General features: G+C 56.2%; 221 protein-coding genes, 1 tRNA gene, 4 pseudogenes and 1 other annotated feature (2 of these 227 running past the window's edge). Of the genes and pseudogenes, 123 read left to right on the forward strand and 103 right to left on the reverse strand.

Going from position 1 to position 228621, the window contains the following annotated elements:
* Window positions 1–493: the start of a TonB-dependent receptor domain-containing protein gene (locus ACUTQW_RS02780; RefSeq protein WP_020438855.1), read on the reverse strand. 1343 nt of this gene lie to the left of the window's left edge; only the first 493 of its 1836 coding nucleotides appear in the window; it begins with the start codon at window positions 491–493; its stop codon lies off the left edge, out of view.
* A 350-nt stretch (window positions 494–843) separates the two neighbouring features.
* Here ACUTQW_RS02780 and ACUTQW_RS02785 point away from each other — a divergent pair.
* Window positions 844–939 (forward strand): annotated as a pseudogene (locus ACUTQW_RS02785) (IS1-like element transposase); the annotation flags it as partial.
* 515 nt (window positions 940–1454) lie between these two features.
* Here the strand turns inward: ACUTQW_RS02785 and ACUTQW_RS02790 are convergent.
* Window positions 1455–2195: an alpha/beta fold hydrolase gene (locus ACUTQW_RS02790; RefSeq protein ID WP_020438856.1), complete on the reverse strand. Its 741-nt coding sequence runs from the start codon at window positions 2193–2195 to the stop codon at window positions 1455–1457.
* A 427-nt stretch (window positions 2196–2622) separates the two neighbouring features.
* On the opposite strand from ACUTQW_RS02790, the gene ACUTQW_RS02795 reads away from it, so the two are divergent.
* From ACUTQW_RS02795 to ACUTQW_RS02840, 10 genes are all read left to right on the forward strand, one after another.
* Window positions 2623–2976, forward strand: coding sequence for a hypothetical protein (locus ACUTQW_RS02795; protein WP_006324748.1), 354 nt, complete (start codon window positions 2623–2625; stop codon window positions 2974–2976).
* Between the two features lie 273 nt (window positions 2977–3249).
* Complete coding sequence (locus tag ACUTQW_RS02800) at window positions 3250–3789, forward strand: cysteine hydrolase family protein (protein WP_006324749.1); 540 nt, start codon at window positions 3250–3252, stop codon at window positions 3787–3789.
* 115 nt (window positions 3790–3904) lie between these two features.
* On the forward strand, window positions 3905–4255 hold the full coding sequence (locus ACUTQW_RS02805) for a DUF4377 domain-containing protein (protein ID WP_037432686.1): 351 nt from the start codon (window positions 3905–3907) through the stop codon (window positions 4253–4255).
* A 246-nt stretch (window positions 4256–4501) separates the two neighbouring features.
* A complete protein-coding gene (fabV, locus tag ACUTQW_RS02810) occupies window positions 4502–5701 on the forward strand; it encodes an enoyl-ACP reductase FabV (protein ID WP_004943136.1) in 1200 nt (399 codons plus the stop codon).
* Between the two features lie 156 nt (window positions 5702–5857).
* The gene (locus ACUTQW_RS02815; protein WP_037430751.1) at window positions 5858–6421 is read left to right on the forward strand and encodes a DUF2975 domain-containing protein; all 564 of its coding nucleotides are present in this window, start codon (window positions 5858–5860) and stop codon (window positions 6419–6421) included.
* A gap of 7 nt (window positions 6422–6428) precedes the next feature.
* Window positions 6429–6644, forward strand: a complete 216-nt coding sequence (locus tag ACUTQW_RS02820; protein WP_006316720.1) for a helix-turn-helix domain-containing protein — start codon at window positions 6429–6431, stop codon at window positions 6642–6644.
* A 223-nt stretch (window positions 6645–6867) separates the two neighbouring features.
* Window positions 6868–7086: a hypothetical protein gene (locus tag ACUTQW_RS02825; RefSeq protein WP_020438860.1), complete on the forward strand. Its 219-nt coding sequence runs from the start codon at window positions 6868–6870 to the stop codon at window positions 7084–7086.
* A gap of 179 nt (window positions 7087–7265) precedes the next feature.
* Window positions 7266–7586 carry a hypothetical protein gene (locus ACUTQW_RS02830; protein WP_006324756.1) on the forward strand — a complete coding sequence of 107 codons (321 nt, stop codon included), beginning with the start codon at window positions 7266–7268 and terminating at the stop codon, window positions 7584–7586.
* Window positions 7587–7609: 23 nt separating this feature from the next.
* On the forward strand, window positions 7610–8023 hold the full coding sequence (locus ACUTQW_RS02835; protein ID WP_231106858.1) for a hypothetical protein: 414 nt from the start codon (window positions 7610–7612) through the stop codon (window positions 8021–8023).
* 56 nt (window positions 8024–8079) lie between these two features.
* Window positions 8080–8430, forward strand: a complete 351-nt coding sequence (locus tag ACUTQW_RS02840; RefSeq protein WP_006324758.1) for a hypothetical protein — start codon at window positions 8080–8082, stop codon at window positions 8428–8430.
* On the opposite strand, the gene ACUTQW_RS02845 is transcribed toward ACUTQW_RS02840, so the two are convergent.
* On the reverse strand, window positions 8414–9334 hold the full coding sequence (locus ACUTQW_RS02845; RefSeq protein ID WP_006324759.1) for a LysR substrate-binding domain-containing protein: 921 nt from the start codon (window positions 9332–9334) through the stop codon (window positions 8414–8416). The two genes, ACUTQW_RS02840 and ACUTQW_RS02845, sit on opposite strands and share 17 nt — an antisense overlap.
* Window positions 9335–9465: 131 nt before the next feature.
* On the opposite strand from ACUTQW_RS02845, the gene pcaD reads away from it, so the two are divergent.
* Entirely contained in the window at window positions 9466–10257 is a 792-nt protein-coding gene (gene pcaD, locus ACUTQW_RS02850) for a 3-oxoadipate enol-lactonase (RefSeq protein ID WP_006324760.1), read from the forward strand.
* On the opposite strand, the gene dcuR is transcribed toward pcaD, so the two are convergent.
* The 3 genes from dcuR to ACUTQW_RS02865 all read right to left on the reverse strand — a co-directional run bounded on the left by dcuR (window position 10254) and on the right by ACUTQW_RS02865 (window position 13545).
* Window positions 10254–10973: a two-component system response regulator DcuR gene (gene dcuR / locus ACUTQW_RS02855; RefSeq protein WP_004943147.1), complete on the reverse strand. Its 720-nt coding sequence runs from the start codon at window positions 10971–10973 to the stop codon at window positions 10254–10256. The two genes, pcaD and dcuR, sit on opposite strands and share 4 nt — an antisense overlap.
* Before the next feature lie 4 nt (window positions 10974–10977).
* Window positions 10978–12579 (reverse strand): sensor histidine kinase, encoded by a 1602-nt coding sequence (locus ACUTQW_RS02860; protein ID WP_037432692.1) that lies wholly within the window; start codon window positions 12577–12579, stop codon window positions 10978–10980.
* Between the two features lie 123 nt (window positions 12580–12702).
* Window positions 12703–13545 (reverse strand): class I fructose-bisphosphate aldolase, encoded by an 843-nt coding sequence (locus ACUTQW_RS02865; protein WP_004943153.1) that lies wholly within the window; start codon window positions 13543–13545, stop codon window positions 12703–12705.
* Window positions 13546–14079: 534 nt separating this feature from the next.
* Between ACUTQW_RS02865 and ACUTQW_RS02870 the strand changes: the two genes are divergently transcribed.
* The 4 genes from ACUTQW_RS02870 (at window position 14080) to ACUTQW_RS02885 (ending at window position 18746) form a co-directional block, all read left to right on the forward strand.
* Window positions 14080–15009 (forward strand): sugar ABC transporter substrate-binding protein, encoded by a 930-nt coding sequence (locus tag ACUTQW_RS02870; RefSeq protein WP_004943157.1) that lies wholly within the window; start codon window positions 14080–14082, stop codon window positions 15007–15009.
* 222 nt (window positions 15010–15231) lie between these two features.
* Window positions 15232–16716: a sugar ABC transporter ATP-binding protein gene (locus tag ACUTQW_RS02875; RefSeq protein WP_006324764.1), complete on the forward strand. Its 1485-nt coding sequence runs from the start codon at window positions 15232–15234 to the stop codon at window positions 16714–16716.
* Between the two features lie 17 nt (window positions 16717–16733).
* Complete coding sequence (locus tag ACUTQW_RS02880) at window positions 16734–17762, forward strand: ABC transporter permease (RefSeq protein ID WP_004943164.1); 1029 nt, start codon at window positions 16734–16736, stop codon at window positions 17760–17762.
* A gap of 63 nt (window positions 17763–17825) precedes the next feature.
* Entirely contained in the window at window positions 17826–18746 is a 921-nt protein-coding gene (locus ACUTQW_RS02885) for a sugar ABC transporter substrate-binding protein (protein ID WP_006324765.1), read from the forward strand.
* Window positions 18747–18814: 68 nt separating this feature from the next.
* On the opposite strand, the gene ACUTQW_RS02890 is transcribed toward ACUTQW_RS02885, so the two are convergent.
* A complete protein-coding gene (locus ACUTQW_RS02890; protein ID WP_006324766.1) occupies window positions 18815–19630 on the reverse strand; it encodes a MetQ/NlpA family lipoprotein in 816 nt (271 codons plus the stop codon).
* A gap of 275 nt (window positions 19631–19905) precedes the next feature.
* Here ACUTQW_RS02890 and ACUTQW_RS02895 point away from each other — a divergent pair, with 275 nt between their 5' ends.
* The 9 genes from ACUTQW_RS02895 (at window position 19906) to ACUTQW_RS02935 (ending at window position 26726) form a co-directional block, all read left to right on the forward strand.
* Window positions 19906–20436: a hypothetical protein gene (locus tag ACUTQW_RS02895; RefSeq protein WP_037432694.1), complete on the forward strand. Its 531-nt coding sequence runs from the start codon at window positions 19906–19908 to the stop codon at window positions 20434–20436.
* Window positions 20437–20581: 145 nt separating this feature from the next.
* Complete coding sequence (locus tag ACUTQW_RS02900; RefSeq protein WP_004943174.1) at window positions 20582–21007, forward strand: universal stress protein; 426 nt, start codon at window positions 20582–20584, stop codon at window positions 21005–21007.
* Window positions 21008–21403: 396 nt separating this feature from the next.
* Window positions 21404–22522 (forward strand): PfkB family carbohydrate kinase, encoded by a 1119-nt coding sequence (locus ACUTQW_RS02905; RefSeq protein ID WP_004943176.1) that lies wholly within the window; start codon window positions 21404–21406, stop codon window positions 22520–22522.
* Complete coding sequence (locus tag ACUTQW_RS02910; RefSeq protein WP_006324769.1) at window positions 22519–23457, forward strand: pseudouridine-5'-phosphate glycosidase; 939 nt, start codon at window positions 22519–22521, stop codon at window positions 23455–23457. Before ACUTQW_RS02905 ends, ACUTQW_RS02910 begins: the two co-directional genes overlap by 4 nt.
* 183 nt (window positions 23458–23640) lie before the next feature.
* A complete protein-coding gene (locus tag ACUTQW_RS02915; RefSeq protein ID WP_006324770.1) occupies window positions 23641–24912 on the forward strand; it encodes a NupC/NupG family nucleoside CNT transporter in 1272 nt (423 codons plus the stop codon).
* Window positions 24909–25382, forward strand: a complete 474-nt coding sequence (locus ACUTQW_RS02920) for a DUF1097 domain-containing protein (protein ID WP_006324771.1) — start codon at window positions 24909–24911, stop codon at window positions 25380–25382. The genes ACUTQW_RS02915 and ACUTQW_RS02920 overlap by 4 nt, the downstream gene beginning before the upstream one ends.
* 53 nt (window positions 25383–25435) lie before the next feature.
* Complete coding sequence (locus ACUTQW_RS02925; protein ID WP_006324772.1) at window positions 25436–25750, forward strand: ArsR/SmtB family transcription factor; 315 nt, start codon at window positions 25436–25438, stop codon at window positions 25748–25750.
* Window positions 25747–26091, forward strand: coding sequence for an SRPBCC family protein (locus tag ACUTQW_RS02930; RefSeq protein WP_006324773.1), 345 nt, complete (start codon window positions 25747–25749; stop codon window positions 26089–26091). Before ACUTQW_RS02925 ends, ACUTQW_RS02930 begins: the two co-directional genes overlap by 4 nt.
* A 41-nt stretch (window positions 26092–26132) precedes the next feature.
* Window positions 26133–26726, forward strand: a complete 594-nt coding sequence (locus ACUTQW_RS02935; RefSeq protein WP_037430698.1) for an ATP-dependent Clp protease proteolytic subunit — start codon at window positions 26133–26135, stop codon at window positions 26724–26726.
* 55 nt (window positions 26727–26781) lie between these two features.
* Here ACUTQW_RS02935 and ACUTQW_RS02940 read toward each other — a convergent pair whose 3' ends face one another.
* From ACUTQW_RS02940 to ychF, 4 genes are all read right to left on the reverse strand, one after another.
* On the reverse strand, window positions 26782–28173 hold the full coding sequence (locus ACUTQW_RS02940; protein WP_037430701.1) for a DUF6384 family protein: 1392 nt from the start codon (window positions 28171–28173) through the stop codon (window positions 26782–26784).
* 45 nt (window positions 28174–28218) lie between these two features.
* The gene (locus ACUTQW_RS02945; RefSeq protein WP_006324776.1) at window positions 28219–29625 is read right to left on the reverse strand and encodes a hypothetical protein; all 1407 of its coding nucleotides are present in this window, start codon (window positions 29623–29625) and stop codon (window positions 28219–28221) included.
* A gap of 63 nt (window positions 29626–29688) precedes the next feature.
* On the reverse strand, window positions 29689–30846 hold the full coding sequence (locus ACUTQW_RS02950; protein ID WP_006324777.1) for a hypothetical protein: 1158 nt from the start codon (window positions 30844–30846) through the stop codon (window positions 29689–29691).
* A gap of 187 nt (window positions 30847–31033) precedes the next feature.
* The gene (gene ychF, locus ACUTQW_RS02955) at window positions 31034–32125 is read right to left on the reverse strand and encodes a redox-regulated ATPase YchF (RefSeq protein WP_006324802.1); all 1092 of its coding nucleotides are present in this window, start codon (window positions 32123–32125) and stop codon (window positions 31034–31036) included.
* A 331-nt stretch (window positions 32126–32456) separates the two neighbouring features.
* Between ychF and ACUTQW_RS02960 the strand changes: the two genes are divergently transcribed.
* Window positions 32457–33986: a SulP family inorganic anion transporter gene (locus tag ACUTQW_RS02960; protein ID WP_004943199.1), complete on the forward strand. Its 1530-nt coding sequence runs from the start codon at window positions 32457–32459 to the stop codon at window positions 33984–33986.
* Between the two features lie 39 nt (window positions 33987–34025).
* Here ACUTQW_RS02960 and pth read toward each other — a convergent pair whose 3' ends face one another.
* Window positions 34026–34616 carry an aminoacyl-tRNA hydrolase gene (gene pth / locus ACUTQW_RS02965; protein WP_004943204.1) on the reverse strand — a complete coding sequence of 197 codons (591 nt, stop codon included), beginning with the start codon at window positions 34614–34616 and terminating at the stop codon, window positions 34026–34028.
* Window positions 34617–34929: 313 nt separating this feature from the next.
* On the opposite strand from pth, the gene ychH reads away from it, so the two are divergent.
* Window positions 34930–35208 (forward strand): stress-induced protein YchH, encoded by a 279-nt coding sequence (gene ychH, locus ACUTQW_RS02970; RefSeq protein ID WP_004943205.1) that lies wholly within the window; start codon window positions 34930–34932, stop codon window positions 35206–35208.
* Between the two features lie 183 nt (window positions 35209–35391).
* Here the strand turns inward: ychH and prs are convergent, their stop codons facing one another.
* The 3 genes from prs to lolB form a co-directional block, all read right to left on the reverse strand.
* Entirely contained in the window at window positions 35392–36339 is a 948-nt protein-coding gene (gene prs / locus ACUTQW_RS02975) for a ribose-phosphate diphosphokinase (RefSeq protein ID WP_004943207.1), read from the reverse strand.
* A 173-nt stretch (window positions 36340–36512) separates the two neighbouring features.
* Window positions 36513–37379: a 4-(cytidine 5'-diphospho)-2-C-methyl-D-erythritol kinase gene (gene ispE, locus ACUTQW_RS02980; protein WP_004943212.1), complete on the reverse strand. Its 867-nt coding sequence runs from the start codon at window positions 37377–37379 to the stop codon at window positions 36513–36515.
* Window positions 37376–37999, reverse strand: a complete 624-nt coding sequence (lolB, locus tag ACUTQW_RS02985) for a lipoprotein insertase outer membrane protein LolB (protein WP_004943214.1) — start codon at window positions 37997–37999, stop codon at window positions 37376–37378. The genes ispE and lolB overlap by 4 nt, the downstream gene beginning before the upstream one ends.
* A 486-nt stretch (window positions 38000–38485) precedes the next feature.
* Here lolB and ACUTQW_RS02990 point away from each other — a divergent pair, with 486 nt between their 5' ends.
* The 7 genes from ACUTQW_RS02990 to kdsA all read left to right on the forward strand — a co-directional run bounded on the left by ACUTQW_RS02990 (window position 38486) and on the right by kdsA (window position 44963).
* On the forward strand, window positions 38486–39238 hold the full coding sequence (locus tag ACUTQW_RS02990; protein WP_006324807.1) for a lytic polysaccharide monooxygenase: 753 nt from the start codon (window positions 38486–38488) through the stop codon (window positions 39236–39238).
* 329 nt (window positions 39239–39567) lie between these two features.
* Entirely contained in the window at window positions 39568–40830 is a 1263-nt protein-coding gene (gene hemA, locus ACUTQW_RS02995) for a glutamyl-tRNA reductase (protein ID WP_006324808.1), read from the forward strand.
* A 31-nt stretch (window positions 40831–40861) separates the two neighbouring features.
* Window positions 40862–41947, forward strand: a complete 1086-nt coding sequence (prfA, locus tag ACUTQW_RS03000; RefSeq protein WP_004943225.1) for a peptide chain release factor 1 — start codon at window positions 40862–40864, stop codon at window positions 41945–41947.
* Window positions 41947–42780: a peptide chain release factor N(5)-glutamine methyltransferase gene (gene prmC / locus ACUTQW_RS03005; RefSeq protein ID WP_004943227.1), complete on the forward strand. Its 834-nt coding sequence runs from the start codon at window positions 41947–41949 to the stop codon at window positions 42778–42780. The genes prfA and prmC overlap by 1 nt, the downstream gene beginning before the upstream one ends.
* A gap of 48 nt (window positions 42781–42828) precedes the next feature.
* Window positions 42829–43227 carry a SirB2 family protein gene (locus tag ACUTQW_RS03010; RefSeq protein WP_064798780.1) on the forward strand — a complete coding sequence of 133 codons (399 nt, stop codon included), beginning with the start codon at window positions 42829–42831 and terminating at the stop codon, window positions 43225–43227.
* Window positions 43224–44033, forward strand: coding sequence for an invasion regulator SirB1 (gene sirB1 / locus ACUTQW_RS03015; RefSeq protein ID WP_004943232.1), 810 nt, complete (start codon window positions 43224–43226; stop codon window positions 44031–44033). The genes ACUTQW_RS03010 and sirB1 overlap by 4 nt, the downstream gene beginning before the upstream one ends.
* A gap of 75 nt (window positions 44034–44108) precedes the next feature.
* Entirely contained in the window at window positions 44109–44963 is an 855-nt protein-coding gene (kdsA, locus tag ACUTQW_RS03020; protein ID WP_004943235.1) for a 3-deoxy-8-phosphooctulonate synthase, read from the forward strand.
* A 48-nt stretch (window positions 44964–45011) separates the two neighbouring features.
* Here kdsA and dauA read toward each other — a convergent pair whose 3' ends face one another.
* The 4 genes from dauA to ACUTQW_RS03040 all read right to left on the reverse strand — a co-directional run bounded on the left by dauA (window position 45012) and on the right by ACUTQW_RS03040 (window position 52238).
* Window positions 45012–46700: a C4-dicarboxylic acid transporter DauA gene (gene dauA / locus ACUTQW_RS03025; RefSeq protein ID WP_020438866.1), complete on the reverse strand. Its 1689-nt coding sequence runs from the start codon at window positions 46698–46700 to the stop codon at window positions 45012–45014.
* Between the two features lie 231 nt (window positions 46701–46931).
* Window positions 46932–47417, reverse strand: a complete 486-nt coding sequence (locus tag ACUTQW_RS03030; protein WP_004943239.1) for a heme-degrading domain-containing protein — start codon at window positions 47415–47417, stop codon at window positions 46932–46934.
* Between the two features lie 119 nt (window positions 47418–47536).
* On the reverse strand, window positions 47537–51016 hold the full coding sequence (mfd, locus tag ACUTQW_RS03035) for a transcription-repair coupling factor (protein ID WP_006324813.1): 3480 nt from the start codon (window positions 51014–51016) through the stop codon (window positions 47537–47539).
* Between the two features lie 238 nt (window positions 51017–51254).
* On the reverse strand, window positions 51255–52238 hold the full coding sequence (locus ACUTQW_RS03040; protein ID WP_037432707.1) for a threo-3-hydroxy-L-aspartate ammonia-lyase: 984 nt from the start codon (window positions 52236–52238) through the stop codon (window positions 51255–51257).
* Between the two features lie 86 nt (window positions 52239–52324).
* Here ACUTQW_RS03040 and ACUTQW_RS03045 point away from each other — a divergent pair, with 86 nt between their 5' ends.
* The 7 genes from ACUTQW_RS03045 (at window position 52325) to ACUTQW_RS03075 (ending at window position 58968) form a co-directional block, all read left to right on the forward strand.
* A complete protein-coding gene (locus ACUTQW_RS03045) occupies window positions 52325–52966 on the forward strand; it encodes a helix-turn-helix transcriptional regulator (protein WP_004943247.1) in 642 nt (213 codons plus the stop codon).
* 238 nt (window positions 52967–53204) lie between these two features.
* Window positions 53205–54407, forward strand: coding sequence for a lipoprotein-releasing ABC transporter permease subunit LolC (lolC, locus tag ACUTQW_RS03050; protein WP_004943249.1), 1203 nt, complete (start codon window positions 53205–53207; stop codon window positions 54405–54407).
* Window positions 54400–55104, forward strand: coding sequence for a lipoprotein-releasing ABC transporter ATP-binding protein LolD (gene lolD / locus ACUTQW_RS03055; protein ID WP_006324815.1), 705 nt, complete (start codon window positions 54400–54402; stop codon window positions 55102–55104). Before lolC ends, lolD begins: the two co-directional genes overlap by 8 nt.
* Complete coding sequence (gene lolE / locus ACUTQW_RS03060) at window positions 55104–56351, forward strand: lipoprotein-releasing ABC transporter permease subunit LolE (RefSeq protein ID WP_004943254.1); 1248 nt, start codon at window positions 55104–55106, stop codon at window positions 56349–56351. The genes lolD and lolE overlap by 1 nt, the downstream gene beginning before the upstream one ends.
* A 55-nt stretch (window positions 56352–56406) precedes the next feature.
* Window positions 56407–57324 carry an N-acetylglucosamine kinase gene (gene nagK / locus ACUTQW_RS03065; protein ID WP_006324816.1) on the forward strand — a complete coding sequence of 306 codons (918 nt, stop codon included), beginning with the start codon at window positions 56407–56409 and terminating at the stop codon, window positions 57322–57324.
* An 11-nt stretch (window positions 57325–57335) separates the two neighbouring features.
* Window positions 57336–58172 (forward strand): Sir2 family NAD+-dependent deacetylase, encoded by an 837-nt coding sequence (cobB, locus tag ACUTQW_RS03070; RefSeq protein WP_004943260.1) that lies wholly within the window; start codon window positions 57336–57338, stop codon window positions 58170–58172.
* Window positions 58173–58254: 82 nt separating this feature from the next.
* On the forward strand, window positions 58255–58968 hold the full coding sequence (locus ACUTQW_RS03075) for a MurR/RpiR family transcriptional regulator (RefSeq protein ID WP_004943264.1): 714 nt from the start codon (window positions 58255–58257) through the stop codon (window positions 58966–58968).
* Window positions 58969–58986: 18 nt separating this feature from the next.
* Here the strand turns inward: ACUTQW_RS03075 and ACUTQW_RS03080 are convergent, their stop codons facing one another.
* Together ACUTQW_RS03080 and ACUTQW_RS03085 are read right to left on the reverse strand one after the other, a co-directional pair.
* On the reverse strand, window positions 58987–60372 hold the full coding sequence (locus ACUTQW_RS03080) for a family 4 glycosyl hydrolase (RefSeq protein ID WP_006324818.1): 1386 nt from the start codon (window positions 60370–60372) through the stop codon (window positions 58987–58989).
* A 24-nt stretch (window positions 60373–60396) separates the two neighbouring features.
* A complete protein-coding gene (locus ACUTQW_RS03085; protein ID WP_006324819.1) occupies window positions 60397–61956 on the reverse strand; it encodes a PTS transporter subunit EIIC in 1560 nt (519 codons plus the stop codon).
* Window positions 61957–62317: 361 nt separating this feature from the next.
* On the opposite strand from ACUTQW_RS03085, the gene pepT reads away from it, so the two are divergent.
* Window positions 62318–63553 carry a peptidase T gene (gene pepT, locus ACUTQW_RS03090; protein ID WP_006324820.1) on the forward strand — a complete coding sequence of 412 codons (1236 nt, stop codon included), beginning with the start codon at window positions 62318–62320 and terminating at the stop codon, window positions 63551–63553.
* Between the two features lie 82 nt (window positions 63554–63635).
* A complete protein-coding gene (locus ACUTQW_RS03095; protein ID WP_006324821.1) occupies window positions 63636–64724 on the forward strand; it encodes a malate/lactate/ureidoglycolate dehydrogenase in 1089 nt (362 codons plus the stop codon).
* Window positions 64725–64770: 46 nt separating this feature from the next.
* On the opposite strand, the gene ACUTQW_RS03100 is transcribed toward ACUTQW_RS03095, so the two are convergent.
* Both ACUTQW_RS03100 and ACUTQW_RS03105 read right to left on the reverse strand, forming a co-directional pair.
* Window positions 64771–65610: an MBL fold metallo-hydrolase gene (locus tag ACUTQW_RS03100; protein WP_020438868.1), complete on the reverse strand. Its 840-nt coding sequence runs from the start codon at window positions 65608–65610 to the stop codon at window positions 64771–64773.
* Window positions 65603–66148, reverse strand: a complete 546-nt coding sequence (locus ACUTQW_RS03105) for a sugar ABC transporter (protein WP_445654798.1) — start codon at window positions 66146–66148, stop codon at window positions 65603–65605. The genes ACUTQW_RS03100 and ACUTQW_RS03105 overlap by 8 nt, the downstream gene beginning before the upstream one ends.
* Window positions 66149–66289: 141 nt before the next feature.
* Between ACUTQW_RS03105 and ACUTQW_RS03110 the strand changes: the two genes are divergently transcribed.
* Window positions 66290–67192, forward strand: coding sequence for a LysR substrate-binding domain-containing protein (locus ACUTQW_RS03110; protein ID WP_020438870.1), 903 nt, complete (start codon window positions 66290–66292; stop codon window positions 67190–67192).
* A 180-nt stretch (window positions 67193–67372) separates the two neighbouring features.
* Here the strand turns inward: ACUTQW_RS03110 and ACUTQW_RS03115 are convergent, their stop codons facing one another.
* The 3 genes from ACUTQW_RS03115 to phoP form a co-directional block, all read right to left on the reverse strand.
* The gene (locus tag ACUTQW_RS03115) at window positions 67373–68494 is read right to left on the reverse strand and encodes a ribosomal protein uL16 3-hydroxylase (RefSeq protein ID WP_013812528.1); all 1122 of its coding nucleotides are present in this window, start codon (window positions 68492–68494) and stop codon (window positions 67373–67375) included.
* Window positions 68495–68578: 84 nt separating this feature from the next.
* Entirely contained in the window at window positions 68579–70036 is a 1458-nt protein-coding gene (gene phoQ, locus ACUTQW_RS03120; protein WP_006324826.1) for a two-component system sensor histidine kinase PhoQ, read from the reverse strand.
* Window positions 70037–70041: 5 nt separating this feature from the next.
* Window positions 70042–70713, reverse strand: a complete 672-nt coding sequence (gene phoP, locus ACUTQW_RS03125) for a two-component system response regulator PhoP (RefSeq protein WP_004943295.1) — start codon at window positions 70711–70713, stop codon at window positions 70042–70044.
* A 508-nt stretch (window positions 70714–71221) separates the two neighbouring features.
* On the opposite strand from phoP, the gene pdxR reads away from it, so the two are divergent.
* The 3 genes from pdxR to ACUTQW_RS03140 all read left to right on the forward strand — a co-directional run bounded on the left by pdxR (window position 71222) and on the right by ACUTQW_RS03140 (window position 74040).
* Entirely contained in the window at window positions 71222–72730 is a 1509-nt protein-coding gene (gene pdxR / locus ACUTQW_RS03130) for a MocR-like pyridoxine biosynthesis transcription factor PdxR (protein ID WP_064798781.1), read from the forward strand.
* Between the two features lie 135 nt (window positions 72731–72865).
* On the forward strand, window positions 72866–73318 hold the full coding sequence (locus tag ACUTQW_RS03135) for a GNAT family N-acetyltransferase (RefSeq protein ID WP_006324829.1): 453 nt from the start codon (window positions 72866–72868) through the stop codon (window positions 73316–73318).
* A gap of 20 nt (window positions 73319–73338) precedes the next feature.
* The gene (locus ACUTQW_RS03140; RefSeq protein WP_006324830.1) at window positions 73339–74040 is read left to right on the forward strand and encodes a GNAT family N-acetyltransferase; all 702 of its coding nucleotides are present in this window, start codon (window positions 73339–73341) and stop codon (window positions 74038–74040) included.
* Window positions 74041–74098: 58 nt separating this feature from the next.
* On the opposite strand, the gene purB is transcribed toward ACUTQW_RS03140, so the two are convergent.
* The 5 genes from purB to rluE form a co-directional block, all read right to left on the reverse strand.
* Window positions 74099–75469: an adenylosuccinate lyase gene (gene purB, locus ACUTQW_RS03145; RefSeq protein ID WP_004943305.1), complete on the reverse strand. Its 1371-nt coding sequence runs from the start codon at window positions 75467–75469 to the stop codon at window positions 74099–74101.
* A 22-nt stretch (window positions 75470–75491) separates the two neighbouring features.
* Entirely contained in the window at window positions 75492–76118 is a 627-nt protein-coding gene (hflD, locus tag ACUTQW_RS03150; RefSeq protein ID WP_004943308.1) for a high frequency lysogenization protein HflD, read from the reverse strand.
* A gap of 2 nt (window positions 76119–76120) precedes the next feature.
* Complete coding sequence (gene mnmA / locus ACUTQW_RS03155) at window positions 76121–77224, reverse strand: tRNA 2-thiouridine(34) synthase MnmA (protein ID WP_004943312.1); 1104 nt, start codon at window positions 77222–77224, stop codon at window positions 76121–76123.
* A gap of 94 nt (window positions 77225–77318) precedes the next feature.
* Entirely contained in the window at window positions 77319–77765 is a 447-nt protein-coding gene (locus ACUTQW_RS03160) for an NUDIX hydrolase (RefSeq protein ID WP_006324831.1), read from the reverse strand.
* 73 nt (window positions 77766–77838) lie between these two features.
* Window positions 77839–78465 carry a 23S rRNA pseudouridine(2457) synthase RluE gene (gene rluE / locus ACUTQW_RS03165; protein WP_006324832.1) on the reverse strand — a complete coding sequence of 209 codons (627 nt, stop codon included), beginning with the start codon at window positions 78463–78465 and terminating at the stop codon, window positions 77839–77841.
* 132 nt (window positions 78466–78597) lie between these two features.
* On the opposite strand from rluE, the gene icd reads away from it, so the two are divergent.
* The gene (icd, locus tag ACUTQW_RS03170) at window positions 78598–79851 is read left to right on the forward strand and encodes an NADP-dependent isocitrate dehydrogenase (RefSeq protein WP_004943319.1); all 1254 of its coding nucleotides are present in this window, start codon (window positions 78598–78600) and stop codon (window positions 79849–79851) included.
* Window positions 79852–79963: 112 nt separating this feature from the next.
* On the opposite strand, the pseudogene ACUTQW_RS03175 reads toward icd, so the two are convergent.
* Window positions 79964–80460, reverse strand: a pseudogene (locus tag ACUTQW_RS03175) (tyrosine-type recombinase/integrase); the annotation flags it as partial.
* A gap of 409 nt (window positions 80461–80869) precedes the next feature.
* Here ACUTQW_RS03175 and ACUTQW_RS03180 point away from each other — a divergent pair.
* Window positions 80870–81082 (forward strand): tail fiber assembly protein, encoded by a 213-nt coding sequence (locus tag ACUTQW_RS03180; protein WP_071825601.1) that lies wholly within the window; start codon window positions 80870–80872, stop codon window positions 81080–81082.
* Between the two features lie 53 nt (window positions 81083–81135).
* Here the strand turns inward: ACUTQW_RS03180 and ACUTQW_RS03185 are convergent, their stop codons facing one another.
* The 3 genes from ACUTQW_RS03185 to ACUTQW_RS03195 are packed head-to-tail and all read right to left on the reverse strand — an operon-like array spanning window position 81136 to window position 84507.
* Window positions 81136–83160, reverse strand: coding sequence for a hypothetical protein (locus ACUTQW_RS03185; RefSeq protein WP_037432712.1), 2025 nt, complete (start codon window positions 83158–83160; stop codon window positions 81136–81138).
* Complete coding sequence (locus ACUTQW_RS03190; protein WP_020438874.1) at window positions 83150–84136, reverse strand: glycosyltransferase family 2 protein; 987 nt, start codon at window positions 84134–84136, stop codon at window positions 83150–83152. Before ACUTQW_RS03190 ends, ACUTQW_RS03185 begins: the two co-directional genes overlap by 11 nt.
* Window positions 84133–84507 (reverse strand): GtrA family protein, encoded by a 375-nt coding sequence (locus tag ACUTQW_RS03195; protein WP_390900723.1) that lies wholly within the window; start codon window positions 84505–84507, stop codon window positions 84133–84135. The genes ACUTQW_RS03190 and ACUTQW_RS03195 overlap by 4 nt, the downstream gene beginning before the upstream one ends.
* Before the next feature lie 393 nt (window positions 84508–84900).
* Here ACUTQW_RS03195 and ACUTQW_RS03200 point away from each other — a divergent pair, with 393 nt between their 5' ends.
* Window positions 84901–85083, forward strand: a complete 183-nt coding sequence (locus ACUTQW_RS03200; RefSeq protein WP_257784250.1) for an isocitrate/isopropylmalate family dehydrogenase — start codon at window positions 84901–84903, stop codon at window positions 85081–85083.
* Between the two features lie 102 nt (window positions 85084–85185).
* A complete protein-coding gene (gene tolA, locus ACUTQW_RS03205; protein ID WP_081274816.1) occupies window positions 85186–85734 on the forward strand; it encodes a cell envelope integrity protein TolA in 549 nt (182 codons plus the stop codon).
* A gap of 100 nt (window positions 85735–85834) precedes the next feature.
* On the opposite strand, the gene ACUTQW_RS03210 is transcribed toward tolA, so the two are convergent.
* The 5 genes from ACUTQW_RS03210 to ACUTQW_RS03230 all read right to left on the reverse strand — a co-directional run bounded on the left by ACUTQW_RS03210 (window position 85835) and on the right by ACUTQW_RS03230 (window position 89724).
* Window positions 85835–86014, reverse strand: coding sequence for a hypothetical protein (locus tag ACUTQW_RS03210; protein ID WP_013812544.1), 180 nt, complete (start codon window positions 86012–86014; stop codon window positions 85835–85837).
* A 147-nt stretch (window positions 86015–86161) separates the two neighbouring features.
* The gene (locus tag ACUTQW_RS03215; protein WP_013812545.1) at window positions 86162–86374 is read right to left on the reverse strand and encodes a hypothetical protein; all 213 of its coding nucleotides are present in this window, start codon (window positions 86372–86374) and stop codon (window positions 86162–86164) included.
* A gap of 136 nt (window positions 86375–86510) precedes the next feature.
* Window positions 86511–87623 (reverse strand): AI-2E family transporter, encoded by a 1113-nt coding sequence (locus tag ACUTQW_RS03220; RefSeq protein ID WP_004943322.1) that lies wholly within the window; start codon window positions 87621–87623, stop codon window positions 86511–86513.
* 617 nt (window positions 87624–88240) lie between these two features.
* The gene (locus ACUTQW_RS03225; protein WP_235196155.1) at window positions 88241–88405 is read right to left on the reverse strand and encodes a hypothetical protein; all 165 of its coding nucleotides are present in this window, start codon (window positions 88403–88405) and stop codon (window positions 88241–88243) included.
* 116 nt (window positions 88406–88521) lie between these two features.
* Window positions 88522–89724: an MFS transporter gene (locus ACUTQW_RS03230; protein ID WP_064799352.1), complete on the reverse strand. Its 1203-nt coding sequence runs from the start codon at window positions 89722–89724 to the stop codon at window positions 88522–88524.
* Window positions 89725–89946: 222 nt separating this feature from the next.
* On the opposite strand from ACUTQW_RS03230, the gene ACUTQW_RS03235 reads away from it, so the two are divergent.
* From ACUTQW_RS03235 to ACUTQW_RS03260, 6 genes are all read left to right on the forward strand, one after another.
* Window positions 89947–90984 carry a LacI family DNA-binding transcriptional regulator gene (locus tag ACUTQW_RS03235; RefSeq protein ID WP_037432716.1) on the forward strand — a complete coding sequence of 346 codons (1038 nt, stop codon included), beginning with the start codon at window positions 89947–89949 and terminating at the stop codon, window positions 90982–90984.
* A gap of 202 nt (window positions 90985–91186) precedes the next feature.
* A complete protein-coding gene (locus tag ACUTQW_RS03240; RefSeq protein WP_006324841.1) occupies window positions 91187–92110 on the forward strand; it encodes a TIM barrel protein in 924 nt (307 codons plus the stop codon).
* A gap of 14 nt (window positions 92111–92124) precedes the next feature.
* Window positions 92125–93297 carry a Gfo/Idh/MocA family protein gene (locus ACUTQW_RS03245; RefSeq protein WP_006324842.1) on the forward strand — a complete coding sequence of 391 codons (1173 nt, stop codon included), beginning with the start codon at window positions 92125–92127 and terminating at the stop codon, window positions 93295–93297.
* 202 nt (window positions 93298–93499) lie between these two features.
* Complete coding sequence (locus ACUTQW_RS03250) at window positions 93500–93709, forward strand: hypothetical protein (RefSeq protein WP_006324843.1); 210 nt, start codon at window positions 93500–93502, stop codon at window positions 93707–93709.
* 148 nt (window positions 93710–93857) lie between these two features.
* On the forward strand, window positions 93858–94601 hold the full coding sequence (locus ACUTQW_RS03255; protein WP_445654799.1) for a DUF3658 domain-containing protein: 744 nt from the start codon (window positions 93858–93860) through the stop codon (window positions 94599–94601).
* A 128-nt stretch (window positions 94602–94729) separates the two neighbouring features.
* Window positions 94730–95374 carry a Qnr family pentapeptide repeat protein gene (locus ACUTQW_RS03260; RefSeq protein WP_006324845.1) on the forward strand — a complete coding sequence of 215 codons (645 nt, stop codon included), beginning with the start codon at window positions 94730–94732 and terminating at the stop codon, window positions 95372–95374.
* A gap of 38 nt (window positions 95375–95412) precedes the next feature.
* On the opposite strand, the gene ACUTQW_RS03265 is transcribed toward ACUTQW_RS03260, so the two are convergent.
* Entirely contained in the window at window positions 95413–95742 is a 330-nt protein-coding gene (locus ACUTQW_RS03265; RefSeq protein WP_037432723.1) for a DHCW motif cupin fold protein, read from the reverse strand.
* A 47-nt stretch (window positions 95743–95789) separates the two neighbouring features.
* On the reverse strand, window positions 95790–96410 hold the full coding sequence (locus ACUTQW_RS03270) for a LysE family translocator (protein ID WP_037433941.1): 621 nt from the start codon (window positions 96408–96410) through the stop codon (window positions 95790–95792).
* Between the two features lie 398 nt (window positions 96411–96808).
* Between ACUTQW_RS03270 and cspE the strand changes: the two genes are divergently transcribed.
* Both cspE and ACUTQW_RS03280 read left to right on the forward strand, forming a co-directional pair.
* Window positions 96809–97021: a transcription antiterminator/RNA stability regulator CspE gene (cspE, locus tag ACUTQW_RS03275; protein ID WP_004943356.1), complete on the forward strand. Its 213-nt coding sequence runs from the start codon at window positions 96809–96811 to the stop codon at window positions 97019–97021.
* A gap of 113 nt (window positions 97022–97134) precedes the next feature.
* A tRNA-OTHER gene (locus ACUTQW_RS03280) sits at window positions 97135–97213 on the forward strand.
* Window positions 97214–97424: 211 nt separating this feature from the next.
* Here ACUTQW_RS03280 and ACUTQW_RS03285 read toward each other — a convergent pair.
* Window positions 97425–98102 carry a hydrolase gene (locus ACUTQW_RS03285; protein WP_445654800.1) on the reverse strand — a complete coding sequence of 226 codons (678 nt, stop codon included), beginning with the start codon at window positions 98100–98102 and terminating at the stop codon, window positions 97425–97427.
* Between the two features lie 263 nt (window positions 98103–98365).
* On the opposite strand from ACUTQW_RS03285, the gene ACUTQW_RS03290 reads away from it, so the two are divergent.
* Both ACUTQW_RS03290 and ACUTQW_RS03295 read left to right on the forward strand, forming a co-directional pair.
* Window positions 98366–98794 (forward strand): universal stress protein, encoded by a 429-nt coding sequence (locus ACUTQW_RS03290; RefSeq protein ID WP_004943361.1) that lies wholly within the window; start codon window positions 98366–98368, stop codon window positions 98792–98794.
* 327 nt (window positions 98795–99121) lie between these two features.
* Window positions 99122–99877 carry an SDR family NAD(P)-dependent oxidoreductase gene (locus tag ACUTQW_RS03295; protein WP_004943364.1) on the forward strand — a complete coding sequence of 252 codons (756 nt, stop codon included), beginning with the start codon at window positions 99122–99124 and terminating at the stop codon, window positions 99875–99877.
* Window positions 99878–99916: 39 nt separating this feature from the next.
* On the opposite strand, the gene ACUTQW_RS03300 is transcribed toward ACUTQW_RS03295, so the two are convergent.
* The 4 genes from ACUTQW_RS03300 to puuD are packed head-to-tail and all read right to left on the reverse strand — an operon-like array spanning window position 99917 to window position 104036.
* Window positions 99917–101197 carry an NAD(P)/FAD-dependent oxidoreductase gene (locus ACUTQW_RS03300; RefSeq protein ID WP_004943366.1) on the reverse strand — a complete coding sequence of 427 codons (1281 nt, stop codon included), beginning with the start codon at window positions 101195–101197 and terminating at the stop codon, window positions 99917–99919.
* An 11-nt stretch (window positions 101198–101208) separates the two neighbouring features.
* On the reverse strand, window positions 101209–102705 hold the full coding sequence (gene puuC, locus ACUTQW_RS03305) for an aldehyde dehydrogenase PuuC (RefSeq protein ID WP_020438884.1): 1497 nt from the start codon (window positions 102703–102705) through the stop codon (window positions 101209–101211).
* Window positions 102706–102720: 15 nt separating this feature from the next.
* Entirely contained in the window at window positions 102721–103278 is a 558-nt protein-coding gene (gene puuR, locus ACUTQW_RS03310; protein WP_004943370.1) for an HTH-type transcriptional regulator PuuR, read from the reverse strand.
* Complete coding sequence (gene puuD / locus ACUTQW_RS03315) at window positions 103275–104036, reverse strand: gamma-glutamyl-gamma-aminobutyrate hydrolase (protein WP_004943373.1); 762 nt, start codon at window positions 104034–104036, stop codon at window positions 103275–103277. Before puuD ends, puuR begins: the two co-directional genes overlap by 4 nt.
* A gap of 239 nt (window positions 104037–104275) precedes the next feature.
* On the opposite strand from puuD, the gene ACUTQW_RS03320 reads away from it, so the two are divergent.
* The 5 genes from ACUTQW_RS03320 to ACUTQW_RS03340 all read left to right on the forward strand — a co-directional run bounded on the left by ACUTQW_RS03320 (window position 104276) and on the right by ACUTQW_RS03340 (window position 109967).
* A complete protein-coding gene (locus tag ACUTQW_RS03320) occupies window positions 104276–105694 on the forward strand; it encodes a glutamine synthetase family protein (protein ID WP_004943376.1) in 1419 nt (472 codons plus the stop codon).
* 302 nt (window positions 105695–105996) lie between these two features.
* Window positions 105997–107367, forward strand: coding sequence for an APC family permease (locus tag ACUTQW_RS03325; RefSeq protein ID WP_020438885.1), 1371 nt, complete (start codon window positions 105997–105999; stop codon window positions 107365–107367).
* 91 nt (window positions 107368–107458) lie between these two features.
* The gene (gene yddG, locus ACUTQW_RS03330; RefSeq protein ID WP_020438886.1) at window positions 107459–108352 is read left to right on the forward strand and encodes an aromatic amino acid DMT transporter YddG; all 894 of its coding nucleotides are present in this window, start codon (window positions 107459–107461) and stop codon (window positions 108350–108352) included.
* Between the two features lie 72 nt (window positions 108353–108424).
* Window positions 108425–108697 carry a hypothetical protein gene (locus tag ACUTQW_RS03335; protein WP_020438887.1) on the forward strand — a complete coding sequence of 91 codons (273 nt, stop codon included), beginning with the start codon at window positions 108425–108427 and terminating at the stop codon, window positions 108695–108697.
* A 388-nt stretch (window positions 108698–109085) separates the two neighbouring features.
* Window positions 109086–109967: a nucleoside-specific channel-forming protein Tsx gene (locus tag ACUTQW_RS03340; protein WP_004943389.1), complete on the forward strand. Its 882-nt coding sequence runs from the start codon at window positions 109086–109088 to the stop codon at window positions 109965–109967.
* A 53-nt stretch (window positions 109968–110020) separates the two neighbouring features.
* On the opposite strand, the gene ACUTQW_RS03345 is transcribed toward ACUTQW_RS03340, so the two are convergent.
* Window positions 110021–110200 (reverse strand): hypothetical protein, encoded by a 180-nt coding sequence (locus ACUTQW_RS03345; protein WP_006324851.1) that lies wholly within the window; start codon window positions 110198–110200, stop codon window positions 110021–110023.
* A gap of 468 nt (window positions 110201–110668) precedes the next feature.
* Here ACUTQW_RS03345 and ACUTQW_RS03350 point away from each other — a divergent pair, with 468 nt between their 5' ends.
* Both ACUTQW_RS03350 and ACUTQW_RS03355 read left to right on the forward strand, forming a co-directional pair.
* On the forward strand, window positions 110669–111175 hold the full coding sequence (locus ACUTQW_RS03350; protein ID WP_006324853.1) for an anti-virulence regulator CigR family protein: 507 nt from the start codon (window positions 110669–110671) through the stop codon (window positions 111173–111175).
* A 128-nt stretch (window positions 111176–111303) separates the two neighbouring features.
* The gene (locus ACUTQW_RS03355) at window positions 111304–111834 is read left to right on the forward strand and encodes a chorismate mutase (RefSeq protein ID WP_006324854.1); all 531 of its coding nucleotides are present in this window, start codon (window positions 111304–111306) and stop codon (window positions 111832–111834) included.
* A gap of 9 nt (window positions 111835–111843) precedes the next feature.
* Here ACUTQW_RS03355 and ACUTQW_RS03360 read toward each other — a convergent pair whose 3' ends face one another.
* From ACUTQW_RS03360 to hutC, 4 genes are all read right to left on the reverse strand, one after another.
* Entirely contained in the window at window positions 111844–113379 is a 1536-nt protein-coding gene (locus ACUTQW_RS03360) for a serine hydrolase domain-containing protein (RefSeq protein WP_006324855.1), read from the reverse strand.
* Window positions 113380–113704: 325 nt separating this feature from the next.
* Window positions 113705–114505 carry an N-formylglutamate deformylase gene (gene hutG, locus ACUTQW_RS03365; protein ID WP_006324856.1) on the reverse strand — a complete coding sequence of 267 codons (801 nt, stop codon included), beginning with the start codon at window positions 114503–114505 and terminating at the stop codon, window positions 113705–113707.
* Window positions 114502–115725 carry an imidazolonepropionase gene (hutI, locus tag ACUTQW_RS03370; RefSeq protein WP_004943404.1) on the reverse strand — a complete coding sequence of 408 codons (1224 nt, stop codon included), beginning with the start codon at window positions 115723–115725 and terminating at the stop codon, window positions 114502–114504. Before hutI ends, hutG begins: the two co-directional genes overlap by 4 nt.
* A gap of 160 nt (window positions 115726–115885) precedes the next feature.
* Window positions 115886–116602, reverse strand: a complete 717-nt coding sequence (hutC, locus tag ACUTQW_RS03375; protein WP_208295248.1) for a histidine utilization repressor — start codon at window positions 116600–116602, stop codon at window positions 115886–115888.
* 215 nt (window positions 116603–116817) lie between these two features.
* Here hutC and ACUTQW_RS03380 point away from each other — a divergent pair, with 215 nt between their 5' ends.
* The 9 genes from ACUTQW_RS03380 to ACUTQW_RS03420 all read left to right on the forward strand — a co-directional run bounded on the left by ACUTQW_RS03380 (window position 116818) and on the right by ACUTQW_RS03420 (window position 126175).
* Window positions 116818–118188 carry a formimidoylglutamate deiminase gene (locus tag ACUTQW_RS03380; RefSeq protein WP_037432737.1) on the forward strand — a complete coding sequence of 457 codons (1371 nt, stop codon included), beginning with the start codon at window positions 116818–116820 and terminating at the stop codon, window positions 118186–118188.
* The gene (locus ACUTQW_RS03385) at window positions 118188–118751 is read left to right on the forward strand and encodes a HutD/Ves family protein (protein WP_020438896.1); all 564 of its coding nucleotides are present in this window, start codon (window positions 118188–118190) and stop codon (window positions 118749–118751) included. Before ACUTQW_RS03380 ends, ACUTQW_RS03385 begins: the two co-directional genes overlap by 1 nt.
* A 230-nt stretch (window positions 118752–118981) precedes the next feature.
* Window positions 118982–119968, forward strand: a complete 987-nt coding sequence (locus ACUTQW_RS03390; protein ID WP_020438897.1) for an ABC transporter substrate-binding protein — start codon at window positions 118982–118984, stop codon at window positions 119966–119968.
* An 11-nt stretch (window positions 119969–119979) separates the two neighbouring features.
* Complete coding sequence (locus ACUTQW_RS03395) at window positions 119980–120843, forward strand: ABC transporter permease (RefSeq protein WP_004943418.1); 864 nt, start codon at window positions 119980–119982, stop codon at window positions 120841–120843.
* On the forward strand, window positions 120840–121622 hold the full coding sequence (locus ACUTQW_RS03400) for an ABC transporter ATP-binding protein (RefSeq protein ID WP_004943421.1): 783 nt from the start codon (window positions 120840–120842) through the stop codon (window positions 121620–121622). The genes ACUTQW_RS03395 and ACUTQW_RS03400 overlap by 4 nt, the downstream gene beginning before the upstream one ends.
* Window positions 121623–121711: 89 nt before the next feature.
* On the forward strand, window positions 121712–122854 hold the full coding sequence (gene hisC, locus ACUTQW_RS03405; RefSeq protein ID WP_445654801.1) for a histidinol-phosphate transaminase: 1143 nt from the start codon (window positions 121712–121714) through the stop codon (window positions 122852–122854).
* On the forward strand, window positions 122854–124011 hold the full coding sequence (locus ACUTQW_RS03410) for an alpha-hydroxy acid oxidase (RefSeq protein WP_020438898.1): 1158 nt from the start codon (window positions 122854–122856) through the stop codon (window positions 124009–124011). The genes hisC and ACUTQW_RS03410 overlap by 1 nt, the downstream gene beginning before the upstream one ends.
* A 10-nt stretch (window positions 124012–124021) precedes the next feature.
* Window positions 124022–125116, forward strand: a complete 1095-nt coding sequence (locus ACUTQW_RS03415) for an iron-containing alcohol dehydrogenase (RefSeq protein ID WP_020438899.1) — start codon at window positions 124022–124024, stop codon at window positions 125114–125116.
* A 57-nt stretch (window positions 125117–125173) separates the two neighbouring features.
* Window positions 125174–126175: a LacI family DNA-binding transcriptional regulator gene (locus ACUTQW_RS03420; protein WP_004943432.1), complete on the forward strand. Its 1002-nt coding sequence runs from the start codon at window positions 125174–125176 to the stop codon at window positions 126173–126175.
* A gap of 50 nt (window positions 126176–126225) precedes the next feature.
* Here the strand turns inward: ACUTQW_RS03420 and ACUTQW_RS03425 are convergent, their stop codons facing one another.
* The 11 genes from ACUTQW_RS03425 to ACUTQW_RS03475 all read right to left on the reverse strand — a co-directional run bounded on the left by ACUTQW_RS03425 (window position 126226) and on the right by ACUTQW_RS03475 (window position 138666).
* Entirely contained in the window at window positions 126226–127668 is a 1443-nt protein-coding gene (locus ACUTQW_RS03425; RefSeq protein WP_006324863.1) for a glycoside hydrolase family 32 protein, read from the reverse strand.
* Entirely contained in the window at window positions 127665–128924 is a 1260-nt protein-coding gene (locus ACUTQW_RS03430; protein ID WP_006324864.1) for an MFS transporter, read from the reverse strand. Before ACUTQW_RS03430 ends, ACUTQW_RS03425 begins: the two co-directional genes overlap by 4 nt.
* Window positions 128925–129120: 196 nt before the next feature.
* The gene (locus ACUTQW_RS03435) at window positions 129121–129903 is read right to left on the reverse strand and encodes an SDR family NAD(P)-dependent oxidoreductase (RefSeq protein ID WP_004943439.1); all 783 of its coding nucleotides are present in this window, start codon (window positions 129901–129903) and stop codon (window positions 129121–129123) included.
* Window positions 129904–129912: 9 nt separating this feature from the next.
* Complete coding sequence (locus ACUTQW_RS03440; RefSeq protein WP_004943442.1) at window positions 129913–130902, reverse strand: zinc-dependent alcohol dehydrogenase; 990 nt, start codon at window positions 130900–130902, stop codon at window positions 129913–129915.
* On the reverse strand, window positions 130899–132233 hold the full coding sequence (locus ACUTQW_RS03445) for a hypothetical protein (protein WP_004943446.1): 1335 nt from the start codon (window positions 132231–132233) through the stop codon (window positions 130899–130901). The genes ACUTQW_RS03440 and ACUTQW_RS03445 overlap by 4 nt, the downstream gene beginning before the upstream one ends.
* 18 nt (window positions 132234–132251) lie before the next feature.
* Window positions 132252–133580 (reverse strand): histidinol dehydrogenase, encoded by a 1329-nt coding sequence (gene hisD / locus ACUTQW_RS03450; protein WP_004943449.1) that lies wholly within the window; start codon window positions 133578–133580, stop codon window positions 132252–132254.
* Between the two features lie 10 nt (window positions 133581–133590).
* Window positions 133591–134361, reverse strand: coding sequence for an ABC transporter ATP-binding protein (locus ACUTQW_RS03455; RefSeq protein ID WP_004943452.1), 771 nt, complete (start codon window positions 134359–134361; stop codon window positions 133591–133593).
* On the reverse strand, window positions 134361–135233 hold the full coding sequence (locus ACUTQW_RS03460) for an ABC transporter permease (RefSeq protein ID WP_006324868.1): 873 nt from the start codon (window positions 135231–135233) through the stop codon (window positions 134361–134363). The genes ACUTQW_RS03455 and ACUTQW_RS03460 overlap by 1 nt, the downstream gene beginning before the upstream one ends.
* Window positions 135234–135295: 62 nt before the next feature.
* Entirely contained in the window at window positions 135296–136297 is a 1002-nt protein-coding gene (locus ACUTQW_RS03465; protein WP_006324869.1) for an ABC transporter substrate-binding protein, read from the reverse strand.
* A 267-nt stretch (window positions 136298–136564) separates the two neighbouring features.
* Complete coding sequence (locus tag ACUTQW_RS03470) at window positions 136565–137875, reverse strand: MFS transporter (protein WP_006320367.1); 1311 nt, start codon at window positions 137873–137875, stop codon at window positions 136565–136567.
* 92 nt (window positions 137876–137967) lie between these two features.
* Window positions 137968–138666 (reverse strand): DAPG hydrolase family protein, encoded by a 699-nt coding sequence (locus ACUTQW_RS03475; RefSeq protein ID WP_006320357.1) that lies wholly within the window; start codon window positions 138664–138666, stop codon window positions 137968–137970.
* 93 nt (window positions 138667–138759) lie between these two features.
* Here ACUTQW_RS03475 and ACUTQW_RS03480 point away from each other — a divergent pair, with 93 nt between their 5' ends.
* Window positions 138760–139422 (forward strand): TetR/AcrR family transcriptional regulator, encoded by a 663-nt coding sequence (locus ACUTQW_RS03480; protein WP_006324870.1) that lies wholly within the window; start codon window positions 138760–138762, stop codon window positions 139420–139422.
* A gap of 27 nt (window positions 139423–139449) precedes the next feature.
* On the opposite strand, the gene ACUTQW_RS03485 is transcribed toward ACUTQW_RS03480, so the two are convergent.
* Window positions 139450–140340, reverse strand: a complete 891-nt coding sequence (locus tag ACUTQW_RS03485) for a LysR family transcriptional regulator (RefSeq protein ID WP_004943466.1) — start codon at window positions 140338–140340, stop codon at window positions 139450–139452.
* Between the two features lie 146 nt (window positions 140341–140486).
* On the opposite strand from ACUTQW_RS03485, the gene ACUTQW_RS03490 reads away from it, so the two are divergent.
* Window positions 140487–141884, forward strand: coding sequence for an amidohydrolase family protein (locus ACUTQW_RS03490; protein ID WP_004943469.1), 1398 nt, complete (start codon window positions 140487–140489; stop codon window positions 141882–141884).
* Window positions 141885–142105: 221 nt separating this feature from the next.
* Here ACUTQW_RS03490 and pckA read toward each other — a convergent pair whose 3' ends face one another.
* Entirely contained in the window at window positions 142106–143725 is a 1620-nt protein-coding gene (pckA, locus tag ACUTQW_RS03495) for a phosphoenolpyruvate carboxykinase (ATP) (protein WP_006324872.1), read from the reverse strand.
* Window positions 143726–144216: 491 nt separating this feature from the next.
* On the opposite strand from pckA, the gene ACUTQW_RS03500 reads away from it, so the two are divergent.
* A complete protein-coding gene (locus ACUTQW_RS03500) occupies window positions 144217–145560 on the forward strand; it encodes a 2-hydroxycarboxylate transporter family protein (protein ID WP_006324873.1) in 1344 nt (447 codons plus the stop codon).
* Window positions 145561–145769: 209 nt separating this feature from the next.
* On the opposite strand, the gene ACUTQW_RS03505 is transcribed toward ACUTQW_RS03500, so the two are convergent.
* Window positions 145770–145979: a hypothetical protein gene (locus ACUTQW_RS03505; RefSeq protein WP_004943477.1), complete on the reverse strand. Its 210-nt coding sequence runs from the start codon at window positions 145977–145979 to the stop codon at window positions 145770–145772.
* A 168-nt stretch (window positions 145980–146147) separates the two neighbouring features.
* Here ACUTQW_RS03505 and ACUTQW_RS03510 point away from each other — a divergent pair, with 168 nt between their 5' ends.
* A complete protein-coding gene (locus ACUTQW_RS03510; protein WP_004943479.1) occupies window positions 146148–146312 on the forward strand; it encodes a hypothetical protein in 165 nt (54 codons plus the stop codon).
* Window positions 146313–146337: 25 nt separating this feature from the next.
* Here ACUTQW_RS03510 and yniD read toward each other — a convergent pair whose 3' ends face one another.
* A complete protein-coding gene (yniD, locus tag ACUTQW_RS03515; RefSeq protein ID WP_020438901.1) occupies window positions 146338–146445 on the reverse strand; it encodes a small membrane protein YniD in 108 nt (35 codons plus the stop codon).
* 330 nt (window positions 146446–146775) lie between these two features.
* On the opposite strand from yniD, the gene ACUTQW_RS03520 reads away from it, so the two are divergent.
* Window positions 146776–147168 carry an ASCH domain-containing protein gene (locus tag ACUTQW_RS03520; RefSeq protein ID WP_004943482.1) on the forward strand — a complete coding sequence of 131 codons (393 nt, stop codon included), beginning with the start codon at window positions 146776–146778 and terminating at the stop codon, window positions 147166–147168.
* Between the two features lies 1 nt (window position 147169).
* On the forward strand, window positions 147170–147772 hold the full coding sequence (locus ACUTQW_RS03525) for a C39 family peptidase (RefSeq protein ID WP_006324875.1): 603 nt from the start codon (window positions 147170–147172) through the stop codon (window positions 147770–147772).
* A gap of 53 nt (window positions 147773–147825) precedes the next feature.
* On the opposite strand, the gene ACUTQW_RS03530 is transcribed toward ACUTQW_RS03525, so the two are convergent.
* From ACUTQW_RS03530 to yebS, 10 genes are all read right to left on the reverse strand, one after another.
* Complete coding sequence (locus ACUTQW_RS03530) at window positions 147826–148065, reverse strand: YebV family protein (protein ID WP_004943489.1); 240 nt, start codon at window positions 148063–148065, stop codon at window positions 147826–147828.
* Window positions 148066–148202: 137 nt separating this feature from the next.
* Window positions 148203–149135, reverse strand: coding sequence for a Csu type fimbrial protein (locus ACUTQW_RS03535; RefSeq protein WP_004943492.1), 933 nt, complete (start codon window positions 149133–149135; stop codon window positions 148203–148205).
* 18 nt (window positions 149136–149153) lie between these two features.
* On the reverse strand, window positions 149154–151643 hold the full coding sequence (locus tag ACUTQW_RS03540) for a fimbria/pilus outer membrane usher protein (protein ID WP_407822029.1): 2490 nt from the start codon (window positions 151641–151643) through the stop codon (window positions 149154–149156).
* Window positions 151644–151650: 7 nt separating this feature from the next.
* On the reverse strand, window positions 151651–152415 hold the full coding sequence (locus ACUTQW_RS03545) for a fimbrial biogenesis chaperone (protein ID WP_006324878.1): 765 nt from the start codon (window positions 152413–152415) through the stop codon (window positions 151651–151653).
* A 23-nt stretch (window positions 152416–152438) separates the two neighbouring features.
* On the reverse strand, window positions 152439–152987 hold the full coding sequence (locus tag ACUTQW_RS03550) for a Csu type fimbrial protein (protein WP_004943498.1): 549 nt from the start codon (window positions 152985–152987) through the stop codon (window positions 152439–152441).
* A 5-nt stretch (window positions 152988–152992) separates the two neighbouring features.
* A complete protein-coding gene (locus ACUTQW_RS03555) occupies window positions 152993–153496 on the reverse strand; it encodes a Csu type fimbrial protein (protein WP_006324879.1) in 504 nt (167 codons plus the stop codon).
* A 2-nt stretch (window positions 153497–153498) separates the two neighbouring features.
* Window positions 153499–154038, reverse strand: coding sequence for a Csu type fimbrial protein (locus ACUTQW_RS03560; protein WP_004943503.1), 540 nt, complete (start codon window positions 154036–154038; stop codon window positions 153499–153501).
* A gap of 270 nt (window positions 154039–154308) precedes the next feature.
* Entirely contained in the window at window positions 154309–155745 is a 1437-nt protein-coding gene (gene rsmF, locus ACUTQW_RS03565) for a 16S rRNA (cytosine(1407)-C(5))-methyltransferase RsmF (RefSeq protein WP_445654802.1), read from the reverse strand.
* Window positions 155746–155847: 102 nt separating this feature from the next.
* A complete protein-coding gene (locus tag ACUTQW_RS03570) occupies window positions 155848–158478 on the reverse strand; it encodes a PqiB family protein (protein ID WP_037432753.1) in 2631 nt (876 codons plus the stop codon).
* Complete coding sequence (gene yebS / locus ACUTQW_RS03575) at window positions 158447–159694, reverse strand: membrane integrity lipid transport subunit YebS (RefSeq protein WP_006324882.1); 1248 nt, start codon at window positions 159692–159694, stop codon at window positions 158447–158449. Before yebS ends, ACUTQW_RS03570 begins: the two co-directional genes overlap by 32 nt.
* Before the next feature lie 604 nt (window positions 159695–160298).
* Between yebS and ACUTQW_RS03580 the strand changes: the two genes are divergently transcribed.
* From ACUTQW_RS03580 to htpX, 5 genes are all read left to right on the forward strand, one after another.
* Window positions 160299–160796 carry a GAF domain-containing protein gene (locus ACUTQW_RS03580; protein WP_006324884.1) on the forward strand — a complete coding sequence of 166 codons (498 nt, stop codon included), beginning with the start codon at window positions 160299–160301 and terminating at the stop codon, window positions 160794–160796.
* Between the two features lie 95 nt (window positions 160797–160891).
* Window positions 160892–161602 carry an RNA chaperone ProQ gene (gene proQ, locus ACUTQW_RS03585; RefSeq protein WP_004943519.1) on the forward strand — a complete coding sequence of 237 codons (711 nt, stop codon included), beginning with the start codon at window positions 160892–160894 and terminating at the stop codon, window positions 161600–161602.
* A 19-nt stretch (window positions 161603–161621) separates the two neighbouring features.
* Window positions 161622–163667, forward strand: coding sequence for a carboxy terminal-processing peptidase (gene prc / locus ACUTQW_RS03590; RefSeq protein ID WP_004943522.1), 2046 nt, complete (start codon window positions 161622–161624; stop codon window positions 163665–163667).
* Window positions 163668–163919: 252 nt separating this feature from the next.
* On the forward strand, window positions 163920–164132 hold the full coding sequence (locus ACUTQW_RS03595; protein WP_006324885.1) for a DUF4260 family protein: 213 nt from the start codon (window positions 163920–163922) through the stop codon (window positions 164130–164132).
* 196 nt (window positions 164133–164328) lie between these two features.
* The gene (htpX, locus tag ACUTQW_RS03600) at window positions 164329–165207 is read left to right on the forward strand and encodes a protease HtpX (RefSeq protein ID WP_004943526.1); all 879 of its coding nucleotides are present in this window, start codon (window positions 164329–164331) and stop codon (window positions 165205–165207) included.
* A 47-nt stretch (window positions 165208–165254) separates the two neighbouring features.
* Here the strand turns inward: htpX and ACUTQW_RS03605 are convergent, their stop codons facing one another.
* Window positions 165255–166649, reverse strand: coding sequence for an MFS transporter (locus ACUTQW_RS03605; RefSeq protein ID WP_041417337.1), 1395 nt, complete (start codon window positions 166647–166649; stop codon window positions 165255–165257).
* A 230-nt stretch (window positions 166650–166879) separates the two neighbouring features.
* On the opposite strand from ACUTQW_RS03605, the gene kdgR reads away from it, so the two are divergent.
* The gene (kdgR, locus tag ACUTQW_RS03610) at window positions 166880–167671 is read left to right on the forward strand and encodes a DNA-binding transcriptional regulator KdgR (protein ID WP_004943529.1); all 792 of its coding nucleotides are present in this window, start codon (window positions 166880–166882) and stop codon (window positions 167669–167671) included.
* 127 nt (window positions 167672–167798) lie between these two features.
* Here kdgR and ACUTQW_RS03615 read toward each other — a convergent pair whose 3' ends face one another.
* The 4 genes from ACUTQW_RS03615 to ACUTQW_RS03630 form a co-directional block, all read right to left on the reverse strand.
* Window positions 167799–169190, reverse strand: a complete 1392-nt coding sequence (locus ACUTQW_RS03615; protein ID WP_006324887.1) for an L-cystine transporter — start codon at window positions 169188–169190, stop codon at window positions 167799–167801.
* A 182-nt stretch (window positions 169191–169372) separates the two neighbouring features.
* The gene (locus ACUTQW_RS03620) at window positions 169373–169921 is read right to left on the reverse strand and encodes a metal-dependent hydrolase (RefSeq protein WP_004943534.1); all 549 of its coding nucleotides are present in this window, start codon (window positions 169919–169921) and stop codon (window positions 169373–169375) included.
* A gap of 449 nt (window positions 169922–170370) precedes the next feature.
* Window positions 170371–171036, reverse strand: a complete 666-nt coding sequence (gene hxpB, locus ACUTQW_RS03625; RefSeq protein WP_004943536.1) for a hexitol phosphatase HxpB — start codon at window positions 171034–171036, stop codon at window positions 170371–170373.
* A 63-nt stretch (window positions 171037–171099) separates the two neighbouring features.
* Window positions 171100–172392, reverse strand: coding sequence for an HdeD family acid-resistance protein (locus ACUTQW_RS03630; RefSeq protein WP_004943539.1), 1293 nt, complete (start codon window positions 172390–172392; stop codon window positions 171100–171102).
* A 195-nt stretch (window positions 172393–172587) separates the two neighbouring features.
* Here ACUTQW_RS03630 and ACUTQW_RS03635 point away from each other — a divergent pair, with 195 nt between their 5' ends.
* Complete coding sequence (locus ACUTQW_RS03635; RefSeq protein WP_004943543.1) at window positions 172588–173148, forward strand: YniB family protein; 561 nt, start codon at window positions 172588–172590, stop codon at window positions 173146–173148.
* A gap of 40 nt (window positions 173149–173188) precedes the next feature.
* Here ACUTQW_RS03635 and ACUTQW_RS03640 read toward each other — a convergent pair whose 3' ends face one another.
* Window positions 173189–174058, reverse strand: a complete 870-nt coding sequence (locus ACUTQW_RS03640; protein WP_004943546.1) for a fructosamine kinase family protein — start codon at window positions 174056–174058, stop codon at window positions 173189–173191.
* A 255-nt stretch (window positions 174059–174313) separates the two neighbouring features.
* Between ACUTQW_RS03640 and ACUTQW_RS03645 the strand changes: the two genes are divergently transcribed.
* Window positions 174314–174763 carry a GNAT family N-acetyltransferase gene (locus ACUTQW_RS03645; protein ID WP_004943550.1) on the forward strand — a complete coding sequence of 150 codons (450 nt, stop codon included), beginning with the start codon at window positions 174314–174316 and terminating at the stop codon, window positions 174761–174763.
* Between the two features lie 37 nt (window positions 174764–174800).
* Here the strand turns inward: ACUTQW_RS03645 and ACUTQW_RS03650 are convergent, their stop codons facing one another.
* The 5 genes from ACUTQW_RS03650 to ghoS all read right to left on the reverse strand — a co-directional run bounded on the left by ACUTQW_RS03650 (window position 174801) and on the right by ghoS (window position 178782).
* A complete protein-coding gene (locus ACUTQW_RS03650; protein WP_006324890.1) occupies window positions 174801–175661 on the reverse strand; it encodes a metal ABC transporter permease in 861 nt (286 codons plus the stop codon).
* Entirely contained in the window at window positions 175661–176521 is an 861-nt protein-coding gene (locus ACUTQW_RS03655; RefSeq protein ID WP_006324891.1) for a metal ABC transporter permease, read from the reverse strand. Before ACUTQW_RS03655 ends, ACUTQW_RS03650 begins: the two co-directional genes overlap by 1 nt.
* The gene (locus tag ACUTQW_RS03660) at window positions 176521–177411 is read right to left on the reverse strand and encodes a manganese/iron ABC transporter ATP-binding protein (protein ID WP_013812621.1); all 891 of its coding nucleotides are present in this window, start codon (window positions 177409–177411) and stop codon (window positions 176521–176523) included. The genes ACUTQW_RS03655 and ACUTQW_RS03660 overlap by 1 nt, the downstream gene beginning before the upstream one ends.
* The gene (locus ACUTQW_RS03665; protein ID WP_006324893.1) at window positions 177408–178352 is read right to left on the reverse strand and encodes a metal ABC transporter substrate-binding protein; all 945 of its coding nucleotides are present in this window, start codon (window positions 178350–178352) and stop codon (window positions 177408–177410) included. Before ACUTQW_RS03665 ends, ACUTQW_RS03660 begins: the two co-directional genes overlap by 4 nt.
* A 130-nt stretch (window positions 178353–178482) precedes the next feature.
* Window positions 178483–178782 (reverse strand): type V toxin-antitoxin system endoribonuclease antitoxin GhoS, encoded by a 300-nt coding sequence (ghoS, locus tag ACUTQW_RS03670; protein WP_006324894.1) that lies wholly within the window; start codon window positions 178780–178782, stop codon window positions 178483–178485.
* 109 nt (window positions 178783–178891) lie between these two features.
* Between ghoS and ACUTQW_RS03675 the strand changes: the two genes are divergently transcribed.
* From ACUTQW_RS03675 to ACUTQW_RS03700, 6 genes are all read left to right on the forward strand, one after another.
* The gene (locus tag ACUTQW_RS03675; protein WP_004943568.1) at window positions 178892–179557 is read left to right on the forward strand and encodes a transglycosylase SLT domain-containing protein; all 666 of its coding nucleotides are present in this window, start codon (window positions 178892–178894) and stop codon (window positions 179555–179557) included.
* A gap of 309 nt (window positions 179558–179866) precedes the next feature.
* A complete protein-coding gene (locus ACUTQW_RS03680) occupies window positions 179867–180586 on the forward strand; it encodes a gluconate 2-dehydrogenase subunit 3 family protein (protein WP_006324895.1) in 720 nt (239 codons plus the stop codon).
* A 2-nt stretch (window positions 180587–180588) separates the two neighbouring features.
* Window positions 180589–182370, forward strand: coding sequence for a GMC family oxidoreductase (locus ACUTQW_RS03685; RefSeq protein WP_004943573.1), 1782 nt, complete (start codon window positions 180589–180591; stop codon window positions 182368–182370).
* 12 nt (window positions 182371–182382) lie between these two features.
* Complete coding sequence (locus tag ACUTQW_RS03690; protein ID WP_006324896.1) at window positions 182383–183720, forward strand: c-type cytochrome; 1338 nt, start codon at window positions 182383–182385, stop codon at window positions 183718–183720.
* 255 nt (window positions 183721–183975) lie between these two features.
* Window positions 183976–185259: a hypothetical protein gene (locus tag ACUTQW_RS03695; protein WP_006324897.1), complete on the forward strand. Its 1284-nt coding sequence runs from the start codon at window positions 183976–183978 to the stop codon at window positions 185257–185259.
* A gap of 151 nt (window positions 185260–185410) precedes the next feature.
* Window positions 185411–186544, forward strand: coding sequence for an ABC transporter substrate-binding protein (locus ACUTQW_RS03700; protein ID WP_006324898.1), 1134 nt, complete (start codon window positions 185411–185413; stop codon window positions 186542–186544).
* A 38-nt stretch (window positions 186545–186582) separates the two neighbouring features.
* Here ACUTQW_RS03700 and ACUTQW_RS03705 read toward each other — a convergent pair whose 3' ends face one another.
* The 4 genes and pseudogenes from ACUTQW_RS03705 to ACUTQW_RS03720 form a co-directional block, all read right to left on the reverse strand.
* Window positions 186583–187269 (reverse strand): MarC family NAAT transporter, encoded by a 687-nt coding sequence (locus tag ACUTQW_RS03705; RefSeq protein WP_004943583.1) that lies wholly within the window; start codon window positions 187267–187269, stop codon window positions 186583–186585.
* A gap of 136 nt (window positions 187270–187405) precedes the next feature.
* Complete coding sequence (locus tag ACUTQW_RS03710) at window positions 187406–187630, reverse strand: hypothetical protein (RefSeq protein ID WP_020438906.1); 225 nt, start codon at window positions 187628–187630, stop codon at window positions 187406–187408.
* A 285-nt stretch (window positions 187631–187915) separates the two neighbouring features.
* Window positions 187916–188086, reverse strand: a pseudogene (locus tag ACUTQW_RS03715) (integrase core domain-containing protein); the annotation flags it as partial.
* Window positions 188087–188203 (reverse strand): annotated as a pseudogene (locus tag ACUTQW_RS03720) (transposase); the annotation flags it as partial.
* A gap of 220 nt (window positions 188204–188423) precedes the next feature.
* On the opposite strand from ACUTQW_RS03720, the gene ACUTQW_RS03725 reads away from it, so the two are divergent.
* From ACUTQW_RS03725 to ihfA, 9 genes are all read left to right on the forward strand, one after another.
* Window positions 188424–189383 (forward strand): hypothetical protein, encoded by a 960-nt coding sequence (locus ACUTQW_RS03725; protein WP_006324902.1) that lies wholly within the window; start codon window positions 188424–188426, stop codon window positions 189381–189383.
* 297 nt (window positions 189384–189680) lie between these two features.
* A complete protein-coding gene (thrS, locus tag ACUTQW_RS03730; protein WP_006324903.1) occupies window positions 189681–191609 on the forward strand; it encodes a threonine--tRNA ligase in 1929 nt (642 codons plus the stop codon).
* Between the two features lie 3 nt (window positions 191610–191612).
* Complete coding sequence (gene infC, locus ACUTQW_RS03735) at window positions 191613–192164, forward strand: translation initiation factor IF-3 (protein ID WP_013812633.1); 552 nt, start codon at window positions 191613–191615, stop codon at window positions 192162–192164.
* Between the two features lie 98 nt (window positions 192165–192262).
* Window positions 192263–192460, forward strand: coding sequence for a 50S ribosomal protein L35 (gene rpmI, locus ACUTQW_RS03740; RefSeq protein ID WP_004943591.1), 198 nt, complete (start codon window positions 192263–192265; stop codon window positions 192458–192460).
* Between the two features lie 43 nt (window positions 192461–192503).
* A complete protein-coding gene (gene rplT, locus ACUTQW_RS03745; protein WP_004943595.1) occupies window positions 192504–192860 on the forward strand; it encodes a 50S ribosomal protein L20 in 357 nt (118 codons plus the stop codon).
* Between the two features lie 113 nt (window positions 192861–192973).
* Window positions 192974–193096 (forward strand) — a sequence feature (Phe leader region).
* Window positions 192978–193022 carry a pheST operon leader peptide PheM gene (gene pheM / locus ACUTQW_RS03750; protein WP_120978403.1) on the forward strand — a complete coding sequence of 15 codons (45 nt, stop codon included), beginning with the start codon at window positions 192978–192980 and terminating at the stop codon, window positions 193020–193022. Its footprint overlaps the feature before it by 45 nt.
* A 202-nt stretch (window positions 193097–193298) precedes the next feature.
* Entirely contained in the window at window positions 193299–194282 is a 984-nt protein-coding gene (gene pheS / locus ACUTQW_RS03755) for a phenylalanine--tRNA ligase subunit alpha (protein WP_004943598.1), read from the forward strand.
* A 14-nt stretch (window positions 194283–194296) separates the two neighbouring features.
* A complete protein-coding gene (pheT, locus tag ACUTQW_RS03760) occupies window positions 194297–196684 on the forward strand; it encodes a phenylalanine--tRNA ligase subunit beta (protein WP_020438909.1) in 2388 nt (795 codons plus the stop codon).
* Between the two features lie 4 nt (window positions 196685–196688).
* Window positions 196689–196985: an integration host factor subunit alpha gene (ihfA, locus tag ACUTQW_RS03765; protein WP_004943604.1), complete on the forward strand. Its 297-nt coding sequence runs from the start codon at window positions 196689–196691 to the stop codon at window positions 196983–196985.
* Window positions 196986–197198: 213 nt separating this feature from the next.
* Here ihfA and ACUTQW_RS03770 read toward each other — a convergent pair whose 3' ends face one another.
* A complete protein-coding gene (locus ACUTQW_RS03770; protein ID WP_013812635.1) occupies window positions 197199–197327 on the reverse strand; it encodes a hypothetical protein in 129 nt (42 codons plus the stop codon).
* Between the two features lie 233 nt (window positions 197328–197560).
* On the opposite strand from ACUTQW_RS03770, the gene ACUTQW_RS03775 reads away from it, so the two are divergent.
* The 15 genes from ACUTQW_RS03775 (at window position 197561) to ACUTQW_RS03845 (ending at window position 213058) form a co-directional block, all read left to right on the forward strand.
* Window positions 197561–198037, forward strand: a complete 477-nt coding sequence (locus tag ACUTQW_RS03775; RefSeq protein WP_235196162.1) for a DUF2502 domain-containing protein — start codon at window positions 197561–197563, stop codon at window positions 198035–198037.
* 175 nt (window positions 198038–198212) lie between these two features.
* Window positions 198213–199220 carry a vitamin B12 ABC transporter permease BtuC gene (btuC, locus tag ACUTQW_RS03780; RefSeq protein ID WP_004943610.1) on the forward strand — a complete coding sequence of 336 codons (1008 nt, stop codon included), beginning with the start codon at window positions 198213–198215 and terminating at the stop codon, window positions 199218–199220.
* A gap of 41 nt (window positions 199221–199261) precedes the next feature.
* The gene (locus ACUTQW_RS03785) at window positions 199262–199813 is read left to right on the forward strand and encodes a glutathione peroxidase (protein ID WP_006324908.1); all 552 of its coding nucleotides are present in this window, start codon (window positions 199262–199264) and stop codon (window positions 199811–199813) included.
* A gap of 19 nt (window positions 199814–199832) precedes the next feature.
* Window positions 199833–200588, forward strand: a complete 756-nt coding sequence (gene btuD / locus ACUTQW_RS03790; RefSeq protein ID WP_004943615.1) for a vitamin B12 ABC transporter ATP-binding protein BtuD — start codon at window positions 199833–199835, stop codon at window positions 200586–200588.
* A 390-nt stretch (window positions 200589–200978) separates the two neighbouring features.
* Window positions 200979–202133: a UDP-4-amino-4-deoxy-L-arabinose aminotransferase gene (gene arnB / locus ACUTQW_RS03795; RefSeq protein ID WP_004943617.1), complete on the forward strand. Its 1155-nt coding sequence runs from the start codon at window positions 200979–200981 to the stop codon at window positions 202131–202133.
* A complete protein-coding gene (gene arnC / locus ACUTQW_RS03800) occupies window positions 202120–203100 on the forward strand; it encodes an undecaprenyl-phosphate 4-deoxy-4-formamido-L-arabinose transferase (RefSeq protein WP_006324910.1) in 981 nt (326 codons plus the stop codon). Before arnB ends, arnC begins: the two co-directional genes overlap by 14 nt.
* Complete coding sequence (gene arnA / locus ACUTQW_RS03805) at window positions 203100–205082, forward strand: bifunctional UDP-4-amino-4-deoxy-L-arabinose formyltransferase/UDP-glucuronic acid oxidase ArnA (RefSeq protein ID WP_041417726.1); 1983 nt, start codon at window positions 203100–203102, stop codon at window positions 205080–205082. Before arnC ends, arnA begins: the two co-directional genes overlap by 1 nt.
* Window positions 205079–205984 carry a 4-deoxy-4-formamido-L-arabinose-phosphoundecaprenol deformylase gene (gene arnD / locus ACUTQW_RS03810; protein ID WP_004943624.1) on the forward strand — a complete coding sequence of 302 codons (906 nt, stop codon included), beginning with the start codon at window positions 205079–205081 and terminating at the stop codon, window positions 205982–205984. The genes arnA and arnD overlap by 4 nt, the downstream gene beginning before the upstream one ends.
* The gene (arnT, locus tag ACUTQW_RS03815; protein WP_020438912.1) at window positions 205981–207645 is read left to right on the forward strand and encodes a lipid IV(A) 4-amino-4-deoxy-L-arabinosyltransferase; all 1665 of its coding nucleotides are present in this window, start codon (window positions 205981–205983) and stop codon (window positions 207643–207645) included. The genes arnD and arnT overlap by 4 nt, the downstream gene beginning before the upstream one ends.
* A complete protein-coding gene (arnE, locus tag ACUTQW_RS03820) occupies window positions 207642–207989 on the forward strand; it encodes a 4-amino-4-deoxy-L-arabinose-phosphoundecaprenol flippase subunit ArnE (RefSeq protein ID WP_006324913.1) in 348 nt (115 codons plus the stop codon). The genes arnT and arnE overlap by 4 nt, the downstream gene beginning before the upstream one ends.
* A complete protein-coding gene (arnF, locus tag ACUTQW_RS03825; protein WP_004943631.1) occupies window positions 207986–208378 on the forward strand; it encodes a 4-amino-4-deoxy-L-arabinose-phosphoundecaprenol flippase subunit ArnF in 393 nt (130 codons plus the stop codon). The genes arnE and arnF overlap by 4 nt, the downstream gene beginning before the upstream one ends.
* A 173-nt stretch (window positions 208379–208551) precedes the next feature.
* Window positions 208552–209016: an NlpC/P60 family protein gene (locus ACUTQW_RS03830; RefSeq protein WP_004943635.1), complete on the forward strand. Its 465-nt coding sequence runs from the start codon at window positions 208552–208554 to the stop codon at window positions 209014–209016.
* Between the two features lie 57 nt (window positions 209017–209073).
* Window positions 209074–210087 (forward strand): lipoate--protein ligase A, encoded by a 1014-nt coding sequence (locus tag ACUTQW_RS03835; protein ID WP_037432759.1) that lies wholly within the window; start codon window positions 209074–209076, stop codon window positions 210085–210087.
* A 543-nt stretch (window positions 210088–210630) separates the two neighbouring features.
* A complete protein-coding gene (locus ACUTQW_RS03840) occupies window positions 210631–211371 on the forward strand; it encodes an EAL domain-containing protein (RefSeq protein ID WP_004943640.1) in 741 nt (246 codons plus the stop codon).
* Between the two features lie 244 nt (window positions 211372–211615).
* Window positions 211616–213058: a protein adenylyltransferase SelO gene (locus ACUTQW_RS03845; RefSeq protein ID WP_006324916.1), complete on the forward strand. Its 1443-nt coding sequence runs from the start codon at window positions 211616–211618 to the stop codon at window positions 213056–213058.
* 100 nt (window positions 213059–213158) lie between these two features.
* Here ACUTQW_RS03845 and ACUTQW_RS03850 read toward each other — a convergent pair whose 3' ends face one another.
* From ACUTQW_RS03850 to ppsR, 9 genes are all read right to left on the reverse strand, one after another.
* The gene (locus ACUTQW_RS03850) at window positions 213159–213944 is read right to left on the reverse strand and encodes a heme ABC transporter ATP-binding protein (RefSeq protein WP_020438914.1); all 786 of its coding nucleotides are present in this window, start codon (window positions 213942–213944) and stop codon (window positions 213159–213161) included.
* On the reverse strand, window positions 213937–214941 hold the full coding sequence (locus tag ACUTQW_RS03855; protein ID WP_004943655.1) for a FecCD family ABC transporter permease: 1005 nt from the start codon (window positions 214939–214941) through the stop codon (window positions 213937–213939). Before ACUTQW_RS03855 ends, ACUTQW_RS03850 begins: the two co-directional genes overlap by 8 nt.
* Window positions 214941–215771, reverse strand: a complete 831-nt coding sequence (locus ACUTQW_RS03860; protein ID WP_006324919.1) for a heme/hemin ABC transporter substrate-binding protein — start codon at window positions 215769–215771, stop codon at window positions 214941–214943. Before ACUTQW_RS03860 ends, ACUTQW_RS03855 begins: the two co-directional genes overlap by 1 nt.
* Complete coding sequence (locus ACUTQW_RS03865; protein ID WP_006324920.1) at window positions 215768–216802, reverse strand: hemin-degrading factor; 1035 nt, start codon at window positions 216800–216802, stop codon at window positions 215768–215770. Before ACUTQW_RS03865 ends, ACUTQW_RS03860 begins: the two co-directional genes overlap by 4 nt.
* 63 nt (window positions 216803–216865) lie before the next feature.
* Window positions 216866–218908 (reverse strand): TonB-dependent hemoglobin/transferrin/lactoferrin family receptor, encoded by a 2043-nt coding sequence (locus ACUTQW_RS03870; protein WP_020438915.1) that lies wholly within the window; start codon window positions 218906–218908, stop codon window positions 216866–216868.
* A gap of 93 nt (window positions 218909–219001) precedes the next feature.
* Window positions 219002–219193 carry a hemin uptake protein HemP gene (gene hemP, locus ACUTQW_RS03875; RefSeq protein ID WP_004943668.1) on the reverse strand — a complete coding sequence of 64 codons (192 nt, stop codon included), beginning with the start codon at window positions 219191–219193 and terminating at the stop codon, window positions 219002–219004.
* A gap of 162 nt (window positions 219194–219355) precedes the next feature.
* On the reverse strand, window positions 219356–219841 hold the full coding sequence (locus ACUTQW_RS03880; RefSeq protein WP_004943671.1) for a glutathione peroxidase: 486 nt from the start codon (window positions 219839–219841) through the stop codon (window positions 219356–219358).
* Window positions 219842–219965: 124 nt separating this feature from the next.
* Complete coding sequence (locus ACUTQW_RS03885; RefSeq protein WP_004943674.1) at window positions 219966–221012, reverse strand: 3-deoxy-7-phosphoheptulonate synthase; 1047 nt, start codon at window positions 221010–221012, stop codon at window positions 219966–219968.
* A 235-nt stretch (window positions 221013–221247) separates the two neighbouring features.
* The gene (gene ppsR / locus ACUTQW_RS03890; RefSeq protein WP_004943677.1) at window positions 221248–222069 is read right to left on the reverse strand and encodes a posphoenolpyruvate synthetase regulatory kinase/phosphorylase PpsR; all 822 of its coding nucleotides are present in this window, start codon (window positions 222067–222069) and stop codon (window positions 221248–221250) included.
* Between the two features lie 532 nt (window positions 222070–222601).
* Between ppsR and ppsA the strand changes: the two genes are divergently transcribed.
* On the forward strand, window positions 222602–224980 hold the full coding sequence (gene ppsA, locus ACUTQW_RS03895; RefSeq protein WP_006324926.1) for a phosphoenolpyruvate synthase: 2379 nt from the start codon (window positions 222602–222604) through the stop codon (window positions 224978–224980).
* 469 nt (window positions 224981–225449) lie between these two features.
* Here ppsA and ydiK read toward each other — a convergent pair whose 3' ends face one another.
* Window positions 225450–226550 (reverse strand): AI-2E family transporter YdiK, encoded by a 1101-nt coding sequence (ydiK, locus tag ACUTQW_RS03900; RefSeq protein ID WP_004943684.1) that lies wholly within the window; start codon window positions 226548–226550, stop codon window positions 225450–225452.
* A gap of 311 nt (window positions 226551–226861) precedes the next feature.
* Here ydiK and ydiJ point away from each other — a divergent pair, with 311 nt between their 5' ends.
* Window positions 226862–228621, forward strand: partial view of a D-2-hydroxyglutarate dehydrogenase YdiJ gene (gene ydiJ / locus ACUTQW_RS03905; protein WP_445654803.1) — the 5' portion only. 1297 nt of this gene lie beyond the right edge of the window; 1760 of the gene's 3057 nt are visible here — the first part of the coding sequence; it begins with the start codon at window positions 226862–226864; its stop codon lies off the right edge, out of view.

Genomic DNA, 228621 nt, shown 5'->3' on the forward strand with positions numbered 1-228621 from the left:
CGTCCGACATCAGCGGACCATTGAGATAGAACTGAGTCTGACCGGCATTGCCCTGGTCACTGTGTTGACGCGCAGAGTAATCGTAAGAGAATGAACCGCCCCATTCACGCGATACCTTGCGGGTAATAACGTTGATCACGCCGCCGATAGCATCAGAGCCATACAGTGATGACATTGGGCCGCGAATCACTTCGATACGCTCGATAGCAGCTGCAGGTGGCACAAAGCTCTGCTCATAACCGCTGTTGCCGTTAACGCGTGAATCACGTCCGCTCTGGCGCTTACCATCTACCAGCAGCAGAGTATAGTCGGCCGGCATGCCGCGAATGGAGATATCGGTTTCATTGGCGCTGCCATTGACTACGACACCTTCCACATCACGTACGGCGTCGCCCAGATTCTGGAAAGAGCGTTTACGTAGGTCCTTGCCGTCGATCACGGTGATAGAAGCCGGGGCATCCTCCTGCGTTTGTTCGTAACCGGCTGCCGTCACTACGATTGTCTGTGAGTCTGAGGTATCGGTTGTTTCGTTTGCCCAAGAGCAGGCGGGCAGAAGTAGCGTAAGTTTGATGATGACAGCCAATGGTTGGCGATGAAAATGGGGATGCATGATAAAACGTCTCTTGTGTGATTCATATTAAACGCGAATCATACGCATCCGTATCTGCATAAATTGGACAAAGTGAGACAACTTCCCGGTTGGGCTGACGGCTCTTACTGCAGGCGATTTAGACGGGCGGGTTATGTCTGGCCAAGATAGTTGCGTCTCTATTGATAATACCAACACGGGGGTACAGCTGGACCTTTCCTGCCTGATGGTGCTTACGCACCTGTCAGCCCTGAATGAAAGAGCAAATTGTTGACCTTGCCATGAACAATACCGGTATTCGGAATATTGCACGAGCGCTGCATATCGGCATTAATACCGTTGTGCGCACGTGAAAAGACTCGCTTCCCTTGCCTTGCCACCAAGGGCGCATCGCCAGTCATGCGATATCCCGAAAATAAGTTGATAAAGTTCGCTCTCTGTATATGGATACAGTAATAATGACAAAGGGATCAAAATGACAAATCTGATTATTTATGAGAATAACTGTGTGACGCTAACCCCGGAGCAGGCAAAAGCGCTGGGTATTCTGCTGATGGGTCAGATGCGATTTTGGTATTATGACTCGGGATGTGATGTAAAGTAATGCCGGGATGGATTCCGGCTATTTTCCAAAAATGCCTTTCGTTATCGATCAGTGCTGGCTTCGACTGTATCCGTACCGCGTTTTAGAATACGTGGACGGGTCGTGCGAGTTTGAGGGCGAGCCGGTGATTTGATGACCGGCCGTTAATGTATTTTTATGTCGAATTTTTTCCGAATCGTTCCGAGAATTCTGCCAACCAACTTTACCCCGCAATTGATAGCGGGGTTTAAAGATGGGGTAGAGTAATCTGATAACTATGGCTTATCCTTGACTAGTCACTTCTGTATTTAGTAAGGATAACAATTCGGCTATAAATTTTTGCGGTGCCTCTAGCATTGGGCTATGTCCGCAATTTTTGATTACAGTCATACTAACGTTTTTTAATTGTTGCGATAGCGTAACCCATGGCTCCATGGGAGTTATCATATCATGTTCGCCCCAAATAAAGTGGGTGGGAGTGGCCATTTTATTAAGAGTCTCTGGGACATCATACTTTCTACTGAACGATAACCATCTTACGATGTTTTTATGAATTTGTTCATCGCTGAAAAGATGAGAAATTTCATCTATTCCACGTTGTGGCACTTTGCTTTTATCAAAATAAACATTGCTCATCAAAGAACGAGCATATTTGGTATCGCCCGTACGCAGTTCACTTAACGATACGCCGGCATCCGCTTCAATCTGGCCTGGCGCTCCACTCATAAAAAGGCCTTTAACCTGAGAGGGCGCGAGGGATGCGTAATGTAAAGCAATTAATGCACCCAATGAGTTGCCTACTAAATAAGGTGCTTCATTACAAGAGGCGATCACCTGATCCAGCGAGTCTTTCGCCTTTTTATAGCCGCTACCAAAAGTTACAGGTATTGATTCATTGAATACTATAGGACTATATCCATGATCAACCATGCTCTCAATAACTGAGTTCCATATCCAACCCCCGGCAAATAATCCAGGCAGAAAAATAATGGGGTGGCCAGAACCAGTCTTGGTATATAACATGATAATTATTTCCTTTTGCGATTTTTTGAGGTTTTTTTCCTAAGCGTGAAGGTGCCTACTACCGGTTAATAAAAGGTAACAATTATGATGATCTTGGCTTTCTATTTGACTCACTGATCTGTTTTTGATGATACATCGATATTAATAATCATACAATGTTACTTGGCAAAAAATATTACTCTGCAATAGATATGATTAATGCGATAACTGTATTTTTGATTTAATGTTTTTTCTGGGGATTTTTTCTGATTGTGATTAATAGCTTGGTTTGTTTATTATTTAGGCCTTATTAAGCTATCAATATTCATGATCTTTTGAATTAGATGTATCACCAAGGGCACATCGCCAGTCATGCGATATCCCGTAAATAAGTTGATAAAGTCCGTTCGCTGTATATGGATACAGTAATAATGACAAAGGAACCAAAATGACAAATTTGATTATTGATGAGAATAATTGTGTGACGCTAACCCCGGAGCAGGCAAAAGCGTTAACCAAGGTAGTGGTAGGGGGTGAGTTCGAAGGTGCCGTCCTTTTAAACAAATACCTCGGGCGTTTACCGTTGCCGATTGATCCGGCGATTGTGTACGACGAAGTACTGCATTCCGCCGCAGCCTACTACTTGGCTATCTCCCTGGAGGGGCGTTGCTTCTCTGGCGTGGGTGTGCCGGTTGTTGATCAAGATGGCGACAGTTGGGCATTTAAATACTCGTTTGATATGGAGGAAAGTTATGGTGAACAAATAACGACCCAACACCTGACGGTAACCTCTCCAAGCTAAGTACTCAAAAAAGCCCTGGCAAATTTGCCAGGGCTTTCTCGTTGCACTGGGTAATATCTGCCCTCTATGAACCTCATTGACTCCTCCGCCGACCTTAAGCATTATCGAGTGATGAAATATACCTTGCTCACCTCTACCACAACCACGACAACCGCCTTTTTCTGGCGGGCCGTGAGGGTGTGCGTGAGCTAAAAGCGCAGTTCCCCAAAGCCCCGCCAGCAGTGGCCGGGGTGTCTTTATGCTCCGTCCTGGTTGGTAACGACGGAGATTCACATGCAACAACATCATCACCGTACCGCACTTTTGATCATTGATATGCAGCTCGGCATGTACGAGGGCCCGGAGCCGCCTTATGAAGGCGAACGCGTTCTGGCTAATATCAACGCGCTGATTGGTAGGGCGCGCGATGCGGGCTGCCCCATATTCTTTGTGCGCCATGCCGGGCCAGAAGGGTCAGCGATCGCAGCAGGCAGTCATTTTTGGCAACTGCACCCGCGTCTGGCAATCGATGCGGCAGTGGACAGGGTTATAGATAAAAACCGGCCCAGCTGTTTCTATCAAACGGGGTTGGCCGAGCAGTTGAACGAAGGGGGCATAACCCGGTTAGCGATAACAGGAATGAAAACGCAATATTGCGTGGATACCGCCTGCCGGCAGGCTGGTGAGCTGGGATTTCAAACGCTACTGGTCGCTGATGCGCACACTTGCAGCGATACGCAGGCGCTGAGTGCCGAGGCGATAATCAGGCATCATAATCTGACTCTCTCGGGTCCTTTTGCCCAGTTGATACAAACTGCGGACGTGCAGTTCTGAAAAAACGGCGGGCCGGGGATTTCGGTTCGCCGATCAATTCGGAACACGCCGCTGGCCCCGGTAGCCGTAGCTTTGGTACTATCCCTCCCTCCCAAACAGTCAATGGTGCATTACATTGAAAATCCAAGCGTTATTATTTGTTGCCGCCGCCGGTTTGGCTGGCTGCAGCCAAGAGGGAACCTCAGTGAATCAACCCAAGAAAAACAAGGGTGACCATACGGAAGTGTTACTGGTTAACAGTGCGCTGGTGGATTGCATGGGCGTCTCCCCAATGAAATGCATGCAGGTGCGTCATTCAATACAAGGGCAGTGGGAAATGTTTTATAGCCAGATTGAAGGCTTCAACTTTGAACCGGGTTACCGCTATCGCCTGAAGGTTAAGGTGACCCAGGCTGAAAACGTACCGGCCGATGCGTCCTCATTGCGCTATACGCTGGTTGAACAGTTGGAAAAGAAGAAGGTCTGATTACGCCCCGGCAGGTCAGGGCCGAAAATCCTGACCTGATGGCCGTGTACCCAACTGGCAAGGTACTTTTCGACGTAAACTCCCCAGGCCATCACGCGTTATGATTTCCCTCTGCGGCCGAAGTTTACCGGGCGAGACTGGTCTGCTCACTGGGCTTGTTGCGATTCTGCAATGCGCCTGTCTTAAGTATATTGTGAAAATCAGGTATATTGTCCTTCGGTTTTTAGCTACCAAGACAAAATTACTATGATTATCAAACCTAAAATTCGTGGTTTTATCTGCACCACCGCTCATCCGGCAGGCTGTGAAGCCAACGTCCGCGAGCAAATTGCTTACGTTAAATCCCGTGGCGAACTGAAAAACGGGCCTAAAAAGGTGCTGGTGATTGGTGCCTCTACCGGTTACGGCCTGGCGTCACGTATCAATGCTGCGTTCGGCAGCGGTGCGGCCACCATCGGCGTATTTTTTGAAAAGCCGGGCAGCGAAGGCAAAACCGGTTCTGCCGGTTGGTACAACTCTGCCGGTTTTGATAAGGCAGCTAAAGAAGAAGGCCTGTATGCGAAAAGCATTAACGGCGACGCTTTCTCCAACGAATGCCGTCAGACCGTTATTGACCTGATCAAACAGGACCTGGGTCAGATCGACATGGTGGTTTACTCGCTGGCTTCCCCGGTGCGTAAAATGCCGGAAACCGGTGAAGTGGTGCGCTCGGCGCTGAAACCTATCGGCGAACCGTACAAATCCGTGGCGCTCGACACCAACAAAGACGTGCTGGTAGAAGCCGTGGTTGAACCTGCCAACGAGCAAGAAATTGCCGATACCGTCAAAGTGATGGGGGGCCAGGACTGGCAGCTGTGGATGGACGCGCTGGAAGAAGCCGGCGTGCTGGCAGACAACGTACAGGCTGTAGCTTATTCCTACATCGGTACCGATCTGACCTGGCCAATCTACTGGCACGGTACGCTGGGCAAAGCAAAAGAAGATCTGGATCGCGCGGCTCAGGCCATCGATCAGAAGCTGAAGGCCAAAGGCGGCGCGGCTTACGTTGCGGTGCTGAAGTCGGTAGTGACTCAGGCTTCCTCGGCCATTCCGGTAATGCCGTTGTACATCGCCATCGTCTTCAAAATCATGAAGGCTCAGGGGATCCACGAAGGTTGCATCGAGCAAATCCAGCGTCTGTTCGCCACCAAACTGTACAGCGGTACCGCACCGGACACCGACGAGAAGCATCGTCTGCGTCTGGACGACTGGGAACTGCGTGACGACGTGCAGAACACCTGCCGTGAAATTTGGGCACAGATCAACGACAACAACATCAATGAGCTGACCGATTATCAGGGCTACAAGGCCGAGTTCCTGCGTCTGTTCGGTTTTGGTCTGCAGGGTGTTGATTACGAAGCGGATCTCAGCGGTGAAGCGAAGTTCGACGTGATCGAACTGGTCTAAACCTATCGAGTATTCGTAAAAAAGCCGGGTTATCCCGGCTTTTTTACGCCCATACCTGCCTGTTCCCGTCGCTACTCATCAGTCCACTTGATCGTTGACAGCAATAAGTTATCGTTTTACGATAACTTATTGCTGTTTTCCAAGGATGAACTTGTTATGGCTGCCGTGCCACGGATCCACCTTCCACTTTACGTACGTTGCTTGTGTTTGTTGATCATGGCGATGCTGATTATCAGCACCGGCGTGGAGATGTTTATGATTATCCAGGGTTGGGTGCAGGGCGAAGCGTTCGACAGCATTGTGGCCGCCTATCGCGACTACTACCCGGAGCTGAATACCTACGCTATCCCGCAGCAGCGCTGGGCGATTTTCACCACCCTGTTGCTGGATATGTTCGCCTACGTGCCTTATTACAGCGCGCTGCTGTGCGGTGCCGGGCTGTTTTATCAGTTTTATCGCGGCAATGTCTGGCACCGCAACAATATGCTGTTGCTGCAGATCATCGGCATTTTACTGATTGTCGATGTACTGTTCCCTTCATTGGCCGGCATGTTGCAGGTGATGATACTGACCGCCAGTGAAAAAATGCTGTTAATAATTTATTATGGCGTCAACAGCGAGTCGGTACGCTCGTTGATCGTAGGCTGCGCAATCCTGGTGTTTAGCCGGGTATTCCTGGAAGCGTTGCGGCTGAATGAAGAACAGCTTTCTTTCGTGTGAGAATAGAGTGGCGATAATAGTAAGTCTTGATGTCATGTTAGCCAAAAGGAAGATGCGATCGAAGGAGCTTGCGGAGCAGGTGGGGATCACGGAGCAAAATTTATCGTTGCTGAAGAACGGTAAGGTGAAAGGCGTCAGGTTGGAGACGTTAGACAAAATCTGCCGTATTCTCGATTGCCAACCGGGCGATCTGCTGGCCTGGGAACCTGATAGCGAAGGTTGACGCGGCGGCGCATTTTGTGCGCCGCTCTCTCTTTGCTGAGTGTCATTGCCGCTGCGCTGGGCCGATTTATTTGTTTGTTTTAAGTTAAATCACTCGCCACATTATTTAACAGTAATGCGTTTTGCCTTGGCATGGCCGCTGGGCACATTCTGATTAATAAACTAAAAAAAGTGATTTTTTTATTTACCGTCACCGGCGGTTAAGTCTATTTTAAGGAGAATATATGGCATTGCGTCATGGGATCCCCGCGCTGATAATATTGCTGAGTGGCTGTAGCGCTATTCATGCAGATTCATCTTATTCGTCCTGGGAGCCGCCCGTGCGGGCAACGCGGGAACAAAAACAACGCATTGGCAGCGGTGAATCGGCCTATTCCGTATTGAACGAAGGCTCGCCCAGCATCGGCGGAACCCTGGACTGGTCCCGGTTATGGGATCGCTAATCAGCATAAATATATTATGCCTGCGAATTATAAGCCTCAATACTGACCATTTAATTAAGGTTTATTATTGTTCGGTTAATGTGTTTTCTCTCGGTCAACGTTTATTTTAATGGCAAATAATGCCTCTTTTGATTTTATGGAAATGAGCGCCTGCATCGGGCTTATTACAGGAGTTTATTGTGGAAAAAGGCATTCCCGTTATTTTTATATTCTTATTGTTTCCCTGGAGCTACCCGGCCACCGCCGCCCGTTATGATCGGGAGCATGAAGGGGTCTCGCCTGTGTTGTTTCGCAAGAAACTGAAAGAAGTAGCCCACGGCCTGTGGGACGAAATGGGTAATGAAAAACAGCGGTCGCTGATGGCGACGCCAAGCGAAGACAATATGCTGGCCCTGCGTAAAGGCTGCAAGGCCCAGGGAAAAACTGCTTCCGCCACGGGTGAACCGCATCCGTCGGCCTTGCCACGCGAAGAACAGCCGTTGCTTATCGACGGCTGCTAGCCCCAACGGCATTAATGGAGTTTATGCTTTTGAAATTGACCTCTGTGATTGCGGCGGCGTTCACCTTGCTGGCGTCTTGCTGTTGCTATTCATTTGTCGACCGGCACGCTCAGCACGCAGCCTCTGATGCGAAAGACGATGCCGTTGACTATCGGCAGCGGTTTAACGGGCTGTTGCAACATCTCTGGTACGTAGAGCAAATCCGTTCGGAACAGGCGCGGCTTGCCGATTTGCGGGCGCAGCGAAAAGCGCTGGAGGCCACCATCCATCGATTGGAATCCGAGTTACCCACGGTGGAGCACCGCCAGCGCAAAGAACGTCTGTGCGGCTCGGCCTCTGTGGCGAATCCTTGCCTGCTGGTCAGGCGGTTGCCAATTCCAGTGATGGGGGCGCATCGCTTGTATGTCGGTACTTTTTGTCGCGCAAGGTTCAACTAAAGGCAGGTACTGAGCCGTGGGTGGAGCAGGATAAATTTAATGTTGGGAGTGCATCGATGAAACGGATTTTTTTGGCCTGCGTGGCGCAGTGTTGTTCTTTCTCTTCACAAGCGCTGGTTGATTTGCAATACCATGCCGCACAACCGCTGGATAACAAAATTTCTGAGGATTACCGGCAAAAGCGCAGCGGGCTACAGCATAAGATATGGAGCGCCGAAGGGGTGGCGTTGGCCAATGAAAAGGCGCTTGAACGGGAACGGCAACGGGGATCGACCGAAGAGGCGAACCGGCGGCGCAACAGCACGATGTTCGGTGAACGTCGTTGCGGCAATAAATCCCAGCAGGACGGAACTTGCCGGCTACCGGGCCGCGATAAGGCTTTCCCGAATCTCAAGCGCCGTCATTGATCCCCAGTAACATCGCCGGCATCCGGTCCAATAAGGTGTCGATAGCTGCGCGGGTTTTGGCCGGAAGATAACGAGTCTGTGGCCACACGGCATGAATATCGCTGGGCAGCAGGTGAATATCGCCGAGCACTGGCACCAGTTCGCCGCAGCGGAGATAGCGCGCCAGCAGCCAGTTTGGCAGCCATACCAACCCGGCGCCGGCAACGGCGGCATCGGCCAGCGAATGCAGATCGTCGAGGCGTAGGCGGATATCGATGTTCAGTTTACTCGCAGCGGCATCGGCCTGGAGTTGGCGCCAACCGACGTCCTCACCAAACCGATGATAGGCGATGCCGCTGTGGCCATCGAGCGCGGCAACGCTTTGCGGGTTACCATGCGCAGCCAGATAAGCAGGCGCTGCACACAGTGCAAGGTGTTGGCCGCCCAGTCGACGGGCGATGATGTTCGCGCTGTCATTCAGCGGGCCGATACGTATTGCCAGATCAAAACCTTCCTCTGCCAAATCCGCCACCCGATCATTGAAGGCGATATCGACCTGCAGATTAGGGTAGCGACCGACCAACGCCATCAGCACCGGGGTGATACAGTGGCGGCCCAGCAGTTTCGGTGCGCTGACCCGCAAAGTGCCTTGCGGTTCTCGCCGCCCGCTGTCCAGTTCGGCGTCGGCGGCATCCAGTTCGCTTAGCGCGCGCAGGCAGCGATCGTAATAGGCCTGGCCCTCGTGGGTCAGGCTCAGACCGCGGGCGTTGCGGTGGAACAGCAAAACCCCGAGGCGCTGCTCAAGCCGGGCGATACTTTTACCCACGGCAGAGCGGGTCAGGTGCAGGCGTTCGGCGGCCAGCGAAAAATTGCCGGCTTCGACCACCCGTACGAAGGTCGTAATGCCGGTGAGACGATCGTTCATGGTCAAAATGGGGGTTCCCGTCAGGCTACACAGCCGGTCATTTAAGGCGCTCGTCAGCCTTCTTTAATCCTATAGCATAGTGGATATCGGGCGTCGGGATCCTCCCGCGCTCAAGGGCTCTTGGGGTGACCATGAACAGCTTGTCTTTTATTACCGCCGGTGACGGTTGCAAGATTGCCTACAGGTTTGACGGCGCGGCCGATAAACCGGTTTTGGTGTTATCCAACTCGATTGGCACCGCAATGGCGATGTGGGACGATCACATTGCGGCGTTATCCGCGCACTTTAGCCTGCTGCGCTACGACGGCAGAGGGCATGGCGCGTCAGACGCCCCGGCGGGAGCCTATTCGGTCGCCAGGCTGGGGCGCGACGTGCTTGAACTGCTGGATGCGTTGCAGCTCGAGAAAGTGTTCTTCTGCGGCCTGTCGCTGGGGGGCATGGTCGGGCAGTGGCTTGGCGTACATGCGCCTGAGAGGATCGAAAAGCTGGTTCTGGCCAACACCTCGTCTTATTTGGGGCCGGCAGGGCAATGGGACGAGCGGATTGCCGAACTGCGGCAGGCTGACATGCACGACGTTGCAGAAGGGTTTCTGGCCAACTGGTTTTCGACAGCATACCGGCAGCAACATGCGGCGACGGTGGCCCGATTTCGCACTATGCTGCTGGCCACCCCCATGCAGGGATTGGCCGGGTGTTTTGCCGCCGTTCGCGAGCTGGATATGCGCCGTACGGCGGCATTGATCCTGGCACCGACGCTGGTGATCGCCGGCAGGGATGACACCGTTACCACGCTGCCGCAGGGTGAATTGCTGGCCCGTACGGTGCCGGGCGCAGAGTTACTGGTGTTGCCGGTGGTGCACCTGTCTAACGTCGAGTTGCCCGATGATTTTTTGGCGGCGCTGTTGGATTTTCTGACCGGTTAGGCCGGCCGGCAATACTCTTTCAGCATGGCAAGGGCGTCCGGCTTCAGTTGGTAAAGATAGACCGGCCTGCCGGTAGTACCGTACAGAATACGGGTGCCAAGGATGCCGCTTTCTGCCAGATAGATCAGATATTTACGGCAGGAAACGCGCGAGATGCCGATGGCGTTGGCCAGATTGTCGGTGGAGAACTCGCCGTCATGCTGCTGCTCAATCCATTCGCACACCGTACTCAGCGTGATGGTGGTCAGCCCCTTCGGCAGCTTCTTGCCTTCGCTGCTGCTGGGCTGGCGGCGCAGCAGGCTGTCGACGTCGCTCTGCGAAAACTCGCGTTGCGCCAGGATCTGCGACTGCTGTTGGTAGTTGTTCAACGCCTCTTTGAAACGGGTGAATTGGAAAGGCTTGATCAGATAATCCACCACGCCGTAGTGCAGCGCGCGTTGCACCGTGTCCACGTCGCTGGCGGAAGAAATGATGATGACGTCGGTTTTTTCGCCCAGTTCGCGCAGGCCGGGCAGCAGATCCAGCCCGTTTTCCTGCTGCATATAAATGTCCAGCAGCACCAGATCGACCGGGACGTTGGCGTCGGCCAGCAATGCGCGCGCCTGCGCCAGCGTGGCGACCGTTGCCTGGCAGTGAAAACCGCTGACCTGGCTCAAATAGTATTTATTGAGCTCCGCTACCATAGGATCGTCATCGATAATCAATACGTTAATCATGGGTTCAGTCCTTGGCCCGATAGGGGATATGCACAAAAAATTGGGTTAGCTCACCCGGTTCAGAGTCGAAATCAATGCTGCCGCCCAACTTCTCCAGGCTGCTGCGGATCAGCGCCAGCCCAATACCGCGCCCCGGCCCTTTAGTGGAAAACCCTTGCTCAAAAATACGCGCGCCGATAGCCGGATCGATACCGGGGCCGTCATCACTGACAATACAGTGTAAGCGATCCTCATTGTGATGGAAGCTCAGGTTGATCTCATGCCCTTCAACGCCGTCGATGGCGTCGATAGCGTTTTCAATCAGATTGCCCAGCACGCTGATCAGCACATGGGTGGTTTCCGCATCGTCGGTTTCCGGCAGCAGGCTGGCCTCATCAATGGTCAGCTCAATGCCTGCCTCATGGGCGCGGCTGATCTTGCCGATAAAGAAGCCCGCGACCTCCGGCGACTGGATCTTGCGCAGCAGCGCGCCGATTTCTTCCTGATAGTTGCTGGCAGTGTTGATGATGTAGTTTTCCAACTGCTGGTAAGCCTTCATATGCAACATACCGAGGATCACATGCAGCTTGTTCATAAACTCATGCGACTGCACGCGCAGCGCGTCGGCGTAGTGCGCCATGCCGCTCAGGCGCTGCACCAACTGGCTGACCTCGGTTTTATCGCGGAAGGTGGCGATGGCGCCGATAACCTGGCCTTTGACGATCACCGGCACGGTATTGGTTAACAGCTCGCTGCCGTTAAAATTAATCTGCCGGTCGCGCAGCGGCTTGCCACTGGCCAGCACCTCCGCCAGATGCAACAGGGCCGGCCAATGCTTGCTGGCAGATTCCAGCAGCAAATTCTCAAGTGGCCCGCATTGACGCAGCAGCCGTTTGGCTTCATCGTTGACGATGGTGATGCGCGATTGATTATCGACCGCAATCACGCCTTCTTTAATGGACTGCAGCATGGCGTTGCGTTGTTCGAACAGGTTGGATATTTCGTAGGGTTCAAAGCCGAGCATGATGCGCTTCAGCGCTCTCACCAGGAAGAAGGTGCCGAGCGTGCCGACCAGCGCGGCGAAGGCGATGGTCCAGTAAATAATCCAGCGGCTTTCGCCCACCACTCGGCGGACGGTATCCAGTGCGATGCCGAGCGACACCACGCCGATCTGCTGCCGCTGCGCGTCATAGACCGGGACAAAAACCCGTAATGATGGCCCCAGCGAACCGCGAGTGATGGCGCTGTTGGTTTTGCCGTGCAGCGCCGGCTCCAGATCCTCGCCGATAAAATGCTGGCCGATGCGCCAGGGTTTGGGGTGCGAGTAACGGATGCCTTTCATATCGACCACCACCACGAACAACAGCTCGTTCTGCTTACGCACCTGCTCGGCAAAGCGCTGGATTTCGCCGCTGCGATCCTGACGCTCAAGACCCTCGACCACGGTGGAAGAGAGCGCCAGCGTATTGGCAATCGCCATGGCTTTTTGCTGTAACTGATCTTGCCCCTCTTGGTTCATCTGCACAAAAAACAGCGCAAACACCACCAGCAGCACCGAAGCAATAATGGCGGACACCATCAGCGTGAGCGTGGTGCTAAGCTTCAGTGGGATCCGTTGTTTGGGCATGGCGGTTCTCCGAATGGCGATATCAACGATTCTTGCGGGGAATAGGCTGCAGGGCAGTGACCGGCAGCAGGTTATAACATGCCGCCGCCGGGTGAGGGATTATTTTAGTTACAAAAGCCGCCTTCAGGGCTGATGGTAGATTTCCAGCGCCTGCTGGCCGCTGGCGCCCTGGTGGATGATCGCCATTAGCGCACTGACCACTTTTGACGGATTGCTGTGCTGATAAACGTTACGGCCATACACCATGCCGGATGCGCCTTGCGCCATCAGTGCGGCGGACTTCTCCAGCACCGCGCCCAGTTCGCCTTTGCCGCCGCCGCGCACCAGCGTCGGGCAGCGTGCCGCTTCCACGATGCGGTGAAAATCGTCCACCCGCTCGGTCGGATCGGCCTTGATAATGTCGGCGCCCAGTTCACGTGCCAGCCGTACCAGAGGCACCATTTTTTCCACATCGCCCAGCGAGCCGTAAGCGGCGCCCTGGCCGGGCGGGGCCATCACCAGCGGTTCGATCATCAGCGGCATGGCGTAGCGATCGCAGGCATGGCGCAGCCGGCCGATGTTTTCCACGCACTGGCGGAAAATGCCCGGCTCATCGGGGATCAGGTACAGGTTAACCACCACCGCTGCGGCATCCATTTGCAGCGCGGCGAGGATCGGTGCGTCCGGGTTATGCAGCACCGCCCACATTTCGCGGTGGCGAGCGGCGTTATAGGCATTGCCGACGTCGGTGCGCATCACCAGCGCCGGTTTGTCGCGCTGCGGCGAGCGTTGCAGCAAATCCGCCTGGCCGTAATTAACCTGAATGGCATCCGGCCGGGCGGCGATCAAGCTGCCCATGACCCGTTCGATATCCTCCAGGCCGATCAAAAAATCCGGTTCATTGGCGATGCCGTGGTCGATCGCCACATCGAGGCATTTGCCGTTATTAAACAGCCGGTTCATCCGTACCTTACTGCTGAGCTGCATGTCAGATCCTCCTGAAAATAGGGATATATCCAGTATCGCTGAGTAAGCATGAGCATGAAATGGGGAAACCGCAAACTGCGCGCTCGCTCGCACATTTACTGAGAAACCCGCGCGCCATTTTCTATTGCTGCGGGCGTTAACTGCGGCTGAGCGCAGCAAAGCCGACACAGGGTTGATGGCTTTTGCGCCATTTGTTAGATCCGTGTCATGTTTTTGTTACTTGGTCATTCCAAAACGCATGTTTCGCTTGTTTGAGTTAAAAAGTTTCAATAATCTCAATTATGAAATAAACATTTGATAATGGCGTGATGACCTGAATTTACCGCCAAGGTGTATATTTCAATCTGTTGTTTTTATTCTATTTTGAGATATAGATCAAAATTTTACACACCGCCCGAATACGCAGAAAAAGCGGTAAATCTGCCGTATCAAAGGGATAACACCGACCGGATTGTTGTTTGAATGTAAAAAATATTTTTCATTAGCTGTCAAATCAACAGGCATCTTCATTCTAACGATTAAAGGGTACAGAACATGAAGCTGAAGAAACTGATCGTCACCTCGGTACTGATGTGCATGTTGCCGGCCAGCGTGTTGGCGAAAGACATCAAGATCGGCGTTTCAATGGCTTATTTCGATGATAACTTCCTCACCATCCTGCGCCAGTCAATGCAGAACAAAATGAAGGCGGACGGCAACGTCAGCGGTCAGTTTGAAGATGCCAAAGGGGATATTGCCCAGCAAATTCAACAGGTCGAAAACTTTGTCAGTCAGGGCGTCGACGCCATCATTCTCAACCCGGTCGATACCCAGGGCGTGAAGCCGATGATCAAACTGGCGGAAAACGCCAAGATCCCATTGGTGTTCGTCAACCGTCGTCCGGAAGTCACGCTGCCGGCGGGCATGGCTTATGTGGGCTCAGACTCCAAACTGGCCGGTAAGCTGCAAATGGAAGAGTTGGCCAAGCAGATGAACGGCAAGGGCAACGTGATGATCCTGATGGGCGAGCTGTCCAATGAAGCGACCCGCGACCGTACTCGCGGTGTGGAAGAGGTGGCGGCCAAGTACCCCGGCATCAAAATCCTCGATAAACAAACCGCCAAGTGGGGCCGTAAAGAAGCCGTCGACATTACCACCGACTGGGTGCTGACCGGTCAGCAGATTGATGCCATCGCCTCCAATAACGACGAAATGGCCATCGGCGCTATCCTGGCGCTGAAGCAGGCGAAGAAAAGCGGCGTGCTGGTGGCCGGCGTTGACGGCACTCCGGACGCGCTGGAGTTCATCAAGAAGGGCGATCTGGCGCTGAGCGTATTCCAGGACGCCAAAGGCCAGGGTGAGGGCGCGGTGCAAACCGCTATTCAACTGGTGAAAGGCGAGAAAGTGGAAAGCAATGTGCTGATCCCTTACCAACTGATCACCAAGGCCAATTATCAGGAATTTGCCGACAAGAACAGAAAATAAGCGTTAAAGCAGCGCGGCTATACCCTATGAATTTCATGCTGCAGCTAGGCGCCCAGCTTGCTAATCCCCAGGCGCTTACTTTAGTAAGTAACTGGGGTAAGCAAGAGCAGGTAACAACGCTGCAGTTTGAAAGGCGACGGGTATATATCCCTTGCCGTATTTACCCGGCACACGGCGGTAAATACGGCAGGGATGCATTGACGAACGGCGGAGGTTATCAGTATGTATCCTTATGTTCTTGAGGCTGAAGGCATCAGTAAGCAGTTCCCCGGCGTGAAGGCGCTGGACAAGGTCTCAATTAAAATCAAACCAGGCAGCGTACACGCGTTAATGGGGGAGAACGGCGCGGGTAAATCGACGCTGATGAAATGTTTAATCGGCATTTATCACCCCGATGAAGGCACCATTAAAATAAAAGGCGAGCCGGTGATCTTCAGCGATACGCTGCAGGCGCTGCATTCGGGTATTTCCATGATTCACCAGGAGCTTAACCTGGTGCCTTATATGACGGTGGCGGAAAACATCTGGCTGGGGCGTGAACCGGTGCGGCTTGGCTTCGTCAATCATGACGAGCTGAACAGGAAAACCCGCGATCTGCTGTCGCGGCTGAACATCAAGTTAAAACCGGAGACCCTGGTCGGCGAACTTAGCATCGCCAGCCAGCAAATGGTGGAGATCGCCAAGGCGGTTTCCTATAACGCAGACGTCCTGATTATGGACGAACCCACCTCGGCGCTGACCGAAAGCGAGGTCGGGCACCTGTTCGCCATCATTCGCGAGCTGCGTGAACAGGGCAAAGGCATTATTTATATCAGCCACAAGATGGATGAGATTTTTGCCATCACCGATGAAGTGAGTATTTTCCGCGACGGCACCTTTATCGCCTGCGATAAAACCGAAAACCTGACCAAGCAGTCGCTGATCACCATGATGGTGGGACGCGAACTGACCCAAATGTTCCCCAAGTTCAACAACAATATCGGCGAGGAAGTGCTGCGGGTCGAAGGGTTGCGGCGTTCGGACTGGTTCCACGATGTCTCGTTCAGCGTTAAACGTGGCGAGATCCTCGGCGTCGCCGGGCTGGTGGGCGCAGGCCGCAGCGAGGTGATGGAAAGTTTGTTCGGCATGCACCCGGCGGACGGTGGCAGCATCTTTATCGAGGGTAAGGCGGCAACGGTTGATTCTCCCTCAAAGGCCATCGAGCTGGGGCTGGCTTTTCTTACCGAAGATCGCAAAAAGTCCGGGTTGTTTCTGGTGCTGTCGGTGGTCGAGAACATGAGTATCGTCAACCTGTCGGAATACATCGGCAAGAACGGGTTTGTCAGCCATGTGCAAATGGCCAAAGACTGCATGGAGCAGATCAAAAAGCTCAACATCAAAACCCCGACCATGGATCAAATCATCAATAACCTGAGCGGCGGCAATCAGCAGAAGGTGCTTATCGCCCGCTGGCTGCTGGCGCAGCCGAAAATATTGATTCTCGACGAGCCCACGCGCGGTATCGACGTGGGGGCGAAAGCGGAAATCTATCGCCTGATCAGCGAGCTGGCGAACCGTGGCGTCGCCATTATTTTGGTGTCCTCGGAATTGCCGGAAATCCTCGGCATGAGCGACCGGGTGATGGTCATGCACGGCGGCCGTATTACCGGCATTTTGGATAAAGAAGAAGCGGATCAGGAAAAAATCCTGGCGCTGGCCTCTGAATAACGCAAAGGTGAACCACCATGAGTAATGTAAAAATCGAGAAGCCGCTTGCGGGTAAAGCGCCACTGTTCTCTGGCCTGAGCGGCAAAATGCCGAAAGACACCGGCATCTTTATCGTGATGATCGGCATCGCGCTGATATTCGAAATTCTCGGCTGGTATATTCGCGATCAGTCATTCCTGATGAACCCCAACCGACTGTTGTTGATCGTGCTGCAGGTGGCGATTATCGGCATCATTGCCGTTGGCGTTACCCAGGTCATTATCACCACCGGCATCGATCTTTCATCCGGCTCGCTGATTGCGCTGACGGCGGTGGTGGCGGCCAGCCTGGCGCAAACCTCCGACAGCATTTCACCGATGTACCCGGCACTGCTCGATTTACCGGCGGCGATCCCGATCGGCGCGGGGATAGGGGTGGGCATCGTTTGCGGTTTCATCAACGGTTTCCTGATTACCCGCACCGGCATTCCGCCTTTTATCGCCACTCTGGGCATGATGGTGTCGGCGCGCGGCCTGGCGCAGTATTACACCCAGGGTAACCCGGTCAGCTTCCTGTCCGACGGGTTTACCTCGATCGGCCAGGGCGCGATGCCGGTGATCATCTTCCTGGTGATTGCGGTGATCTTCCATATTGCGCTGAAACATACCCGCTACGGCAAATATATCTACGCCATCGGCGGCAACATGACCTCGGCCCGGGTATCCGGCATCAACGTCAATAAATACCTGGTGACGGTGTATACCATCGCCGGTGGTCTGGCGGGGTTGGCGGGGGTGGTGCTGGCGGCGCGCGTCAGTAGCGGCCAGTCGAGCATGGGGATGTCTTATGAACTGGACGCCATCGCCGCGGCGGTGATCGGCGGCAGCAGCCTGATGGGCGGCGTCGGGCGCATTACCGGCACGCTGATCGGCGCGGTGATCCTCGGGCTGATTAAAAGCGGCTTCACCTTTATCGGCGTGGACTCCTACATTCAGGACATTATCAAAGGCGTGATTATCGTCGCCGCCGTGTCGATCGACATGCACCGTAACCGCAAAAAACACTGATTGCCGTGAATTTCCGCCGGAGCAACCTGGCCGGCGGTATTTTTTTACCTCTGGGGAATCACCATGAAATACTTAAAAAAAATCGTGCTGGTGGCGGCGCTCAGCTGTTCCACCTCGGCGCTGGCGGAAACCATCGGCGTGTCGATGGCCTATTTTGACCAGAACTTCCTGACCATTATCCGCCACTCGATAGACAAAGAGGCCAAGGCGCGCGGTATCACCGTGCAGTTCGAAGACGCACGTGGCGACGTTGGCCGCCAGACCGATCAGGTGCAGAGCTTTATCAGTGCCGGCGTGGACGCGATTATTGTCGATCCGGTTAATTCGGCGGGTACGCCGGCCATTACCAAACTGGTGACGAAGGCGGGGATTCCGTTGGTGTACGTGAACCGCACGCCGGGCGACAGCAAGTTGCCTTCCGGCGTGGTGTTTGTCGGTTCCGACGAGAAAGAGTCCGGCACCCTGCAAATGGAAGAGTTGGCGCGTCTGGCGAACTACAAGGGCAATGTCGCGATCATGATCGGTAATCTGACCGATGCCGGTGCGCTGCAACGCACCAAAGACGTTGAGCAGGTGGTAGCGAAGTACCCGAACATGAAGGTAGTGCAAAAGCAAAGTGCCAACTACTCGCGCAGCGAAGGCATGGATTTGATGATGAACTGGGTCACTAACGGCGAACCTATCGATATTGTCGCCGCCAACAACGACGAGATGGCGATTGGCGCGATCATGGCATTGCAGCAGGCCGGCAAGCGTGACAGTAAAGTGCTGATCGGCGGCATCGACGCCACCCCGGACGGCCTGAAGGCGCTGTCTTCCGGCAAGATGCAGGTGACGGTATTCCAGGACGCCGTTGGCCAGGGCAAAGCCTCGGTCGACGTAGCGCAGCGGATGATCAAAGGCGAAAAGCTGGAGCCGTATTATTGGATCCCGTTTGAACTGGTGACGCCGGCCACTATGCAAAAGTTCGTGACGAAGCAGTGACTCCGGCTGGTTGAGGTTAGGGCGCTGCTAATGCAGCGCCCTGGTTGGCACTGGCGTTATAAAGGGCGTTACCAGCCCTTCACCGCGTCGCCCTTGTAGATGTCGGCTGCGCTGGCGGCCACTTCATCGGTCTGGTAGGCCTTGACCAAATCCTTCACGTTTTCGTTGTCTTTGTTATCGATGCGGGTGGCGAAGATATTGACGTAAGGCGAGTTTTTATCTTCGACAAACAGACCGTCCCTGGCCGGTGACAGGCCGATCTGGCTGGCGTAGTTGGTATTGATAATCGCCAGCGCTACCTGTTTATCGTCCAGCGCGCGCGGCAACTGTGGCGCTTCGATCTCGACGATTTTCAATTTCTTCGGGTTACCGACGATGTCCAACGCGGTGGGCAGCAAGCCGACGCCGTCTTTCAGAACGATCAGACCCTGTTTTTGCAACAGCAGCAGCGAGCGGCCGAGGTTGGTGGGATCGTTCGGCACGGCGATCTGCGCGCCGTCCGGCAGTTGGCTGAGCGAGGTGATTTTTTTCGAATAACCGGCTATCGGGTAAACGAAGGTGTTGCCCACCGCGACCAGCTTGTAGCCGCGTTCCTGAATTTGCTTGTCCAGGTAAGGCCGGTGCTGGAAGGCATTAATATCCAGATCGCCGTTGTTCAATGCCTCGTTGGGCAGTACGTAGTCATTGAACGTCACCACTTCCACATCCAGGTTGTACTTCTGTTTGGCGACCTTCTGTACCACTGCCCACATCGATTGATCGATGCCGGAGCTGATGCCGACCTTAATATGATGGCTGTCTTGATCCGCTGGCCCGCAGGCGGTGAGCAGCAGGGTGCCGGCTACCGCCAAGGTTGCGGCGAGTTTTTTTAGCGTAAATGTCATTTTCCCAGAGTCCTTTTCAAAATAGCCTGCTGGTTATTGCAGGATAAGCAGTGACGATGACTCTAAGTAAACGTCAGGATAAAACAAAAGACGGATTCACTATGATTAATAGCGATTTGCTATGAGCAAGCTCAGGCGTCGCCGATCGTGAAATAACGGGAATCGGATTGCTCTGTTTGTGCCTCTGTTCTCCGGTTTGTTTTGACTGCGGATCCACCGGGTTATTATGATGTTCGCAGGCCCGGCAGGGGTAGAATTCACGAAAGGAAAATACAATGCGATTTAACATCTGGAGCAAGGCGCTGCTGCCGTTGGTGGTGTTGGCCTGCGTATCGACGGCGCAGGTGCAGGCGGCGGATCAGAGCCGGCAGGCGGCAGTTGAGCCCATCCCCAAAACATTGTTGGGTAACTGGCATGTCAGCAAAATTTTGCCGACGCAAACCGTGGGCTGCTGGGACGAACAGCAGGCAAAAAACCTGGTCGGCGGCAAAATCAGTTATAAGGCCGATGGCTTCAACTGGAACGGCACCGCATTGAAAAATCAGGGAGCGACCCTCAGCACGGTTGAGGCGCAGGAGTTTGTCGAGGACAATTCCGGCAGCAGTTCCTACATTGACTTCCCGATGCTGGGCATCAGCACGCCTTCGGTTGAGCGGGTGACAATCCAGCACGCCGACACCGAGATTAAAGGCATTACCGATCAAGGCACCGAAGGCGTACCCGGCGACAACGTGCTGGTGAAAGACGCCAACACGCTGATTTTGTCGGTTTGCAATGTGTGGTTTGAAGTGCAGCGAGTGCGCTGATCCCCTCAGGCCCCGGCAGCGGGGCCATTCCCGCCAATATCCCCGTCCGATCGCTGCGTTTCTGAACTAAAATTAACCATAACGATATCGCCCTGATGGGATATCGGAGCCTCGGCTCTCTACCGAGTCAATGACAGGAGGCGCTATGTGTTATCAACATATTTTAATTACCACAGATCTGAGCGATGACGGCAAACGGCTGGTTGAAAAAGGCGCGTTGCTGGCCGCTGCGCTGAAGGCCAAACTCTCCCTGATCTACGTGGACGTTCATTACGATACCTATCACGCGGCGATTGGCTTTTCGGAGAGAAGCTACGACGGCGTATCTTTCGACGATAAGATCAAGAAAGAGATGGAACCGATGACCCAAAATGTGAATTACCCGATCCACGAGGTGATTATCGGGCGCGGGGATTTTATTGAACAATTGCAGAACGCGGTAGTGGATAAAGGGATAGATCTGGCGATCTTCGGCCATCATCACGACCTGTGGAACAACCTGTTTTCATCGACCCGCCATGCCATCAATCAGCTGAACGTCGACGTGCTGGTGATCCCGATTAAACAGTAACGCATCAACAAACCGCGCCGCTGCGCGGTTTGTCGCCTTCAGGCTACCAAACCCCTCAAGATAAACGCGCGAAAGGTCTCTTTCTGCCGGCAAGCGGAACAGAGGGCGTTCGTCTCAAAAACGACAAAAATCAGGTAACCCAACAAAAGTTAGCTTTTGAGAGGAATGCGGTTACCCGTTTGTTTTTACGAGATTATTGTAAGAATAAAATGCTTCATCATGCCTAATGGTTATTTTTGACTGCGTTAAGCGGCAATCGCAGATTTTATGATGTGACGTGGATCACAAAAAACACGCTGAAACCTTATACATCGGTATTACGATCGCCTTCCCAAATTCGATGGGAATATATAAAAGCCGCTTTACTGGGTGTTAAGCCCGTTATAAAACAAACGCATGTTTAAAAACAAACAAGTGTCCAATATGACCAGCAGAGAAAAACAGATATTGCAGCTTCTGAGACGCGATCCTTTGATCCCACAGCAGGAAATTGCCGATGTTTTAGGTATTAGCCGCTCTGGTGTTGCAGGACATATTATGAATTTAATGAATAAAGGATATATAAAAGGAAAGGGCTACATATTATCGGAACACAGCTACGTGGTTACCGTAGGTTCAACCAATATGGATGTCTGCGGTTATTCCTCGTCAAAATTAGTGTATGAAGACTCTAACCCAGGAAAAATAAAATGTACTCCCGGCGGCGTCGGCAGAAATATTGCGCAGAATGTCGCTTTGCTAGGCCGTGAATGCCACCTTATTTCCGTCGTCGGCGACGATTTTTATGGTGAAACGCTCTTGGAGCAGGCAAAGCTGGCGGGGGTGCATATCGGCAGCTTCCACAAGCTGCATGGTGAAAATACGTCGACCTATATCTCGTTGCTCGATGCCGGCGGTGAAATGTTGGTGGCCATTAATGATATGCGGATCCTGGAGAAGCTGACGCCGGCATTATTAGCGACGTCCAAAGACCTTATTCAGCATGCGGGCGTGTTGGTGGTTGACTGCAACCTCACCGAGGAGGCTCTGGCCTGGTTATTCGGCCATTGCGGCAACGTACCGATCTTTGTCGATACCGTCTCGGCGTTTAAAGCGCCAAAAATCCGCAGTTGGCTCTCGCATATTCATACTTTAAAACCGAATCGCCTCGAGGCCGAAATCCTCAGCGGCATGACGATTAGTGGGCCGCAGGATGCGCAACCGGTTGCCCACTGGTTCCATCAGCAGGGCGTACAGCGGCTGGCGCTCAGCATGGGGGCTGAAGGTGTTTATTACAGCGAGATTGACGGGCAAAACGGCTGGTCACGGCCGCTGATGGTCGACGTGGTTAATGTGACCGGTGCCGGCGATGCCATGATGGCGGGGCTGGCCCACTGTTGGCTGGAGGACATGACGCTGGCGGACAGCATCCGCTTCGCCCAAGGCTGCTCTGCGTTAACGCTTTTATCTGAATTTACCAATAACCCTAATCTGTCGAATGGCAGTGTCCAAAAACTGTTGGAGCTTCAATCATGAAAACGACCCTTATCACCCATGACTACCTGGATATTTCAGCGGAAGTGGCCGAAGCCCTGGCCAATAAGCGCCCGGTTGTCGCTCTGGAATCCACCATTATCTCCCATGGCATGCCGTATCCGCAGAACGCGCAAACCGCGTTGGAGGTTGAGCAAAAAATCCGCGATAACGGCGCAGTACCCGCCACTATCGCCATTATAAATGGCCGCATGAAAGCGGGATTAACGCGTGCTGAAATTGAGCTGCTGGGCAAAGAAGGCCATAACGTGGCGAAGGTGAGCCGCCGCGATCTGCCGTTTATCGTCGCCGCCGGCAAGCACGGCGCCACGACCGTGGCCTCTACCATGATTATCGCCGAGATGGCGGGGATCCACGTATTTGCCACCGGCGGTATCGGCGGGGTTCACCGCGGCGCCGAACAGACCTTTGATATCTCCGCGGATCTGCAGGAACTGGCGCGAACCAATGTCGCGGTGATCTGCGCCGGCGCCAAGTCCATTTTGGATTTAGGGCTGACTACCGAATATCTCGAGACGCACGGTGTGCCGCTGATTGGCTACCGGACGCAAACGCTGCCGGCATTCTTTTGCCGCACCAGCCCTTTCTCGGTGAGCATCCGGTTGGATGAACCTGCGGAAATCGCGCGAGCAATGGCGACCAAATGGCAGGCTGGCCTGGGCGGCGGCATGGTTATCGCCAACCCTATTCCGGCGCAGTATGCGGTGCCGGAAGACAAAATTAATGCCGCCATTGAGCAGGCGGTGCAAGAATCCGTTGAGCAGGGCGTACATGGCAAAGACAGCACGCCATTTTTACTGGCGCGCGTAGCCGAGTTGACCGGCGGCGATAGCCTGAACGCCAATATTCAATTGGTGTTCAATAACGCCAAACTGGCGGCGCAGATCGCCTGCTGCTACCAGCAGGCTGCGGCATAAGAGTTCGCCGTTTCTTAAGTTTTATCCGGTAAAAAATCAATAAAAAAGCCAGCCTGAAAGGTGGCGGGGCACGCTTTGTCTCGCACGCCTTTCAGGTATCGACCTATCTATATCCTTTGACGTTCAAGTTGCCGCCAATAACGCTGCAGCTTGAATGATAAGGGGTAAATTAAGGATGGATTTATGGACTTATTACGCAGCTTATTGGGTATCTGTATTCTTCTCCTTATCGCTTTTGTTTTTTCCAACAACCGAAAGAAAATAAGTTTAAGAACGGTGGGTGCGGCGTTATTTCTGCAGATAGTGCTTGGCGCCATTATGCTTTATATCCCGGCGGGGAAATGGCTGGTTAATGCGATAGCCGGCGGTGTTAATAAAGTGATCTCTTATAGCGATGCAGGCAGTACTTTTATTTTTGGCGGATTGGTGGGGCCAAAAATGAACGTTTTATTTGATGGCGCCGGGTTTGTTTTCGCCTTCCATGTGCTTCCTGCCATCATATTCATTACCTCGCTGATCTCGATTCTCTATTACCTCGGCGTGATGGGGTGGGTGATCAACCTATTGGGCTATGTTTTTCAGAAAATGCTGCGGGTCAGCAAGGTGGAGGCTTTTGCCGCCGTAACCACCATCTTTCTGGGGCAAAACGAACTGCCGGCGGTGTTAAAGCCTTTCATCAACAAGATGAACCGCAACGAGCTATTCACGGTAATTTGCAGCGGAATGGCATCGATAGCCGGTTCGATGTTGGTCGGCTATGCCGGGCTGGGCGTACCCATTGAATATTTGCTGGCGGCTTCGCTGATGGCGATCCCCGGCGGGATATTGTTTGCGCGCATGCTGAGCCCGGCCACCGAAGCTTCGCAGGTGGCGTTTAGCCAGATGTCGTTCAGTGACAAACGCCCGGCGAGCATTATTGAAGCGGCGGCGAGCGGTGCCATGCTGGGGCTGAAAATTGCGATCGGCGTTGCCACCGTGGTGATGGCGTTTGTGGCGTTGATCGCCCTGATCAATGGCCTTATCGGCGGCGTGGGCGGTTTGTTGGGTTGGCAGAGCCTGAGCCTGGAAAGCCTGTTCGGCTATCTGTTCTCGCCGCTGGCTTACATTATGGGCGTGAACTGGGATAACTCGGGATTGGTCGGCGGGTTGATTGGCCAAAAATTGGCGATCAACGAGTTTGTCGCTTACCTGAACTTCTCGGCGCACCTCAAGGGGACGGCGGCAGCGCTGGATCCCAAAACCATCGCCGTGATTTCCTTTGCCCTGTGCGGGTTCGCCAACTTTGGTTCGATTGCCGTAGTGGTGGGGGCATTCAGCGCAGTTGCGCCGGAGCGCGCTTCGGATATCGCCCGTTTAGGGATGCGCGCCTTGCTGGCGGCGACGCTGTCCAACCTGATGAGCGCCACCATCGCCGGGTTGTTCATCGGCCTGGGCGCGTTGACGATAGCGTCATGACCAATACCAGACTCTTGCTCTGCCTGGCGCTAAGCACCGGGGTTTTATCAGGTTGCTGGGGCTGGCTGGCCGGGCAACTTCAGCTTGCGGGCTGGATAGGCTTTTTAGGCTGCACTACCTATTTCGCCATCCCGCATAAAGGCCCGGCCGGTTTGCTGCGTGGCATGGCGGCCAACATCAGCGGCGTGCTATGGGCTGCCGGCGCCATCCTGTTAACGGCCTCGGCGGGCGCAGTGTACGGCGGCATTCTGACCGGCCTGATTTCGTTTGCCCTGTGCGCGCAATCCCGCTTGCCGCTGCTGGGTTTTGTGCCAGGCAGTTTTATAGGCGCTTGCGCCATGTTTGGGGCGTCGGCCGACGGGCTGGCGGTGATTGAAGCGTTATGCCTGGGCGGTGTGATGGGGTATTTGATGCAAGCGGGCGGCCTGTGGCTGGCAAACTTTCGCCGGCCTTCGAAGGCGCGTCGATAAGAATTTCGTGCCGTAAACTTGCGCATTAGATAAGTGAGCACTAATGTGTAGTCATGAATGAAAATGAGATCTTCAAAGCGCTGGCGGATCCCACCCGTCGTGCCATCTTCGAAAAGCTGGCTATTGGCAGCATGAATGCCAGTGCGCTGCGCGAAGGCATGCAAATCAGCCAATCGGCCATGTCCCAACACCTGGCGGTGCTGCGCCATGCCGGGCTGGTGTGCGAAGAACGGCAGGGCCGCTTCGTCAATTACGAAGTCGATCCCCAGGGCCTGGCGCTGCTCGCCCGTTGGCTGGATAAGTACCGTGCCTTCTGGCCTGCGCAGATAGACAAGTTGAACATTTTGCTCAAGGACATGGACCAATGAACGACATCGGCAGCGAAACACGGGGCGAGCCTTTGGTTCTCGAATACCGGCTCGAGGCACCGCCGGAGAAAGTCTGGCGGGCGCTCGTCATCCCTGAGTTGCGTGAACAATGGTTGCCACAACAGGTATTGGCCGATGCCGAGCCGGTCGTTTCGATACCGGGTGAAGAAATCCGCTATCGGATGCGCGATGACGAACCGCCATTCCTCGAAAGCACGGTGACGTTGCAAATCCGGCCCGGCGCCGATGGTGGCAGCCTGTTGCGCATTATCCATCTATTGGACGACGCACGCCTGACGGCGGCCAACGACAGCGGCCAACCCCTTATGCGGGCCGCCTGACCCTTCATTCATCAACTGTATCTGCAAAACGGAGTTCACCTATGCGTGAAGCGATGTTGCTCGTCCCGACGGTGGTAGAACAATCCAGCCAGGGGGAAAGATCCTTTGATATTTACTCGCGGTTGTTGCGCGATCGCATCATCTTTCTGAATGGCGAAGTCAACGACGCCATCGCCGAACTGGTCTGTGCTCAGTTGCTGTTTCTCGAGGCGGAGAACCCGGAAAAACCCATTCACCTCTACATCAACTCACCCGGCGGCGCCATTACCAGCGGCTTCGCCATTTATGACACCATGCGATTCATCAATGCGCAGGTGCATACGCTGTGCATGGGAACCGCCCGCTCGATGGGGTCGTTTCTGCTGATGGCGGGGGAGCCGGGCCACCGTGCGGCATTACCCAATGCCAGCCTGCATGTTCATCAGCCGTTGGGCGGCTTTCAGGGCCAGGCATCGGATATTTTTATTCATGCCGAAGAGATGCGGCGCACCAAAAAGCGGGTGATCCGGCTGTATGCCGAACATTGCGGCCACAGCGAAGAAGAGGTTGAACAGGTGCTGGATCGCGACCGCTTTATGACGGCCGATGAGGCGGTCGAGTGGGGGCTGGTGGATCGGGTGCTGGTGCGGCGGTAGGGGATAAAGCCGCGTGGCTGCGCGGCTTTGGGGGGAGAGGATCCGAGTTAAATGTTTACCACTCTGTAATCACGTTGCCCTGCACTGGGCGGGAATAGGTAAAACTCAGTTGACCAGCAGGTTTCTTGCCGACGAGAACATTATCTATGTGACCGTCATCCAGCTTGTCTTTCTTTAATTTCTCATACTCTTTTTGCGAAACTCGGATACCGAATTGACTCACTCGTTTTAGCTGACTGGTTTCACTGTCTTTCACCCACATAGGGAAAAGCGAATGTCCTGGCGTTTGTGGTTCTACAATTAAATACCAGCTTTTACCGCCAGAATTATCATAGGTGCGTTCTACCCCCGATTTCTCGCCCACTCGATCGACAATGGTCAGAACCAGTGGCTGCATGATCAGGTCGTAGGTATCGTCCAGCCTCGCCAAAGCCTGCAGCCAAAGGGGAGGGATAACCCGATCATTGAGGTCTGCACGGGTGATGAAATCACGCGCATAGCTAATATCATTATTGACCTTTTCCCGGTCTTGATGAGAGAGCTTGAGATTGCGAAACTTCTGCGTCCTTCGGTCCAGTGTGTAATATAAACCGTCACGCAGACGCTCACGGTCATAAGTCTTGAATGCCACCTCGACCTTGGTCTGTGTGTCGATGGCGTTGTTTGACAGAGCTAAAGTGGCTTCATCGATTTTCTCCGCCAGATCGGGCGCCCATTTGATATAAGACTGCAATTGCGGATCTTTAACTATCTCGCTGAGGGTGTTGTCCCATTTTTGCAGCAGCGGCCAACTGAGCATTAACGTCTTTGCCTGGTTGATCAACGCCAAACTTTGCTGATTCGCCATGCGGAGAGTATTCAGCCGCTGTTGCGTGTTTTCAACTGATGCGAGAGGCTCAGGATGCCTGGTCTGAAAATCGGTCAACAGGTTTTCGGTGTTCGTGATTATCTGGTTGGCTGGCACTTGTGCATAGGTGAAATGCTCCAGCTTCATCTGACTTAGTTGATCAGATAACGCCTGCGCCTGCTTGACCATTTGTTTACTTTGGGTAGTTTGGGCCGTAATGTCTTTTCCCAGAGCGATAAGTTGGCGCTGGGTCATGTAAATATTTAAATTCCAGACCAGGACCAATGCAATAATGATAATGACAAGACCCGCCAGCCATTGCTTACTGGTCATATACAAAAATGCGGCAATGCGTTGGGCCAGGCTCATTTTATTTGCTTGGTAGCGCAAACGTTGAGCAAACCAATTTTTGGTTCCCTGTTCAATCAGTTTATCGTCGATTGTGGTTCCGGTGGACTGATAGTAATCGCGGATTCGTTGTGCCATTTGCTGACGTAATTTGGGCAGGTCCAAATGTTCGTCCAGCGCAATCTGCTGTGCATAAAGTGAATCAATGATAGCCATGGCGCCTAGTTGGTCGCTCAGTTTAAATTCACTCATAGAACACACTGCCGAAGATTTTTTTCAGTGCAATGACATTATTCATCAGAAACTATCCGTTGTGCGGAACCCGCTGCCGCCGGTTGAAGAGGAAGTGCTGAATCCACCACCGCCGGATGGAGAAGACGAGGACGATGAAGACGAGGAACCGAATCCACCGTTAGATGATCGGTTACGCGAGTACGAATTACCCCAAGAACCGGACGAGGCGCTGGCAGGAGTCGGTGGCGGCGGCAGTCGGCGGGTGATCATATCCAACTTGTGCAATACTGTTTTTAGGCTGATGGCGCCGGCCAGATAGTTTTCAAAAATCTCCTCCGGTTTATCTGACCATCCCCATTGGTATTCATAAATCGGGTTGTCATATCCCTGTACCGAAAATTGATTTTCCAGTTCGTTGGCTGCGGCAACGCGCTTCTGGGCTAATTTAGCCTCGAGATCATACTGGTATCGGTTTTCTTCAACCAGGTTTTCTTCACGCTTGAGTTTCCTCAGTTCTTCCAAAAGGTGGTCGTCATCTGGTGTCGCAGTTTTTGCCACCAGTAAGTCCAGTTTATCTAGAGGCAATAAGGCCATTTGCGCCGATAGCTGTGTCGCAATGTGGGTGTAGGTTTCACCTTCACCCTGTGCATATTCCCGCAGTTTATTTTGCTGGTTGCGGATCTTTTGCTGCATGGCAGCCAGCCCTTTTTCTGCTGCGCTGAGCTTCAAATACAGTTGGGGCAGTTTTAACTTATCTTCAACGACCTGTACATGCTGCTGATATTTTTTGGTTAATTGTTCGGCTTGGGTTTTTGATTGCAGCAGGCGACGGCTGGACTCTTCTTGCAGCGCCAGGAGCATTCGGTAATTGGCAGCGTTGTTCAAGTAGTTAGTATGGCGAGCCAGCCAACTGTCGAGGTTGCGCAGTAACGGCCAGGTTACGTAGTCGGGTTGCCCATAATTTTTCTTCAGCAAGAACGTGAACAGGGGGTGCTGACGGTACTCCGTCAGCTTGGAGGCTGTTTCGACCATTAATTCGTTATGATGGTTTTCCTGTAGGTCGGTATCGTTACCGCTTTTAACCATCATCTGCATGGCTGACTGAACATCAGTGCTTTGCTGAAGTTGTCGATTCCGCTCATTTTCCAACAGATTTATTTCTTCATGCAGTCCTTGCAACTCAAAGCGCTGGCTTTCGATTTCTGTTTCACCACGCTGAACAGCCTGTCGAGATTGAGAAATCTCCTGCTGAAGTTTATCCAGGAATGTCTGCACATTTGCCATGTCGCTGATGTGAGGAGATTCTTTCAATAACATGCTGGCCATCTGTTGATAGAGAATGGCTATTTGTTGTTTTAACACCAATTGCAGACGGCGAACCTCTGCCTGAGTGGATTCAACTCCGGAAAGGTTCGATCTGGCCTGCTCTGACAGGGCTTCCAATTTTCGGCCAAGTTCGTAGGCGTGCATGAATAACTCCGTGTTTAATCCCTATCACTCTGGTTGGAAGAGATAGGGGGATTCCTTGTAAACTTAGCGGAATGTTTCAGCCTTGGTAATGACATCGGCGAAACGACGTTTCCCATCTTCAACGACGGATGCGAGCTCATTGGTGTTCTGTGTCGCTTCGGTTCGCAACTCTTCGATCATTCGGTAGCTGGATTCTTGGAATGAGACAATGGCATTAACCAAAGAGCGTACGGAATCGGCCTTGATGGTTGTGCCATAGCCAGCTCGCAGCCCTTCCTCAAGTTGTTTGTTACCCTGTGTCGCGATAGTACTTAGACCATCGTTGATGCCAGCTTTCATCGCCTCCAGCGTTTCGGTGCTTTCGGTCAACCCCTGTAACGAAGTCATAGAGGCGGAAAGGGCAGTAAAGACAATCTCGTTAGTACTGAAGAAGGTGACGCTTTGACGGTATACCCGCTCTTTAATGGCATTGGTCTGCTGGAGACGAGCAAAGACGGCTTCGGCTGCGTTATAGGCGATAATCAGGTTATCCGCCAGGTCCTTGACGATCTGATAACGTTCATCTTCTTTTTGCATGGCTCTTAGCGCTTCATCGCGTGCGAGCTCTAGGCGGGCAAGGGCTACGTTGTCGCCACTTGGCTGTTGTTCTGTGGCCGTTTGAGTTTCCTGCAACGACTGGCGACTTTGTCGTAAATTATCCTGCGCTACGACCAGCAAAGTTTGAGCATCCACATAAGCTTGCTTCAGACCAAATCGAAAGTCTTGATAGGCTTCCAAAATGGCCTTTTCACGGCTGATTTGTTCCTCTGAGGCTCTGGCGACCTCCAGATAGGATTGCTTGATATCGTTGAAACGGTCAGGGATCGATCCACGGCGTAGCGTCATCCAACCTGATTTAATGCGTTCAATAACGTCGAGTTTGCCGTCTTCCAGCCAACCGACCATCTGGGTGGCATCTTTACGGATTGAGTCAAACGCGGCAACAATTTTTGCCTGACGATTGGCTACGTCCATGTTGCTGATGTTATCGCGAACTACGGCGTTAAATGCACTTTGCTGCTGCAGGGTGCGGCCAATGGCGGTTACGCGGTTATTATCCAGATCGGCAACTGCATCCAGTAAGGTCAGGATCGGGGAGTCATTGTCAGGTGAAAAGATAATTCCCAGTTTTTGCAGCCTCTGAATGGCTTTGGTTGTGTACGAGGCTAGCACGTTATTCATGATTAATTCCTTATCGGGACATATCCTACCATTGAATGTAAAGGCATTATAACGCTAGCGGGTACATCTGCAATTGGCGGGTTGATCGCCTGGCGCCTTCCTGATGTTCCACAAGAATTTTGAGCAATCATTAAAACAAAAACCCACGCAATTGCGTGGGTTTTTGAGTTCGCAGCGAAACTGAAGCTTAGACGTTAAACAAGAAGTTCATCACGTCGCCATCTTTGACGATGTAGTCCTTGCCTTCCGAACGCATCTTGCCGGCTTCTTTGGCGCCTTGCTCACCCTTGTAGGTGATGAAGTCCTCAAACGCGATGGTTTGCGCGCGGATAAAGCCTTTCTCGAAGTCGGTGTGGATCTTGCCGGCTGCTTGTGGGGCGGTAGCGCCCACCGGGATGGTCCAGGCGCGTACTTCTTTTACGCCGGCGGTGAAGTAGGTTTGCAGGTTCAGCAACTCGTAACCGGCGCGGATCACGCGGTTCAGGCCCGGCTCTTCCAGGCCCAGCTCGGCCATGAACTCGGCGCGGTCTTCGTCTTCCAGCTCGGCGATGTCGGATTCCACGGCGGCGCACACGGCAACCACTACGGAGCCTTCGGCTGCGGCGATTTCACGCACTTTGTCCAGGTACGGGTTGTTCTCGTAACCGTCTTCGTTGACGTTGGCGATGTACATGGTCGGTTTCAGCGTCAGGAAGCTCAAGTAGCGGATAGCCGCTTTATCTTCTTCGGTCAGGTCCAACGCGCGCAACATACCGGCGTTTTCCAACTGCGGCAGGCATTTTTCCAGCGCCGCCAGTTCGGCTTTCGCGTCTTTATCGCCGCCTTTGGCTTTCTTCTGCACGCGGTGAATGGCGCGTTCGCAGGTGTCGAGATCCGACAGCGCCAGCTCGGTGTTGATGACTTCGATATCGTCAGCCGGATCAACCTTGTTGTTCACATGGATGATGTTGTCGTTCTCGAAGCAGCGCACCACGTGGCCGATAGCTTCGGTTTCACGGATGTTGGTCAGGAACTGGTTGCCCAGGCCTTCGCCTTTGGATGCGCCCTTGACCAGGCCGGCGATGTCGACGAATTCCATGGTGGTTGGCAGGATGCGCTGAGGCTTGACGATCTCGGCCAGCTTGTCCAGACGCGGATCGGGCATCGGCACCACACCGGTATTAGGTTCAATGGTACAGAACGGGAAGTTGGCTGCTTCGATACCCGCTTTGGTCAACGCGTTGAACAGGGTGGATTTGCCTACGTTAGGCAGGCCGACGATACCGCATTTGAATCCCATGTTGTTATCACCTTAAATATCTTAACTATCAGCTTGTTAGGGTTAACCCGCTGCATAAATGGCAAAATAATGCCGCCATTATACACGTAATGGGCGTTTTTCTCGATCTGGCTGTGTACGGTGGGAAAATGCGGCGGCGGGGCCGCTTTGCATTGAGATTTGGATCACATTTACACATACTGCGCTTCGGATTCACCTACAGGAAACGCGCCGGATGTCCTTCTTGCCCAGTTCACCCTGAGTTGCCTCTCTGCCGCGGTTTGCCGCGCCATGTGGCCCTGGTTCCCGTTCTGCGGGGATGTATTTTTTATTTGTCAGAAGTGAAAAACTCATGTTTAACCTGAGCAATATCAGGCTGTCGGACGTCAAGAACGAGGTTCTGGCGGGCTTTGTGGTGGCGGTATCGATGATCCCGGAAGCGGTCGGCTTTTCGCTGGTCGCCGGGCTTTCCCCGATCGTCGGGCTACACACCGCTTTTATTATCGGCCTGGTGACGGCGCTGTTCGGCGGCAAGCCGGGTATGGTGTCGGGTGCTGCCGGTTCGATCGTGGTGGTACTGATGAGCCTCGCGGCGCAGCACGGCATGGGATACGTGCTGTGGGCGACGATTTTCGCGGGCGCTATCCAAATCCTGATCGGCGTGTTCCGGTTGGGCAAATTTATTCGGCTGGTGCCGCTGCCCGCCATACACGGTTTTGTTAACGGCCTGGCGATTGTCATCATGCTGGCGCAACTGCATATGATTGCCGGGCAGGGGCCGCTGATGTACGGGCTGGTGGCGCTGGCGATCCTGGTGGTGGTGTTCTTCCCCCGGCTGACGCGCGTGATCCCGGCTTCGCTGGCGGCGCTGATCGTAGTTTCCGCATTGGCGATCGGGTTCAATCTGCATACGCTGCGGGTCGGCGATCTGGCGGATATTTCCGGTGCCTTGCCGCATTTCAGCTTGCCGATGGCGCCGTTCAGCCTGGAAATGCTGAAAGTGGTGCTGCCGTACGCGTTGGTGATCGCCCTGGTCGGCCTGATTGAATCGCTGTTGACCATGACGGTGCTCGACGAAATGGGCGGCAAGAAGGGCAACGGCAACCGCGAGAGCATCGCTCAGGGCGCAGGCAACACGATTTGCGGCCTGTTTGGCTGTTTTGCCGGCTGCGCGATGATTGGGCAGTCGATCATCAACTTCACCTCCGGCGGCCGCGGGCGTATTTCCGGCGTAGTGGGTGCATTGCTATTAATCTTGTTTGTGGTCAGCCTGTCGGGCTATATCGGCCTGCTGCCGGTGGCGGCGCTGGCCGGGGTCATGCTGGTGGTCTGTTACAACACCTTTGAATGGAGTTCGCTGCGCCGTCTGCGCCGCATGCCGAAGATGGATGCGCTGGTGATGTTGCTGGTTACCCTGATCACCATCTTTACCGATCTGGCGGTGGCGGTAATCAGCGGGGTGATTATCTCGGCGCTGGTATTTGCCTGGCAGCAGGCGCGCATCCGCGTTCGTCAGCGCCAGGTGGAGGGCGATGTGGCGGTGTATCAACTCGACGGTCCGCTGTTCTTTGGTTCCACGGCGGCGTTTGCCGACCTGTTTGAACCGAAAAACGATCCGGAAAACGTGGTGCTGGATTTTGCCGGCACCCGGGTGATGGATTCCAGTGGGGTGGAGGCGATCGACAAGCTGACGGCGCGTTATCTGGCGGCGGGGAAATCCATCCGCCTGCGTCATCTGAGCGGCGATTGCGTGCGGCTGCTGAAACGGGCCGGCCCGTTTTGCAGCCATGAGCTGGATGACCCGCAATATTATGTGGCAGAAGAAGGGTATCAGACCGATGACAGTAACGTCGGCGAAGAAACCTTTAAGGTGCGGACGTAACGCCGCTAGCAGCGGGCGGTATGCCCGCTGCGGCAACCATCAGGCCTGCGCCTTGAAGCTGTGCAGGCGGCGAACGGTTTTCTCCAGCCCGTCAGTCATCAGAACTTCGGTACAGCGGGCGGCTTCATCTATCGCTTCATCAATCATTTTTTGCTCGCTGGCCGGTGGCTTGCCGAGCACAAATCCCACGACCTTGTTTTTATCGCCCGGATGGCCAATGCCAATGCGCAAACGGTAGAAGTTCGGGTTATTGCCGAACTTGTTCTGAATATCCTTCAGCCCGTTGTGGCCGCCGTTACCGCCGCCGAGTTTGATTTTGGCGACACCCGGCGGGATATCCAGCTCGTCATGCGCCACCAGGATTTCGTCCGGCTCAATGCGGTAGAAACTGGCCATCGCCAGCACCGCTTTGCCGCTCAGGTTCATAAAGGTGGTCGGTACCAGCAGGCGCACATCGTTACCCGCCAGGTTCAGCCGTGCGGTATAGCCGAAGAACTTGCTCTCTTCCTTCAACTGCTGGTTATGGCGCTGGGCCAGCAAATCTACGTACCAGGCGCCGGCGTTGTGCCGCGTCTGGGCATATTCAGCGCCCGGATTCGCCAGGCCGACTATCAATTTAATACTGCTCACTGGGAAATTCGCTATGATCGAGATAATGGAAAGGGCATTAGTCTACCTGCCGCCGCCGCGAATGACAAAATCCTGATGCCCAGCCCCGAGTATTGATTCAGCGATAGACTGAAAATTGAATAATTCATTAGAAAAACAATTCAATTTGTCGGCTAACAAGCAGGATAAGGTAAAGATTTGTCACGTTTTCTTTACCATTTGTGATCGTCTCCGCAAACCCCTTGTCGGACCAGGGGCTATACTTAATTTATCAAAGTGGGTTAACCCTTTGCTGAGTTATCCCGGTTGGCATAAAGCGCAATGGAGGTGACAAATGAAACGTAGAAACGCGTGCAGAATGGGCAACTTTTTTATGGGGCTGGGGCTGGTCGTGATGATCGGCGGCGTCGGATACAACATTCTTGCTGAAGTATCGCAGCTCGATTTACCGCAACTTTTCGCCCATGGCGCCATCATGAGTATTTTCGTGGGTGCGTTGTTGTGGCTGGTCGGTGCCCGTCTCGGCGGTCGCGAGCAGGTTGCCGATCGTTACTGGTGGGTAAAACACTTCGATAAACGCTGCCGCAACGATCAGCATCGTTCGTCGCATTGATTAAAAAAACGAAAGGGAGCGGCATTACGGCAAAGGAGATCTGCCGCGCACTCAGGTCTAAGGTCATGTTTGACTACGAGTAGAAAACCCGTTGCTGCTTGCGCACCAACGGGTTTTTCTTTTTCTGCTGCCGGGCAATAGGCTCTTCCGGTACGGCAGGACACCGCACCGAAAGGGAACGAATTAATGCTCGAACATTGCAGAGATTGACTCTTCATTGCTGATACGGCGGATGGCTTCAGCCAGCATGCCTGACAGCGTCAGAGTACGTACGTTTTTCAGTGCCTTGATTTCTGCAGACAACGGAATGGTGTCGCAGACGATCACTTCATCAATCACCGAGTTCCTGATGTTTTCAACGGCGTTACCGGAGAAGATCGGGTGCGTCGCGTAGGCAAATACGCGCTTGGCACCGCGTTCTTTCAACGCTTCAGCCGCTTTACATAAGGTACCGCCGGTGTCGATCATGTCGTCAACCAGCACGCAGTCACGGCCTGCTACGTCACCAATGATGTGCATTACCTGAGAAACGTTCGCACGCGGGCGGCGTTTATCGATGATAGCCATATCGGTATCGTTGAGCAGTTTGGCGATAGCGCGGGCGCGCACTACGCCGCCGATGTCCGGGGAAACCACGATTGGGTTCACCAGATTCTGTTGCAGCATGTCTTCCAGCAGGATCGGGCTACCGAACACGTTATCTACCGGAACATCGAAGAAGCCTTGAATCTGTTCAGCATGCAGATCCACCGTCAATACGCGGTCAACCCCTACGCTGGAGAGGAAATCGGCGACAACCTTGGCCGTGATTGGCACACGCGCAGAACGCACGCGGCGATCCTGGCGGGCATAACCGAAATAAGGGATAACAGCAGTAATACGACCTGCGGAGGCGCGACGCAGGGCATCTACCATAACAACCAGTTCCATCAGGTTGTCGTTGGTAGGGGCACAGGTGGACTGGATGATGAAAATATCACCGCCGCGTACATTTTCGTTGATTTGCACGCTCACTTCGCCGTCGCTAAAACGACCTACAGCGGCGTCACCAAGGCTGGTGTACAAACGGTTGGCAATACGTTGTGCTAGTTCCGGGGTGGCGTTACCAGCAAAAAGCTTCATATCAGGCACGAGAAGAACCTCAGGCATGCGTCCAGAGAAGATATTGTCGTACGGCCTTCGATAAGGGGCAGTTAACGATGCCGGCGCAATATCATACGGGTGTGTAAAAAACTAACTTGAAACCGCAGCGGCGCAGGGATTACAGGGCCAGGTGTGCATGACCCTGCGCAGCGAAACGAGAACTACGGTTCAATCTGCCCGGAACGGATGCGATGTAGTGGAGAGACGTTAACGCCACGCGCTACAAAACCACACAACCACTCCGGAGCTTGATTTAACACCTGACGGGCGGCGATTTCTGTGTCGAATTCAGCAAACACACATGCACCTGTGCCAGTCAGGCGTGACGGCGCGTATTCTAACAGCCAAGAAAGAAGCTGTTCAACCTCGCGAAAACGTTTTCTTGCTATTGGTTCGCAATCATTTGCGTAAGTTGCCTGCAACAGCACATTTAACGGGCGAACCGGGGTGTCTCTTTTTAATTCCGCGTCGCCAAAAATAACCGGGGTAGGGATGCTGACGCCCGGATGCGCCACCAAATACCACTTTTCCGCCGGATTTGCCGGCTGCAACCGTTCGCCGATGCCTTCGGCAAACGCCGCATGGCCGCGCACAAAGACCGGAACGTCGGCACCCAGCGTCAATCCCAGCTCCGCCAACTGATCGTCGCTCAGCCCGCAGTGCCACAGCTCATTCAGCGCCACCAGCACGGTGGCGGCGTTGGACGAGCCGCCTCCCAGCCCTCCGCCCATCGGCAGGCGCTTATCGATACTGATATCGGCGCCGCGCGGGAGCGTTTTGAGCCCGTGGCTATCGCAATGCTGTTGCAACAAGCGGGCGGCGCGGACAATCAGGTTTTGCTCGTCCGGCACGCCATCGACCGGCGTCAGCAGGCGGATGCGGTCATCCTGCCGCACGTCGAGGGTCAGCGTATCGCCGTAATCCAGAAACTGGAACAGCGTCTGCAGCAGGTGGTAGCCGTCTTCGCGCCGGCCGGTAATGTACAAAAACAAATTAAGTTTAGCGGGAGATGGCCACTGGCGGATCATTTGAGGGTCCAGTTATCCATTTTCAGTTTAATGCGTTGATCGCCCTGTTTCAGTTCCAGGCGGCTTGGCAGCTGCGGCTTGAGATCGCTGTTGTAATCCTGGTAATCCACGGTCCAGGTCTGGCCGCCTTGCCGATAAGTCAGTTTGCTCAGGCGGTACTGATCATCCAGCGTGAAATCATTGGCCTCGCCCGGCAGGCCGAGCATCCACTGACGCAGGTTATCCAGCGGGATCGCCATGCCGGTCAGTTTGCGGATCATTTCTTCGGCGTTGTCGCTGACATAGCGTTTGCCCTGGTTGTCCGTCAACTGCACCACGTTTTGCTGTACGTTCAGGTCAAGTTCGGTGCTGCCAAGCGGGTTGGTCAGCAGCAGGCGGTAACGTTCCGGCGAATATTGCTGCCAGAAGAAGCGCGCATAGACTTTTTTCTGGTCTGACAGATAGGCGAAAGAGCCACGGGTCTGATATTGCCCGAGCTGTTGCACCGCTTGCTCGTGAGCGCGCCACTGCGGTGAGGTTGGGCTGGTCGCCGGGCCGCTTGGCTTGGTGGTGGTACAGGCGGCCAGCACCAGGCTGGCCAGCGGGATCAGACGTAGCAAACTAACTTTGCGGATTGGCATAACTTTCTCTTGTCCTTTTGTCCTTGCGGGCATGCGCAGCGAAATCTTTTTTCAGCGTTCACGCTAGCGGGGGAACGCGATAGCGTCAACACGCCCCGTTCTGAATATCACCGTCTTTTTACGGCGATAACAGGCGCTTTGACGGCCGGGCGGCTGAGCTTTGGGTTGCCATAAGATTAACACAATCGCCCGGTCGTGCTGCGCTGGCCGCGAGAATATCTTCGGTTGCAGCCCATGACGGCGTTGTGCCAAAACAGCATATGTTAGCAATTAAATTAATGTTTAATGAATGATATTGGCGTATTTAGGCGTGTTTCATTCGATGTTTAGCGCAAATTGATTAATTTTATTTATGCAATTTGCTGAGGGGATGTCTATGCTGGTAAAGCCAAATGGATAGCAGGGCTATCCTGCTGCGCATCATCTGCGTCACGCAGGCGATGCGGGCATCTCAACCCCTATACATAATGAAATAAGGTATTTCGTATGAAAAAGCGTTTTTCTCTGTTGGCAGGAATGCTGTTTGCATTAACGATGCCGGCGCATGCCGCCGAGAATATCGAAGCGAAAGCGATCGGGCCAAAGCATGGCGCTACCTTGATTCCCAAGGCGCGTCAGGTGATTTGTGAACAGGACGGCGGTTACAACCACCCGGATGATGGCTCGAACATACCTAATGCGGCCTGCAGAAATGCCTTTTTGTACAAAGCGGAGACTATTCCTATTTGGGAACGCCGCCAGATGTTTACCGAATGGCCCGCCTACTCGCAAAACCTGCAAGGTACCCAGCATCCGTCAGACAAGGTCCCCGATGGCCAGCTTTGCTCGGCGGGCATCGCCAAGTTTGAAGGCATCGACCAGCCGCATGCCGACTGGTATGTGAGCAGCGTCTCGGTAAAAGACGGCCAGGCTACGCTGTACTTCGACGCTACCCAGGTGCATGAGCCGAGCAAGTGGACGGTGTCGCTTGCCAAGCCGAGTTTCAATGCCGCCACGGATAAGTTGAAATGGAGCGATCTGACACCGCTTGAGGTGACTAAAGTGACAGTTCCGCCGCCGGCCAAAGGCAACCATGTCAAATATGCCGGCGTCTACCAGATTGAGGTTAAGATCCCGGCCGATCGTGCTGACGGGAAGCAAACCCTGTTGTATGTGCAGTGGGAACGGCAGGACCCAGCGAGAGAAACCTTTTTCAGCTGTAGCGACGTAAGGTTCAACGGGGAATCTGCAGCCAAATAAGCCGCGGCAGCCTTAAGGTGCCGGCGCAGCATGCCGGCGCCCTAACCGGCGACGAAGAGAGCTCTGCTTACTATTTGGGCGACCATAAGCGTTCAATCAGGATAACTTATTGATGAATACTGTGCGGATCGTCGCGTTTCAAACTAAAATTTAGTGTGCTTATTGATCTGGATATAATTTAACTTTTTGAATTTATTATTATTCATTGATTGGTTTAGGCTATATCAGTGATTGAACGGAAGATGCGGTTGTTACTTTTATTGATCCCGCGCATCAAGTAGAATGCCGTTCAACGAGAACCCGTACCAACAGAAGTATTACTCGAAGCAATGACCCTGCTGGCGTTAGGTATAAATCACAAAACCGCTCCGGTTTCTCTGCGTGAAAGGGTGACCTTCTCCCCAGAGTCTATCGATCAGGCGCTGACCAGCTTGCTCCAACAACCGTTGGTGCAGGGCGGTGTGGTGTTGTCTACGTGTAACCGCACCGAGCTTTATCTCAGCGTGGAGCAACAGGAACACCTTCACGAACAGCTGGTAGCCTGGCTGTGTGAATACCATCACCTGCGCCCGGAAGAAGTGAGCAAAAGCCTGTATTGGCACCACGGCAACGACGCCGTGAGCCATCTGATGCGCGTAGCCAGCGGGCTGGATTCGTTGGTATTGGGCGAACCGCAAATCCTCGGGCAGGTGAAAAAAGCCTTCGCCGAGTCGCAACGCGGCCAGTCGCTTTCCGGCGAGCTTGAACGTCTGTTCCAAAAATCCTTCTCCGTCGCCAAACGCGTGCGCACCGAAACTGAAATCGGCGCCAGCGCAGTTTCCGTGGCCTTCGCCGCCTGTACGCTGGCGCGCCAAATCTTCGAATCGCTGGCCGATCTGAACGTGCTGCTGGTCGGCGCCGGCGAAACCATTGAACTGGTGGCGCGTCATCTGCGCGAGCATAAAGTGCGGCATATGATTATCGCCAACCGTACCCGCGAACGCGCCCAGTTGCTGGCAGACGAAGTCGGCGCTGAAGTGATCACGTTGCCGGAAATCGACGAACGTCTGGCGGATGCCGACATCATCATCAGTTCTACCGCCAGCCCGCTGCCGATCATCGGCAAAGGGATGGTGGAGCGTGCCCTGAAAGCACGTCGCAACCAGCCGATGCTGCTGGTGGATATCGCCGTGCCGCGCGATATCGAGCCGGAAGTGGGTAAGCTGGCGAATGCTTATCTTTATAGCGTGGACGATCTGCACGCCATCATTCAAAGCAACCTGGCGCAGCGCAAAGCCGCGGCGGTGCAGGCGGAAACGATCGTTCAGCAGGAAAGCACCAATTTTATGGCCTGGCTGCGCTCTCAGGGCGCGGTGGAAACCATTCGCGACTATCGCTCGCAGGCCGACCAGATCCGCGCCGAAATGGAAGCCAAAGCGCTGGCAGCCATCGCGCAAGGCGCTGACGTGGAACAGGTTATTCACGAACTGGCCCACCGGCTGACCAACCGCCTTATTCATGCCCCTACCAAATCCCTCCAGCAGGCCGCCGGCGATGGCGACGTGGAGCGGTTGCAATTATTACGCGACAGCCTCGGGCTGGATCAGCATTAGTTTTCTCTTTTAACAGGGTTTAATACCACGCATGAAGCCTTCTATTGTTGCCAAACTGGAAGCGTTACAAGAGCGCCATGAAGAAGTGCAGGCGCTGCTCGGCGATGCCGGCGTTATCGCCGAGCAGGATCGGTTCCGCGCCCTGTCGCGCGAATACTCGCAACTGACCGATGTCAGCCGTTGTTTCCTGGAATGGCGTCAGGTGCAAGAGGATCTGGCTACCGCAGAAATGATGCTGGACGATCCTGAAATGCGCGAGATGGCGCAAGAAGAGATGAAGCAGGCCAAGGCGGCGACGGAAGAACTTGAACAGCAGTTGCAAGTGCTGCTGCTGCCGAAAGACCCGGACGACGAACGCGGTATCTTCCTGGAAGTGCGCGCCGGTACCGGCGGTGACGAAGCGGCGATCTTCGCCGGCGACCTGTTCCGCATGTACAGCCGCTATGCTGAAACGCGCCGCTGGCGTGTCGAGATCATGAGCGCCAACGAAGGCGAACATGGCGGTTATAAAGAAGTGATTGCCAAGGTCTCCGGCGACGGCGTCTACGGCCAACTGAAATTTGAATCCGGCGGCCACCGCGTGCAGCGCGTACCCGAAACCGAGTCGCAGGGGCGTATTCATACTTCCGCCTGCACCGTGGCGGTGATGCCGGAAGTGCCGGAAGCCGAATTGCCGGAGATCAATGCGGGCGATTTAAAAATCGATACCTTCCGCTCCTCCGGTGCCGGCGGCCAGCACGTCAACACCACAGATTCGGCGATCCGTATCACCCACTTGCCGACCGGCATTGTGGTGGAGTGCCAGGATGAGCGTTCGCAGCACAAGAACAAAGCCAAGGCGATGTCGGTGCTGGGCGCACGCATCCGTGCTGCCGAAATGGCCAAGCGCCAGCAGGAAGAGGCGTCAACCCGCCGCAACCTGTTGGGCAGCGGCGATCGTTCTGACCGTAACCGTACCTACAACTTCCCGCAGGGCAGGGTGACCGATCACCGCATCAACCTGACGATTTACCGTCTGGACGAGGTGATGGAAGGCAAGCTGGACATGCTGATTCAACCGATCGTGCAGGAATATCAGGCCGATCAGCTCGCTGCGCTGTCCGCAGAGCTTGAGTAATGGATTATCAATCCTGGCTGAAGGCGGCAAGTGCGCGGCTGACGCAGAGCGAAAGCGCCCGACGTGATGCCGAGATCCTGCTGGGCTTCGTGACCGGCAGGGCCAGGACCTTCCTGATGGCGTTTGGTGAAACCGTTTTGACGCCGCAGGAACAAGAACAGTTGGAAAGGCTGCTGGCGCGCCGCGAACGCGGCGAACCTGTGGCTTATTTGATTGGCGAGCGCGAATTTTGGTCGCTGCCGCTGTCGGTATCTCCCGCAACCCTGATCCCGCGTCCGGACACCGAATGCCTGGTGGAACTGGCGCTGGAGCGCTTGCCGCCTTCTCCCTGCACTATCCTCGATCTGGGCACCGGCACCGGCGCCATTGCATTGGCGCTGGCCAGCGAACGCCCGGATTGCGCGGTGACCGGCGTTGATTTACAGCCGGAAGCGGTGGCGCTGGCGCAGCATAACGCGCAGAAACTGGCAATAGGTAACGCGCAGTTCTTGCAAGGCAGTTGGTTCGAACCACTGGCCGGCCAAACTTTCGTCCTGATCGCCAGTAATCCGCCTTATATCGACGCCGCTGACCCGCATCTGGCGCAAGGGGATGTGCGTTTCGAGCCAAGCAGCGCGCTGGTGGCTCAACAGCACGGGTTGGCGGATTTGGCCGCCATTGTGCAGCAAGCACCGCATTATCTGCAGCCACAGGGTTGGCTGTTGCTTGAACATGGCTGGCAGCAGGGGGAAAGCGTACGCGCGCTGCTGCAGGCTGCCGGTTTTATTTCGGTCGCTACCCGCCGTGACTACGGCGATAACGATCGCGTGACGTTTGGCCAATGGCCGCAGTAACTGAAAACCAACAATAACGAAGCACACAGCGAATAAAAAGGAAGCGATATGGCAGTCTACACGGCGTTAAAAAATCTGCATTTGTTGACGGTCGCCCTCAGTATTGCCTTGTTTGTCTTGCGTTTTTTCTGGAAGTGGCGCAATTCGGCCATGCTGAACAAGCGCTGGGTGAAGATAACGCCGCACGTTAATGATACGGTGTTGTTCGCCAGCGGCATTGCGCTGGTGGTGATGTTCAAGCTTTATCCGCTGCTGGGCATGGACTCATGGCTGACCGAGAAGCTGTTTGGCGTTATTATCTATATCCTGCTTGGTTACGTCGCATTGGGCAAGAAGACCAAAAGCCAGAACCTGCGCACCTTGGCGTTTGTGCTGGCGCTGGGCTGTCTGTACCTGATAATTAAACTTGCCACGACGAAATTACCCTTTCTGATGGGATACTTATGAGTAGCATTGCTGATTTTGAATTTAACACCTCGCTGCTGAGCGAGGGCGTAATCCTGGTATCGCAGTCGGTGCGGCGTGATTTCCCCGTCGCCGAAGTCGAACGCAAGCTGCAACAGCTGGTCGACGACGCGCGCGCGGCCATGCCGCAGGATCTCAACCAGGAACAGCAACTCGACGCACTCATTGAGCTGTTCTTCAAAACCTGGGGTTTTGGCGGTGCAGGCGGCGTGTATCGCCTGTCCGACGCTATCTGGCTCGACAAGGTGCTGGAGGGGCGTCAGGGTACGCCGGTCTCGCTCGGCACCATTTTCCTGCATATCGCCCATCATCTCGATTTGCCGCTGTTGCCGGTTATTTTCCCCACCCAACTGATCCTGCGTGCAGACTGGCTGGATGAAGAAATGTGGCTGATCAACCCGCTGAACGGCGAAACGCTGAATGAGCATCAGTTGGAAGTGTGGATCAAAGGCAACCTGGGTCTGGGCGCTGAGCTGGAAGACGACGATCTCGATGAATCAGAAAACGTCATGGTGGTGCGTAAAATGCTGGATACGCTGAAAGCCTCCCTGATGGAAGAAAAACAGATGGAATTGGCCCTGCGCGCCAGCGAAACGGTGCTGTGCTTCGATCCGGACGATCCTTACGAGATCCGCGACCGCGGGCTGATCTACGCCCAGTTGGAATGCAACCATATCGCTATTTCCGATCTCAACTATTTTGTCGAACAGTGTCCTGAAGATCCGGTCAGCGAAGTGATCAAAGTGCAGATCCACTCGATTGAACCTAAACAGGTTACGCTGCATTAATTCATTTAAAATACCCGGTGAATTTCAAGCCGAGGCCTGGAAGGCTACGGGTATAACATCAACAAAGGCGAAAGCATGAAACAGAAAGTAGTTAGCATTGGCGACATCAACGTAGCGAACGATCTGCCGTTTGTGCTGTTTGGCGGGATGAACGTGCTGGAATCGCGCGATTTGGCGATGAGCATCTGCGAGCACTACGTCACCGTGACGCAAAAACTGGGCATTCCTTACGTTTTCAAAGCCTCTTTTGATAAAGCCAACCGTTCTTCCATTCACTCGTACCGTGGTCCGGGTCTGGAAGAGGGGATGAGAATCTTCGAAGAAATCAAAAAAACCTTCGGCGTGAAAATCATCACCGACGTGCACGAAGCGTCACAGGCGCAGCCGGTATCCGAAGTGGTTGATGTTATCCAACTGCCGGCTTTCCTGGCGCGTCAGACCGATCTGGTTGAAGCTATGGCGAAAACCGGCGCGGTGATCAACGTCAAGAAGCCACAGTTCGTCAGCCCAGGGCAAATGGGCAACATCGTCGACAAGTTCAAGGAAGGCGGTAACGATCAGGTGATCCTGTGCGATCGCGGCAGCAACTTTGGCTACGATAACCTGGTGGTCGACATGCTTGGCATCAACGTGATGAAGAACGTGACCGGTGGCCATCCGGTGATCTTCGACGTTACCCACGCCCTGCAGACCCGTGATCCGTTTGGCGCCGCTTCCGGCGGTCGTCGTGCGCAGGTTGCCGAACTGGCGCGCGCCGGTATGGCGGTAGGTCTGGCCGGTCTGTTCATCGAAGCGCACCCGGAGCCGAACAGTGCCAAGTGCGACGGCCCATCCGCGTTGCCGCTGGACAAGCTGGAGCCGTTCCTGGTGCAGATGAAAGCCATCGACGATCTGGTGAAGAGCTTCCCAGAGCTGGATACCAGCAACTAAGCCGGTTTCCGCGTCTAAAAAAGCCCGACTTGTCGGGCTTTTGCTTTTTTAAGCGTCCAGCGCCGCCAGCGCTTCCGGCAGCGTTGAATAGAAATGCAATTTTCCCTCGATCGGTTGCACCCGCGCCCGCGCCAGCGTTTTCAACGGCTGGAACGGAATATCGGTGATCGCCAACTGCTTGCCTGCGGGCAAGGCCTCAATAAAACGTTGCAGGGCGGTTAAGCCCCCGGCGTCCAGCACCGGCACCGCGTCCCATTGCAGCACAATCACGTCATAGTTTTCACTGCGCGCCAGCAATTCATTAAAAATGCGCTCGGCGGCGGCGAAGAACAGCGGGCCGTTCACTCTCAGCACCAGGCGGCCGTTTTCGGCACTCAGTTCGCTCAGCCGGGTCATGCGCGCAATGCGGCGCATAAACAGCAGCGAGGCCAGCACTATGCCCACGGTAATGGCGATCACCATATCGAACAGCACCGTCAGCGACATACACAGCAACATCACCAGAATGTCGTCCTTCGGCGCTCGGCGCAGCAGATAAACCACCTTGTGCGCTTCGCTCATGTTCCAGGCCACCATCAGCAACAGCGCCGCCATCGCCGACAACGGCAACCAGGACAGCCACGGCGCCAGCACCAGCAACGCCAGCAGCACCAGCAGCGCATGGATGATGGCGGCCACCGGCGAGGTAGCGCCGGCGCGCACGTTGGCTGCCGAACGGGCGATGGCGGCGGTGGCGGTAATGCCGCCAAAAAACGGCGCGATGAGATTGCCCGCGCCCTGGCCGATAAGTTCGGTGTTGGAGTTGTGTTTTTTGCCGGTCATTCCGTCCAGCACCACCGCGCACAGCAGCGATTCAATCGCGCCCAGCATCGCCATGGAAAACGCCGCCGGCAGCAGGGCGGAGAGGGTCTGCCAGCTCAGCGGCATCGGCTTGCCGTCAGCGGCAGGCAGATCCCACGGCAGCATCAGTTGCGGCAAGATCGGCGGGATGCCGTGCCCGCGGCTGCCATCGGCCAGCAGGTAACTGAAGCGGGAACCGATGGTCGCCACCTGATGGTCAAACAGCGCCAAAATGCCCATGACCGCCATCCCCGCCAGCAGCGCGGGCAGGTGACCGGGCACCCGCACGCCGAGCTTCGGCCAGAGCACCAGTATCAGCAGCGTGACCGCGCCGATCAAGGTATCGCCGATATCCAGCGTCGGCAGCGCCTGCAACAGGGCGTAAACCTTGCCGACATAATTTTCCGGCATCGCCGCCAGTTGCAGACCGAAGAAATCCTTCACTTGCAGGGTGGCGATGGTGATGGCGATCCCGGAGGTAAAGCCCAGCGTGACGGACAGGGGAATATATTCAATCAGCCGGCCGAAGCGAGCCAAGCCCATAATCACCAGAAACACGCCGGAAAGCAGGGTAGCGATCAGCAGGCCGGACAGGCCGAACTGCTGCGATACCGGGTAGAGGATCACCACAAAGGCGGCGGTGGGGCCGGAGACGCTGTAGCGCGAACCGCCGCAGATGGCGATCACTATTCCGGCGACTGCCGAAGTGTAAAGTCCGTACTGGGGGGGCACGCCGCTGGCGATCGCCAGCGCCATCGCCAGCGGGATGGCGATAATGCCGACGGTGACGCCGGCGATGGCGTCTTTAAGCAGGCTTTGCAGGGAATAGGGTTCTCGCCAGCAGGCGTCAATCAGCGCGCTGAACGGCCGGATGCCGTTAATTTCATGCGTTTTCATCTAAGGTGCGGACCAAGTCTATAAAAGAGAACGGAATGGCGGGCCAGGTAAGGTCCGTCTCGAATAGCTGATAGACAGACTACGCCAGTTGCGGCGGCGATTCCTAGATATACATCAAACGGACGCAGAAAATCGGAGTTACGCTATTTTGGTCGGGTGGGGTAAGCGGGAAAACCAGACCGGCCGCGGGTAAGGTGGCCGGTCTGGTAAATATAAAGAGACTTTTACCGCTTAATGCACCGAGGGCAGGGATAAACCGAGAAAATGCGCCAGCGTGCCGACCAGCAGGTTATGGTCCTCCAACTGCGGTGAACCGGAGATACTCAGGGTGCCGATGCAGCCTATGCCCGCCAGATTGATGGGAAAAGCGCCGCCGTGCACCGAGTAGTCACGCACGCTCAGGCCATAGCGCTCCTCCAGCGTCGCCTGCCGCTGTTGCAAGCGCAGGCCGATAGCGTAAGAGCTTTTGTGAAAGTGATTCACCACGTTGCGTTTGCGCCGCACCCAGTCGGCGATGTCCGGCGTGGTGCCAGGCATCGCGTAATAGAACAGCGTTTGCCCGGCCAACTGGATTTCGATGGCGATACTCAAACGCCGCTGCTCTGCGGCGGTCTTCAGCGCCGTGCCCAGCTCCCAGGCGGTTGCATGGTCAAAATGGCTAAAGGTCAGCGTGGCTTCCTGTTCGCTGAGCGCACGCAACTCATCATCAGTATTCATGGCTACCCCCGTTAATCTTGGCTGCGGACAGAGTATCCCGAACTGAAAAAACGGGATAGACAGCTTGGCGATAACTTAGAACCGCAGCCGGGCAATATAGCTGCCGCCGGGGCCGACAGTCAGGCCGCCAACGTATGCTCGCGGAATGCGGCCAAGAGCTCCTCGGTGAACTTCAGGCGCTTTTGACGATCGGTCAGGTCCAGCATGAACTTCAGCTTGGTCGGCCCATCCAGGCGATAAATTTGCGGATTGCTCTGCAGCAGGCCAATCAGGTAACCCGGATCGACCCGATTCTTCTCGCCAAACTCGATAAAACCACCGCGCTCGTTCCCTTCGATACGCTTAATCCCCAGTTTCTGCGCATGTTGGCGCAGCGCCGCGCTTTGCAACAGGTTGCGCGCCGGATCGGGCAGCAGGCCGAAGCGGTCAATCAGCTCCACCTTCAGTTCTTCCAGTTCGCCGTCGTTTTTCGCGCTGGCGATGCGTTTATAGAACGACAGACGGGTGTTCACGTCCGGGATAAAATCGTCCGGCAGCAGGGCCGGCATGCGCAGCTCCACTTCGGTTTGGTTGCTGGTGAGATCTTCCAGCGACGGCTCGCGCCCGTTTTTCAATGCGTCGACCGCGCTTTCCAGCAGCTCCATGTACAGCGAGAAGCCGACGGTGGTCATCTGGCCGCTTTGATCTTCACCCAGCAGCTCGCCCGCGCCGCGGATTTCCAGGTCATGGGTCGCCAAAGCGAAGCCTGCGCCGAGATCTTCGAGCGAAGCGATGGCTTCCAACCGTTTGTGCGCATCGGTGCTCATGGCCTTCGGATTCGGCGTCAGCAGATAGGCGTAGGCCTGATGGTGCGAACGGCCTACGCGACCACGCAACTGATGCAACTGCGCCAGCCCGAAGCGATCGGCGCGCTCGATGATAATGGTATTGGCGCTGGGAATATCGATGCCGGTTTCGATAATGGTGGTACAGACCAGCACGTTAAAACGCTGGTGGTGGAAATCGTTCATCACCCGTTCCAGATCGCGCTCGCGCATCTGGCCGTGGCCGATGGCGATACGCGCTTCCGGCACCAGCTCAGCCAGTTTCTCCGCGGCTTTCTCGATGTTCTCCACGTCGTTGTACAGATAGTAAACCTGGCCACCGCGCAGCACTTCACGCAGGATCGCCTCGCGAACCACCAGGCTGTCGTACTCGCGCACGAAGGTTTTCACCGCCAGGCGGCGGGCCGGCGGGGTCGCGATAATCGACAGGTCGCGCATGCCGCTCATCGCCATATTCAGCGTACGCGGGATCGGCGTGGCGGTTAGCGTCAGGATATCCACATCGGCGCGCATCGCCTTGATGCGTTCTTTATGGCGCACGCCGAAACGGTGTTCTTCATCGACGATCAGCAGCCCCAGATCTTTCCAGCGCAGATCGCTCTGCAACAGTTTGTGGGTGCCGATAATAATGTCCACTTTGCCGTCGACGGCGTCGTCCATGATCTGTTGCTGCTCTTTGGCGCTGCGGAAACGCGACATCATCTCGATGCGAATCGGCCAGGTGGCGAAGCGATCGCGGAAGTTGTCGAAGTGCTGCTGCGCCAACAGCGTAGTGGGCACCAGCACTGCCACCTGCTTGCCGTTTTCCACCGCCAGGAAGGCCGCGCGCATCGCCACTTCGGTTTTGCCGAAGCCGACGTCGCCGCACACCAGCCTGTCCATCGCCAGCGGCTGGCACATGTCGCTCAGCACGGCGTTGATTGCCTGTTCCTGGTCTGGGGTGGTTTCAAACGGGAAGCTTTGACAGAACAGCTGATACTGTTCGCGGTTGTGTTTGAAGGCGAAGCCGGATTTGGCGGCGCGCTGGGCGTAAATATCCAGCAGCTCGGCCGCCACGTCCCGCACCCGTTCCGCGGCTTTCTGCCGCGCGCGTGTCCAGGCGTCACCGCCCAGCTTGTGCAGCGGCGCGTTTTCATCTGCGCCACCGGCATAGCGGCTGATCAGGTGCAGCGAAGAAACAGGCACATAGAGTTTGTCTTCACCGGAGTAGGACAGGATCAGGTATTCGGCCTTGATGCCGCCGGCTTCCAGCGTCGTCAGGCCAACGTAACGCCCGACGCCGTGTTCCAGATGCACCACCGGCTGGCCGGGATGCAGCTCCGCCAGGTTGCGGATCAGGGTATCGGTATTGATGGTGCGGCGATTGTCCTGTCGGCGGCGGCTGACGCGTTCGCCGAGCAGATCGCTTTCGCAGATCAGCGCCCGGTTGCGCATGCCGTCGAGGAAACCGCGTTCCGAGGCGCCGACCATCATATAGCGGCCGGCCGGTTCGGCTTGATCGAGATGTTGAATCAATGACGTGCCGAGTTTGATACGGCCGAGCAGGTCTTGCAGCGTTTCGCGGCGGCCCTCGCTTTCGACCGAGAAAATCACGCTGCCGTCAAAGCTTTCTGTAAAGCGGCGCAACTGGTCCAGCGGCGCTTTATTTTGGGCTTGCACCGCCAGATCCGGCAGCGCGCGATAGTCCAGGTTGGTGTTGCCGGCTTTGGCAGGCAGCGCTTCGGTTTTGAGTGCCATGCGAGGCCAGGCTTTCAATTCGCCAAACAGCGCGTCAACCCGCAGCCACAGGTTGTCCGGTGCCAGCAGCGGGCGCATCGGATCGACGCGGCGGCTTTCGTAACGCTGGTTAACGTCCAGCCAGAAGCGCTCGGCGGCGCTCTCCAGGTTGCCGGTATTGACGATCAGCGTGTTGGCCGGCAGGTAGCTGAACAGCGACGGCAGCGGCTGGCTGAAGAACAGCGGTTGCCAGTATTCGATGCCGGCCGGCCAGGTGCCTTTGCTCACCTGCTGGTAAATATGTTCGGCGTCGCGGCGCACCTCAAACTGCTCGCGCCACTGGCTGCGAAACAGCTCGATGGCGGTTTTGTCGGTCGGGAATTCATGGGCCGGCAGCAGGTTGATGGCCTCGACTTCGCTCAGCGTGCGCTGGGTGTCGACGTCGAAGATGCGCAGGCTGTCGATTTCATCGTCGAAGAAATCGATGCGGTAAGGTTCTTCGCTGCCCATCGGGTACAGATCGAGCAGCGCGCCGCGGGTGGCGAACTCGCCGTGCTCCATCACCTGATCGACGCTGCGGTAACCGGCTTGCTCCAGCTGGGCGCGCAGTTTTTCGCGCGACAGGCGCTGGCCCTTTTTCATCACCAGCGCGTGGCCATGCAGGAATTCGTGCGGACAGACGCGCTGCATCAGGGTATTTACCGGCAGAATGATGACGCCGCGCACCATGGTCGGCAGGTGGTACAGGCTCGACAGACGGGCTGAGATAATTTCCTGGTGCGGCGAGAAACTGTCGTAGGGCAGGGTTTCCCAGTCGGGCAGCGTGGTCACCATTTGATCGGTAAACTGCTGGATTTCGTCGCGCAGCCGCAGGGCGTTCTGCATGTCCGGGGCGATCAGCATCACCGGCCCGTTATGACGTTCGACGATCTCGGCGCACTCCACGGCGCAGGCCGCGCCGGTTAGTTGCCCCAACTGGCGCAAATCGCCTGCGCGATCGGGCAGGGAATAACGGGAGGATGACGATGCAGAACGGTTACGGTTATCGGAGGTGCTCATTAAGGTATCTTTAATCAATGTGTTAAATTTCGCCCTGGCACAAATAACAAAGCGCCTTTACCCGGTAATACTAGCCCACTGGCCAGCAAACTGACATAGGTAAAAGCGCCATATCCGTCGTCTTTCAAGTTGCAGCGCCGCCGGCGGCATTTATGGCCAATGCGAGCGCAGCATGGCGTGCGCCCTCTCGGGTTTGGGCGAACGGGGCGCCTAGGGGAGCGTTAACCCACTGAAGGTATTATTCTTGCGCGCCCATCGCGAGGTATTGCGCGATTTTATCCACATCGACATTGCCACCGCTGACAATCACCCCGACTTTTTTATCGCGCAAATCCAGCAGCGAATTCATGGCCGCCGCTGCGGCCAGGCACCCTGTGGGTTCGACCACCATTTTCATCCGTTCCATAAAGAAGCGCATTTGCCGGCACAGCTGCGCGTCGGTGACCGTCAGAATATCCTCTACGTACTGCTGGATGATCGGGAAGGTGAGTGTGCCCACCTGCTGGGTTTGCGCGCCATCGGCGATGGTTTTCGGCACCGGAATGCGCACAGGTTGTCCGCTGCGAAAAGCCTGCTGCACGTCGTTGCCTGCCTGCGGCTCTACGCCGTACACCCTGCAGCCCGGCGACCAGTGGCGGGCCGCTATCGCACTGCCGGAAAGCAGGCCGCCGCCGCCGGTAGACACCAACAACACGTCCAGCGGGCCGACTTCTTCTATCAGCTCTTTGGTGGCGGTGCCTTGGCCGGCAATCACCTGCGGGTAATCATAGGGGGGGACGATCGCCAGGCCATGCTCTGCGGCCAGGCGCTGGGTAATCTCTTCGCGGTTCTCGCTGTGGCGTTGGTAAATCACCACGTTGGCCCCGTAGCCGCGTGTCGCCGCCAGCTTGGTTTCCGGCGCGTCGTTCGGCATGACTATGGTGACGTTGACGCCCAGCTCCCGCGCCGCCAGCGCCATTGCCTGCGCGTGGTTACCGGAGGAAAAGGCAATCACTCCGGCCTTGCGCTGCGCCTCGCTCAGTTGCGCGATCGCGTTGTACGCCCCGCGGAACTTAAAGGCCCCGACGCGCTGGAAGTTCTCGCATTTGAAGAACAGTTGTGCGCCTGTGAGGTTGTCGGCCTGATGCGAAGTCATGACCGGCGTGCGGAGGGCATGTCCGGCCAGAATTTCTGCGGCGGCAGAGATATCGGCGGCGGTGATACAGTGGGGCGTTGAACTCATGGCGACCTCGCATGGATGAAGGGGGGATTGATTGCCCGGGATTTTTAATTTACTCTTTGTAAAGTTTTTGTCAAACGGTTAAGTCAATGAGCGATCTCAGGCAGGAAAATGCGCTATTGCTGCGCGAAGCGGAAAAAATTGTCCAGGCGCTGGGCATGATGTTTGCCCCCAGTTGCGAAGTGGTATTGCACGATCTGACACAGCCGGAGCACGCTATCGTCGCCATCGCCAATAATCTGTCGAACCGCAGCATTGGTGACGCCGCCAGTGAAATGGGGCTGGAGCGCATTGCCTCGCCGGACTTTCCGGACGTGGTACAAAATTACGCCAATGCCTTCCCGGACGGGCGCCCGGCCAAGAGCACGTCGATCGGTCTGCGCAACAGTGAAGGCGTCTATGTGGCGGCCATCTGCCTCAATCTGGACGTCTCAATCTTCAACAGCGTCAACGCCATTCTGCAACAACTGACCGCGGTAGTGCAGAGTGCGCCGCAGCCGGCGGCGGAGGGGGCCCGTTCGCTGTCGGATATCGCCGCCGTGATCAACAACTTTGCGGCGTCGCACGCTACCCAGCCGCGTGCGCTCTCTTCAGAGCAACGTTATCAAGTGATCCAGTTATTGAAGCAGCAGGGCTATCTGCAACTGCGCGGGGCCGCCACCATGGCGGCGGAGGCGTTGGGCATTTCACGGGTGTCGGTTTATAACCTGTTAAAACGGGATGCCGGTTAACGACCTGCCGTCTGTCAGGCTGCAGCGTTCAACGCTGTTCCTGACAGAGCCCGCGGGAGGAGCGAATACATGCGCTCCGATTGAAACGGGTACAACACTTACGCAAAGCTCTGGGGCAGATGCTGCGGCGCAATGCGCAATAGGCGGAATAAAAGGCGTCTGGGTGGTTCCCTAAACGAGGTATAGCCTTTATTATCCTTGATCACTTTGCTTAAGCTACGGCAACAAAACGGATTTCATGTATCAACCTGTCGCGTTATTCATTGGCCTGCGCTACATGCGCGGGCGAGCCTCAGACCGCTTCGGGCGGTTTGTCTCCTGGCTGTCCACCATCGGCATTACGCTGGGGGTCATGGCGTTGGTCACCGTTTTGTCGGTGATGAACGGTTTTGAAAAAGATCTGGAAAACAACATCCTTGGCCTGATGCCGCAGGCGTTGATCACCAGCCCGCAGGGGTCGATCAATCCCCAGCAGATCCCGGCCTCGATGGCGCAGGGATTGCAGGGCGTCAGCCGCGTTGCGCCGCTGACTACCGGCGACGTGGTGCTGCAAAGCGCCCGCAGCGTGGCGGTCGGCGTGATGCTCGGGGTGAACCCGGACGAAGCCGATCCGCTGACGCAGTATCTGGTTAACGTCAAACAGCAACAGTTGCAGCCGGGCCAGTACAATATCATCATCGGTGAACAGCTTGCCGGGCAATTAGGCGTCAAACGCGGCGACCAGTTGCGGGTGATGGTGCCGAGCGCCAGCCAGTTCACGCCGATGGGGCGCATTCCCAGCCAGCGCCTGTTTACTATTATCGGCACCTTCCACGCCAACAGTGAAGTGGACGGCACCCAGATGCTGGTCAATCAACAAGACGCTTCTCGCCTGATGCGCTACCCGGCCGGCAATATCACCGGCTGGCGTCTGTTCCTGCAACAGCCGCTGACGGTCGATACCCTCAGCCAGCAGAAATTGCCGCAAGGGGCGCAATGGAAAGACTGGCGTGAACGCAAGGGCGAGCTGTTCCAGGCGGTACGCATGGAGAAAAACATGATGGGGCTGCTGCTCAGCCTGATCGTGGCGGTGGCGGCGTTTAACATCATTACTTCGCTCGGCCTGCTGGTGATGGAGAAGCAGGGCGAAGTCGCCATTCTGCAAACCCAGGGCCTGACCCGCCGGCAGATCATGTCGGTGTTTATGGTGCAGGGCGCCAGTGCCGGCATTATCGGGTCGCTGCTCGGCACGCTGCTGGGCGTGCTGCTGGCCACCAACCTGAATAACCTGATGCCGATCCTCGGCGCATTGATTGACGGCGCGTCGTTGCCGGTGGCGGTCGATCCGCTGCAGGTGACGATTATCGCCGTAGCGGCGATGGCGGTATCCCTGTTGTCCACGCTTTACCCTTCATGGCGCGCTGCCGCCGTACAACCCGCTGAGGCTTTACGTTATGAGTAACCATCTTTTGCTGCAGTGCGAAAACCTGTGCAAGACCTATCAGGAAGGCAATCTGCATACCGACGTACTGCGTAATGTCAGCTTTGCCATGCAGCCGGGTGAGATGATGGCGATTGTCGGCAGCTCGGGTTCCGGTAAAAGCACCCTGTTGCACCTGCTGGGCGGTCTGGATTCGCCAACCTCCGGCGAAGTGATCTACAAAGGCCAGTCGCTGAATACCCTGTCGTCGGCGGCCAAGGCTGAGCTGCGCAACCGTCAGTTGGGCTTTATCTATCAGTTCCATCACCTGTTGCCGGATTTCACCGCGTTGGAAAACGCCGCCATGCCGCTGTTGATCGGCGGCATGAAACCGGCTCAGGCGCAGGACAAGGCGCTGGAAATGCTGACGGCGGTCGGGCTGGAAAAACGCAGCAAACACCGGCCTTCGGAGCTGTCCGGCGGCGAGCGTCAACGCGTGGCGATCGCCCGTGCGTTGGTGAATAACCCGTCGCTGGTACTGGCGGACGAACCGACCGGTAATCTCGACAAGCGCACCGCCGACAGCATCTTTGATCTGCTCGGTGAGCTGAACGTGCGTCAGGGCACCGCCTTCCTGGTGGTGACCCATGACTTGCAACTGGCCAAGCGCCTCAGCCGCCAGTTGGAAATGGCCGACGGCCACCTGCAGGCTCAACTGACCCTGATGGGAGCCGAGTAATGGCGGGTGCGTCACTTTCCTTTTTGACGGCGCTGCGCTTTAGCCGGGGCCGCAAGCGCGGCGGTATGGTGTCGCTGATTTCGGTGATCTCTACCATTGGTATTGCGCTGGGCGTGGCGGTGTTGATCGTCGGGCTGAGTGCGATGAACGGCTTCGAACGCGAGCTGAAAAACCGTATTTTGGCGGTAGTGCCTCACGGCGAGATTGAACCGGTGAAACAGCCGTTCAAAGACTGGTCGTCAATCTTGCAGCGGGTGGAAAAGGTGCCGGGTATCCTGGCTGCCGCCCCCTATATCAACTTTACCGGCCTGATGGAAAACGGTGCGCAGCTGCGGGCGGTGGGCGTTAAAGGGGTCGATCCGCAGCAGGAAAGCCAGCTCAGCGCACTGCCGAAATACGTGCAGGGCGATGCCTGGGCCAATTTCAAAAGCGGTGAGCAGCAGGTGATCCTCGGCAAGGGCGTGGCCGATGCGTTGGGCGTGAAGCAAGGCTCCTACGTCACGGTAATGATCCCCAACAGCGATCCGCAAATGAAGCTGTTGCAGCCCAAACGCATCCGTCTGCATGTGACCGGCATTCTGCAACTGAGCGGCCAACTGGACCACAGCCTGGCGATGGTACCGCTGGCCGATGCCCAGCAGTATCTGGATATGGGCGACAGCGTGACCGGTATCGCGATTAAAGTTAATGACGTGTTTGCCGCCAACAAACTGGTGCGCGACGCGGGCGAAGTCACCAATTCATACGTCTACATCAAGAGCTGGATCGGCACCTACGGCTACATGTACCGCGATATCCAGATGATCCGCGCCATTATGTATCTGGCGATGGTGCTGGTGATTGGCGTTGCCTGCTTCAACATTGTCTCTACGCTGGTGATGGCGGTGAAGGACAAGAGCGGCGATATCGCCGTGCTGCGCACTTTGGGCGCCAAAGACGGTTTTATCCGCGCGATATTTATCTGGTACGGCCTGCTGGCCGGGCTGGTGGGCAGCGTCAGCGGCGTGGTGGTCGGGGTGATCGCCTCGCTGCAGTTGACCAACATCATCAAAGGGTTGGAAAAACTGATGGGGCACTCGTTCCTGTCGGGAGATATCTACTTCATCGACTTCCTGCCTTCCGAGCTGCACTGGCTGGACGTGGTGATTGTATTGGCGACCGCATTGGTGCTCAGCCTGTTGGCCAGTTGGTATCCGGCCAGGCGCGCCAGCCGTATCGATCCGGCGCGCGTGTTGAGCGGACAATAACGAAAATCAGGGGTAGCGGAAACGCCGCCCCCTTTTTTTAGCCTGAGGGTGGGTTATGTACTACGGTTTCGATATGGGCGGCACCAAAATTGAGCTGGGCGTGTTTGATGCGGATCTGAACCGCATCTGGCAAAAACGGGTGCCGACGCCGCGTGACGATTACCGGCAATTGCTGACCACGCTGCGTGACCTGACCCTTGAGGCGGATGAGTTCTGCGGCCAGCGGGGCAAAGTGGGTATCGGCATTCCGGGGTTGCCCAATGATGACGGGACGTTGTTCACCTCCAACGTCCCGGCGGCGATGGGGCAGCCGCTGCCGCGCGATTTAGCTGAGCTGATTGGCCGCGACGTGCGCGTCGACAACGACGCCAACTGTTTTGCGCTGTCGGAAGCCTGGGACGAAGAGTTCCGCCGTTATCCGACCGTGCTGGGCATTATTCTGGGCACCGGCGTGGGCGGCGGGCTGATCGTGGAGGGCAAAGTGGTGTCCGGGCGCAATTACATCGCCGGCGAATTTGGCCACTTCCGCCTGCCGGTCGATGCGCTCGAGGTACTGGGGCGTGATATACCTCGCGTTGCCTGCGGTTGCGGTCATCAGGGTTGCATCGAAAATTACATATCGGGCCGCGGTTTTGAGTGGATGTACGCTCACTTTTATCAGCAGCACTTGCCTGCGCAGCAGATCATTGCGCATTATCAGACAGGCGAGCCGCAGGCGGTGGCTCACGTTGAGCGTTTTATGGACGTCCTGGCAATATGTCTGGGGAATCTGTTGACCATTATCGATCCGCATCTGGTGGTGATCGGTGGCGGGTTGTCGAATTTTGAAGCGATCTACCAGGCGTTGCCACAGCGATTACCGGCGCACTTGTTGCGCGTGGCCAAGCTGCCGCGGATCGAGAAAGCGCGCTATGGCGATGCCGGCGGCGTGCGCGGGGCGGCGTTCCTCAATTTGGAAAACAGGGAAAGGTAAGGAGAGAGTTAATGCACACTCGCCATCGGTTGTGTCAGTTTCGTAAGAGCAAGCATGTGCTGCATCAGCGCTTTCGTTCTCGTATTTTCCATCGCGACACCATGGCGGCGGCCGAGCTGAAAAAGCCGTTTGTGGTGGTGTTGACCGGGGCCGGTATTTCGGCGGAATCGGGTATCCGCACCTTCCGCGCTGCGGATGGGCTGTGGGAAGAACACCAGGTGGAGGATGTCGCTACGCCGGAAGGCTATAAGCGCGATCCGCAACTGGTGCAGGCGTTTTACAATGCGCGCCGCCAACAACTGCAAATGCCGGAAATCGCGCCTAACGCCGCGCACCGCGCGCTGGCGGATTTGGAAGCCTGGCTGGGGGATAACTTCCTGCTGGTGACGCAGAATATCGATAACCTGCATGAACGCGCCGGCAGCAAACGGGTGCTGCATATGCACGGCGAATTGCTGAAAGTGCGTTGCACCAGCTCCGGGCAAGTATTTGATTGGCCGGAAGATCTCAGCGTGGACGATCGCTGCCATTGCTGCCAGTTCCCGGCACCGCTGCGCCCGCACGTGGTGTGGTTCGGCGAAATGCCGCTGGGCATGGACGAAATCTATCAGGCGCTGGCCAAGGCCGACTTTTTTGTCGCCATCGGCACCTCGGGCCATGTTTACCCGGCGGCCGGTTTTGTGCACGAGGCCCGATTGGGCGGGGCGCATACCATGGAACTGAATCTGGAACCCAGCCAGGTGGAAAGTCAGTTTGATGAAAAACACTATGGCCAGGCCAGTGAAGTGGTGCCGCGTTTTGTGCACAAATTCCTGGTAGGGAAAGTCGAACGGGCCGATCGGCCCTAATCTGCAGTTCAGAGCGCACCCGCTGCGCTCTGGTCTTGCCTGCCGAGCGGCCGCTATTTTTACTTAATGGGCAGGGGGCGCGGTGAATTTCAAACAGGTATTCAGCCAGGCGGATCTGAGCAAAACGGATCTCACCATCCTCAACGCTATTTTCGACAACCCGGATGCTTGCATCGATGACGGCATCCGGGCGGTTTCCGTCCGCTGCCACAGCTCGCCTTCAACGCTGGTGCGGCTGGCAAAGAAACTCGGTTTTCGCGGTTATCTGGAACTGGTGTATTTCATCAAGTTCAACCTGGTGATGGCACCGGCGTTGCAGGGGGAACCGCAACAGGTCGCTCCGGCCGATGAAAAGCAGCAGGCGCAGTTTCTCGATATGCTCGACAGCGGCAAGATCCTGATCCACGGCAGCGGCTTCTCGCAACTGGTGGCGCAGTACATGTACAACAAATTTATGACGTTGGGCATCGATAGCTATCTGTCGCTGTGGCCGGATTTCGAGATCCTCGATCAGAAGATGCGTTTCCGTTTTGACATGGTGATTGTGATTTCAAAGTCGGGCAACAGCAATTCGGCGCTGAGCTGGAGTGAGGCGGTGAAGCGCAACAACATCCGGCTGGCGGCGTTTTGCGGCGACGGCGACAGCCCGCTGGCGCGGCAGGCAGACATGACCTTTCTTTATGAAGACCGGCAGAAATACGACCACGATATTTACTACCCCAATCCGTTTTTCGGCCATTGTCTGCTGGGGTTTGAGAACCTGGTCAAGGCCTGGTTTGAACGGCGCATCCCCTGAAGGCATGCGCCGCGTCGCTTAACGCCAGTGCTCGGCATATTGGTGATGGGCCTGAAGATATTCCTCGACCAGGGTTTTCGCCAGCGAATAAGAATTCACCAGCGGGTGCACCATCAGCGCCTTGATGGCCTTCTGGCGATTGCCCTCCAGGATGGCCGCGACCGCCAGGCGTTCATACTCTTTGACCTGCGCGATCAGGTTCTTCTGGGTATCGGGGATATCGCGCATTTTCACCGGATGAATGCCCGCGTTGCTCAGTTCGCAGCTGATTTCGATCACGTCCTCCGGGTGCAGGAAATCGAGCGTGTCATTGTTTTGCATCGACACCACCACGCGTTTTTGCTGACCGTTATTCACCGCTTCCAGAATGTCTATCGCCACCCCGGCGTAACCGCCGCTGTCTGGCTGTTCGATAAACTGTTGCAGCGTCAGCATCTCCCGCTCTTTCACTTTGCCCTGGCTCGATTCGCGCTGCATATAAGAGTTTTCACGCGTCAGATAGTGGCTGAAATACAGGCTGAAGGCCTGATCCAACTGGTGGGGGATGTTCAGTTTGGCAAGATCCGCCAGCATTTGCCGGTTAATCTGCGCAATCTGTTCGCCACGGGTTTCGCCGGCACCGACGATGGCGGCGATCGCCTGTTCGCGGTAGTAGTAGTAATACAGGTACTCGTTGAGCATCAGGTTGTCGGACAGCGCCACCAGCTCCGGCGAGAAGTATTTCATGCAGGTATCGCGGTAAAGACGCGGATCGGCCAGCAATTGCCCGGTGACGTCCTGGCCGTTGACCCGTACGTTGCGAAACCACGACAGGTGGTTCAGCCCGAAACAGTCGACGCTCAACTCGGCCTCGCGGCAACCCAGCAGCTCCGCCAGTTCACGGATAAACTCGCTGGGCGCGTCGCAAATGCCGTACACCTTGCGCTTGAAGCCGGATTTGATGATCGCCTCGGTCACCATGCCCGAAGGGTTGGTGAAGTTGAACAGTACCGCGTCCGGCGATGCCACCTGTTCGATCAGGCGGCAGTAATCGATGATGGCCGGAATGGAGCGCATAGCCATGGCGAAACCGCCCGCGCCGGTGGTTTCCTGCCCCAATACCTGATGGTTGAGCGCGATGCGCTCGTCATGAATGCGGCCTTCTTCGCCACCGATGCGCAACGTGGTGATGATGTAATCGGCACCGCTCAGTGCCTGGCGGGCATCGTTGCTCAGGCTGAAGGCGATGTCGCTGCGGATGCGTTCGAACACCCCCTGTGCGATAGCGCCGTAAACGGCGAGTTTTTGCCGGTCGGTATCCATAAACACTACTTCGGTCACGCCGATGCGGTGCGCGTTATAGGCGATGGATTTGGCCAGGAACGGCGAACGTACGCCGCCGCCGCCCAGAACGGTTAATTTCATGACAAGTCTCCCTAGGAATAAACGTTATAATGCCGCTAAATATTTTTCGACCTGATTCTTTACCTTGCCGACGGTGACGCCATAGATCACCTGGACTTCATTGCGATTTTTCACCACGCCTTTGGCGCCGGTGCTTTTTAATGCGGGTTCGTCAATAAGCTGCATATCCTTTAACTCTACTCGCAACCGGGTAAAACAGTTATCGACGGAAATAATATTGCTCTTGCCGCCGAGGGCGCGAATAATAATGCCGCTTAATTCGTTCGGCTGGTTTTTGCTATTTTGGTAGTCCTGTTTTGAATAGAGTTTGACCTCATCGTCATCCTCACGCCCCGGGGTTTTTAAGTTGAGTTTCAACACCAGGGTTTTGAACACCAGGTAATACACGGCGAACTGCACCAGACCAATCACCACATACAGCGGCCAGCGCGTGAGAGCGACCGGCAGCGGCAGGTTATACACCAAAAACTCGATCAGGCCGCTGGCGCCCCAAGGGCGTACTTCGAACAGATTGCACGCCACCTGCGACAGCGCGGTCAGCACCGCGTGGATCACCCACAGCAGCGGTGAAATGAACAGGAAAGTGAACTCTATCGGTTCGGTAATGCCCACCAGAATAGAGGTGGTGATGGCCGGAATCAGTATGGCTTTGGCCAGCATTTTCTTCTCGGGCCGGGCGGTGTGGTAGAAGGCCAGCGCCGCGCCGGACAGGCCGAAGATGGTCACCATGCCCTGTTGCGAAAAGCGCAACGCTTCGTTCATCAGCGGAGAGATGCCGGGGTCGCGCATATAGGCGAGGAAAATCGCCTGTGAACCGGACACCGTGTGGCCGTCCTGAACTATCGATCCCCCGATGCTGGTGAGCTGAAACGGCGACCAGATAAAGTGATGCAGCCCGGTGGGGATCAGGAATTTCTCGAAGAAACCGTAGACGAACACGCCGAGCGAACCGGAGCTTTTCATAAAGCCGGTCAGGGCGATCAGGCCGTGCGAAATGGCCGGCCACAGGTAGCTGAAGCCGACGGCGTAGAGCATAATCACCGGCGTCATGGCGATCAGCACCAGTTTGGAACCGCCGTAGACCGAGAACACGCCGTTCAACTCCACGTTGCACAGTTTGTTGTGCACCCAGGCGATGGTGATGCCGAGGATCAAACCGAGGAAAATGCCCATATCCACCACGGTAAAGCCCAGCAGCTCGGTTTGCCCGGTGCCGTAATATTCCCCGTTAATTTTCTGCGCGACGTGGCCGCTCAACTGTAAATAGGAAGAGTTGGCACCGAGGAACATAATAAAGCACATCACGGCAACCAGCGCCGCTTCGCTTTTTTTATCCTTTGCCAGCCCGTAGGTGATGCCAATACAAAAAATGAGCCCGAGGTTGCCGAACAACGGCCAAAAGGTATCCCCGATCATTTTGCCAATATGAAATACGCCGGAGTTTTCATTCACCAGTGTGGCGTTGGTAAGAATAGAACTTAATGCCAGAATCAAGCCAATCACCGGCAGAAAAAATATCGGCCCCATCATGGCTTTTGAGAAAGTCTGCAGCTTGCTTAAGATATTATCAATAATACCTTTCATGGCAGTTCCTTTTTTATTTTTTAGTGGATAACGACGTTGCTGATAAAGCTCCCCGGTGTGGCGAAAATAAAAGCATAAGAACGCGGTAATCTTTGCCTTGAATTAGTTATAGGTGGAATGATTTGGCGTTGCAATCGGTTGCCCGAAAAAGGTACCTGTGGTCAGCGGCTGACAACAGGTACCAGGCGTGAAGGGGATCACATCAGTGCGCCCGCGGCCTCCAGGCTGGAGATAGCCGGTGAGATTGCACACATCTCGGGAATTAATGATTTCCGTTAATTCTGGTTAAAAATGACCTGTCTCAATATTTGATCCGGATCGGTTCCGCATAATGAAATGCGATATTCTGAGGACGGATGCCATGAATAAACTACTTGATCGCTTTTTTAACTACGTCTCTTTCGACACGCAATCTAAAGCGAACGTCAAACATGTGCCGAGTACCGACGGGCAACTGAAGCTGGCGCGTGCGTTGCAACAGGAAATGATTGAACTGGGGTTTGAACGGGTGTCGCTCAGCGAACACGGCTGCGTGATGGGGACCTTGCCAGGCAACGTTGCCTGGCCGGTGCCGGCCATTGGATTTATTTCTCATCTGGATACTTCACCGGACTTTACCGGCAAGCACGTTAATCCGCAGATTGTCGAAAATTACCGCGGCGGCGATATCGCCCTGGGTATCGGCGATGAAGTGCTGTCGCCGGTGATGTTCCCGATCCTGCACCAAATGCTGGGGCAGACGCTGATCACCGCGGAGGGCAAAACGCTGCTCGGCGCCGATGACAAAGCGGGCATTGCCGAAATCCTGACCGCCATGGTGCGTTTGCAACAGGGCAACATTCCGCACGGCGATATTCGCGTGGCCTTTACCCCGGACGAAGAAGTGGGCAAAGGGGCGCAGCTGTTCGACGTAGAAGAGTTCAACGCCGAGTGGGCTTATACCGTCGACGGTGGCGGCGTCGGTGAGCTGGAATGCGAAAATTTCAATGCGGCCTCGGTGACCATTAAAATTGTCGGCAACAACGTTCATCCCGGCAGCGCCAAAGGCGTGATGGTTAACGCGTTGTCGCTGGCGACCCGCATTCAGCAGGCGTTACCGGCGGATGAAACCCCGGAAACCACTGCCGGCTATCAGGGGTTCTACCACCTCAGCAGCATCAAGGGGAGCGTTGAGCGTGCCGAAATGCACTATATCCTGCGTGATTTCGAGCGCGAAGGTTTTGAAGCGCGCAAACGCCGGATGATTGAAGTGGCGCGTCAGGTGGGCAAAGGCCTACCGCGCGATTGCTACATCGAAGTGGCGATCGAAGACAGTTATTACAACATGCGCGAGCACGTGGCTGAGCATCCGCATGTGATTGCGCTGGCGCAGCAGGCGATGCGTGATTGCGATATCGAACCGGTAATGAAGCCGATTCGCGGCGGTACCGACGGGGCGCAACTGTCGTTTCGCGGCCTGCCATGCCCGAACCTGTTTACCGGCGGCTATAACTTTCACGGCAAGCACGAGTTCATCTCGCTGGAGGGCATGGAACAGGCGGTAGCGGTCATCATGCGTATCGCGGCGCTGACGGCCGAGCGCGCCAGAGAGCGTTGATTGCCGTTGTCATAATGGCTTGCCGCAACAACGATTTGCTCCTAGTGTTTGTGAACATCTTTTCAGCGCAAGGACCTGCATTATGAGCACCGAACACCGTATCGACAGCCAAAGCCTTGAACAATTTGTACAGGCCATTTGGCGCCACGCCGGCAGCACGGATCGGGAGGCCGCGCTGGTGGCGGAGCATTTGGTGCAGGCCAATCTGGCCGGGCATGATTCGCATGGCGTCGGCATGATCCCAAGCTATATGGCTTCGTTGGCGGAAGGGCAGTTGCAGCTTAACGTTCATGCCCAGGTGGTGCGTGATGCCGGCGCGGTGCTGACGATTGACGGCGGCCAGGGATTCGGCCAGGTGGTGGCCAGTGAAGCGATGGACAAGGGGATCGAACGCGCCCGGCAGTTGGGGTTGGCGGCGGTGGCTTTGCATAACTCTCACCATATCGGCCGCATCGGCCACTGGGCCGAGCAGTGCGCGCGCGCCGGTTTTATCTCCATTCATTTCGTCAATGTCGTGGGCGACCCGATGGTGGCGCCGTTCGGCGGCAGCGATCGCCGCTTCGGCACCAACCCGTTTTGCGTGATTTTCCCGCGTGAGGGTAAAAAACCGCTACTGCTGGACTTCGCCACCAGCGGCATCGCCTACGGCAAAACGCGCGTGGCCTACAACAAAGGCCTGAGCGTGGCGCCGGGCTACCTGATTGATCAACAAGGCCGGCCGACCACGGAACCCAGCGTGATGCACGAACAACCTTTCGGATCGCTGCTGCCGTTCGGCGCCCATAAAGGCTATGCGTTGGCTACCCTGTGCGAAATTCTCGGTGGCGCGCTCTCCGGCGGTCGCACGACTCATGACGCCACGCTGAAATCCGACAGCAGCGCCATTTTCAACTGCATGACCACCATTATTCTCAACCCGGAAGCCTTTGAAGCGCCCGAGATGCAGACCGAGGCCGAGGCCTTTATCGACTGGGTCAAGGCTTCGCCGCCAAGCGACGGCAAGCCGATTGAGGTACCGGGCGAATGGGAAGACGCTAACCGTGAGGCGCGGTTGCTGCGGGGGATCCCGATAGACGACAACACCTGGCGGCAGATTTGCGCGGCAGCGAAACAGGTCGGCATGCCGGAAAACGAGCTGGACGGCTACCGGGCGCGGGCGTTGCCGGTATAAAAATGGCCCGCGCCCGTTCGCATGCGGGCAGAGGAAGGGATGACGCTCAAGACTCGTAAGCTATTTTGTAGCTCTTGCCTGCCCGCTCGATACGTGCAAAACCGAGTTCCCCTAGGTGCATGCCGGCGATAAGCGTTTTGTCCGAGCTGACGATATCCAACAGTTTTGATCGTGTCTCGGCGGAAACCAGCGGATCCTGGTCAAACGCAATGGATACGTCGGGGCGAGCAATCTGGATATGGGGAAAATGAACGATATCCCCCCAAATCAACAGACTGCCACTATCGGATTCGAGGCGATAACCGGAATGCCCGGCGGTATGCCCCGGAAGGGGGAGCGCACTGATGCCAGGGAGAACTTCATTATCCGTAAACCTGCGGATCCTCTGCCGATACTTATCGAACACCTTGCGCGCAAACAGAAAATTTCCGCGAGCGCGCTCGCTCGCCCGGCTGAGATTGCCGTCGTCCTCCCAGAAAGAAACCTCATGCTGGTGGACCACTAACTCTGCATCGGGAAAGGCGGCTTCCCCTGACGATTCCACCAGCCCCCCGATATGATCGGGATGTGCATGAGTCAGAAGGATAGTGTCAATGTCGCAGGGGCGTACGCCGGCAAGTGCAAGATTCGCTTTCAGTTTGCCGCCCCATTGTTTAAATCCCCCGGCACCTGCGTCAATCAAGATAGTGCGGCCACGGCCCCGAACCAAGTAACAATTGACATGAATAGAAGAGGGATCCTTCACCCCCGCGTTTTGCTGCAACGTTGACGCATCCATTGGATCGATATTGGAGAGCGAATCGAGACCCGTGGAAAGGTATCCGTCACTGATGGCCGTGATCGAAAATGCCCCAATCTGCCGGGTTGGAAATGCCATGTCATTCATCACCGTATTCCTCACTGATACTGTTTTTTGTCAGTTGACCTGCCATTGGCACATAGAGGTGCGCGCCCTTCGGAAGCGGTTCCAGGCTCAGGTCAATGGTGCAGTCCAGCTTCGCCAGCCACCGAATTTCAGGGAATTTCTCCAGGGCGACAGCCTGCATCCGATAAGGCGTGAGGCCCATTTCGATGAGCGGTTCCGGGCCGACTGCACTCGTCACCAGATGTTCGTGTTCACCGATGGCCGGGGCACGATCAAGGCCAGCATAAAGATTGCGGTGCCAGTCGGTGATGTGCTGCTGCCAGCGTGCGAAATTGCCACCGCCTTTCTGACGATACTCATCTCCCTGGAGCACATCGAGACTGTCGATCGAATGCATGGCGAGGTAGACAGGGCAACCGGCGCTCAACGCCTTGAAACGTTGCGAGGTATGGAACCCGCTCACCGAAATGAGCGCGGGCAGTTTTTCCAGACTATAAAAATCATTCCACTCTGCCTCACTGGCGGGATCGGCAAAGCCGCATTCGACTGTATAAATCATTAGATCACTCTCGACGGGATACCTTGTTGACGTTAAGTCATGGTAGAGCGCTAAAGGCAGCGAACAAATCGATTTTTCGGTATGCTTCAGTGACAAAAAATCAAGATGGGCCAGCCGCCGGGGCCCCAATCAGGAACGCTTATGCGCCGGAAGATCCCTAGCAACACTTCATTGATGGCATTCGAGGCTGCTGCTCGTCATGGCAGCTTCGCGCGCGCGGCGAACGAACTGTCTCTAACCGAAGGTGCTATCAGCCGTCAGATTGGTCGCCTGGAAGCCTTCCTTGGCGTCACGCTGTTCGAGCGAATCGGCAATCGCGTCCGGCTCCTGCCGAACGGGGCACGCTATGCGACCCAAATCCGTGAGTTGCTTGACCGTCTGGATCGGGACAGCCAGTACCTGACAGGACAGCCGAGCGATGGCGCAAGCCTGGACATTGCTATCATCCCGACTTTCGCGATGCGATGGCTCATTCCTCGCTTGTCACACTTTCGGCAGAAGCATCCGAACATCACTGTGCATCTCTCCGAATGCATGGAACCCTTTGTCCTGACCGGGAGCGGGTTCGATGCTGCAATCCATTTCGAGCACCCGGCCTGGACGGGAATGCGGACTTACCCCCTGTTGGATGAGGTGCTGGTGCCGGTTTGTCATCCTGACATACTGACGGGAGGCGAAGGGACAAGCGTACTGGATAACCTGCCGCGCCTGCACCGCCGGCAGAACCCTGAGGCCTGGCAACGCTACTCTCAGGAGACGGGGATCCCTCTGACTCATCCTGCGATGGGGGCACGCTACGATCTTCATGCCATGTTGATCGAAGCGGCATTGGCCGGTCTCGGTGTTGCGTTGGTGCCGCGCCTTTACGTTGATACCGAACTTGCATGCGGAAGGCTGGTCGCGCCGTGGCCTGAGGGGAAAACAATCGCCAAAACCTTCTGTCTCGTTCTCCCTGAGTCGATCGGATTAAGCAGTGAGCCGATACAAGCGTTTGCTCAATGGATACTGGACGAAGCCAAGAAAGGAACGAGGGTTGAGTCGTAGGAAATGCCGTTCCTCTCTTTTTTATTCGCTCGAGTTCAGGCAAGCGTCGGCATAGGCCTTACTCTATTAATGTTTTGATAATTATTGAATGTTTTCCCTTGGCGCAGTTCGGTACCGGGGGCATGATGAAAAAAAAAGCCACCTGCCGAAGCGGGTGGCTCTATCCGACAGTTATCGGGTTTAGTCGTTGAAGTACCAGTAACCGCTGTTGATCAGCGCGGTGAGGGTGGCCAGGAACGACGGATCGTCGATGGCTTCGCCCAACATGGCGGCGTTAACGCTGAAATGCTGGCACAGCGCGTCGGCGGCTTGCAGATGTTCGGTATCAATCAGCTCGCCATTCACAAAGCACCGGTCGCCAACGCGCAGCACGCGCAGGCCGCCCAGACGTTGCAAGGGTTCACCCTGTTGCAGCAGCTCGTAGATTTCTCCGGCCTGATACGGCGGTTCCGGCGGCGCTGCGTCCAGCTCGTGGCGAGTCTGAGAAATGAACTCACCGAACCAGTGCTGGAAATGTTCCGGTTGCTGAACCAGATCCAACATCATCTGGCGCAGGGCGTCGACTTCCTGCGGCAAGATCTGCGCCGGTTGGTCGCGCAACTGAATGTCCGGATCGCTGTAACGTTGGCTGCCCAGCTCGCGCGCCAGCACGTAATCGGCAAAGCCGCTGATCAACTCGCGGCCGTTCGGTGCGCGGAAGCCCACCGAGTAATTCAGCGCATTTTCCAGCGCGTAGCCTTCATGCGGGAAGCCCGGCGGGATATACAGAATGTCGCCCGGCTCCATTTCTTCGTCGATAATGGCGTCGAAAGGCTCAACCTGCAGCAGATCCGGATGCGGGCAGTGCTGCTTCATCGGCACCTTCTCGCCTACGCGCCAGCGGCGACGGCCGGTGCCCTGAATGATAAAGACGTCGTACTGATCGAGGTGCGGGCCAACGCCGCCGCCCGGGACCGAGAACGAAATCATCAGGTCGTCCATTCGCCAGTCCGGCAGTTGGCGGAAAGGGCGCATCAGCGCGCTGGAAGGCTCATGCCAGTGGTCCACCGCCTGTACCAGCAGCGACCAGTTGTTCTCGCTCAGGTGGTCAAAGCTCTCGAAGGGACCGTGCGCAACCTGCCAGCGGCCGTCCTGGTGGCTGACCAGACGGCTATCCACTTCGTTTTCCATCGCCAGCCCGGCCAGCTCATCCGGGGAGATTGGATCGATAAAGTTTTTGAAGCCGCGCTTCAGAATTACCGGACGCTTTTGCCAGTAACGTTGCAAAAAGTCGTTCCAGTCGAGATCTAATTGATAATCCATGTTCTATTCCAGCAGAAAGGAGTGAGCCTGAGTGCGATTATAACGGAAGTTTGGCCCCGTGGATCGGGGCCGGAACGACAGAATTTATTCGTGATGATGGGAATCGTGTTGACGGGCGAAGGTGACCTGCATGCGCGCACCACCAAGCGGGCTGTCGCTGATGGTGATGGTGCCGTCATACTGCTCGATAATCTCCGCCGCAACGGATAACCCCAACCCCTGGCCGGGGCGCAGGGTGTCTACGCGCTGACCACGTTGGAAGATCAACTCGCGTTTGCTTTCCGGAATGCCCGGCCCGTCGTCGTCGATCACGATGGTGAGGTTTTTATCGGAGTGGAGTGAGGTGATTTCAACGAACTCCAGGCAGTATTTGCAGGCGTTTTCCAACACGTTGCCCATCACTTCCATAAAGTCGTTCTTTTCGCCCATAAAGGTCACTTCCGGCGAAATATCCAGCGTGATCACCACGCCTTTACGCTGATACACCTTGTTGAGCGCCACGGTGAGGCTGTCCAACAGCGCGGGCACGGAGTGGATCTCACGGGTCAGTACCGTTTGCCCCGAACTGATGCTGGCGCGATGCAGGTAGTAACCAATCTGCTGCGAGATGCGGCTGATTTGGTCCAGCATGATCGGTTCGACCTCTTCGATGGTGGTCTGCTTGCCGGTGCGCAGCGAACGCAGCGTGGTTTGCAGCACCGCCAGCGGCGTTTTCAGGCTGTGGGTCAGGTCGGACAGCGTGGTGCGGTATTTGGTGTAACGCTGGCGCTCATTGCGCAGCAAAATATTCAGATTGCGCACCAGCCCGCGCAGTTCGCTGGGGGGATTTTCGTCGAGCTGCTCGCGTTCACCGTTCTCCAGCTCGCCCACCTGATTCACCAGCGCCTTGATCGGTCGCAGGCTCCAGTAAGCCGCCAACCACAACAGCGGTACCACCAGCAGCAGGTTGGCCAGCAGCACATAGCTGAACCATTCCCAGACCACGTCCGAACGCTGCAGTTCCTGCGGAATGGTGTCGACCACCACTATGGTCAGCGCGGGCAGCCGCGAGGTTGCCGCGTAGGTGTTGACCGCCACTGAGTGGGTCAGTGCGTTTTGGTCGTTGTCGTCATAGTTTTTCAGCTGATCCTGGGCTTTGGGGTTGTTGCCCAGCACTTCGCTACTGATGCGGGTATCGGTATCGATTTCGTAGAAGTCGGATTTTTCCAGCCACTCTTTGTTGATGCGCTTTTCCAGCTCCGGCAACTGGCGCTGGCTCCACAGCAGATTGCCCTTGTCGTCGTAAATAAACACCAGGGTAGGGAAGTTGAGATCGAGGTCGGGTGGAATGGCGATAGTGAGCTTGTTGTCTTTCCATTGCGCCAGGCTGAAGAACAGGTTGCTTTCACCCCGCAGCAGGCGGAAGGCGGTCTTGTCGAAGCTGACGATATAACCGACTACCGCGACCATGCCGTAGGACAGCGACAGCGCCAGGATCACCCCGGCGGTCGCCATCAAAAAGCGTGCACGGAGTGAAAACGGTTTTTTATTTTTGTTGAACATCATGTTCACTTCGCATCAAAACGATAGCCCTGGCCACGAACCGTGGTGATCACTTCCTGTGGATATTCAGCCTGCAGTTTTTTGCGCAGGCGGCCCATCAGCACGTCGATGGTGTGGCTCTCGCGCAGTTCCGCATCCGGATAGAGTTGCAGCATCAGAGAATCTTTACTGACTACTTTGCCGGCGTTGCGGATCAAGGTTTCGATGATGGTGTATTCAAACGCGGTCAGTTTGATTTGCTGTTCCCCGACGCTCAGCTCGCGGCGCGACAGGTCGATCTGGAACGGCGGCAAGACGATCACCTGGGAAGCCAGGCCGCTGTTGCGGCGCATCAACGCCTGCATGCGGGCAATCACTTCTTCCAGGTGAAACGGCTTGGTGACATAGTCGTCGGCGCCGGCTTCCAGCACCGCCACTTTGTCCTGCCAGCTTTCGCGCGCGGTCAGCACCAAAATGGGCAGCTTCATCTGGTGAGCGCGCCAGCGGCGGATCAGGCTCAGGCCATCTTCGCCCGGCAGGCCCAGATCGACAATTGCGATGTCCGGCGCATGTTCTTGCAGGAAATAGTCGGCTTCCTTGGCATCTTCTGCAGCATCCACCTGATGACCCATTTCACGCATCTGCACGGAAAGGTGGTGGCGCAGCAAACCGTTATCTTCAACAACCAATACTCGCATGGCGGACTCCTGTGACTATGCGGGTGAACATCCTGTCACCCCGCTATAAAAGTAACACGCTCTTCAGCGCGTGAGGGATAGCGCGGCTACTTACCCATCTGATCGTTAATCTTGACGCTATGGTAGGTAGAACCCGCTGTTACCGCAAGAGATGCAGAGCGTTGGCGGGAAATAAGCGCTATCGATTTTATGTTCGCCGTCATTATCGGCAACGGCTAATAAACGCCGGATAAACAATGGCGGAGCAAAGTTAAACCAAACTTAAACCGTCGGGTGTTGAAGGATTGGGCTAAAGCCCGGAACCAACGGGCGTTTTGCGTACGTCAATGCATGAGATACCGAGCTGAAGGAGGGGCAGTGCGGGGGAAAGGATTGGGGAAGAAAAAAGTCGTTTAAAAACGCCGTATTCGCAATCTGGCGGGTTCAGGTCAATGCCCTGGCATGACCGCGAAGGGACTGAAATAAGGTAAAGTAGGGCGTAAACGGCCCTCCCTCTGACCGGAGCACCATGAAACACAGCAGCCCACCCACTTCCCCGGATGCCCTACAGGCAAGCTTTGCCCGGCATTTGCAACAGGGCATGACGCGCAAAGCGGCGCTGCATCTGGCCATCAAACAGCAGGTGACGGCGGGGGATCTGCCATATCTGGCGAAACTTCCGCCCAGCCGGGTGCTGGCTGCACGGTTGGGCGTTTCTCGCGATACCGTCGAGGTGACCTACGCCCAACTGGAAGCCGAAGGCTACATTGCCCGCGCGGTGGGGCGCGGCAGCTTTGTCAGTTATCAGCGAAGCACCCTGATTGGCCGCGAGTTGTTGGCGGCGGATGACGCCGAAAGCGCACTGCTGACGGAGCGGGAACTGAGCGCGCATGGTCGCTCGTTGCTGGTGGCCGCCCATGCGCCGCATACCAGCCGCGCCAGTTCGCTCACGCCGTCACTGCCTGACCTGCGGCTGTTCCCGATAGATAGCTGGTTGCAACTGGAAAGGCTGGCGGTTCGGCAGTACGGCGAACGTCTGTTGGGCTATGCCGATCCCCAGGGCGTGGTGGAGCTGAGGGGAGAAATCATTGAGTATCTGCGGCGCGAAAGGGGCGTTAAGGCCAGTGTGGAGCAGGTGATCGTGGTGACCAGCTCCCAACAGGCGCTGTCGCTGTGTACCCAGGTGTTGTTCAATCCTGGCGACAGGGTCTTTGTCGAAGAGCCGGGTTATCAGGGGGCGAAAAAGCTGGTGCAGTCTGCGGGGATCATCGCCCAGCCTGTCACGGTCGATCATGACGGAATGGATATTGACGCATTAATTGATGCGCGCCATCGTGGGCGTGGCGTGTATGTCACGCCATCTCATCATTATCCGCTGGGGCATTCGCTCAGCATCGACAGAAGATTAAAATTGCTGGAATGGGCGCAGCGGCACAAGGCCTGGATTATTGAAGATGATTACGATTCCGAATTCAATTATGACGGGTTGACCAGGGCTTCGCTGCAGGGGTTGGATAAATACCAACGCACGTTGTATATCGGCACCTTCAGCAAAACCCTGTTCCCGGGGCTGCGCATCGGTTTTATCATCGTTCCGCCACAGTTAATCAAGCCTATGGTGGCTGCCAAGCAATTCCAGGATGGTTATACCTCCGCGTTGCCGCAAATGACCCTGTTCCGCTTTTTAAATGGCGATTTTTATGCCGAGCACTTAAGGAATATGCGCAAGCTGTATAAGGCCAGGCTCGATATTTTGCATGCGGCGGTCCATCAGTATCTTGCTGCCTGGACCCGGCCGCCGCTGCCGCAGGGTGGGTTGCAATTGGTATGCTCGCTGGCGGATGCGGCTACCGAGCGGCGTTTGATTCAGGCCGCCGCCGCGCAGGGAATGAAGGTCTATGGGCTGGCGGATTTTTACACCGGCCAGCCTCGGGAAGGGGCGCTGGTATTTGGCTTCTCGGCCTACACGCCGGATGAAATCGTAAAATTCATCAAAAAACTATCCGCCATTTTCAGCGCGCTACCGCAGGCCGATTAATGGTGTTTATGCCGTCAAAATTGGTCTGCTCACTGTTGTGAATTGGTCTGTATTCAGCCTGCGATCGCCGGTGTACCCTGTTGGCATTAGGTTATTTCTCCTGTGGAAATAATATCTTAAAACCAGAGAGGCACTATGCACCCAGTAAACAATGGCGTTGTGGTACGCAAAATACAAAACGGCGATAAATCGCAGTGGTTGGATCTGTGGCAGGGATATCTTCATTTTTATCGTGCGGAAATAGCCGCACAGGTTACCGAGCACACGTTTGAACGCTTATGCTCGGATCAGCAGGTTTATGGGCTGGTGGCGGAAGACGCAAATGGCAATCTTCTGGGGTTGATGAACCTGATTTTCCACCCTTCAACCTGGAGCTCCGCCGGCTATTGCTACATTGAAGATCTCTATGTTTCCCCGGTGGCGCGCGGCAAGAAGGTGTCCGAGAAGTTATTTGAGCAGGCTTATCAGCTTGCCAATGAAAGGGGCAGCGACCGGGTTTACTGGATGACGCAGGAATACAACGCCCCGGCGCGTTCGCTGTACGACAAAATAGGCAGAAGAAGCTCGTTTATCATCTATACCCGTTAATTACAGGCTGCGAGGGGCTTATGGCGTTCAATCAATTCGGGCAGCCGGTAGGCGAGCCATTAACCGATTGGCGGGCACCGCAACGGCCTGCCGGAGAGCCGCTTGACGGGCGATTTTGTTTCATGAAGTCGCTTGATCCGCAGCGGGATCACGCGGCCCTGTTCAGCGCATTCCAATTGGCCCCGGATGGCCGGGACTGGACCTATTTACCCGCCGAACGGCCGGACAGCCCGGCGGCGATGTTGCAACACCTGACCCAGCTTCAGGCCAACCCCGCGTTGGTGAACCTGACGGTGTTCGATAGCGCAAGCCACGCACCGGTCGGCACCGTAGCTTATATGCGCATCGATGAAGGCAACGGCGTGCTGGAGATTGGCCACGTCAGTTGGTCGCCGGCGATGAAGCAACGCTCCAGCGCAACGGAGGCCATCTATCTTATGCTGCGGCACCTGTTCGATGATTTGGGTTATCGCCGTTGTGAATGGAAGTGCGACAGTCACAACGCGCCGTCCAGACAGGCGGCGGCAAGGTTCGGCTTCAATTACGAGGGCCGGTTCAGGTATGCGGTGATCACCAAGGGCCGCAGCCGCGATACCGACTGGTTCGCCATCACCTCGGATCGCTGGCCGGCCATTAAAGCTGCCTTCGAGCAGTGGTTAAGCCCAGGCAACTTCAACGCGCAGGGGCAGCAGAAACAGCGCCTGCAGGCATTTATGCGCTGAGGCTCTAAAATACGAAAGGCGGCCATTTGGCCGCCTTTTTGCTTTCTGACCAGACCGATTATTTCAGCTCGTCAACCATAGTGGCGGCGCGGCCAATGTAGTTAGCCGGGGTCATGGCTTTCAGGCGGGTTTTCTCTTCTTCCGGCAGCGCCAGACCGTCGATGAACGCCTGCATGCCGGCGGCATCCACGCGCTTGCCACGGGTCAGCTCTTTCAGCTTCTCGTACGGCTTTTCGATGCCGTAACGGCGCATTACGGTCTGGATCGGCTCGGCCAGCACTTCCCAGTTGTGATCAAGCTCGTCCAGCAGGTGCGCCTGGTTCACTTCCAGCTTGCTGATGCCTTTCATGGTCGCCTGATAGGCGATCAGCGCATAGCCCAGGCCCACGCCCAGATTACGCAGCACGGTGGAGTCGGTCAGGTCGCGCTGCCAGCGGGAAACCGGCAGTTTGCTGGCCAGATGGCTCAGCACCGCGTTGGACAAGCCCAGGTTGCCTTCGGAGTTTTCGAAGTCGATCGGGTTGACCTTGTGCGGCATGGTGGAAGAACCGATTTCACCGGCGATGGTCTTCTGCTTGAAGTGATTCAGGGCGATGTAACCCCAGATATCGCGGTCGAAGTCGATCAGGATGGTGTTGAAGCGCGCCACGCAGTCGAACAGTTCGGCAATGTAGTCGTGCGGCTCGATCTGAGTGGTGTACGGATTCCAGGTGATGCCCAGCGAGGTGACGAAGGTTTCGCTGAACTGGTGCCAGTCCACTTCCGGGTAAGCGACGATGTGGGCGTTGTAGTTGCCGACCGCACCGTTGATTTTACCCATGATCTCAACGCGTTCCAGCTGACGGAACTGGCGTTCCATCCGGTAGGCCACGTTGGCGAATTCTTTACCTACGGTCGACGGGGTCGCCGGCTGGCCGTGGGTGCGGGACAGCAAAGGAATATCGCGATATTCCAGCGCCAGGCCCTTGATCGAATCGATGATTTTGCGCCAGTACGGCAGCACCACGTCCTGACGTGCGGTTTGCAGCATCAGCGCGTGGGACAGGTTGTTGATATCTTCTGAGGTACAGGCAAAGTGGATAAACTCGGAGACCGCCTGCAGGGCAGGGACAGCTTCCACTTTTTCCTTCAGGAAATACTCAACCGCTTTCACGTCGTGGTTGGTAGTGCGTTCGATAGTCTTGATGCGCTGCGCGTCTTCTTCGCTGAATTCTGCGACGATTTTGTCGAGGAAAGCGTTTGCGTCGGCGTCAAAAGCGGGAACTTCCTTGATTTCTGCGCAGGCGGCCAGTTTTTGCAGCCAACGTACTTCAACCTGCACGCGGAATTTCAGCAGACCGTATTCGCTGAAAATGGTGCGCAGTGCGCTGACTTTATCACCGTAGCGTCCATCAACGGGTGAAACGGCGGTCAGTGAGGATAATTCCATCGGTAGCAACTCCTGGGATCGATTAACAATGAGCAACGATATTTTGCGCCTGTTTGAACAGACGATTACGAGAAAACATTAATTGCAGGCGGCTGCCGCCAACCTGTTGCCACAGCACGGCGGCACGGATGCCGGCCAGCAGTGTGGCGCGAACCTTGGCCTGCACCTGCGTGTTCTGCAGGATTGCCGGCGAACCTATCACCTGGATGCGCGGTCCGAGCGGGCTGACCACGTCGACATAAATGCCGGCCAGCGCGCTGATAATGGTGTCTGATTCCAAATCATAATGCGCCAACTGGCGCTCCAGCTGGCCGAGGCGTTCGCCAAGCTGGTTCATCGCCTGCTTGTTGGCGTTGAGCTTGCGCTCCAGCACCATCAGGCTGATGGTGTAGCGGGTCAGTTCGGCGCCCGGCCCCTTGTTATTGGCATTGAGCACGCCCATCAGCGTCTCGAGGCCCATTTTCAGGTTGCGCTCTTCGCCGCCGAACACTGCCAGCGTGGAAGGCGGGTCCATTTGCAGCAGGCTGCTCAACGAGACATGCAAGGCTTCTTTATCGCATATCCCCTCGTGGGCCAGTTGCTGGACCAGACGCGCTGACTGGCTGATTCCAGCCATCGCCAGCGTAATGTCATAATAATTCTTCGCCACGGTTACTCCTGTAAACGCTGTTCGATAATGCCGCCACCGAGGCAGATTTCGTCCTGATAAAACACGGCTGACTGGCCTGGGGTGACGGCGGCGACCGGCTCGTCGAAACGCACTTCGATACGCTGGTCATCCAGTGGCGTAACGGTGCACGGGATATCCTGCTGGCGATAACGGGTTTTCACCGTACAGCGCAATGGCCCGCTCAGCGGCAGGCGATCGACCCAATGCAATTGTTGCGCGATCAGGCCGGTAGACATCAGGCGCGGATGATCATGCCCCTGAGCGACCACCAGCACGTTGTTGGCGACGTCTTTGTCTACCACGTACCACGGATCTTCACTGCTGTCTTTCATGCCGCCGATGCCCAGCCCTTTGCGCTGGCCGAGGGTGTGATACATCAGCCCCTGGTGCTCACCGACGGTCTGGCCATCGACGTTGACGATAGGGCCTGGCTGCGCCGGCAGGTAGCGACCGAGGAAATCACGGAATTTGCGCTCGCCGATAAAGCAGATGCCGGTAGAGTCTTTTTTCTTGGCGGTAACCAGTTCCAACTGCTCGGCGATGCGGCGCACCTCAGGTTTTTCCAGTTCACCGACCGGGAACAGGCTTTGCGCGACCTGCTCGTGGCTCAGGGTATACAGGAAGTAGCTCTGGTCTTTGTTGCCGTCGACGCCGCGCAGCAGGCGGCTTTTGCCGTCCACGTCCTGGCGGCGCACGTAGTGCCCGGTGGCGATAAAGTCAGCCCCCAGATCTTCTGCGGCGAATTCCAGGAAGGCTTTGAATTTGATTTCTTTATTGCACAGGATGTCCGGGTTCGGCGTGCGACCGGCCTTGTACTCTTCAAGGAACAGCTCAAAAACGTTGTCCCAGTACTCTGCCGCGAAGTTTACCGTATGTAGCTCGATACCGAGTTTGTCGCATACCGCTTGCGCATCGGCCAAATCGGTCGCTGCGGAACAATATTCTTCGTCATCGTCCTCTTCCCAGTTCTTCATAAACAGCCCAGCGACCTGATAGCCCTGTTGCTGTAACAGATAGGCAGTAACGGAAGAGTCGACGCCGCCGGACATACCGACGATTACTTTTTTCTGGCTGTTGTCTGACATGGGAGTCTCACGAACTTGAACACGAACCGTGCGATAAAAAACAAGCGCAGGATTTTACCACGTTGGCCGCGCCGGCGCACGGCACTTATTCATCTCAGAACGGCCAATCATAGCTGCCGACCAAGGAGAGCGGATAGCGCTCCGGCTGCTGGTAACAACGGAGGCTTTCCGCAACCAGCCCGGAACGCAGGTTGGGCGCCTGCAAAATCTCTTCGGCGCTCAGCCACAGGCAGCGATCGATATCGCTGTCTTGCGGCTCGGTGGGCAGGGGGTGCTCCAGCTCAATGACAAAACAAAAGCGCAAAAACGGCGTGTTGTCCGGGGCGATCCACTGGTGCAGCTTGAGGAACGACTGCGGCGTGGCGCGGATGCCGGTTTCTTCCCACAGTTCGCGTTCGGCGGCTTGCACCAGTGTTTCATCGGCTTCCAGGTGGCCGGCCGGCTGATTCCATAACGCTTTGTTGTTGATGGTTTCTTCGACGATCAGAAATTTCCCGGCGGCGTGAACCACGCAGGCAACGGTGACGTGCGGTTTAAACATAACGGCCCCTTACAGCGGCTGGTTGAAGTGCTGGCATACCCTTGGTTTTTCACTCGGCCGCTTTGTTGGCCGGCTACAGCGAATCAAGGGTTTTCCATTCGCCAGGTTGTAATGCACCCAGGGAAAGCTCGCCCATACTGTAGCGAATCAGGCGCAGGGTAGGGAACCCGATATGCGCCGTCATGCGACGCACCTGGCGATTTCGGCCCTCGAACAGGGTGATTTTCAGCCAGGCGGTGGGGATCGCCTTGCGTTCGCGGATCGGTGGGTTGCGCGGCCACAGCCATTCCGGCTCGCTCACCAACTCCACGCCGGCCGGCAGAGTGGGGCCATCTTTGAGCGTAACGCCGCTGCGCAGCGGCGCCAGATCGGCTTCTTGCGGCGCGCCTTCCACTTGGGCGTAATACACTTTGCCGGTGCGTTTGCCCGGCTGGGTAAGCTGCGCTTGCAGCTTGCCGTCATTGGTCAGCACCAATAACCCTTCGCTGTCGCGATCCAGTCGCCCGGCGGCGTATACATCGGGAAAAGGAATGTATTCTTTCAGCGTGGCGCGGCCGGCTTCATCGGTAAATTGGGGGAGCACATCGAAGGGTTTATTGAATAACACCACGCGGCGCGGCCCCTGCGCTACAGCGGGTTTGGCGGCGTTCGGCTTGCTGAATCGTTTAACGTTGTGATTTTTAACAGGGAATTTTTTCATAACAGTTGAGATTACGGATGATAGGCGCATTATAACCGAATCCGTTTCGGATTGGCGCGGACTGAATATTCGAGTAGTATCTACACGCATCTTACAAAGCATTAACAAAAATTGCGCTTGAAGGAGAGGTTGATGGAAAGCAAAGTAGTTGTTCCGGCAGAAGGTAAACAGATTACGGTCGATGCCCAGGGTAAACTGGTTGTTCCGAATAACCCGATCATCCCGTTCATCGAAGGCGACGGCATTGGCGTTGACGTTACCCCTGCTATGATTCACGTGGTTGATGCGGCTGTGAAAAAGGCCTACCACGGCGAACGTAAAATCTCCTGGATGGAAATCTACACCGGTGAAAAATCCACTCACGTTTACGGGAAAGACGTGTGGCTGCCGGAAGAAACCCTGGATCTGATCCGTGACTACCGCGTTGCCATCAAAGGCCCGCTGACTACCCCGGTCGGTGGCGGTATTCGCTCCCTGAACGTGGCTCTGCGCCAGCAACTGGACCTGTACGTGTGTCTGCGTCCGGTGCGTTACTACCAGGGCACCCCTAGCCCGGTTAAACAGCCAGAGCTGACCGACATGGTGATCTTCCGCGAAAACGCCGAAGACATCTATGCGGGTATCGAATGGAAAGCCGGTTCTGCCGAAGCGGACAAAGTGATCAAGTTCCTGCGCGACGAAATGGGCGTGAAGAAAATCCGCTTCCCGGAACAATGCGGTATCGGCGTCAAGCCATGTTCCGAAGAAGGGACCAAACGTCTGGTGCGTGCGGCGATTGAATACGCCATCACCAACGACCGTGACTCTGTGACCCTGGTTCACAAAGGCAACATCATGAAGTTCACCGAAGGTGCCTTCAAGGATTGGGGCTACGAACTGGCGCGCGAAGAGTTCGGCGGCGAACTGATCGACGGCGGCCCGTGGCTGAAAATCAAGAACCCGAACACCGGTAAAGAGATCGTGGTTAAAGACGTGATCGCCGACGCCTTCCTGCAGCAAATCCTGCTGCGCCCGGCGGAATACGACGTGATCGCCTGTATGAACCTGAACGGTGACTACATCTCCGACGCCCTGGCCGCACAGGTTGGCGGTATCGGTATCGCACCTGGCGCCAACATCGGTTCCGATTGCGCGCTGTTCGAAGCGACCCACGGCACCGCACCTAAGTATGCCGGCCAGGACAAAGTGAACCCAGGTTCCATCATCCTGTCCGCAGAAATGATGCTGCGTCACATGGGCTGGTTCGAAGCGGCTGACCTGATCGTTAAGGGCATGGAAGGCGCAATCGCTGCCAAGACCGTGACCTATGACTTCGAACGCCTGATGGAAGGCGCTAAGCTGCTGAAATGTTCAGAGTTTGGCGACGCTATCGTTAAACACATGTAATTTTCAGCATTGCTGAAAATGTCAACGGGGGCTTCGGCCTCCGTAGTTTTTCCCTCCTCAAAAAAATTCTTCTGCAAAACTCCTGCAAAACCGCTTAAAAATTGACCTAATTTCATATGCCTACAACTTTCCATTTTTTACCTCGAGCATCATTGTAGCGGTCAGTTTGACGCTGGCTTTTATGTCCTAATAAATCCTTGGTATTAACTTTTTGCTCTCTGTATACGCGTTCCGAAAGCGACCGAATTTCATGAAAAGTAGGGGGCGATTCTTTGTCCCATGACAACCCCGATAGCTCCCGAATTTTTTAAAGCTGGTACTGATCGTGTTGGCTTTAACTATACCACCACGCCTGGCCATTGCCGTATTGTGCGTGTAGTGGACGAGATAAGGGCTGACTATATGATCTCGACACTGTGCGATTACCTGCTCCAGAGTCATGCCAATGTCATCACAGCGAAGGGAAAGTGGTATTGCGACCTTAGCCCCGGTCTTAATCTGCTCAACGTGTAAGTGTCCATCCCAGACGTCAGTAAACTGCATTTTGCTGATATCACCCTCCCGCTGGGCTGTAACGAGTGCTAGCAGCATTGCATTCTTCATGTATTCGAACGGCGGTGGCGTGACGCTAACAGGGTTTGGCGTCGCACCTATATTTTTATCGACTTTTAATGGTGCTCCAAATGTGTGGTTTAATGGTGCATCTAATAGTGGCGCTAATCTATATAATGCTAACAGCTCACCTGTTAATGTTAACGTTTTGGCTATTTGGTGATGAAATGAAAAACGAAAATGTTTATGACAAAATAGTTCTGAACAGGAACCTTATGAGATTCGTTTTTTTATCACTACGGATAAAAGTAGCTACGTTGATGGCATGATGATTGCTTTTACTCAGGAGGATGCAGATAATTACCTCGATCAAAGTTTGATAGAACTAACCGCGAGTGTTTTTTAATCAATTGGTCAAGACTCGCAATATATTAACTCCAAAGTTGTACAGGAGCATCCACGCTCAGTGCCGTTAACACAAGAGGGGGCGAGAGCGATTCTTTCATCTAAGATGGCAGCGGCAACTGCTAGAATACAGACGCTTCAGGATGCAATTGATTTTGGCGAAGTGACGGGGGCGGAAAAAGAATCCATTATAGAATGGAAAAAATATCGAATAGCATTAAGTAGGATCGATGTGTCAGTTGCACCAAATTTTTACTGGCCAAGTGAACCATAAAATATAACTGTCGTGAACTGACATGAAGCCCCCTTATTTCGAGGGCGTTATGTTTATTTTGCGGTTATTTTGATAGAATCACACGCAAAGTTTTCGTGCTTGTAAATTGCAATGGTGGACTCTGCACCTAAATATTTTTCAACACCAATGCTCACAGTGTTGCCGTTTTTAATATATATACTACTGGTTTCACCTTTGTTGTTGCTGATTTTTATGTCAACACCATCAGCATTATTGCAAGTCGTGTTGTAAGAGTCAAAAACTAGCGTGTTAATTCCAGTTAGTATCCATTTTGCTGTGGTTGGGGTGTTTTCTCCTGGATGAGCATCTATATTACCGTCGTCGGAGATCGTAAATTTACCCCAAATATCACCATCAACTACATTTGCCGAAAGAAATGAATAATAAAGTCCTTGCCCATAATTTTCTTTCCAGTGAGGGTAATGCTCGAAGAAAAGTGAGAAAAAGTTTTTAATCTCTTTATCTGTATAAGGACGAATTCGTTCATAAATGTATGCGGTTACTCCATCTGATAGTTTAAACCCAGTACCTTTTTTCCTAAAAGCGGAACCAATTCCGTCACCTGAAAGAATTTCATTTGCTGGTATGGTGATCACTCTTTGTCCATCCGGCGACAGGTGTGTTTGTACCGGATCTGCAACAACGAAATATTTTGAAAGTAAAGATTCGACATTAATACCATCTCTGAGATCAACCTGAGAGGCGTAAGCTATTTTTCCAGTTAATTTTCGGTGGGATAGAGTGTTTATCATATCGTCATTAAGTACAGAGCTTGAGCTAAGTATCGTGACTTTATCTTTTCCTTGCGTGAGCGTTTCAATATTTTTGACGAGCTCAACATAGTTATTGAAATTATCAACATGCATAGGCAGAGACTTGATGGGTAAGAATTTACCAAATGGTTGATATTGATTTGCACTGAAGAGGGATGCGTAATTAATGAACACGCATGAAACAGTGACAATGCCGAACACTGAGCATTGATAAGCCTTGTTATTTGTGAGCTGCAATAATATTTTTAACCCAAAGGCGGCGATTATTAAGGCCCAAAGTGCAAATGGAAGGCAATGCTGTACTCCGGGACTTTGCGTTCTCGTAAATAAAAAGAAGCTGAAGATTAAGTTGAAGGCGGAAAATATGACAAGGAGCTTACCATTTCTGTCCTTCCCCACAAAAATAGACAGTAATCCAATTATAATGAAGGGTAATAGATACAAGCCTATGTTGTTGTAAAGAGTCTCAATTGAATAAGCCAAAGAAGACTGATAAGCAGAATATATGGTAGAGTAGTCAGTCTCGATTATTCTTCTAATCAATGCCCCTTGAAATATCAAAGTGAGTAATACGGAGAAGGTCCCTGCCGCGAAAAAACTCTTTATAGTGATTATCACACGTCCAAAGCTATGCTTTGCATTATTGTAAATGAAATAATTAAACACAGGCAGTGATAAATATAATGATACAACCGTATATGCGTACCATCTTCTCAATAAGAATGGAGACCACAAAAGTAACCCGGTCACAAGAGCTTTTTTGATTCTAACCTTATCACCGAGATCATTGTTTGAAACATATAAGAGTGCTGCAATTATGGGAATTAACCCTGATATATCAGGGTACCCTTTCATGGTAGGCGCCCAAAAAGCTACAAAGGTTAAAGGTAAGATGCAAGTGAGTAACAACCACCCGATGGCACGGTTGTCAGAAAAACGTTTACACAGTAAGTGGAAGAGTATTACTGTGGGGAAAAGATACATGACAGCCAATGAAATTATATAAGACAGCCGAGATGGTAAATCGAAAATATAGAGCCATGATGTGAGTGCGACAGGCAGTGAGTTATAGTCATCATGTCTGACAGAATGAAATACCGTCCGTATTGAGTTGATAGGCTCATTAGGGAATGTGACGCAAAACTCTTCCCACATTCTCCAATATCCGTTGAAGTCCCAATAGTAAATATTTTGTTCATGAGCTATAAATACGCTGGTCTGGATAATTATCGCCAACAAAATCATTGACAATAAAATAAAAGATGGAATCTTTTTATATTTCATTTTTACTACCTATTTTCTCTTCGATAAAGAATTTTGGCCTGTTTTTACTTTCCATATAAATTTTACCAATGTACTCACCAATAATACCCAGGGAAAGCATCTGGACACCACCAAGGAAGAAAATGGCAATCATGACAGAAGTCCATCCTGCAACAGTGTCCCCCTGTAATTTCTCAATGACTGCATAGACGGCTGCAATTGAAGATATTAAACATGTAACAATTCCAGCCATAGCGATCATACGCAATGGGGTAATCGTAAGCGATGTTATTCCTTCCAGCGCTAGTGCGACCATCTTTTTTAAAGGGTACTTCGATTCACCCGCGACCCTTTCGTCCCTACTGTAATAAACATTAGTGGACTTATAGCCAAGTAAGGGGATAAGCCCTCTCAAATAAACATTTTGCTCTTTAAAGTTATTTAAGGCCGTAAGCGCGGTGCGCCCCAAAAGCCTGAAATCCGCATGATTGGGAACCTGATTAACACCTAGCCAGCTCATTAATGAATAGAATTTATTTGCTGTTGTTCTTTTGAAGGCTGAATCACTGTCTCTGTTATCACGTACTCCATAAACAATTTCAAACCCTTCACTGTATTTGTCGATCATTTTCTCAATGCAACTTATATCATCTTGCAGGTCTGCATCAATACTTACAGTTACGTCTGTATCCGCATTTGATAAACCAGCCATCAGGGCTGTCTGGTGGCCTCGGTTTCTTGATAGTTTCAGACCGCGAACGAAGTGGCTTTTTAGTGAAGCAGATTTAATTTTCCCCCAAGTATCGTCTTTACTTCCATCATCTACAAAAAGAATATAACTATTATCGCTAATCTTTCCTTTTGAAATGAGAGAGGATAACACTGTAGTTAGTCCATCTAGGCAATAGGGAAATGCGTCATCTTCATTGTAACACGGTACTACAATTGCTAGTGATGGTATCTTGGATATCCTAATGTCCATATTAATCTCGTTCATTTCATTGTCCAGTATTTATTAAAAGCAAAGCCAATTGCTGTGTAAAAAAACATGCCTATAAATTGCGCAGTATAAATATTTTCAGGCATGAATATTAAAAATACCTTCATTGCCATTAGGTTGAAAATGTAACAAATAGCGCAAACTGATATGAATTTTATTAATCTCATTAAACTCAACGAAGTTGAGAACGTGAACTTTACATTCATAATGAAACTAAAAATAATACCCGCGACGTAACCAGAGGCATTGGAAGGGTATACGCCAACGCCGAACTGCATCAGGCTAAAGATCACCGTAGCCGTCAAAGCCGTGTTCGCCAGACCTACGAAGACATACTTAACAGCTTGTAGTTTAGTATTGTTTAGCACCAATGACTCCCTTCAACCAATTGAAACTTAATGATTTTGTTATGGCATTTTTGAATGCCTTATGCAAACCATCAAAATCCATAGGAAATATCCTTAAAATTTAGAGTGATATCATACCATTTGGAGCAAGATCAAGAAAGACCATAAAATGAACAGTGTCTTTCCCTACCTTCTATCTAAGGTCAAGGCGTGCTGAGAGATACGGCGGCCTTGGTCGAATGAAATTAATGATGACTGGTCATCTGAATGTGTTGGGTGGTTGCTTCGATGCCGGGGCTGTTCGTTCAGCAAAACTCAACTGAAACCACCATGAATAAAGGTGCGTTAGGCACGATTTACTTGATATAACAAAATCTAAAAATGTGTTATTTATTAATGTAATTCAGTGGGTTAATCTTTATATGGTATATGCTGTTACGTCACATGGGCTGGTTCGAAGCGGCTGACCTGATCGTTAAAGGCATGGAAGGCGCAATCGCTGCCAAGACCGTGACCTATGACTTCGAACGCCTGATGGAAGGCGCTAAGCTGCTGAAATGTTCAGAGTTTGGCGACGCTATCGTTAAACACATGTAATTGTGTTTAAGCGTTAGAATAAGAACGGGAGCCTTAGGGATCCCGTTTTTTTATGCCAGGTGTAATGGTGAACATAATCTAGTCGCCATTCAGCAATGGGGGATGCGCTTTCTTAATGTGAGTTTGCAAGATATTGACCTAAACCTGCTTAAATTTGCCCGTGTTGGTTTATTATTCTTTCCTGTGGATATTCTATTAAAGAAGGGAATCATGAAGAGAGTTCATTTGCGGTTTGGGATTTGCGCGCCGGCATTATCGCTTGTTATCGCCGCGTTGTTGGTGACGGGGTGTGCGAAGACGAGTTCTGCGATTAAACCTGTGCCGTCTGATGAAGGTGTCGATGAGATGTTTGCCGCCTTCGAAGGCAAAACAGCGCCTCAACCTGGGGCGGAGGTCAACCAGTATGCTATGCAGATACGATCCGCTATTCAAAGCCATTTTCAAGACGTAGGCTCATATGCCGGTAAACGATGCGCTTTAAGAATTATGCTGGCGCCGGATGGCATGCTTATAAATGTGCGAGCCGAAGAAGGTGACCCTGATCTTTGTCGTGCCGCAATAAAGGCGGCCACAAAGGCCCGTTTTCCCAAACCGCCTTCACCAGCCGTTTATAATGCCTTGAAAAATCCTGTATTGGAATTCCGTCCCTGAGCACCTGAATGAGAGGGGAAACGTGTCAACGCTCGTTAGGCCGGGTCAATTTGAATAAAAACGGGAGCCTCTGGGCTCCCATTCTTTATGATCAAGGACCTTATTTCATTTCTTTCAGTTTGGCGCGTGCAGCCCAAGCAATGGCGACCATGATGATAGCGCCGACAAATTTGGGCCACTGGGCACAGGCGAAGAATTGTTCACTTATTTCTTTGCTGAGGGCAATGCAGGTGTAAACGGTGGCGAAGGTAAACCACGCTTTGATCCAGGCGGCGCTCATGGGACATCCTTTTCGAGAGATAAGGATGAAAATATCCCCCCTTTTGCATTAACAATCAAGCCGCTCTCAGCCGCTTTCCGGGGCTGCTGCGCGATGATGTTAACCCTATCCCCTAAACGGCGTTTCTACTCTGATGCTGACTGCCGGCTAATAAAGTTTTATGTCCACTTCCTGCTGTTTCAGGTAGGTACTGACGTAACCATAGGCGCAGTAAAAGGCCAGCAACGACAAGATGAGCACCGCGAAGGATGCCTTGAATTTGACGTCACCGTCTTTCGACATTTGGTAGGCGCAATAGATGAAAGACAGCAGAAACAGCAGAGTAAAGATTATGGCTAATGTGGCATATAAGATAAGCATGGCTCAACACGGTCTTCCCTGTGAGTGTTACAAAGCAGGCTCAAGGATAGCATAAGGGGGGCGGCGTAACGCGATGGTCAACGTCGGGGGCCTGTGCAGGCCCCCGGAATTAGCACAATCTCTGCTTCAACGCCGCTTAACCGGCATCAGGGTGATTCTTGCCTTCTTCGATAAAGGCCTCATCAATCTCATCGGTGGTCTCCTCGCTGTCGCGGCCGGAAAGGATATTCCAGCAAGCGATGAACAACGCGGCGATCAACGGGCCGATAACGAAACCATTGATGCCGTAAATCTCCATGCCGCCCAAGGTGGATATCAGGATGAGGTAATCCGGCATCTTGGTGTCTTTGCCGACCAGCAGCGGGCGCAGAATGTTGTCAACCAGCCCGATAATCACCACGAAGAACCCGACCAGGAATGCCCCTTGCCACAGCATGCCGGTGGCGAAGAAATAGATGGCTGCCGGCACCCAGATAATGGCGGAACCGACGGCGGGGATGATGGAGAGGAAGGCCATCAGCGCGCCCCACAGCAAACTGCCATCGATGCCGGTGATGTAAAATGCCAGGCCGCCGAGGGCGCCTTGCACAATCGCCACCACCACGGTGCCTTTCACCGTAGCGCGGGACACGGCGGCGAACTTCACGAACAGGTGGTGTTTGACATGCTCGGACAGCGGCAGCGCTTCAAGCGCCAGGGTCACCAGATAGGGGCCGTCTTTCAGCAGGAAGAACAGCAGATAGAGCATGATGCCAAAGCCGACGGCAAAGTTGAATGTGCCTTTGCCGATCAAGAACACGCTGCCCGCCAGGAATTGCCCGCCCTTGAGCGCCACGTCGGAAAGCTGCTTTTGTATTTCCGCGGCGCTGTCGAGGTTATGCTCCGCCAGAAAATGCCGTGCCCAGCCGGGTAAATGCTGCATCACTTCGGCCAGCATCGCAGGCAACTGGGTATTGTTGTTCTGCAGTTTTTCGTAGAGAACGTTGAATTCAAGCGCCAGCGACGATGCGATGATCGCCAACGGGGTGAACACAATCAGGCAGATCACCAGCAATGTTAACAATGAGACCAGGCCGTTGCGGTCGCCAAGATATTGTTTAAGCTTGTTTTTCAACGGGTGGAAAATCACGGCCAATATGATGGCCCATAGCACCGACGAATAGTAGGGACCCAATACGTCCAGAAAAGCGGCGGTTACGATGAAAAGGATCAGAATAAAGAATCCCTTTGAAATACCTTTAGACATCATAGCAGTCCCTCTGATGATAGATTTTATCGGTGAGCCTTAGCGCTTACCGACATTGACGAGCAGTGAAAAACAAACCATAGCATCACAATGACTTAACAGTTAGCGGATTGTTGGTGAGCGGAGGTTCTCTAGCCTGTAAGCCGGAGTGCTCATGGATTTTTGTGTAAATTATCAATAAATCTTATTGGTTGTGTTTCATTTTGTGAGTTTGCCTTGATGAGAAGGGGTGGGGTATCTACGTTTTAGGTGAACGTATTTTCACCTGAAACGCAGAGGTAGGCGAATGACTGAGCATAAACGACTTAGATTCATTGAGATGATGGTTGCGATCGCTTTTGGCGGTTTGGTGATTTACCTGATAGCCACGGGGACTTTGTCATTATCAGGGGTGGAGCACCATTGGCCATATCCATCAAGATAACTGTAGTTATTTGCCAGGGTATGCTGAACTCGGCGGATAAAAATAAAATTACGCTATTCAGACATTGCGTTCGGGCGAGGAAAGTACGGCGGAGATCCATAAGCTTAAACGCCGGCCGCTGAATCTCCCGCTAAGATCGGATGTCTTTCATCACGCCTGACCCTTCAGGCGCTTCATCATATAAATGCTCAGCGGATCAGGCGGGTAATAAAGCGCAGGTTTCTGACGACGTCATTTCCTCAACCGACACCGAATAGCATGAAGCGGCGGGATAAAGTGGTTGCTGGTAGTCGTCCAGCGCCGTCACCAGCGCAGCAAAACCGGTATCGGTCACCGCGGTTTCTTCAATAGATACAGCCATACTCGCTCTCGTATAACAGGGGCATCCAGATAACCACAGTATCACAGCGCACCTTGGCTGCGCTGCGACATTGTTACCTTATCCGGCGCGCCGTAAAACCCTGTCTTGTCAGGGGGTCAATACCGGGTTGACAGTAGCAATGTCAATGCTATGCCCAACGCGGCGGCGGCCAGTACCATTGCGGCGGGGGCGGACCAGCCGGCATTGGCGACGATGCTGCTTATCGCGATGGGGGCGATCACCTGGCCCAGATAATTGCCTTGCATTACCAACCCCAGACACAGTGGGATGAGGGTCGGTTCCGGTGACGACATCGGCGTGGCGGCGAGAATGGTGGACGGCAACATACCGCTGATGGCGGAAAACAAAAAACACAGCGGTATCAGCATGTTCATCGGCGTTACCGAGAAGAAGATACCGCTGCCGGTCAGCCCCATGGCGATAAAGGTGCCGGTGAGCAGCGCTTTGGTGCTGATCCCACGCGACAGCAGTAAACCGGCGGAGAGATTGCCAATCATATTGACGGCTATAATCGCGGCACTGATGCTGCCCGTGTTGGCGAGCGACAGCCCTACGTGCTGCATCAAAAATAGAGGCAAAAAAGCCATTACCGCAAAGAACAGCAGGTTGTAGCTGGTGAATATCAGCGCCAGCAGCCCAGGTTGTCGTGCGCGCAACAGGCGAGACAACGCCTGGCGCAGGCCGATGTGTAAAGTCGCCGCAGAGCCGGTAGCCTCCCGGCGGGTCGTCAGCGGCAGCAACAACGCCGCTAACAGCGTCAGAGCGGCGCTCGCCAGCCAGCTCTGTTGCCAGCCGCCGAGCAACGGGCCGAAAAACATCGAGAGGGCGATGCCCGCCGGCATAAAGGTGCTCCAGATGCCAAACACCAGATTACGTTTTTGCGGCTGAACCACGCGATTGAGAACCGCCGGGGCGGCGACCACGACGATGACGAAACCCAGGCCCTCAATAAACCGCGTGGCGATAAGTCCATTGAAGTTATGCAGACCGGCGCCGACAAAGCTGGCGGCGCTGATGATCATCAGCCCAAGGCAAAGCAAGCGGCGATCGCCCCAGCGACGGACCAAAATGCCGACGAGGATGCCGCTGAACACGCCCACGAAAGGGAAGGCCGAGATTACCCAGCTTAACGATTCCAGAGAGCGGCCGAACTCGCGTTGCAACTCCGGTAATGCAATCGTCGCTTTACCCACCTGCAGGGCTGCCGCAATACCGGCGAACACTATGTTCAGGATCGCCGGCCACTGGGTGGCATTGGGTGCCGCATACTCGATGGCGTCGGATTTTGTCGATGTCATGATTCGCTCCGGGGGACAAAATCAGACTATGCGTTATGGCGAAAACAGCAGCAGTTCAATAATTGCTTCACCTGCCCGAAAAACGTTCATTTCGAGCTTTTTACCGCTCTCTGCAACGACTCAAATCGCGATTAACGCCCCCGATCACACAAAACCCCTGGCCGGGTTTCCTCCGTCATCGACACCATGATAGTTTTTATCAAAATCATGATGAGGAAGAGTATGGCAGGCAAGAAAACCACCCTGGCGGCTATTGCCAGAGAGGCGCATGTCGGTATCGCCACGGTTGATCGGGTAATAAACCAACGTGCTGCGGTACGGCCGGAAACGGAGCGCAAAGTTATCGCTGCGGCGAAAAAACTGGGTTTTGCCCTCGAAAAGTCCCACCGGTTGTTTGAGGCGGCCGGGCAGTCGCCTGTGCGGCTCAAAATGGGCTTTATCCTGCTGCGCCGCGAACATTCTTTCTATGCGCAGTTAGCGGAAAGCCTGCTGGAACAGGCCGCGCCGTACTGCGATCCGGCTCATCCGCCTCAGTTCATTTTTCATGACATCAGCGCGGTAGGCGATACCGCCGCGGCCATTACGCAACTGAGCCAGAGCGTGGATGTGATGGGGGTGCTGGCGCTGGATAACCCGATGATCCGTTATGCGGTCGAAGAAGCCAGCCGCCAGGGCGTTAAGGTGTTTACGCTGCTGTCGGATCTGTCGGTGCACAGCAGGGCCGGTTATGTTGGCCTGGATAATCAGCAGGCCGGTCGCACCGCGGCCTGGGCGGTAGAGCGTATGTGTCGAAAGCAGGGGGAAATCGGGGTTATCATCGGCGATAATCGCTTCCTGTGCCAGGAAGCCTGCGAAATCAGTTTTCGCTCTTACCTGCGCGAACACCTGAGTGGCCACCGGGTGCTGGAGCCGCTACGCAGCTATGAACGGGCCGAAAATGCCAGACAGGTCACCTTGAGCATATTGGCGCAGCACCCTGAATTGGTGGCGTTGTACGCGCCCTGCGGCGGCGTGGAAGGGATTATCGCCGCGTTGCGAGAGAGCGGCAGGCAGCACGACGTGATGCTGGTTTGTCATGGCCCGGTGGAAAACGCGGAGATGGCGTTGATCGACGGCACGCTGGATCTGATGTTGACGCACCGCATTCATGAATTCGCCGCGTCGATCATCAAGACCTTTGTCGCCGCCGCCGGCGATGAACACCCGGGTTTTATGCAGATCATTAACCGTTTTGATCTGATCACCAAAGAAAATATCTGATCGCCGGCCCCGCTGTGGGCTGTTTCCCCTGAGTTGCCGTCGATGTCTTGCAGGTTACGGCTTGTCTGTGCTTGATAAAAAGCTATCATTTTAACTATCAAATTTAACGCGATCCCCATCAAAAAATGAAAGTTTCATCATTGATGGTGTCGAAATATTTGTTTGATACTGGCGCCACACTCCCCTCGAAACGGAATGAAAAATGACCTTGCCTATCGCCAATGCTCCCTGCAGTTGGGGAGTGGATGATCCCAAAAATCCTTATCTTCCTCCTTACGCCCAAGTGCTACAGGAGGCGAACGCCGCAGGCTATCACAGCATTGAGCTGGGGCCGTGGGGCTACCTGCCAATCGAGGCCGCAACCCTGACCGCAGAGTTGCACCACCACCAGTTGTCGCTGGTAGCCGGCACCATTTTTGACGATCTGGTCAGCGAGCAGAACTTCGCGCCCATCCTGACGCTGACCCATAACATTTGTCGCAATTTGTCGCAGGCGCCCAAAGCACATCCCATTTGCGAAGGCCATTTCTCGCCGCCTTACCTGGTGATAATCGACTTCGGCAATCCACAGCGGGCCCGGTTCGCCGGGCAGTCATCGCAGGCACCGCGGCTGGCGCCAGACGACTGGAACCGGATGATCGGCCACATCAAAACGGTCAGCGAGATTGCCTGGCAAGAATATGGCGTCAGGCCGGTGATCCATCCGCATGCCGGTGGCTGCATCGAGTTCGCCGATGAGATCGAGCTGTTGGTCAGCCAAATTCCGCACCAAACTGCCGGATTATGCCTGGACACCGGGCACCTGTATTACTCCGGCATGGATCCGGTCATCTGGCTCGAACGCTATTTCTCCCGGATTGATTACCTGCATTTCAAGGATGTTAATCCGCAGGTGTTCAATGAGGTGCTGAAACGTGGGCTGGATTTCTTTACCGCTTGCGCACAAGGGGTGATGTGCCCACTGGGGCAGGGTGCAATTGATTATCCAGCCGTGCGCGAATTATTGGCGGCGCGCGGTTATCAGGGCTGGATCACCATTGAGCAGGAACGGGATCCGCGTCAGGTGCAGGGTAGCCTGCGCGACGTGACGGAAAGCCTCAATTATTTGCGAACAGTCGGTTTTTAATCGGGAGAAACGTGATGATCAACGGCATTAAACCTCTGGAACGATCCCTGCGCTGGGGTATGGTCGGCGGCGGCGGCACCAGCCAAATCGGTTATATCCACCGTTCTGCGGCACTGCGCGACGGCACCTTCACTCTGTTGGCCGGCGCGTTCGATATCGACGTGTCGCGCGGGCGCAGTTTTGGGCAAAGCCTGGGAGTGGCAGCGGACCGCTGTTACCCGGATTACGCCACGCTGTTTCGGGAAGAAGCCGCGAGATCGGACGGTATCGAGGCGGTTTCCATCGCCACGCCAAACAACACCCACTTTGCTATTTGCCAGGCGGCGTTGGAAGCGGGTCTGCACGTAGTGTGCGAAAAACCGTTGTGCTTTACCGCCGAAGAGGCGCAAACGCTGGTCGAGCTGAGCGAAAAACGGCAAAAAATTATCGGCGTCACCTACGGTTATTCCGGCCACCAGTTGATTTTGCAGGCCCGCCAGATGATCGCTGACGGCCTGTTGGGCGAGATCCGTATCATCAACATGCAATTCTCCCACGGGTTCCACGCCGCGCCGGTAGAGCAAGAGAACCCCAGCACGCGCTGGCGGGTAGACCCGCGTTTTGTCGGCCCGAGCTATGTGCTGGGCGATCTGGCCACGCATCCGCTGTTCCTGGCGGAAACCATGGTGCCGCAATTGAAGATCAAACGCCTGATGTGCAGCCGCCAGAGTTTTGTCAAAACCCGTGCGCCGCTGGAAGACAATGCCTACGTGTTGATGGAGTACGACAACGGCGCGGTAGGTTCAATGTGGTGTTCGGCGATCAACAGCGGCTCGATGCACGGCCAGAAGGTGCGCATCGTCGGCGAGAAGGCCAGCCTGGAATGGTGGGACGAACAGCCTAACCAATTGCGTTTTGAAGTGCAGGGCGAGCCGGTGCGCATTCTGGAGCGCGGCATGCCTTACCTGGATCACGCCGCGTTGGCGGACGACAGGATTGGCGGCGGTCATCCCGAGGGGCTGTTTGAAGCCTGGTCAAATCTGTACCGACGTTTTGCGCTGGCGATGGACGCCACCGACCGGCGGGACGAGGCTTTCCTGGCCGATTTCTGGTACCCCGACGTGCATGCCGGGGCGATGGGCGTGCGTTGGGTCGAAAACTGCGTACGTTCCGCCGATGCCGGCGCCAGCTGGGTCGAGTTTCGCTAAAGCCCCAAAAGCGAGGCGGGGCCCGGCGACATGATTATTGGCATTGCAGATAGACTACCTGCTGAAAACGTCGGTTTGGCCCATTTTCAGTTCACTTTTTCGCCACCCAGGCGCCAGGGGGGCGATACAGTGATCTGCCTCATTAGAGAAAGGGGGGAAAGGCTGATAGGGTAGGGGTTGGCCCAATCACAAGGAGAGAACGATGTTAGAGCAATACTACCCGGCGACGATGAGCTCCAAACCCGTCACGGACGAACAGCATAAAAGGCTAGTGGCCGTGCAGGCGGCGCTGGAGCTGATCAAGGCCACTTTGTCCGATACCAACGACGGTAACGGCGTGGATTTTCAACTGAAAGCCGCCGAAAAGCACATTAGCCCCATGGCCGACGCCATACAGGAAGCCTTGAAGTAAGCTCCTGCCGCCGATCATCAACCGCCCCCTCTGGGCGGTTTTTTGCTTTTTGTCCGGCAGATTCGGATTGTTTGTCATAGAGCAAAACGGGAAAAGTTGTAAAATCGACCTCAGGATTATCTTAAGAAAGAGCGTGAGGAGAGCGTTGATGAAGGATGTGCATATCGCACTGTCGGGCAGCTGTGTGCGGTTGGCTTACCCGGGGGAAGACGTGCTGGATTTTCCCGACCGCCTGTCATTCGGGCCGCTGTATGCGCTCGACGACGATGGCGCGTTGCAGGCCAGAACCCGCTGGTTGCACGATTTATACCGATCCGTTCACGCGCCTGAGTGGGATACCTCCGAAGAGAGTCAGGCGGGGATGACGGCGTTAAAAGCGCAACTTGCCGCCGTTACCGGGCAAGTGACCCTGTGGGTCGGCGATAACGCCGATGAACAGCTGATGCTGCGTGCATTGCTGCCGCTGCTTGGCGAACGCCCGATCTTTGTCGTCAACGTAACTGAACACACCGGGCGGCCGAGCACCCACTGGTGTGCGGCGGAAATGCTGGAACCCTTGTGGATCCGGCGGCGTGAACTGACGTCGGCAGACAAAACCGCGCTCACTACCGACTGGCATCGTCTGTTGTTGGAGAATGCCCCGGTGCGGATCTTTGCGGAAAACGCGGTTCGCGGCCAGGCGGAGGATTTTCATGACCGTCAACTGCTTGACGCCTGCCCTGGCGATTACACCCAGGGGTCGCGGGTGGTGGGCGAGGCGATGGTGAATTCACCTTATCCGGTGGGGGATACCTTTTTGAATTTCCGTCTGTACGCCTTGATTGCACAGGGTGCATTACAAGCTCAGACCGCCGGCATGAACATGAACCGCATCAAGGTCAAACAGGCATAAATTCCCTCATGCCACATGCGGTTTTTTTTGTGCCTTCCGACGGAGAAAATAGGCCAAAGCGGTTTTCCCGGCCGTACGGATCGGCTTATAATGCGTCATTGACTGTATAAATAAACAGGGTGGTTGCAATGACGTTGGCTTTGGATGGTGAAAAAATTGGCCGTAACCGGTTTACCGGCGAGAAGATTGAAAACGGCACCTTCCGCAACTGTGATTTCTCGGGTGCGGATCTGACCGGCACCGAGTTCATCGGCTGTCAGTTTTATGATCGCGAGAGCCAGCAAGGCGGCAATTTCAGCCGCGCATTGTTGAAAGACGCCAGCTTCAAAAACTGCGATTTATCGATGGCGGATTTCAGAAATGCCAATGCGCTGGGCATTGAAATTCTCGAGTGCCGTGCACAGGGTGCCGACTTTCGCGGTGCCAGTTTTATGAACATGATCACTACGCGTACCTGGTTCTGCAGCGCTTACATCACCAAAACCAACCTCAGCTACGCCAATTTTTCGAAAGTGGTATTGGAGAAGTGCGAGCTGTGGGAAAACCGCTGGAATGGGGCGCAGATCCTCGGCGCGACCTTTAGCGGCTCCGATCTCTCAGGCGGCGAATTTTCTTCATTCGACTGGCGTGCCGCCAACTTTACCCATTGCGACCTGACCAATTCTGAATTGGGTGAGCTGGACGTGCGCGGCGTCGATTTGCAGGGGGTAAAACTGGACAGTTATCAGGCGTTCCAGATCATGGAACGGTTGGGCATCGCGATTATCGGTTAAGGCCTAAGGCAGGCAACGCCGGCAATCTGGCGCAGGCATTAATCGACGATAAACAACTGCGCACCGCCTTGCGTTGACGAGCGGTGCGGTTCGGCGTCGTCCGCCACCTGGTAGCTCATGCCCGGCAGCAGAACAAAGCGTCGGCCATCGGCCAACTCGGTATGCAATTCACCGCTCAGGCACAGAAGAATATGGCCTTTGGTACACCAGTGGTCCGCGAGGTAGTCGGCCGTGTACTCAACCATTCTGACGCGCAGGTCGCCGAACCGGCGAGTTCGCCAATAGGCCATGCCGGTAATGCCTGGGTGCTCCGTTGCGGCGATGTCTTGCCAGTCCGTGATACCGAAGGGAAGGTCGGTTATTTTCATGGTTTTTCCTGGTAAACAGCCTGATAAATTGGGTATATCGTCCATCGTCAACGCAGTAACTGCCGTATTCCCAGCCCGACGATCAACGCGCCGCAAACCCGATCGATATGGGCTTTGCTGCGGCGATAGGCGCTGGCAATCGGGGCGTGCGACAGCACCAGGACGACCAGCCCGTACCAACAACCTGCAATCACCGCCACTTCCGCCAGCATGGCGACGAAGGTCGCCACTGAGACATGCGCCGGTGCCGCTGACGAGAATACCGCCGCGTAGAAGGCGACAGATTTAGGATTGGCAATATTGGTTGCGATACCCTGCACAAAAGCGACACGTGATCCGCTTTTTTCACGGGCGCTGGCGCTTATCAAACCCGAGACAGGTTTTGCCTTGGCGAACAGGCGGCAGCCAAACCAAATAAGATAGCCGGCACCGGCGATTTTGACCGCCATCGCCAGCCAGGGGAACAGGGCAAAAACCAGGCCGATGCCGAGAATCGCGCCGCTGGCCCAGAACAGATTGACCAGCACGATACCGGCTACCAGAGCGAAGGCTTCCGCCCGGCGCGCAGATACGGCTTTATGCGCTACGGCGACAAAGTTGGGGCCAGGCACCACTACGCCGACCACATACAGGGTGAAAACGGCGATTACCGCGGACATATCGATCATCATGCTGTAGCCGATCAGAAAGGAACATGTCAGCTGTTTTATAATGAATCGCGGCCATAATCCATCCTGATATCCGTGCAGAGCGGAAAATTTTTCCTCCGGCTTTATGCTGCTTTCTCAGCGGCGAGTTTTCATCGTGTTGAACGTAATAAATTCATAGGGTGTATAAATATAATTATAAATATTCCTTGCTTAAATAATCTGGCTGTGTGTAAATAGCGTCATCGGTTTGTAGTACAGACCTTATGAAAGCAGTTTTAGTAAAGCAGTTCTCAGTATTAGTGATATCCCATAGATACCTCTTCTCCCGCGAATTACCTTCTCTAGTGCCCAATAAGTTTCCAACAAAAACAGACCTCTATCGCCGTATGGCGTCTCAAAATATAAAGGAAATATCTATGTCTACTAAAATGACTGGTTTGGTAAAATGGTTTGATGCAGGTAAAGGTTTTGGTTTCATCTCTCCGGCAGACGGCAGCAAAGACGTGTTCGTGCACTTCTCTGCCATTCAGAGCAATGATTTCAAAACTCTTGATGAAGGCCAGCGCGTTGAGTTCACCATCGAAAGTGGTGCAAAAGGCCCTTCAGCAGGCAACGTAGTGGTTTTATAATTTTTAGGTAATGTTTTATTTCTTGCGATAGCGATGATGGCTTAAGCCGGAGCGGATGAGAAATAAAAGCGTTGTCTGAATAAACTCCGGGTTCGCCCGGAGTATTAATGAATACGTCATTAGCTCAGCAGGAAGAGCGGCGGTGAATTTATTTACTGGCGGACTGGGGTTCGATTCCTCGATGACGTTCCAATAATTTATTATTGGCAACAGCAAAACAGATTGACGCATAAATAATAAAGCGGCGTCTCAGTCTTTTTTTCTGTTGTGAAAAGGTTGTGCTTAGGCTGCGTAACGTTGGAGTGTTCGATGGACGCTTACGCCATAACATGACGGTCGGGAAAGTAACCGGCACATATTTGATAGCCCCGGCTCTGTGCCGGGGCTTTTTTATGCCTGCGGATCAGCGCTGGGAGTCCAGCTGTTCATGGTGGGTCACCACGTCCTGGGCTTTGAGATAGCTTTCGATCAGCAACTGATAGGCCGGGAAGATTTTGGTATAGACTTCCGCCCATTGCTGCGCGTCTTCGCGGTTCCAGCTACCCTGCAGCTCGGAGGCCACGCTGGCTGTGTCGATCGGCACGACGCCCGCCTGCACGACGCGTGCCAGGGTGATTTCCTGTGCCATTTTCGAATAGGTGCCGGAGGCGTCGATCACCGCGAACACCTTATAGCCTTCGGCCACCGCGCTGATGGACGGGAAGGCCATGCATACGCTGGTGATGGTGCCGGCGACGATCAGGGTTTTGCGGCCGGTGGCCTTCACCGCCGCCACGAAGTCCGGGTTGTCCCAGGCGTTGATTTCCCCTCGGCGGGCGACGTACTGCGCATGCGGTGCGTTCTGGTGGATTTCCGGGATCAGCGGGCCGTTGGGGCCCTGTGGCACCGAGGCGGTAGTGATCACCGGCAGGTTGCTCAGCGTGGCGATGCTGGCCAATGCGCCGGCGCGGGCGCGTAGCTCGGTCATTGGCATATCGGCGACGGTCTGGAACAGGCCGCTCTGGTGGTCAATCAACAGCATTACGGCATCATTGGCATCAATAACAGGACACTGACCGTTGAAGTTTGCTGGGGCGCTCATGGTTTTTTCCTCTGTAGTCGGATCGTGAGATAACAATTAATGGCGAATAACCCAGGATGAACCTCATCACTTGCCCTTAGTTTAGGTGCACGGTTGAATTGTACTAGAGGGTAAAGGCGGAATGCATCGTTCCATAAATGGAACGATGTCGCGACAGGCGATCATGTCAACGCTGAACTAAACTTAAACTGCACAAGAAACATGCGGGAAGCCGGGCAGGGAGCGCCATCCTGTTCACCAGCTCTATGCGGAGGGCTGCCATCATGGCTTATCAACATATCGTTGTCGCCACGGATCTCAGCGAAGACGCCGAGTTCCTGCTGGGCAAGGGCGCCAGGCTGGCCGCCGCGCTCAACGCCAAACTGTCTCTGATCTATATCGATATCCACCGCACCGGTTATTACGCCGAGCTTGGGGTGGGTGAATACAACTACACTGACCGCACTTTCTCGGAGCGGGTCAAGAACATGCTCAATGCGATCCGCGGCCAATCGTCTTACCCGGTGGAAGAGGTGATCGTCAGCCGCGGTGAGCTGACGCAAGAGTTGAACCGGGCGGCGAAGGACAAGGGTTTTGATCTGGTTATCTTCGGCCATCACCACGATGTCTGGAGCCGGTTGGTGTCTTCGGCGCGTCAGGCGATCAACGATCTGAACGTCGATCTGCTGGTGATCCCCATCGATAAAAAATAGCCATCGCCATCGCCGCCGCGCCGGGCGGCGATGGCTTTTCAATGACCCTTGCTTAAGGGGATTGCGTTTATCCCCGGCCTGTCGCCGCAGGGAGCAGGCTGATAATCCCATTCCGGAATAGTCACTCAGGTAAATTTTATTATATCCATCAATGAGTTGGCCTAATTCTGATAAAGGTTGGGTCAGCGCATTGAAATGACAATGAATACCTCTTTTGGGTTAATAAACCGCACGTTTTGACTGGCCCTTGCCCTCCATGAGTTTTATCCTCGGATCTCAGCAGGATTTGTATGATTTATAGAAATATATTCACATGGAGGAGGTTTCATGCGTTTCGACAATAAAGTGGTAGTGATCACCGGCGCAGGCAATGGGATGGGGGAAGCGGCGGCACGCCGATTTTCCGCCGAGGGCGCCGTGGTGGTGCTGGCGGACTGGGCGAAGGACGCGGTAGATGCCGTTGCCGCCTCGCTGCCGAAAGGCAGGGCGCTGGCGGTACACATCGACGTTTCCGACCCGGTTGCGGTTGAAAAAATGATGAACGAGGTGGCGGCAAAACTGGGCCGCATCGACGTGTTGCTGAACAATGCCGGCGTGCACGTGGCGGGTACAGTGCTGGAAACCAGCGTGGCCGACTGGCGGCGCATCGCTGGGGTGGATATCGACGGCGTAGTGTTCTGTTCCAAATTCGCCATGCCTTATCTGCTGAAAACCAAGGGCTGTATCGTTAACACCGCCTCGGTATCCGGCCTGGGTGGCGACTGGGGCGCGGCATATTACTGCGCGGCGAAAGGGGCGGTGGTCAACCTGACGCGCGCCATGGCGCTGGATCACGGCGGTGACGGCGTGCGCGTGAACTCGGTGTGCCCGAGTCTGGTGAAAACCAATATGACCAATGGTTGGCCGCAGGAGATCCGCGACAAGTTCAACGAGCGCATTGCGTTGGGGCGTGCGGCAGAGCCGGAAGAAGTGGCGGCGGTAATGGCGTTTCTGGCCAGCGACGACGCCAGCTTTATCAACGGCGCCAACATCCCGGTTGACGGCGGCGCGACCGCATCAGACGGTCAACCGAAAATCGTTTGATCCTTGGCATAAAGGGCCCAGCATGCTGGGCCCCTTGCATCACACCCCCATCCGATCCCGCAGCGTATAGTAAGCGGCGCCAATCGCGGTGAACGGAATTTGCAGGTTGCGGCCACCGAAGAACGGCAGGTGCGGCAGCTTGGCAAAGGCATCGAAACGCTCCGCATCGCCGCGCATCAGCTCGGCAATCAGCTTGCCCGCCAGATGGGTACAGGTCACGCCGTGACCGCTGTAGCCCTGCATATAATACACATTGTTCTCCAGCCGGCCGAATTGCGGCATGCGCGACAGCGTGAGCAGGAAGTTGCCGGTCCAGCGGTAGTCGATGCGAACGCCTTTCAACTGCGGGAAGGTTTTCAACAGTTTTGGCCGGATCAGATTATCGATATCGTCCGGATCGCGTGCGCCATACACCACGCCGCCGCCGTACAGCAGGCGGTTATCGCCGGTAATGCGGTAATAATCCAGCAGGTAGTTGCAATCTTCCACGCAGTAATTTTGCGGGATCAGCGACTGCGCCACTTCCGGCGCCAGCGGTTCGGTGGCTACCACCTGCGTGCCGCACGGCATGCTGCGTTTCGCCAACCGGGGTTCCAGCTTGTCGCCCAGATAAGCATTACCGGCCACAATCACATAGCGAGCCTTCACCTGGCCGCCGGCGGTGCTGACCAGCGCCGGTTCGCCGTGGCGAATATGGGTCACCGCCGACTGCTCGAAGATGCGCCCGCCCTGCAGGCGAATCGCCTCGGCTTCGCCGAGCGCCAGATTCAGCGGATGAATATGGCCGCCGCTGTGATCCAGCAGTGCGCCGACGTAGCGTTCGCTGTTCACTTCTTCACGGATCCGCTCTGCGTCCAGCAACTCCAGTTGGGTATTGCCGTAGCGCTCCCAATTTTGTTTCTGCTCGATCAGCGCATGATATTGCCGGTTGTTCAGCGCGGCGAAGATGCCGCCGGGGCGATAGTCGCATTCGATGGCGTATCGCTTGATACGGCTGCGAATGATCTCTGCGCCTTCGAACATCATGCTGCCGAGCATCCGAGCGCTTTCTGCGCCATAGCGTTCTTCGATGACGTCAATGTCGCGGCTGTAGGAATTCACCAACTGGCCGCCGTTACGGCCGCTGGCGCCGAAGCCGATGCGGGCGGATTCCAGCAGCACCACGTTGTAGCCTGCCTCTACCAGGAACAGCGCAGAAGACAGACCTGTGTAGCCACCGCCGACGATACAAACGTCGCATTCAATAGATTCATTCAGTTGCGGGTAGGGCTGATGGCTGTTGGCCGAAGCCGCATAATAGCTTTTTACGTGTTCAGTCATGATGGGGGCCCTTATTCCAGCGAAATCCAGGTGGTTTTCAGTTCGGTGAATTTATCCAGCGCGTGCAGCGATTTGTCGCGGCCATTGCCGCTTTGCTTGTAGCCGCCGAACGGCACGGTCATGTCTCCGTCGTTGTAGTTATTGACGAACACCGAACCGGCTTTTAACTGCCGAGCCATGCGGTGGGCGCGGGACAGGTCACGCGTCCAGACGGCGGCTCCCAGGCCGTATTCGCTGTCGTTGGCTAATTGCAATGCCTGCTGTTCGCCGTTAAAGGACGTCACCGCCAGTACCGGGCCGAAAATCTCATCGCGCGCCACGCTCATGGCGTTATCCACCTGGGTGAGAATGGTTGGGCCGAGATAACCGGCATGGCCGCTGCGCGGGTGCTCGCGACCGTCAAGGAACAGCGCTGCGCCCTGGCTCAACCCTTGTTCGATATAACCCGCCACTTTTTCACAGTGGGCCTGATCGATCAGCGTGCCCATCACCGTGGTCGGATCGAGCGGATCGCCCGGCACAAAGGCTGCCGCATGCTTGCGCAAGGCTTGCAAGAATTCCTGCTGAATGCTCTCTTCCACCAGCAGCCGGGTGCCGGCGATACACACTTGCCCCTGGTTGTAGAAGATACCCGCTGCCGCGCCCTGTGCCGCTTTATCCAGATCCGGGCAGTCGGCAAAAATGATATTGGCGCTTTTGCCGCCGGCTTCCAGCCACACCCGTTTCATATTGGATTGCCCGGCGTAGATCATCAGCTGTTTGGCGACCTGGGTTGAACCGGTGAAGGTGAGCGCGTCGACGTCGTTATGCAGCGCCAGCGCCTTGCCCGCATCCTGGCCGTAGCCGGGGAGGATGTTCAGCACGCCGTCCGGCAACCCGGCCTGTTTCGCCAGCTTGCCCAGATAGATCGCGCTCAGCGGGGATTTCTCCGAAGGTTTGAGGATCACGCTGTTGCCGCTGGCCAACGCCGGGCCGAGCTTCCAGCAGGCCAGCAGCAGCGGGAAGTTCCAGGGTACGATCGCGCCAACCACGCCGATCGGCTCGCGTTCGATCAACGCCAGTGCATCGCCGCCGGTAGGGGCGATTTCGCCGTACACCTTGTCGACAGCTTCGGCATACCAGCGCAGACAGCGGATAGCGCCGGGCACGTCGTCGCGCAGGCTGTGGAGGATCGGCTTGCCGGTATCCAGCGTTTCCAGCAGCGCCAGCTCCTCGTGGTGCTGCTCCATCAATGCCGCCAGTTGCAGCAAGGTCGCCTTGCGTTGCGCCGGTGCGGCCCGTGACCAGTCGCCGCGCTCAAAGACCTCGCGCGCTGCGCTGACCGCCAGATCGATATCGGCGCTGCTTGCCCGCGCCACCTGCGTCAATTCGCGCTGCGCGGCAGGATCCTCCAGGGTAAAGGTTTCGCCTTCAGCGGCCTGTTGATAACGGCCATTAATAAACAGTCGGTTCTCAATGTTCAGGGCTTGCGCCCGGTGTTGCCAATACTGCAGGTGATGGAAGTCCATGCCTTGCTCCGTTGATCAGAATGTCGTCGGGGTATGGGCGCTGATAATCCGGCAAATCCGCGCCGACGTGTTGCTGAAACTGTGGGGAATGCCGGTGTTGATGGCGTAGCTCTGGCCGGCCTGCAGGTGATAGTTCTGCCCGTTGACCTGCAACAACACTTCGCCTTCCAGCAGGGTGCCTATTTCTTCCCCCTGATGTTTGATGCGTTCGCCGGTAGTGGTGCCCGGCTCGTAGGTTTCGATCATCATCGCCAGCGTGCGGTTGGGGTCGCCGTTGTGGATCAGTTTCATCGACACCCCCTGGCTGCCAATCTCGATCAGGTCTTCATGATCGATGACAATCCGCGGCTCATCCGGTTTTTCCGGCTCGGCGAAAAACGCCGATAGCGACAATCCATACACCGTCAGCAGTTTTTGCAGCGTGCTGATGGCCGGGCTGACTTTGTCCTGTTCGATAGTGCTGATGGCGCTGTGGGTTAATCCAGACAGTTCGGCGGCGCGGCGCTGTGACAACCCTAATTGTTGGCGGATCTGCGACAGACGTTTCCCCGGTGCCAAGCTGACATCGCTCATAGGCGTTTTTCCTTTTGGTAGTGCCGGCACGCGGTAATGAAGCCGTCAAACAACAGGCGCGACAGGGCGTACTCCTCACTGTTCCATTCCGGATGCCATTGCACGCCCAGCGCGAAGGGCTGGTCACGCAGGCTGATCGCCTCCACCAGCCCATCGGCGGCGTGGGCCTCGATGCGAACGTTGGGGCCGAGGGTTTTTGAGCCTTGCCCATGCAGTGAGTTGACCCAGAACCTGTTGCAATCCGGTATCAGTTGCGAGAGCAGCCCGCCATCCTGAACGATGACTTCGTGGGCGGGGGCGTATTGTTGATCCAGCGGCAGTTCGTGATCTTCACGGTGTTCGAGCAGTTCGGGCAGCTCAAACAAACGACGATGCAACGTGCCTTGGGTGGCAACCACCATTTCCTGCATGCCGCGGCAAATGGCGAAAAGGGGAATGTGCCTGTCGAGCGCATGGCGGATCAGCGCCAGGCTCAATTCATCTCGCCCGGGATCGGCGTCAGGCTCATCGCCGTTTTCACCATAAAGGTGCGGCTGCACGTTACTGGGGCTGCCGGGCAGCAAAATGCCATCGAGGTGCGGCAGCAATTCCTCCAGCAGTGTGGGCTCCGCCAGCGCGTGCGGCAGGGCGATCGGCAACCCTCCGGCGGTGATTACTGCATTCAGGTACTTTTCTTGCAAGGTCTGAGTGAGATGCTCGTTTAACCTATACCTGCACATCACTACGCCGACCATTGGTCTGTTAAATATATTGCCCATGTTATCCCCTTGGGTTGTTCGAAATTATGAACGATAAACTTCTTTAGTGCCGTTTTCGTTCAATATTTTATAAATCTAGCAGTCAAATGGGCAATATTCAAACTCAAATTAACACTTGCAAAACAATTTTGTTGCAACTATGTTTCACTGGTGGGCATTATATTGAACGCGATGGTCAAAAAACATCGACGGCAATAAGTGTGAGAACCACTGACAAAAACATAAATGGCGGGTGAATCATGCAGACCAACTTAGTAGAAGTGGAAAACTTTGTTCAGCACAACGAAGAAAGGCGAAGTAGCGCGTTCCAGCGTGAAGTGAAGAAGTACCTGGAACGTTATCCATTGACTCAGCACGTTGACGTTCTGCTGACCGATCTCAACGGCAGCTTCCGCGGCAAACGCATACCTGTCGGTGGCCTGAGCAAGCTGGAGAAGGGCTGTTACTTCCCGGCGTCGGTGTTCGCGATGGATATTCTCGGTAACGTAGTAGAAGAAGCCGGGCTGGGGCAGGAACTGGGTGAGCCGGATCATATCTGTGTCCCGGTGCCGGGCACGCTGATGCCGTCGGCGGCGGATCCGCAATATATCGGCCAGGTACTGCTCACCATGCTGGATGAAGATGGTACTCCCTTTGACGTTGAACCGCGTAATGTGCTGAACCGAGTGTGGCAGCGTTTGCGTCAGCGCGGGCTTTCCCCCGTAGTAGCGGTAGAGTTGGAGTTCTATCTCATCGATCGCCAGCGCGACGCAGAAGGCTATCTTCAGCCGCCCTGTGCGCCGGGCACTCAGGAGCGCAATACCCAGAGCCAGGTGTATTCCGTCGACAACCTTAATCACTTCGCCGACGTGCTGAGCGACATCGACGAGCTGGCACGCTTGCAAGGCATCCCGGCGGACGGCGCGGTGGCGGAAGCCTCACCCGGCCAGTTTGAGGTAAACCTGCATCATACCGACAACGTTCTGCAGGCCTGCGACCATGCGCTGGCTTTAAAGCGCCTGATCCGCATGGTGGCGGAAAACCACAACATGCACGCCACCTTTATGGCCAAGCCGTATGAAGAACACGCCGGCAGCGGCATGCATGTGCATATCAGCATGCTCGACAAGCAGGGCAACAACGTATTAGCCGATGACGACGGCGAAGATTCCGCGCTGCTGAAGCAGGCGCTGGCGGGGATGATCACCCTGATGCCTTCTTCTATTGCGCTGCTGGCACCCAACGTTAACGCCTATCGCCGCTTCCAGCCGGGCATGTACGTACCGACCCAGGCTTCCTGGGGTCATAACAACCGCACCGTGGCGCTGCGTATCCCCTGCGGCGATCGCGACAATCACCGCGTGGAGTACCGCGTGGCCGGCGCCGATGCCAACCCTTATCTGGTGATGGCGACCATTCTGGCGGGGATTGTTTACGGGCTGGAAACGCCGCTGCCGCTGCAAGAGCCGGTGACCGGCAATGGATTGGAGCAGGAAGGGCTGGCGTTCCCCATCCGCCAGAGCGATGCGCTGTACGAATTCGAGCATCAACCGGTGCTGAATGCGCTGCTCGGCGAAAGGTTCAGCCATGTTTATCTGGCCTGTAAAACGGATGAGATGGTGCAGTTCGAGCGCCTGATCACCGAAACCGAAATCGAGTGGATGCTGAAAAACGCCTGACCCCGCTCCCGAACTTACCGCGCGCGTCTGGCGCATTCCGCCGGCTATCCTGTGGCCTGCGAAGCTGCGCGCAGCGGTACAGCATTTCTTCCATCTGGGCGTACAGGACGCCGGCGAGGAAATAATCATGACAGCCATTACCCTTCCGTCAGTCAGCGCGGGCGCGTGTCCGTGCCGCAGTGAATACGGGCCATCCGCAGGCCTTAGCTATCGCTTTTCCCACCGCCCGAGCAGCAGTTTCCCCGCGGCCTCTCTGAATGACGTTAAACGGTTACCGGCAGAGGACAACGAGGGGAAGCGCTATGACGATTAATGCCACTGACTGTAACCCGGCGGCCAAGCCGCAGCTGCGCAAGACCCTTAAACTGTGGCAAGTGGTGATGATGGGCCTGGCGTATCTGACGCCGATGACTGTGTTCGATACCTTCGGCATCGTGTCCGGCGTCACCGACGGCCATGTGCCTTCCGCTTACCTGTTTGCGCTGGCCGGGGTGCTGTTTACCGCCATCAGCTACGGTAAGCTGGTTCGCCAGTTTCCGACCGCCGGTTCTGCCTACACCTACGCGCAGAAAGCGATCAACCCGCACGTCGGTTTTCTGGTCGGCTGGTCCTCGCTGTTGGATTACCTGTTCCTGCCGATGATCAACACGCTGTTGGCGAAGATTTACCTGACTGCGCTGTTCCCCGAAGTCCCTCCCTGGATTTGGGTAGTGGGATTTGTGATTATCATGACGGCCATTAACCTGAAAAGCGTCAATCTGGTGGCCAACTTCAATACGTTGTTCGTACTGGCCCAGGTAGCGATTATTCTGGTGTTTATCTACCTGGTGGTGCACGGCCTGCGCAACGGCGAAGGGGTAGGAAAGGTATGGAGTTTGCAGCCGTTCATCAGCGAGAATGCGCATCTTTTGCCGATTATCACCGGTGCCACCATTCTGTGCTTCTCGTTCCTCGGTTTTGACGCGGTCACCACCCTGTGTGAAGAAACGCCCAATGCCGCCAAGGTGATCCCGCGTGCCATTTTCCTGACCGCGCTTTACGGCGGGGTGATCTTTATCAGCGTGTCGTTCTTTATCCAGCTGTTTTTCCCTTCCATTCAGCGTTTTCATCAACCGGATGCGGCGCTGCCGGAAATCGCGCTGTACGTGGGCGGCAAGCTGTTTCAAGCCATCTTCCTGTGCACCACCTTCATCAACACGCTGGCTTCAGGCCTGGCCTCGCACGCCAGCGTTTCGCGGCTGCTGTACGTGATGGGGCGCGATAACGTGTTCCCGGAAAAATTCTTCGGCTACATCCACCCGAAATGGCGCACGCCGACATTGAACGTGCTGATGGTCGGGCTGGTGGCACTGTCCGCGCTGTCTTTTGATCTGGTCACCGCCACGGCGCTGATCAACTTCGGCGCGTTGGTGGCCTTCACCTTCGTTAATCTGTCGGTTATCAGCCATTTCTTTATTCGCGAGGGGCGCAACAAAAGCTGGAAGGACCGTTTCAACTATCTGATCCTGCCGCTGATTGGCGCGTTGACGGTGGCGGTGCTGTGGTTGAACCTGGAAAAAAGTTCGCTGACCATGGGGCTGATCTGGGCGGCGCTGGGCTTTGCGTATCTGGTGTACCTCACCCGGCGTTTTCGCCAGCCACCGCCGCAGTTTGAGCGGCAGCCACAGCAATAACGAAATCAGGCGGGTTTTCCCGCCTTTCTTTTTCTGCTGCCCGGCAGTAGAGTGAAAATCCCGATAAAAAATAACCTATTGGATCGTCTTCATGTTTTCTTTATCCGCCCGGCATAAAGCCACGTTGTTCGGTTTATTGGCGATCCTGCTGTGGAGCAGCGTCGTTGGTCTGATCCGCAGCGTCAGCGAAGGGCTGGGGCCGATTGGCGGTGCGGCGATGATCTACAGCGTCAGCGCAGCGTTTTTGCTGCTGGTGCTGCGTTTGCCGAATTTGCGCCATTTTCCCCGTCTTTATCTGATCCTCGGCAGCCTGCTGTTTGTCAGCTATGAGATCTGCCTGTCGCTGTCGCTGGGGTATGCCAATACCCGGTTGCAGGCGATAGAAGTGGGGATGATCAACTATCTCTGGCCCTGTTTTACCGTGCTGATGGCGCTGGTGTTTAACGGGCAAAAAGCCAAATGGTGGTTGTTGCCCGGCTTGCTGTTGTCGCTGTTCGGCATCGGCTGGATCATGAGCGGCGAGGGCGGATGGTCGCCGGCGCAGATGCTGGAGAATGTGCGCAGTAACCCGCTGAGTTATTCGCTGGCTTTCAGCGGTGCAGTGATTTGGGCGCTGTATTGCAACCTGACCAAAAAAATTGCGCAGGGCAGCAACGGCGTGGTGCTGTTTATTACGCTGACCGCCGTGGCGCTGTGGCTGAAATATGCCTTCAGCACCGAAAGCGGTATGCAGTTCACCTGGCCGGTAACCCTGACGTTGCTGTGTGCCGGCGCGGCGATGGGTGCCGGTTACGCGGCGTGGAACGTCGGCATTTTGCACGGCAACATGACACTGCTGGCGACGGTATCCTATTTTACGCCGGTGCTGTCGGCGGTGTTTGCCGCGCTGGTGCTCGATACTTCGCTGAGGGCCAGTTTCTGGCAGGGCGTGGTGATGGTCACGCTCGGCTCGCTGATCTGCTGGCAGGCAACCCGAGGAAAGTAACGGAAATTTTCAGTCGGCCCTGGGATAGTGGGCTAGAATTTAACTATCGATTGTGCCTGAAGGAACATAAAAATGAGAGACGATATCCAATTCATTCAGCAGCCAGTGATTGACGATGAAAACTATATGCGCGGTGATACGGTGCGTCTGACCACCGCTAATTTGCGTCATGAATACCAGCTTGATGTCAGCATTCTGCGTCGGGAAGGCAAGTTGATTTTCGGCTCCGTGGTTGCCGCTGCGCCGAAGGTGGACATTCCCCCTAAAGAGTGGGAGGTGGCTCCGGGGCAGGAAGTGGTTTTCCGTCAGGAAAATATTGCCAAAGCGGTGCCGAGCGTGCGTTGAGTTTTCAACGGCCATCAGACCCGCTTTCCACTCATCTCTTTCTGCAGCCGGCCATCTTGAGCCGGCTTTTTTTTGGCCTGAAAATGTCATCCGCACTCATTTTGGGTGTTGTGCACAATTGGCACAAAAACTGCTTTATAAATCACCGAGCATGACAAAAATCACATCGATCGTGAATTTGCATGAAACATAATTTGACAAATGTGAACGCAATCGATTACCTATTCGCGAAATGCATAACTGGATCACAGATTATTACACTCAGTGATTTCTATAATGCGCGCGTCGCCCGAGAAGTTTGTCAGCGGGGCAACGCCAGGTGTCGTCAGACTCATTGTCATCTTTTCTAACGGGCAGGAAATGGCCCTTTAAGCATGTGGTAATAAAAATGAAAAAAATAGCTCTAGCAGCAGGTGTATTGCTCGCCGCGTCGTACAGTGCATCTTCAATGGCTGATAGCAAAGATAGCGAATTCGTCTCGGATTGGTGGCACCAGAGCGTTAACGTAGTGGGTAGCTACCACACCCGTTTCGGACCTCAGCTGAACAACGATCTGTATCTTGAATATGAAGCCTTCGCCAAAAAAGATTGGTTCGATTTCTATGGCTACGTCGACGTGCCTAAATTCTTCGGTGTCGGCAACACGCCGGACCGCGGGGTTTGGGACAAGGGCTCACCGATGTTTATGGAGATCGAGCCGCGCTTCTCCATCGACAAGCTGACCGGCACAGATTTGAGCTTTGGGCCGTTCAAAGAATGGTACTTCGCCAACAACTACATCTATGATCTGGGCCACAACGCCGATGGCCGCCAGAATACCTGGTACATGGGTCTGGGCACGGACATCGATACCGGCCTGCCGATGAGCCTGTCGATGAACATCTATGCCAAATACCAGTGGGAAAACTACCAGGCTGCCAATGAGAACAGCTGGGATGGTTATCGCTTCAAGGTGAAATATTTTGTGCCGTTGACACAGGTGTGGGGCGGCAACCTGAGCTACATCGGTTTCACCAACTTTGACTTCGGTTCCGATCTGGGCAAAGACAGCAACTGGACCGACGGCACCGGCAAACAGGTTCGCACCAGCAACTCGATCGCTTCCAGCCACATTCTGGCGCTGAACTACGATCACTGGCACTACTCGTTCGTGGCCCGTTACTTCCATAACGGTGGCCAGTGGCAAGATGGCTCGGAGATCGGTACGCCGCAGGGGCCAATTAAATCTACAGGCTGGGCCTATTACCTCGTGGCCGGTTATAACTTCTGATTTTCCGTGGTATCAGAAACAGAAAACCCCGCTTTGCGGGGTTTTTTTTGTCATCACTGCGCTTGTTCACCGGGTAAATGTCTCACCGGCATAAATAATCGTCCTTTGATTACATGGCATTCATTATCAATCCAATGGATGATTTGTTCACGGCTCACGCCTTCGGATTGCGCGTAGCGGTGAAGATCGCCATTAAAGTGCTGAGTGATGTATTCCATGAGTGTCATTTGCATGTCTTTTGCTCCTGAACGCCCACCCGTTGCCAACTGGCCACCGCGGGAGGTTAAGGTTTCTCAGACGCTGAATTTAAAGTATTGGCTACCAAATCTCAACATAAAGCACCGGGTTGGTGCGACAGGCGTCAAATTTAGCAGAAAAAAGAATCCCGCACGGAGAGGCGGGAAGCATTCAGTTTATCATTCTGGACGATAAAATAAGATTTGAGGTGCGACGAAAAAGAGCAGACTAACTCTTTTTGTTACCTTTCCAAGGTACTGGAAGACTTATTTTGCCGCAAGAAAAATCTTGTCGCCAAATTCGGTTTTTTCGAATAGTTTTGCGCAGGAATAACCTTTCATCACTTTCCTTACTTTTGCCGGCTCGCCCGCCTTGTCATGATCCCTATCTCGGATTTTTCCTTATCCTTTATGGGGGGAATTAACGCTATAGTTAATGTAATACCCCAAGCAGGAAGTCATAACATGAACAAAAGTCGTACTACGCTCACGGCACTGGCGCTGATTGTCTCGCTGGGTCTGTCTTCTGCGCCGGCGTTCGCCGATAAAGGCGGCAATGGCAATGGCAACGGCGGTGGGCACGGCAATAGTCAAGGCAACGGTAATGGTCACGGCAACAGCGGCAAAGGCAATAGCGGCGACCACGTCAAGGGCAATAAAGACCACGGCTACAAAGCCAAAGGTGACGAACGCGATCTGGTGTCGGTCAATATCTCTCACGACCGGGTGCGTTCGCTGGCGCTGAATTACGGCCTGACCGGGTATCGTTCTCTGCCGCCGGGCATCGCCAAGAACCTGGCACGCGGCAAACCTTTGCCTCCAGGCATCGCCAAGAAAATGGTGCCGTCTTCAATGCTGCGCGATCTGCCGTCCTATCCGGGTTACGAATGGCGCATTGCCGGTAACGATCTGGTGCTGGTGGCGCTGAGCACCGCCATTGTGGCCTCGGTGATTAACGGCGTGTTTGACTAATGCCGGCCTCTTCGGCTCAAAGCCTCGCTTCGGCGGGGCTTTTTTCTTTCCGGGAGAGAGTTGCCTGAGCGGCGGCGATTGTGATGAACTCTGTTTTCTTTATTTGGGCAAACAAAAAGGAAAGGGTTATGTTCAGAGCGTTATTGTTCGCCTGCTGTCTGGCCAGTTTTTCGGCGCTGGCAGGCGAGGGGGCGACGCTTGGCGAATTGGTCAACCAGCGTCTGGCCTATATGAAAGACGTCGCCGGTTACAAAGCGCAGCAGCATTTGCCGATCGAGGATTTGGCGCAGGAAGCCAAGGTGCTGGCGAGCACAGAGGCGGAAGCGGGCAGATTAGGGTTAGCGCCGCGCTCGGTGCGGCCGTTTATTGTGGCGCAGATGGACGCCGCCAAGGCGATTCAGTACCGCTATCGCGCAGACTGGCTGGCAACGCCGGAAAGCGGTTGGCAACCGCGCCCGCTGGACAGCGTACGGCCGCAGATTGCCGAGCTGAGCAACCGCATTCTGCAACGGCTGGCGCAGCAATTAAAGGCCGGGCCGTTGACGGAACAGGCTCGCGGCGCTTTTGTCAGCGCCATTCGTCAGCCTAATCTCAGCGATGCCGACAAGCAGCGGTTGTTCACCGCCTTGCTGGCAGTCAGGGCCGACAAGGCGGGGTGAGCGGCGTAGCTAATCTCGGCCGGCATTGCTGCGCTGAAAGGTCAGCACCCGGCTGCGGTTGGCGATCAAATCCACGCTGTAGCCGCGAAAGTATAAACAAAAGCGTTTTAACCACGGGCCGTCGTGGCTTTCCACCAGCATGCGGCCGTTGCCGAGTGAGCTGACAGTGCCTGTCTGCGCCGCCGGACCCACGCCGATGTGTACCTGATCGCCGCAAATCTCGAAGGCGGTGCGGTACTGCGGGTGATACCAGAAACCCTGAACGTGTTTCAGGCAGTCGCCGTTGGGGATGACCGGCAGAAAGCTGCGCGTCACGTGTCCCACTTCGCCTTCAACCGCTTCACCGGTCCATTTCAGCCGCATTGGCATATGGGCGGAAAGCGACACCGCGTAGCCGTCGTCGGCCTGATAAAGCGGCTCGCCGGTCCCCAAATAGGTCACATTGCCGTCCTCCACCTCCAGCCAGTAAGGCTCGGCCACCGTAGCGTAAATGCCGTCGGGAATGGCGGTGCTGCGCTGCGGCAGCGCCTCATCGAGCAGGGCGGCCATCACCTGTAGCGCCATGCCAAAACTGTCGCAATCCTCGCGGTTGGCCACCAGCGCTACCCCAGCCTGCCGATCGGGTGCCAGCAGGAAATAGCTTTTGTAACCGGCGTGTGAGCCGCCGTGGCCCAGCAACCTATAGGTCCCGAGCGGGGTTTGCGCCAGCCCCAGACCGTAAGCGCTGAGCTGGCCCTGATTGAGCCGCCGTGGGGCGCTGAGCTGCGCCAACACGCCGTGGCCCGGGCCTTCATCCGCCAGCAGTGTTTGCAGCCAGCAAGTGAGGGCATTGGCGCTGCCGGTCAGGCTGCCGGAGGCGGACAGATGCAGGCCGGCGCTGGCCAGTTGCCAACCTTGCGCGGAACGCCAGTAGCCGGGCGCCAGCCCAGGCACCACGTCAAACCAGCTTTCCGGCGCACGCAACTGAACCTGCAGCGGTTGGGCAATATGCTGTTGCACCAGTTGATTGAAATCGTAGCCTTTGGCTTTCAGCGCCGCCTCAACCAGCCGGTATCCGGTATTGGTGTAGGCGACTTCGCTGCCGGCCGGATAATTGAGTTCACGCAACCCCTGCAGGAACTGCATCACCGGTTGTGCATCGCTGCGGGTATGCACCGAGATGCCGAGCAGCCCCAGGGTTTCACGTACGTCGGGCAGTCCGCTGGTCATGTCCAGCGCCTGGCCGACGGTCACATCCGCCAGCGGAACATGCAGCTCAGGCAGCAAATCGCCGAGGCGATCGCGCAGATTGAGGGCGTTGCCGGTGGCGTTCAGCGCCAGCGCGGCGAAAATATGCTTGGTGATTGAGGCATAGCGCACCACGCTGTCGGCGGTAAAAGGGGTGTTTTGCGCCAGATCGGCCAGGCCGGCGCTGGCGGTCGCCCGTATCTGCCCGGCGTCGAACAGGGTGATTGCCCCGCCGGGTTCGCCATCGGTGCGCCAATTCGCCAACAGCCGATCGGCAACGGCCTGTGCGGCACGCCAGTTTAACGGGGTTTCAGACATGGTAGCCTCCAGAGTAGGTCATCAATTTGGGCCTTGCGCCGCGCACCCGGATCCCGTAGCCGCCTGGGGCGCCGGGGGAGAGGTTTACGGGAGTTTATACCCAGGCAATCGCCGGGCTTTTCGGCAGATTGTGGCGTACCGCGCGATCTCTATGCCGCTGTTTTGTGCGTTGTCCGACCAGATACAAAGGTTTTCACTGAAACTGCGATGCAGTGCGCAAATTGAAGCCGGGGAAGGAAAGGAGGCATGATTTATGCCGAAAAATCAGGAGGCAAGGTGACGCCGGGGCAAGATAGGCAGGCCCCGGCTTGGCATAGGCTGTGGGTTAACGCGGTTGCCCGCAGGCCAGCAGGCTGCCGATCATTTGCTTCAGCAGGCGTTGCAAAGCGGCCGCACGCTGCGGCTCGAAGGCAAAGGGATACTGTTCGGACATATAGTTCACCTGCGCCAGCTCCAGTTGAATCGCATGTTGCTGTTGCTGCGGCTGACCATAAGCACGGGTGATGTACCCGCCTTTAAAGCGGCCGTTAAGCACATGCGTGAACTGCTGTTGCTGTTCGCAGCAGGCCACCAGGCGATCGCTCAGCGCCGGGGCGCAGCTTTCGCCGCCGTTGGTGCCCAGATTGAGATCCGGCAGCTTACCGTCGAACAATCGTGGGATCACCGAGGCGATGGAGTGCGCATCGAACAGCAGCGCGTAGCCGTGCTTGGTTTTCAGTCGCGCCAGTTCATCCTGCAATTGCTGGTGGTAGGGTTGCCAGATTTGCTGTAAATAGCCAGCACGCTCTTCGTCCGACGGCGCTTTACCCGGCAAAAAGCTCGGGCGGCCGTCAAACAGCACGTCAGGGTACAGGCCGGTGGTGGCGGTGGTATACAGCGGCTTATCGTCCGCCGGGCGGTTCAGATCGATGACAAAACGCGAGTAGTTGCCGATCAACACGCTGGCACCCATCGTGCGGGCAAACTCATACAGCCGCGGAATATGCCAGTCGGTATCGGGCAGTGGCCGCGCCTCTTCGGTCAAACCGGCTTCGACCGCCGGCGTCAAGCGGGTGCCGGCATGGGGAATGCTGATCAGCAGCGGCAGGCTGCCGGCCTGGAAATCATAGGGATCGCGAATGGTCATTGACGTACTTCTCCTCGGAAAATCACCGTACAGGGCAGTTGTCCGCCCAACCAGTAAGCCAGTTCAGCCGGCCGGGAAAGCGGCCAGTGCACAAAATCCGCCACCTTGCCGGTTTCCAGCGTGCCGTGGCTGTCCTGCAGGCCCAGCGCTTTGGCCGCGTGAACCGTGACGCCCGCCAGCGCTTCTTCCGGCGTAAGGCGGAACAGCGTGCAGGCCATGTTGATCATCAGGCGCAGCGACAGCGCCGGGGAGGTGCCCGGGTTGGCGTCGCTGGCGATCGCCATTGCCACCCGGTGCTTGCGGAACAGATCCACCGGCGGGCACTGGGTTTCGCGCAGCAGGTAATAAGCGCCAGGCAGCAACACCGCAACGGTGCCGGCATCGCCCATCGCCCGGGCATCTTGCTCGGTGGCATATTCCAGGTGATCGGCGGAGAGCGCATGGTGATGCGCCGCCAACTCGCTGCCGCCGAGGGCGGAAAGCTGTTCGGCGTGCAGCTTCACCGGCAGGCCGGCGGCCTCGGCGGCGGCGAACACCCGCTCAACCTGCGCCGGTGAGAACGCCAGATGTTCGCAGAAGGCGTCGACCGCATCCGCCAGCCCGGCGGCGGCGGCCTGAGGAATAATGGTGTTGCACACCAGATCGATATAATCGTCGGCGCGATTGGCGTATTCCGGCGGCAGCGCGTGGGCCGCCAGGCAGGTGGTTTTCACCTCTACCGGCAGCATGTCGCCAAGTCGGCGCGCCACGCGCAGCATTTTCAGTTCGCTTTCCGGCGTCAGCCCGTAACCGGACTTGATCTCCACGCAGGTCACGCCTTCCGCCAATAGCGGCCGCAAACGGAACAGCGCTTGCTCGAGCAGCGCTTCTTCGTCGGCGTCGCGGGTGGCTTTGACCGTGGAAATGATGCCGCCGCCTTGGGCGGCGATCTCGGCATAACTCACGCCGTTCAGGCGCTGTTCGAATTCGCCGCTGCGGTTGCCGCCGAACACCAGATGGGTATGACAGTCGACAAAGCCCGGCGTGATGATGCCGCCGTCGAATTTCACCCTTTCATCGGCGATCAGCCCCGCAGGCAGCGCGGCATATTCGCCCACCCAGACGATTTTGCCGGCACGCACGGCGATCGCGCCATCGCTGAGGGTGTGATACTTGCCGTCGCGCATGGTGACGATGTCGGCCCCGTGCCACAGGCTGTCGCAGTGAATCTCAGACGTCATTGCTTTCCTCCGCCGGAGCCTTGGCTCCCACATGGTTGTATATACAATCAAAAACAACCTAGCGCATTCACCGGTTTGTCACAAGAGGCGGGGTAAAAATTTGTTATCGGGATGTGACCGCGGAGGGAGGACGGGTGCAAAGGCTGCACCCGCGGGGGAATTAAACGTCGCTGGTGAAACGGCCGAACAGTTGATAGCGGCTGCCGGGATACAGCAGGCGCGCCGAGGTGACCACGTTTTTGCCGGACCAGGTGCGGCGGTGGATCAACAGACCCGGTTCGTGATCTTCCAGTTGCAGCAGGTCGCGCTCCTGGCGGGTCGGCACTACCGCTTCCACGATGTGCTCGCCGGCGGTCAGCGGGGCGGCCTGCGTCAGGTAGATATACGGCGTCACGCGGTCGAAATCCTGCTTCATGTAATCGGGTGCGACCACCGGATTGACGCAGCGGTCTTCAACCTGCACCGGCAGGTCGTTTTCGTAATGCACGATCTGCGAATAGAACAGCTGCTGGCCGGGTTGAATACCCAGCGCGAGCGCTTCTTCTTCACTGGCCGGGCGCGCCTTCAACTGCAGGATCTTGCTGCTGTGGCGATGGCCGCGGGCGGCGATTTCGTCGGCGATGTTATGCACTTCCAGCAGCGCGGTATGCGCTTTGGCCTCGGCGACGAAGGTGCCGACGCCTTGCATGCGGATCAGGAAGCCTTCGCTGGTCAGCTCGCGCAGCGCGCGGTTGATGGTCATGCGGCTGACGCCCAGTTCCGCCACCAGTTCACTTTCAGAGGGCACGCGCTGGTGCGGCAGCCAGTGGCCCGCACGGATTTGGTTTACGATCGCCTGCTTGACCCGTTGGTAGATCGGGGCGGGGGTATCGCTCATTGCAGCAGCCAGTTGTAACAGGGTCTGTTGATCCACCACGACGTTAACCTCGTCAAATAAAAAAATAATAACACCAGTTTACTGTTGATGTCGGCGTATGTATATGTATATACAACTAGGGGCCGGTTCGCCACAGCAATGCGATGGGCCTGTGCATTTTCGGATGCGTGATTCTCGCGCGTTATTAGCCGTTACATTAACAGTGGAATACTGCCATGCCTGCTTATTTTGCCTCACGCGCTCTGCTCCCTGAGGGGTGGGCGCATAACGTCCGTCTGGACGTCGATGCGCACGGTCACCTGGCTCAGGTGATTGCCGATTCAGATCCCGAAGGCTGCATTCGCCTGCACGGCGATGTGGTGCCGGGCATGCCGAACCTGCATTCCCACGCCTTCCAGCGTGCGATGGCCGGGCTGGCAGAGGTCGCGGGCAACCCGCAGGACAGTTTCTGGACCTGGCGCGATCTGATGTATCGCCTGGTACAGCGGCTGACTCCGGAGCAGGTGGAAGTTATCGCCCGACAACTGTATATCGAAATGCTCAAGGGGGGATATACCCAGGTTGCCGAGTTCCACTATCTGCATCATGGCGCCGACGGTAATCCTTACGCCGATCGCGGCGAAATGACCGGTCGGCTCAGCCAGGCGGCGCAACAGGCCGGGATCGGCATGACCTTGCTGCCGGTGCTGTACAGCTACGCCGGTTTTGGCGCCCAGCCCGCCCAGCCGGGGCAGAAACGTTTTATTCAGGATGCGGACAGCTACCTGCAACAGCAGCAGGTGATTGCCCGCCAAGTGGCGGACCAACCGCTGCAAAATCAAGGCCTGTGCTTCCATTCCCTGCGCGCGGTGGAACTGAGCCAGATGCAGCAAATCCTGGCGGCGTCGGACAGCGCCTTGCCGGTGCATATTCATATCGCCGAGCAGCAAAAAGAGGTCAACGATTGCCTGGCCTGGAGCGGTCAACGCCCCGTGGCCTGGCTGTATGAGCATATGCCGGTGGACTCGCGTTGGTGCCTGGTGCACGCCACCCATCTCGATCGCGCAGAGCTGGAGCAACTGGCGCGCAGCCAGGCGGTGGCCGGCCTGTGCCTGACCACCGAGGCCAACCTGGGCGATGGCATTTTCCCCGGTGACGCCTATCTGCACCATCAGGGGCGTTGGGGCATAGGTTCCGACAGCCACGTGTCGCTCAACGTAGTGGAAGAACTGCGCTGGTTCGAATACGGCCAACGGCTGCGCGATCAGCGCCGTAACCGCCTGACTACGCCACAACAACCGGCGGTGGCGGACGTGCTGTACCAGCAGGCATTGCAGGGCGGTGCGCAGGCCTGCGGCGCGCCAATCGGCCGTTTGCAGAGCGGCTACCGTGCCGACTGGCTGGTCCTGGATGGCGACGATCCTTATCTGGCCGCAGCGCCCGATGCCTCGATCCTCAACCGCTGGCTGTTCGCCGGCGGCAAAGAGCAAATCCGCGACGTTTTCGTCGGCGGCCGTCAGGTGATCGAGCAGGGGCGTCACGCGTTGCAACAGCAAAGCAGCGCGGAATTCCTGCAAGTACTGAAAACTTTCCAGCAGGAGGCGTGATGAGCCTGACCCGTTTTGATTTCGATTCCCTGCCGGTGACGCCCTGGCGCAACGGCGGCGGCGAAACCCGTGAGATCGCCTGCTGGCCGGCGGGGGCGCAAGACTTTGACTGGCGCGCCAGCATCGCCACCATCGCGCAGGACGGCCCATTTTCGGCATTTGACGGCATCGACCGCTCGATTACCCTGCTGGAGGGCGACGGCGTGCATTTGTTCAGCGCCGGGCACATCGATCACCGACTGTCGCAGATTGGCGAGCCGTTCGCCTTTTCCGGCGACGTGGCGTTGAATGCCACGCTGCTGGGCGGCGCCAGCCAGGATTTCAACATCATGACCCGGCGCGGGCGCTGGGCGGCCAACGTGCAGCGCATTACCGCCGGCGTGGCATTGCCGGCAGGCCACGCCGGTGTGCTGTATGTATTGCAAGGAACCTGGTCACTGGCGGGCGGCGTCGCGCTGGCTGCACGCGAGGGCGGCTGGTGGCCGGCCGAACATCACGGCGGGCAGTTGACGCCGCTGGCGAAAGAGAGCCTGGCCCTGTGGGCCGATATTCACCCGGTTTAATCCGCTCATCCGGCAGGCGGCGCCCTTGCTCCAATTAGGTGCGCCGCCTGCGCCATCATGATTCACCCGCACCCGGCATCGCCTTCCTGAAACCCGTTTCTCCGCCTCCCACGCTGCTTGCGCGTTTGGCACAGTCTTTGCTCCTGTCACTTCGCTTGTATAGACAAGACTATACAGAGCCTTTCTGGCGCCCGCGGTAGGGCGTTTTATCGGCAAGACAGGAGCACAGCATGAGCAAGGGTTTTTCCGTGAAAACGGCAATGGGAACACTTTCGATCCTGGCAGCAGCGACAGGATTTTGCGGTTTGACGGCAACGGCGGCGCGGGCGGCCGATACGCCGGTGGCGATTGGCATCTCCGGCTGGACCGGCTTCGCCCCGTTAACGCTGGCGGACAAGGCTGGGATTTTCAAAAAGCATGGCCTGGATGTCGATCTGAAAATGATCCCGCAAAAAGACCGCCATTTGGCGATCGCTTCCGGTGCGGTGCAGTGCGCCGCCACCACGGTGGAAACCTACGTCGCCTGGAACGCCAACGGCGTGCCGATCACGCAAATCGTGCAGTTGGACAAATCCTACGGGGCCGACGGGCTGGCGGTGCGCAACGGCATCAGCAGCGTGGCGCAGTTGAAGGGCAAGACGGTGGGCGTCGATGCGCCCGGCACCTCCTCCTATTTTGCGCTGGCGTGGATCCTGGACAAAAACCACATGACGCTGAAAGACGTCAAGCTGGCCACCTTGTCACCGCAGGCGGCGGCGCAGGCTTTCAATGCCGGGCAGAACGACGCGGCGATGACCTACGAACCTTACCTGTCGACGGTCCGCGACAACCCCAAACAAGGCAAAATCCTGGCTACCACGCTGGATTACCCGATGGTGATGGATACGCTGGGCTGCACGCCGGACTGGTTGAAGAAAAATCCGCAGGCGGCGAAAGCGCTGGTGGAGAGCTATTTCGACGCGCTGGACATGATCAAGGCTCAGCCGGATAAATCCTACGAAATCATGGGAGCGGCGGTGAAGTCCAGCGGCAAGCAGTTTGCCGAGTCCGCCGGCTACCTGCGTTGGCAGGATCGCGAGCAGAACCGCAAGTTCTTCAGCGGCGAAATCGCCGATTTCAGCAAAGAGGCCGCGGCGCTGCTGCTGGAAATGCGCGTGATCCGCAAACTGCCGGACATCGGCACTCTGTATGACGCCAGCTACGTAAACCAGCCATGAAGGAGTCCGAAATGAATTCACCCCTCAGTCCAGTGGCGGAACTGGAACGGGAACCTGCGGCGCTGCCGCCCGCTAAACCGCACTGGCATAACCCGATGATGGTGCCGTTGCGGCCGGTTGCCGGGCGGTTGCGCTGGTTTCTCGGCCTGGCTTTCTTCGTGCTGTTTGTGGCGCTGTGGGGGCTGGCGACCTTCACCGGGCTGGTGTCGCCGACGTTTTTGGCCGATCCGCTCACCATGCTGCGCGAAGGCGTACTGCTGTTCACCGAGTACGATTTCTCGCTGGATATCGGCATGACGGTGTTCCGGGTGCTGAGCGGCTTCTTGCTGGCGGCGGCCATTGCGGTGCCGCTCGGTATCATGATGGGTTCGTACAAGCTGGTGGAGGCGTTTCTCGAACCCTTCGTCTCGTTTTGCCGCTATTTGCCGGCATCGGCGTTTGTGCCGCTGTTGATCCTGTGGGCCGGCATCGGCGAAATGCAAAAAATTCTGGTGATCTTTATCGGGTCGTTCTTCCAGATAGTGCTGATGGTGGCGGTGACCGTCGGTGCCGCTCGGCGCGATCTGGTGGAGGCGGCCTATACCCTGGGGGCTTCCAACCGCAGCGTGGTGCGAAGGGTGCTGATCCCCGGTGCGGCCCCGGAGATTGCCGAACTGCTGCGTCTGGTGCTCGGTTGGGCCTGGACCTACGTGATTGTCGCCGAACTGATCGGCTCTTCCAGCGGCATCGGCCACATGATCGTCGACAGCCAGGCGCTGTTGAACACCGGGCAGATTATCTTCGGCATTATCGTCATCGGCTGTATCGGTCTGCTGTCCGATCTGCTGTTCAAGGCGGCTAACAAACGCCTGTTTATCTGGAGTTCTCTGCGATGAAAGCCGACAAACTCAACGTAAGAAACGTATCGCGGATCTTTACCGGGCCGCATGGCGAGCAGACGCAGGCGCTGCTGCCGGTCGATTACCAGGTGCAGGAGAATGATTTCATCACCATTCTCGGGCCTTCCGGCTGCGGCAAATCGACGCTGCTGCGCATCATTGCCGGGCTGGACAGCCCGACGCAGGGGGAAGTGTGGCTGGATGGTCAGCGGGTAGAGGGGCCGGGCGCCGATCGCGGCATGGTATTCCAGAGCTATACGCTGTTCCCGTGGCTCACGGTGGAGCAGAACATCCGTTTTGGCCTGCAGGAACGCGGTATAGGCGCGGCACAGCAGAAAGAGCGCAGCGACTATTTCATCAACAAGGTCGGGTTGCGCGGTTTTGAACGGCATTTCCCGCGCCAGCTTTCCGGCGGCATGCAGCAGCGCACCGCCATCGCCCGCGCGCTGGCCAACGATCCGAAAATCCTGCTGATGGACGAACCTTTCGGCGCGCTGGATAACCAGACGCGGGTGATGATGCAAGAGCTGTTGCTGAATATCTGGGAGGCCTCGCGCAAGACGGTGCTGTTTGTCACGCACGACATCGATGAGGCGATTTTCATGGCCAACAAGGTGGCGATTTTCAGCGCGCGGCCGGGGCGGATCAAAACCGAAGTGCCGGTCAACTTCCCGCATCCGCGCGATTACACCCTGAAAACGTCGCCGGAGTTTATGGCCATCAAGGCGCAGGTCACCGAAGAGATCCGCAGCGAAACGCTGCAAAGCCTGCACTGAGTTTCCGCCAGGCCATAGACCTTCCTGCCGACCTGGAAGGGGGGTCATGCGCTTTTTGACTTTATTGATACTCAACCCGCGAGGTGAGGATGCAAGCCATTTCTTCCGCAGCACAGGCGGTGCGCCGCCTGGCGCGCCAACAGGCGAGTTCGCTGGGCGCCTATAACGCCGGATTATCCAGCGAGGCGGTGCGCAATCGTTACGGCGTCACTGAAATTGCCCGTCTGGCGAGCAACGAAAACCCGCTTGGCGCCAGCCCTTTGGTGCAACAGGCGCTGAGCGATTTGGCTCAGCATAGCGGCATTTACCCAGACCCAAACAGCCAGGCGCTGCGGGCGGAAATCGCCGCGCTGACCGGCATTGCGCCGCAGCAGGTAGTGATTGGCAACGGGTCTGAAAACATTCTGGAAATGCTGTGTCTGGCGTTTATTAATCCGGGCGATCGGGTGGTGACCCAGCTGCCGTCGTTTGGGTTGCATGAAATCTACCCGCGCATGATGGGGGCGGAGGTGACGCTGGTGGCGGTCAATCAGGCGCTGGAGTTCGATCTGGCCGCCTGGCGGCTGGCATTGCAACGGCCGGCCAAGATGGTGGTATTCAGCAACCCGTCTAACCCGGTCGGCTGCATGCTCGGACGCGATGACTTTTTGCAATTGATCGCCGCAGTGCCGCAAGACTGCCTGCTGGTGATCGACGAGGCGTATTACGAATACTGCGCCAACCAGGCGGATTACCCGGACAGCCTGGCGCTGTTGCCGTTACAGGACCGCCCGTGGATTGTGCTGCGCACCTGCTCCAAAGCTTATGGGCTGGCCGGGCTGCGCGTCGGTTACGGTCTGGCCTGCGATGCCGAGTTGGTGGCGCTGCTGGACCGGGTGCGTACGCCGTTCAACATTAACCGGGCGGCGCAGAATGCGGCGTTGGCGGCATTGCGCGATCGGCAACATGTGGCCGACAGCGTCGCCTGGGTCAGTGAAGCGCGTGCGGCGATGGCGGCGGCGTTGCGTGCGCTGGGGTTGCAGGTGGCGCCCTCCAGCGCCAACTTCCTGTTCTTTGATTGCGGCTACCCGAGCGTGCAGATCGCCGAAGCATTGCTGGCGCACGGCATCATCGTCAAACCCTGGCGCGAAGCCGGTTATCAACGGTTCATCCGGGTTTCGATCGGCAGCGCGGCGGATAACCGGCGTTTCCTCCATGCGTTGCGACAGGTGCTGGCGGAGGCGGCGCGCTGATGAGCGGGGCGATACTTAACGTGGCGGATTTACAGCGTGCGGCGCGGTGTTATCTGCCGCGTTTCGCTTACCGTTACCTGGCGGGCGGCGCGGAAGACGAACATACGCTGCGCGGTAACCGGGTGGCGTTCGGCCAATGGCAGTTTGTGCCGCCGGTACTGCGTGACGCCAGCCGCCGTACGCTCAACATTCGGCTTTGGCAGCAGGAATTGGCGGCGCCGCTGCTGATTGCGCCCACCGGCTACAACGGCATGCTGCGCTATCAGGCGGATCTGATGCTGGCGCGCAGCGCCCGGGCGTTCGGCATTCCCTATATTCAGAGCACGGTCTCGACCGCCTCGTTGGAGGAGATTGCCGCCGACGGTCAGGGGCAGCACTGGTTCCAGCTGTATGTACTGCGCGATCGACAGGTTACCGCCGGGCTGTTGCAACGCGCTCTGGCCGCGGGCTGCAACACCCTGGTGCTGTCGGTGGATGCGGTGCATTTCGGCAACCGCGAGCGCGATCGGCGCAGTTACCGGCGGCCAATGAAACTCTCCCTCGCCAGCCTGTGCGACGTGGCGCTGCACCCTCGCTGGTTGTGGCATACCTTGCGCCCGGCGGGCATGCCCGGTTTCGGCAATCTGCAACCCTATTTGCCGGCGGAGCGGCAGCGGGGCCTGAGCGGGGCCGCTTATTTCGCCCGCGAGATGGACGCCGCGCTGAACTGGCAAACGCTGGATTGGGTACGGCAATGCTGGCCGGGCAAGCTGCTGGTGAAGGGCATTTTGCACCCTCAGGATGCCCGTCAGGCGCTCGATGCCGGGGCGGATGGCATCGTGCTGTCCAACCACGGCGGCCGCCAGCTCGACGGCAGCGTGGCCCCCATCAGCCTGTTGCCGGCGGTGCGTGCTGCCTGTGGGCCGACGGCGACGATCCTGATCGACAGCGGCTTTCGGCGCGGCACCGACGTGGTGAAAGCGCTGGCGCTGGGTGCCAATGCCGTGTTGCTCGGCCGCCCGTTGTTGTACGGCGTGGCGCTGGCTGGGCAGGCTGGCGCGACTCAGGCACTGCGGATTTTCAGCGAGGAAATTGACCGCACGCTGGCGCAACTGGGCTGTAGCAGCGTGCAGGAATTGGGGCCGCATCTGCTGCGGCCGGTGAATGAACGAGGATAAGGAGCCTGAGATGTCTTTAGCGCAAATCGCTTTCCCGGCGCGCGTGATACGCGGCGCCGGAGCATTGGAGGAGATCGGTACGCTGTGCGCCGGCTACGGTTCAAGGGCGATGCTGATTGGCGGCGCGCGTGGGCTGGCGGTTACCGAAGCGCGCATAGGCAACTGCCTGCGTGCCGCGGCGGTGGAGCGGGTTGGCTGCGAGCAGTATGGCGGCGAATGCAGTGAAACGCAGATTGCGCGGCTGGGCGCCGTGGCGCATTCAGCGGCGGCGCAGATGCTGATCGTGGCGGGCGGGGGCAAGGCCATTGATACCGGCAAGGCGGTGGGAGCGGCTTGCGGATTGCCAGTCATCACCGTGCCGACCATTGCCGCCACTTGCGCTGCCGTTACGCCGTTGACCATCCGCTATCATGACGACGGCCACTTTCGCGACATGCTGCACCTGCCGCATGCCCCGGCGGCGGTGGTGATTGACAGCCAGCTGTTGGCCGCGGCACCCGCCCGCTGGTTGGCGGCCGGGTTGGGGGATACGCTGGCGAAATGGTATGAGTATCGCGCCATCGGCCACCCGCCGGCACTGAACGGCATGGCGCTGGCGGCGCAGGCTAACAGCCGCATCTGTTACCAACTGATTGAAGAGTTCGGGGCTGCGGCCTGTCAGGCGGCGGAGCTATGCCAGGCCGACGCTGCGCTGGAGCAAGCGCTGGATGCCATCTTCCTGTTCGCCGGGCTGACGTCGGTCATGGGCAGCGGGGCACATGCCGCAGCGGCCCATGCGCTGTTTGAAGGCTTCACCGTCTGCGACAAGACGCGCAATTTTGGTCATGGTCTGTTGGTCGGTTACGGTAACCTGTGCCTGCTGGCGCTGGAACAGCGCAGCGAAGAGGAACTGCTGGCTGCGTTGCGGTTGGCGCAGGCCTGCCGGATACCGCTGCATTTGGCGGATATCGCCGACGATCTGGACAATCAAGCCATCAACGCCATTATGGCGGCGGCGGTTGAAGCGCCGGATATGGCCAACATGCCGCACCCTGTCACCGTTACCCAGCTGGCGCAAGCCATGCAGCGGGTACATGAACTGGCCGACAGAATGTGCAAAGGGTAGAGTCCGGCGTTAAGTTGTGGGATTATTTGGTTTTCCATCCTACACAGAGAAGGGCGCATGGCCTCGCTGAAAGACGTTGCAAAACTTGCCGGGGTGTCGCTGATGACAGTTTCCCGTGCCATCAACGAGCCAGGCAAACTGCGGCCAGACACCTACCAGCGCGTCAAGCTGGCGATCGACCAACTGGATTACGTGCCCGATCTCTCGGCCCGGCGCATTCGCGGCGACAGCAGCCGGGTACAGACGCTCGGCGTGCTGGCGCTGGACACCGCCACCACGCCGTTCTCGGTGGAAATGATCCTGTCGATCGAAAAGACCGCGCGCGAACACGGTTGGAACAGCTTTGTCGTCAACCTGTTCGCCGACGACAGCGCCGAACACACCATAGATTTGCTGCTGGCGCACCGGCCGGATGGGGTGATTTTCACCACCATGGGGCTGCGACAGGTCACTGTGCCGCCCAAGTTACTGGATAAAAAGCTGGTGCTGGCCAACTGCGTCAGCCAGGGAAACCGCGTTGCCAGCTACATTCCGGATGACGAACAGGGCCAGTACGACGCCATACGTGCGTTGATCGCCAAAGGCTACCGGGCGCCGCTGTGCATTCATCTGCCGGAAAACACGCTGGCGGCCGGGCTGCGCCGTCGTGGGTTGGAGCGCGCCTGGCGTGACGCGGGCGGTGACGTAGACCAACTCAAGCAATATCACCTTGATTTGAGCGACGGCGATGAGCGCTATCGCGATTGCGTGGCCTTGCTGGAACGGCATTTCGCACCGGGGCGGCGCGATTGCGATGTGGTGGTGTGCGGCAACGATCGGGTGGCGTTTATGGTGTATCAGGTGCTGTTGGCGCAGGGCTGGCAGATCCCGCAGCAGGTGGGGGTGTTGGGCTATGACAACATGGTCGGCATCGGTCAACTGTTCCTGCCGCCGTTGACCACGGTGCAACTGCCGCATTACGAACTGGGCCGTCAGGCGGCGCTGCATCTGATTAACCAGTTGGATCACTGCGAGACGGTGAAGGTGGCCTGCCCGTTGTTGCTGCGCGAATCGATGTGAACGAAACAGGGCACGACAAGCGTGCCCTGCCAGTCAGGCGCCGAGGATTATCAGGCCCAGATGCTCGCCAGTTCCCACCCCTGTAACGCTTCAAACTGTGCCTGGCCGCTTTCGGCAAACAGGCTCACGCCGCGCTGGCCATCGGTCGGGTAGATGCGGCTGGTCAGGCAGGCAACGCCCTGATTGACGAACACTTCCAGCGATGAACGGTCGATAAACAGGTTCAGCGACAGCGTGTCGCCCGCCGGCAGCGGCACGCTGCGGCAACCGCACAGACCCGGCTCCTCGCTGAAACGCTCCAACACCAGCCTGTGGGCCTGGTTGTCCACGTACAGCCGGGCGGCGTCGCCAATGGCGATACCGTAGCGTTCGGCATCGCTGGCGGCCAGATCCAACGACAGCGTCAGCTCTTGCAGGTTTTCCGCCAGAAGCTGGCGTTGGTTGCGCAGTTGCGCTGCGGCAAACCTCTGCGGCAGGCCGCGCAGCGCCGCCAACTCCCGCGCCGGGTTCATCAGCACATCGCCTTCGGCATTCAGCGTCAGTTCGCGGGGCAGGGTGAGCGCACCGGCCCAACCGTGCGCCTTGCTCGGCATCGGCGATTCCCACATGTCCATCCAGGCGAACAGCAGGCGGCGGCCGTCGGCGGCGGTGAAAGTTTGCGGCGCATAGAAATCATGCCCGGCGTCCAGCTCGCAGAAAGGTTGAGTGACGTTGAAATCGGCGCCCGGCTGCCAGTGACCGAGCAAATAGCCGCTCTGGAAGCGGTTACGGTGGCGGTACCCCTGCGCCGCCAGCCCCTGCGGCGAGAACAGCAGCACCTGTTTTTCGCCGAGCGGGAAGAAATCCGGGCACTCCCACATATAGCCCTGATGCAACGTCTGCGCGCCGTCCAGCACGCGGTCAAACTGCCAGTCACGCAGATCTTTTGAACGATAAAGCCGTGCCTGCCCGAGTCCGTTTTGTTTGGCGCCGACCACCATCCACCAGCCGTCATTCTCGCGCCAGACCTTGGGATCGCGGAAATGCTGAATCCCTTCCGGCGGTGCCAGCACCGGTCCGTGTTTGACGAAATGTACGCCGTCCTCGCTGGTGGCCAGGCACTGAACCTCGCGCACCTGATCGTCATCGCCCACTTTGTCCAACCAGACGTGGCCGGTGTAGATCAGCGTCAGCACGCCGTTATCGTCCACTGCGCAGCCGGAGAAACAGCCGTCTTTGTCGTAGTCGTCGCCGGGCGCCAGGGCTATCGGCTGGTGCTGCCAGTGCGCCAGATCCCGGCTGATGGCATGGCCCCAGTGCATCGGCCCCCAGTTTTCGTCGTAGGGGTGATGCTGATAGAACGCATGATAAACGCCGTTAATGTACACCAGCCCATTGGGATCGTTGATCCAGCCGGCGGCAGGCGCCAGATGAAACCGCGGGTAGTAATCGTCCTGACGCTGTGCGCGCAGGGTTTCGACCGCATGGTCGGCTTGAGCTAAGGCATTGTTCATTGGATTGGCTCACTTGATTTTATCGTGGATTGAAATTGAGGTGCGCGGGCGGGAGTCTCGCCGCGCAGCAGGAAGCAGGAAACCAGCGTAGTACCGGCGACGGCGCAGCCCATCAGCAAATAGGTGTCGGCAAAGCCGATGCGGTCGTAGCCGAGACCGGCCAGCGGCGCCAGAATGCCGGCGACGATCTGGCTGATAAACTGGAAGCCCACCAGATACAGCGTGGAGGACAGGCGGCTGTCGAAGCGGGTGGTGATGTATTTGAACATGGCTACCAGCAGAATCGGCAGTTCCACGGCATGCAGCAGTTTCATGGCGGAAATCATCAGCGCGCCATTGGCGAAACCAGAGCCGAACATGCGAAACGCCATCACGCTGCTGGCCAGCAGCAGGCTTTGCTTGATACCGATACGGTTGACCAGCAGCGGCGCCAGGAACATGCCACCGGCCTCCAGAAACACTTGCAGCGAGTTAAGGAAGCCGTACATGCGGTTGCCTTCCTCATGGGTCGCGAACTGCGAAGCGAAGTACACCGGGAACTGCTGGTCGAAGACGCCGTAGATGCTGGTGCCGAGCACGAACACCACCAGCGCCCAGAACCCCGGCAGGCGCAGCAACGCCAGGGCGTCCTGCAACTTCAGGTTTTCCGGTTTGCCGTATTCCAACCCGGCCATGGCGTTGGGTTTCAGCTCTCGCACCTGCCACAGCAACAGCAGGAATACCGCCGCCGAGGCCGAGGCAATCCAAAAGTTGATGTTCGGGTTGATGTTATAGATAAAGCCGGCAAAGAAGGTGGCGCTGGCCCAGCCCAGCGAGCCCCACATGCGCGCCCGGCCGAACTCGAAGCCGACGATGCGGCTGACGCGTTCGGTATAGGATTCCAGCGCGCCGATGCCGGCGTTGAACGCCAGGCTGACGAACAGGCCGCCAACCAGTGCGCCGGCCACCAGATTGGTTTGCAGCAGCGGGGCGTAAACATAGATAAAGAACGGCCCGGTGAGCAACAACAGCACGCCGACGAACAGCAGCAGATGCTTACGCAACCCGAGTTTGTCCTGAACAAACCCGTACAGCGGCTGCACGCACAGCGCCATGATCGACATGGCCGAGAAGATCAGGCCGGTTTCGGTGCCTTTCAGGCCGATTTTCTGGTTTAGCCAGATGGAGATCAGTGAAAAGCTGGCCGACCAGGTAAAAAAGAAGAAAAACAACAGGCCGCTTAGAAGCACATAATATTTTTTTGTTTCGCGGTTCATGTGAGATGCCCTGATGGATGATGTCAGCCTTATTGTTAACGTTAACCTTTGGCCAAATAAAGCCACCAACATCAGGGATTGCGATGTTAATCACAAAAGTTAACGTTAACATATTTGCGTTGTGATCGTCATCACTGGATGGATGCAAGGCGCCGGAGAGGGCGGGGTCAGGATATCGCCCCGCGCCTGCGTTTATTCAGATACTGGCCAGATAGCCGCCGTCGACATACAGGATCTGGCCGGTGATGTAGGCTGCCGCCGGGCCTGCGAGGAAAATGGCCGCACCGGTAAGGTCGCTCAGCTTGCCAAAGCGGCCTAGCGGGATTTTATTCTGCATGGACTCGCGCCAACCGTTGTCCTGGTAAAACACCTCGGTCATCGCGGTCTGAAAATAGCCTGGCCCGATGCCGTTGACCCGGATCCCGTGGGTAGCCCATTCGCTGGCCAGCGCACGCGTCATGCCTGCCAGCCCGGATTTTGACGCGCCGTAGGCGGTAGCCCCCGGCACGCCGACTTCGCTGGTCAATGAGCACAGGTTGATGATGCTGCCGCTACCCTGTTTGACCATCAGGCGCGCCGCCGCCTGCGCGCAGAAGAAAGCGCCTTTCAGGTTGGTGCCGACGATGCTGTCCCACAGCGTTTCATCCACCTCCAGCGACGGGCACAGGCGTTCGATACCGGCGTTGTTGATCAGGATATCCAGCGGTTTGCCCGCCAGCGTGGTGAAGGCGGTTTCAATCGACGCCGGGTCCTGGACATCCAACAGCAGCATTTCCGGGTGTTCTCCCCAGTTATTCAGCTGTTGCACCACCTCTTGCAGCGCGGCGCGTTGTCGTCCGGCGACGATCACTTGCGCACCGGCCTGCGCCAGCCCGATCGCCAGCGCCTGCCCAATCCCCCGCGTAGCGCCGGTGATCAGGGCACGCTTGCCGAGCAGTGAAAAGGGGGCCAGGCCCGGCGGTAAATAGGTGTTTTGCATAAATTCTCCTCAGGGAACCACCAGGGTTTTCAGCGCTCCGACGCGCCCCGCCAACAATTGCCGATAGGTATCCGGCAGGGCGTCGAGAGGGATCGGCCGGGATATCCAGTGCGCCAGTTCGCCGGCCAACTGCGGCAACAGGCTGATGGCGCTGCGTTGCTCATCGGCGAACACGCTGCAACCGATTAGCGAAATCTCGCGCTCCACCAGCCTATTGGCATCGATTGCCGCCTGCCCATGAAACAGACCGACCATGGCAATGCGGCCGCCTGGGGTGACGAGGTTAATCAGTTGATTCAATACTCCGGTAACGCCGGTGGCCTCCACCGCGTAGGCTGCCGCCAGCGGTAAGTCGTGATCCAGCTCCACCGCCTGTAGCGGCAGCACCTGGCTGAGCACTGTCAGCCGCAGCGGGTTGGACTCCGCCACCAGCAACGGGCAGCCGCGCAGATGGTGCAATAACAAGGCGACCAACCCGCCTATGGTGCCGCCACCGGCGATCAACACCGGTTCTCCGGGGGGCGGGTTCAACTGATTCACCACCCGCAGTGCCACGCCAAGCGGCTCGCTCAGGGCGGCAATCGCCGCCGGCAGGGTATCCGGTACCCGCAGCAGCCGTGAGGCCGGCAACTGCACTTGTTCGGCAAAGCCGCCGTCGCAGACTTCGCCGACAAAACCCAGCGAACGGCACAGGTTGTGACGCCCGCTTTGGCAGGCGGCACAGTGGCCGCAACCGACGCGTGAGTCGGCCACCACCCGGTCGCCAACGGCAAAGCGGCTTACTGCGCTGCCGATCGCCAACACTTCACCGCAGAACTCATGACCGGGGGTGACCGGCAGAGGACCGATCCATTGCCCGGTGCGGAAGTTATGCAGGTCGGAACCGCAAATACCGGCGGCCAGCACCCGCACGCGTACCGCATCGTCGGGCAGGGCGGACGGCGGGGCGATGTCTTCGATGCGCAGGTCGCCTACGCCATAAAAACGTGCGGCTTTCATACTTCACCGCCGAACTGCGGATCGATGGCGGTGAACCAGCGGCTGGCCACGTCCTTGCCGTCGACGGGTTCGCTGCCCAGCATCATGGCGATGGCGAAACCCAGCGCCGAGCTTTCCGGCGTATGGCCGCTGCCGCCGCCGGCGCGCAGATCGAGCACCAGCGTCGGGCAGCAGAACAGCGCCAGCCGCATCAACCGCCGCCAGTTATGCGGCAACCAGCCGCGCGTCGTCAGTTCGCTGAGCAATGGCCGCCAGTACAGCGCACCTTTGTCCTGCAGGAAGGCGGCGCGCAATGGCGTCAATTGCCAGTCATGCTCGACGATCAGCCGTTGCCCCTCCAGCCGGGCCGCCACCCGGTAATGCGTCGCGCAGCGCTGCGGTTCGTACAACCAGAACGGGTGAGCGAAAATATTGTGGAAAGTCGCTTTGATCTCCGCCAGCAGCGCCGGGATATTGCGCCCGGCGAAGGCCGGATCGAAGCTGACCAACTGCGGCGGCGGGCGATCGGTTTCGTACCATACGTTGGCGTTGTGCGCGTCGCCGTGGGCGATCACCACGCCGTGCTGCGCCAGTTCGGCCGGGGCCAACAGTTCACCGGCCTGCAACAGCAGTTCACCCAGCGTATGGCGATAGCGCACGCCGTTGATTTCCCACTGGAGGTCTTGCAATTGCGCCCAACTCAACGCTTGCTGCGCCAGTTGGAAGGTTTTGCCTACGTAGAACTGCGCCACCCGGCCGCCCAATCCCGGTGTGGCACCGGGGCTGACCAACCGGTGATGAAACAGCTGGTGGATCGGCTCGCGCGCCACCGCTGCAGGCTGGCCGATTTTCAGCGTCGGCAGCGTCATCCGCAGGATCTCCGCATCGGCACGGTGCTGGGCATCGACCACCGGGGCCATCTGCGGCCAGCTCTGTTGCAGTTCGATCTCGCGGCACACGTCGGCCAGCCGCCGGTCGTGGCGCAACCGGTACAGCAGGATCTGCCGGCCCGGCTCGCCGCAGGCATACAGCGGTACATCGACGCGGAAACCGTTGTTGCGCAGCAGCTCAGCGTTGTAATACTCCTCGATGGTGTGGTCTTCGCCTTCCTCGTGGTGATATTTAAAGAACAGACCGCGGCCGTCGGCCAATTGCAACTGGCCGTTCAGCGAGTTCAGGCTGTACTGATCGCGGTTGATGCTCAACTCGCCCACCGCCACTCCGGTGATCTCCAGCACCAGTTGGCGCAGTTTGTCCGCCGCCTGCTGCCATTCGCCGGCGTGGGTCAGCGCTCTGGCCTGCGCCGCCAAGGGTTCACCTCGGGCGGTGCGGGGAATAGGATTATCGGTCATCGTAACCTCACTGCCTGTTCAGGACTGACGATCGAGCAGGGTTTTACGCAGCGGTGACACCGCCAGCGCGTGTGCGGGGAAGCCTTCATACAGGGCAAACCCGTGCGCCTTTTCCGCCAACGCGTCGTAGCCGCTGCGGGTGACATAACCCACGGAAATACGCTTCATGTAGTCGAATACCGACAGCGGCCCGGCCACTTTGGCGGCGGCATTGGTCGGCAGCACCGCATTGGGGCCGAGCACAAAGTTGCCTAACGTCACCGGGGTGTAATTGCCCAGCAGGATTTCACCGGCGTTGCGAATTTGGCCCATCACCGCCAGCGGCTCTTCCGCCAGGATCTCCAGGTGTTCCGGTGCGTAGCCGTTAACAAACTCTACTGCGGCGGCGAAGTCCTGCGTCAGCACCACACCGCCGTGGGCACCGCACAGCACGCTTTGCGAGAAGCCGGCGCGTTTCTCGTCCAACTGCGCCCAGTAACCCGGCAGCGCGGCGATCGCCTGTTCGGCTACCCGTCGGCTGGAGGTCACCAACCAGGCGGAGGAGTCCGGGCCATGTTCCGATTCAATGATCAAGTCCAACGCCGCCAGTGCACCGTTGGCGCTGTCATCGGCCAAAATAATGCTTTCGCTGGGGCCGGCCGGCACGCCGGGATCGATCAACTGCGCCAATTGGCGTTTGGCGGCCACTACCCAGGGGCTGCCGGGGCCGACGATCTTCAGGCATTTTGGCACCGTCTCAGTGCCATAAGCCACTGCCGCTACCCCTTGCGCGCCGCCGCACTTGTAAATTTCGCGGATGCCGACCAACTGCGCCGCCACCAGCGTGGCATCGTCGACTCTGCCATCCGGGCCGGGCGGGGTGATCACCACCGGCCGGGGGACGCCGGCCACCAGCGCCGGGATCGCCGTCATCAGCAGCACGCTGGGGAACGAACCTTTGCCGCGCGGCACATAGCAGGCCACGGAATCGATCGGCAGGTGGCGATCGCCGGCAAAAGCGCCGGGCTGCATCTCTTTCAACCACATTTCTTCCGGTTTCTGCGCTTCATGAAACGCGCGGATATTGCCGGCGGCATAGGCGATAGCGGCGGTGACGGCGGGATCCAGCCGCGCCATGGCGTCGTCGAACTCGCTTTGTTCGACGCGAATCGACATGCGTTCGGCCTGCACGCCATCGAATTCCCGTGCGAAGCGCTGTAGCGCGGCATCGCCTTCACTGCGTACCGCCGCGATAATCGGCTGCACCCGTTCGATAAAGAACGACAAGTCGGCTTCGGTGCGTTGGAACAGGGCTTCCGGCAATTGCCGGCTGTGGCTGAGATCGTGAAAGGTCACTGTGTGCGACATGGGGATGCTCCTAAGCTAATTCGTGTTGGGAAGCCTGTTCCCGGATAGATTTCAGAACCTGACGTTGCAGATCGATATAGCGCGCGTCACCGCTCACTTCTTCGCTGCGCGGGCGCGGCAGATCGACCTGAAAGGTGGTATTGATTTTGCCCGGCCCCATCACCACGATGCGGTCCGACAGGTACACTGCCTCTTCGATATCGTGGGTGACAAACATCACCGTCAGGCGATGGGTTTCCCAGATGCGCGTCAGCAACAGCTGCATCTGGTGGCGCGTCATGGCGTCGAGCGCGCCGAAGGGTTCATCCATCAGCAGGATTTTCGGCCGGTAGGACAGCGCGCGGGCAATCGCCACCCGCTGTTTCATGCCGCCGGACAGTTCGTTGGGATAGGCATCGGCGAATTCGGTCAGCTTGACCAGCGCCAGGTGGTCGCCGGCGATGTCACGGCATTCGCCGCGGCCATAGCCCGCCGCCTTCAGGGCGAATTCAATATTCTGGCGGGCGGTCAGCCACGGTAGCAGGGTATAAGACTGAAACACCACGCCGCGATCGATGCCCGGCCCGCGAATGTCCACGCCGTCAACGCGCACGCTGCCGCTGTCGAAATCCTCCAGCCCGGCGGCGATCGACAGTAGGGTGCTTTTGCCGCAGCCGGAACTGCCGACCACAGAGACAAACTCGTTGTCGTGCAGCGTCAGATCGATGTCATGCAATACCTGACGCGATCGCTTACCGACCTGAAAGCTTTTGTTCAGACCGTTTAGGGTTAGGGTCGCCATTATTTACGCCTCGCGTTGTAGCGGAACAACACGCGCTCGGCGGCGCGCATCAGTTGATCGGTGATCAGCCCAAGCAGCCCCAGCAGCAGGATGTAGCCGATAATGGTGTCGGTCTGGAAAAAGCGCTGCGACACCACGATGCGGTAGCCCAGCCCTGAGGTGGAGGCCACCAGCTCCGCCAGCACCAGCCAGGTCCAGGCCCAACCGAGGCTGATGCGCAACGCATCCCAGATGCCCGGCAGCGCGCTGGGCAGCACGATCTTGAACAGGATATTGCGGTCCGGCATACCGAGCGTGCGCCCCAGGCCGACAAAATCCCCCGGCACGCGCTTTACGGTGTCGATCACCATCAGCACCTGTTGAAAGAAGGTGCCGATCCAGATGATCAGGAATTTCTGCACGTCATCGGTGCCGGTCCACAAAATGGTCAGCGGCACAAAGGCCACCACCGGCATATAGCGGACAAAATCCACCAGCGGTTCGGTGACCGCTTTGAAAAAACCGTAACAGCCGGCCAATACGCCGATGACAATGGACATCACCGACGAAATCAGGAAGGCCACCGAGATGCGGTACAGGCTGCTGCGAATATCGCTCCACAGCGTGCCGTCCTGCGTCAGGCTGACCATGCGGCGCCATACGCCGTCCAGCGTGGGCATAAAAATCGCCGGTACCGCGCCGCTGCGGGTCGCCAGCCACCAGCTCAGCAGCAGCAGCGCGAACACGGCCACGGCGATGGCGACGAACAGCCCGCGCGATGGCGTTTTGCCGATCACCATCAGCCCAAGCGGCTTGCGCCTGCGCCGCCCAGGCGGTGGGGCGTTGTTCAGATGCGTGCGCGCGTTAGGCGCATCCAGTTTTATCGAGCTCATCGGGTCTTTCCTCTGATGGGGCGTTGCGCCGGTCATAAACCGTCGGCCGGCGCTAATCCGGCTTACAGACCGTTAACGAATCGCGCGTCGATGAGGTTTTCCGGCGTGACCGGTTTGCTCACCAGCTTGGCTTCTGTGGCCGCTTTCAGCACGTGGGCGAAGGTGTGTTTGGCGAAGTGCTCGCTCAGGACCTGCTTGTTTTCCGCCAGCGAGTAGTACTTCACGCCGTCAAACGCGCTGGCCAGATCGGCCGGGCTGGCGCCAACCTGTTTGGCGATGATTGCCCGGTCCGCCGCGGTGTTGTGCTGATAATGCCGTAACGCGGCATCCCAGCTTTTAATCATGGCGGCGACCTGGCCCGGCCTGGACTTGATCACCTCGTCGCGTACTACCAGCACGTCGCTGATCAGGCCCGGATCGGACTCGCCGCTGTACAGCATTTTTACGTCGGCGTCCTGTTTCTTCGCCATGCTCAGGTAAGGTTCGTAGGTGACGGCGGCGCTGACGCGTTTGGCGATCAGCGCACTGCCTGCGGCGTCGGCAGGCATCGGCACTGGCACTATGTCACTCCATTTCATTCCGGCGGAGGCGAGGGCGCTGTGCAGCAGGATGTCGCTGGTGGTGCCTTCTTCGTATGCCACCTGTTTGCCTTTCAGATCGCTCAGCGTTTTGATGCCAGGGCCGACAATCAGCGCGTCGGCAGTTTGGCTTTGATCAAGCAGCAGCACGATTTTGACCGGCAGACCGGCGGACACCATGCCCATGGCGGTGTGGGTGGCGATATTGGCGGCATCGATCTGGCCGCTGGCCAGTGCGGCGTTGATGTCTTTATCTTCGGCGAAGTTGATGATATCCACCTTGTCCAGCCCCTGTTGTTTGAACAGCTCAAGGCTATTGGCTACGTGCCACTGGCCGTAGCCCAACCAGGGTTCAATGCCCATTTTGAAGGTGCCGGCCTCTGGCTTGGTCAGAGGTGTCTCGGCGGCGAATGCCGGGGCGGCAAGCATGCTGAGGCAGCAGGCGGTGGCGAGCACTTTTTGCAGCGTTTTTATGGGTTGCTTCATGGGGGAACCTCGTCTTTCGCACTGGTGAGTAATAGTGATGTCCGTGTCGGTAATGTCCGTCCATGTATATACAAGGTGGAGCAAGTTAAGGGCCAACTGCGAATAGTGGCGGGAATTATTTTTCAACTTATTAATAACTATAAATAATCAGTCATTTTGCTGACAGGGCGAGAGGGGCGTTGAAACGGTGACTGGGGGGATGCACTAGAACGGCGCACAAAAATTGCGCAGCGGTTCGAACTTGGGGCGCTATGCGCCCCTTCAGGATTAACGCGCGTTCAGCGAGCGCAGATGATCGTCGCGCCGCAGAGTCATCAGTGCGAACAGGCTGACCACCGAGGTGGCGACCACGTAGTAAGCCGGGATATCGAGGTTGCCGGTTTGCTTGATCAAACCGGTGATGATTAACCCCGCTGAACCGGAAAATACCGCGTTGGAGAGCGAATAGGCCAGCCCCAGACCGGTGTAGCGCACTTTGGTCGGGAACATCTCTGCCAGCATCGCCGGGCCGGGGCCGGCCAGCATCCCGACCACCGCGCCGGCGATCAATACCGCGATGCCTTTGGTCAGCAGCGAGCTTTGCGGGTCTTGCAGCAGGTGCAGCAGCGGGAAGGTGAACAGGATCACCGCGATGACCGCCGCCAGCATCACCGTTTTGCGCCCCAGCTTATCGCTGAGAATGCCGGCGGGCAGAATGGTCAGGGCGAAGCCGACGTTGGCCAGCACCGTGGCCACCAGCGCCTGCTGGAAGGTGGCGTGCAGCGAGGTTTGCAGGTAGGACGGCATCACCACCAGGAAGGTGTAACCGGCGGCGGACCAGCCCATCATGCGGCCAATGCCGATCAGAATGGTTTTCAGCATGCCGCCCAGTTTCACCTCCGGCACTTGCGCCGTTTCGCCGCCGTCTTGTTGCGCCTGTTTAAAGGTCGGCGTTTCCTGCAGTTTCAGCCGCAGCCACAGCGCCACCGCACCCATCGGCAACGCCAACAGGAAGGGAATGCGCCAGCCCCAGTCATGTAACTGTTCCGGCGTCAGCAGCGCGGCCAGCAATGCCACCAGACCTGCACCGGCCAACAGCCCGAATGCCACGGTCAGCGATTGCCAGGCGCCGTACAGCCCACGCTTTCCCTTGGGCGCGAACTCGGTCATCAGCGATACCGCACCGCCGAACTCGCCACCGGCGAACAACCCCTGAAACATGCGCAACAGCGTCAGCAGCAGCGGGGCGGCGACGCCGATAGCGGCGTAGGTCGGCATCACGCCGATCAGGGCGGTGGCCAGGGTCATCAGCAGCAATACCGCAATCAGCGTCGGGCGGCGGCCGATCCGGTCGCCGATACGGCCGAAAATCACCGCGCCGATCGGGCGGCAGAAAAATGCCAGCGCGAAGGCGGCGTAGGTGAGGATCAGACTGGTGATTTCACTTTCACCCTGCAGAGTGAAAAAATTGGCGGCAATGACGGTGGCGAGAAAACCGTAAACGCCAAATTCATACCATTCGATAAAGTTGCCGACCGAACCGGCCAGCAATGCCTGGCGTGACTGGCGTGCGTCAATAACCGTCGTTTGTACGTCCATTCCCGTTCCCGTGCGTTTGAATTGTTGTCATCCAGTTCTAAATTCATATGACAAAACAATCAATTATTTTCAACGGGAAGTGTGAAGGGGGTTCACCAGGGTAACGGCGCCGCCTCATGACCATTTTCGGCGTAATACAACGATGGCAGGAACTGCGCCAGATAGCTGAATTCGTTGTAGCAGTGGCGCATCAGATTGAAGCCAATCTCGTCCGGCATCTCGTCATTCGCGTTCGCGCAGGATTTACCCAGCAGAAAACGGCTGCGCAGCACGCAGCCGTAGGGCGTGTCGCGCACCAGATGCAGCATTTCACCGTCGCGAGGGTCGCCATTGTCGTCCAGCGCCACCTGCTCGCCGAAGCCGATGCGGGCGCAAATGGCGGCAGATAGCGCCTGAGTGTCGCGCGCCTGTTGCAGCGGTTGCGTGGCAAAAAAATCTTCGGCGGCGTGAAATTTGAGCCGGGCCGGCACCGGCGGCAACTCCGCCAGCCATTCGACCGCGTCGATGCTGGCGCCAATGTAGCTCTCGCCTTTTTTCCACTGCCGGTCCCAGCCGCGGTGCTCAACGTGATCGTGCGGATGCCACCAGCGAATGTGCTGGGTGGTCTCAAAAAAGGTAAACCACCAGTCCAGCATGCGGCCCTTGCAGCCGTGCAGATCGGTGCGGATCGCCACGGTCAGCAAACCGTCGGTGCTGCGCGTCAGCCCCATCTCCAGCAGCAGCGGTTCCGGTTTAAGCAACGCGTTGATATCATTAACGCCCCAAGGGAGCATCAGCGATTGATGTGTCATAGCGGTCATCCTTACAAATTAGGAAACGATGTTTGTTTCCAAATTAAGGCTATGCCGGTATGCTGTCTCTGTCAACGATTTCGAGGAACCATCATGGCAAATGAAAGGGATACCGAACCGCGCTCGCGCGGAAGGCCTTCGGCCCCGGAAGCGGAACTGCGCGCGGCGGCGGTTGAGGCCACACTGGCGCTGTTGCTGACGCAGGGCTATGCCGCCACTACCGTGGACGCGGTGGCGAAGCGGGCCGGTATGGCCAAGAAGACCCTGTACCGTTTTGCCGAAAATCGAGATGCGTTGGTGATGCAGGCGATAGCCAGTTGGACCGACGCTTTTCAGCCGGCGTTTGAACAGGATGCGCAGCGGGTGGCAGAGGTGCAGCCGCTGCTTGAGCAGGGTCTGCGCGCCATTGCGCAACAGGTGCTGAGCGAGCAGGCGGTGGGGGTATTTCGTCTGTTGCAGAACGAGTTTCCTGGGCGGGAGGCGATGCTGGCAGCTTATCAGCGTAACGGTATTGAACGCGGTCGGGCCATTGTGGCGGACTGGCTGCAACGCCAACAGCGGCACGGCTGGTTGCGTGAGTTGGACTGTGCGCAGACCAGCGATCTGCTGCTGGCGATGGTGATGGCCGAACCCTTGCGCCAGATGGCGCTTGGACTGTTGCCGCCGGGCAGCGACATCGACACTCGCATTACGGCGGCGTTGACGCTGGTGCTGCCGGGGTTGGTAGGGGATGCCACGGCTTTGCGGAATCGATAAATGCACCGGTCCGCTCACGTTGACCGATCAACCTTTAATAAGTCCGGTTATCCAGTCAGCGAATGCGCGCACGGCCGGCGAGAGAAAACGCTGATGCGGATAGAGTAAGGTAACCGGCACGGAGGCGGGCTGCCAGTCCGCCATAACTTCGATCAGCCGGCCTTCCTGCAGATGTTCTGCTACCACTCTCTCGGCAAGCTGCGCCAGCCCGAATCCTTCAAGACACATTTTTATGTAGAGTCCTGTCTCATTGACGGCGGCAACGCCGTTGACCGGTACCGATATTTTTTCAGTGCCGCTGAAGAAGCACATTTCACCCGCTCGCCTGGCGTGTCCTGAAAAATAATGGATGGCCCGGTGGTGAGACAAGTCTTCCGGGGTCTGCGGAATACCGTTTTCTCTGAGATAGGCCGGAGCAGCACAGGTCACCCAGCGAAACTGGCCGAGCGGGCGAGCGACGAGCGTTGAGTCATTCAGGTTCCCCGTTCGAATGACGCAATCTACGCCCTCCTGAACGAGATCTACTTGCCGATCGTTGACGCCTATCATCAGGTAGATATCCGGGTAGCGTCGGTAAAAGTCTTTCAGATTCGGCATGACGACAAAATGTGCAATGCCACCAGGCATATCAACCCGCAAACGTCCCTGCGGCCGTTTTACGGAGTCAGTCAGGCTGGACTCCGTATGCTCAATCAGCTCGAGTATTTCCCGACATTGCGCCAGATACTGTGCGCCTTCGGTCGTCAGGCTGACCCGCCGGGTTGTTCTGTTCAGCAGGCGTACCTGCAGATATTTTTCAAGATTTTTAATCGTGCTGCTCACCGTTGAGGCCGGTAAGGAAAGCGTTTCCGCCGCGAGAATAAAGCTCCCGGCCTCTGCCACCCGGACGAAAATCTGCATTGCCTGGATACGGTCCATATTCTTTTTCCATAAACCACAACAGAAGCAACCGGGCGAACATTATTGTTCGTGATTGCTGAATAATGAAAACAGTTTAACCCTCTTTTTCGGAAGTATCACTTTCCTTACCTTTGCTTCACAACATTCAAAAAAGTGAACTGAAGATGACTGATTATATCCGGAATATAGTACAGAACGCTGACTTGCCGGCCGCCCGGACGCTTATCCGGGGAGCCACGGTTCTCAGCATGGACGGTGATACAGGCAATTTGGTCAGCGGCGATATCCTTATCGAAGGCAACACCATCACGGCCATAAGTAAAAGCATTGATGCCGGCGACGCCGTCGTTATCGACGCGTCCGGCATGATAGCCATGCCGGGCATGGTCGATACGCATCGCCACTCGTGGGAGGGGCAGCTGCGCCGGCTTAACCCGAATGCCGCAACGCTTGAAGACTACTGCAACGCAACGCACTATTCTTTTGCCAAATACTATCGCCCGGCTGACATGTATATCGGCAACCTGCTTACCGCACTGGGTTGCATCGACGCCGGCATCACCACCGTTGTCGATAACTCGCACAACAGCCGTACCGGCGCACACTCCGATGCCGCCGTCGAGGCGTTGCTTGACGCAGGTATCCGGTCCGTACATGCCTCCGGCGCGCCCGTGTCCGGAGAATGGGACAAGGCCCACTGGCCCGGTAATCTGGAGCGCCTGCAGGAAAAATATTTCAAGAAAGGAGACAACAGCCTGGTCTCGCTGGCCGTGATGGCGCAATTGGAACCTGAACTGTGGGCTGAAGCCCGGCGGCTGGGCCTGCCGATCATCACCGAGTTTTTCGGGGGCGCAATGGCGGCGGAGCTGGAAGGGCTACACCGGAAAGGGCTGCTGGGCTCTGATAACATCTTTAACCACTGCACCGCACTGCCGGACGCCGGATGGCAAATTCTGCGCGAGGCCGGCGTACGGGTCAACGTATGCCCGCGCTCAGATGCGCACTACGGCATCGAGGATGGAATGTTCGCCTTGCAGTCAGCCCTGCGTCACGGGATCAACCCGGGGTTGAGCGTGGATAACGAGACGTCCTACAGCGGCGACATGTTTATGGAGATGCGGGTGGCATTTTACCTGCAGCGCGTCATGGGTATGCACCAGCGGCAGTGCTGCGGATCAGATCATCCTCCGGTGACCCTGCAGGCTCATAGCCTGCTGAAAGCCGCCACGGCTGACGGCGCCGCCTGTGCAGGGTTGCAGGACAAAATCGGCAGCCTGGCACCGGGAAAACAGGCCGACCTGATCCTTATCCGTACCGAGGACATAAACCTTTACCCGTCAGGCAACGCATTCGGCACGGTGGTGCATGCGGCCGAACGCAGCAATATTGATACTGTCATGATTGGCGGACGCGTCGTCAAGCGCAACGGCAAGGTACTGGGAGTGGACAGCGAGCGGCTCCGTGCGGCGATCGACGAGTCCCGTCAGCATCTTTTTGCCGCCGCAGGCTACCAGCCCGACATTTTTGCCGAGACGTTTCTGCCGCTTGAGTCGGCCCGGTAAGGAGGAGCGAGAGGAGCGCAGTCTATTCTCTGCCGGCCATCGCCCTGTGCGGCGACAGAGGGTCAACGTTGTTCTCCGGCTGACTGCAAATATGTGCTGCTGATGGGACTGATATCCTGTCTGTGATACGACATCCGGGCTAGCGGTTGTTTCACCCATTCAAAACGGGTCAATGGAAATAAAAAGGGCGCCTTCAGGCGCCCGGATAAAACAGGGAGTGTTTACAGCTTGGGTCCGGCGTTCACCAGCTTTTCGCCGGCCGGAGTCACGGTGTATTTGGCGAAGTTATCGATAAAGCGCTGTGCCAAATCCTGTGCTTTTTCCTGCCATAGCGATTCATCGGCGTAGGTTTTGCGCGGGTCGAGGATTGAAGGATCAACGCCCGGTAGCGCCGTCGGGACCGCCAGGCCAAAGATCGGCAGGGTGAAGGTCTCGGCGTGCTCAATCTCACCGTTCAAAATCGAGTCGATAATGCCGCGCGTGTCCTTGATGGAGATGCGCTTGCCGCTGCCGTTCCAGCCGGTATTCACCAGATAGGCCTGGGCACCGGCCGCTTCCATGCGTTTCACCAGCACTTCGGCGTACTGCGTCGGGTGCAGCGTCAGGAACGCGGCGCCGAAACAGGCGGAGAAGGTGGGGGTTGGCGTGGTGATGCCGCGTTCGGTACCGGCCAGCTTGGCGGTAAAGCCGGACAGGAAGTGATACTGGGTTTGTTGCGGCGTCAGGCGAGAAACCGGCGGCAACACCCCGAAGGCATCCGCCGTCAGGAAGATGATCTTCCTGGCATGGCCGGCCTTGGACACCGGTTTGACGATGTTTTCGATGTGGTCGATCGGGTAGGACACGCGGGTATTCTCGGTCTTGCCGGCGTCATCGAAGTCAATGCTGCCGTCTGCCAGCACCTGCACGTTTTCCAGCAGCGCATCGCGACGAATTGCCTGATAAATTTCCGGCTCGGCCTGCTGCGAGAGCTTGATGGTCTTCGCATAACAGCCGCCTTCAAAGTTGAACACGCCGTCGTCGTCCCAGCCATGTTCGTCGTCACCGATCAACTGGCGCTTGGGATCGGTGGAGAGGGTGGTTTTGCCGGTGCCGGACAGGCCAAAGAATATCGCCACGTCACCCTGTTCGCCGACGTTGGCCGAGCAGTGCATGGAGGCTATGCCTTGCAGCGGCAGCAGGTAGTTCATGATGGAGAACAGACCCTTTTTCATTTCGCCGCCGTACCAGGTGCCGCCGATCAACTGAATGCGTTCGGTCAGGTTGAAGGCGACGAAGTTCTCTGAATGCAGCCCCTGCTGTTGCCAGTCCGGGTTGGTGCATTTGGCGCCGTTCATCACCACGAAGTCCGGTTCGAAATCGACCAGTTCGGCTTCGCTCGGGCGGATAAACATGTTCTTGACGAAGTGCGCCTGCCAGGCCACTTCGGTAATGAAACGCACCTTCAGGCGGGTATCGGCATTGGCGCCGCAGAATGCATCCACCACGAACAGGCGTTTGCCGGAGAGCTGATTGCCCACCAGGGTTTTCAGGTGCTGCCAGACTTCCGGCGACAGCGGTTGGTTGTCGTTTTTGCCGGTGCCGTTATCGGACCACCAGACGGTATCGCGGGTGGTGTCGTCACGGACGATGTATTTGTCTTTCGGCGAGCGGCCGGTGAATTCGCCGGTATCGACGTTAACTGCGCCAAGCCGGGTCAGCGTACCGCGTTCCAGTGCCGGCAGGTCGGCGCGGGTTTCCTCGATAAACAGTTGTTCGTAACTTGGGTTATAGACGATCTCGGTAGCCTGATGGATACCGTAGCGGGCCAGCGTTTGTGGGGTAACAGCGATTGAAGACATATCTACTTCCTTATCGGTTCTATGCCCGTAGCCTTTCAAGCCGTGGAGTCGTTGGCAAAAACGAAAGCCATAGGGCATATATTATGTGCCTCACTCCTGCACGGTGCCGCGTGCAGAGAAGAGGCTCGGGTACAGCTGACCGGATTCAGCTAATTCCTGCTCCGGTTCTCATTAATAAGCGCACGGATTTTTACTTCCATCTATAGCATAGCAGCGAATTTTAACCTGATTAATTTAATTACAAAACGCTGACGATAATTAATTAAAACCAACATTGGTTGGGGCTCACAATATTGAATTAACGCGACGCAATTTAGTTTTGTATTTTTATTTTTTATCATATTGTCTGAGCTGTCCACTGTTTTTTCCATTATTAAAAAACGAAAATACGCAATAAAATTTATGATAAACAGTTGTTTTTGTTTGATAACGTTCTTCGCTTGTGGTCAGGCGAACCGTTCCGCACCGAACACTTGTCAGCAGGGTGAATAATGAAACAGATAAATGCAGAAGTTGCCTGTGAAAAAAATACGCCATTACCTGATTCATCAGGATTAATTAATCAAATTAGACAAATGGATATCGGCGCGGTTCCGGTCGCGTTGTTTATCACTATTTGCGCCATTGTTACCGTATCGGCCTACGCCAACTTCTTGCCGAAAAATATGATCGGCGGCCTGGCGGTGATTATGACGCTGGGTTTTGCGCTGGCGCATTTAGGCAAAAGTATTCCCGTGTTGCGGGATATCGGCGGCCCGGCCATTTTATGCCTGATGGTGCCTTCGGTTCTGGTTTACTTTAACGTCTTCCAGCCTAACGTGATGGGCACTGTCCATCTGCTGATGAAAGAAGCCAACCTGCTGTACTTCGTTATTGCCAGTCTGGTGGTGGGCAGCATACTCGGCATGAACCGGGTGATCCTGATCCAGGGCATGATCCGCATGTTCGTGCCTTTGGTGGTCGGCACGGTCACGGCGATCGTCACCGGGTTGCTGGTGGGCAAGCTGTTTGGTTTTACCTTCTATCACACCTTCTTCTTTATCATCGTGCCAATCATCGGTGGCGGCATAGGTGAAGGTATCTTGCCGCTGTCGCTGGCGTATTCCGCCATTTTGGGATCGACGCCGGACGTTTACGTGGCGCAACTGGCACCGGCGGCGGTGTTGGGCAATATCTTCGCTATCGTTGCGGCTGGGGTATTGGCGCGTATCGGCCTGCAGCGCAAAGCGCTGAGCGGGGAAGGCATGCTGATCCGCTCGGCGCAGGAAAACGCGGTGTTCGCCATCAAGGAAACCAACGGCAATGTCGATTTCCAACTGATGGGCGGTGGGCTGCTGGTGATCTGCGCCTTCTTTATCGTCGGCGGCCTGTTTGAACACATTGTGCATATTCCCGGCCCGGTGCTGATGATTCTGTTTGCCGTGCTGTGCAAATATTGCCGGGTGATCCCGGTCTCGATGGAAACCGGCGCGCACAGTTTTTACAAGTTCGTTTCTACCGCCCTGGTGTGGCCGCTGATGATTGGCCTGGGCATGCTGTATGTGCCGCTGGAAAGCGTGGTGGCGGTGTTTTCGGTGGGCTATGTGGTGGTCTGCGGTTCGGTGGTGTTGTCGATGGGCGTGGTGAGCTTCCTGATTGCGCCTTACCTGAAAATGTACCCGATTGAAGCGGCGATCGTCACTTGCTGCCACAGCGGGTTGGGCGGTACCGGCGACGTGGCGATCCTCTCCGCGTCCAACCGTATGGGGTTGATGCCGTTCGCGCAAATTGCCACGCGCATTGGCGGTGCTTCGACGGTGATTGGGGCGACCTTATTGCTGGGTTGGTTAATCTGAGCCCAACATTCATGATGGATAGCCGGAGGGGATTCCTCCGGTTTTTTATTTTGCTGTTGATAGGCCAAGGCAACAAAAACAGTAATTTTTGGCAAAAACGCGATAATTCCTATTAATTTCATCGGGTCAGCCTGACATAGTAGCGCTCAGAAGGCCGGGCTTGCATACCTCGGGCTTCTGCCGAATCGCCAACCATTCCGGTTGGCGATTCACTTTCCATCTTTCAGCATGTTGATCGCCGCACCGATCAGGATCCGGCGTTCGATATCGTTGCTTTCAGCCAACTGCCGCGCCAGGTGCTTCGCCAGCGTTTCTACCGATAACACCTCGCCGCGATGGCGCAGTTGCATCACGCTGTCACCGATCAAACGGGCGACTTCATCCCACACGGGTTTTATCTCCTGCTCCGAGAACATCATCGTTTACCTCGGCTGGGTGATTTTTGGTCAATGTAGCAGTTGGGCCCAGGGTTCGCCACTGCACCGGTCGCACAACGCTAAAACCGGAAGCATAAAAAATAAGGCATCAGTGTTTCTTCTGGTTTTTTCGCCCAATACTTAGCTTGTCGAATATCTGGAGGGTGCGTGATGAAACTGGTCGATCAACTGGCGGAATACTATCGCCTGAGCCGGCGGGCAGAAGTGCAAAATCGGTTGTGCCGTCTGTGGTTGCCGCAGGGGGAGGCGCGAATAGCCTATCTGCGAGAGCTGCTGGAGCCGGTGGCTAAAACGCCGGGCGAACGGCGTAACTGAAAATAGCGTCGACGTCCGGTTGGCGTTAACCGAAAACCATTGCCGCCCAGCGCAATAACAATAGGGCTACGCAGATTAACAACAAAATCAAAAACATCTTCCAGTGCTTGGTGCGCATGCGTTTGGTTGCCAAGGTGATCTCCTGTTCTATTGATCAGCTGAAATACCAGCCGCCGATAACAAAGAGAGCAATCACGACCAGCGCAATGACTTTTAATAAGTCACTGAAGGTGTCATCGGGGTCTTTGTCGTCATTTTTCATGTTACCGCCTGGCCGTAAGCCATGGTGTGAATATCGTCCACAGTATGCCTGTTGTCCCGGCGCAGGCACAGAGATTTACCGTAAAAAGCCTGTAAAGGGTATGGGTTTGCGCCGCCGTGCGGTGAATTCGGCAGGTGCAGGCGGCGGGGAATACGTTGTACTATTCTCTCTGCACAATGATTCATTTGATAAGGTAAGGCAATGGCAGAGGCAATTCCGAAGAAATATGAGAACACCGAGCGTTGGGCGTTCGGCAACACCGAGCAGCAGGCCGATGATGTGGTCAAGCTGATCCTCAATGGCACCAAGACCGCCACCTGTTCCAATCTCGACGGGGAAGGTATCCCGCTGGCCGGCGATGTGTTTGTGGTCGTTGACGGTAAAAATGTTCCGGTCTGTGCGGTAGAGCTGACCTCGGTAGAGATGAAAACCTACGATCAGGTTGATGAAGCGCATGCCTATGCCGAAGGGGAAGGCGATCGTTCATTGGCGTACTGGCGTAAAGAGCTGCAGAGTTTCTTTGAAGAGTACGAGCTGTTCTCGCCGGATATGACGCTGGTGCTGATGAATTTCAAAGTGATTGAGACTTTCTGATTTGACGACGGCGGTCCCCTACGTTTGCCAATGGGCAACACCTGAACTGGCGGCCGATCTGATTGCCGGGCGTGCGACCTTGGCAGATGATGCCAACTGGGCGCGCAGCGGGGCGCGCGATCGAGCGGAATATATCGAATGGGCCAATCACGTTTGCGGTATGGCCTGCCTGAAAATGGTCCTGAGCCACCGTGACGGCGATGCGCCGCCGGTGTTGGAGCTGGCGCGCCGCAGCTTGCCGTACGGTGCCTATGTGCGTGAAGGCGAACGTATCAAAGGGCTGATCTACGCGCCCTTTGTCGACTATGTGCGTGAGCAGTTTGCGTTGGACGCCGAGGTGCGGGTCGGCCTCGACGTGGAGGCGCTGCCGCAATTGCTGGCGCAGCAACGCTATTTTATGGCTTCGGTGCACCCAGGCATTCGCCAGCCCGAGCTGCCCCCGCCGCAGCGGGGCGGTCATCTGGTGCTGGTCACCGCCGTTGAGGCCGAGAACGTGACCTTTCACAATCCTTCCGGCGACAGCCAAGCCACGCGCCAACAGGTGACGCTGCCGCTGAGCCGCTTTGGCCGTTTCTTCGCCGGTCGCGGTATCGCCATCACATAAAAAACGCGCCGTGTTCCTTGCGGTACACGGCGCGTTTTTCAGTTCATCGTTGTTCATGCCAGCCGCATCACCCAGGCATCGGATTGCCGATCGTAATGCTGCTTAAACAGCAGCGAATGCTTGCCATCCAGCGTCGCCGGAATGCTGGTGTGCTCATCCCAACCGTCTAACTGCATGCACAAGTCGGGATCCGACTTGCAGGGAATGGTCAGCGTGCTGGCCTGCTCGGACGAGGAGGACAAATGTGCATCATCAACCTCAAAACTGCCTATTTTTACCACGGTTTTGCCCATTGGAACTCCTTGCTCGATCTGCTGGTATGAGGTATGACCAGTTAAGGCCATCTCTTTGAGCATAGCTAAATGAGCAAAAAATGCCACATAAAAAATACAAGCTGGCAACAATCGCCGTCAGCGACTAGCGCATAAGGCTAATATTCCACGACAAAGCTGAGATTGTCCTGATAGGCGCCGACCGGCTTTTCGGTTTGCGCGGCGTTAATCACCGCCAGATAGGGAATGCTCTGCGCCAGGCCGGTACCGGCCCCGCTTTGTTTGTTGGTGCTGTCCCAGACGGTGGTGGTATTGGGCAGGTAAATTTGATACTGCATGAAATTGCTGGTGCCGTTTTTCATCTGCCGCCAGCCGGTGACCGGGTTATTGCCGTTGGTGAAATAGGTGTTGTAACCCTCGGTTTTGGTGCAGGTAAGGGTGATGCTCTGGTTCACCGGGTTAAACTGGCCCACCAGCGCCATGCTGCCAAAATTGACGTTCTGCGCGGTGCCAATCAGGCAGTCTTTGGTGATCACGGCGGTAATGGTCATGGTACTGAGCTTGTCGACGCCGTCCCACCAGATACACAGACCGAGCACGCCCAGGCCACAGATGTGGTAGTTCCAGGTCAGATTGACGGTATCGGTATAGGTGCCGGAACGCACGTTAGCGCCGGCGGTGGTCCTGACATACATCGGGAAATTGACGTTGGAGGAGATGAGGATCAGCGACAGCAGGTTCAATGAGCTGTAATCGATGGTTTGCCCGACGCTATACGCGTATTGGTAGTTCGAATCGGGGTAAATCAGGTAAGGAATTTGATCGCCGGAACCGTCGGTGTTGGCTATCGCCATATTGTGGGTGGTCGAGGTGATTTTCACCGTTACGGTGTTTTGCGACAGCAACGACAGACCGAGGCCGGTGCAGTTCAGCCCGGCGGTGCCCTGGGCGCTGATCTGGCCGTTGTAGACGGTAAAAGAGCTGCCGCCAGGCAGCGTCACGCTGCCATTGGTGGTGGCGCAGTCGGCCAACGCCCGCTGGCTTGCCAGCAGCATCAGCGTCAGTAATATCGCTTTGAATCCCCGAATCATATCTTTCTCCATAATGGGTTACTGGCAAACGATCGGCCCGATGCTCTGGATGCCCTGCGTTTTTGTCAGGCTGAACTGCGCCTGACAAGGTGCGCCGCCGTCTGCGGGGATGACGCTCAACCGGTTGTGCTGCTGCACCGGATCCAGATAGGCCATGCCGTCCCAACCGACATAGCTGCGTTGACTGCCGCCGATAACCGCAACCTCACTGCCGTTGGCCAGCGGTTTGCCTTGCGCATCGACCAGTTTGACGTCGGCGGCGGAGATCGGCTGGACCGGAAAATCGACCAGGAAACCGCTGTGATCGCGGATCGCCACGGTTTTCTCGACGGTAGGAATGGCAACGTCCGCAGGCAAATTGAGCGGGTCGATCTGGAATTTGGCGTGGTAATACGAGGTCACGGTCGGCACCAGCAGATAGCCTTTGGCGTTGGTCACGCCGATCAACTGATTTTCATAGCGCACCGGAATGTCCGGATAGCCCTGGGTCGAGACCAGCGCGAAGGCGTCGTTGATGGTGTTGGTGGCGTAGAGATCGCCTTTCATCATGACCAGCGAACCGCTCACTTCTCCCCAGCGGGTATAGTCGTCGCTGTTGCCGTACATCCCGGCGCGGGCCTCGAGCAAGCGGGTACGCCAGGTCATGTCGGCCTGACGGTAGCTGTTGCTGTCTTGTCCGTCCGCGTAGGCCAGGTTCCAGCCCAGGCCGCCGTCGGTCGGTGCGGCGCGGCTGTAGCTGACGCGTTCGCTCCACCGATTGTTGTTGTCGCGGGAAGCGCTGACGCTGGCGGTGCCCCAACTGTCGAAGGGAATGGAGAGCTGTAGTTGGGTGCTGTAACCGCTGCTGCCGATCTCCCGGTTGACCGAGGCATACAGGCTCATGTTGCGCCATAACGACAGGCTGTAGGAGAAGTTGACCAGCCGGGTGCGCGTGCCGATAGCGTCACGCACGTCGAAATAGCCGGCGCCAATGCTGCCGGCGCGGCCAAGGCCGAGGCTGCCGGTGAGTTGATCGGTACGGCGGCTCAGGCGGTAGTCGCTCTTATAAACCGAAATATCGCCAAAGCCGGCACTGCGCAGGACGCGCTGGGCATTGAGGCTGAAATACCGGTTGCTGTAGGTGTAGCCGATGCTGCTTTGATCGCCCCGGTTACGGGTGTATTGGTAGACCGGCTGTTGATCGGGCTGCGGCAGCGATTTGCCGGTCAGCGGGTCGTAATAGTTCATCTGCCGCGAAGGGTGATAATCGTTAAACGCGCTGTCGCCGGCCTGGCTGTAGCTGTACGACGCGTTGAGCACGCCCCACTGGCCGAGGCGGATATCGGCACCTGCACCGCCCACCGCCAGTTCCGCCGCCGCTTCGGCGCGGCCTTCCATCGTCAACCAATCCGTGACGCCGTAACGCCCACTGCCGCTGGTCACCCATTGGCTGTAATCGGCTGAATTCAGGCCATAATTTCGGCGCAGGGCGCCGGCGGAAACGCTGAAATCGCTCATGCCGGCCTGCAACAGGTTGCTGGCGACATAAAACGGCACCAGGGTGCTGACCTGGCGGCCCAGCGCGTCGGTGGTGACCACCCTGGCCTCGCCCGCACCGTTGATGTAGGGCACCGTATCCAGGGTGAAAGGGCCAGGATTGACGCTGGTGGTGCTGTTTTTATAGCTGTTGATATACAGATCGACGCTGCTGGGTACCGCCGCCTGGCCGGAAAACTGCGGCAGCGGATAGGTGATCAGATCTGGGCGGGCGGTAAAATTACGCGCCAGTTGGATACCGCCAATACGCACGGAGCTGCTCCAGGGCAGTGAGCCGGTGGTGAGATCGCCGGCGGTATAGCTGAGCAGACGCTCATCATCCGTGTATCGCCACTGGCTGTCGTAGCGAATATAACGGCTCTCCTGGCTATCGCCGGCGGAGCGGTTAACGCTGCCACGGAAAATGCCGGTGTTAGCCACCACGCCAAAACCGTCAAACAGCCGCTGTTCGCTCCAGGCGGAAAGGTAGCCCGGCTGGCCGTTGGCGTTGCTTTGGCTGGCGTAAACGTCGTAATTGAACAGCAGGCCGAGGCTGCTTTGCGCCGGCAGGCGATCCAGCGGATTCTGCGCGTTGAATTTTTGTTTGGGAAGCCAGTCGTTGGGGACGTTGATCAGCAATTGCTGGGTTTCGCCGCCGTAAGTGACATCCACCTGCTTCAACAGATCGACCGCAATTTCTTTTGCCTGCTTGTCCGCCACCGGCAGACCGGCGTCGATCAATTGCTGCGGCGTGAGGTAATAGTGGCCGCCACGGTAGTTCACCGGCACCACTTTGCCGGTCTGGCGGCCATTGACCACCGGCTCCAGATACAGGGTGGTATCCGGCATGCTGATGGCGCTGGGCGGCGGCGGCAAATCATCGGCGTGCGCCAGCGGCGCCCACGGTGTGGCCACTGCGCACAGTATGGCGAATGCCAACGGCTTCAGCCCGAATCCGTTGCTCCTGAGTGACGGCGTCCCTGTTAACCGCATGTGAAACTCAGTAAGACGGGAAGGTTATCGGTTGTTTATTGTCATTGACCGTGGCCTGCAGGTTACCGCTGCTGAAACTGCCTGAAGGCGGTACGGCAAAGCGCATTTGCGAACCGGGCAACACGTAACCCATCAGCCCGGCATTGAGCGTTTTTCCCTGTATCGTCACTTTGGAGATACGCGCGTGCACGATGCCCTGATTACGCACCTCCAGCCAACGTTGGCTGCTTTGCTGCAATAGCCGGTAGCTGAGTTGCGGTTGGTTGGCGGTGGCGTAGTCGCGCGGTTTTTCAGAATCCGGCTTGGTCCATACACCCTGGCCGCTGACAAACAGCGGCACGGAATAACGCATCTGGAATTTCAACCCCATCTGGGCGCCGGCGGGCGTGGATGAACTGTCGTTTTCTTTTACCGGCACCTCATCAATCAGAATGCGGTAGGCGCGTTCCTGGCCGGCGGGCGGCGGGGTCTGCTTAATCAGCCGGATCAGTTGGCGCTTGCCCGGCGCTATCGAAGCGACCGGCGGGCTGGCGATCACCTCGCTCTGGTTACTGTAATCGTCTTTACCGTCGATTTGCCTCCAGCCAAGCACCCGTACCTGCATATAGACCGGTTTAGTGTCGCGGTTTTCCAACCACAGCGCCGTGGCGGGCTGTTGATCTTCAATCACCGGGTCGATGGGCCAAATCAGAATCGACGCTGCGGCCAATGCCTGTTGCTGGCCGACAAGCAGCAGCGCTGCCGTCAACGGCAGACGGAAGGGGATACGCATAGCTAAATCCTTATTCAAAATACTTAATAAGTTACCGTCAGTAAGACCGTATCGTTGTAAGTGCCACTGGTGGGCAAGGTACTGGCCGAAAACAAACGGGCATAAACTTTTATTTCCTGAGTACTGCCGGTGGCGGCGATCACTTGCGCAGTGCCGCCGTTGCCGCCATCACCCCACGGCGTGGAGTAGTTGTTGTCCTGGTAGAGTTGATAAAGCAGCGTCTCCGTGGTCAGGGTATTTTTTAGTTTGCGCCCTGCGGAGATGGAACCGGTGATGTTGTTGCCGACGCCAAGCGCCAGCGTGACGCTCAGGCCCGGGTTGCAACGTAGCAGCACTGAACCAGCCCCGGCGCTGGAAACGATGCTGACATTGCTGGCCAACGAAGAGATCTGACCAAAGCTGAGGGTGCCGAAGGTGGTGACATCGCTGTTGCCGCTGCCCAAGACGCAACCTTTCACTACCGTCGCATTGACGGTAAACGGCGTGCTCTTTTGCAAGTCGTTGACGCCGGTGTCACCGATTACCGGGGCCGCCGTCATCCCGAGCAGCAGCCCGCAGGCTGAAATGCGCATTGCCTTTACCAATTGATGGTCACCTGTACGGTATCGGTATAGCTGCCGACCGGTGGGGTGGATTGCACCGGGATCATGCCATACACCGGCAACCAGTTATCCTGGCCGTTAGCGGTTTGCGACACCCCGTTCAGGTTATCCCAAATGACGCTGTGGGTGCTGTTGGTGTACAGGTTGTAGTTTACCCGTTGGTTGGCGGCGCTCTGCAGGTAGCGGGCTGCGGTGTTGCCGCTTTGCCCGCCGCCGAGCAGCACGTTGTAGCTGGTGCCGTTGTTGCATTTCACGCGGATGGCACCGGCATTTTGTTGCCCGGCTACGCTGACGGCGGTAGTGAGAAAATACACCGTGCCAAAGTTCAGCGAGCCGAAGCTGACGTTGCCCCCCGAGCTGCTGCCGGCTTCGCACGCATTCAGCAGAGTGGCGCTGACGCCAATATTGGCGGTTTTGCTATCGGCATAAACCGCCAGACTTAACGCCAGTAATCCGCAACCGAAAACCGCCTGCCGCACCCTTACCAGGTTACCGTCATCGTCACGGTATCGTTATAGGTATCGGCCGCCGGAGTGCTGCCCGCTGCCGGGACACGGCCGTAGACAATCAGAGGAACTGCCGCGCCGGTACCGGTGCCGGTTCGGGCGTTGGCGCCGCTGCCCCAGGCGGTAGCGCGGGCTTGATCCTGGTAGAGGTTGTAATTGATAAAGGCGCCGGCGGCGCTGGCCATGCGGCGCTGAGTGCCGGAGGTCACGTGCAGTCCGTTGTCCAGCGCTACGGTATAGTCGGTCCCGCTGGTACAGGTCAGCGACAGCGTGCCTGCGCCGCCGGAACCGGTTGCGCTGGCGTCGATAATATTCGCAAGCGAGGAGTAGGTGCCGAAGCTGATGGAGCCAAAATCATTGACTGAGCCGCTGCTGTTTCCGCCACCCACTACGCAACCTGCGCCGATGGTTAACGTCACCCCCAGGTTGCCCTGAATGGTGCCTGCTGCGTGGGCTGCGCCGTTTGCGCACAGCAGGGTTGCTACCGAGGCCAATGCCACCAGAGTTTTTTTCATTTTTTATTCCTTGCTGTGCCAGAGAGATCCGCAAAGCGCCATCCGGAAAGGCTGAACGCATTAATTTCTTTATAGGTTAATTAATAGAATAGGAATTCAGAATTGTCTTGGCGGGGGGGCGAAAAATTTTCTTTATTTTGAAAGGTATCGATATTGCGCAGTCTGGGAAGCGCAATGTCGTAAATGTAGAATTATTAGAAGGGTAATACTTACCTTTAGGAATATTATTAACGGTATTAATTGGCCGGGGTTTCCCGGCCAACTAATACATTATTGATGGAAATCCAAAGCGCCGTCGCGGACCAGTTCGCGCGGCAAATTGTTTTTAATCCGGCTGCCGATGCGTTTGGCGATACCCAGCGGCTGCTGTTGGTAGGTCACTATGCATTCATCGCTCTGCGGCGGTGTTTCCGGATACAGATCGCGGCCGTGATACCACTCTTGCGCCAGCGCGGCGTCCAGCTCGAAACGCTGTTTGCCGTCGGCGGTGGCCAGCGCGATGACGGCTTCATGCTGCCAGCGATACCCTTTAGGGAAAGACTCTGCCAGCTTCACCGCAATACGCGAGAAGCGCACTTTGCTGATCAGCGCCTCCAGTTCGGCAGGGAACAGCCAGATCTCTTTATCGCGCGCCCACAATCGGCTGGTTTCATCCCAGGCGAGGCCAGAGGCCGCAGCGGCCTGGCTAACCACGGCCGAATCCTTGCCGGAAAGCGGGGTGAACGGGAATTTGCCCAACTTGTAACTCGGTTTCGGCAACGGGGCAACGGAGTGGTTCTTGCGCAGGCGTGCCACGAAGAATCCCTCGCTGTCGTAGATCTGCGGGAAAACATGCAGGAAGCCTTCGGCGGTTAGCGCCTTTTCCGCGCCGGGGAACAGTTCGCCCAGCGGTTCAATGCTCACCGCATCGCCATACGCCGCCAGCAGGCCGTTGACGATTTGCTGATTTTCCTGCGCGTTGAGCGTGCAGGTGGAGTAGACCATGACGCCGCTTGGGGCCAGTGCATGGAAAGCGCTGTCGATCAGTTCGCGTTGGGTTGCCGCAATAGCGGTAACGCTTTCCGGCGACCAGTTGCTCATGGCGTCCGGATCTTTGCGCACCACGCCTTCGCCGGAGCAGGGGGCGTCCAGCAAAATGGCATCAAAGCTTTCCGGCAGCGCCGCGCCGAACACCCGGCCGTCAAAGTGGGTCAGCGCGACGTTTTTTACGCCGCAGCGGCTGATGTTGGCGTGAAGGACTTTAACCCGGCTGGCGGAGTATTCGTTGGCCACGATACCGCCCTGATTGTTCATCAGCGCGGCAATCTGGGTGGTCTTGGAGCCCGGAGCGGCGGCGACGTCCAGCACCCGACGCGGTTTTTCCCGATCGGCGAACAGGGCGCTGACGGGCAGCATTGAACTGGCTTCCTGAATGTAAAACAGGCCGCTCAGATGCTCTGCCGCGCTGCCAAGCCGCAACTCTTCATCCTCACGCTCGATCCAAAAGCCTTCCGCACACCAGGGAATGGGCTCCAGCCGCCAGTCATAATCTTGTACCAACGCCTGAAAATCGGCGACGCTGATCTTCAACGTATTGACCCTCAGGCTGCGGCGCAGCGGGCGTTGGCAAGCGGCTATAAAATCGTCCATCGACAGTTCGGCGGGCATAATGGCGCGCGTCGCGTCGAGAAACGCGGGAGGCAAAAAAACGGAGGCAGGTTTGGCCACGGGGCGAGCTCTCTGGCAGCAATCGAAATAAGGGCGGGATTCTAGCATAAAAACGGGCCGACAGGGGGAGTGGGTGCCCCCTGCCGGCATTGGGTTACGCGCTTAATCCCGCGGGATTGCGGTGCCCCATTCTTTCCAGTCTTTCGGCTCTTCCGCATTCAGCATGAAGTGTTTGTTCGGCGTCGATTTAGGCGCCAGCGGAATGGTTGGCGGGGTGGCGAAGGCAATGCCGCCGCGGATGAACTGCTGGAAGGTGCCGCTCTTGATCACGCCGCCGGTCAGGCCAAACTGCAAGTTGTAGCCGGAGGCCAGCCAGAACACGCTGTTGTTGCGCACCAGGTGCTGATATTTCTTGCTGATGCGCAGCGCAACGTGAACGCGATCGGACATGGCGCCGAGATAGAAACCGGTGATGGTACCCACTTCCATGCCACGGAACAGCACCGGCGTGCCGACTTGCAGCGAGCCGGTTTCCGCTGCGTCGAGGATCACGCTCAAGCCGTCCAGATAGCGTGAGTCGGTGATGCTGGCTTCCTGCAGTTCGAAGCTGCGCAGTTCGCGGCCGCGGCCTGGTTCAACGTTGATATACGGCTGCAGCAGCGTATCGAGATTGCTGACCCCCGCGGCGGAAATTTCCGGCGACACTACGGAGAAACGGCTGCCCAGACGTGCGAAGGTCTGCACGTATTCCGGATACAGCACCGCCTTGGCCAGCACTTCATTGCGCTCCGGCGCCAGTTTGAGCGAATCCACCTGGCCAATATCGATGCCGAGATAACGCAGCGGCATGCCGGGCGACAGCTTGCTGGCATCGTAAGTCCTCAGGACAATCTGGCTGCCTACCGCACGGGCGGCGGTTTCATTGGCATAGAGTACGCGTTTGGCGCCTTTATCCAGCGTCACGCCCTGCAGATTGTCGAAGCTGATGGCGCCTTTCAACGCCCGGTTGAGCGGCGAAGCCTGCACCGACAGGCCGCTGCCGTTCAGTTGCACCTTGGCGCCGCCTTCGGCCCAAAAGATGCTTTCGCTGGTCAGCAGTTTGCGGTATTCCGGGCTGATATAGACGTCCACCTCAAACTCGTTGGCTTTCGGGCGAACGTTAACGATCTCGCCCACCTGGAATTTACGGTACAGCACCACCGAACCGGTCTGCACGTCCGGCAGGCTGACGGCGTTCAGCGTAAGGGTTGGCGTTGGGCTGTTGCCGATAATGCCGGCATCGGCCTTCTCGGCGTTGGCATACAGCGGATACTGGCCGACCGGTTCGCCCTTGCTGCCGGGGATGATGCGCACGCCGCCGTCCAGCCACTCTTGCGCGCTGGCGCCCAGCACTTCCATGCCGTCGATCCCCAGCTTGACGTCGACGCGGCTGTTGACCACGAATTTGCTGTCTTTATGCAGCAGGCGACGGTATTGGGCTTCGACGGCGGCGGTGAAGACCACGCCGCTGTCGGTCAGTGCGCGGCTCATCACCTGGCCGACTTTAACCCCATGCACAATCAGCGGCTGGCCTACGTCGATGCCGTAGCTTTGCGGGGCGTTGAGCGTCACGGTCAGCACGCCCGGCTGTTGCAACAGGGTTTCGCTGCTGTCGAGTACGTTGAAATGCTGCTGCGGTTCACCGTCGCCCGGCACCAGTTCCAGGGTATTGCCGGTCAGCAGTTGGCTGATTTTGGCGTCGTTAAGGCTGAGGCGCGGGCTGCGCATCACAATACGCGTTCCGCTGCGCATCAGATCCACCACCGAGGGATCGACGGTCAGCTCGCCGGTGACCTTGCTGTCCTGCTGGAGCGTCAGTTTGGTCAGGGTGCCCACCTGCAGCCCCTGGTAAATCAGTGGGGTGCGGTTCTCGCTGAGGTTATTGCCGCTCGGCAGATCAAGCGTAATGTTCACGCCGCGTTGACTGTGCGCCAGATCAGGGTACAGATCATAGCTTTGGTCGGCCTTGGCTTGCTGGCCGTCCGGCGGCGAGTCAAAGGCGATTGCGCCGTTGACCAGCGCCGCCAGGCTCTCAACTTGCACCGAGGCGCCCGCCAGGCTGAAATCGCCCTTAAAGCCTGAAACATTCCAGAAGCGGCTGTTACCTTTCACCAGATTGGCGAAGCGGCGGTCGATCAGCACGTCGACAGTGACGCCCTTATTACCTTCGGCGATGGTGTAGTCGTAGACTTTGCCGACCGGAATTTTACGGTAATACACCAGCGAACCGGTATTGAGCGAACCGAGGTCGTCGGCATGCAGGTGAATCATCAGTTCACCGGTATTCAGACGGTATTTGGGCTGGGTATCGAGTGCGGTGAAATGGGTTTGCTCTTTGCCGCTGCCCGGCATCATACCGATGTAGTTACCGCCGACCAGCGCGTCCAGGCCGGATATCCCGGCCAGTGAAGCCTTTGGCGTAACCAGCCAGAATTGGGTACCTTCGCGCAGCGAGTCTTCCAGATCGCTCTTGATGCTGGCTTCAACCACAATGCTGCGCAGATCCTTGCTCAGGCTGATGGACTGCACTGTGCCGACTTCCACCCCCTGATAGCGCACAGGAGTACGGCCCGCGACGATGCCCGCCGCAGACTGGAAATCGATGGTGACCGTGCTGCCGCGTTCCTGAAAGTTGGTATAAACCAACCACCCCGCGATCAGCAGGGCGATAAACGGCAGTAACCAGAATGGCGAAATGCGGCGCTTGTTTTTGACCCGCGCTTCAGTCGGTGTATTCGGCGTTTCCTGTTGCATGTGCATCCCAAATCAATCGGCTATCCAGCCACTCTACGGCAAGAATAGTTAAAATGACCGCAGAACCAAAGTAAAAGGCTGCCGGCCCCATAGTAAAAGATAACAGTTGGTCGCGATTCACCAGCGACATCATTAAGGCGATAACGAACAGATCGAGCATGGACCAGCGACCGATCCAGGTGACCAGCCGTAGCAGACGAATGCGTGTCTTCAGGCTGTGCGAGGTCTTGAAGTGTATGCTGAACAGCAGGGTGATCAGCACTATGACTTTGGTGAAGGGGACCAGCACGCTGGCGATAAAAACGATAGCGGCGATCGGCGCGTTGCCGGAGGTCGCCAGCGACACTACCCCGGAGAAAATGGTGTCTTCCAACCGTGCGCCGTTGGCGTAGACGATTGAAATCGGCAGCAGGTTGGCCGGGATCAGCAAGATCATCGCCGCAATCAACGCCGCCCAGGTTTTTTGCAGGCTATAGGGCTGGCGATGACACATGGGAATATGGCAGCGCGGGCAGCGTCCCCGCTCGTCCGGATAACCGGTGAAATGGCACGACAGGCACACATGCAGCGCCGCCGGCGGGCCTTCCGGTTGTTCCTGCGGGTAATAACGTTCCCACAGTTGTTCCAGATTGACGTGGATCAGGGTCAGGATGCTGAGCAGAGTGAGCGACAGGTAGGCGATCAGCGCGCTGCCGGCCTGGATATCGGCATACTCTTTGACTTTGATCGCCGCCACCGCCATGCCGATCAGGTAAATATCGAGCATCACCCATTCTTTCAACCGTTCCAGCATCAATAATACCGGACGCAAATTCATGCCGAACGCGTGCCCGAAACGCAGATAAAGCAGCGACAGCGCCAACGTCAGCGGAGCACCCAGGGTACAGAAAGCGACCATGCTGGCGGTAAGGGGATCGCCCTGGCGGCTCATCTGCCAGATGCCTTCCAGCAGGCTGGCGTCGATGCGGGTGCCCAACAGGCGGATGCTGATCAAAGGTTCGCTGAAGGCGAAAGGCATCAGCAGCAGCATGGCGACCGCCATGGCGGTCAGGCGGGTCATCGACCAGTCGCGGCCATGCACCACTTTAGCATTGCAGCGCGGGCAATAAGCGGCCTGATTGCCGTTCAGCGGCGGCAACACGAACAGCAGGTCGCATTCGCAACAGCGCTGGTGGCGTGCTTTGGAAAGAGGGCCGGTGATCGCGTGTATTTTCATCATGACAAAGCTGCTCTAAAGCCCGCCGGAGGGATAGCGTGGCTGAAAAATAAACCTGCTGTAACCCGCTTCGGGTAAAGCGCGGCGCGGTAAACAGGGTTTCTGCGAGGCAAACATACCTTGCCCGGCAGGGGTTTGTGAAGCAACAGATGAATAACCCGATGGCTATACGCATTTTTTGTAGGAAGGACAATGCGGGCCGGCGATCGTCGCTGCATTTTCTGGGGTGGTCTTTCTGGACATGGCTTCATTATAGCCACGGCGGCCATTTGCGGGCTGCCGGCGGGGCAATGGAGGGCCGACATTGAGCGTCGTTGAACGTCATAACTACCAATTCATTGATATTAAAAGAATAAAGTTCATGGCGGTTGACCCGTCGTTCCTTGCGCTAACTCCCTGTTTCAAAACGTCTCATGATTGCTTTGGACAACGCGACGCAATAGCAATTATGCTGGGGGCAAGCCGACAGGAAAATGGCAAGACAGCGAAACTACCTGCATGATATACAATAGAAAATCAAATCTATTGCCGCTTGCATACATTATGACTGGTTCCTGTGTTTCTCTCTTTATTCGGCACGGGAACGGATAACCATGGTTAACTAATGACAAAAGAAGAATTCTACGCGGAATTAAAACGCGATTTGAGTGCGCTGCTCGACGGGGAAACCAACTTCATTGCCGCACTGTCCAACGCCAGCGCGTTGATTAATGAGCGTCTCGACGACGTCAATTGGGCCGGCTTTTACCTGATGGACGGCAACCAACTGGTGCTCGGTCCGTTCCAGGGGAAAATCGCCTGCGTGCGCATTCCGGTGGGCAAGGGTGTCTGTGGAACCGCAGTGGCGGAAAATCGCGTGCAGCGCGTTGGCGACGTCCACGCGTTCCCTGGCCACATCGCCTGCGACGCGGCCAGTAATGCGGAAATCGTACTGCCGCTGCGGGTTAGAGGTCAGATCATCGGCGTTCTTGATATCGACAGCACAGTTTATCAACGTTTCGACGAACAGGACCAACAGGGCCTGGAAGCAGTGGTGGCGGGGCTTTGCGTGCAACTGGAACACTGTGATAGTGCGAAATACATCACTGTGACGGCAAGTTGATCTACGGTTAACGTGGCATTTACCGATGACGTCATTATAATGACGCCTGTTCATGCCTGTGGCTTGTTGGCGACCCGTTGTAATCAGGAAATTTCATGGAAAATCAACCTAAGTTGAACTCTAGTAAAGAAGTCATTGCTTTTCTTGCCGAGCGTTTTCCGCTCTGCTTTAGCGCCGAGGGCGAAGCTCGCCCGTTGAAAATCGGTATTTTTCAAGATCTGGTAGAGCGTGTTCAGGGGGAAGAAAGCTTAAGCAAAACGCAATTACGTTCTGCACTGCGCCTGTACACCTCAAGCTGGCGTTATCTGTACGGTGTCAAAGTTGGCGCGCAGCGCGTCGATCTGGACGGTAATCCGTGCGGTGAGCTGGAACAGCAGCATGTCGATCATGCCCGCCAACAGCTTGAAGAAGCCAAAGCGCGCGTTCAGGCACAGCGTGCCGAACAAAATGCCAAAAAACGTGAAGCTGCCGGTGAATCAGCCGATGCCGAGCCACGCCGTCCACGTCCAGCCGGTAAAAAACCTGCTGCGCGTCGCGAAGGCGGAGCCGCACCGGAGAACCGCAAGCCGCGCCCACAAACTCGTCCACAGCAAGCTCGTCAACCTCGTGCAGCAAAAGAGGAAAGCCAGCAGCGTCATGTGCCAGTCACGGATATCTCTAAACTGCAAATTGGCCAAGAAATCAAAGTCAGAGCAGGCCAGAGCGCGATGGATGCAACCGTACTTGAAATCGCTAAAGATGGCGTACGTGTGCAGCTCTCTTCCGGTCTGGCGATGATTGTGCGCGCAGAACACTTGCAGTTCTGATACGGAGGCCAACCAAGGCATGAACAAATTTGTCAGATTAACAGCAGTCGCGGGTCTGTTGTGGGCGGGTGTCAGTTACGGAGCGGATACAGCCAACATCCGCATCGACCAACTGCCTCAGCTTCATCAGGAACCGCAGCATGCTACTGTGAGTGAGCGCGTAACCTCGCGCTTCACTCGCTCTCATTACCGTCAGTTTGCCCTCGATGCGGATTTTTCAGGCAAGATCTTCGATCGCTACCTGAATATGCTGGACTACAACCATAACGTGTTGCTGGCCTCCGACGTGGCGCAGTTCGCCGACAAGCGCAATCAACTGGGCGAAGAACTGAAAAGCGGTAAGCTGGATACGCCATACGCGCTGTACAATCTGGCTCAGAAACGCCGTTTTGAGCGTTACACCTATGCGTTGTCGTTGCTCGAAAAGCCGATGAACTTTACCGGCAACGACACTATCGATCTCGACCGCAGCAAAACGCCGTGGCCGAAAGACAAGGCCGAACTGGACAGCCTGTGGGATGCGAAAGTCAAATATGACGAGCTGAACCTCAAGCTGACCGGCAAAACCGACAAAGAAATCCGCGAAACGCTGACCAAGCGCTATCAGTTCGCCATTAAGCGCCTGACGCAAAGCAACAGCGAAGACGTGTTCCAACTGGCGATGAATGCCTTTGCGCATGAGATCGACCCGCACACCAACTATCTCTCCCCGCGCAACACCGAACAGTTCAACACCGAGATGAGTCTGTCATTGGAAGGCATTGGTGCGGTGCTGCAGATGGATGACGATTACACGTTGATCAACTCCATGGTACCGGGCGGCCCGGCCGCCAAGAGCAAGGCGATCACCGTGGGCGACCGCATTGTCGGCGTCGGTCAGACGGGTAAACCTGTGGTCGATGTTATCGGCTGGCGTCTGGACGACGTGGTTTCCCTGATCAAAGGGCCGAAGGGCAGTAAAGTCCGCCTGGAAATCCTGCCTGCCGGCAAGGGCACCAAAACCCGCGTTGTTACGCTGACCCGCGAACGTATCCGCCTGGAAGACCGTGCGGTGAAAATGACCATCAAGACTGTCGGCAAAGAGAAAGTCGCGGTGATGGACATTCCTGGCTTCTACGTGGGCCTGACCGATGACGTGAAAGTGCAACTGCAGAAGATGGCCAAGCAGAACGTCAAGAGCCTGATTATCGATCTGCGGACCAACGGCGGCGGCGCGCTGACCGAAGCGGTCTCGCTCTCCGGCTTGTTCATTCCGAGCGGCCCGGTGGTGCAGGTGCGTGATAACAACGGCAAAGTGCGTGAAGACGCGGATACCGACGGCATTGTTTATTACAAAGGCCCATTGGTGGTGCTGGTTGACCGTTTCAGCGCCTCGGCTTCCGAGATCTTTGCCGCAGCGATGCAGGACTACGGCCGTGCGCTGATCGTCGGTGAACCGACCTTCGGTAAAGGTACCGTGCAACAGTATCGCTCGCTGAACCGCATTTACGATCAAATGCTGCGGCCGGAATGGCCGGCGCTGGGCTCGGTGCAATACACCATCCAGAAGTTCTATCGCGTTAACGGCGGCAGCACCCAGCGTAAGGGCGTAACGCCGGATATCCTGATGCCTACCGGCGTCGATCCAGCGGAAACCGGCGAGGCGTTTGAAGACAACGCCATGCCTTGGGACAGCATCAATGCGGCTACTTACAGCAAAACCGGCGATCTGACCGCGTTCGATCCTGAACTGCTGAAGGACCATGAGCAGCGTATCGCCAAGGATCCGGAGTTCCAGTACATCGCGCAGGACATCGCCCATTACAAGGCGTTGAAAGACAAGCGTAACATCGTCTCACTCAATCTTGCTCAGCGCGAGAAAGAGAACCACGATGATGACGCTACCCGTTTGCAGCGCATCAACGATCGTCTGCAGCGTGCCGGCAAGAAACCGTTGAAGGCGTTGGAAGATTTGCCGAAGGATTACCAGGAGCCGGACCCATACCTGGATGAAAGCGTGCATATCGCGCTGGATCTGGCTCACCTTGAACAGGCGCAGCCAACCCAGCAGCCGGCGGCGAAGTAACGCAACCGGGTAAATAAAAAACGCACCTTCGGGTGCGTTTTTTGTTAAGCGCCGCTGAAGGCGCATTTAGGCGTCAAACATCCTGTGAGGCAATGATGAGCGAACTAACGCCCCCGATGCGCGTTACTCTGCGGCTCGAGTCGCTGCTGGTTTTGTTGGTGTCCGTAGCGCTGTATCAGCACCGGGAATACAGCTGGTGGCTGTTTCCTGATACCGGACATTTCGTTCCTGGGCTATGCGTTTGGCAAAAAGGTGGGGGCGATCGGTTATAACCTTGCTCATTCCTATATCGGCCCGGCGCTGTGCGCCTTACTGTTCGTCCTTTTCCCGCAGCCGTTCTGGCTGATGACGGCGCTGATTTGGTGTGCCCATATCGGCTTCGACCGCACCTTGGGCTACGGGTTGAAATATGCTCAAGGTTTCGCCTATACCCACCTTGGGCGTTTGAACGACAAACACCGCTGATTTGCCGCAGAAAAACCACCGCATTACGCAACAATCGTTTACAATTTGAAAAGCCATGCTGGAACGCCGATTTTGTAAAGTTTCGTATTTTTAGTAGGTTAATGGCGTGCAACTCTTGAAACTGTGACGAATGCCCATACGATCTAGGGTATCCGAGACAGCGTTTTGTTAACATTTATGAGGAAGTAAACATTTTATGATGCGTATAGCTCTGTTCCTGCTCACCAACCTGGCGGTGATGTTGGTTTTCGGGCTGGTGCTCAGCCTGACAGGAATCCAATCCAGTAGCGTTCAGGGTCTGATGATTATGGCCGGTCTGTTTGGTTTCGGCGGTTCGTTTGTCTCCTTGCTGATGTCCAAATGGATGGCGCTGCGCTCCGTAGGCGGGGAAGTGATTGAACAGCCGCGTAACGAAACCGAAAACTGGTTGCTGGAAACGGTGCGCCGTCAGTCGCAGCAGGCGGGCATTGCCATGCCGCAGGTCGCTATTTATCACGCACCGGACATTAACGCTTTCGCTACCGGCGCACGCCGTGATGCTTCGCTGGTTGCCGTCAGTACCGGCCTGTTGCAGAGCATGAGTCGGGATGAAGCGGAAGCGGTTATCGCGCACGAAATCAGCCACGTCGCCAACGGAGACATGGTCACCATGACGCTGATTCAGGGCATCGTGAACACCTTCGTGATCTTTATCTCGCGCCTGATTGCGCAAGTGGCCGCCGGTTTCCTCGGCAACCGCGACGGTGAAGGTGAAAGCAACGGCAACCCGATGATTTACTTCGGTGTGTCGATGGTGCTGGAATTGGTGTTCGGCATTTTGGCCAGCATCATCACCATGTGGTTCTCACGCCACCGTGAGTTCTACGCCGACGCAGGCTCCGCCAAACTGGTGGGCCGCGAGAAGATGATTGCTGCGCTGCAGCGTCTGAAAACCAGCTACGAGCCGCAGGAAGCGGGCAGCATGATGGCGTTTTGCATCAACGGCAAATCCAAGTCGTTCAGCGAACTGTTCATGTCGCACCCACCGCTCGACAAGCGTATCGAAGCGCTGCGTTCAGGTCAGTACCTGAAGTAACGCTGAGAAGATAAAAAACCCCGGCTTGCCGGGGTTTTTTATGTCTGCTATTTGGCTTGCGGGCTGTGTTCCACCGGCTCCGCGCGCGGTTGGGTGATTCGCAAGCTGCTGACCGCTGCCGCTAGCGTGGCGAAGCTGCCGGCGAGGATCAGCGAGGCGTGCGTACCGGAGGTGGGAAACAGATTGAACATCAGCGCCACCAGCGCGGCACCGGAGGTTTGTCCCAACAGGCGGGCGGTGCCGAGCATGCCGCTGGCGCCGCCGCTGCGGTTACGGGGTGCGGCAGAAATAATGGTGTGGTTATTGGGTGACTGGAACAGCCCGAATCCGGCACCGCACAGCACCATACGCCAGATGATATCCAGGTCCGACGGGTTATGCGGCAGCATCGCCAGCAGGAACAGCCCTAGCGCAAACACTCCCAACCCGATACAGCCCAACAGCCCGGCGTGAACGCGCTCCACCAGCCGCCCGGCGATCGGCGCCATAACGATAATCGCCAGCGGCCAGGGTGTCAGCAACAGCCCGGTAGCCACCTCATCGCGGCCCAACGTACTTTGCAGAAAGAACGGCAGTGAAACCATCGCCAGCATTTGCGCAGCGAAGGAACAGATCGAGGTGCCCATCGACAGGGCGAAAATCGGGATGCGCAGCAGGTCGACCGGCAGCAGCGGAAACTCTTGCCGCAGTTGGCGGCGGACGAAGAAGAAGCCGATCACCATCAGTACGGCGATTTCGCTGAATATCAGCGTCAGGCTCTGACCCTGGGCAAAGCCGCTGATGGCAGTGATCAGCAGCCCGAAGGTCAGGGCGTTCATCACGGCGCTGGTCGGGTCAAAACGCTGATTGCTGCTTTTCTGGCTGTTGGCGGGCAGGTACTTCATCCCCAGCGCCAGCGCCACAATGCCAATCGGCAGATTAATGGCGAACAGCCATTGCCAGGATGCCACGGACAGTATCGCCGCCGCTACCGTGGGGCCCGCCGCCGAGGAAAAAGCGACAATCAGTGAGTTGATGCCCATGCCGCGCCCGAGAAAGCGCTGAGGATAGATAATGCGGATAAGCGCGGTGTTGACGCTCATGATGGCGGCGGCGCCAAACCCCTGCAGCACACGGGCTATGGTCAATGTCACCAGCGAATCGGACAGCGCGCAAAACAGCGAGGTAATGCTGAAGACCAACAAGCCGGCTTGATAGATACGGCGATAACCAATCAGGTCACCGAGCGAGGCCAGCGACAGCAGTGAAATGGTGATGGCCAACTGATAGGCGTTAACCACCCAGACCGAACTGGCCGGGCTGGCGTTCAGATCGCGGGCGATGGTAGGCAGCGCCACATTGGCGATCGCACCGTCAAGCACGGAAACGGTAATGCCCAGGGCGATGGCGAGGATGGCCCCATAGCGTTGTGGGACGGGGAGGCCGTCAGTACAAGAACGCATGTTGATCTCGAAGGTATTAATACGGGGGAGTATTAACATGCTAATCATATTCGACGGTAATTGCACCTTCAGTGGCCAGCTCAATTGTAATAACCGATGAGAGTTATGGCCTAATGCATTCATCTTCAAGCATTTTTTCTTGGTTTCATTGCAGGGTGTCAGGGCTTGCGCGTATACTGAAACCCGTGTTCAAATTTCTTAAAACAGAAAAGCTGAGTAGGGCATTTAGTATGGCTAACGCAGATTTAGATAAACAACCGGATTCTGTTTCATCAGTGCTGAAAGTGTTTGGTATCTTGCAAGCGCTGGGCGATGAGCGCGAGATCGGCATTACTGAGCTTTCTCAACGGGTGATGATGTCCAAAAGCACCGTCTATCGTTTTCTGCAGACCATGAAGTCGCTGGGCTATGTGTCGCAGGAAGGGGAATCGGAAAAATATGCGCTTACTCTCAAGCTGTTTGAACTCGGTGCCAAGTCGCTGCAGAACGTCGATCTGATCCGCAGCGCCGATATTCAGATGCGCGAGTTGTCGAATCACACCCGTGAAACCATTCACCTCGGGGCGCTGGATGAAGACAGTATTGTCTACATCCATAAAATCGACTCGATGTACAACCTGCAGATGTATTCGCGCATCGGTCGCCGTAATCCGCTGCACAGCACCGCCATCGGTAAAGTGCTGCTGGCCTGGCGCGAGCGTGCGGAGGTGGAAAAAATCCTGTCGCAGATTGAGCTTACCCGCAGTACCCCGCACACCCTCACCAGCCCCGCTGCGCTGCTGTCGCTATTGGAGCAGGTACGCGAGCACGGGGTGGGCGAAGACATTGAAGAGCAGGAAGAAGGGCTGCGCTGCATTGCGGTGCCGGTATTCGATCGCTTTGGCGTGGTGATCGCCGGGCTTAGCATTTCGTTCCCCACTATCCGCTTCTCCGAGAAGGCCAAGGCGGATTACGTTAAACGCCTGCATGCTGCCGCACGTAACATTTCCGATCAAATGGGCTACCACGATTATCCCTTTTGATCCTGCCGGTGGTTGATGCCTAAAGGTGTGCCGTTCACGGGAGCGCCTTTATCCTTTAAATGAACCGCTATCGCAGACATAAAAAAACCGGAGCATCGCAGCTCCGGTTTTTTATTGCGGACGACATTTACTGGTGAGCCAGTTCCACTTCGTCTTCGCTGTCCATGATGTTTTTGTCCGTCTGCTTCATCAACTGGCTGGTGATGGTGCCGGCAGTCATTGAGCCGCTGACGTTCAGTGCGGTACGCCCCATGTCGATCAAGGGTTCGACCGAAATCAGCAGGGCAACCAGCGTGACCGGCAGGCCCAGCGCAGGCAGTACAATCAGCGCAGCGAAGGTGGCACCGCCACCCACACCGGCAACGCCGGCAGAGCTGATGGTGACGATACCCACCAACGTGGCGATCCACACCGGATCAAGCGGGTTGATGCCAACGGTTGGGGCAACCATAACCGCCAACATCGCCGGATACAGGCCTGCACACCCGTTCTGGCCGATGGTAGCGCCGAACGAAGCGGAGAAGCTGGCGATGGATTCCGGCACGCCCAGGCGGCGAGTCTGCGCTTCAACATTCAGCGGAATGCTGGCGGCGCTGGAGCGGCTGGTGAAGGCGAAGGTGATGACCGGCCAGACCTTGCGGAAGAATTTCGCCGGGTTAACGCCGGTGAAGGCCAGCAGCAGGGCGTGTACCCCAAACATGATTGCCAGACCGAGGTAAGATGCCACCACGAAGCTGCCGAGTTTGACGATGTCGTGGATGTTGGAACCGGCCACCACTTTGGTCATTAACGCCAGTACGCCGTACGGAGTCAGTTTCATCACCAGGCGCACCAGCTTCATCACCCAGGATTGCAGGGTGTCGATAGCCACCAGCACGCGCTGGCCTTTCTCTTTATCGTCTTTCAGCAACTGCAGCGAAGCCACACCCAGGAAGGCGGCGAAGATCACTACGCTGATGATCGAGGTTGGGCTGGCACCGGTCAGATCGGCGAACGGGTTTTTCGGCACGAACGACAGCACCAGTTGCGGTACGGTCAGGTCCGCCACTTTACCGACGTAGTTGCTCTGGATAGCCGCCATGCGCGCGCTTTCCTGCGTACCCTGGACCAGGCCTTCTGCGGTCAGGCCAAACAGGTTGGTCACCAGCACACCCACCAGCGCGGCGATAAGCGTGGTGAACAGCAGGGTGCCGATGGTCAGAAAACTGATCTTGCCCAGTGAAGAGGCATTGTGCAGCTTGGCTACCGCGCTCAGGATTGAGGCAAATACCAGCGGCATTACGATCATTTGCAGCAACTGCACATAGCCGTTACCGACAATGTTGAACCAGCTGATGGATTCTTTCAGTACCGGGTTTTCCGAGCCGTATACCAGTTGCAGACCCAGGCCGAACATTACGCCCATCACCAGGCCGACCAGTACTTTTTTCGCCAGGCTCCATTGCTTATGGCGGGTTTGCGCCAACAACAAAAGGAGGGCGACAAAAACCACCACGTTAATTACCAGCGGAAAATTCATCCCCAATGTCTCCAATCATTTTTCTTATATAAAAACGGCTACGCACCAAGGTGTAGCGAATCAAATATCGTAACAGTTTGCGCAACGGCTCACTTATATCCAAATGGAATTTGATATAACTTTGAATATGGATTTGTTTAATTAATATACTTTATGAATGGTTAGTGGCCGATTTTTTGTGATCACAGTCGGATATTTTTGATTTGCTCAAAATAGGACTGCACAGGAATGGTGCACCCTCCTTGCCAATAGATAGCGAAGGCCACCAGGCAGAGGCAAAGGGCTCGCTCCAACTGGTTGCCTTTCTGGGAATTAAGCACCGGCAGGCGAAAGCGCCAGCGGCAGGGCCAGAGCAAGGGGACGCCGGCAGGGGTGAGCATATCGGCCAACAGGTGGCTGAAATAGCCAATAATCATCGCATGCAGCACGTCGGGCGGGATAGGCCAACTGCGCGGCACATCTAACTGGAACAGCGCCATACCGCCGGCGATCGCCAGCAGGCTGTGGGTGAAACCGCGGTGCCCGAAGGCTCGGGAGATGGGAATGGCAATCCAGCGCAGGCGTTGGCCCAGGACCGATTTGGGGTGATCGATATCGGGCAGCAGTGAGGTTAGCAGTGCGGCAGGGATAATGTGCCACCAGTCGCCGGTGGCCAGCTCCGGTGTCACCTCGGCCTTCTTGGCGAAAATCGCGCAAGCGACAGAGAAAATAAGATGTCCTTCCGCGGTCATGCTGTTGTTGTTCCGGCTGATAAACTGTTAATTTATCCAGTATATGGGAAAATTAACAGTTGCGGAAGCGGTTACCCTGTAACTAATTGTTTGTTTTGTCCGGTTTTACAACGAGTTGTTACGTAAAAGGTTAAGCATTGACCGTTGTGGATGCCGCGGATGATCGTAAGGAATGCGTTGACTACCTCCCACGAATACATCTCGACTGCAGGCATGCGGGAGAAAGCGCCGAGCGGCAGAGTTGCGCTGCGTGGCAGTGACAGCGCTTACCGGCTACCCGGCGCTTTCTTGATGTCCCAGCATAGATATTCCGGCATGTTAATTCAATAAAAATGAAATAATGTTTTATTTATTTTCAGGCCTAAGGCATGGTTTTGAAAATTAGCGGGAGGAACCAGGAGATAAAAGAGAGAGGCAGGGCGGCAGCGGGATAACGCCGCCGCGAAAGATTACGCCAGATGGCCGGGAGTGAGCTGTTCGAGGGTATCGAGTTTATGGTCCGCCAGTGCCCAGCGCGTGTCGTGGCGATACTCTTGCGCCGGGATGACGATTGAACGCATTCTCGCGGCCTTGGTGGCAATCATGCCGTTGAACGAGTCTTCCAGCGTGATGCAGCGCAACGGATCGCTGCCGAGACGTTCGGCGGCGATAAGGTAAACCTCCGGGTGCGGTTTGCTGTAAGGCAGATATTCGGCGGACACCAGTTGATCGAAATACCCCGCCAGATCGAACATCTTCAACACCTGTTGTTGCATGTGCAGCGGCGATGCGGAGGCCAGGCCAATCTTCAGATCCAGACTGCGGCACAGTTCCAACGCCTGTTGCACGCCCGGCAGCAACGGCCGTTTTTCATGTACCAGCTCAATGGCGCGTTCAATAATCCGCGCGGAGACCTCCTCCAGCGAAACGCCTTGCCACGGCATGGCCTGAAACCACATTTTCACCACCAGATCGATGCGTAGCCCGAGGGTGTCCGGCAGTTTATGGCGGTCAGACAGATCCAGCCCCAGCGCGCCAAAGATATCCAGTTCCGCCTGTAGCCACAGCGGTTCTGAGTCGATCAACAAACCGTCCATATCAAAAATAGCGGTTTCAATGCGTTGCGAATAGGCCATTAGCGATGAGCTCCTGCCGGCGTCGGTGAATGTGCCACCACTTTAACATCGCCGGGAACCAGACTAAAATTTTTGCCTGCCGGATTGCGCCGCATTCGCTCCGGGCGCCTTGCCGAAACGCAGGATACGCCACAGATCGCGCAGTTTTGACCACCAGCGCTGGTGCTGCCGCTCGGTAACCTGCTGCAGCATGCGGGCATAGTCCAGCACCAACCCCGGCGTCCAGGTCATGGTCTCTCCGCGGCTACGCAACACCGCCAGCATCCACAGGTTGGGGTCGAGGATCAAAAACAGAAAACGCCGCCACAGAGGTTTGTCGCCCAATACGCCTTCCAGCGCACTGTCCAGCGCCAGGATCACCGTGGTGGAACAGTTACGGCGCGTCAGGTTGTAGGTTGTGTCCTGACGATACCCTTGCCAGAAGGCGTGCAAGGCAGCTGGGTTATAACGGCGGAACTGGATTTTCTTGTCGGGTGCGCACCAGGCCGCTACCTCTTGCTGCAAGCCGGGCAGAAAGCGACCCTCGACGTTGTTTTGTTCGCCGGAGTGCAGTAACTGACGGAAATCCTGCACTGAATGGCTGATGTCATTCAGCGGATAATGGCTGATGTACAAATCCGGGGCCAGCTCCAGAGCGGCATGCCCGGTGGAGATATGGCCGCCGCCATCCACTGCGGCGATATAGCGGTCAACAATGTAGCGCCGGCGCGCATCTTTCGCCGCCGCCACCGGAGTCCAGACATAGACCGTCAAGGGGGCAGCCTGAACCGTTAGCGCAGCAGCAGGTTGCTGTCGGTTCAGGGAGAAGCTCTCCAGCCGCTGTGCAATGCGCAGTAACGCCCAGCCCGACAGCAAAAGCATGACGCCGACGCAAAAGGGGACCGTCATGCGGTGCGGTACCGGCCAGCCGGTAAAAATAAATAGCGACAGCAAGATTTCGAACCCCCCCGCCAACGCGACCAGTTTCCAGCGGCTGTGCTGGATCAGGGTAGAAGAGGCGATACGCACTGAACCGTCCAGCAGCAACGCGCTGCCGAACACCAGCGTGGCGACAATATTGTCGTCTGCGGGGACGTCCAGCACCAAAAACGCCATCACCAGAAACCCCAGCCCCTTTAGCAATACCGGTCGGCTGGCGGTGGAGCCAATCACCAGTGCGGCGGAGATCGCCACCAGCCCCTCGAGTGCCAGTACCACCGCCAGTGCGTCCAGCGCCAACACCGAGCGGCCATCTTCTAGCACGTCAACTAACATCAGCAGACCGACGGCGATCCATGCCCAGCCAAACAGCAGCAGCGCACGCCGCTGGCCGCGCAGCGCCTGTGGACCCAATAACAAGATGATAAGGCGAACCATGGCGCCCCCTTTCAGAACGGATTGAATTAACTATATAGCCATTTAACGAGAATGCGTTGTCACCGTTAAGTTGTTGAAAACGGATAATCCCGGCTACGCTTGTAGCACAGCAAGGCTAAAGAAAACGGTGGGCGAGTTTCAGTAACTACAGGTAGACTTAGCCAATTACGGTTACGTCGCTTACAAGGGGAACACATGACGTATCAACAGGCTGGGCGCATCGCCATTGTGAAACGTATTCTTGGTTGGGTAGTTTTCATCCCCGCGTTGCTGTCAACGCTGATCTCGCTGCTGCTGTTTTTCTATCAGCACAGTGAGAAGACCAAGGGCATTAATGCGGTGATGCTGGATTTTGTCCACGTCATGGTGGATATGGTGCGTTTCAATACGCCGTTCCTGAATATCTTCTGGTATAACTCGCCGGTGCCGGACGTAGCGAAAAGCCTGTTCAGCGGCGCCAATCTGATGTTTATCGTTATCTATTTTTTGATTTTTGTCGGGCTGGCGTTGCAAGCCTCGGGCGCGCGCATGTCGCGCCAGGTGAAGTTTATCCGTGAAGGCCTGGAGGACCAGATGATCCTCGAGCAGGCCAAGGGCAGTGAAGGGCATACGCGTGTGCAACTGGAAGAACGCATTACGCTGCCACGCCACACCATTTTTCTGCAGTACTTCCCGTTGTACATTCTGCCGGTAGTGATCGCGGTCATTGCCTGGTTCGTCATCAAGTTACTCGGCCAACTGGCCGGCGCCGCTTAAGACTGGACGAGGCCAAGGCGCTGGATTCAGCGCCTTGATACTATCGCGCTTGAGGGTGCAGCAACGCGTCTACTGCACGCTGCGCCTTGACCAGATGTTGGCCGCCGAACAGATTGCTGTGGTTAAGCAGGTAATACAGCTGATACAGCGGCTGGCGTTCAATAAAGCCATGTTCCAACGGCCAGACACTCTGATACCCGTCATAAATCTGCGGCGGTAGCTCAGGGTGCAACGGCAGCATCGCCAGATCGCACTCGCGATCGCCCCAGTAGCTGGCAGGATCGAACAGGATCGGACCGTCGGCGGTCATGCCGCAGTTTCCCGGCCACAGGTTGCCGTGCAACAGTGAAGGTTGCGGCTGATGGTGTTGCAGGCGTAGATACACTACGTCGATAATTTCATCAATATCACCAAAGGTCATGCCTTTCTCCGCCGCTAACTGCAACTGCCAGCCGATGCGTTGCTCGGCAAAGAATTCCGACCAGCGGCGCTGCCAGGCATTGGGTTGCGGAGTGGTGGTCAAATCGTTATCGAAGTCGAGGCCGAACTGCGGCTGTTCACTCCATTTATGCAGATGAGCCAGCTGTTGGCCGAGGCAATGAGCGCCGTGGGCATCGAAGGGTTTCAGCGGCTGGTATTCCAGCAGCAGGAAGCTGTAGTCACGATCGCTGCCGACGCCATAAACCTGCGGCACCCGCACGGTTTTACTGCGTGCCAGCAGGGCCAGTTGATCGGCTTCGGCGGTAAAGATCGGTAGCATTTCGCGGGCATCACATTTGACAAATACCTCGTTGTCACCGTAACTCACGCGCCACGCCGGGTGGATCTCTCCCCCGGGCAGTTCAGTCCTTTCGCGGATTTCTGCGCTGCCAAGATGTTCACTTAACAGACGGCTAACGGCTTGCCACATGGTACACCCCCTCTGTGTTGCCTGCGAATTCATTAGGTTAGCCTCTTTACCGTTCCGAAAACACGACCTGGCGCACAGCTGGCACCGACGGCAGGCGATTTTTTCGCCAGTCGCGTTTGCTCAAAGTATATACGCTATTGATTCATTTAAGCACGCGGCCTATTGCAACTTCGTGGCACCGGAGCGATGTTTATCAGGTTGGCGGCAACAGGGTACGTATAGAATGATTTTTATAATCAGTAAGATGAGGGAGTTATGGAGCAGAACCGGCAGTGGCGTCGCGACGAATACCTGATAGATACGGATAAAAGTGAATTAAATTTGGCGTTCACTCACGCATTTTTGACCACCTCGAGTTGGGCGTCAGGCATTTCGCAGGAGACTGTGCAACTTTCCATCGACAACAGCCTGTGTTTTGGCCTCTATCATCACCGGCAACAGATAGGTTTTGCGCGTCTGGTGACGGATTACGCCACCTTCGGTTATCTGTGCGATGTGTTTGTCGCACCGGATTATCAGGGGCGTGGGCTGGCCCGCTGGCTGATGGACTGCACGCTGGAACATCCACTGCTGCAGCGGTTGCGGCGCGTTATGCTGGTGACCGGCACCGCGCCGTGGCTGTATCAAAAAGTGGGATATGAAGCGCTGAATCGTCAGGACTATGTCTGGCATATCGTTCGGCCAGATATCTACCGGCAGCGGTAAGGATAAGCGGCGATGAGGGGGCTCACCGCCGCAAGCGTTAAGGTTTCTCGTTGCGCAACGCCTCTTCGTGACGTTGTAACGGCCTGAGTTTGCTGTAGAGCAGGGCGATAATAAACGCAATCGCCTGAACGATCACAATACAGGGGCCGGTCGCGCCGTCGATGTGAAAGCTGATCAGGGTACCGAGCACGCAGGAGAATACCGACACCAGCGTCGCGATGACCAGCATGCGATCGAAACTGCGGCACAGCATAAAGGCAATGATGCCCGGGGCTATCAGCATCGCAATCACCAGTATCACCCCGACTGCCTGCAGAGAAGCGACAATCGTCAGCGCCAGCAGGCACAGCAGCCCATAATGCAGCAGTTTTACCGGCAGACCTATGACCCTCGCATGGTTCGGGTCGAAACAGTAGAGCATCAGATCTTTGCGCTTGAGCAATACCACCACCAGCGTAATGCCGGCAATCAGCAGCGTTTGTTTCAGCTCGGCGTCGGTAATCCCCAGCATATTGCCGAACAGGATGTGGCTCAGATGCTGATCGGTATCGACGCGGGAAAACAGCACCAGCCCGAAGGCGAACATGCCGGAGAAAACGATGCCCATCACCGTATCCTCTTTCACCCGGCTGTTCTCTTTCAGGTAGCCGGTGGCTACCGCACAGAAAATGCCGGAGAAAAACGCGCCGATAACCACCGGGATGCCAAGTACGAACGCCACGACAATGCCGGGCAGAACAGCGTGCGAGATAGCATCGCCCATCAGCGACCAGCCTTTGAGCACCAGATAGCACGACAGCACCGCACACACCACGCCGGTCACGATAGCGGCCAGGATCGCCCGCTGCATAAACGGGTAGGCGAAGGGTTCACTGAGCAGTTGATACAGGGTTTCCATCAGTGGCCTCCGGTCTGTTCACGGGCGACGCGGCGCCGGGACGCCAGCAGGCCGTGTTTGGGGGCGAAGAAAAACGCCGCCAGGAACACCAGCGTCTGCAGGGTCACGATCACGCCGCCGGTAGCGCCGTCAAGGAAGAAGCTCAGGTAGGCACCGACACCGCTGGTCAGTGCGCCGATGACGATGGCGATGATCACCAAACGGCTAAAGCGGTCGGTCAGCAGATAGGCGGTGGCGCCTGGCGTAATCACCATGGCGATCACCAAAATCGCCCCGACGGTTTGTAGCGCCGCGACGGTGCAGGCGCTGAGCAGGGTGAAGAACAGGATTTTCATCCGCAGCGGCGACAGACCAATCGACACCGCGTGGCTTTCGTCAAAGAACACCGCCAGCAGGTCTTTCCACACCAGGCACAGAATCAGCAGCGAAACGCCGATGATAATCTCGACCTGCAGCACGTCTTCGTCGGCGATGCCGAGAATATTGCCGAAGATAATCGACTGCACGTTAATCGACGTAGGATTGAGTGAAATGATCAGCAGCCCAACGGCGAAGAAGGTCGAAAAAATAAAGCCGATGATGGCGTCTTCGCGCAGGCGGGTGACGTGGCGTACCAGCGTCATGGCCAGCGCGGCCAGCATGCCGGTGAAGAAGGCCCCGGCGGCGTACGGCAGACCAAGGGCATAGGCCCCGGCGACGCCAGGCACCACCGAGTGCGACAGCGCATCGCCCATCAGCGACCAGCCTTTCAGCATCAGGTAGGCCGACAGGAACGCGCAGGCGGCGCCGACGATGGCGCTGACCCAGATCGCTTTGACCATGTAGTTGTAATGGAAGGGTTGCAGCAAAATGTCCAGCATCAGAGTTGCTTCTCCTTTGGCTGGCTTTGCGCCGGAGGGTCGCTCTTGGTATGGCCGTAGAACACCGCCGGGCGTTCGTCATCGGTCAATACCGTCACGGTGCGCGGATCGTTATCGTCGTGCAGATCCGGGCCGGACAGGTTGATATGGCGCAACACGCCGCCGAACGCCTGTTCCAGGTTGCTTTGGGTGAAGGTGGTTTCGGTTGGGCCGGCGGCCAGCACCGTGCGGTTAATCAGGATCACCCGGTCGCAGAATTCCGGCACGCTGCCCAGGTTATGGGTGGAAACCAGGATCAGGTGACCCTCGTCACGCAACGCGCGCAGCAGATCGATAATTGCGTTCTCGGTTTTGACGTCCACGCCGGTGAAGGGTTCATCCAACAGCAGCACGGAACCTTGTTGCGCCAGCGCCCGCGCCAGGAACACCCGTTTTTTCTGCCCGCCGGAAAGCTCGCCGATCTGGCGAGTACGCAGTTCGCTCAGGCCAACGCGCTCCAGCGCTTTGTCGACGCGCAGTCGGTCTTCCCGGGAGGGAATGCGCAGAAAATTCATCTTGCCGTAGCGGCCCATCATCACTACGTCTTCCACCAGAACCGGGAAGTTCCAGTCGACGTCTTCGGTTTGCGGGACGTAGGCAATAATATTTTTTTTCAGCGCTTGCGCCACCGGTTTGTCGTTCAACTGCACACGGCCGGTGGTGGGTTTGACCAGCCCCATGATACTTTTGAACAGCGTCGACTTGCCGCTGCCATTGACGCCGACCAACGCGCAAATGGCGCCGCCGCTCAGGTTAAAACTGGCGTTGTGGATCGCGGTATGGCCGTTGTTATAGGTAACGGTAACGTCATCCACGATCAGCTCAGGGCGGACAAAAACCTCGGTGGTCATTGATCAAATCCTTTGGCGATGGTTTGTACGGTGACGTTCAGCAGGTCTATATACGTCGGTACCGGGCCGCCCTGGGTGGACAGCGAATCGACATACAGCACGCCGCCGTACTTCGCCCCGGTTTCTTTCGCCACCTGCCTGGCCGGCTTGTCGGAGATGGTGCTTTCGCTGAAGACCACAGGAATGCGGTTGGCGCGAACGGCGTCGATGACCCGGCGAACTTGCTGCGGCGAACCTTGCTCGTCGGCGTTAATTGGCCACAGATAGACTTCTTTCAACTGATAGTCTTTCGCCAGATAGCTGAATGCGCCTTCGCTGGTAACCAACCAACGTTGGGCTGCGGGAATACGCGACAGGCGCTCGCGCAGCGGGGCATCCAGCGCGCTGATTTTGGCGGCATAGGCTTTGGCGTTGCGGTTATAGGTTTCTGCGTTGGCCGGGTCGTGCTGCACCAGGGCTTTACGGATATTTTCTATATAGATAAGCGCATTGCTGGCAGACATCCAGGCATGCGGATTCGGGTTGCCGTTATACGGCCCTTCGCGGATTGGCAGCGGGGTGATGCCTTCGGTCACCACGGCGGCGGGAACCTGTTTGATGTTTTCGAAGAAGCGTTGGAACCAACGTTCGAGGTTCATGCCGTTCCACAGGATCAAATCGGCGTGCTGCGCTTTAACGATATCGCGTGGCGTTGGTTGATAATCGTGGATCTCCGCTCCCGGCTTGGTAATAGATTCAACCACCGCGGCGTCGCCGGCCACGTTTTGAGCGATGTCCTGAATGATGGTGAAGGTCGTCACCACGCGCAGTTTCTTTTCCGCTAAAGCGGGATTGCCGGCGAGGCCCGCGACGAGCAGCAGACACAGCAGAGCAAAAGGGCGGTAAAACGCCGCAACCTGAATGAGTGGCAGGCGGGGAAAAGCGCGTTGTTTCAAAAGCATGGTGACATCTCCTGGCTCAAATGAAAATGATTATCAATATCATTTATGGCAAAGTCAAGCGTCACCTTCAGGCTGACGGCAGGTTACTAATCCATTGCAAAAATAATACCGTCAGGTGAGTTATAGCATTTTATGTATCAGTATGTAACCGCTTAACGTACTCCTCATAGCGGACTATGTCGACCTCCGGCGTTTTCCCCAGGGCAACCTCCCCGAGCTTTTGCGCCAACTGTTGTACATCCTGTTGATCCAGTGGGGTTATAAACGCAAAACTGTTGCTGCTCAACGGATGCGGAATGCCCTGTTCGTCTGTCACCGAAGTGACAAATCCATCGCGGGTTAATTGTCCGGTAAGCTTGGCCAAATCAGCCAATCCTTCTTCCTGATAGCGGAAAGTCACCACAAAACACGTCGTCGCAGATTGACTCATAAATCACCTCTTGGTATATGAATAGCTTGAGATTAGACCAAAAAAATTATGCAGGCGTCCTTACAAGTTGTATATGCTACGCAACCCATTGAAAGGAGTGAGGGATTCTGTGAAAACAAAAATCGGTTGCCTGACGGCAATCTTGCTTTTGTCGGGGTGCGCCAAAGACCCGCAAACGACAAGTACTATTTCGGGCAGTGGCACATCGCGCGGCGGTTGGTTAAAGACCCCCCCGCAGGCTCCGGTTAACCGTACAGGGACGCCGATAGCCTATAACGATTACATTCGTCAGGCCGCCAGCAGTTATGGCGTTGACGAAACGCTGATTAAAGCGATCATTCAGGTGGAGTCCGGGTTTAACCCGAACGTGGTCAGCACCTCGAACGCCGTGGGATTAATGCAGCTGAAACCGTCAACCGCCGGGCGTGACGCCTATCGTTTGAAAGGCAGAAGCGGGCAGCCCAGCTCGCGTGAGTTGAAGGATCCGGCGGTTAATATTGATCTGGGAACGGCCTATATCAATATTCTTCAAAGCCAGCAGCTAGCCGGGATCAACAACCCACAGACCTTGCGTTATGCCACCATCGTTTCTTATGTCAATGGGGCCGGCGCCATGTTGCGCACGTTCTCATCGGACAAGCGCGTGGCGGTAAACCGCATTAATCAGATGAGCCCGGATGAGTTTTACCAGCACATCCAGAAAAAGCACCCGGCCCCGCAAGCGCCGCGCTATTTATGGAAGGTCACGACGGCCTATCAGGCCATGTCGCAGTAAGCTTTATTTCTCACTAAAACCGGTCGCTCGCAGCGGCCGGTTTTTCTTTATCGACGCGGCAACATCGCGACGTATCTCTCATTTTTCGTTATTTCCCATCCTGTTACCTCAAAAACCGCACAAATAGTTAATTTTACATTCACGGTCATTTCTTTACGTTCATTCAATAAGTTACCGGTAACATTTTGGCTTGAGTTCACAAAGTAACCTTCAAAAAATAGACAAATACGTAACAAATTATTTTTAAATCCCGCAATGTTCACAAGGTTGAGGTTAAATAGTTGTGATTATCTTTGGATGGAATGTGACATGTCGGACGATAAAACTAACAACTCACGGCGCGATTTCCTGCTGAAATCGATGACTTTAATTCCCGCAGCGGTGATTGGCGGCAGTGGCGTCAGCGCCCTGACGGCACCCATGCCTGCTGTCGCGGCTACAGACACCCCAACGGACTACCAGCCCACGTTTTTCACCCCGGAAGAATGGGCATTTATCAAGGCCGCTGCGGCGCGCCTGATCCCGGCTGACGATCGCGGCCCTGGTGCCCTGGAAGCCGGCGTGCCGGAGTTTATCGATCGCCAGATGAATACCCCGTATGCCACAGGTTCAATCTGGTACATGCAAGGGCCATTCAACCCGGATGTGCCGAAAGAGATGGGTTACCAGCTACCGCTGGTGCCGAAGCAGATTTATAACCTGGGCATCAGTGACGCCGATGCCTACTGCAAGAAAACCGCCGGCAAGCCCTTTGCCGAGCTGGACGCTGCACAGCAGGATGCGCTGCTGCAGAAGTTTGAATCAGGTGAGGCGGAATTCTCGCAGTTACCGGCCAAACTGTTCTTTTCCTACCTGCTGCAAAACACCCGCGAAGGTTTCTTCAGCGATCCCATCCATGGCGGCAACAAAGACATGGTTGGCTGGAAGCTGATTAATTTTCCGGGCGCGCGCGCCGACTTTATGGACTGGGTTGAGCGAGGGGAACGTTATCCCTTCCCACCGGTATCAATTCGTGGGGAGAGGGGGTAACCATGGCAACGGTAATGAAAAAAGTGGACGCGGTGATCGTCGGCTTCGGCTGGGTCGGCGCGATTATGGCCAAAGAACTGACCGAGGCGGGTCTGAACGTGGTGGCGCTGGAGCGCGGCCCGATGCGCGATACCTATCCGGACGGCTCCTACCCGCAGGTGATTGACGAGCTGACCTATAATATCCGTCGAAAATTGTTCCAGGACCTGTCGAAAAGCACCGTGACCATTCGGCATAACACCAGCCAAACCGCAGTGCCTTATCGCCAACTGGCGGCCTTCCTGCCGGGCACCGGCGTAGGTGGCGCGGGCCTGCACTGGTCCGGCGTGCATTTTCGCGTTGACCCGATCGAGTTGCGCATGCGCAGCCACTACGAAGAGCGCTACGGCAAGAGTTTTATCCCGAAAGACATGACCATTCAGGACTTCGGCGTGACTTACGACGAGCTGGAGCCGTTCTTCGATAAAGCCGAAAAAGTGTTTGGCACTTCCGGCACCGCCTGGACCATCAAGGGCCAGAAAGTGGCGCAGAAGGGCGGCAACCGCTTTGCGGCCGATCGCTCCAGCGATTTCCCGTTGCCGGCCCAGAAGAATACCTTCTCCGCCCAACTGTTCGAGAAGGCGGCGCTGGAGGTGGGTTATCATCCGTATAATCTGCCTTCCGCCAACACGTCGGACTCCTATACCAACCCCTACGGCGCGCAGATGGGGCCGTGCAACTTCTGCGGTTTCTGCAGTGGTTACGCCTGCTACATGTATTCCAAGGCATCGCCGAACGTCAATATTTTGCCGGCGTTGCGCATGGAGAAGCGCTTTGAGCTGCGTACCAACGCCAACGTGCTGAAAGTGAACCTGAGCGCCGACAAATCCCGCGCCACCGGCGTGAATTACGTCGATGCGCAGGGCCGCGAAATCGAACAGCCGGCGGAGCTGGTGATCCTGGGCGCCTTCCAGTTCCACAACGTGCACCTGATGCTGCTGTCCGGCATCGGCAAGCCTTACGATCCGGTGACCGGCGAGGGCGTGGTCGGGCGTAATTTCGCCTACCAGAACATGACCACCATTAAAGCGTTTTTCGACAAGGACGTGTTCACCAACCCGTTCATCGGTGCCGGCGGCAACGGCGTCGGGGTGGACGATTTCAACGCCGATAACTTCGACCATGCCAAAGAAGGCTTCGTCGGCGGTTCGCCATTCTGGGTCAACCAGGCGGGCACCAAGCCGATTTCCGGTTTGCCGACGCCTCCGGGCACCCCTGCCTGGGGCAGCAAGTGGAAAGCGGCAGTGGCGGATGCCTACACCCATCACGTGTCGATGGACGCCCACGGTGCGCATCAGTCGTACCGCAGCAACTATCTGGACCTGGATCCCACCTACAAGAACGTGTTTGGTCAGCCGCTGCTGCGCATGACGTTCGACTGGCAGGAAAACGACGTCAAGATGGCGCAATTCATGTACGACAAAATGGCGCCGATCGCCAAAGCGATGAACCCGAAATTGATCGCCGGCAGCCCGAAAAACGCCAACAGCCATTTTGACACCACCAGTTACCAGACCACGCACATGAACGGCGGCGCGGTAATGGGCGAAGATCCGAAGACCAGCGCGGTAAACCGCTATCTGCAAAGCTGGGACGTGCACAACGTGTTTTCCATCGGCGCGTCGGCCTTCCCGCAAGGGCTGGGTTACAACCCGACCGGCACTGTGGCCGCGTTGGCTTACTGGTCTGCCCGCGCGATTCGCGAGCAGTATCTGAAAAACCCAGGCCCTCTGGTGCAGGCATAAGGACGGCGACCGATGAAAGCATTTGTTCCCGCACTGGTTCTCAGTGCACTGAGTTTTTCCGTTTGGGCGCAGGACGCCACGGTCAGCAGCGAGTTGATCAAACGCGGCGAGTACCTGGCGCGCGCCGGTGACTGCGTGGCCTGCCACACCAACGGTAAAAGCGGTAAAGAGTTTGCCGGTGGTTTGGCGATGGAAACGCCGATCGGCACTATTTACTCCACCAATATCTCGCCGGATAAAAAGACCGGTATCGGTGATTACAGCTTTGAAGACTTCGATAACGCGGTGCGCAAGGGCGTAGCCAAAAACGGCAGCACCCTGTACCCGGCGATGCCTTATCCGTCGTTCGCGCTGGTGAAAGAGGACGACATGCGCGCCATGTACGCCTATTTCATGCACGGCGTGCAGCCGGTGGAGCAGGCTAATAAGGATTCCGATATCCCCTGGCCGCTGTCAATGCGCTGGCCGTTGAGTATTTGGCGTGGCATGTTTGCGCCGACGCCGGCGGATTTTGTCGCTGACGCCAAAGCCGATCCGGTGGTCGAACGCGGTCGTTATCTGGTGGAAGGGTTGGGGCACTGCGGCGCCTGCCACACGCCGCGCAGTATCACCATGCAGGAAAAATCGCTGAGCAATAACGACGGCGACAACTACCTGTCCGGCAGCAACGCGCCGATCGACGGTTGGGTAGCCTCCAGTCTGCGCGGAGACACTAAGGACGGATTGGGGACCTGGAGCGAAGCCGAACTGACCGAGTTCCTGAAAACCGGTCGCAACGACAAATCCATCGTGTTCGGCGGCATGAGCGACGTGGTTGAACACAGCCTGCAGTATCTCAGCGATGAAGACCTGACGGCGATCTCACGCTACCTGAAAACGCTGCCGCCGAAAGATGGCAAGCAGCAGGCGGCTCCGGTCGAGGATAGCGTTGCCAAGGATCTGTGGCGCGGTAACGACAGCAAGCCAGGTGCGGCGTTGTACGTCGATAACTGCGCGGCCTGTCACCGTACCGACGGCGTGGGTTACAAACGTGCCTTCCCGGCACTGAAGGGCAACCCGGTGGTGCAAACCGACGATGCGACCTCGCTGATCCACATCGTGCTGACCGGCAATACCACGCCGGCGGTGAAAGGGGCGGTGTCCAACCTCACCATGCCGCCGTTCGGCTGGCGCCTGAACGACCAGCAGGTGGCGGATGTGGTCAACTTTATCCGTTCCAGTTGGGGCAACAGCGCCAAGCCAATCGATGCCTCGGACGTGGCCGACGTGCGTAAAGACCGCACGATGATCCGCAATGAGAAGGAGATGGGTAGCGCCGAAGTGCCGGATCATCCGGACGCCAACAAGTAAACCGCCAGGGGCCTCCAGAGGCCCCTGTTTTTTGCCTCTAGCCATCTATTCCCGCACTGAAAATCGTTCATGAAGCGCGCAGTTAGCCGCCAAGAGATAGACCCGAGCAGCGTTTTTAATTATCCTTTGCCATCCTTTTATCAAGCACAAGAATGAAATACTGCATTAATCCCTTGATTAATGTTAAAAAATTCGCGGAGAAGGATATCCCATTGAGCGCAATCGTTGTCGCTGAAGAGTAAGGTGAGCTTTCCTATGAGTACGATTTCTCCCGATTCAGGTACGCAGGCCGCTACCCAAGCGGCCAAATGGAACAAAACCGATACGGTGTGGATGTTTGGTCTCTATGCCACCGCTGTCGGCGCAGGCACGCTGTTCCTGCCGATCAATGCCGGTTTGAACGGCCCTCTGGTGCTGTTGTTGATGGCACTGTTTGCTTTTCCTCTGACCTATTTACCGCATCGCGCACTGAGCCGCTTTGTGCTTTCCGGTTCCAGCCGCGACGGCAATATCCATGATGTGGTGGTCGAACACTTTGGCGTGCTGGCGGGTAAAATCATCATGGTGTTGTACCTGATGGCGTTTTTCCCGATCGTGCTGGTATACAGCATTTCGATTACCAACGCCCTGGACAGCTTCCTGATCCATCAGTTTCACCTGACGCCGCTGCCGCGTATCTGGTTGAGCCTGGCGGTGGTGGTGGTGTTGAATCTGGTGCTGCTGCGCGGTAAAGACGCTATTGTCGCGGCGATGGGCATGCTGGTGTTCCCGTTACTGGTGTTCCTGATGGGGATTTCGCTGTACCTGGTGCCGACTTGGCAGACGGCGAACTTCGTCAGCGGCCTGGCCAATACCCAGTTCAGCAGCCCGGATTTGTGGCATTCGTTGTGGCTGGCGGTGCCGGTGATGGTGTTTTCCTTCAGCCATGCGCCGATTATTTCGTCCTTCGCCTCGACCCAGAAAAGCCTGTATGGCGACAAGGCCGAACGCCGCTGCGCACGCATTATGCGTTACAGTTACGTGCTGATTTGCGTCACCGTGCTGTTCTTTGTCTTTAGCTGCGTGTTAAGCCTGTCGCATGCGGACATGCAGCAGGCGAAAGATCAGAACATCACCGTGTTGACCACGCTGGCGAACAAATTCTCCAACCCGTTGATTGCCTATCTTGGCCCGGTGATGGCGATACTGGCGATGTCCAAGTCCTACCTCGGCACTTCGCTTGGCGTTACCGAAGGGGCGACCAGCCTGATTGACGGTTTGACGCGAGCGGTCGGTAAGCCGTTAAGTTCGCGCATCACGCATCGCCTCTCCGCCGTGCTGCTGTTCCTGCTCACCTGGGCGGCCACGGTCTGGAATCCTAGCGCGTTGCATATTATCGAAACCATCAGCGGCCCGTTGATTGCGGTAATCCTGTTTATTTTGCCGATGTACGCGGTGCGTGCGGTGCCCGCGATGCACCGCTACCGTGCGCCGAGCAACGTCTTCGTGCTGGTGATGGGCCTGATTGCGCTTTCTGCGCTGATTTACGGCCTGGTTTAACCTCTGTGGCGCGCCGAAACCGGCGCGCCACGCTTCCTTCTGATTCACATCCATTTTCAATTAAATCGTCATCTGCTTAGCGTTGTCTTTGATAATAGAAGCCATTCTCATTATTATTTACCGAGAATTTTTCTACGCTAAGGAGCTTTACGTGCATCGTCGAATCACCCTGCTGGCATTGGCCTGCGCCTGCGTTTTATCTACTCAGGCGATGGCGACCACCTATCCGTTGACCCTGACCGACACTTCCGGCGCAAGCGTGACGATTAAACAAGAGCCGAAACGCGTTGTGGTGCAGGACGGACGCGATATTTTGACGCTGGCTTTGCTTGATCGCGCCGATCCCTTCACCCGGCTGGTGGCGTGGAACAACCTGCTGAAGAAAAGCGACGGTGAAACCTGGAAAATCCTCGAGAGCAAATGGCCTGAGGCGAAGAACATTATCGATATGGGCTTCAGCGACAAGGGCGAGATTAATCTGGAAAGCGTGATAGCGAAACACCCCGATCTGATGGTGGCGCAGTTGCGTTCCAAACCCTCGTTGAGCCAGACCGGCGTACTGGACAAGCTGAAAGCGTTGAACATTCCGGTGCTGTTTATCGACACCATGCTGAAGCCGGTGGAAAACACCCCGAAAAGTATCCAACTGTTGGGGGAGACACTGAACCGCGAGAGCGAAGCGAAGCAATACACCGATTTCTACCAGCAGCATTATCAGAGCATCCTCGATAAAACCAAAGCGGTGGAGCCAAAGCCGCTGGTATTTATCGAAGCGAAAGCCGGTTTGAACGGGCTGGAGTCTTGCTGCTTCACCCATTCGCACGTCGGCTGGGGTGGGATGGTCGAAGCCGTGGGCGCCCGCAACCTGGGTTCCGAACTGCTGCCCGGCGCCACCGGCGACGTCTCGCTTGAAAAAGTGATCAGCATGAAGCCGGATGCCTATATCGTTTCCGGCTCCCAGTGGGCCAGCAAAACCAATGCCGCGGTGCCCTTTGGCTATGGCGTTACCCAGCAGCAGGTTGACGAGGCTTTCAACCGCATGAAACAGCGTCCGGGTTTCGCCCAACTCTCGGCGGTGAAAGAGGGCCGTTTCTACGGCATTTACCACAACTTCTATAATCACCCGTACAACATCGTTGGGTTGGAGTATCTGGCGAAGTTTATCTACCCGAATCAGTTCACAGAGTTGGATCCGGCGAAAACCTACAGCGAGATCCTCAGCCGCTTTACCGAAGTGCCGGAAGGAAAGGGGATTCTGGGTGCTCAGGCACCGGTAGGGAAGTAAATATAGCGGGCGCGTTTCACCGATTCGCGCCCGTTTTATCAGGCCGCAGGCGTATAGGTGGAGATAATCTCCAGCACGCCGTTGATAATGAACTGCACGCCCATACACACCAACAGGAACCCCATCAGACGCGAGATCGCCTCGATCCCGCTCTTGCCCACCAGACGCATAATGGCACCGGAGCTTCTCAGGCAACCCCAGAGTATTACCGCCACCGACAGGAAAATCGCTACCGGCGCCACCAACAGCACCCAGTGCTCGAATCCCAGCGTGTTAGCTTTAATGCTCGACGCCGAACTGATGATCATGGCGATGGTGCCGGGGCCGGCGGTGCTTGGCATCGCCAGTGGCACGAAGGCGATGTTGACCGAGGTCTTCTTGCGCAACTCGTTTGACTTGGTTTCCACCTCCGGCGCATCTTCTGCACTTTGCTGCGGAAAAAGCATGCGAAAACCGATAAACGCCACAATCAGCCCGCCGGCGATGCGCAGGCCGGGAATGGAGATGCCGAAGGTGTTCATGACCAACTGACCGGCGTAGAACGCTACCGTCATGATGAGGAACACGTAGACCGACGCCATCAGCGACTGCTGATTGCGCTCTTCACGTGTCATATTGCCCGACAGGCCGAGCAACAACGCCACGGTGGTAAGCGGGTTGGCAAGCGGCAGTAGCAGCACCAGACCCAATCCGATGGCCTGGAATAACTGCATGATACTCGACATAAAGCAGACCTCTGTTTTCAGTTAACGCCGTAATACGGCGCAAAATAGTAGAGTAGCCTGCCGGGAGATCGCCAGCAATGGCGAAAGGGGGAGAACATTTGAAAATTCACAATGTTGACACGGAATTGATACCCGATCAGCCCTGCGTATTGGGTGGCGTCAATTCGGGCGCAGGGTCTGCAGAAGTGTCATCGTCGTCGTTCACGCAGTCATTGGCAATGTCCGGGGTATCTTCGCATTCCATCGGCGGTTCGTTGACCGCAATGGCTCGTGGGTGGCGATCGGTGCCGAGGTGAAGCAGAGTGAAACTCGCCACCAGCACCACGCAGACGCCGACGAGTAACTTAAATAACCGGTTCATGATGCGGGGGAATGTCTCAATTCAGCCGTTAGTGGCAACAGGATAGCGGTAGCGGACAAGGTTCGCCACAGCTGATTTGTGCAATGTTATTACTTGCTCATTGCGGATGAAATTTCCTGCAGGGAACGCAGCCACCTCAAGAGGGCATGTCTTGATGCTTATCAAAATCTGCTCTTTCCGACAACGTAGAAATGCAATCATCAATGCCTCGTTATTCCCCTAGTGGCACCCTGGCTAACCAATGCAGAACCTAGGGCTGCCTTTGTAAGCCTATCCGTTTTAGTTTCACACACTTTTTGAGATTTCCGGTTTTTCAGCCATCAGCCGGTATTCTTCCGGTGTCAGGCTATTCAGGGATTCATGAGGCCGCCCGCTGTTGTATTCAGCCAGCCAGCGCGCCGTGATCTCCTGTGCTTCATTCAGCGTTCTGAACAGGTAAAAATCCAGTATTCCTGTCCAAAATCTGACTTTAGAGATAGCGGCCTCACGGCAAACCTCTTTGACCGTACGCCCGGCTTCGACAGACTTTAGAACGGCGATGATCTGGTGTTGTGTGAATCGGGCTTTACGCATGGCGTTCTCCTCAGGGGATATAATCCGTATGTCGGAAGATCGCTAAAAATGAATGGTTCGGTTAAGCGGGACACTTATACCTTGTTTACTCCTCTATTGCACAACAGGAATGAAGAGATCGTATGGGCTACAAGTGAGAAATTGAGTCGTTGGAGATTATATCAGTCCACCTGTGTTCATATTTATATCAATATTTACCAGTAAGTTAAAAGGAGTGAAAATGATGATGAGGATTTTATTTATTTTGTGTCTAGGCCTCGCTACAGGTTCTGCGTCGGCTGCTGGACCGAATGTGAATATAAAGTATTATGGTTATGATTGGCTCGACTTTTATGAAAATGCTTCCCCCTCTTATAATGCAACCGCAGCCTTAAATGCGATTTCTGACGTTGGGTTCAGTACGACAAACCTTAATGTCGTGCATTCCATTAAAAGTTTGAGTTTGCCGATTTGTGCCCAAGGGCAATGTGTGCTGAATGTGCAAGCTGGATCCGGCTCCGTTGCAGGTTCGCCGTTCGTGGACATTTGTCCAGGAGCAACAAATGACAGTAGCTGTCAGGCTGTAGGTTCATGGGCCAATATTTGGCGTATTGTGCAGGAAATCAGTAAGGCTACATATCGTCCAGGCGCTATTTATTTTATTGATGAGCCGTTCGATGTTCCCGCTTTGCAAACTGGCGATAAATATGTTCCATATCAATATTCCAGTTATCTATGTACTCTCCGACAGGCCATGAAAAATTACGGGTTAACTGTCCCTGTTTATACTGTTTTGAGTTACAGACACACCCATATACCAGAATATGTCAATGAAATACAAAAGGGTGCACCGACAACTGCCTGCCCTGGAGATGTGAATAGTAAGCCTGACTGGATAGGGGTCGATAATTACAATTGGTCCGTATCTGACATGTGGGAAACCTACAACCGTCTGGCACCGACCAATAATAGTCAAAAATGGGTTTTGGTTCCGCCATCTAGTGCGTCCCTTGGCCTGAATGACGAACAGCTTCATACGCAAATTCAATTGTATTGGGATTTTATTAACCAATATCCCAAAGCGCCGGTGGTTTACATCATGAACTGGCGGTTTGACAGAAGTGTTACGGAAAATCGCGATGTGTATAAGACATCAACTGCGCTGTTATCTTTTATGGCGAACACTATTCTCGCCAATTAGGAATAAATAGCGAACGTCTTGTCCTCGCCGTCAACCGGCGAGGATAGGTTTTTTCCGTACTGGTGGCGGGCAATCCTGTTTGACAAACTCTCCGGTAGATGGCGCGCTAATCATAGTGTTACACTGCCCGTTCCGTTATGGCGTCGCACCATGGCACACCGTAAATTGTGTGCTTATGAGGGTACATATTTGGCAGAGTGAAGCTGAATAGCGTTCATAACAACATGTAGTTAAACGATATTGTATTTCTTCATGTGATCTGTCGTGTGGGTCACCACTGTAGATAAGGAATCATTAATGCCTGTTATTACTCTTCCTGACGGAAGTCAGCGTCATTTCGACCGCGCCGTTTCCCCCCTGGATGTTGCCCTTGATATCGGCCCTGGTTTGGCCAAAGCCTGTATTGCCGGCCGTGTAAACGGTGAACTGGTGGATGCCGGCGATCTGATCGAATCCGATGCGCAACTGGCGATTATCACCATCAAGGACGCCGAAGGCCTGGAAATCATGCGCCACTCCTGCGCGCACCTGTTGGGCCATGCTATCAAGCAGCTGTGGCCGGACACCAAAATGGCCATCGGCCCGGTGATCGACAACGGTTTCTACTATGACGTTGATATTGACCGCACCCTGACGCAGGAAGACCTGGATCTGCTGGAAAAGCGGATGCATGAGTTGGCCGATAAAGATTATGACGTCATCAAGAAAAAGGTCAGCTGGCAAGAAGCCCGCGACACCTTTGCCGCGCGTGGTGAAAACTACAAAGTGGCGATTCTGGATGAGAACATCAGCCATGACGACCGTCCTGGCCTGTATCACCATGAAGAATATGTCGACATGTGCCGCGGTCCGCACGTGCCGAACATGCGTTTCTGCCATCACTTCAAACTGCAGAAAACCTCGGGCGCCTACTGGCGTGGCGACAGCAAGAACAAAATGCTGCAGCGTATCTACGGTACTGCCTGGGCAGACAAGAAACAGCTGAATGCCTACCTGCAGCGTCTGGAAGAAGCCGCCAAGCGTGACCACCGCAAGATCGGCAAGCAACTCGACCTGTATCATATGCAGGAAGAAGCGCCGGGTATGGTGTTCTGGCACAACGACGGCTGGACGATTTTCCGCGAGCTGGAAGCCTTTGTGCGCATGAAGCTCAAAGAGTACCAGTATCAGGAAGTGAAAGGGCCATTTATGATGGACCGTGTGCTGTGGGAAAAAACCGGCCACTGGGAAAACTATAAAGACGCCATGTTCACGACCTCGTCGGAAAACCGCGAGTACTGCATCAAGCCGATGAACTGCCCGGGACACGTGCAGATCTTCAACCAGGGCCTGAAGTCTTACCGTGATTTGCCGCTGCGCATGGGCGAGTTCGGCAGTTGCCACCGCAACGAGCCTTCGGGTTCTCTGCATGGCCTGATGCGCGTGCGTGGTTTCACTCAGGATGACGCCCATATCTTCTGTACGGAAGAGCAGGTGCGTGCCGAAGTGAACGAATGCATCAGAATGGTCTATGATGTTTACGGCACCTTTGGCTTCGAAAAGATCGCAGTTAAACTCTCCACCCGCCCTGAGAAGCGCATCGGCACTGACGATATGTGGACTCGTGCGGAAGAGGATCTGGCAGCGGCGCTGACCGAAAACGGGATTCCGTTTGAATATCAGCCGGGTGAGGGCGCCTTCTACGGACCAAAAATTGAATTTACTCTGCATGATTGTTTGGATCGTGCATGGCAATGTGGTACCGTGCAGCTCGATTTCTTCTTACCGGGCCGTTTAGGCGCGTCGTATGTTGGCGAAAACAACGATCGCGTGGTACCGGTAATGATTCACCGTGCTATTTTGGGCTCCATGGAGCGTTTCATCGGTATCCTTACCGAAGAGTACGCAGGGTTTTACCCGACCTGGATTGCTCCGGTGCAGGTGGTGGTGATGAATATCACCGATAGCCAGTCTGATTATGTCCAGCAATTGACCAAAAAACTGCAAGAGGCAGGGATTCGTGTTAAAGCGGACTTGAGAAATGAGAAGATTGGCTTTAAAATTCGCGAACATACTTTACGTCGGGTTCCTTACATGTTGGTGTGCGGTGATAAAGAGGTCGAATCAGGCAAAGTTGCCGTTCGTACCCGCCGTGGCAAAGACCTGGGAAGCCTCGACGTAAACGAAGTCGTAGACAAGCTGCTGAAAGAGATTCGCAGCCGTAGTCTTCATCAACTGGAGGAATAAAGTATTAAAGGCGGAAAACGAGTTCAACCGGCGCGTCCTAATCGCATTAACAGAGAAATTCGCGCGCAAGAAGTTCGCCTAACCGGCGTCGATGGCGAGCAGATTGGTATTGTCAGTCTGAATGAAGCTCTTGAAAAAGCTGAGGAAGCGGGCGTTGATTTAGTAGAAATCAGCCCAAATGCCGAACCGCCAGTTTGCCGAATCATGGATTACGGCAAATTCCTCTACGAGAAGAGCAAGTCGACCAAAGAACAGAAGAAGAAGCAAAAAGTCATTCAGGTCAAGGAAATCAAATTCCGTCCTGGTACCGATGATGGCGACTATCAGGTCAAACTACGCAACCTGATTCGCTTTCTGGAAGATGGCGATAAAGCCAAAATCACCCTGCGTTTCCGCGGACGTGAGATGGCGCACCAACAGATCGGTATGGAAGTGCTTAATCGCGTCCGTAAAGACCTGTGTGAAGATTCTGATTTGGCCATTGTCGAATCCTTCCCTACGAGGATCGAAGGCCGTCAGATGATCATGGTGCTCGCACCGAAAAAGAGACAGTAAAGGCTTCCAAGTAATCGAACCCGCGCAGCGCTTGCGTTGTGTGGGTTTTATTCGCCTTACTGATCGTTGTTTAACAATGCGAAGTGGATTTAATTAAAATGCCAAAGATTAAAACTGTACGTGGTGCAGCCAAACGCTTCAAAAAAACCGGCAGCGGTGGTTTTAAGCGCAAGCATGCTAACCTGCGTCATATTCTGACCAAAAAAGCAACCAAGCGTAAACGTCACCTGCGTCCGAAAGGCATGGTGTCTAAAAACGATATGGTCCTGGTTGTTGCGTGCCTTCCGTACGCATAAGCCATTTTTTTTGAATCCAGAATAAGACTTTAGGAGAGAGCATATGGCTCGCGTAAAACGTGGTGTAATTGCACGCGCACGTCACAAGAAAATTTTAAAACAAGCGAAAGGTTACTACGGTGCCCGTTCGCGCGTTTATCGTGTTGCCTTCCAGGCAGTAATCAAAGCAGGCCAGTATGCTTACCGTGACCGTCGTCAACGTAAGCGTCAGTTCCGTCAGCTGTGGATTGCACGTATCAACGCAGCAGCTCGTGTGAACGGCCTGTCTTACAGCAAATTCATTAACGGCCTGAAAAAAGCCTCTATTGAAATTGACCGTAAGATCCTGGCTGACATCGCAGTCTTCGACAAAGTGGCCTTCGGCGCACTGGTTGAGAAAGCGAAAGCAGCACTGGCGTAAGTCAGTAAAAGAGGGAGCTTGCTCCCTCTTTTATCTTTGTTTTTCAGTACGAATATTGACTTTTATTGACCGCCGCTATATCACTGGTGGGCAATCAATCGACAAGGTTAAGCAATCATGCACGTTGTTATTTTTCGTTTCTTTTTTTACTTTAGCGCCTGATCTCAGGAGGCTTTGCGCGTAAGAAAAGAAACGAAAAGTAGCGCCTAAGCCTCCCCTGTGGAGGCTTTTTTGTTTTTGGCCATACCCTTTGCCTTTCAAACTACAGCGGCGTTGGCCGCGTGTGTTCACCCCGGTCACTTAGTTATCTAAGCTCCCGGGGATTCACCCACTTGCCGCCTGGCTGTAGCTTGAAATTCTGTGGGTATGAGTCAGGCCAGATAACATAAATTATCAGTCATTACTTAGGGCCATACCGGCCAGAGGAAGAGGAAAGCAATGCCACATCTCGCAGAGCTGGTTGCCAATGCTAAAGCAGCCGTAGAAGATGCCCAGGATGTTGCCGCGTTGGATTTGGTACGCGTCGAATATTTAGGCAAGAAAGGCCATTTTACCTTGCAGATGCAATCGCTGCGTGACGTGCCGGCGGAAGAACGCCCGGCGGCCGGGGCGGTGATCAACCAGGCAAAACAGGCGGTGCAGGATGCGCTGAACGCGCGTAAAAACACGCTGGAATCCGCTGCGCTGAACGAGCGTCTGGCTGCAGAGACTATTGACGTTTCCCTGCCAGGCCGTCGTATGGAAAACGGCGGGCTGCATCCAGTGACCCGCACCATCGATCGTATCGAAGCCTTCTTTGGCGAACTGGGCTTTTCAGTCGAGACCGGGCCGGAAATTGAAGACGATTATCATAACTTCGACGCGCTGAACATTCCAGGGCACCACCCGGCGCGCGCCGATCACGACACCTTCTGGTTCGATGCCACGCGCCTGCTGCGCACTCAGACTTCCGGCGTGCAGATCCGTACCATGAAGAACCAGCAGCCGCCAATTCGCATTATTGCGCCGGGTCGTGTTTACCGTAACGATTACGACCAAACGCACACCCCGATGTTCCATCAGATGGAAGGCCTGATTGTCGACAAAGACATCAGCTTCACCAACCTGAAGGGCACGCTGCATGATTTCCTGAATAACTTCTTTGAAGAGGATTTGCAGGTTCGTTTCCGTCCGTCGTACTTCCCGTTTACCGAACCGTCCGCTGAAGTGGACGTCATGGGCAAAAACGGCAAGTGGCTGGAAGTTCTGGGCTGCGGCATGGTGCATCCGAACGTTCTGCGCAACGTGGGCATCGACCCGGAAATCTATTCCGGTTTTGCTTTCGGCATGGGCATGGAGCGTCTGACGATGTTGCGTTATGGCGTCACCGACCTGCGCGCGTTCTTCGAAAACGATCTGCGTTTCCTCAAACAGTTTAAGTAAGGCGGGAATATCACATGAAATTCAGTGAACTCTGGTTGCGCGAGTGGGTAAACCCGGCCATCAGCAGCGAAGCATTATCCGATCAAATCACCATGGCCGGCCTGGAAGTGGACGGCGTGGAGCCGGTAGCCGGCGTCTTCAACGGCGTGGTGGTCGGCCACGTGGTTGAATGTGGTCAGCATCCCAATGCGGACAAACTGCGGGTGACCAAGGTTAACGTGGGCGGCGACCGCCTGTTGGATATCGTCTGCGGCGCGCCGAACTGCCGGACTGGCCTGAAGGTGGCCGTTGCCACCGTGGGCGCAGTGCTGCCGGGCGATTTCAAAATCAAAGCCGCCAAATTACGCGGCGAGCCTTCTGAAGGCATGCTCTGCTCGTTCTCCGAATTGGGCATTTCCGACGATCACGACGGTATTATCGAACTGCCGGAAGATGCGCCGATTGGCACCGACATCCGCGAATACCTGAAGCTGAACGACAACACGATCGAAATCAGCGTGACGCCTAACCGCGCCGACTGTCTGGGTATCATCGGCGTAGCGCGTGATGTTGGCGTGCTGAATCAGGTGGCACTCACCGAACCGGACATGAGCCCGGTTGCCGCCACGATCAATGATACGTTGCCGATCCGCGTTGACGCACCGCAGGCGTGCCCGCGTTACCTCGGTCGCGTAGTCAAAGGCATCAACGTCAAGGCCGCCAGCCCGTTGTGGATGCGTGAGAAACTGCGTCGTTGCGGTATCCGCTCCATTGACGCGGTGGTTGACGTTACCAACTACGTGCTGCTGGAACTGGGGCAGCCAATGCACGCCTTCGACCTGAGCCGCATTGAAGGCGGTATCGTGGTGCGTATGGCCGAAGAAGGGGAAACCCTGACGCTGCTGGACGGCAGCGAAGCCAAACTGAATGCAGACACCCTGGTGATTGCCGATCACCAAAAAGCGCTGGCGATGGGCGGCATCTTTGGTGGCGAACATTCAGGGGTGAATGACGAGACCCAGGACGTGCTGTTGGAGTGCGCCTTCTTTAGCCCGCTGTCGATTACCGGCCGCGCGCGTCGTCAGGGCCTGCACACCGACGCTTCACATCGTTATGAGCGTGGCGTTGACCCTGCGCTGCAGTACAAGGCGATGGAGCGCGCTACCCGCCTGCTGGTCGATATCTGCGGCGGCCAGGCAGGCCCGGTTATTGATGTTACCACCGAAAGCGAACTGCCGAAGCGCGCCACTATTACGTTGCGCCGTGAAAAACTGGATCGTTTGATTGGTCATGTGGTACCAAGCGAGCAGGTGAGCGATATTTTGCGTCGTCTGGGTTGTCAGGTGACAGAGCAGGGCGATAACTGGCTGGCGGTGGCGCCGAGCTGGCGTTTCGATATGGAAATCGAAGAAGACCTGGTTGAAGAAGTCGCGCGCGTTTATGGCTACAACAATATTCCTGACGTGCCGGTCCGTGCCGATCTGGTCATGACCAAGCACCGCGAAGCCGATCTGACGCTGAAACGCGTGAAAACTCTGCTGGTCGATCACGGTTTCCAGGAAGCGATCACCTACAGCTTCGTTGATCCTAAAGTGCAGGCCTTGCTGCACCCGGGCGAAGAGGCGTTGATCCTGCCAAGCCCAATCTCGGTAGAGATGTCGGCTATGCGTCTGTCATTGTGGACCGGCCTGCTGTCTGCGGTGGTGTATAACCAGAATCGCCAGCAAAGCCGCCTGCGCCTGTTTGAAAGCGGGTTGCGCTTTGTACCTGATACTGCGGCAAATCTGGGCATCCGTCAGGATGTCATGCTGGCAGGGGTGATTGCGGGCCATACGCATGAAGAACACTGGGATCTGGCGCGTAAGCCGGTCGACTTCTATGATTTAAAAGGCGATCTGGAGTCGGTACTCGAGCTGACCGGTAAATTATCCGAAATTCAGTTCAAAGCCGAGGCCAATCCGGCATTGCATCCTGGGCAAAGCGCGGCGATTTATTTACAGGGCGAACGCGTAGGTTTCATCGGTGTGGTTCATCCGGAACTTGAACGTAAACTGGATCTTAACGGTCGTACAGTGGTGTTCGAACTGGAGTGGAACAAGGTCGCAAGCCGCGCCGTGCCTCAGGCGCGGGAGATTTCTCGCTTCCCGGCAAACCGTCGCGATATCGCCGTTGTGGTGGCTGAAAATGTCGCCGCAGAAGATATTTTGGCAGAGTGTAAGAAAGTTGGCGCAAATCAGGTAGTTGGCGTAAACTTGTTTGATGTGTACCGTGGCAAGGGCGTAGCGGAGGGTGATAAGAGCCTGGCTATCAGTCTGGTATTGCAGGATACCGCTCGTACACTGGAAGAAGAGGAGATAGCCGCTACCGTTGCAAGATGCGTAGAGGCTCTAAAACAGCGATTCCAAGCATCCTTGAGGGATTGAACCTATGGCGCTTACTAAAGCTGAAATGTCAGAACACCTGTTTGAAAAGCTTGGGCTTAGCAAACGGGATGCCAAAGACCTGGTAGAACTGTTTTTCGAAGAGGTGCGTCGTGCTCTCGAGAACGGTGAGCAGGTTAAACTGTCAGGTTTTGGCAATTTTGATTTGCGTGACAAGAACCAACGTCCTGGGCGTAACCCGAAGACCGGCGAGGACATTCCGATTACGGCGCGCCGCGTGGTCACTTTCCGTCCGGGACAAAAGCTGAAAAGTCGGGTAGAGAACGCCAGCCCGAAAGAGTAAGTCGCATGAAACCAAAAAGGCCGCTTTGCGGCCTTTTTCTTTTTCCGAGTTAAATTAGGTTTATTCTTAATTTATGCCGCCACGAGATTTTTCAGGTGGTGATATTAATCCCTCTCGTTCAAGCTAAAATAATATTCTCGTTGCGGATTATTCTTATGGCTATTTGGTATTAATTGTTTTTTTGAATAAAAAAGGGGCCGAGGCCCCTGACGGTTAATAATGATTATAGTAGTGACCCGGCCCGCCGCCACGGTGCCCGCCGCCGTGCGGGCCGAAGCAGCAGGCGCTGAGCGCTGAAGCCAGTACGGCAACGGTCAATAGCATTCCAATGCGCTTAATCATAATAATGTCTCTCCGGTGGTTGTTGGCTTAATTATAAATAGCCTGGTGGCGATACGTACGTCAGTTATTCGTTAAAGGTTGTCAGCAATTATATTAATTAAGCGGCAGGGCCGGAGTGTATGGATTTCGTAAGGGAGATGAAAACGATCTGAAAAATAGGCATTGGTGAGATAGGCGCTAAATAAATGCGCTGATATAACCACTCAAGCGAGAAAATAAAGTGAGAACATAAAATGAAAAAGTTCCTGTTGCTGGTTTGTTTACCCTTGCTGCTGCCGGTGGCTGCGCAGGCGGATGTCTCTATTGATATCAACGTGCCGGGCGTTTCGGTACATCTGGGCGATCAGGACCGTCGGGGCTATTATTGGGATGGTTACGACTGGCGCCCGCCGCAGTGGTGGCATGCTCATCAGGGCCGCGGTATGGGCGAGCGGAATAACCATGGCATGTACTGGGATGGAGGCCGCTGGCAACCGAAGCCACCGCCTGGCTATGAGCACCGCGGCCCGGATCGCGACGGCAATCCGTTCCGTGGCGAACGCGATAATCATGATAACGGCAACCGTCATGACAATGGCGGCCGTGACAATGGGCGCGGTAACGATCAGGGCCGCAGTAACGATCAAGGCCGTGGCAATGATAATGGCCGCGGTAACGGTCACGGCAATGGCGAACCTTATCCGCCGAACGGCAACGGCCAGCGCCCTTAATTAATTTTACGGCGGCTGCCTTTGCCATCACCTGCGGGTGACGGGCATGCGCAGCCGCCGTTTTCCTGCCATTGTGCTTAGGCAATGCTTCCCCTTCTGGCGCTAACCCCCTAATATTTGACTCAGACGTCAATTATTCGGCCGTAAATACGGCCTGCAGGGAATCGCCGCGCCAATGCTGACCAGCCAAACCTTTTCTTTATTGCTCCAAAACCAACGCACTCGCGACAAGCGCCATCTGTGGTTGTTGATGCTGGGCGTTGCGGTGGCTTTTGTTTTCAGCCTCAGTGCCGGCGACATTTGGCTCTGGCCCTCACAGTGGCTGAGCGAGCCTGCGCAGCTGTTCGTCTGGCAGTTGCGGCTGCCGCGCGCGCTGGCGGTGATGCTGGTAGGCGCCAGCCTGGCGGTGGCTGGGGCGGTTATGCAGGCGTTGTTCGAAAACCCCTTGGCCGAGCCGGGCCTGTTGGGCGTCGCGAACGGCGCCGGCGTGGCGCTGGTGCTGACGGTGTTGCTGGGCAACGGTTTGCTGCCGGTGGCGCTGATGAGCCTGAGCGCCATCGTCGGCGCGTTAATCATGACTTTTCTGCTGCTCAGTTTTGCCCGCCGCCGGCGGTTAACCAATGCGCGCTTGCTGTTGGTGGGGGTTGCGCTGGGCATCGTTTGCAGCGCGGTGATGACCTGGGCGGTGTACTTCAGTTCCAGCCTGGATCTGCGCCAACTGATGTATTGGATGATGGGTGGGTTTGGCGGTGTTGACTGGCGGCAAAAGTGGTTGGTGCTGGCCCTGTTGCCGGTGCTGCTTTGGTTGTGTTGCCAAGGCAAGGCGCTGAACTTTATGGCCCTGGGGGAGATTCAGGCGCGTCAACTCGGGCTCTCCTTGCATCTGTGGCGCAACCTGCTGGTGTTGGCGATTGGCTGGCTGGTGGGCGTCAGTGTGGCGCTGGCCGGGGTGATTGGTTTTGTCGGGCTGGTGATCCCGCATATGCTGCGCCTCAGCGGTCTGACCAACCAGCGTTACCTGCTGCCCGGATGCGCGCTGGCCGGTGGCGGCGTGTTGCTGGCGGCTGATGTGGTGGCGCGCATCACCCTGTTGTCGGCAGAATTGCCCATTGGGGTGGTGACGGCCACCCTCGGAGCACCGCTATTTATCTGGTTACTGACCCGGGTAAAAAGCGTAAGGTAGTTTCTTCTGTTCACCTGCAAACAAAACAAGAGGATAAAGCTATGTCTCAACCTATCTATGACATTCCGGTAAACACTATCGAAAATCAATCCACCACCCTGGGCGAATATGAAGGCAAAGCGCTGTTGGTGGTTAACGTGGCGTCTGAATGTGGCTTGACCAAGCAATATGAAGGGCTGGAAGCGTTATACGAAACCTATCGCGCACAGGGGTTTGAGGTGCTGGGCTTCCCGTCCAATGAGTTCCTGGGGCAAGAACCCGGCAGCAATGAAGAGATCCTGGCGTTTTGCCGCGGGACCTTCGGCGTACAGTTCCCGATGTTCGCCAAAATTGAAGTGAACAGCGACGACCGCCATCCGTTGTATCAGGCGCTGATTGCCGCAAAACCGCAGGCGGTCGCGCCAGAGGGCAGCGAGTTTCTGGCGCGTATGAGCAGCAAAGGCCGCGCACCGAAGCAAACCGGCGATATCCTGTGGAACTTTGAAAAGTTCCTGATTGGGCGCGATGGCCAAGTGATCGAGCGTTTCTCGCCGGACACGACGCCGGAAGATCCGGCGCTGGTTGCCGCTGTCAAACAGGCGTTGGCCGGATAACAAGGAGCGGTAATCCATCATGCTGCAGCTCAGTCAGGTTGGGGTAGAAGGGCGTTTGGCCCCGTTTTCAGCGCAGGTTGATGCTGGGTTGCAGTATCACCTCATCGGCCCGAACGGCGCCGGTAAAAGCACGCTGCTGGCTCGGCTGGCGGGCATGCTGCCCGGTTCAGGGGAACTCTTGCTGGCGGGCCAACCGCTGGCTGGCTATCAGGGAAGTGAACTGGCGCTGCGCCGTGCTTACTTAAGCCAGCAGCAGCCGCCTGTCGCGTTGATGCCCGTGTTCCAATACCTGGCGTTACACCAACCGGCGGGCGCCGCTGACGCTGCGGTGGAGAGCACCATCCTCTATCTTTGCCAACGTTTAAAGCTGATGGATAAGTTGCCACGCATGCTGACTCAGCTTTCCGGCGGTGAATGGCAACGGGTGCGGCTGGCAGCGGTGTTGCTTCAGGTGTGGCCGACGGTTAACCCCTACAGCCAACTGCTGCTGCTGGACGAACCGACCAATAGTCTGGACGTGGCGCAGAAGGTGGCACTGGATCGCCTGCTGCGCGAGTTTTGCCAGAGCGGTCGCAGTGCTTTGGTTTGCGCGCACGATCTCAACCATACTTTGCAGCAGGCCGATCGGGTTTGGCTGTTGCACGCCGGCCGGCTGGTCGCGCAGGGCGTTACGCGAGAAGTGATGGAGCCGGTAGTGCTTTCACAGATTTATGATGTGGATTTTCATCTGCAGGCGGTCGGCGATCAGCGCTGGATCATGACCAAGACGGCGTAGCGAGAAAACCTGCTTAAACGTAAATTAAACGGACCCGATATAAATAGGCGGCTAACCTTAGGCCGTTATTTCTTTTTCTCTTTTAAATTAACTCTCCCGCCTTGAAAGCCGTCGCTGACGTGCTACGCTGATTTAGTTCAAATAGAATAGATAAATAATTATTCATAATCACAATTTACTGATTTTTATGCGATATTTGTTTTTCTTGTTGATAATTTACTCAAGCCTGATAGCCAACTGATAATTAATCTTACCTTAAGGTTTAGTTAAGCTTGTGGCCGTACATTGGCAGCTAATCCACCAGGAACGATTCTCTCTGGCGTTTAATATTCGTTAAATGAAAGAGATCTACAGTGTCATTAAAGAAATTTGATGAGTTTGGGGTTAACTATGGATGAATTTTTACCTTTTTCTCGCCCGGCCATTGGCGATGAAGAGATCGCAGCGGTAGAAAAGGTATTGCGCTCCGGCTGGATCACCACCGGCCCGCAGAATCAGCAATTGGAAAACGAATTCTGCTCCACCTTCGGATGTAAACACGCCATAGCCGTTTGTTCCGCCACTGCGGGCATGCACATCACTCTGATGGCGCTGGGCATTGGCCCGGGTGATGAGGTTATCACGCCCTCGCAAACCTGGGTTTCCACCCTCAATATGATTGAATTACTTGGCGCGACGCCGGTGATGATTGATGTTGATCGCGATACGCTGATGGTCAGTGCCGCCGATGTCGAAGCGGCGATTACGGCTAAAACCAAAGCCATTGTCCCGGTGCATTACGCCGGTGCGCCGCTGCAGATGGACGCTTTGCGCGATGTGGCAACGCGCCACAACCTCCCCCTGATCGAAGATGCTGCCCATGCGGTGGGTACCCGTTACAACGGCGAGTGGGTCGGCGCACGCGGCACGGCAATTTTTTCCTTCCATGCGATTAAAAACCTGACCTGTGCCGAGGGAGGCCTGATTGCCACCGACGACGATGCGCTGGCCGATCGCGTACGTTGCCTGAAGTTCCACGGACTGGCGGTTGACGCCTTCGATCGCCAACAACTGGGGCGCAAGCCGCAGGCAGAGGTGGTGGAACCGGGCTACAAATACAACCTTTCGGATATTCACGCGGCCATAGCGGTCGTGCAGTTAGCTCGTCTGCCGCAGTTGAACGCCCGTCGCAAAGCGTTGGCCCAGCGTTATTTGGCCGCGCTGGAAGGTTCGCCTTTCCAGCCGCTGGGGCTGCCTGATTACCCGCATGATCACGCCTGGCATCTGTTTATGGTGCGCGTTGATGCCGAACGTTGCGGCATCGATCGCGACCAACTGATGGAGCGCCTGAAAGCGTTGGGCATCGGCACCGGCCTGCATTTCCGCGCTGCCCATACCCAGAAATTCTACCGCGAACGTTATCCGCAGCTGTCGTTGCCGAACACCGAATGGAACTCGGCGCGTCTGTGCACCTTACCGTTATTCCCTGATATGACCGACGGCGATGTTGATCGCGTGGTCAATGCCTTATCTTCTGTTGTGGAGTCGTTACGTGTCTCGCGTTGAACCGATAAAAAAAGTTTCGGTGGTGATCCCGGTATACAACGAGCAGGAAAGTTTGCCTGCCTTGCTTGAGCGTACTACCGCCGCCTGTAAACAACTGACTCAACCTTATGAAATTATCCTGGTCGATGACGGCAGCAGCGACAACTCAGCCGATATGCTGACCGCCGCGGCAGAGCAGCCGGGCAGCTGCGTGATTGCCGTTTTGCTGAACCGTAATTACGGCCAACACTCGGCGATCATGGCCGGCTTCAATCAGGTGAGCGGCGATCTGGTGATTACGCTGGACGCCGATTTGCAAAATCCGCCGGAAGAGATCCCGCGCCTGGTACGGGTCGCAGAAGAGGGCTATGACGTGGTGGGCACCGTGCGTGCCAACCGCCAGGACTCCTGGTTCCGCAAAAGCGCCTCACGCATTATCAATATGATGATCCAACGTGCCACCGGCAAATCGATGGGCGATTACGGCTGCATGTTGCGCGCCTACCGCCGCCATATTATCGAAGCCATGCTGAACTGCCACGAACGCAGCACCTTTATCCCGATCCTGGCGAACACCTTCGCCCGGCGGACCACCGAAATCGACGTGCTGCACGCCGAACGCGAGTTTGGCGATTCCAAATACAGCCTGATGAAGTTGATTAACCTGATGTACGACTTGCTCACCTGCCTGACGACGACACCGCTGCGTTTGCTCAGCGTTGTAGGCAGCGTGGTGGCGCTCTCGGGTTTTGTGCTGGCGGTAGTGCTGATCGCCCTGCGTTTGATTATGGGGCCCGAATGGTCGGGCGGTGGGGTGTTCACGCTGTTTGCGGTGCTGTTTACCTTTATCGGTGCTCAATTTGTCGGCATGGGTCTGTTGGGCGAGTACATAGGTCGTATCTATACCGACGTACGCGCTCGCCCTCGTTATTTTGTTCAGAAAGTGGTCGGTGAACAGCCGGTTCACAATACTCAGGAAGAAGAATGATGAAAGCTATTGTATTTGCTTACCATGATATTGGCTGCGCGGGTTTGAAAGCGCTGACTGACGCAGGCTATGACGTTCAGGCGGTATTCACGCATACCGACGATCCTGGTGAGAACAACTTCTTCTCCTCTGTAGCCCGTTTAGGCGCTGAATTGGAGTTGCCGGTCTATGCGCCGGAAGACGTTAACCACCCGTTGTGGATCGAGCGCATCCGTCAGATGCAACCGGACGTTATTTTCTCATTCTATTACCGCAACCTGTTAAGCGATGAGATCCTGTCGCTGGCACCGCTTGGCGGGTTCAATCTGCACGGTTCGTTACTGCCGCGCTACCGTGGCCGTGCACCGGTGAACTGGGCGCTGGTCAATGGCGAAACCGAAACCGGCGCCACGCTGCACAAAATGGTCAAACGCCCGGATGCCGGGGATATCGTTGGTCAGCGTAAAGTGGCGATCGCCGCTGAGGATACGGCGCTGACGTTACACAAAAAAGTGCTGGAAGCGGCACAGGCGCTGCTGAAAGACGAGCTGCCTAAACTGAAAAACGGCACCGCCTCATTCACTGCGCAAAATGAAGCCGACGCCAGCTATTTTGGCCGCCGCACAGCCGCAGACGGTGAAATTTTGTGGCATAAATCCGCGCAGGAAATCAACAACCTGATCCGTGCGGTCACCGAGCCTTACCCTGGCGCATTCAGCTACCTCGGCCAACGTAAGCTGATCGTCTGGCGTGCCCGCGTGCTGGATGCCCAGCATGATAAACAACCGGGCACAGTGCTTAGCACCTCGCCGCTGATCATCGCTTGCGGTGACGGCGCGCTGGAAATCGTTGCCGGGCAAAACGAGTCCGGTCTGTACGTGCAGGGCAGCCGCCTGGCGCAGGAAATGGGCATCGTGACCGATGTGCGCCTGGCCGCCAAGCCGAATGCAGTCATGAAGCGCAGAACTCGCGTGTTGATCCTGGGCGTTAACGGTTTTATCGGCAATCACCTGACCGAACGTCTGCTGCGTGACGATCGTTACGACATTTACGGTCTGGATATCGGCTCTGATGCCATCAGCCGTTTCCTGGATAACCCGCGCTTCCACTTTGTGGAAGGGGATATCAGCATCCACTCCGAGTGGATCGAGTATCACATCAAGAAATGCGACGTGGTGCTGCCGCTGGTGGCCATTGCGACGCCTATCGAATACACCCGCAACCCACTGCGCGTATTCGAGTTGGATTTCGAAGAAAACCTGAAAATCGTCCGCGACTGCGTGAAATACAATAAGCGCATTATCTTCCCGTCCACCTCCGAGGTGTACGGCATGTGCGATGACAAAGAATTTGATGAAGACCATTCGCGTCTGATCGTCGGGCCGATCAACAAACAGCGCTGGATTTACTCGGTGTCCAAGCAGTTGCTGGACCGGGTGATCTGGGCATACGGCGCCAAGGAAGGATTGAAGTTCACGCTGTTCCGTCCGTTTAACTGGATGGGGCCGCGCCTGGACAATCTGGATGCGGCGCGTATCGGTTCATCACGCGCTATCACCCAGTTAATCCTCAATCTGGTGGAAGGTTCGCCGATCAAACTGATGGACGGCGGGGCGCAAAAACGCTGCTTTACCGACATCAACGACGGTATCGAAGCGCTGTTCCGCATTATCGAAAACCGCGACGGTTTGTGTGACGGTCAGATCGTCAATATCGGTAACCCGACCAATGAAGCCAGCATCCGTGAACTGGCGGAAATGCTGCTCGAGAGTTTCAACAATCACCCGTTGCGCGACAGCTTCCCGCCGTTTGCCGGTTTCAAGGATGTAGAAAGCAGCAGCTATTACGGCAAAGGGTATCAGGACGTCGAGCACCGTACGCCGAGCATCAAGAATGCCCGTCGCCTGCTGGGTTGGCAGCCGACCATTGCGATGCAGCAGACCGTTGCAGACACGTTGGATTACTTCCTGCGCACTACCGTTCAGGAAGGTAAAGGTGAATGAAGAAAGTCGGTCTGCGAGTTGATGTAGATACCTTCAGCGGTACCCGGGAAGGGGTGCCGCAGTTGCTGGAGCTGTTCGACAAGTACGGTATTCAGGCCAGTTTCTTCTTCAGCGTAGGACCGGACAATATGGGGCGCCATCTGTGGCGCCTTTTACGTCCGAAATTCCTGTGGAAAATGCTGCGTTCGAACGCCGCGTCACTGTACGGTTGGGATATCCTGCTGGCCGGTACCGCCTGGCCGGGGCGCAATATTTCCCGCACTCTGGGGCCGTTGATGAAACGTACCGCCGAGGCCGGGCATGAAGTAGGGCTGCACGCGTGGGATCATCAGGGCTGGCAGGCGAACGTCGGCCGCTGGTCTGAGGCGCAACTGACGCAGCAGGTTCAACGGGGCGTGGATGCGCTAACCGCCAGTACCGGCCAGCCGGTAAAATGCTCGGCGGTCGCCGGCTGGCGTGCGGATACGCGGGTACTGGAGGTGAAGCAGCGTTTCGGTTTTCACTACAACAGCGACTGTCGCGGCACCCACCCATTCCGCCCGCAGTTAAGCGATGGCCGTCTCGGCACCGTGCAGATCCCGGTTACGTTACCTACCTTTGACGAGGTGATTGGCAGTGAAGTCAGTATGGCCGACTTCAACGATTACATTCTGCAAGCCATTGAAAATGACCAGGGCGTGCCGGTGTATACCATTCATACCGAAGTGGAAGGGATGTCGCAGGCCGCGATGTTCGAACAGTTACTGCAGCGCGCGCAACGACAGGGCATAGCATTCTGTCCGTTGAGCGAACTGCTGCCGCACGATTTGGCTTCATTGCCATTGGGCCGCATCAAGCGCGCTCCTTTCCCCGGCCGCGAAGGTTGGCTGGGTTGTCAAACCGATGTGAAGGACGATTCATGAAGGCGCTAAAAGGATCATGGGCCATCTTGCTGGCCATTTTTTTTGCTCTGGTTTACCTGATTCCCCTCAATGGGCGCCTGCTGTGGCAGCCTGATGAAACCCGCTATGCCGAAATCAGCCGCGAGATGCTGCAGCGAGGCGATTGGGTAGTGCCCAATCTGCTTGGCCTGCGTTATTTTGAAAAACCGGTAGCCGGTTACTGGTTTAACAACATCAGCCAATGGCTGTTTGGCGAGACCAACTTTGCGGTGCGTTTCGGCTCGGTATTCAGCACCGGCATGACTGCGCTGTTGGTCTTTGCGCTGGCGATGCTGATGTGGCGCAATGCGCGCCGCGCCAGCCTGGCGGTCCTGATTTTCCTGTCGATGGTTCTGGTGTTCAGCATCGGTACCTACAGCGTACTGGATCCGATGATCTCACTGTGGCTGGCCGCGGCGATGGTCAGTTATTACCTGACGTTGAAAGCCACCACGGTCAAAGGCAAGCTGGGCGGTTACGCGCTGCTGGGGTTGGCCTGCGGCATGGGCTTTATGACCAAGGGGTTCCTGGCGCTGGCGGTGCCGGTGATTGCGGTGATCCCGATTGTCATTCAGCAACGGCGGATTAAAGATCTTCTTATTTACGGCCCGGTGGCGATAGTGGTGGCGGTGTTGCTCAGCCTGCCTTGGGCGCTGGCCATTGCCCAGCGAGAACCGGACTTCTGGAACTACTTCTTCTGGGTGGAGCATATTCAGCGCTTCGCCGAGGACAATGCGCAGCATAAGGCACCGTTCTGGTACTACATTCCGATTCTGTTTGCCGGGGTGCTGCCGTGGGCGGCGCTGCTGCCAGGGGCGCTGATCAAGGGCTGGCGTGAACGCATCAATCGCCCGGAGCTGTTCTTCCTGCTCAGTTGGGTAGTGATGCCACTGATCTTCTTCAGCATTGCCAAGGGTAAGCTGCCGACCTATATTCTGCCGTGCATGGCGCCGCTGGCGCTGTTGATGGCGGCTTATGCCGAGGATTATGCGGCGGCACTGCGCAACAAGGCATTCAAAGTCAATGCGCTGCTGAACGGGTTGTTTGGCGCGATCGGCGTATTGGCGCTATTGATTATCGGTACTGGCCTGTTGCCCAAGGTGCATTTGTTTAGCGCCCAGGAATGGCCGAAGATAGTGATCGGCATTATCGCCTTTGCCGGGTGGTTACTGTTCGCCGTGGTGTCGGTGCGTGATAATGCACGCCGTTGGCACTGGGCTGCCGCCTGTCCGTTGCTGCTGTGCCTGCTGATTGGCTATGCGATTCCGCAACAGGTGACCGATTCCAAGTTGCCGCAAAACTTTGCACGGGTGAACATGGCAGAATTAAGCCATAGCCGCTATGTGCTGACAGACAGCGTGGGGGTCGCCGCCGGCCTGGCCTGGGAACTGAAGCGCAGCGACGTGCTGATGTTCAGCGAAAAGGGCGAAGTGTCTTATGGTCTGGACTACCCGGATGCCCGCAGCCATTTCATCAGCGATGAAGATTTCCCTCAGTGGTTGGCACAGGCGCGCAAGCAGGGCGATGTCTCGCTGGTATTGCAATTGTCGAGAGGGGATCACGTGCCGAAAAACTTACCGACCGCAGACAAGATTGTTGAGATGAACCGCCTGGCGCTGGTTTGGTATCAACAGCAACCATGATGATCGGTTACCTGTTGGTGATTGTGGTCAGCCTGCTCACCTGCGGTGGGCAGCTGTGCCAGAAACAGGCTGCTGTGTGCTGGCAATTGCCGCCGGACGTCAGACGAGGGCCGACGTTACGTTGGTTGGCGCTGGCGGTGTTGCTGCTGGGGGCCGGCATGGCGGTGTGGCTCAACGTGTTGCAACGTTTGCCGCTCAGCCTGGCGTACCCGATGCTCAGCCTGAATTTTGTGCTGGTGACGCTGGCGGCCCGCTGGCTGTTTCAGGAACCGACCACTTTGCGCCATTGGTGTGGCGTAGCGTCCATTATGCTGGGGATCCTGTTGATGAGTGTACACCCATGAGGGGCTATGCCTGGGGCGCTGCCAGCGTATTGTTGGTGACGTTGGCGCAACTGTTGATGAAGTGGGGCATGGCGCAGATCCCGCTGATGTCGTTCGCCGACGTGACATTGGCGCTGCTCATGCATTACTGGTTGCCGCTGCTGGCTGTGGGTTGCGGTATCTTTGGCTATGCGTTGTCGATGCTGTGCTGGTTCTTTGCGCTGCATCACTTGCCGCTCAATCGCGCTTATCCGCTGTTGAGCGTCAGCTATGCGCTGGTGTATCTGGCTGCGGTGATCCTGCCCTGGTTTAATGAATCCGCTACCCTGCTGAAAACGCTGGGAACGCTGTTTATCCTGTTTGGGGTGTGGCTGATTAACAGCAAGGCTGGGGTAAAAACGGCCCAATAGCGCAAAAATTGGCGTCAACGCGATTATCTCCTTCACAGTGCTTGCCTTTTTCCCCATGCGGGAGATAAATTAGCGCCAAATAGCTCTCTCCTAACGTGGTGCCGACTTTGCCTCGCTGGCGGTGTGGTTGACCGGGCGGCATGATGCGGCAACGGGTTCAATGAAGGGATATTATGCGGATGCGTGTTTGGTTTTTATTAGCCAGTTTAATTCTTGCCGGTTGCAGCAGCCATGCGCCGCCGCCAAGCGGCCGGTTGGCCGACTCGATCGTGGTGGTGGCTCAATTGAACGAGCAACTGCGGCAATGGTACGGCACGCCATATCGTTATGGCGGGATGGATCGCGGCGGCGTCGACTGCTCAGGATTTGTCTATCGCACCTTCCGTGACCGTTTCGATATGCAATTGCCGCGCTCTACCGAAGAGCAAACCGAGCTCGGCACCAAAGTCTCGCGTGATGAATTGATGCCGGGCGATCTGGTGTTTTTCAAAACCGGCGCGGGTGAAAATGGTTTACACGTGGGTATCTACGATACCAACGATCAATTTATCCATGCCTCAACCAGCCGCGGCGTCATTCGTTCCTCGCTGGACAACGTCTATTGGAAGCGAGCCTATTGGCAGGCGCGGCGCATTTAACCTTAACCCTTTGATTCGGTGTATCATGGCGGCATCACATCCTTAACGGTGACCGCCATGAATAGCCTACGTTTACTGATTTCCGACTCCTACGATCCCTGGTTCAATCTGGCCGTGGAAGAGTGCATCTTCCGCGAGATGACCACGCAGAAAATCCTGTTCTTATGGCGCAACGCCGAAACCGTGGTCATTGGCCAGTCGCAGAACCCGTGGAAAGAGTGCAACACCCGACGGATGGAGCAAGATGGGATCCGGCTGGCGCGGCGCAGCAGCGGGGGCGGAGCGGTATTTCACGACCTGGGCAATACCTGTTTTACCTTTATGGCAGGTAAACCCGGCTACGATAAAAACGTGTCCACCGGCATTATTCTGGCGGCACTGGCTCAACTGGGGATCTCCGCCACGGCGTCAGGGCGCAATGATCTGGTGATCGACACCGCAGAGGGCGTGCGTAAAATATCCGGCTCGGCCTACCGTGAAACTCAGGATCGCGGGTTTCACCATGGCACGTTATTACTGAACGCCGATCTAAACCGTCTGGCGGACTACCTCAACCCGGACCCCAAGAAATTGCAGGCCAAGGGCATCACCTCAGTACGTTCTCGCGTCGCCAACCTGGCGGAGTTCCGGCCCGATATCAACCACCAACAGATATGCGATGCCGTGACTCAGGCATTCTTTGACCATTATGGCGATACCGCCAGGGCGGAAATCATCTCTCCGGATGTGTATCCGGATCTGCCGGATTTTGCCGCCCAGTTCGCCAGACAAAGCAGCTGGGAATGGAATTTCGGCAAAGCGCCTGCATTTAGCCATTTGCTGAATGAGCGCTTTGCCTGGGGCGGGGTGGATATCTTCTTTGATGTGGAAAAGGGGGCCATTGACCGGGCGCAGATTTTTACCGATAGCCTTAACCCTGCGCCGTTGCAACAGTTGGCGCAGAGGCTGGTGGGATGCGCCTACCGCAGTGAGGCTGTGGCAAGTTGTTGCGATAGTTTGCTAGCGCAGTTTCCCGATCATGCCGCCGAGTTGGCTGAACTGCGGCAATGGTTGGCCGAGACGATTAAATAACATTCAGGCTGCGACTATCCTGGGATGAGGCAACTCATCCTTTTTCACGCCGTGTGGCACCTACTTTGTTGTTGTATCTCATCGTCAAAAAAGTCGTAAATGCAGGCTCAGCATAAATTCGCTAAAAATCAAGGTGGGCATTTTTTGGTTGTTTCAATGCCGAGAATAGCGCAGTGAATTGATGTGTTATTAAATTTAATCAGTTGTTAGGGAGTTGGGGCGTAATTGCGTTGAGTGCAAAGGACAGGTTTCCAGGCTGATAGGAATTTCTTTAATTAAAACAATGGAGATAAGTCAAATTTTAAGCATTACTCTATCACCTAAGTTAAATGCCTCTCAGTTTCATTCATTTTGTTCTGATTTTGTCATAAGTTAAATTGTTTTTTATTCATTTCTTTTCGAACTGCGCATAGTTTTAATCTATCAATTAAATGATAACTTATTGGTAATTACATTGATATTTCCGATTAATCCCAGGGGGATTGATCGATAAAATATATTGATATACGATGAGCTGCTCGCCATTCTGCCTGTGGCATTAAAATGAAAATTCAATTCGAAGCTGACTTTATTAGTAGCTATGTTTTTCAACCTGTTTACTCAATGGACGGCAGGCTGCTGGCGGTGGAAATTTTATGCCGTTTCAATAGCCTGGACGGTGATTTAGCGATGCCGGCTGACATTGGGATTACGTTATTGACCCCTGATCAAAGGATTGAGTTATTTAATGAGCAATTGAGACTGGCGGAGCAATATGCCAGTTGGTTTATCGAGCACGACGTGCTGTTGACCCTCAATATCGAAGAAACCCTTGTCGATGCGATCCTCACTGACGAGCTGCTGTGTCAACGCCTACGGCAGTGGTCGTTTATTGCATTTGAGATCAGTGAGGCTTTTCCGAATCTTTCGGCGGGAAAGAACAATACCAAGGTCAGCCGGCTAAGCGAAATGTTCACCCTGTGGCTGGATAATTTTGGTTCGGGGCAGGCGACATTGAACGCATTGTATGACGGCCTGTTCGACTATGTGAAAATCGACAAACATTTTTACTGGCAGCTGTTTACCCACCAGGGATATGATGTAGTCATAGACTCGTTATTAAAGAATATCAACCTGCTGTGCAAGGGAGTGATTGTCTGCGGCATAGAGAAGAAGGAGTATTTTAATAAGCTCAGGCATGCCGGTGTTTTGGGTTTGCAGGGGTTTTTATGGCCCAGCGTTGGTGTGGATAATCTGGCCGCTTTGCGGGGTACGCCTGAAGAGTTCAATAACAATAATCGATAGCGCCGCCCACCTCAGAGTAATAATGGATCGGATGATTTTTGCTGTGATTCCGCTTCTGTTATTTATCATGAATTTTTCGCTGAAAAAGCCTTCCATTCATCGGCAGAATAAGGCGCTTAAACCCTATTGACGCAAACGCCTATCCTCCGCCTCTGCCTGGGTTCTCGACAGAGGTGTTTTCCCTGCATTTCCTCTGTGTTAATCCGCACGCCCAGGCTCTACACTAAGCAGATACGGAGGGCCTATGCCGCAGTTTGAAAATGCTTATCACCACCAGTTACCCGGTTTTTATACCGAATTGAAACCCACGCCGCTGAAGGGCGCTCGCCTGCTGTATCACAGTGAGCCGCTGGCGCGAGAGCTGGGGTTGGACGAAAGCTGGTTTACCCAGGACAAGACCCCGATATGGTCGGGTGAAAGGCTGCTGCCTGGTATGCAGCCGTTGGCGCAGGTGTACAGCGGCCACCAGTTTGGTGTGTGGGCTGGGCAATTGGGCGACGGCCGCGGCATTTTGCTCGGCGAGCAAAAGCTGGCGGATGGCCGCAGCATGGACTGGCACCTGAAAGGCGCGGGGCTAACGCCTTATTCGCGGATGGGCGACGGGCGTGCCGTATTGCGTTCGGCGATCCGTGAATTTCTGGCCTCTGAGGCATTGCACCATCTGGGGATCCCGACCACGCGCGCGTTGACTCTGGTGACCAGCGAACAGCCCGTTTTCCGTGAACAGCCAGAGCGTGGGGCGATGTTGCTGCGCGTGGCGGAAAGCCATGTGCGCTTCGGCCATTTTGAGCATTTTTACTACCGCAAACAGCCGGAGCAGGTGCAACAGCTGGCCGATTTTGTGATCGCCCGCCATTGGCCGCAGTTGAAGGATCACGATGACGGCTATTTACCCTGGTTTATTGACGTTGTTGAACGCACTGCGCGCTTAATCGCGCATTGGCAGACCGTCGGGTTCGCTCACGGCGTGATGAACACCGATAATATGTCGATCCTTGGCATCACCATCGATTATGGCCCTTTCGCTTTCCTCGATGATTACAAACCTGACTTTATCTGTAACCACTCGGATCATCAGGGGCGTTATGCCTTTGATAATCAGCCTGCGGTTGCGCTGTGGAACCTCCACCGGCTGGCGCAGGCGCTGTCCGGGCTGATGACCACCGAGCAGTTGCAGCGGGCGCTGGCAGCCTATGAACCGGCGTTGATGCGAGCCTATGGGGAACAGATGCGCGCCAAACTCGGTTTTTTCACCCAGTCGACTCAGGATAACGATCTGCTGACCGGGCTGTTGAGCCTGATGGCGCAAGAGGGGCGTGACTATACCCGAACTTTCCGCTTGCTGAGCCAGACGGAACAGCAACAGGCGCAGTCGCCGTTGCGGGATGAGTTTATCGATCGCGGCGCATTCGACGCGTGGTATCAGCAATATCGGCAGCGTTTGCAGCAAGAGCAGGTGAGCGACAGTGAACGGCAGCAGGCGATGAAAGCGGCAAATCCCAAATTAATCCTGCGCAATTATTTGGCGCAGCAGGCGATAGAGAGTGCCGAGCAGGATGATGTCAGCAAGCTGGCGCGCCTGCATCAGGCGTTGCTGACGCCGTTCGCCGATGCGGCCGAATACGACGATCTTGCCGCTTTGCCGCCGGATTGGGGCAAGCATCTGGAGATTTCCTGCTCGAGCTGAAATACCTGCCGCGTTTCATATGGCAGCAGGCTAACGTGGGCGCGGCATGCTGCGCGCCAACACGCCGCCTGGCTAAAGTGTGAACAGGCATGGCGACCGTTCACTGACGCAGATAAACCTGTGGTAGCGCCACTTCCGGGTGGTGTACCACGCCTAAATCGGCCTGATACCAGCGGGTCAGAATATCCGCCTGCAATACCTCCTGCGGCGTGCCCACGGCAACCAAACGCCCCTGATGCAGCAATAAAATACGGTCGGCATACAGCGCCGCCAGGTTCAGATCGTGCAGTACGCAGCACACCGCAATGGGCTGTTGCCGTGTCAGTGAACGCAACAACCTCAGCGTATGCTGCTGGTGGTAGAGATCCAGCGCCGAGGTGGGTTCGTCCAGGAACAACCACGAAGGCGAGGGCTGCGGTTGCCAAAGCTGCGCCAGCACGCGGGCTAACTGTACCCGTTGCTGTTCACCGCCGGAAAGGCGGCGATAATCCCGCTGGGCCAGTTCAAGACAATCGGTTTGCGCCATCACCTGCTGTACCGCTTGCTGCACATGACGTTTGCCGTGCGGTGACCTGCCCATGCTGACCACTTCCTCAACGGTAAACGGAAAGGCCAGATCGCTGTGCTGACGCATCACCGCGCGTACTTTGGCTAACTGTTGCGGCTGCCATTGATCCAACGGCAGTCCGAGGAGTTTGCACTCCCCGCAGCTCGGCGACAGGTAGCCGGTTAACAGGCGCAGCAGTGTCGATTTCCCCGCGCCGTTCGGCCCGATAATCGCCACCATTTCGCCGCTGGCGATACTCAGCGAGACGTCGTTGACTAACCGACGCGAACCCAGGCTGTAACGCAGCTGATGTGCCGTCAGGCTTGATGCGTTATCCATCCGTACGCTCCCGCTGGCGCATGACCAGCCATAAGAAATAAGGCCCGCCAATCAGGCTGGTCATCAGCCCGACCGGCATCTCCGCCGGCGCCACCAGCGTCCGTGCCAGCGTGTCGCTGACCAGCAGCAGGCAGGCGCCGCCCAGCGCGGAGCAGGGCAGCAGCCAGCGGTGGTCGCCGCCGAGCCGCATGCGCACCAAATGCGGCACCACCAGGCCGATAAAGCCAATGACGCCGCTCATCGCCACCGCCGCGCCAATCAACAATGCGCTGAGCAGAAGCAGTTGCAGTTTGGCTCGCTGGACATTCACGCCGAGATAGTGCGCCTCTTCATCGCCCAGCTGCAGCAGGTTCAGGCAGCGCGCCTGTAACAGCGTCAGCAGGGCCGCCGGCAGGATCAGCGAGGCCGATACGATCAGCGTTGGCCATTGTGACTGGCTCAGGCTGCCCATCATCCACAATGAAAACTGACGCAGCTGTTGATCGTTGCTGAGATAAGACAGCACGCCGATGGCCGCCATGCACAGGGCGTTGATGGCGATCCCCGCCAACAACAGGCGTGACAGGCTGCCGTGCCCGCTGCGGCTGATACCGTAGATCAGCAGTGACACCAGCAGGCTGCCGAGGAAAGCCGCCAGCATGTGGCCATACAAGGCAATCACCGGCGGCAGGGCCAGCGGCATAACGATAATCAGCGCGACAAACAGCGCACCGCCGCTACTGATGCCCAACAGGCTGGGATCGGCCAGCGGATTGCGGAACAGCCCCTGCATGACGGCGCCGGACACCGCCAGTGCGCAGCCGATGACTACCGCCAGCAGCACACGCGGCAAGCGGATGTTTAGCCAGATATGCCAAGAGGTATCGCTGAACGGCGCTTGCCACAGGGTGCGAAATGATAGCGTCAGCGCGCCCATATTGGCGGCACCCAGCGCCAATAGCGCAAGCAGCACCAACAGGCCGGCAATGGTCACGCGCGGAGAAATGCGACCGGGCATTACTTTTGCTCCGCCGCATTACGCAGTTTGGCCAGCGCCGCCGGCGTTTCCAGCCCAAAGCCCAGCAGCGCCATGTCGTCGACCACCAACACGCGGTGGTTTTTGCCGGCAGGCGTGAGGGCAATGCCTGGCAGTTTCCACAGCTGCTCCAGACCGCCGAGGGTCTTGACGCCATCGGTGGTGACCAGCAGCAGATCGGGCGCGCTGGCGATCACGCCTTCCTGCGACAGCGGGCGGTAGCGGTTGAATCCTTGCATCGCATTCTTCAACCCTGCGGCGGTGATGACCGCATCGGCGGCGGTATGTTGCCCGGCGGCCATCGGCGTAATGCCGCCGTGGCTCATGACGAACAATACCCTGATCGGCAACGAAGACGTGTTCACCTGCGCGAGCTGTTGTTGGTAACGGGCGCTCAGTTGTTTGCCCTGGTCGGCGCGTTGCAGCGCCTGGGCGATGACCGCGATTTTTTCCGGCACCGCCTGCAAAGTGGTGTCGCCGGGAATTCGCACCACCTTCACGCCGCTTTCCTCCAACTGCTTGAGCACCAGCGCAGGTTCAGCCAGTTCGGTGGCCAGCACCAGCGTGGGTTTCAACGCCAGAATGCCTTCGGCATTGAGTTGACGCATATAGCCGACATCCGGCAAGGGTTTCACGGCCGCCGGCTGCAGACTGGTGCTGTCTCGTGCCACGAGCTCATCGCCCGCGCCAAGGGCGAAGGCAATTTCGGTGACGTCACCGCCTATCGAGACAATACGTTCCGCCGCCGCAGCGGTGAACGGCAAGGCCAGCGCAAGGCACAACGTCAGACGACGGGACAATGAAGATTTCATGCGGCAATGTCCTTGGGTTCAAGGGCGGCAACCTGCTCGCGCCACTGGGTTTGTTCCGGCTGGCCTTCGGTACGTTGGCCGTAAAGTTGGGCGATTTGCGTGCCGTCGGCGGCGAACAGTTCCAGGCTGGTGACGAAGCCGTCTTTGGTGGGTTTGCGAGTGATCCAGCTTTCTGCAATAGCGCCTTCGATCAGGTGCAGCGTGAAGCGGCGGTTAAACACGTTAATCCAACCTTCCTGCGGCATCAGCCGCTCGATCTGGCCGGTGAAGATCTGCACGCAACCTCGGTTGCCGACAAAAATCATAATCTCGTTCTGCAAGCCGTGCGCGGCATTGAGCAACTGCGCCAAGGCGTTGTTATCCACCCGGTACGCCAGATCGTTGCCGACGGCGCGGAAGGCCTGCTGACGTGTCAGCTTATGGCGGCCCAGCAGTTGGAAGAACTGGTGAACGTCGGTCATCTCACGCCATTCCCGGTCGATTTTTTCGGCTTCCGGTGCGGCGTTGCTGACCGTAGGGGCTGCCGCCTTCAATGCCAGCACCGGGTTTTCTGTGCTCAGGTGGCGCTCGACCAGCGCCATCCAGGCCACCAGATCGGTTTCCTCGGTGGTATACACTTTATGCAAGGCATCGCCCTGATGATCGAAGAACTGAATGCTGTGGCGTACGCCGCGTTTGTTGGTTTCGCTCATGGCAAATACGCTGGCCCACTGGTTGAGGAACAGGCGTAAATCCAGCTCGCGAGGGTTAAGAATTAACCCCGCGTGGCCGTTCAGGTGTTGGTTAAGGTAGCGGCCCATTTGCTCATGCACCGCATAGCTGTTGCGAGTGATGGACTTGGTGACGCCAACCTGTGCCAGCTCGGTCAGCAGGGTACGTGCGTCGGCTTGCAGGCGGCGGGTGTCTTCACCCACGCGGGCATGGGTCAGTTCCGCTTCGCTGACACCCAGCAGTTCCGCCAGATCGCGTGCGTATTTGCCGGGATTATCAATTTTTGCCTGCTGGTAACTGGCGTATAAGTTGTTGCTCATCGGTTGTGCTCCTGTGTGTGGTTCACGCGGCGGGCAATCGACTTGCCCGCCGTATTCAAAAGGTTACCACTGATAGCTGACCAGCAGTTTGGCGTTGCGGCCATCTTGCGGAATGCCCTGCGGCGAGTAATATTCTTTATCGAAGGCGTTGCCCAGCACTACCGTGGTGGTGACGCCCTGCAGGCGTTCGCGGCCTTTATAGCTCAGGTAGAAATCGTTGACGCCGTAGCCGCCTTGCTCGGCGGTACCGGTTTCCACACGAGTGGCGCGCTCGGCGAAGATAGCGACCCAACCGGTCGACAGGCCGGTTTCACCCAACGGGATATCCAGCGTGCTGGTCACGGTGTCAGGGTTGATGTCGCTCAGCCACTCTCCGCTGTTGCCGTTCAGTTCCCCGTTGCGTGACTTATCCTTGCCGCGAGTGCGGTTGTAAGCCAGATCCCAATTAAACCACTGCGTTTGGTAGCTCAGGGACGTATCCCAACCCCAAATTTTAGCGCGTGAGATATTTTGCGAAGACGTCTGGGTACGGGTGACGTACAGGCTAATGTAGTCCTTGGCGTCGGTATCGAAGTAGCTGGCTTTAAACTGCAGGTTATCTCCGGCCATCAACAGATCGTCAAAACGCAGGCCGAAACCGTACTCGGCGGTACTGGTGGTTTCCGGTCTCAGATTAGGGTTCGGCACCCAATAGTTGCCGGGGAAGTGGCGCGAATCATTGTACATTTCGCCCATGGTGGGGGCGCGGAAGGCCTGAGAATAGGAGCCGAACAGCATCAGCCAGTCGGTTGGCGAATAAGTCAGTGCGCCGCGGGATGACCACTTGTCGGCATCGACGTCGTCGTGGCCTTGGCTGCTGCCCTTATAGTTATCGTAGCGGGTGCCGGCCAGCAGGGTGACAGGAATATCACGCAGCGTGATTTCGTCCTGCATCCAGCCGGAAGCGAAGTTGATTTTCGCCTGTGGGAAGCTGGTGGTAGCGCCGCCAGGATGTTGTTTTTGCTGGTAGCTTTCCGAGCCGTAGGTCAGCAGGTGCGAAGCAAAGCTGTCGGCAAACAGGCGGGTACGGTTCTCCAGCTTTGCCCCGTTGGTGGTTTGTTTGCGGAGTTCGTCCGTTGACGCCGCATTGTGAGCGTTGATTTTGACCTCAGAGGTGTACACCTTGACGTCGGCGTCCAGCCACGCCTGATCCAGAGGTTTTACTTTATAGCTCAATGCCGCATCACGCTGGATGGTAGAGCGGTTGGTCATCGGATTGCTGCTGGAATAATCCGGATCCTGCGGATTTTTCGGTTCGCGGGCGCTGTTATTGTAATAGCGCAAATCGCCGCTCAACGATTGGGCATCATCAATCTTCCAGGTACCTTTGGCCAACAGGTTGTTGATGGTTTCATCGTTTGGCGCGTCAAAACCGTTGCCCTGGCGCAAATTGCCGACGTCGCGGGTGCCGAACGACAGCAGGCCGTCGAGATTGTCGGTCTTGCCATAGGCGCTGGCGCCCATACCCAGGCTGTGATCGCCGCTGCCGGCGGTACCATAGACCCGGAAGCCGGTGTCATGGCCTGGCAGCAGCAGATCGGCGGCATCGACCGTTTCATAGGCGACCACGCCGCCCAGTGCGCCGCTGCCATACAGCAGGGCCGAAGGGCCGCGTACCACTTCAATGCGTTTTACCAGTGCCGGATCCAGGAAGGTACCGCCAATGTGGCCGGTATCGGTGCCCTGACGGATACCGTCTACCAGCGTCAGTACGCCGTTTTTACCGTAGCCGCGCATGGAGACGTCCTGACCGTTACTGCGGCCGGTGCCATTAACGGTAATGCCCGGCACGCGGCGCAGCATGTCGGCGGCGCTGGTGGCCGTCTGGCTCTCTGGGGTATTGCCTTCGATCACGGTGACCATCATCGGCGCTTCAAAGCTGCTGCGTGCGTTGCCGGTAGCGACAACGGTCATGGCGTCTTCGGCGGTTTTCTCGGTTTTTGCCGGGGTGGCGGCAGAAGAAGAAACTGTGCTGGTAGCTTGTGCAAAAGTCACCGTCGGCAGAGCGCAGGCAATCGCCAGACTCAATGCGGATAAACGCTGCCGGGTGTAAGAGGGTAGAGGCATGTCGCAACTCTCCATATGTTTTAAACATATCAATAGATTTGCTGGCTGCCTGGATCGAAGCGATCGGGGTGGCTGGCGTTGAAGAATAAGGGATTATTTGGTCAGGATTAATTTCCCGGCCTTGGTCTGCCGCAGTTGGTAACGCTGGCCCTGATGGAGGATGATCGCTACGCCGTCGGCATCAAGCAACTGCGCGCTGTCGTAGCAAGGAGGCGAGATCAGGCTGCGTTCAGCACCGGGGGCAGTTTTGCCATGCGGGGTGTTATTGTGATTATCCATCGTCATTTGTTTATAAAACAGACCGTTAAATGGTAATTAATATCATATTGATAATCATTATCATGTGAACGAAAGGTTACATCAAGGAAAATTTTCTTACCGATGGAACCTTTTTGAAAGAAGGGCCGGCGGAGCGGTTCGGGCATGCCCGTCCCGCAAAGTAAGGGGTTATTTCAGCAGGGTTTCGATGCGGTCAAACAGACGCTCAGGTTTGGTAATGGGCGCAAAACGTTTCACCCGCTGGCCGTCGGCGGTCAGCAGGAACTTGGTGAAGTTCCACTTGATGCGTTTGCTGCCCAGCACCCCTGGCCCCAGGCGTTTCAATTCGTTGAACAGCGGATGCGCGCCGGGGCCGTTAACCTCCACCTTGCTGAACAGCGGGAAGCTGACGCCGTAGTTGAGCGTACAGAAATTGGCGATCTCCAGCGGATCCCCCGGCTCTTGCGCGCCAAATTGATTGCAAGGGAACCCCAACACCATCAGGCCGCGATCCCGATAGTACTGCCACAGGTTTTCCAGGCCACGGTATTGCGGAGTAAAGCCGCATTTGCTGGCAGTATTAACCACCAGATAAGCACGAGCGGGAAAGTCGCCCAGAGTTTTGTGCTCCCCTTGCAGAGTGACGCAAGGGATGGATAACAGTGAATGGCTCATGCAGGAAACTCCACATCCTGTTGGCAGGGGCGCGATTTATAGCGTCTGCGGGCTTGATTGGCTAAGTATAGATGAGAGAAGGGAACGTTGAAAAACCGGGGTGTTGCCACCCCGGAGAACAGGTTCAGAAGCGGGTATCCACCGCATCGGCCAACATGGCCAGCAGCTGTTCGCTGTCGGACCAGCTCAGGCAGGGATCGGTGATTGACTGGCCGTAAGTCAGCGGTTGGCCGGCAACGATTTTCTGCGTGCCTTCCACCAGGAAACTTTCTGCCATCACGCCGGTGACGGCGGCGGAACCGGCGCGGATCTGCTGGCAGACATTCTCGGCCACTTCCAACTGGCGGCGATGCAGTTTCTGGCAGTTGCCGTGGCTGAAGTCGATAACCAGATGCTCCGGCAGCTCAAATTCGCGCAGGCTGTCGCAGGCGGCAACGATATCGGTGGCGTGGTAGTTCGGCGTCTTGCCGCCGCGCATGATGATATGGCCGTAGGGATTGCCGCTGGTCTGATAAATCGTCATCTGGCCGTTTTTGTCCGGCGACAGGAACATGTGGCCAGCGCGCGCCGCGCGGATGGCGTCAATGGCGATGCGGGTATTGCCGTCGGTACCGTTCTTGAAGCCCACCGGGCAGGAGAGCGCAGAAGCCATTTCGCGGTGGATCTGGCTTTCGGTGGTGCGTGCGCCGATGGCGCCCCAACTGATCAAATCGGCAATGTACTGGCCGACCACCATGTCCAGGAATTCGGTGGCGGTCGGCAGGCCGAGCTGATTGACTTCCAGTAACAGTCGGCGTGCCATTTCGATGCCGCGATTTACCTGAAAGGTGCCATCCAGCGCCGGATCCGAGATCAGGCCTTTCCAGCCCACCACGGTGCGCGGCTTTTCAAAATAAGTGCGCATCACGATTTCCAGGCGATCCTGATAGCGAATGCGCAGCGCATTCAGACGGCCGGCATAATCGATGGCGGCGTCTAAATCGTGGATGGAGCAGGGGCCGATAACCACCAACAGGCGACGATCTTCGCCGGTAAGAATCTTTTCAATTCGTTGTCGTGACGCTGTCACGCTATCGGCAATGTCCGCCGAAATCGGCAGCTTTTCCGCCAATGCTTGCGGCGTGACGAGGCTGTCGATGCGCGCGGTCCGCAGTTCATCTGTTTTGTGCATGATTTTCTCTAAAGACTTTTCTTCGCTGCGGCAGGAGTGCCGGGAAGTGATGCCGATCACAATAACGTAAAAATCGGTGAATTCAACCGTAGAAATTGTGTTCTGTTGATCGAAGCCACTAAAAAAAGCACAAAAATCAGGGTCTGCGGGGAAATCAGCGGCAGACGGCAGGGAAAATGCCCCTGCCGGGAGAGCGCACGGCTAGGCTGGTTGTTAGCGGCGAGCGCCATGCTGCCTAGAACATGCGGCGACTCATGCCAAGAATATCCAGGATTTTAGTGGAGATTTCCTCCACCGAATAGTTGGTGGTATTCAGATAGCGAATCTGGTTCTTGCGGAACAGTGCTTCTACTTCGGCAAGCTCCATCCGGCACTGGCGAATGGAGGCATAACGGCTGTTTTCTCGGCGTTCTTCACGGATGGCGGCCAGCCGCTCCGGATCGATGGTCAGCCCGAACAGTTTATGCTGAAACGGTTTCAGCGCGGCGGGGAGATGCAAATTGTCCATATCGTCGGCGGTAAACGGATAGTTGGCGGCGCGGATCCCGAATTGCATGGCCAGATACAGGCTGGTGGGGGTTTTGCCGCAGCGGGATACGCCCAACAGTATGACCTGAGCCTGATCGAGATTACGTAGCGATATGCCGTCATCATGGGCTAACGTGTAGTCAATGGCGGCGATACGGGCATCATATTTACCGAGGTTGCTGGCCGTCAGCCCGTGGGTGCGGTTCGGCACCGGCGTGGGTTCAACGTCCAGTTCGCCCTGCAGAGGGCCGACCAGCGCCTGAACGATATCCTGGCAAAAGCCTTCGCTCTGGGTGATGACATTACGCACTTCCGGCGAAATGATGGAATAAAACACCAACGGGCGCACGCCGGTATCGCGATAAATATCGTTAATCTGTTGGCAGACTCCACGGGCCCGCGCTTCGGTTTCAACGAAGGGCAACGTAAAGGTGGTGGCCTTGACCGGGAACTGAGACAAAACCGCGTGGCCCAATACTTCGGCGGTGATCGCCGTGCCATCCGAAATATAAAAAACGCTTCTTTCCACCCGAGGCTCCTTACCTGAAAACGGTGATGCAGTTGTATCGCCTGCTTAGCAGTATCATGGGCTTCAGGTTTACCGGCGGTAAAGGGGCGGGCAAAAAAAATGTGATAATGCGGGCAGAGTTGGTCATTAATTTTCGAGGTAGGGAGAATCATGAACCACAGGTTTTTTAGATGAAACATCATTTTAATTTTTATGAAAAAGCAGGGTTTATTTTCAGTGGTGGAATGTTCAGCGCATTGGCGTTATGTTCATCAAAGACCATTAAATTTACACGGTCTTTAAAACTGAAGTTTAAAAAATACTTAATTTTTTGATATTTAAGCTTTTAGTGCCACGGGGAACGATTCCAGTCAAATTTCGCCGTTCAGGTAATTTTCCGAAAATCCACTTTCTTCATCGGGTTGATCGATTCACCTTTCCATTTCCTATGGATCATTGTGCTAGTCTGAGTTGGCTCCGTTTTGTCGGCGCCCAAGAAAGCAAACAAATTAAATCCGTCTATACCCTACTGATAGCAATAAGGATTGTCTCGATGTCCAACAATGGCCCAGACTTGCGTAATGTGCTTTGGTACAACCAGCTCGGCATGCACGACGTTGACCGTGTCGGCGGCAAAAATGCCTCCCTCGGTGAAATGATCACCAATCTTTCCGATTTGGGCGTGGCCGTACCAAACGGTTTTGCCACCACCGCACAGGCGTTTAACGATTTCCTCGAGCAAAGCGGTGTTAACCAGCGCATCTATCAATTACTGGATCAAACTGACGTTGACGATGTTGCTCAACTGGCCAAGGCCGGTGCGCAAATCCGCCAATGGGTCATCGACACGCCATTCCATGCGGAATTCGAGCGTGAAATTAACCTGGCTTACCAACAGTTGGCGGATGGCGAACCGGAAGCCTCGTTTGCCGTGCGTTCTTCCGCGACCGCGGAAGACATGCCGGATGCCTCTTTTGCCGGCCAGCAGGAAACCTTCCTCAACGTCCAGGGTATCGACGCTGTCATGGTGGCGATCAAACACGTTTTCGCCTCGCTGTTTAACGACCGCGCCATCTCGTATCGCGTACATCAGGGCTATGACCACCGCGGCGTAGCCTTGTCGGCCGGCGTACAGCGCATGGTACGTTCCGACCTGGCGTCTTCCGGCGTGATGTTCACCATTGATACCGAGTCGGGCTTTGATCAGGTGGTGTTTATTACGTCCGCCTTCGGCCTGGGCGAAATGGTGGTGCAGGGCGCAGTGAACCCGGATGAGTTCTATGTGCACAAACCGACGCTGCTACGCGGCAATCCGGCTATCGTCCGCCGCAACCTCGGCTCGAAGAAAATCCGCATGGTGTACGCGCCTTCGCTGGATCACGGCAAGCAGGTGCAAATTGAAGATGTGCCAGAGCAGCAACGCAATCGTTTCTCTCTGACCGACCAGGAAGTGGAAGCGCTGGCGCATCAGGCGATTTTGATCGAAAAACATTACGGCCGCCCGATGGACATCGAGTGGGCCAAAGACGGCCATACCGGAAAATTGCTGATTGTGCAGGCGCGTCCGGAAACCGTGCGTTCCAACGAGCAGACGATGGAACGTTATCAGCTTAACGGCACAAGTACGGTGCTGGTGGAAGGGCGAGCTATCGGCCATCGCATTGGTGCCGGCCCGGTGAAGGTGATCCACAGCATCAGCGAAATGGATCGTATTCTGCCGGGTGACGTGCTGGTTACCGACATGACCGACCCGGACTGGGAACCGATCATGAAGAAAGCGGCGGCGATAGTCACCAACCGTGGGGGGCGTACTTGCCACGCGGCGATTATCGCTCGCGAGCTGGGTATCCCGGCGGTAGTCGGCTGCGGCAACGCCACCGATTTGCTGAAAGACGGCCAGAACGTCACCGTTTCCTGTGCGGAAGGCGATACCGGTTTCGTGTACAGCGATATGATCGACTTTACCGTACAGAGCTCTGAAGTGACCGAGTTACCGGACCTGCCGTTGAAAATCATGATGAACGTCGGTAACCCGGATCGGGCTTTCGATTTTGCGCGTTTACCGAATGAAGGCGTGGGCCTGGCCCGCCTGGAATTTATCATCAACCGCATGATTGGCGTCCATCCAAAGGCCTTGCTGGAGTTCGATCAACAAACCCCGGCGCTGCAGAACGAAATCAAGGCGTTGATGCTGGGCTATGACCACCCGGTCGAGTTCTATGTGGGCCGCCTGACGGAAGGGATCGCCACGCTGGGTGCGGCATTCTGGCCGAAGCGTGTGATCGTTCGTCTGTCCGATTTCAAATCCAATGAATACGCCAATCTGGTGGGCGGCGAGAAGTATGAACCGCACGAGGAAAACCCTATGCTGGGCTTCCGTGGGGCAGGCCGCTACGTGTCGGACAGCTTCCGCGATTGCTTTGCGATGGAGTGCGATGCGGTAAAACGTGTGCGCAACGACATGGGCCTCACCAACGTCGAGATCATGGTGCCCTTTGTTCGCACCGTAGCGCAAGCGGAGGCGGTGGTTGCGGAGTTGGCACGTCAGGGCCTTAAGCGCGGCGAGAACGGCCTGAAAGTGATCATGATGTGTGAAATTCCGTCCAATGCGCTGTTGGCGGATCAGTTCCTGGAGCACTTTGACGGCTTCTCGATCGGCTCTAACGACATGACTCAGTTGACGCTGGGGCTGGACCGCGATTCTGGCGTGGTGTCGGAACTGTTTGATGAACGCAACGAAGCGGTTAAGGCGCTGCTGTCGATGGCGATTCAGGCCGCTAAGCGTCATGGCAAATACGTGGGTATTTGTGGCCAGGGGCCATCCGATCACGAGGATTTCGCCGAATGGCTGATGGAGCAGGGCATTGACAGCCTGTCCCTCAATCCGGATACCGTGGTGCAAACCTGGATCAATCTGTCGAAGAAAAAATAACTCTTCATCGCCAGATTAATTGCTGAAGCAAAACCGTAACTCAGGTTACGGTTTTTTTATTGCTGAATGTAAATAGTGCCGGTGAGGAAATCGCCGTGGTCAAAAAAAGAATAAAAAAAAGCCCATCAAGAGACGGGCAAAGACTACACACAGCAATTTACATGTATGGCATTACATTGTTTGGAAAGCTTGCTTTAAAATCAGTGATTTGAAGCAATAGATGGTAATAATACTAGATATTTAAAGCCTGCCAGTCATTAAGAATCATCCTAATAAATACTTGCCTCATGATTTATTTTTCTGAACGCTTATTTTATCTTTATCGTATAAAGATGCATTCACTCGGCATCTTTAATTAATGTGCTCTAGCGGGCGGTTATATTATGGCAGAGAGTGAATTCGAAGGCCGGAAATGAACCGGGAGTCTGCTTCGGGTATTCTGCCCGGTAGCCCGGGCAGAATAGGGGAATTACCGCTCTTCCAACTCTTTGGCGACTTCGTCCAGATCGGCCGTGGGTTCTGGCGCTTCGTCCATCCAGGCGGTGAGCAGACGATAAGATACCGCCAACACCACCGGGCCGATAAACAGGCCGATCATGCCGAAGGCCAGCAGGCCGCCGATAACGCCGGACAGGATCAGGAGCATCGGCAGATCGGCGCCCATGCGGATCAGCACCGGCCGCAACACGTTATCCAGCGTGGCGACCACGCAGCTCCACACCAACAGGACGGTGCCCCAGGTGGTGTCGCCGCTCCAGTACAACCAGATAATCGCCGGCACCAGCACCAGTAACGGCCCCAATTGCGCCACGCAGCAGATGAATATCAGCACCGTCAGCAAGGTGGCGGCAGGAATGCCGGACACCGCCAGGCCAATCCCGCCCAGTACCGATTGCACCAGCGCCGTCACTACAACGCCCAGCGCTACCGCGCGGATCGCCTGGCCACCCAGCACCACCGCCGCGTCGCCACGCTCGGCCGCAAGACGTGCCGCAAAGTGGCGAATACCCAGGGCCACTTGTTCACCCCGCGCATACAGCAGCACGCTGAACAGCAACATCAGCGTACAGTGCAGCAGGAAACGGCCGATATGCGCCGCTTGCGCGACAAACCAGGTGGCGGTCTGACCGAAGTAAGGTTGGATCTTCGCCAGCAGCGCCGCGCCGCCGGCATTCACCAGAGTGTGGTAGCTGTTATAAACTTTGTTGCCGATCATCGGGATCGATTGCAACCAGGCCAGATCGGGAATATGCAGCTTGCCGGGGGTGCTGGCCCAGGCAACGACTGGCGCGCTGTTGTCCACCACGCTGCTGACCAGCAGCGAAATCGGCAGGATAAACAGCAGGATCAGCAGCAGTGTCATGACCAGTACCGCCAGCGAGCGTCGGCCCCACAGCAGTTTTTGCAGTTTTATCAGCAGCGGCCAGGTGGCGATGACCACCATGCCCGCCCAGGCGAAGCCGAGAATAAAGGGTTGAATGACCCAAAAACAGGCGACGATCATGATGACGATAAACAGCACGCCAAAAATAATCCGCGGCAAATCGTATCGGGAGTGCGGGAGTGTCATGAATTAGGTTCTCATTCTGGTAAGTTAAATCCTTTGTACCCGCTAAGCATGGTGCATTTTCGCCACTTTTCACAATGCGGCGCACCTTTTATCGCACGCCATTCTGTAGCGGGGGAATTGTGATAATGTGAATGCCTTCACTAAACGAGTATGTTAGTTTTCAGCATCAATAAAAAGTAGGGTGGGTCTGAATATACCCTATGAATTTCAGGTTGCAGCCTACAACGCCGCAGCCTGAAAGGCGACGGGTAAAGACCTGATTCAGCGTATATCAGCGCATAAAAAATAGACAGACAGGGTCAAAAAAGCGAATGATCCCACAGATTTCTCAGGCACCCGGCCTCATTCAACGGGTGCTCGACTTTTTGGAAGCTTTAAAGCAAAACGGATTCAACGGCGATATTGCGACCAGCTACGCTGATCGGCTGACGATGGCGACCGACAACAGTATCTATCAGCTGTTGCCTGACGCGGTGGTGTTTCCCCGTTCCACTGCGGATGTGGCGTTGATTGCGCGCCTGGCGGGAGAAGAGCGCTTTAGCGCGTTGACCTTCAGCCCGCGCGGCGGCGGCACCGGCACCAACGGGCAGGCCCTCAACACCGGCATCGTGGTGGATATGTCGCGCCATATGAACCGCATTCTTGAAATCAATGTCGAACAGGGGTGGGTGAAGGTTGAAGCCGGGGTCATCAAAGACCAGCTTAACCAGTATCTGCGGCCGTTCGGCTATTTCTTCTCGCCGGAACTTTCTACCAGTAACCGCGCGACGCTGGGTGGCATGATCAACACCGATGCTTCCGGCCAAGGCTCGCTGGTGTATGGCAAAACCTCCGATCACGTTTTGGGCCTGCGGGCGGTGCTGCTGGGGGGCGATATGATCGATACCCGCGCTATGCCGACGCCGCTGGCGGAAACGATTGCTATGGAAGATACCGCTGAAGGCCGGATCTACCATCGAGTGCTGAATAGCTGCCGCGACCAGCGCGCGCTGATCCTGGAGAAATTCCCCAAATTAAACCGTTTCCTGACCGGCTACGACCTGCGGCATGTGTTCAGCGACGATCTGCAAACCTTCGATCTAACGCGCATTTTGACCGGCGCAGAGGGCACGCTGGCGTTTATCACCGAGGCGCGTCTGGATATCACGCCGCTGCCGAAAGTACGTCGCCTGGTTAACGTGAAATATGACTCCTTTGATTCCGCCCTGCGCAACGCCCCGTTCATGGTGGAGGCCAAGGCGCTGTCGGTGGAGACCATTGATTCCAAGGTATTGAACCTGGCGCGGGAAGATATTGTCTGGCATTCGGTGAGTGAATTGATCACCAACGTGCCGGATAAAGAGATGCTGGGTCTGAACATCGTCGAATTTGCCGGGGATGACAAGGCGCTGATCGACCAGCAGATGGAAACGCTGTGTCTGCGGTTGGACGAGTTAATCAGCGAGCGGCAGGGCGGCGTGATTGGCTATCAGATCTGCGGGGACCTGGCCGGCATCGAGCGGATCTATAACATGCGCAAGAAGGCGGTCGGGCTGTTGGGCAACGCCAAAGGACGCGCCAAACCTATTCCTTTCGCCGAGGACACCTGCGTACCGCCGCAGCATTTGGCCGATTACATTGTCGAGTTCCGCCAGTTGCTGGACAGCCATAACCTCAGTTACGGCATGTTCGGCCATGTGGATGCCGGCGTATTGCACGTGCGGCCTGCGCTCGACATGTGCGATCCGCAGCAAGAAGTGCTGATGAAGCAGCTTTCCGACCAGGTGGTGGCGCTGACCGCCAAATATGGTGGATTGCTGTGGGGCGAACACGGCAAAGGTTTCCGCGCCGAATACAGCCCGGAATTCTTCGGTGAGCAACTGTACGAAGAGTTGCGCCGCATCAAGGCCGCGTTCGATCCGAATAACCGCCTTAACCCCGGTAAAATTTGCCCGCCGTTGGGCGTTGATGCCCCGATGATGAAAGTGGACGCGGCCAAGCGCGGCACACTCGACCGCCGTATCCCGGTAGAGGTGCGTACCTCGTTCCGTGGCGCCATGGAGTGTAACGGCAACGGCTTGTGTTTTAACTT

The sequence above is a fragment of the Serratia sp. TSA_7 genome (assembly GCF_052692135.1).

Coding starts and splice junctions, on each gene's coding strand:
- ACUTQW_RS03725 (WP_006324902.1), top strand. CDS start 188,424: ATGATGATGAGGATTTTATTTATTTTGTGTCTAGGCCTCGCTACAGGT.
- ACUTQW_RS03605 (WP_041417337.1), bottom strand. CDS start 166,649: ATGCGTTCTTGTACTGACGGCCTCCCCGTCCCACAACGCTATGGGGCC.
- ACUTQW_RS03475 (WP_006320357.1), bottom strand. CDS start 138,666: ATGACACATCAATCGCTGATGCTCCCTTGGGGCGTTAATGATATCAAC.
- ACUTQW_RS02795 (WP_006324748.1), top strand. CDS start 2,623: ATGACAAATTTGATTATTGATGAGAATAATTGTGTGACGCTAACCCCG.
- icd (WP_004943319.1), top strand. CDS start 78,598: ATGGAAAGCAAAGTAGTTGTTCCGGCAGAAGGTAAACAGATTACGGTC.
- mfd (WP_006324813.1), bottom strand. CDS start 51,016: ATGAGCACCTCCGATAACCGTAACCGTTCTGCATCGTCATCCTCCCGT.
- kdsA (WP_004943235.1), top strand. CDS start 44,109: ATGAAACAGAAAGTAGTTAGCATTGGCGACATCAACGTAGCGAACGAT.
- ACUTQW_RS02875 (WP_006324764.1), top strand. CDS start 15,232: ATGTATCCTTATGTTCTTGAGGCTGAAGGCATCAGTAAGCAGTTCCCC.
- puuD (WP_004943373.1), bottom strand. CDS start 104,036: ATGGGCAATATATTTAACAGACCAATGGTCGGCGTAGTGATGTGCAGG.
- ACUTQW_RS02905 (WP_004943176.1), top strand. CDS start 21,404: ATGTTTAAAAACAAACAAGTGTCCAATATGACCAGCAGAGAAAAACAG.
- arnA (WP_041417726.1), top strand. CDS start 203,100: ATGAAAGCTATTGTATTTGCTTACCATGATATTGGCTGCGCGGGTTTG.
- ACUTQW_RS03570 (WP_037432753.1), bottom strand. CDS start 158,478: ATGCAACAGGAAACGCCGAATACACCGACTGAAGCGCGGGTCAAAAAC.
- ACUTQW_RS02870 (WP_004943157.1), top strand. CDS start 14,080: ATGAAGCTGAAGAAACTGATCGTCACCTCGGTACTGATGTGCATGTTG.
- ACUTQW_RS03880 (WP_004943671.1), bottom strand. CDS start 219,841: ATGAGCCATTCACTGTTATCCATCCCTTGCGTCACTCTGCAAGGGGAG.
- ACUTQW_RS03430 (WP_006324864.1), bottom strand. CDS start 128,924: ATGAACCGCGAAACAAAAAAATATTATGTGCTTCTAAGCGGCCTGTTG.
- ACUTQW_RS02835 (WP_231106858.1), top strand. CDS start 7,610: ATGCTTTTGAAATTGACCTCTGTGATTGCGGCGGCGTTCACCTTGCTG.
- lolB (WP_004943214.1), bottom strand. CDS start 37,999: ATGCCAATCCGCAAAGTTAGTTTGCTACGTCTGATCCCGCTGGCCAGC.
- ACUTQW_RS03110 (WP_020438870.1), top strand. CDS start 66,290: ATGCGCCGGAAGATCCCTAGCAACACTTCATTGATGGCATTCGAGGCT.
- ACUTQW_RS02900 (WP_004943174.1), top strand. CDS start 20,582: ATGTGTTATCAACATATTTTAATTACCACAGATCTGAGCGATGACGGC.
- ACUTQW_RS03360 (WP_006324855.1), bottom strand. CDS start 113,379: ATGTCTGAAACCCCGTTAAACTGGCGTGCCGCACAGGCCGTTGCCGAT.
- ACUTQW_RS03045 (WP_004943247.1), top strand. CDS start 52,325: ATGAGCGATCTCAGGCAGGAAAATGCGCTATTGCTGCGCGAAGCGGAA.
- ACUTQW_RS03645 (WP_004943550.1), top strand. CDS start 174,314: ATGGAGCAGAACCGGCAGTGGCGTCGCGACGAATACCTGATAGATACG.
- ACUTQW_RS03245 (WP_006324842.1), top strand. CDS start 92,125: ATGATCAACGGCATTAAACCTCTGGAACGATCCCTGCGCTGGGGTATG.
- ACUTQW_RS03540 (WP_407822029.1), bottom strand. CDS start 151,643: ATGCGGTTAACAGGGACGCCGTCACTCAGGAGCAACGGATTCGGGCTG.
- ACUTQW_RS02915 (WP_006324770.1), top strand. CDS start 23,641: ATGGACTTATTACGCAGCTTATTGGGTATCTGTATTCTTCTCCTTATC.
- pdxR (WP_064798781.1), top strand. CDS start 71,222: ATGAAACACAGCAGCCCACCCACTTCCCCGGATGCCCTACAGGCAAGC.
- hutG (WP_006324856.1), bottom strand. CDS start 114,505: ATGACCATTCGCGATCCCTATGATTTCCAGGCCGGCAGCCTGCCGCTG.
- ACUTQW_RS03550 (WP_004943498.1), bottom strand. CDS start 152,987: ATGCGCATTTCAGCCTGCGGGCTGCTGCTCGGGATGACGGCGGCCCCG.
- ACUTQW_RS03400 (WP_004943421.1), top strand. CDS start 120,840: ATGAAAGCCGACAAACTCAACGTAAGAAACGTATCGCGGATCTTTACC.
- ACUTQW_RS03615 (WP_006324887.1), bottom strand. CDS start 169,190: ATGAATTTTCCGCTGGTAATTAACGTGGTGGTTTTTGTCGCCCTCCTT.
- ACUTQW_RS03415 (WP_020438899.1), top strand. CDS start 124,022: ATGTCTTTAGCGCAAATCGCTTTCCCGGCGCGCGTGATACGCGGCGCC.
- ACUTQW_RS03505 (WP_004943477.1), bottom strand. CDS start 145,979: ATGATGTTCTCGGAGCAGGAGATAAAACCCGTGTGGGATGAAGTCGCC.
- ACUTQW_RS03340 (WP_004943389.1), top strand. CDS start 109,086: ATGAAAAAAATAGCTCTAGCAGCAGGTGTATTGCTCGCCGCGTCGTAC.
- rluE (WP_006324832.1), bottom strand. CDS start 78,465: ATGAAAAAATTCCCTGTTAAAAATCACAACGTTAAACGATTCAGCAAG.
- ACUTQW_RS03695 (WP_006324897.1), top strand. CDS start 183,976: ATGAGTACGATTTCTCCCGATTCAGGTACGCAGGCCGCTACCCAAGCG.
- ACUTQW_RS03115 (WP_013812528.1), bottom strand. CDS start 68,494: ATGGATTATCAATTAGATCTCGACTGGAACGACTTTTTGCAACGTTAC.
- ACUTQW_RS03865 (WP_006324920.1), bottom strand. CDS start 216,802: ATGAGCAACAACTTATACGCCAGTTACCAGCAGGCAAAAATTGATAAT.
- ACUTQW_RS02950 (WP_006324777.1), bottom strand. CDS start 30,846: ATGAATAACGTGCTAGCCTCGTACACAACCAAAGCCATTCAGAGGCTG.
- cobB (WP_004943260.1), top strand. CDS start 57,336: ATGCACACTCGCCATCGGTTGTGTCAGTTTCGTAAGAGCAAGCATGTG.
- yebS (WP_006324882.1), bottom strand. CDS start 159,694: ATGAAAATACACGCGATCACCGGCCCTCTTTCCAAAGCACGCCACCAG.
- ACUTQW_RS03160 (WP_006324831.1), bottom strand. CDS start 77,765: ATGTTTAAACCGCACGTCACCGTTGCCTGCGTGGTTCACGCCGCCGGG.
- ACUTQW_RS03440 (WP_004943442.1), bottom strand. CDS start 130,902: ATGAAAGCCGCACGTTTTTATGGCGTAGGCGACCTGCGCATCGAAGAC.
- ACUTQW_RS03435 (WP_004943439.1), bottom strand. CDS start 129,903: ATGCAAAACACCTATTTACCGCCGGGCCTGGCCCCCTTTTCACTGCTC.
- ACUTQW_RS03845 (WP_006324916.1), top strand. CDS start 211,616: ATGCCGCAGTTTGAAAATGCTTATCACCACCAGTTACCCGGTTTTTAT.
- dcuR (WP_004943147.1), bottom strand. CDS start 10,973: ATGATTAACGTATTGATTATCGATGACGATCCTATGGTAGCGGAGCTC.
- ACUTQW_RS03520 (WP_004943482.1), top strand. CDS start 146,776: ATGGCAGAGGCAATTCCGAAGAAATATGAGAACACCGAGCGTTGGGCG.
- pheS (WP_004943598.1), top strand. CDS start 193,299: ATGCCACATCTCGCAGAGCTGGTTGCCAATGCTAAAGCAGCCGTAGAA.
- ACUTQW_RS03860 (WP_006324919.1), bottom strand. CDS start 215,771: ATGAAATCTTCATTGTCCCGTCGTCTGACGTTGTGCCTTGCGCTGGCC.
- ACUTQW_RS02925 (WP_006324772.1), top strand. CDS start 25,436: ATGAATGAAAATGAGATCTTCAAAGCGCTGGCGGATCCCACCCGTCGT.
- ACUTQW_RS03630 (WP_004943539.1), bottom strand. CDS start 172,392: ATGGTTCGCCTTATCATCTTGTTATTGGGTCCACAGGCGCTGCGCGGC.
- ACUTQW_RS03425 (WP_006324863.1), bottom strand. CDS start 127,668: ATGAACAATGCCTTAGCTCAAGCCGACCATGCGGTCGAAACCCTGCGC.
- ACUTQW_RS03300 (WP_004943366.1), bottom strand. CDS start 101,197: ATGACTGAACACGTAAAAAGCTATTATGCGGCTTCGGCCAACAGCCAT.
- arnF (WP_004943631.1), top strand. CDS start 207,986: ATGAGGGGCTATGCCTGGGGCGCTGCCAGCGTATTGTTGGTGACGTTG.
- ACUTQW_RS02920 (WP_006324771.1), top strand. CDS start 24,909: ATGACCAATACCAGACTCTTGCTCTGCCTGGCGCTAAGCACCGGGGTT.
- ACUTQW_RS03850 (WP_020438914.1), bottom strand. CDS start 213,944: ATGGATAACGCATCAAGCCTGACGGCACATCAGCTGCGTTACAGCCTG.
- ACUTQW_RS02800 (WP_006324749.1), top strand. CDS start 3,250: ATGCAACAACATCATCACCGTACCGCACTTTTGATCATTGATATGCAG.
- tolA (WP_081274816.1), top strand. CDS start 85,186: ATGCGCTTTCTTAATGTGAGTTTGCAAGATATTGACCTAAACCTGCTT.
- hutI (WP_004943404.1), bottom strand. CDS start 115,725: ATGACGTCTGAGATTCACTGCGACAGCCTGTGGCACGGGGCCGACATC.
- ACUTQW_RS03210 (WP_013812544.1), bottom strand. CDS start 86,014: ATGAGCGCCGCCTGGATCAAAGCGTGGTTTACCTTCGCCACCGTTTAC.
- ACUTQW_RS03465 (WP_006324869.1), bottom strand. CDS start 136,297: ATGAAGCAACCCATAAAAACGCTGCAAAAAGTGCTCGCCACCGCCTGC.
- ACUTQW_RS02945 (WP_006324776.1), bottom strand. CDS start 29,625: ATGCACGCCTACGAACTTGGCCGAAAATTGGAAGCCCTGTCAGAGCAG.
- prc (WP_004943522.1), top strand. CDS start 161,622: ATGAACAAATTTGTCAGATTAACAGCAGTCGCGGGTCTGTTGTGGGCG.
- ACUTQW_RS02840 (WP_006324758.1), top strand. CDS start 8,080: ATGAAACGGATTTTTTTGGCCTGCGTGGCGCAGTGTTGTTCTTTCTCT.
- purB (WP_004943305.1), bottom strand. CDS start 75,469: ATGGAATTATCCTCACTGACCGCCGTTTCACCCGTTGATGGACGCTAC.
- prmC (WP_004943227.1), top strand. CDS start 41,947: ATGGATTATCAATCCTGGCTGAAGGCGGCAAGTGCGCGGCTGACGCAG.
- ACUTQW_RS03785 (WP_006324908.1), top strand. CDS start 199,262: ATGTCTCAACCTATCTATGACATTCCGGTAAACACTATCGAAAATCAA.
- fabV (WP_004943136.1), top strand. CDS start 4,502: ATGATTATCAAACCTAAAATTCGTGGTTTTATCTGCACCACCGCTCAT.
- hutC (WP_208295248.1), bottom strand. CDS start 116,602: ATGAGCGATACCCCCGCCCCGATCTACCAACGGGTCAAGCAGGCGATC.
- ACUTQW_RS03470 (WP_006320367.1), bottom strand. CDS start 137,875: ATGGACGTACAAACGACGGTTATTGACGCACGCCAGTCACGCCAGGCA.
- ACUTQW_RS02910 (WP_006324769.1), top strand. CDS start 22,519: ATGAAAACGACCCTTATCACCCATGACTACCTGGATATTTCAGCGGAA.
- ACUTQW_RS03710 (WP_020438906.1), bottom strand. CDS start 187,630: ATGAACCGGTTATTTAAGTTACTCGTCGGCGTCTGCGTGGTGCTGGTG.
- ACUTQW_RS03325 (WP_020438885.1), top strand. CDS start 105,997: ATGACGATTAATGCCACTGACTGTAACCCGGCGGCCAAGCCGCAGCTG.
- rpmI (WP_004943591.1), top strand. CDS start 192,263: ATGCCAAAGATTAAAACTGTACGTGGTGCAGCCAAACGCTTCAAAAAA.
- ACUTQW_RS03870 (WP_020438915.1), bottom strand. CDS start 218,908: ATGCCTCTACCCTCTTACACCCGGCAGCGTTTATCCGCATTGAGTCTG.
- arnT (WP_020438912.1), top strand. CDS start 205,981: ATGAAGGCGCTAAAAGGATCATGGGCCATCTTGCTGGCCATTTTTTTT.
- ychH (WP_004943205.1), top strand. CDS start 34,930: ATGAAACGTAGAAACGCGTGCAGAATGGGCAACTTTTTTATGGGGCTG.
- ACUTQW_RS03265 (WP_037432723.1), bottom strand. CDS start 95,742: ATGAAAATAACCGACCTTCCCTTCGGTATCACGGACTGGCAAGACATC.
- ACUTQW_RS03290 (WP_004943361.1), top strand. CDS start 98,366: ATGGCTTATCAACATATCGTTGTCGCCACGGATCTCAGCGAAGACGCC.
- thrS (WP_006324903.1), top strand. CDS start 189,681: ATGCCTGTTATTACTCTTCCTGACGGAAGTCAGCGTCATTTCGACCGC.
- ACUTQW_RS03835 (WP_037432759.1), top strand. CDS start 209,074: ATGAATAGCCTACGTTTACTGATTTCCGACTCCTACGATCCCTGGTTC.
- ACUTQW_RS02930 (WP_006324773.1), top strand. CDS start 25,747: ATGAACGACATCGGCAGCGAAACACGGGGCGAGCCTTTGGTTCTCGAA.
- ACUTQW_RS03350 (WP_006324853.1), top strand. CDS start 110,669: ATGAACAAAAGTCGTACTACGCTCACGGCACTGGCGCTGATTGTCTCG.
- lolC (WP_004943249.1), top strand. CDS start 53,205: ATGTATCAACCTGTCGCGTTATTCATTGGCCTGCGCTACATGCGCGGG.
- ACUTQW_RS03105 (WP_445654798.1), bottom strand. CDS start 66,148: ATGATTTATACAGTCGAATGCGGCTTTGCCGATCCCGCCAGTGAGGCA.
- ACUTQW_RS03635 (WP_004943543.1), top strand. CDS start 172,588: ATGACGTATCAACAGGCTGGGCGCATCGCCATTGTGAAACGTATTCTT.
- ACUTQW_RS03190 (WP_020438874.1), bottom strand. CDS start 84,136: ATGAACGAGATTAATATGGACATTAGGATATCCAAGATACCATCACTA.
- nagK (WP_006324816.1), top strand. CDS start 56,407: ATGTACTACGGTTTCGATATGGGCGGCACCAAAATTGAGCTGGGCGTG.
- ACUTQW_RS02845 (WP_006324759.1), bottom strand. CDS start 9,334: ATGAACGATCGTCTCACCGGCATTACGACCTTCGTACGGGTGGTCGAA.
- ACUTQW_RS03285 (WP_445654800.1), bottom strand. CDS start 98,102: ATGAGCGCCCCAGCAAACTTCAACGGTCAGTGTCCTGTTATTGATGCC.
- lolD (WP_006324815.1), top strand. CDS start 54,400: ATGAGTAACCATCTTTTGCTGCAGTGCGAAAACCTGTGCAAGACCTAT.
- pepT (WP_006324820.1), top strand. CDS start 62,318: ATGAATAAACTACTTGATCGCTTTTTTAACTACGTCTCTTTCGACACG.
- phoP (WP_004943295.1), bottom strand. CDS start 70,713: ATGCGAGTATTGGTTGTTGAAGATAACGGTTTGCTGCGCCACCACCTT.
- ACUTQW_RS03655 (WP_006324891.1), bottom strand. CDS start 176,521: ATGCTGGACATTTTGCTGCAACCCTTCCATTACAACTACATGGTCAAA.
- ACUTQW_RS03885 (WP_004943674.1), bottom strand. CDS start 221,012: ATGCACAAAACAGATGAACTGCGGACCGCGCGCATCGACAGCCTCGTC.
- ACUTQW_RS03030 (WP_004943239.1), bottom strand. CDS start 47,417: ATGAATACTGATGATGAGTTGCGTGCGCTCAGCGAACAGGAAGCCACG.
- ACUTQW_RS03545 (WP_006324878.1), bottom strand. CDS start 152,415: ATGCGTATCCCCTTCCGTCTGCCGTTGACGGCAGCGCTGCTGCTTGTC.
- ACUTQW_RS03665 (WP_006324893.1), bottom strand. CDS start 178,352: ATGCTTTTGAAACAACGCGCTTTTCCCCGCCTGCCACTCATTCAGGTT.
- kdgR (WP_004943529.1), top strand. CDS start 166,880: ATGGCTAACGCAGATTTAGATAAACAACCGGATTCTGTTTCATCAGTG.
- arnD (WP_004943624.1), top strand. CDS start 205,079: ATGAAGAAAGTCGGTCTGCGAGTTGATGTAGATACCTTCAGCGGTACC.
- ACUTQW_RS02885 (WP_006324765.1), top strand. CDS start 17,826: ATGAAATACTTAAAAAAAATCGTGCTGGTGGCGGCGCTCAGCTGTTCC.
- pcaD (WP_006324760.1), top strand. CDS start 9,466: ATGAACAGCTTGTCTTTTATTACCGCCGGTGACGGTTGCAAGATTGCC.
- ACUTQW_RS03485 (WP_004943466.1), bottom strand. CDS start 140,340: ATGGACCGTATCCAGGCAATGCAGATTTTCGTCCGGGTGGCAGAGGCC.
- btuC (WP_004943610.1), top strand. CDS start 198,213: ATGCTGACCAGCCAAACCTTTTCTTTATTGCTCCAAAACCAACGCACT.
- ACUTQW_RS03650 (WP_006324890.1), bottom strand. CDS start 175,661: ATGGAAACCCTGTATCAACTGCTCAGTGAACCCTTCGCCTACCCGTTT.
- ACUTQW_RS03140 (WP_006324830.1), top strand. CDS start 73,339: ATGGCGTTCAATCAATTCGGGCAGCCGGTAGGCGAGCCATTAACCGAT.
- ACUTQW_RS03775 (WP_235196162.1), top strand. CDS start 197,561: ATGAAAAAGTTCCTGTTGCTGGTTTGTTTACCCTTGCTGCTGCCGGTG.
- ACUTQW_RS03235 (WP_037432716.1), top strand. CDS start 89,947: ATGGCAGGCAAGAAAACCACCCTGGCGGCTATTGCCAGAGAGGCGCAT.
- ACUTQW_RS03240 (WP_006324841.1), top strand. CDS start 91,187: ATGACCTTGCCTATCGCCAATGCTCCCTGCAGTTGGGGAGTGGATGAT.
- sirB1 (WP_004943232.1), top strand. CDS start 43,224: ATGAGTAGCATTGCTGATTTTGAATTTAACACCTCGCTGCTGAGCGAG.
- ACUTQW_RS03510 (WP_004943479.1), top strand. CDS start 146,148: ATGAAACTGGTCGATCAACTGGCGGAATACTATCGCCTGAGCCGGCGG.
- ACUTQW_RS03490 (WP_004943469.1), top strand. CDS start 140,487: ATGACTGATTATATCCGGAATATAGTACAGAACGCTGACTTGCCGGCC.
- lolE (WP_004943254.1), top strand. CDS start 55,104: ATGGCGGGTGCGTCACTTTCCTTTTTGACGGCGCTGCGCTTTAGCCGG.
- rplT (WP_004943595.1), top strand. CDS start 192,504: ATGGCTCGCGTAAAACGTGGTGTAATTGCACGCGCACGTCACAAGAAA.
- btuD (WP_004943615.1), top strand. CDS start 199,833: ATGCTGCAGCTCAGTCAGGTTGGGGTAGAAGGGCGTTTGGCCCCGTTT.
- ACUTQW_RS03385 (WP_020438896.1), top strand. CDS start 118,188: ATGAGCCTGACCCGTTTTGATTTCGATTCCCTGCCGGTGACGCCCTGG.
- ACUTQW_RS03215 (WP_013812545.1), bottom strand. CDS start 86,374: ATGCTTATCTTATATGCCACATTAGCCATAATCTTTACTCTGCTGTTT.
- ACUTQW_RS03225 (WP_235196155.1), bottom strand. CDS start 88,405: ATGGCTGTATCTATTGAAGAAACCGCGGTGACCGATACCGGTTTTGCT.
- prfA (WP_004943225.1), top strand. CDS start 40,862: ATGAAGCCTTCTATTGTTGCCAAACTGGAAGCGTTACAAGAGCGCCAT.
- ACUTQW_RS02940 (WP_037430701.1), bottom strand. CDS start 28,173: ATGAGTGAATTTAAACTGAGCGACCAACTAGGCGCCATGGCTATCATT.
- ACUTQW_RS02935 (WP_037430698.1), top strand. CDS start 26,133: ATGCGTGAAGCGATGTTGCTCGTCCCGACGGTGGTAGAACAATCCAGC.
- ydiK (WP_004943684.1), bottom strand. CDS start 226,550: ATGACACTCCCGCACTCCCGATACGATTTGCCGCGGATTATTTTTGGC.
- ACUTQW_RS03085 (WP_006324819.1), bottom strand. CDS start 61,956: ATGAAAGGTATTATTGATAATATCTTAAGCAAGCTGCAGACTTTCTCA.
- ACUTQW_RS03685 (WP_004943573.1), top strand. CDS start 180,589: ATGGCAACGGTAATGAAAAAAGTGGACGCGGTGATCGTCGGCTTCGGC.
- ACUTQW_RS03250 (WP_006324843.1), top strand. CDS start 93,500: ATGTTAGAGCAATACTACCCGGCGACGATGAGCTCCAAACCCGTCACG.
- dauA (WP_020438866.1), bottom strand. CDS start 46,700: ATGAAAACGCATGAAATTAACGGCATCCGGCCGTTCAGCGCGCTGATT.
- ACUTQW_RS02890 (WP_006324766.1), bottom strand. CDS start 19,630: ATGACATTTACGCTAAAAAAACTCGCCGCAACCTTGGCGGTAGCCGGC.
- ACUTQW_RS02880 (WP_004943164.1), top strand. CDS start 16,734: ATGAGTAATGTAAAAATCGAGAAGCCGCTTGCGGGTAAAGCGCCACTG.
- puuR (WP_004943370.1), bottom strand. CDS start 103,278: ATGAGCGATGTCAGCTTGGCACCGGGGAAACGTCTGTCGCAGATCCGC.
- ACUTQW_RS03410 (WP_020438898.1), top strand. CDS start 122,854: ATGAGCGGGGCGATACTTAACGTGGCGGATTTACAGCGTGCGGCGCGG.
- ACUTQW_RS03100 (WP_020438868.1), bottom strand. CDS start 65,610: ATGAATGACATGGCATTTCCAACCCGGCAGATTGGGGCATTTTCGATC.
- ACUTQW_RS03580 (WP_006324884.1), top strand. CDS start 160,299: ATGACAAAAGAAGAATTCTACGCGGAATTAAAACGCGATTTGAGTGCG.
- ACUTQW_RS03040 (WP_037432707.1), bottom strand. CDS start 52,238: ATGAGTTCAACGCCCCACTGTATCACCGCCGCCGATATCTCTGCCGCC.
- proQ (WP_004943519.1), top strand. CDS start 160,892: ATGGAAAATCAACCTAAGTTGAACTCTAGTAAAGAAGTCATTGCTTTT.
- ACUTQW_RS03380 (WP_037432737.1), top strand. CDS start 116,818: ATGCCTGCTTATTTTGCCTCACGCGCTCTGCTCCCTGAGGGGTGGGCG.
- ACUTQW_RS03530 (WP_004943489.1), bottom strand. CDS start 148,065: ATGGGCAAAACCGTGGTAAAAATAGGCAGTTTTGAGGTTGATGATGCA.
- ACUTQW_RS02860 (WP_037432692.1), bottom strand. CDS start 12,579: ATGCCCAAACAACGGATCCCACTGAAGCTTAGCACCACGCTCACGCTG.
- htpX (WP_004943526.1), top strand. CDS start 164,329: ATGATGCGTATAGCTCTGTTCCTGCTCACCAACCTGGCGGTGATGTTG.
- ACUTQW_RS03535 (WP_004943492.1), bottom strand. CDS start 149,135: ATGATTCGGGGATTCAAAGCGATATTACTGACGCTGATGCTGCTGGCA.
- pckA (WP_006324872.1), bottom strand. CDS start 143,725: ATGTCTTCAATCGCTGTTACCCCACAAACGCTGGCCCGCTACGGTATC.
- ACUTQW_RS02815 (WP_037430751.1), top strand. CDS start 5,858: ATGGCTGCCGTGCCACGGATCCACCTTCCACTTTACGTACGTTGCTTG.
- ACUTQW_RS03705 (WP_004943583.1), bottom strand. CDS start 187,269: ATGTCGAGTATCATGCAGTTATTCCAGGCCATCGGATTGGGTCTGGTG.
- ACUTQW_RS03135 (WP_006324829.1), top strand. CDS start 72,866: ATGCACCCAGTAAACAATGGCGTTGTGGTACGCAAAATACAAAACGGC.
- ppsA (WP_006324926.1), top strand. CDS start 222,602: ATGTCCAACAATGGCCCAGACTTGCGTAATGTGCTTTGGTACAACCAG.
- arnB (WP_004943617.1), top strand. CDS start 200,979: ATGGATGAATTTTTACCTTTTTCTCGCCCGGCCATTGGCGATGAAGAG.
- ACUTQW_RS03230 (WP_064799352.1), bottom strand. CDS start 89,724: ATGACATCGACAAAATCCGACGCCATCGAGTATGCGGCACCCAATGCC.
- ACUTQW_RS03840 (WP_004943640.1), top strand. CDS start 210,631: ATGAAAATTCAATTCGAAGCTGACTTTATTAGTAGCTATGTTTTTCAA.
- arnE (WP_006324913.1), top strand. CDS start 207,642: ATGATGATCGGTTACCTGTTGGTGATTGTGGTCAGCCTGCTCACCTGC.
- ACUTQW_RS03680 (WP_006324895.1), top strand. CDS start 179,867: ATGTCGGACGATAAAACTAACAACTCACGGCGCGATTTCCTGCTGAAA.
- ispE (WP_004943212.1), bottom strand. CDS start 37,379: ATGATCCGCCAGTGGCCATCTCCCGCTAAACTTAATTTGTTTTTGTAC.
- pheT (WP_020438909.1), top strand. CDS start 194,297: ATGAAATTCAGTGAACTCTGGTTGCGCGAGTGGGTAAACCCGGCCATC.
- ACUTQW_RS03270 (WP_037433941.1), bottom strand. CDS start 96,410: ATGATCGATATGTCCGCGGTAATCGCCGTTTTCACCCTGTATGTGGTC.
- ACUTQW_RS02895 (WP_037432694.1), top strand. CDS start 19,906: ATGCGATTTAACATCTGGAGCAAGGCGCTGCTGCCGTTGGTGGTGTTG.
- ACUTQW_RS03445 (WP_004943446.1), bottom strand. CDS start 132,233: ATGACCGATAATCCTATTCCCCGCACCGCCCGAGGTGAACCCTTGGCG.
- ACUTQW_RS03220 (WP_004943322.1), bottom strand. CDS start 87,623: ATGATGTCTAAAGGTATTTCAAAGGGATTCTTTATTCTGATCCTTTTC.
- cspE (WP_004943356.1), top strand. CDS start 96,809: ATGTCTACTAAAATGACTGGTTTGGTAAAATGGTTTGATGCAGGTAAA.
- ghoS (WP_006324894.1), bottom strand. CDS start 178,782: ATGAGTCAATCTGCGACGACGTGTTTTGTGGTGACTTTCCGCTATCAG.
- ACUTQW_RS03455 (WP_004943452.1), bottom strand. CDS start 134,361: ATGGCGACCCTAACCCTAAACGGTCTGAACAAAAGCTTTCAGGTCGGT.
- ACUTQW_RS02990 (WP_006324807.1), top strand. CDS start 38,486: ATGAAAAAGCGTTTTTCTCTGTTGGCAGGAATGCTGTTTGCATTAACG.
- hemA (WP_006324808.1), top strand. CDS start 39,568: ATGACCCTGCTGGCGTTAGGTATAAATCACAAAACCGCTCCGGTTTCT.
- hxpB (WP_004943536.1), bottom strand. CDS start 171,036: ATGGCCTATTCGCAACGCATTGAAACCGCTATTTTTGATATGGACGGT.
- ACUTQW_RS03395 (WP_004943418.1), top strand. CDS start 119,980: ATGAATTCACCCCTCAGTCCAGTGGCGGAACTGGAACGGGAACCTGCG.
- ACUTQW_RS03855 (WP_004943655.1), bottom strand. CDS start 214,941: ATGCCCGGTCGCATTTCTCCGCGCGTGACCATTGCCGGCCTGTTGGTG.
- hisC (WP_445654801.1), top strand. CDS start 121,712: ATGCAAGCCATTTCTTCCGCAGCACAGGCGGTGCGCCGCCTGGCGCGC.
- ACUTQW_RS03770 (WP_013812635.1), bottom strand. CDS start 197,327: ATGATTAAGCGCATTGGAATGCTATTGACCGTTGCCGTACTGGCTTCA.
- ACUTQW_RS03480 (WP_006324870.1), top strand. CDS start 138,760: ATGGCAAATGAAAGGGATACCGAACCGCGCTCGCGCGGAAGGCCTTCG.
- ACUTQW_RS02825 (WP_020438860.1), top strand. CDS start 6,868: ATGGCATTGCGTCATGGGATCCCCGCGCTGATAATATTGCTGAGTGGC.
- ACUTQW_RS03420 (WP_004943432.1), top strand. CDS start 125,174: ATGGCCTCGCTGAAAGACGTTGCAAAACTTGCCGGGGTGTCGCTGATG.
- yddG (WP_020438886.1), top strand. CDS start 107,459: ATGTTTTCTTTATCCGCCCGGCATAAAGCCACGTTGTTCGGTTTATTG.
- ACUTQW_RS03460 (WP_006324868.1), bottom strand. CDS start 135,233: ATGAGCTCGATAAAACTGGATGCGCCTAACGCGCGCACGCATCTGAAC.
- ACUTQW_RS02865 (WP_004943153.1), bottom strand. CDS start 13,545: ATGCAGCTCAGCAGTAAGGTACGGATGAACCGGCTGTTTAATAACGGC.
- ACUTQW_RS03320 (WP_004943376.1), top strand. CDS start 104,276: ATGCAGACCAACTTAGTAGAAGTGGAAAACTTTGTTCAGCACAACGAA.
- ACUTQW_RS03335 (WP_020438887.1), top strand. CDS start 108,425: ATGAGAGACGATATCCAATTCATTCAGCAGCCAGTGATTGACGATGAA.
- ACUTQW_RS02790 (WP_020438856.1), bottom strand. CDS start 2,195: ATGTTATATACCAAGACTGGTTCTGGCCACCCCATTATTTTTCTGCCT.
- ACUTQW_RS03620 (WP_004943534.1), bottom strand. CDS start 169,921: ATGACCGCGGAAGGACATCTTATTTTCTCTGTCGCTTGCGCGATTTTC.
- phoQ (WP_006324826.1), bottom strand. CDS start 70,036: ATGTTCAACAAAAATAAAAAACCGTTTTCACTCCGTGCACGCTTTTTG.
- ACUTQW_RS03690 (WP_006324896.1), top strand. CDS start 182,383: ATGAAAGCATTTGTTCCCGCACTGGTTCTCAGTGCACTGAGTTTTTCC.
- ACUTQW_RS03660 (WP_013812621.1), bottom strand. CDS start 177,411: ATGACCACCGAGGTTTTTGTCCGCCCTGAGCTGATCGTGGATGACGTT.
- ACUTQW_RS03185 (WP_037432712.1), bottom strand. CDS start 83,160: ATGAAATATAAAAAGATTCCATCTTTTATTTTATTGTCAATGATTTTG.
- ACUTQW_RS03640 (WP_004943546.1), bottom strand. CDS start 174,058: ATGTGGCAAGCCGTTAGCCGTCTGTTAAGTGAACATCTTGGCAGCGCA.
- ACUTQW_RS03260 (WP_006324845.1), top strand. CDS start 94,730: ATGACGTTGGCTTTGGATGGTGAAAAAATTGGCCGTAACCGGTTTACC.
- ACUTQW_RS03080 (WP_006324818.1), bottom strand. CDS start 60,372: ATGAAATTAACCGTTCTGGGCGGCGGCGGCGTACGTTCGCCGTTCCTG.
- ACUTQW_RS03355 (WP_006324854.1), top strand. CDS start 111,304: ATGTTCAGAGCGTTATTGTTCGCCTGCTGTCTGGCCAGTTTTTCGGCG.
- ACUTQW_RS03560 (WP_004943503.1), bottom strand. CDS start 154,038: ATGAAAAAAACTCTGGTGGCATTGGCCTCGGTAGCAACCCTGCTGTGC.
- hemP (WP_004943668.1), bottom strand. CDS start 219,193: ATGACGATGGATAATCACAATAACACCCCGCATGGCAAAACTGCCCCC.
- mnmA (WP_004943312.1), bottom strand. CDS start 77,224: ATGTCAGACAACAGCCAGAAAAAAGTAATCGTCGGTATGTCCGGCGGC.
- ACUTQW_RS03830 (WP_004943635.1), top strand. CDS start 208,552: ATGCGGATGCGTGTTTGGTTTTTATTAGCCAGTTTAATTCTTGCCGGT.
- hisD (WP_004943449.1), bottom strand. CDS start 133,580: ATGTCGCACACAGTGACCTTTCACGATCTCAGCCACAGCCGGCAATTG.
- ACUTQW_RS03345 (WP_006324851.1), bottom strand. CDS start 110,200: ATGCAAATGACACTCATGGAATACATCACTCAGCACTTTAATGGCGAT.
- ACUTQW_RS03295 (WP_004943364.1), top strand. CDS start 99,122: ATGCGTTTCGACAATAAAGTGGTAGTGATCACCGGCGCAGGCAATGGG.
- ACUTQW_RS03255 (WP_445654799.1), top strand. CDS start 93,858: ATGAAGGATGTGCATATCGCACTGTCGGGCAGCTGTGTGCGGTTGGCT.
- ACUTQW_RS03010 (WP_064798780.1), top strand. CDS start 42,829: ATGGCAGTCTACACGGCGTTAAAAAATCTGCATTTGTTGACGGTCGCC.
- ihfA (WP_004943604.1), top strand. CDS start 196,689: ATGGCGCTTACTAAAGCTGAAATGTCAGAACACCTGTTTGAAAAGCTT.
- puuC (WP_020438884.1), bottom strand. CDS start 102,705: ATGGACTTCCATCACCTGCAGTATTGGCAACACCGGGCGCAAGCCCTG.
- ACUTQW_RS03390 (WP_020438897.1), top strand. CDS start 118,982: ATGAGCAAGGGTTTTTCCGTGAAAACGGCAATGGGAACACTTTCGATC.
- ACUTQW_RS03500 (WP_006324873.1), top strand. CDS start 144,217: ATGAAACAGATAAATGCAGAAGTTGCCTGTGAAAAAAATACGCCATTA.
- ychF (WP_006324802.1), bottom strand. CDS start 32,125: ATGGGATTCAAATGCGGTATCGTCGGCCTGCCTAACGTAGGCAAATCC.
- ACUTQW_RS03095 (WP_006324821.1), top strand. CDS start 63,636: ATGAGCACCGAACACCGTATCGACAGCCAAAGCCTTGAACAATTTGTA.
- ACUTQW_RS02960 (WP_004943199.1), top strand. CDS start 32,457: ATGTTTAACCTGAGCAATATCAGGCTGTCGGACGTCAAGAACGAGGTT.